General features: G+C 37.8%; 180 protein-coding genes, 1 tRNA gene, 1 other RNA gene and 1 pseudogene (2 of these 183 only partly in view). 113 read left to right on the forward strand and 70 right to left on the reverse strand.

Annotated features, from left to right (window positions below):
* Together folP and FLEMA_RS0102185 are read left to right on the forward strand one after the other, a co-directional pair.
* Positions 1-239 carry the 3' portion of a dihydropteroate synthase gene (gene folP / locus FLEMA_RS0102180; protein ID WP_026994036.1) on the forward strand. Its footprint begins 598 nt before the window's first position, so 239 of the gene's 837 nt are visible here — the last part of the coding sequence; its start codon lies off the left edge, out of view; it ends in the stop codon at positions 237-239.
* A gap of 108 nt (positions 240-347) precedes the next feature.
* The gene (locus FLEMA_RS0102185; protein ID WP_026994037.1) at positions 348-1,604 is read left to right on the forward strand and encodes a tetratricopeptide repeat protein; all 1,257 of its coding nucleotides are present in this window, start codon (positions 348-350) and stop codon (positions 1,602-1,604) included.
* Between the two features lie 41 nt (positions 1,605-1,645).
* On the opposite strand, the gene FLEMA_RS0102190 is transcribed toward FLEMA_RS0102185, so the two are convergent.
* Complete coding sequence (locus FLEMA_RS0102190; protein ID WP_026994038.1) at positions 1,646-2,488, reverse strand: lysophospholipid acyltransferase family protein; 843 nt, start codon at positions 2,486-2,488, stop codon at positions 1,646-1,648.
* Between the two features lie 229 nt (positions 2,489-2,717).
* Between FLEMA_RS0102190 and FLEMA_RS67245 the strand changes: the two genes are divergently transcribed.
* Positions 2,718-3,326 (forward strand): WbqC family protein, encoded by a 609-nt coding sequence (locus FLEMA_RS67245; protein ID WP_044170638.1) that lies wholly within the window; start codon positions 2,718-2,720, stop codon positions 3,324-3,326.
* A 91-nt stretch (positions 3,327-3,417) separates the two neighbouring features.
* Positions 3,418-5,961, forward strand: a complete 2,544-nt coding sequence (locus FLEMA_RS0102200) for an ATP-dependent Clp protease ATP-binding subunit (RefSeq protein ID WP_026994039.1) — start codon at positions 3,418-3,420, stop codon at positions 5,959-5,961.
* Between the two features lie 444 nt (positions 5,962-6,405).
* Here the strand turns inward: FLEMA_RS0102200 and FLEMA_RS0102205 are convergent, their stop codons facing one another.
* A complete protein-coding gene (locus FLEMA_RS0102205; RefSeq protein WP_144080031.1) occupies positions 6,406-7,086 on the reverse strand; it encodes a hypothetical protein in 681 nt (226 codons plus the stop codon).
* A 220-nt stretch (positions 7,087-7,306) separates the two neighbouring features.
* Entirely contained in the window at positions 7,307-9,208 is a 1,902-nt protein-coding gene (locus FLEMA_RS0102210; RefSeq protein ID WP_026994041.1) for a WG repeat-containing protein, read from the reverse strand.
* Between the two features lie 406 nt (positions 9,209-9,614).
* Here FLEMA_RS0102210 and fabG point away from each other — a divergent pair, with 406 nt between their 5' ends.
* From fabG to trmD, 13 genes are all read left to right on the forward strand, one after another.
* Positions 9,615-10,361: a 3-oxoacyl-[acyl-carrier-protein] reductase gene (fabG, locus tag FLEMA_RS0102215; protein WP_026994042.1), complete on the forward strand. Its 747-nt coding sequence runs from the start codon at positions 9,615-9,617 to the stop codon at positions 10,359-10,361.
* 251 nt (positions 10,362-10,612) lie between these two features.
* Positions 10,613-12,697: a vWA domain-containing protein gene (locus tag FLEMA_RS0102220; protein ID WP_026994043.1), complete on the forward strand. Its 2,085-nt coding sequence runs from the start codon at positions 10,613-10,615 to the stop codon at positions 12,695-12,697.
* Positions 12,698-13,120: 423 nt separating this feature from the next.
* Positions 13,121-14,524, forward strand: coding sequence for a 3-isopropylmalate dehydratase large subunit (gene leuC / locus FLEMA_RS0102225; RefSeq protein WP_026994044.1), 1,404 nt, complete (start codon positions 13,121-13,123; stop codon positions 14,522-14,524).
* Positions 14,525-14,708: 184 nt separating this feature from the next.
* Positions 14,709-15,305 (forward strand): 3-isopropylmalate dehydratase small subunit, encoded by a 597-nt coding sequence (leuD, locus tag FLEMA_RS0102230; RefSeq protein ID WP_026994045.1) that lies wholly within the window; start codon positions 14,709-14,711, stop codon positions 15,303-15,305.
* 85 nt (positions 15,306-15,390) lie between these two features.
* Entirely contained in the window at positions 15,391-16,908 is a 1,518-nt protein-coding gene (locus FLEMA_RS0102235; RefSeq protein ID WP_044170640.1) for a hydroxymethylglutaryl-CoA lyase-like TIM-barrel protein, read from the forward strand.
* Between the two features lie 408 nt (positions 16,909-17,316).
* The gene (gene leuB, locus FLEMA_RS0102240; protein WP_026994047.1) at positions 17,317-18,390 is read left to right on the forward strand and encodes a 3-isopropylmalate dehydrogenase; all 1,074 of its coding nucleotides are present in this window, start codon (positions 17,317-17,319) and stop codon (positions 18,388-18,390) included.
* A 124-nt stretch (positions 18,391-18,514) separates the two neighbouring features.
* Positions 18,515-19,414 carry a DUF2279 domain-containing protein gene (locus FLEMA_RS0102245; protein ID WP_052353917.1) on the forward strand — a complete coding sequence of 300 codons (900 nt, stop codon included), beginning with the start codon at positions 18,515-18,517 and terminating at the stop codon, positions 19,412-19,414.
* 105 nt (positions 19,415-19,519) lie between these two features.
* Positions 19,520-20,512: a Smr/MutS family protein gene (locus FLEMA_RS0102250; RefSeq protein ID WP_026994049.1), complete on the forward strand. Its 993-nt coding sequence runs from the start codon at positions 19,520-19,522 to the stop codon at positions 20,510-20,512.
* A gap of 36 nt (positions 20,513-20,548) precedes the next feature.
* Positions 20,549-21,961, forward strand: a complete 1,413-nt coding sequence (locus FLEMA_RS0102255; RefSeq protein WP_052353918.1) for a DUF4403 family protein — start codon at positions 20,549-20,551, stop codon at positions 21,959-21,961.
* 33 nt (positions 21,962-21,994) lie between these two features.
* An RNA gene (gene rnpB / locus FLEMA_RS76450) (RNase P RNA component class A) lies at positions 21,995-22,424 on the forward strand.
* A gap of 212 nt (positions 22,425-22,636) precedes the next feature.
* Entirely contained in the window at positions 22,637-23,161 is a 525-nt protein-coding gene (locus FLEMA_RS0102260) for a 30S ribosomal protein S16 (protein ID WP_026994051.1), read from the forward strand.
* A gap of 138 nt (positions 23,162-23,299) precedes the next feature.
* Positions 23,300-23,827, forward strand: a complete 528-nt coding sequence (gene rimM / locus FLEMA_RS0102265) for a ribosome maturation factor RimM (protein WP_026994052.1) — start codon at positions 23,300-23,302, stop codon at positions 23,825-23,827.
* 85 nt (positions 23,828-23,912) lie between these two features.
* On the forward strand, positions 23,913-24,599 hold the full coding sequence (gene trmD, locus FLEMA_RS0102270; RefSeq protein ID WP_026994053.1) for a tRNA (guanosine(37)-N1)-methyltransferase TrmD: 687 nt from the start codon (positions 23,913-23,915) through the stop codon (positions 24,597-24,599).
* 856 nt (positions 24,600-25,455) lie between these two features.
* Here the strand turns inward: trmD and FLEMA_RS0102280 are convergent.
* The 3 genes from FLEMA_RS0102280 to FLEMA_RS0102290 form a co-directional block, all read right to left on the reverse strand.
* Positions 25,456-26,409, reverse strand: a complete 954-nt coding sequence (locus FLEMA_RS0102280) for a hypothetical protein (protein ID WP_026994055.1) — start codon at positions 26,407-26,409, stop codon at positions 25,456-25,458.
* Positions 26,410-26,606: 197 nt separating this feature from the next.
* A complete protein-coding gene (gene treF / locus FLEMA_RS0102285) occupies positions 26,607-28,109 on the reverse strand; it encodes an alpha,alpha-trehalase TreF (RefSeq protein ID WP_044174207.1) in 1,503 nt (500 codons plus the stop codon).
* Positions 28,110-28,137: 28 nt separating this feature from the next.
* Positions 28,138-29,403, reverse strand: a complete 1,266-nt coding sequence (locus tag FLEMA_RS0102290; RefSeq protein ID WP_026994057.1) for an MFS transporter — start codon at positions 29,401-29,403, stop codon at positions 28,138-28,140.
* 226 nt (positions 29,404-29,629) lie between these two features.
* Between FLEMA_RS0102290 and FLEMA_RS0102295 the strand changes: the two genes are divergently transcribed.
* Complete coding sequence (locus FLEMA_RS0102295) at positions 29,630-30,478, forward strand: AraC family transcriptional regulator (RefSeq protein ID WP_026994058.1); 849 nt, start codon at positions 29,630-29,632, stop codon at positions 30,476-30,478.
* Here FLEMA_RS0102295 and FLEMA_RS67250 read toward each other — a convergent pair.
* Together FLEMA_RS67250 and FLEMA_RS0102305 are read right to left on the reverse strand one after the other, a co-directional pair.
* On the reverse strand, positions 30,475-31,572 hold the full coding sequence (locus FLEMA_RS67250; protein WP_044170643.1) for a serine hydrolase domain-containing protein: 1,098 nt from the start codon (positions 31,570-31,572) through the stop codon (positions 30,475-30,477). The genes FLEMA_RS0102295 and FLEMA_RS67250 overlap by 4 nt on opposite strands.
* Before the next feature lie 4 nt (positions 31,573-31,576).
* Positions 31,577-31,801 carry a hypothetical protein gene (locus FLEMA_RS0102305; RefSeq protein ID WP_026994059.1) on the reverse strand — a complete coding sequence of 75 codons (225 nt, stop codon included), beginning with the start codon at positions 31,799-31,801 and terminating at the stop codon, positions 31,577-31,579.
* 223 nt (positions 31,802-32,024) lie between these two features.
* Between FLEMA_RS0102305 and FLEMA_RS0102310 the strand changes: the two genes are divergently transcribed.
* Positions 32,025-33,305, forward strand: coding sequence for an acetyl-CoA hydrolase/transferase family protein (locus tag FLEMA_RS0102310; protein WP_026994060.1), 1,281 nt, complete (start codon positions 32,025-32,027; stop codon positions 33,303-33,305).
* A gap of 294 nt (positions 33,306-33,599) precedes the next feature.
* On the opposite strand, the gene FLEMA_RS0102315 is transcribed toward FLEMA_RS0102310, so the two are convergent.
* From FLEMA_RS0102315 to FLEMA_RS0102340, 5 genes are all read right to left on the reverse strand, one after another.
* Positions 33,600-34,646, reverse strand: a complete 1,047-nt coding sequence (locus tag FLEMA_RS0102315; protein WP_026994061.1) for a DUF6807 domain-containing protein — start codon at positions 34,644-34,646, stop codon at positions 33,600-33,602.
* Positions 34,647-34,845: 199 nt separating this feature from the next.
* Positions 34,846-36,513 (reverse strand): RagB/SusD family nutrient uptake outer membrane protein, encoded by a 1,668-nt coding sequence (locus FLEMA_RS0102320; protein ID WP_026994062.1) that lies wholly within the window; start codon positions 36,511-36,513, stop codon positions 34,846-34,848.
* 70 nt (positions 36,514-36,583) lie between these two features.
* The gene (locus FLEMA_RS0102325; RefSeq protein ID WP_044170646.1) at positions 36,584-39,634 is read right to left on the reverse strand and encodes a SusC/RagA family TonB-linked outer membrane protein; all 3,051 of its coding nucleotides are present in this window, start codon (positions 39,632-39,634) and stop codon (positions 36,584-36,586) included.
* Positions 39,635-39,707: 73 nt separating this feature from the next.
* Entirely contained in the window at positions 39,708-39,974 is a 267-nt protein-coding gene (locus FLEMA_RS0102330) for a hypothetical protein (protein WP_026994064.1), read from the reverse strand.
* 627 nt (positions 39,975-40,601) lie between these two features.
* On the reverse strand, positions 40,602-41,183 hold the full coding sequence (locus FLEMA_RS0102340; protein ID WP_026994065.1) for an RNA polymerase sigma factor: 582 nt from the start codon (positions 41,181-41,183) through the stop codon (positions 40,602-40,604).
* Between the two features lie 324 nt (positions 41,184-41,507).
* Between FLEMA_RS0102340 and FLEMA_RS67255 the strand changes: the two genes are divergently transcribed.
* The 3 genes from FLEMA_RS67255 to FLEMA_RS75860 all read left to right on the forward strand — a co-directional run bounded on the left by FLEMA_RS67255 (position 41,508) and on the right by FLEMA_RS75860 (position 47,637).
* Positions 41,508-44,582 carry an amidohydrolase family protein gene (locus tag FLEMA_RS67255; RefSeq protein WP_044170650.1) on the forward strand — a complete coding sequence of 1,025 codons (3,075 nt, stop codon included), beginning with the start codon at positions 41,508-41,510 and terminating at the stop codon, positions 44,580-44,582.
* 51 nt (positions 44,583-44,633) lie between these two features.
* A complete protein-coding gene (locus FLEMA_RS0102350) occupies positions 44,634-45,938 on the forward strand; it encodes an amidohydrolase family protein (protein WP_026994066.1) in 1,305 nt (434 codons plus the stop codon).
* Between the two features lie 175 nt (positions 45,939-46,113).
* Positions 46,114-47,637 carry a L,D-transpeptidase family protein gene (locus tag FLEMA_RS75860; protein WP_052353920.1) on the forward strand — a complete coding sequence of 508 codons (1,524 nt, stop codon included), beginning with the start codon at positions 46,114-46,116 and terminating at the stop codon, positions 47,635-47,637.
* Here the strand turns inward: FLEMA_RS75860 and FLEMA_RS67265 are convergent.
* Complete coding sequence (locus tag FLEMA_RS67265) at positions 47,634-48,242, reverse strand: murein L,D-transpeptidase catalytic domain family protein (protein ID WP_052353921.1); 609 nt, start codon at positions 48,240-48,242, stop codon at positions 47,634-47,636. The two genes, FLEMA_RS75860 and FLEMA_RS67265, sit on opposite strands and share 4 nt — an antisense overlap.
* Before the next feature lie 185 nt (positions 48,243-48,427).
* Between FLEMA_RS67265 and FLEMA_RS67270 the strand changes: the two genes are divergently transcribed.
* From FLEMA_RS67270 to FLEMA_RS0102380, 4 genes are all read left to right on the forward strand, one after another.
* Positions 48,428-49,168, forward strand: coding sequence for an LOG family protein (locus FLEMA_RS67270; protein ID WP_052353922.1), 741 nt, complete (start codon positions 48,428-48,430; stop codon positions 49,166-49,168).
* A 178-nt stretch (positions 49,169-49,346) separates the two neighbouring features.
* On the forward strand, positions 49,347-50,171 hold the full coding sequence (locus FLEMA_RS0102370; RefSeq protein WP_026994067.1) for a universal stress protein: 825 nt from the start codon (positions 49,347-49,349) through the stop codon (positions 50,169-50,171).
* A 171-nt stretch (positions 50,172-50,342) separates the two neighbouring features.
* The gene (locus FLEMA_RS0102375; protein ID WP_044170652.1) at positions 50,343-51,803 is read left to right on the forward strand and encodes an APC family permease; all 1,461 of its coding nucleotides are present in this window, start codon (positions 50,343-50,345) and stop codon (positions 51,801-51,803) included.
* 117 nt (positions 51,804-51,920) lie between these two features.
* Complete coding sequence (locus FLEMA_RS0102380; RefSeq protein ID WP_026994069.1) at positions 51,921-52,190, forward strand: hypothetical protein; 270 nt, start codon at positions 51,921-51,923, stop codon at positions 52,188-52,190.
* Positions 52,191-52,250: 60 nt separating this feature from the next.
* Here FLEMA_RS0102380 and FLEMA_RS0102385 read toward each other — a convergent pair whose 3' ends face one another.
* The 5 genes from FLEMA_RS0102385 to FLEMA_RS0102405 all read right to left on the reverse strand — a co-directional run bounded on the left by FLEMA_RS0102385 (position 52,251) and on the right by FLEMA_RS0102405 (position 59,055).
* Complete coding sequence (locus FLEMA_RS0102385; RefSeq protein WP_026994070.1) at positions 52,251-53,603, reverse strand: DUF3526 domain-containing protein; 1,353 nt, start codon at positions 53,601-53,603, stop codon at positions 52,251-52,253.
* A gap of 1 nt (position 53,604) precedes the next feature.
* Positions 53,605-55,053 carry an ABC transporter permease gene (locus tag FLEMA_RS0102390; protein WP_026994071.1) on the reverse strand — a complete coding sequence of 483 codons (1,449 nt, stop codon included), beginning with the start codon at positions 55,051-55,053 and terminating at the stop codon, positions 53,605-53,607.
* A 4-nt stretch (positions 55,054-55,057) separates the two neighbouring features.
* The gene (locus tag FLEMA_RS0102395) at positions 55,058-57,508 is read right to left on the reverse strand and encodes a TonB-dependent receptor (RefSeq protein ID WP_026994072.1); all 2,451 of its coding nucleotides are present in this window, start codon (positions 57,506-57,508) and stop codon (positions 55,058-55,060) included.
* A 21-nt stretch (positions 57,509-57,529) separates the two neighbouring features.
* Positions 57,530-58,225, reverse strand: coding sequence for an ABC transporter ATP-binding protein (locus FLEMA_RS0102400; RefSeq protein ID WP_026994073.1), 696 nt, complete (start codon positions 58,223-58,225; stop codon positions 57,530-57,532).
* 143 nt (positions 58,226-58,368) lie between these two features.
* Positions 58,369-59,055, reverse strand: a complete 687-nt coding sequence (locus FLEMA_RS0102405; RefSeq protein WP_026994074.1) for a M15 family metallopeptidase — start codon at positions 59,053-59,055, stop codon at positions 58,369-58,371.
* A 299-nt stretch (positions 59,056-59,354) separates the two neighbouring features.
* Between FLEMA_RS0102405 and FLEMA_RS0102410 the strand changes: the two genes are divergently transcribed.
* Positions 59,355-60,443, forward strand: a complete 1,089-nt coding sequence (locus FLEMA_RS0102410; protein ID WP_026994075.1) for a ligand-binding sensor domain-containing protein — start codon at positions 59,355-59,357, stop codon at positions 60,441-60,443.
* A 136-nt stretch (positions 60,444-60,579) separates the two neighbouring features.
* Here FLEMA_RS0102410 and FLEMA_RS0102420 read toward each other — a convergent pair whose 3' ends face one another.
* A complete protein-coding gene (locus FLEMA_RS0102420) occupies positions 60,580-60,975 on the reverse strand; it encodes a rhodanese-like domain-containing protein (protein ID WP_026994076.1) in 396 nt (131 codons plus the stop codon).
* 147 nt (positions 60,976-61,122) lie between these two features.
* Here FLEMA_RS0102420 and FLEMA_RS0102425 point away from each other — a divergent pair, with 147 nt between their 5' ends.
* The 9 genes from FLEMA_RS0102425 to FLEMA_RS0102470 all read left to right on the forward strand — a co-directional run bounded on the left by FLEMA_RS0102425 (position 61,123) and on the right by FLEMA_RS0102470 (position 66,922).
* Positions 61,123-62,022, forward strand: a complete 900-nt coding sequence (locus tag FLEMA_RS0102425) for a LysR family transcriptional regulator (protein WP_026994077.1) — start codon at positions 61,123-61,125, stop codon at positions 62,020-62,022.
* Entirely contained in the window at positions 62,010-62,483 is a 474-nt protein-coding gene (locus FLEMA_RS0102430) for a GNAT family N-acetyltransferase (RefSeq protein ID WP_026994078.1), read from the forward strand. Before FLEMA_RS0102425 ends, FLEMA_RS0102430 begins: the two co-directional genes overlap by 13 nt.
* Before the next feature lie 567 nt (positions 62,484-63,050).
* A complete protein-coding gene (locus tag FLEMA_RS67275) occupies positions 63,051-63,593 on the forward strand; it encodes a nuclear transport factor 2 family protein (RefSeq protein ID WP_081681242.1) in 543 nt (180 codons plus the stop codon).
* A 13-nt stretch (positions 63,594-63,606) separates the two neighbouring features.
* Positions 63,607-64,167: a pyridoxamine 5'-phosphate oxidase family protein gene (locus tag FLEMA_RS67280; RefSeq protein WP_044170656.1), complete on the forward strand. Its 561-nt coding sequence runs from the start codon at positions 63,607-63,609 to the stop codon at positions 64,165-64,167.
* A 154-nt stretch (positions 64,168-64,321) separates the two neighbouring features.
* On the forward strand, positions 64,322-64,801 hold the full coding sequence (locus FLEMA_RS0102450; protein ID WP_026994079.1) for a DUF2975 domain-containing protein: 480 nt from the start codon (positions 64,322-64,324) through the stop codon (positions 64,799-64,801).
* Between the two features lie 4 nt (positions 64,802-64,805).
* The gene (locus FLEMA_RS0102455) at positions 64,806-65,027 is read left to right on the forward strand and encodes a helix-turn-helix domain-containing protein (protein ID WP_026994080.1); all 222 of its coding nucleotides are present in this window, start codon (positions 64,806-64,808) and stop codon (positions 65,025-65,027) included.
* Between the two features lie 288 nt (positions 65,028-65,315).
* A complete protein-coding gene (locus FLEMA_RS0102460) occupies positions 65,316-65,540 on the forward strand; it encodes a DUF2798 domain-containing protein (protein WP_026994081.1) in 225 nt (74 codons plus the stop codon).
* 14 nt (positions 65,541-65,554) lie between these two features.
* Entirely contained in the window at positions 65,555-66,124 is a 570-nt protein-coding gene (locus FLEMA_RS0102465) for a Crp/Fnr family transcriptional regulator (RefSeq protein ID WP_026994082.1), read from the forward strand.
* 75 nt (positions 66,125-66,199) lie between these two features.
* Positions 66,200-66,922: an SIP domain-containing protein gene (locus FLEMA_RS0102470; RefSeq protein ID WP_026994083.1), complete on the forward strand. Its 723-nt coding sequence runs from the start codon at positions 66,200-66,202 to the stop codon at positions 66,920-66,922.
* A gap of 48 nt (positions 66,923-66,970) precedes the next feature.
* Here the strand turns inward: FLEMA_RS0102470 and FLEMA_RS0102475 are convergent, their stop codons facing one another.
* A complete protein-coding gene (locus tag FLEMA_RS0102475; RefSeq protein WP_026994084.1) occupies positions 66,971-67,348 on the reverse strand; it encodes a winged helix-turn-helix transcriptional regulator in 378 nt (125 codons plus the stop codon).
* A 195-nt stretch (positions 67,349-67,543) separates the two neighbouring features.
* Between FLEMA_RS0102475 and FLEMA_RS0102480 the strand changes: the two genes are divergently transcribed.
* From FLEMA_RS0102480 to FLEMA_RS0102525, 9 genes are all read left to right on the forward strand, one after another.
* Positions 67,544-68,089 (forward strand): NAD(P)H-dependent oxidoreductase, encoded by a 546-nt coding sequence (locus FLEMA_RS0102480; RefSeq protein WP_026994085.1) that lies wholly within the window; start codon positions 67,544-67,546, stop codon positions 68,087-68,089.
* A 190-nt stretch (positions 68,090-68,279) separates the two neighbouring features.
* Entirely contained in the window at positions 68,280-68,531 is a 252-nt protein-coding gene (locus FLEMA_RS0102485; protein ID WP_026994086.1) for a hypothetical protein, read from the forward strand.
* Positions 68,532-69,144: 613 nt separating this feature from the next.
* Complete coding sequence (locus tag FLEMA_RS0102490) at positions 69,145-69,873, forward strand: carbon-nitrogen hydrolase family protein (RefSeq protein ID WP_026994087.1); 729 nt, start codon at positions 69,145-69,147, stop codon at positions 69,871-69,873.
* Between the two features lie 3 nt (positions 69,874-69,876).
* On the forward strand, positions 69,877-70,653 hold the full coding sequence (locus tag FLEMA_RS0102495; RefSeq protein WP_081681243.1) for an APH(3') family aminoglycoside O-phosphotransferase: 777 nt from the start codon (positions 69,877-69,879) through the stop codon (positions 70,651-70,653).
* 28 nt (positions 70,654-70,681) lie between these two features.
* Entirely contained in the window at positions 70,682-71,446 is a 765-nt protein-coding gene (locus FLEMA_RS0102500) for a helix-turn-helix transcriptional regulator (protein ID WP_026994089.1), read from the forward strand.
* A gap of 156 nt (positions 71,447-71,602) precedes the next feature.
* Positions 71,603-71,992, forward strand: coding sequence for a DUF1398 domain-containing protein (locus tag FLEMA_RS0102505; protein WP_026994090.1), 390 nt, complete (start codon positions 71,603-71,605; stop codon positions 71,990-71,992).
* Positions 71,993-72,442: 450 nt separating this feature from the next.
* A complete protein-coding gene (locus FLEMA_RS0102515) occupies positions 72,443-72,925 on the forward strand; it encodes a YchJ family protein (protein ID WP_026994092.1) in 483 nt (160 codons plus the stop codon).
* A gap of 224 nt (positions 72,926-73,149) precedes the next feature.
* Positions 73,150-73,437, forward strand: coding sequence for a putative quinol monooxygenase (locus tag FLEMA_RS0102520; protein ID WP_026994093.1), 288 nt, complete (start codon positions 73,150-73,152; stop codon positions 73,435-73,437).
* 173 nt (positions 73,438-73,610) lie between these two features.
* On the forward strand, positions 73,611-74,321 hold the full coding sequence (locus FLEMA_RS0102525) for an SDR family oxidoreductase (RefSeq protein ID WP_026994094.1): 711 nt from the start codon (positions 73,611-73,613) through the stop codon (positions 74,319-74,321).
* Positions 74,322-74,468: 147 nt separating this feature from the next.
* Here the strand turns inward: FLEMA_RS0102525 and FLEMA_RS0102530 are convergent, their stop codons facing one another.
* The 5 genes from FLEMA_RS0102530 to FLEMA_RS0102550 form a co-directional block, all read right to left on the reverse strand.
* Positions 74,469-76,142 carry a hypothetical protein gene (locus FLEMA_RS0102530; protein WP_026994095.1) on the reverse strand — a complete coding sequence of 558 codons (1,674 nt, stop codon included), beginning with the start codon at positions 76,140-76,142 and terminating at the stop codon, positions 74,469-74,471.
* Positions 76,143-76,172: 30 nt separating this feature from the next.
* Complete coding sequence (locus FLEMA_RS0102535; protein WP_026994096.1) at positions 76,173-77,765, reverse strand: glycosyltransferase family 39 protein; 1,593 nt, start codon at positions 77,763-77,765, stop codon at positions 76,173-76,175.
* 229 nt (positions 77,766-77,994) lie between these two features.
* The gene (locus tag FLEMA_RS0102540; RefSeq protein ID WP_026994097.1) at positions 77,995-79,179 is read right to left on the reverse strand and encodes a class I SAM-dependent methyltransferase; all 1,185 of its coding nucleotides are present in this window, start codon (positions 79,177-79,179) and stop codon (positions 77,995-77,997) included.
* 81 nt (positions 79,180-79,260) lie between these two features.
* On the reverse strand, positions 79,261-80,181 hold the full coding sequence (locus tag FLEMA_RS0102545; RefSeq protein ID WP_026994098.1) for an alpha/beta hydrolase: 921 nt from the start codon (positions 80,179-80,181) through the stop codon (positions 79,261-79,263).
* 133 nt (positions 80,182-80,314) lie between these two features.
* Complete coding sequence (locus FLEMA_RS0102550; protein WP_026994099.1) at positions 80,315-81,220, reverse strand: EamA family transporter; 906 nt, start codon at positions 81,218-81,220, stop codon at positions 80,315-80,317.
* Positions 81,221-81,375: 155 nt separating this feature from the next.
* Between FLEMA_RS0102550 and FLEMA_RS0102555 the strand changes: the two genes are divergently transcribed.
* The 5 genes from FLEMA_RS0102555 to FLEMA_RS0102580 all read left to right on the forward strand — a co-directional run bounded on the left by FLEMA_RS0102555 (position 81,376) and on the right by FLEMA_RS0102580 (position 89,107).
* A complete protein-coding gene (locus FLEMA_RS0102555) occupies positions 81,376-83,805 on the forward strand; it encodes a zinc-dependent metalloprotease (protein WP_026994100.1) in 2,430 nt (809 codons plus the stop codon).
* A 385-nt stretch (positions 83,806-84,190) separates the two neighbouring features.
* On the forward strand, positions 84,191-84,898 hold the full coding sequence (locus FLEMA_RS75865; protein WP_052353925.1) for a DUF6515 family protein: 708 nt from the start codon (positions 84,191-84,193) through the stop codon (positions 84,896-84,898).
* A gap of 363 nt (positions 84,899-85,261) precedes the next feature.
* Positions 85,262-86,545 carry a sterol desaturase family protein gene (locus tag FLEMA_RS67290; protein WP_044170663.1) on the forward strand — a complete coding sequence of 428 codons (1,284 nt, stop codon included), beginning with the start codon at positions 85,262-85,264 and terminating at the stop codon, positions 86,543-86,545.
* Positions 86,546-86,649: 104 nt separating this feature from the next.
* A complete protein-coding gene (locus FLEMA_RS0102575; RefSeq protein WP_026994102.1) occupies positions 86,650-87,318 on the forward strand; it encodes a CAP domain-containing protein in 669 nt (222 codons plus the stop codon).
* A 355-nt stretch (positions 87,319-87,673) separates the two neighbouring features.
* Entirely contained in the window at positions 87,674-89,107 is a 1,434-nt protein-coding gene (locus tag FLEMA_RS0102580) for an MBL fold metallo-hydrolase RNA specificity domain-containing protein (protein WP_026994103.1), read from the forward strand.
* Between the two features lie 58 nt (positions 89,108-89,165).
* On the opposite strand, the gene FLEMA_RS0102585 is transcribed toward FLEMA_RS0102580, so the two are convergent.
* From FLEMA_RS0102585 to FLEMA_RS0102625, 8 genes are all read right to left on the reverse strand, one after another.
* Complete coding sequence (locus FLEMA_RS0102585; protein WP_026994104.1) at positions 89,166-90,005, reverse strand: maleylpyruvate isomerase N-terminal domain-containing protein; 840 nt, start codon at positions 90,003-90,005, stop codon at positions 89,166-89,168.
* A 148-nt stretch (positions 90,006-90,153) separates the two neighbouring features.
* A complete protein-coding gene (locus FLEMA_RS0102590) occupies positions 90,154-90,684 on the reverse strand; it encodes a cupin domain-containing protein (RefSeq protein ID WP_026994105.1) in 531 nt (176 codons plus the stop codon).
* A gap of 142 nt (positions 90,685-90,826) precedes the next feature.
* A complete protein-coding gene (locus tag FLEMA_RS0102595) occupies positions 90,827-91,660 on the reverse strand; it encodes a helix-turn-helix domain-containing protein (RefSeq protein WP_026994106.1) in 834 nt (277 codons plus the stop codon).
* A gap of 81 nt (positions 91,661-91,741) precedes the next feature.
* On the reverse strand, positions 91,742-92,386 hold the full coding sequence (locus FLEMA_RS0102600; RefSeq protein ID WP_026994107.1) for a response regulator transcription factor: 645 nt from the start codon (positions 92,384-92,386) through the stop codon (positions 91,742-91,744).
* 2 nt (positions 92,387-92,388) lie between these two features.
* The gene (locus tag FLEMA_RS0102605; RefSeq protein ID WP_229359335.1) at positions 92,389-93,111 is read right to left on the reverse strand and encodes a sensor histidine kinase; all 723 of its coding nucleotides are present in this window, start codon (positions 93,109-93,111) and stop codon (positions 92,389-92,391) included.
* 766 nt (positions 93,112-93,877) lie between these two features.
* Positions 93,878-94,447 carry a hypothetical protein gene (locus FLEMA_RS0102615; RefSeq protein ID WP_026994110.1) on the reverse strand — a complete coding sequence of 190 codons (570 nt, stop codon included), beginning with the start codon at positions 94,445-94,447 and terminating at the stop codon, positions 93,878-93,880.
* Positions 94,448-94,601: 154 nt separating this feature from the next.
* On the reverse strand, positions 94,602-94,937 hold the full coding sequence (locus tag FLEMA_RS0102620) for an avidin-fold protein (RefSeq protein ID WP_174395946.1): 336 nt from the start codon (positions 94,935-94,937) through the stop codon (positions 94,602-94,604).
* Positions 94,938-95,222: 285 nt separating this feature from the next.
* On the reverse strand, positions 95,223-96,542 hold the full coding sequence (locus FLEMA_RS0102625) for a gluconate:H+ symporter (protein WP_026994112.1): 1,320 nt from the start codon (positions 96,540-96,542) through the stop codon (positions 95,223-95,225).
* Between the two features lie 429 nt (positions 96,543-96,971).
* On the opposite strand from FLEMA_RS0102625, the gene FLEMA_RS0102630 reads away from it, so the two are divergent.
* The 4 genes from FLEMA_RS0102630 to FLEMA_RS0102645 all read left to right on the forward strand — a co-directional run bounded on the left by FLEMA_RS0102630 (position 96,972) and on the right by FLEMA_RS0102645 (position 100,463).
* Positions 96,972-97,925, forward strand: a complete 954-nt coding sequence (locus tag FLEMA_RS0102630; RefSeq protein WP_026994113.1) for an acetyl-CoA carboxylase carboxyltransferase subunit alpha — start codon at positions 96,972-96,974, stop codon at positions 97,923-97,925.
* A 61-nt stretch (positions 97,926-97,986) separates the two neighbouring features.
* Entirely contained in the window at positions 97,987-98,607 is a 621-nt protein-coding gene (locus tag FLEMA_RS0102635; RefSeq protein WP_044174228.1) for an HAD family hydrolase, read from the forward strand.
* Positions 98,597-99,787: a site-2 protease family protein gene (locus tag FLEMA_RS0102640; protein ID WP_026994115.1), complete on the forward strand. Its 1,191-nt coding sequence runs from the start codon at positions 98,597-98,599 to the stop codon at positions 99,785-99,787. Before FLEMA_RS0102635 ends, FLEMA_RS0102640 begins: the two co-directional genes overlap by 11 nt.
* Positions 99,788-99,896: 109 nt before the next feature.
* Positions 99,897-100,463, forward strand: coding sequence for a 1-acyl-sn-glycerol-3-phosphate acyltransferase (locus tag FLEMA_RS0102645; RefSeq protein ID WP_026994116.1), 567 nt, complete (start codon positions 99,897-99,899; stop codon positions 100,461-100,463).
* A 73-nt stretch (positions 100,464-100,536) separates the two neighbouring features.
* Here the strand turns inward: FLEMA_RS0102645 and lpxB are convergent, their stop codons facing one another.
* Together lpxB and FLEMA_RS0102655 are read right to left on the reverse strand one after the other, a co-directional pair.
* Positions 100,537-101,655, reverse strand: a complete 1,119-nt coding sequence (gene lpxB, locus FLEMA_RS0102650; RefSeq protein WP_026994117.1) for a lipid-A-disaccharide synthase — start codon at positions 101,653-101,655, stop codon at positions 100,537-100,539.
* 75 nt (positions 101,656-101,730) lie between these two features.
* Positions 101,731-102,150, reverse strand: coding sequence for a 6-pyruvoyl trahydropterin synthase family protein (locus FLEMA_RS0102655; RefSeq protein WP_026994118.1), 420 nt, complete (start codon positions 102,148-102,150; stop codon positions 101,731-101,733).
* Positions 102,151-102,783: 633 nt separating this feature from the next.
* On the opposite strand from FLEMA_RS0102655, the gene rfaD reads away from it, so the two are divergent.
* The 10 genes and pseudogenes from rfaD (at position 102,784) to FLEMA_RS0102700 (ending at position 111,418) form a co-directional block, all read left to right on the forward strand.
* Positions 102,784-103,749 (forward strand): ADP-glyceromanno-heptose 6-epimerase, encoded by a 966-nt coding sequence (gene rfaD, locus FLEMA_RS0102660; RefSeq protein ID WP_026994119.1) that lies wholly within the window; start codon positions 102,784-102,786, stop codon positions 103,747-103,749.
* Between the two features lie 92 nt (positions 103,750-103,841).
* Positions 103,842-103,916: pseudogene (locus tag FLEMA_RS77335) on the forward strand (pentapeptide repeat-containing protein); the annotation flags it as partial.
* Between the two features lie 232 nt (positions 103,917-104,148).
* Entirely contained in the window at positions 104,149-104,709 is a 561-nt protein-coding gene (locus FLEMA_RS0102665) for a cysteine hydrolase family protein (protein WP_044170668.1), read from the forward strand.
* A gap of 199 nt (positions 104,710-104,908) precedes the next feature.
* The gene (locus FLEMA_RS0102670) at positions 104,909-105,562 is read left to right on the forward strand and encodes a LysM peptidoglycan-binding domain-containing protein (protein WP_026994121.1); all 654 of its coding nucleotides are present in this window, start codon (positions 104,909-104,911) and stop codon (positions 105,560-105,562) included.
* Between the two features lie 113 nt (positions 105,563-105,675).
* Entirely contained in the window at positions 105,676-106,491 is an 816-nt protein-coding gene (locus FLEMA_RS0102675) for a hypothetical protein (RefSeq protein ID WP_026994122.1), read from the forward strand.
* 136 nt (positions 106,492-106,627) lie between these two features.
* A complete protein-coding gene (locus FLEMA_RS0102680) occupies positions 106,628-107,227 on the forward strand; it encodes a DUF6624 domain-containing protein (protein ID WP_026994123.1) in 600 nt (199 codons plus the stop codon).
* A 184-nt stretch (positions 107,228-107,411) separates the two neighbouring features.
* Positions 107,412-108,140, forward strand: coding sequence for a hypothetical protein (locus FLEMA_RS0102685; protein ID WP_218918518.1), 729 nt, complete (start codon positions 107,412-107,414; stop codon positions 108,138-108,140).
* Between the two features lie 30 nt (positions 108,141-108,170).
* Positions 108,171-108,920 (forward strand): helix-turn-helix domain-containing protein, encoded by a 750-nt coding sequence (locus tag FLEMA_RS0102690; protein ID WP_026994125.1) that lies wholly within the window; start codon positions 108,171-108,173, stop codon positions 108,918-108,920.
* A 24-nt stretch (positions 108,921-108,944) separates the two neighbouring features.
* Positions 108,945-110,114 carry an FAD-dependent oxidoreductase gene (locus tag FLEMA_RS0102695; protein ID WP_026994126.1) on the forward strand — a complete coding sequence of 390 codons (1,170 nt, stop codon included), beginning with the start codon at positions 108,945-108,947 and terminating at the stop codon, positions 110,112-110,114.
* Between the two features lie 419 nt (positions 110,115-110,533).
* Positions 110,534-111,418 carry a cation diffusion facilitator family transporter gene (locus tag FLEMA_RS0102700; RefSeq protein ID WP_026994127.1) on the forward strand — a complete coding sequence of 295 codons (885 nt, stop codon included), beginning with the start codon at positions 110,534-110,536 and terminating at the stop codon, positions 111,416-111,418.
* A gap of 117 nt (positions 111,419-111,535) precedes the next feature.
* Here the strand turns inward: FLEMA_RS0102700 and FLEMA_RS0102705 are convergent, their stop codons facing one another.
* Positions 111,536-113,965: an ABC transporter permease gene (locus FLEMA_RS0102705; RefSeq protein ID WP_026994128.1), complete on the reverse strand. Its 2,430-nt coding sequence runs from the start codon at positions 113,963-113,965 to the stop codon at positions 111,536-111,538.
* Between the two features lie 324 nt (positions 113,966-114,289).
* Here FLEMA_RS0102705 and FLEMA_RS67295 point away from each other — a divergent pair, with 324 nt between their 5' ends.
* Positions 114,290-115,072, forward strand: a complete 783-nt coding sequence (locus FLEMA_RS67295; RefSeq protein ID WP_081681244.1) for a glycoside hydrolase family 25 protein — start codon at positions 114,290-114,292, stop codon at positions 115,070-115,072.
* On the opposite strand, the gene FLEMA_RS67300 is transcribed toward FLEMA_RS67295, so the two are convergent.
* Positions 115,073-115,969: a glycosyltransferase family 2 protein gene (locus FLEMA_RS67300; RefSeq protein WP_044170673.1), complete on the reverse strand. Its 897-nt coding sequence runs from the start codon at positions 115,967-115,969 to the stop codon at positions 115,073-115,075.
* 441 nt (positions 115,970-116,410) lie between these two features.
* Here FLEMA_RS67300 and pgi point away from each other — a divergent pair, with 441 nt between their 5' ends.
* Together pgi and FLEMA_RS75870 are read left to right on the forward strand one after the other, a co-directional pair.
* Positions 116,411-118,060 carry a glucose-6-phosphate isomerase gene (gene pgi / locus FLEMA_RS0102725; RefSeq protein ID WP_026994131.1) on the forward strand — a complete coding sequence of 550 codons (1,650 nt, stop codon included), beginning with the start codon at positions 116,411-116,413 and terminating at the stop codon, positions 118,058-118,060.
* Positions 118,061-118,377: 317 nt separating this feature from the next.
* The gene (locus tag FLEMA_RS75870) at positions 118,378-119,208 is read left to right on the forward strand and encodes a phosphatase PAP2 family protein (RefSeq protein WP_052353926.1); all 831 of its coding nucleotides are present in this window, start codon (positions 118,378-118,380) and stop codon (positions 119,206-119,208) included.
* A gap of 325 nt (positions 119,209-119,533) precedes the next feature.
* Here FLEMA_RS75870 and hisS read toward each other — a convergent pair whose 3' ends face one another.
* Complete coding sequence (hisS, locus tag FLEMA_RS0102735; protein WP_026994132.1) at positions 119,534-120,895, reverse strand: histidine--tRNA ligase; 1,362 nt, start codon at positions 120,893-120,895, stop codon at positions 119,534-119,536.
* A 315-nt stretch (positions 120,896-121,210) separates the two neighbouring features.
* Between hisS and FLEMA_RS77040 the strand changes: the two genes are divergently transcribed.
* Positions 121,211-121,366, forward strand: a complete 156-nt coding sequence (locus FLEMA_RS77040) for a hypothetical protein (RefSeq protein ID WP_169719926.1) — start codon at positions 121,211-121,213, stop codon at positions 121,364-121,366.
* A 24-nt stretch (positions 121,367-121,390) separates the two neighbouring features.
* Here the strand turns inward: FLEMA_RS77040 and FLEMA_RS67310 are convergent, their stop codons facing one another.
* Together FLEMA_RS67310 and FLEMA_RS0102750 are read right to left on the reverse strand one after the other, a co-directional pair.
* Complete coding sequence (locus tag FLEMA_RS67310) at positions 121,391-121,831, reverse strand: hypothetical protein (RefSeq protein ID WP_052353927.1); 441 nt, start codon at positions 121,829-121,831, stop codon at positions 121,391-121,393.
* 325 nt (positions 121,832-122,156) lie between these two features.
* Positions 122,157-122,684: a hypothetical protein gene (locus tag FLEMA_RS0102750; RefSeq protein ID WP_026994133.1), complete on the reverse strand. Its 528-nt coding sequence runs from the start codon at positions 122,682-122,684 to the stop codon at positions 122,157-122,159.
* A 168-nt stretch (positions 122,685-122,852) separates the two neighbouring features.
* Here FLEMA_RS0102750 and FLEMA_RS0102755 point away from each other — a divergent pair, with 168 nt between their 5' ends.
* From FLEMA_RS0102755 to yidC, 7 genes are all read left to right on the forward strand, one after another.
* A complete protein-coding gene (locus FLEMA_RS0102755) occupies positions 122,853-123,614 on the forward strand; it encodes a 3-keto-disaccharide hydrolase (RefSeq protein ID WP_081681245.1) in 762 nt (253 codons plus the stop codon).
* Positions 123,615-123,800: 186 nt separating this feature from the next.
* Entirely contained in the window at positions 123,801-124,568 is a 768-nt protein-coding gene (locus tag FLEMA_RS0102760) for a class I SAM-dependent methyltransferase (protein WP_026994135.1), read from the forward strand.
* 18 nt (positions 124,569-124,586) lie between these two features.
* Complete coding sequence (locus FLEMA_RS0102765) at positions 124,587-125,876, forward strand: aminopeptidase P family protein (RefSeq protein ID WP_026994136.1); 1,290 nt, start codon at positions 124,587-124,589, stop codon at positions 125,874-125,876.
* Positions 125,877-126,036: 160 nt separating this feature from the next.
* A complete protein-coding gene (locus tag FLEMA_RS0102770; RefSeq protein ID WP_026994137.1) occupies positions 126,037-127,137 on the forward strand; it encodes a glycosyltransferase family 4 protein in 1,101 nt (366 codons plus the stop codon).
* Positions 127,138-127,161: 24 nt separating this feature from the next.
* The gene (locus FLEMA_RS0102775) at positions 127,162-128,376 is read left to right on the forward strand and encodes a glycosyltransferase (RefSeq protein ID WP_026994138.1); all 1,215 of its coding nucleotides are present in this window, start codon (positions 127,162-127,164) and stop codon (positions 128,374-128,376) included.
* Positions 128,377-128,554: 178 nt separating this feature from the next.
* Complete coding sequence (gene pyrG, locus FLEMA_RS67315; RefSeq protein ID WP_044170678.1) at positions 128,555-130,207, forward strand: CTP synthase; 1,653 nt, start codon at positions 128,555-128,557, stop codon at positions 130,205-130,207.
* A gap of 205 nt (positions 130,208-130,412) precedes the next feature.
* Entirely contained in the window at positions 130,413-132,269 is a 1,857-nt protein-coding gene (gene yidC / locus FLEMA_RS0102785) for a membrane protein insertase YidC (protein WP_026994139.1), read from the forward strand.
* A 133-nt stretch (positions 132,270-132,402) separates the two neighbouring features.
* On the opposite strand, the gene FLEMA_RS0102790 is transcribed toward yidC, so the two are convergent.
* Positions 132,403-132,855, reverse strand: a complete 453-nt coding sequence (locus FLEMA_RS0102790) for a GNAT family N-acetyltransferase (protein ID WP_026994140.1) — start codon at positions 132,853-132,855, stop codon at positions 132,403-132,405.
* Positions 132,856-132,983: 128 nt separating this feature from the next.
* Between FLEMA_RS0102790 and FLEMA_RS0102795 the strand changes: the two genes are divergently transcribed.
* The 4 genes from FLEMA_RS0102795 to FLEMA_RS0102810 all read left to right on the forward strand — a co-directional run bounded on the left by FLEMA_RS0102795 (position 132,984) and on the right by FLEMA_RS0102810 (position 137,583).
* Positions 132,984-134,594, forward strand: coding sequence for an ABC transporter substrate-binding protein (locus tag FLEMA_RS0102795; RefSeq protein WP_026994141.1), 1,611 nt, complete (start codon positions 132,984-132,986; stop codon positions 134,592-134,594).
* 47 nt (positions 134,595-134,641) lie between these two features.
* Positions 134,642-135,934, forward strand: coding sequence for a glutamate-1-semialdehyde 2,1-aminomutase (gene hemL / locus FLEMA_RS0102800; RefSeq protein ID WP_026994142.1), 1,293 nt, complete (start codon positions 134,642-134,644; stop codon positions 135,932-135,934).
* Between the two features lie 101 nt (positions 135,935-136,035).
* A complete protein-coding gene (locus FLEMA_RS0102805) occupies positions 136,036-136,425 on the forward strand; it encodes a hypothetical protein (protein ID WP_026994143.1) in 390 nt (129 codons plus the stop codon).
* Between the two features lie 147 nt (positions 136,426-136,572).
* The gene (locus FLEMA_RS0102810) at positions 136,573-137,583 is read left to right on the forward strand and encodes a glycosyltransferase family 2 protein (protein ID WP_026994144.1); all 1,011 of its coding nucleotides are present in this window, start codon (positions 136,573-136,575) and stop codon (positions 137,581-137,583) included.
* Between the two features lie 101 nt (positions 137,584-137,684).
* Here FLEMA_RS0102810 and FLEMA_RS0102815 read toward each other — a convergent pair whose 3' ends face one another.
* Positions 137,685-138,320, reverse strand: coding sequence for a peroxiredoxin (locus FLEMA_RS0102815; RefSeq protein WP_026994145.1), 636 nt, complete (start codon positions 138,318-138,320; stop codon positions 137,685-137,687).
* A gap of 211 nt (positions 138,321-138,531) precedes the next feature.
* Between FLEMA_RS0102815 and FLEMA_RS0102820 the strand changes: the two genes are divergently transcribed.
* On the forward strand, positions 138,532-138,990 hold the full coding sequence (locus FLEMA_RS0102820) for a DinB family protein (RefSeq protein WP_026994146.1): 459 nt from the start codon (positions 138,532-138,534) through the stop codon (positions 138,988-138,990).
* 112 nt (positions 138,991-139,102) lie between these two features.
* Here FLEMA_RS0102820 and hslV read toward each other — a convergent pair whose 3' ends face one another.
* Entirely contained in the window at positions 139,103-139,642 is a 540-nt protein-coding gene (gene hslV / locus FLEMA_RS0102825; protein WP_026994147.1) for an ATP-dependent protease subunit HslV, read from the reverse strand.
* Between the two features lie 93 nt (positions 139,643-139,735).
* Positions 139,736-141,406, reverse strand: a complete 1,671-nt coding sequence (locus FLEMA_RS0102830) for a dihydrolipoyl dehydrogenase family protein (protein WP_026994148.1) — start codon at positions 141,404-141,406, stop codon at positions 139,736-139,738.
* Between the two features lie 355 nt (positions 141,407-141,761).
* Between FLEMA_RS0102830 and FLEMA_RS0102835 the strand changes: the two genes are divergently transcribed.
* Together FLEMA_RS0102835 and FLEMA_RS0102840 are read left to right on the forward strand one after the other, a co-directional pair.
* On the forward strand, positions 141,762-142,925 hold the full coding sequence (locus FLEMA_RS0102835) for an acyltransferase family protein (RefSeq protein ID WP_026994149.1): 1,164 nt from the start codon (positions 141,762-141,764) through the stop codon (positions 142,923-142,925).
* Between the two features lie 117 nt (positions 142,926-143,042).
* Entirely contained in the window at positions 143,043-144,287 is a 1,245-nt protein-coding gene (locus tag FLEMA_RS0102840; RefSeq protein WP_026994150.1) for a hypothetical protein, read from the forward strand.
* Between the two features lie 297 nt (positions 144,288-144,584).
* On the opposite strand, the gene FLEMA_RS0102850 is transcribed toward FLEMA_RS0102840, so the two are convergent.
* Positions 144,585-147,887, reverse strand: coding sequence for a UvrD-helicase domain-containing protein (locus FLEMA_RS0102850; RefSeq protein ID WP_026994152.1), 3,303 nt, complete (start codon positions 147,885-147,887; stop codon positions 144,585-144,587).
* A gap of 161 nt (positions 147,888-148,048) precedes the next feature.
* On the opposite strand from FLEMA_RS0102850, the gene FLEMA_RS0102860 reads away from it, so the two are divergent.
* Positions 148,049-149,278, forward strand: a complete 1,230-nt coding sequence (locus FLEMA_RS0102860) for a DUF819 family protein (RefSeq protein ID WP_026994153.1) — start codon at positions 148,049-148,051, stop codon at positions 149,276-149,278.
* A gap of 137 nt (positions 149,279-149,415) precedes the next feature.
* Here the strand turns inward: FLEMA_RS0102860 and FLEMA_RS0102865 are convergent, their stop codons facing one another.
* Positions 149,416-150,144, reverse strand: coding sequence for a LytR/AlgR family response regulator transcription factor (locus FLEMA_RS0102865; RefSeq protein WP_026994154.1), 729 nt, complete (start codon positions 150,142-150,144; stop codon positions 149,416-149,418).
* Positions 150,145-150,191: 47 nt separating this feature from the next.
* Positions 150,192-151,277, reverse strand: a complete 1,086-nt coding sequence (locus tag FLEMA_RS0102870; RefSeq protein ID WP_026994155.1) for a sensor histidine kinase — start codon at positions 151,275-151,277, stop codon at positions 150,192-150,194.
* A 209-nt stretch (positions 151,278-151,486) separates the two neighbouring features.
* Here FLEMA_RS0102870 and FLEMA_RS67320 point away from each other — a divergent pair, with 209 nt between their 5' ends.
* The 6 genes from FLEMA_RS67320 (at position 151,487) to FLEMA_RS0102900 (ending at position 157,554) form a co-directional block, all read left to right on the forward strand.
* A complete protein-coding gene (locus FLEMA_RS67320; RefSeq protein WP_159102648.1) occupies positions 151,487-152,941 on the forward strand; it encodes a CotH kinase family protein in 1,455 nt (484 codons plus the stop codon).
* 251 nt (positions 152,942-153,192) lie between these two features.
* Positions 153,193-154,839, forward strand: coding sequence for a CotH kinase family protein (locus FLEMA_RS0102880; protein ID WP_026994156.1), 1,647 nt, complete (start codon positions 153,193-153,195; stop codon positions 154,837-154,839).
* Positions 154,840-154,879: 40 nt separating this feature from the next.
* Positions 154,880-155,365 (forward strand): hypothetical protein, encoded by a 486-nt coding sequence (locus FLEMA_RS0102885; protein ID WP_026994157.1) that lies wholly within the window; start codon positions 154,880-154,882, stop codon positions 155,363-155,365.
* Positions 155,355-156,167: a polyphosphate polymerase domain-containing protein gene (locus FLEMA_RS0102890; protein ID WP_026994158.1), complete on the forward strand. Its 813-nt coding sequence runs from the start codon at positions 155,355-155,357 to the stop codon at positions 156,165-156,167. Before FLEMA_RS0102885 ends, FLEMA_RS0102890 begins: the two co-directional genes overlap by 11 nt.
* On the forward strand, positions 156,127-156,747 hold the full coding sequence (locus FLEMA_RS0102895) for a DUF4956 domain-containing protein (RefSeq protein WP_052353929.1): 621 nt from the start codon (positions 156,127-156,129) through the stop codon (positions 156,745-156,747). Before FLEMA_RS0102890 ends, FLEMA_RS0102895 begins: the two co-directional genes overlap by 41 nt.
* Positions 156,748-156,900: 153 nt before the next feature.
* Positions 156,901-157,554 (forward strand): DUF2490 domain-containing protein, encoded by a 654-nt coding sequence (locus FLEMA_RS0102900; protein ID WP_026994160.1) that lies wholly within the window; start codon positions 156,901-156,903, stop codon positions 157,552-157,554.
* Positions 157,555-157,651: 97 nt separating this feature from the next.
* Here FLEMA_RS0102900 and dacB read toward each other — a convergent pair whose 3' ends face one another.
* From dacB to FLEMA_RS0102920, 4 genes are all read right to left on the reverse strand, one after another.
* Positions 157,652-159,136 (reverse strand): D-alanyl-D-alanine carboxypeptidase/D-alanyl-D-alanine endopeptidase, encoded by a 1,485-nt coding sequence (gene dacB, locus FLEMA_RS67325; RefSeq protein ID WP_044170683.1) that lies wholly within the window; start codon positions 159,134-159,136, stop codon positions 157,652-157,654.
* Positions 159,137-159,257: 121 nt separating this feature from the next.
* Positions 159,258-161,144 (reverse strand): CocE/NonD family hydrolase, encoded by a 1,887-nt coding sequence (locus FLEMA_RS0102910; RefSeq protein ID WP_026994161.1) that lies wholly within the window; start codon positions 161,142-161,144, stop codon positions 159,258-159,260.
* A 24-nt stretch (positions 161,145-161,168) separates the two neighbouring features.
* The gene (locus tag FLEMA_RS0102915) at positions 161,169-163,055 is read right to left on the reverse strand and encodes a CocE/NonD family hydrolase (RefSeq protein WP_026994162.1); all 1,887 of its coding nucleotides are present in this window, start codon (positions 163,053-163,055) and stop codon (positions 161,169-161,171) included.
* Between the two features lie 305 nt (positions 163,056-163,360).
* A complete protein-coding gene (locus FLEMA_RS0102920; protein WP_026994163.1) occupies positions 163,361-164,287 on the reverse strand; it encodes a DNA adenine methylase in 927 nt (308 codons plus the stop codon).
* Positions 164,288-164,623: 336 nt separating this feature from the next.
* Here FLEMA_RS0102920 and hisG point away from each other — a divergent pair, with 336 nt between their 5' ends.
* The 7 genes from hisG to FLEMA_RS0102955 all read left to right on the forward strand — a co-directional run bounded on the left by hisG (position 164,624) and on the right by FLEMA_RS0102955 (position 171,572).
* Positions 164,624-165,484, forward strand: a complete 861-nt coding sequence (gene hisG / locus FLEMA_RS0102925; protein WP_026994164.1) for an ATP phosphoribosyltransferase — start codon at positions 164,624-164,626, stop codon at positions 165,482-165,484.
* 162 nt (positions 165,485-165,646) lie between these two features.
* The gene (gene hisD, locus FLEMA_RS0102930) at positions 165,647-166,927 is read left to right on the forward strand and encodes a histidinol dehydrogenase (RefSeq protein WP_026994165.1); all 1,281 of its coding nucleotides are present in this window, start codon (positions 165,647-165,649) and stop codon (positions 166,925-166,927) included.
* A gap of 218 nt (positions 166,928-167,145) precedes the next feature.
* A complete protein-coding gene (gene hisC / locus FLEMA_RS0102935) occupies positions 167,146-168,201 on the forward strand; it encodes a histidinol-phosphate transaminase (RefSeq protein ID WP_026994166.1) in 1,056 nt (351 codons plus the stop codon).
* Between the two features lie 27 nt (positions 168,202-168,228).
* Complete coding sequence (locus tag FLEMA_RS0102940; protein ID WP_026994167.1) at positions 168,229-168,759, forward strand: hypothetical protein; 531 nt, start codon at positions 168,229-168,231, stop codon at positions 168,757-168,759.
* A gap of 60 nt (positions 168,760-168,819) precedes the next feature.
* A tRNA-Ala gene (locus FLEMA_RS0102945) sits at positions 168,820-168,893 on the forward strand.
* A 473-nt stretch (positions 168,894-169,366) separates the two neighbouring features.
* Complete coding sequence (locus tag FLEMA_RS0102950) at positions 169,367-170,425, forward strand: carbohydrate-binding family 9-like protein (protein ID WP_229359337.1); 1,059 nt, start codon at positions 169,367-169,369, stop codon at positions 170,423-170,425.
* Positions 170,426-170,489: 64 nt separating this feature from the next.
* On the forward strand, positions 170,490-171,572 hold the full coding sequence (locus FLEMA_RS0102955; RefSeq protein WP_026994169.1) for a family 10 glycosylhydrolase: 1,083 nt from the start codon (positions 170,490-170,492) through the stop codon (positions 171,570-171,572).
* Positions 171,573-171,797: 225 nt separating this feature from the next.
* On the opposite strand, the gene FLEMA_RS67330 is transcribed toward FLEMA_RS0102955, so the two are convergent.
* Both FLEMA_RS67330 and FLEMA_RS0102965 read right to left on the reverse strand, forming a co-directional pair.
* Positions 171,798-172,751 (reverse strand): sulfite exporter TauE/SafE family protein, encoded by a 954-nt coding sequence (locus FLEMA_RS67330; RefSeq protein ID WP_044170685.1) that lies wholly within the window; start codon positions 172,749-172,751, stop codon positions 171,798-171,800.
* 324 nt (positions 172,752-173,075) lie between these two features.
* Positions 173,076-175,943, reverse strand: coding sequence for a TonB-dependent receptor plug domain-containing protein (locus FLEMA_RS0102965; RefSeq protein WP_044170688.1), 2,868 nt, complete (start codon positions 175,941-175,943; stop codon positions 173,076-173,078).
* 879 nt (positions 175,944-176,822) lie between these two features.
* Here FLEMA_RS0102965 and leuS point away from each other — a divergent pair.
* Positions 176,823-179,639 carry a leucine--tRNA ligase gene (gene leuS, locus FLEMA_RS0102970; RefSeq protein ID WP_044170690.1) on the forward strand — a complete coding sequence of 939 codons (2,817 nt, stop codon included), beginning with the start codon at positions 176,823-176,825 and terminating at the stop codon, positions 179,637-179,639.
* Between the two features lie 100 nt (positions 179,640-179,739).
* A complete protein-coding gene (locus tag FLEMA_RS0102975; protein WP_026994172.1) occupies positions 179,740-180,264 on the forward strand; it encodes a YfiT family bacillithiol transferase in 525 nt (174 codons plus the stop codon).
* A 124-nt stretch (positions 180,265-180,388) separates the two neighbouring features.
* Here FLEMA_RS0102975 and FLEMA_RS0102980 read toward each other — a convergent pair whose 3' ends face one another.
* Positions 180,389-181,741, reverse strand: coding sequence for an MATE family efflux transporter (locus tag FLEMA_RS0102980; RefSeq protein ID WP_026994173.1), 1,353 nt, complete (start codon positions 181,739-181,741; stop codon positions 180,389-180,391).
* 386 nt (positions 181,742-182,127) lie between these two features.
* Here FLEMA_RS0102980 and FLEMA_RS0102985 point away from each other — a divergent pair, with 386 nt between their 5' ends.
* The gene (locus tag FLEMA_RS0102985; RefSeq protein WP_052353932.1) at positions 182,128-182,523 is read left to right on the forward strand and encodes a rhodanese-like domain-containing protein; all 396 of its coding nucleotides are present in this window, start codon (positions 182,128-182,130) and stop codon (positions 182,521-182,523) included.
* 171 nt (positions 182,524-182,694) lie between these two features.
* Here the strand turns inward: FLEMA_RS0102985 and FLEMA_RS0102990 are convergent, their stop codons facing one another.
* The 3 genes from FLEMA_RS0102990 to FLEMA_RS0103000 form a co-directional block, all read right to left on the reverse strand.
* The gene (locus tag FLEMA_RS0102990) at positions 182,695-183,648 is read right to left on the reverse strand and encodes a carbohydrate kinase family protein (RefSeq protein ID WP_044170693.1); all 954 of its coding nucleotides are present in this window, start codon (positions 183,646-183,648) and stop codon (positions 182,695-182,697) included.
* Positions 183,649-183,707: 59 nt separating this feature from the next.
* Positions 183,708-184,118 carry a VOC family protein gene (locus FLEMA_RS0102995; protein ID WP_026994176.1) on the reverse strand — a complete coding sequence of 137 codons (411 nt, stop codon included), beginning with the start codon at positions 184,116-184,118 and terminating at the stop codon, positions 183,708-183,710.
* A 140-nt stretch (positions 184,119-184,258) separates the two neighbouring features.
* On the reverse strand, positions 184,259-185,569 hold the full coding sequence (locus FLEMA_RS0103000; RefSeq protein WP_026994177.1) for a sugar porter family MFS transporter: 1,311 nt from the start codon (positions 185,567-185,569) through the stop codon (positions 184,259-184,261).
* A 204-nt stretch (positions 185,570-185,773) separates the two neighbouring features.
* Between FLEMA_RS0103000 and FLEMA_RS0103005 the strand changes: the two genes are divergently transcribed.
* Positions 185,774-186,826, forward strand: coding sequence for a hypothetical protein (locus tag FLEMA_RS0103005; RefSeq protein ID WP_026994178.1), 1,053 nt, complete (start codon positions 185,774-185,776; stop codon positions 186,824-186,826).
* Between the two features lie 98 nt (positions 186,827-186,924).
* Here the strand turns inward: FLEMA_RS0103005 and FLEMA_RS0103010 are convergent, their stop codons facing one another.
* A complete protein-coding gene (locus FLEMA_RS0103010; RefSeq protein WP_026994179.1) occupies positions 186,925-188,904 on the reverse strand; it encodes a M1 family aminopeptidase in 1,980 nt (659 codons plus the stop codon).
* Positions 188,905-189,980: 1,076 nt separating this feature from the next.
* On the opposite strand from FLEMA_RS0103010, the gene FLEMA_RS0103015 reads away from it, so the two are divergent.
* The 3 genes from FLEMA_RS0103015 to FLEMA_RS0103025 are packed head-to-tail and all read left to right on the forward strand — an operon-like array spanning position 189,981 to position 195,520.
* On the forward strand, positions 189,981-193,181 hold the full coding sequence (locus tag FLEMA_RS0103015) for a SusC/RagA family TonB-linked outer membrane protein (protein WP_026994180.1): 3,201 nt from the start codon (positions 189,981-189,983) through the stop codon (positions 193,179-193,181).
* A gap of 26 nt (positions 193,182-193,207) precedes the next feature.
* A complete protein-coding gene (locus FLEMA_RS0103020) occupies positions 193,208-194,653 on the forward strand; it encodes a SusD/RagB family nutrient-binding outer membrane lipoprotein (protein WP_026994181.1) in 1,446 nt (481 codons plus the stop codon).
* A 27-nt stretch (positions 194,654-194,680) separates the two neighbouring features.
* Positions 194,681-195,520 (forward strand): BT_3987 domain-containing protein, encoded by an 840-nt coding sequence (locus FLEMA_RS0103025; protein ID WP_026994182.1) that lies wholly within the window; start codon positions 194,681-194,683, stop codon positions 195,518-195,520.
* Between the two features lie 304 nt (positions 195,521-195,824).
* Here the strand turns inward: FLEMA_RS0103025 and FLEMA_RS0103030 are convergent, their stop codons facing one another.
* The 3 genes from FLEMA_RS0103030 to FLEMA_RS0103040 all read right to left on the reverse strand — a co-directional run bounded on the left by FLEMA_RS0103030 (position 195,825) and on the right by FLEMA_RS0103040 (position 199,934).
* Positions 195,825-196,280 carry a DUF3592 domain-containing protein gene (locus FLEMA_RS0103030; protein ID WP_026994183.1) on the reverse strand — a complete coding sequence of 152 codons (456 nt, stop codon included), beginning with the start codon at positions 196,278-196,280 and terminating at the stop codon, positions 195,825-195,827.
* Positions 196,281-196,296: 16 nt separating this feature from the next.
* Entirely contained in the window at positions 196,297-196,791 is a 495-nt protein-coding gene (locus FLEMA_RS0103035) for a hypothetical protein (protein WP_026994184.1), read from the reverse strand.
* 206 nt (positions 196,792-196,997) lie between these two features.
* Positions 196,998-199,934: a ligand-binding sensor domain-containing protein gene (locus FLEMA_RS0103040; protein WP_026994185.1), complete on the reverse strand. Its 2,937-nt coding sequence runs from the start codon at positions 199,932-199,934 to the stop codon at positions 196,998-197,000.
* A 187-nt stretch (positions 199,935-200,121) separates the two neighbouring features.
* Here FLEMA_RS0103040 and FLEMA_RS0103045 point away from each other — a divergent pair, with 187 nt between their 5' ends.
* Both FLEMA_RS0103045 and FLEMA_RS0103050 read left to right on the forward strand, forming a co-directional pair.
* On the forward strand, positions 200,122-200,571 hold the full coding sequence (locus FLEMA_RS0103045) for a methylglyoxal synthase (RefSeq protein WP_026994186.1): 450 nt from the start codon (positions 200,122-200,124) through the stop codon (positions 200,569-200,571).
* A gap of 88 nt (positions 200,572-200,659) precedes the next feature.
* Positions 200,660-200,974 carry a hypothetical protein gene (locus FLEMA_RS0103050; RefSeq protein ID WP_026994187.1) on the forward strand — a complete coding sequence of 105 codons (315 nt, stop codon included), beginning with the start codon at positions 200,660-200,662 and terminating at the stop codon, positions 200,972-200,974.
* A 115-nt stretch (positions 200,975-201,089) separates the two neighbouring features.
* Here the strand turns inward: FLEMA_RS0103050 and murA are convergent, their stop codons facing one another.
* Both murA and FLEMA_RS0103060 read right to left on the reverse strand, forming a co-directional pair.
* A complete protein-coding gene (gene murA / locus FLEMA_RS0103055; RefSeq protein ID WP_026994188.1) occupies positions 201,090-202,397 on the reverse strand; it encodes a UDP-N-acetylglucosamine 1-carboxyvinyltransferase in 1,308 nt (435 codons plus the stop codon).
* 63 nt (positions 202,398-202,460) lie between these two features.
* On the reverse strand, positions 202,461-203,186 hold the full coding sequence (locus FLEMA_RS0103060; RefSeq protein ID WP_026994189.1) for a DUF4290 domain-containing protein: 726 nt from the start codon (positions 203,184-203,186) through the stop codon (positions 202,461-202,463).
* A 371-nt stretch (positions 203,187-203,557) separates the two neighbouring features.
* Here FLEMA_RS0103060 and FLEMA_RS0103065 point away from each other — a divergent pair, with 371 nt between their 5' ends.
* The gene (locus FLEMA_RS0103065; RefSeq protein ID WP_026994190.1) at positions 203,558-205,588 is read left to right on the forward strand and encodes a M13 family metallopeptidase; all 2,031 of its coding nucleotides are present in this window, start codon (positions 203,558-203,560) and stop codon (positions 205,586-205,588) included.
* Between the two features lie 228 nt (positions 205,589-205,816).
* On the opposite strand, the gene FLEMA_RS0103070 is transcribed toward FLEMA_RS0103065, so the two are convergent.
* Positions 205,817-207,052, reverse strand: a complete 1,236-nt coding sequence (locus FLEMA_RS0103070; protein ID WP_229359339.1) for an ROK family protein — start codon at positions 207,050-207,052, stop codon at positions 205,817-205,819.
* A 675-nt stretch (positions 207,053-207,727) separates the two neighbouring features.
* Here FLEMA_RS0103070 and FLEMA_RS0103075 point away from each other — a divergent pair.
* From FLEMA_RS0103075 to FLEMA_RS0103105, 7 genes are all read left to right on the forward strand, one after another.
* The gene (locus tag FLEMA_RS0103075; protein WP_026994192.1) at positions 207,728-210,811 is read left to right on the forward strand and encodes a SusC/RagA family TonB-linked outer membrane protein; all 3,084 of its coding nucleotides are present in this window, start codon (positions 207,728-207,730) and stop codon (positions 210,809-210,811) included.
* A 26-nt stretch (positions 210,812-210,837) separates the two neighbouring features.
* On the forward strand, positions 210,838-212,418 hold the full coding sequence (locus FLEMA_RS0103080; RefSeq protein ID WP_052353933.1) for a SusD/RagB family nutrient-binding outer membrane lipoprotein: 1,581 nt from the start codon (positions 210,838-210,840) through the stop codon (positions 212,416-212,418).
* A 183-nt stretch (positions 212,419-212,601) separates the two neighbouring features.
* The gene (locus FLEMA_RS0103085) at positions 212,602-215,868 is read left to right on the forward strand and encodes a VCBS repeat-containing protein (protein ID WP_026994194.1); all 3,267 of its coding nucleotides are present in this window, start codon (positions 212,602-212,604) and stop codon (positions 215,866-215,868) included.
* A 740-nt stretch (positions 215,869-216,608) separates the two neighbouring features.
* Positions 216,609-217,940 (forward strand): vanadium-dependent haloperoxidase, encoded by a 1,332-nt coding sequence (locus FLEMA_RS0103090; protein WP_026994195.1) that lies wholly within the window; start codon positions 216,609-216,611, stop codon positions 217,938-217,940.
* A gap of 86 nt (positions 217,941-218,026) precedes the next feature.
* The gene (locus FLEMA_RS0103095; RefSeq protein WP_026994196.1) at positions 218,027-219,475 is read left to right on the forward strand and encodes an alpha-L-fucosidase; all 1,449 of its coding nucleotides are present in this window, start codon (positions 218,027-218,029) and stop codon (positions 219,473-219,475) included.
* A gap of 592 nt (positions 219,476-220,067) precedes the next feature.
* Positions 220,068-223,391 carry a SusC/RagA family TonB-linked outer membrane protein gene (locus tag FLEMA_RS0103100; protein ID WP_026994197.1) on the forward strand — a complete coding sequence of 1,108 codons (3,324 nt, stop codon included), beginning with the start codon at positions 220,068-220,070 and terminating at the stop codon, positions 223,389-223,391.
* A 40-nt stretch (positions 223,392-223,431) separates the two neighbouring features.
* Positions 223,432-225,021 (forward strand): SusD/RagB family nutrient-binding outer membrane lipoprotein, encoded by a 1,590-nt coding sequence (locus tag FLEMA_RS0103105; protein ID WP_026994198.1) that lies wholly within the window; start codon positions 223,432-223,434, stop codon positions 225,019-225,021.
* 131 nt (positions 225,022-225,152) lie between these two features.
* Here the strand turns inward: FLEMA_RS0103105 and lysM are convergent, their stop codons facing one another.
* The 5 genes from lysM to FLEMA_RS0103130 form a co-directional block, all read right to left on the reverse strand.
* Positions 225,153-225,617 carry a peptidoglycan-binding protein LysM gene (gene lysM, locus FLEMA_RS0103110; RefSeq protein ID WP_026994199.1) on the reverse strand — a complete coding sequence of 155 codons (465 nt, stop codon included), beginning with the start codon at positions 225,615-225,617 and terminating at the stop codon, positions 225,153-225,155.
* A 235-nt stretch (positions 225,618-225,852) separates the two neighbouring features.
* The gene (locus tag FLEMA_RS0103115) at positions 225,853-229,059 is read right to left on the reverse strand and encodes a S41 family peptidase (protein ID WP_026994200.1); all 3,207 of its coding nucleotides are present in this window, start codon (positions 229,057-229,059) and stop codon (positions 225,853-225,855) included.
* Positions 229,060-229,190: 131 nt separating this feature from the next.
* Positions 229,191-230,108 (reverse strand): cation diffusion facilitator family transporter, encoded by a 918-nt coding sequence (locus tag FLEMA_RS0103120; RefSeq protein ID WP_044170698.1) that lies wholly within the window; start codon positions 230,106-230,108, stop codon positions 229,191-229,193.
* A 68-nt stretch (positions 230,109-230,176) separates the two neighbouring features.
* Positions 230,177-230,593 carry a Fur family transcriptional regulator gene (locus FLEMA_RS0103125; protein WP_026994202.1) on the reverse strand — a complete coding sequence of 139 codons (417 nt, stop codon included), beginning with the start codon at positions 230,591-230,593 and terminating at the stop codon, positions 230,177-230,179.
* 50 nt (positions 230,594-230,643) lie between these two features.
* Positions 230,644-230,686, reverse strand: partial view of an aminotransferase class IV gene (locus FLEMA_RS0103130; RefSeq protein ID WP_026994203.1) — the final stretch only. The gene runs 776 nt beyond the window's last position; only the last 43 of its 819 coding nucleotides appear in the window; its start codon lies beyond the right edge, outside the window; its stop codon occupies positions 230,644-230,646.

Here is a 230,686-nt window from a genome sequence, read left to right on the forward strand (position 1 = left end):
ACTATAAGTTACTTAATCATATCGAAGATTTTGCTGTGATGAACTTACCAATGTTGGTAGGGGTGTCTCGTAAGTCTATGATTTGGCGAAAATTGAATATCCCAGCCTCCGAAGCACTTAATGGAACTACCGCTCTTAATACGGTTTCTTTGCTAAAAGGAGCGAATATTTTGCGAGTACACGATGTAAAAGAAGCAATAGAAGTAGTACATTTGGTTGAAGCACTTTTGGCTAAATAATTATAAAACTAAATATTTAGTTTTATAATTAAAAAATTAGTTTTAATATTGGGTAAGTAATCTTTCATACAGATACTTACCTTTTTTTATGACTAAAATTAAACGACTATGAAAAAAATAGTACAGCGTTTTGGGGTTATCATACTCATGATAGCAAACTATGCAGCCTTATCACAGACTGTATCTACCACGTGGCAAGAATATCTGTCGCAGGGCTTGTATGCCAAGGCCATAGATATACTGAGTGTCGATCTGGATACCAGCAATACAGAACATCTTACTAAATTGGCCCATTGTCATGCCAAGCTTGGTCATATTCCACAAGCCAAAAAGTTCTACAAGCTGGCTCATAAAATTAATGCCAGTGCCTTAGACGTAAATTTGCAATTAGCCTATTTGTCAGAAAAAGAAGGAAACTGGAGCAATGCTTTGTTGTATTACAAACACCTCAATACCTTAGACTCAACTAACCCTTATTATTACAAAGAAATAGCCAAAGTACTGGTACGTCAACGAAAAGAAGAGGAGGGCATAAAGTATTTGTTAAAAGCCCTGAAAATAGACTCTTTGGATATTGATGGTATTGCCGATGTTGCCAATTTGTACCTCAACGATGCCAAAGAAGAACAAGCCGATCCATTTATCAAGAAAGGAATCGCTCTGGATAGTAACTCTATCCGTATGCGTCAGCTTCGTGCAAGGTTCAATTATAGAATTGGGAATTTTGATAGAGTTCGCCACGATTTAACATTTACGCTTGCCCAAGGGGATTCTACCGTTTTATTTCAACGCCTGCTCGGAACAGCCTATTATTATTTAGATAGTATTCCGCAAGCAGTAAAGACTTTTCAACGTTTGCTCGATAAAGGAGAAGATGTCGAATTTGTGAGAGCGGGGTTGGGGTATGCTCAACTCAAAATGAATAATGAAATGATAGAACACCATGGTTTTGCAAACTTGCGAGAAGCCATCCATTTGGGTACTTCCGAGCGTATTCCTGATTATAGAATAGCTCAGGCCGAAATGTTTGACAAATGGGGACAAACTCAGTCTGCTTTCAAAGAGTTTAAAGCGATTTATGATACTTTTCAGCGACCAAAGGCCCTATTGAAAATGGCCGAAATCCAAGATAGACGCTTGAACGACAAAGAGTTGTCACTGATTTATTACCAAGAATATGTGCGTGTTTGTAGCATTCAGAAAAAGCCCCATGCCGATTGCAAGGCTATAGCAAGTGCTGTAGAGCGTATCAAATTCTTAAATCCACAAAGTAAAAGTAGCATACCACAAAATATGGTAGCCTCAATCGTAAAAGACTCTAGCGTTGTAGTAAAAGATACCCTCAAAGTAGAAGGGAACGAATAATATATCTAGGGCGAGGATTCAGTAAAATACTCGCCCTAAAACTACACTCTTTTATGCTTGAAGCGTCTGTGCGACCATAACCAATCGGAGGGGTTTTCTTTTATGGACCTTTCCAGTGCTTTTACATACGCCTCCGTGATTTCGCCTTGTGCAATATTGCTATAAGGCCGTTCTATTAAAGTAGAGTAATTTAAAATGTATGAACCTCTTTTTTTTCTAATCAATTCGCCATAAACAACGGGGTAATTGAAGCTTCTGGCCATTTTTTCAGTTCCCGTAAAAAAATCCGTTTCTTGATTGAGAAAGGTTGTCCAATGAGCCACCTCTGGGGTTTCGGCGGCTTGGTCTGAGATAATCCCCAAAATTCTGGATTGTCCTTTTTTCTTAATCACTTCCCGTAGTGTTTGTTTCATCGGAATAGGCTGAATCCCAAACCTTGAGCGAATTGTAAACATGAGTTTATCAAAAAACTTGTTAGAAAGAGGTTTGTAAATGACATCGCAAGGAATACCACTTTGGATAGTACGAGGTGGGATAATCTCCCAGCAGTTGAGGTGATTTGACAAAATCAAGATAACCTCATTTTGTTCATGATAAGACAAAAGTTGTTCCATTCCACGTACTTCTACCATATTCTCTAATTCTTTTCCCGAAATAGTAAGTAATTTTAGGGTTTCAACGATAGTATCACAAAGGTTACGATAAAACCCTTTGGTTAATTGGGCAATTTCAGTGTCGTTTTTTTCAGGGAAAGCATTTTTTAGGTTCATAACTACTACTTTCTTTCGATAGCCAATTACATAAAATGTAATCAAATAAAGAAAATCAGCAAGAGCATAAAGAATACCGAAAGGTAAATACGACAAGAAACGAAAAAAAAGCATAGTAATTGGATTATGTGAAAAATGTTAAAGATGAAAAGACCTGTCCTCAAGAAACTCCGTACATCATTTTAACACAAGAGATTTTAGTCACCAAATATTTAGGATATATACATAGCATATTCCAAAACAAATTTGGAATTTTTACAAAAATAGGGTTGAAAAAGTCAAAAAAAGCGTAAAAAATGGCTGAAAATTTGAATTTATACCCCTAATACATTATTTTAGATAAATGATTATTGATTTACATTACCTCCCCAGTCTCGAATACTTTGCTTGTATCCTACAACACGATACAATCACAATAGAGGCACATGAGTATTACGAAAAGCAAAGTTACCGAAATCGTTGTAAAATTCTTGCTTCAAATAAAATAGATATACTATCGATACCAGTACAGAATGGTAATTCGAAGGTATTAATTCGAGATTTAAAGATAGAATATCGCCAAGAATGGTTGCGTCGGCATTGGGGTGCTATTTATTCGGCGTACGGGAAATCACCATTTTTTGAATATTATGCTGATTTTTTTGCAACCGTTTTTGAAAAAAAGACTGACTTTTTGTTCGATTTTAATTTAGAGTTACTGACAATTTGTCTGAAACTTTTAAAAGTAGAAAAAAAGATTATTTTTACAGAAGAATACCAAAAAGTAGCTCAAAACGATTACCGAGGGCAAATACATCCCAAAAGGGACTACGCACTCAATAATATTTATCAGCCAATTGCGTACCGCCAAAATTTTGGCAATGAATTTGAGCCTAACCTTTCTATAATAGACTTGTTGTTTTGTCAAGGAAATCAGGCAGTAAAGGTACTTGAGCATTCTATCACGAAATGAACAAAGTTGGTAGATTAAGTGTTATTATCGTAGTTTGAAGGTTTTAATTAGTGTACGCTTTTAAACTATTAACCAGAAAAAACTCTTTCGCATGGAGGCAAAATTTTCAAACAGAGTTAAGGAAGTCATCTCGCTTGCCCGTGAGGAAGCAATCAGGCTGGGTCATGATTACATAGGCACGGAACACCTCGTTTTAGGTATGATTCGTGAAGGCGAAGGAATTGCACTCGAACTTATCAAAAAATGTGGAGTGGTTCTCGACGACCTACGTGTTACGATTGAACAAGCTACCCAAGGTGTAGCTCGCTCTAATTACACCATCAAGAACAAGCAAGATATTCCATTATCTCGTCAGGCAGAAAAAGTGCTTAGAGTAACATACTTAGAAGCACGCATTTTTAAAACAAATCTCGTTGGAACAGAACATTTGCTCATGGCAATTCTTAGAGATGAGGATAATTTGGCTAGACAAATTTTAGAGAAGTTCCAAATCAATTATGAACTGATAAAGGATATGGTCGAATATCAATCTAACCCTAATATTAAGTCGGGGCCGTCTGATACTGACGACAACGATGATGACGCAAGATCTTTTGCGGGTGGAACTGGCATGGGTAGTGGTGCAACAGCTAATAAAGGTGCCGAGAAATCTAAAACACCAGTATTAGATAATTTTGGTCGTGATCTTACTAAAATTGCTGAGGCAGGAAAACTAGACCCAATTGTTGGTCGTGAAAAAGAAATCGAACGTGTTGCTCAAATCCTTTCTCGTCGCAAGAAAAACAACCCTATCTTGATTGGTGAGCCGGGTGTTGGTAAAACTGCAATTGCCGAAGGTTTGGCGTTACGTATTGTTCAGAAAAAAGTATCTCGTGTACTTTTTGGGAAAAGAGTAGTTACCCTAGATTTGGCTTCATTGGTGGCTGGTACAAAATACCGAGGCCAGTTTGAGGAAAGAATGAAGGCGGTAATGAATGAATTAGAAAAATCACCAGATGTAATCCTATTTATCGACGAATTACACACAATCGTTGGTGCTGGTGGTGCATCAGGTTCATTGGATGCCTCAAATATGTTCAAGCCTGCGTTGGCTCGTGGCGATATCCAAGTTATCGGAGCTACTACGCTTGATGAATATCGTCAATATATCGAAAAAGACGGTGCTTTGGCTCGTCGTTTCCAAACGGTTATGGTAGATGCCACTACAGTGGAGGAAACAATCGAAATCTTGAACAATATTAAAGATAAATACGAAGATCATCACCACGTAACTTATACCGATGAGGCTATCGAGCAAGCCGTGAAATTGTCAGAACGTTATATCTCTGACCGTTTCTTGCCAGATAAAGCTATCGACGTGTTGGACGAAGTGGGGGCTCGTGTACATATTTCTAATATTACTGTTCCCGACGATATCGTCGCTTTGGAAGCAGCTATTGAGAATATCAAGAAAGAAAAAAATGCGGTAGTAAAATCACAAAAATACGAAGAGGCTGCTCAGCTAAGAGACCGTGAAAAACGTTTATTAGAGCAACTCGACCGTGCAAAACGTGATTGGGAAGAAGATACCAAACGTCGTCGTTATACTGTGTCTGAAGAAAGCGTAGCGGAGGTAATTGCTCAGATGACAGGTATTCCTGTAAGCCGTGTAGCAGCTACTGAAGGTCAGAAGCTGTTGAATATGAACGAAGAGCTTAAAGGTAAAGTGATTGGTCAAGACCAAGCCATTATCAAGCTCGTGAAGGCTATTCAACGTACAAGAGTAGGCTTGAAAGACCCTAAAAAACCAATTGGTTCATTTATTTTCCTAGGCCCAACAGGGGTTGGTAAAACAGAATTGGCCAAAGTATTAGCTCATTATTTATTTGATAAAGACGACGCTCTAGTAAGAATAGACATGAGTGAGTACATGGAGAAATTTAGTGTATCTCGCTTGATTGGAGCACCTCCAGGTTATGTTGGTTATGAAGAAGGGGGACAATTAACCGAAAAAATCCGTCGCAAGCCGTATGCAGTGGTATTGTTGGATGAAATTGAAAAAGCTCACCCTGATGTATTCAACTTGTTGTTGCAGGTACTCGACGATGGTATCTTGACTGATGGTTTGGGTCGTAGAGTAGACTTTAGAAATACCATCATTATCATGACTTCAAATATCGGGGTTCGTGACTTAAAAGATTTTGGAACTGGAATTGGTTTCTCAACAAAAGCTAAAGCCGACAATGTCGACGATGCAATGAAAAGTACTATCCAGAATGCTTTGAGAAAAGCATTTTCTCCAGAATTCCTCAACCGTTTGGATGATGTAATCGTGTTCAACTCGCTTGAACGTGAACATATTCACCAAATTATTGATTTGATGTTGAAGAAACTATTCAATAGAATCTCGGCATTGGGGTATCAGGTAGAATTAACTGAGAAAGCGAAAGATTTCTTGGCCGAAAAAGGTTATGACCAACAATATGGTGCAAGACCACTCAATAGAGCTATTCAACGCTATTTGGAAGACCCTGTAGCAGAAGAAATCTTAAAAGGAGATTTGGCAGAAGGTGATGTTATCTTAGCTGATTATTCGGGAGAAGGCGATGCTCTGACTTTGTCAAGAACATCTACAACCGCAATCACTGAGGAATAATCTTTGGTAGAATATATCATAAAAAGGCTGCCCGAAAGGGTAGCCTTTTTGTTGTTATGTATCAACACGATGCCAAACAGTATTTATAACCCCTAACATTGCGAAAATACATAGGGAAGAGCTAGCCTTAGAAAACTTAGTTTTTACTTGCAAACGCCACATGTACCCCCATTTTTGGCACAATGCTTACAGTATTTACAATTTTTACAAACAGAACAGCTTTTTGAACCAGAACAACCACGACGACTAACTTCGCCAATCATTGTGAATGAGGTTGTTAATAATAAGAAAGCAATAATTGTTTTTTTCATAGCTTAACGGTTTGATTTATGTGTTAGTATTGTATTAAGAAACTGTCTAGTTTTGCATATCAACAGTGTTTTCTTGAAAACGACAATAGACAGATTTCCGAGAATCTGTCTATTGCATTTATGGCTATTGGCATTACTCTAGCAAATGATTGAGTAGCTTGATATTGGTGAAATTATTGCCAAAATAGGTATTCTGTATGGTTGGCGTTTTTCCTGTTAATGCTTTAAAAATTTGTCCTGCTATTAAATAAGAACCCATTTTGTTAGGATGTGTAGCATCGGAAAGTAATACCAAAGGACTGTCGAGATTACGGGCTTTGTGATATATATCTTCTAAGGGGATTTTTTCGACCAAAGCTTGTTGTTTTAGGCGAGCAAACTCTCCATCAAGTAAAGTTTGTTCTTGATAACTCGAAAACATACTTTCTGAACAAAACTCTTTTTGAATAAAATTGGTGGAGTCTGTAATAATTGTGGTACAGTATCTATTAGGGTATTTATGATGTAAGTATGGACTAATCAGATAGGTACGAGTACCATTGGGTTGTACAAGATGTTGTAATTGCTGAATGCTTGCAAACAACCTGTTTTTCATTTCGGGAATAAGCAGTTTGTTGACAGTTTCCTGTAAAATAATTATATTCCAGACACTTGATTGTAGTGTCTGAAGACTTATTTGTTTGAAATACTGCGAGTTGGGGTATATAGTATCGGGGGATTTGTTAGTCAAAGCTTGTTTTAGCTTACTGACCAACGTGTAACCGTCGGTATTAAATGCGTATATTTCGGTGGCATAACCATGCTCTTGTAGCATCGTTTGAAGTTCGGTTGGAAGATTGTTGGCACACAGAATACTATTGCCAACAAGTAGAATTCGAGTTTTATTTTGACAAATTGCACAAAATTGTACAAGAATGAAAGTAACTAAAACTAATACAAGTCTCATGGTTGTAAATGAAAATGGATAGGTATAATAGCTCAAGGAGAAGTACTACGTTTGGAGTTATTCAAGAAAAAACGTAGTACTCTGCAATTTAATTATCTTTATTGACTTTACTTCTTACTTCATCAAATTTGGCACAGTTGGTAAGGCAATCTCCTGATTTGTTTAGTTTAAACCTATTTTGGTTGGTATCTAACAAATCATAATTATAGCTAGAGTCCAGCACTACCGACGTAAATATACAAGGGGCTACTTTGGCATTGAACTTATTGATAAGGCCTATTTGATTATTCCCTTTAGAGGCAATCGCTAAGCCATTATTGAAACTATCTAAAAAGGTATATTCGGGGGGTATCTGGATTTTACCTTTGGTATCGACATACCCAAATTTACTATTTTCATGCTGTACCAAATAAAAGCCTTCGGTGCTGGCTGCTACATTTTTGAACTGACATTTGGCCAAATATTTTCCTGAAAAATCTAACGTTCCCCACAAGCCATCAAGTTTGACAAACAAAAACTGAGCTGTTGTTTGTACTTGTTCAAATGGTTCTGGCGTAATTACCTTGAAGTCATCTTCCCGAACCAAAATATATTTGAAAGCTCTAACTTTTTCGTTACTGCGATACGCCTTTACAACAATACAGTTTTGTACCGTTGAGTCTGTAACCGTATAATTGATTTTACCAGCATCAGGGTATTTGGTAATTGGTAATACCACTGTTCCGCCGTTTACATCAATTACTTTGTCGGCCTTACAAGTACCTATTTTGCTTCCTTTGGCATCGAGGTTACAGCTTACAATTTCTTTGACAACCAGCATTCCTTTTTTATTGATTTTGCCTACAGCTTCATAATTAAACGGAATAACATCTTGTCCTGCAAGGTTGATAAATCCAAATTTAACACCTTTGCCTACGATTTCCTTACTGGCAGGTAGCAAATCAAATTCGCCAATACTGCCTAGCGATGTATATTGGGGTTCTATCAAAACTGTAAAATCTTTGTTGATAATACCAAAAAGGTTGTTGTTACTCTGTACAATTGCCAATCCACGGGTATCAAAATCACTGATATTTTTAAAAACTTTACTGATTTTGAGTGTTTTGGTATTGATAAGCTGTTGAGTATTATCGTCAATACCCTTCACAAATCCATTGGCATCGGCATCGGTCAAGATACCATATTGTGGAGGCCAAATAATGTCGCCATTGGTATTGGCTAGTCCAATTTTATCGCCTGTTTTGATTTTGATAAGGCCATTTACTCCCGTAGGAGCAATTAAATCAAAATTAGGCACAACGGGGCTTTTATCTTCAATTTTCCAAAGCCCCCATTTATTGTTCATTTTTACCGCAAATACCGATGAGCTAATTGGCGTAATGTCATCGTAAAGAGGAGAGATATACTGATTAGTTTTGTCAAAACTATTGTTAATTAAGGCACATTTTCCTGAATTGAGTTTTATCCAACTAATACCATTGGCTAAAGCTTTGGCATCTTTTACATCTTGAAAAATATCACTTTCATTGCCCAAAGCATCTACAAAAAACCAATCATGTTTTTTTACCAAAGCTTTTCCATTATTAAAAGCCTCAGCTTGTTCGTATTGGCTAGGAATAACTTCTTCGCCACATAGGTTCAAAAAGCCCCATACTTGGTCTTTCTTGATTCTGGCAAAGCCTTGTTTATAATTTTCAATAAAGCCATAGCGAACATTACTTCTGAGCTTATCGAGTGGAAAAGCCAAAATATTTTTTCCTTCCAAGTCGGTAGATTTTACTAATGGTACACCCGATTTGTTATTAAAACAGGTTTGAGCATCAGCATTTTTGCCAGGGTCTATAGCTGACAAAGTTTTGTGATAAACCAAGGTTGAAATACCCTTGGTATGAGCAGCCAATAAGGTAAATACCCCTCTTTTTTCTAGGCTTTTGGCATAGAAAATATGAGTTATTGACAATAAATACGTTAATAGAAATGTACTTTTCATATAGTAAAGCAAGGTATTATAACAAAAAAATATAGAAAATTTAAGTAAATGCGTCACTTTTATTAAGCTACAGCTTTGAATAGCAAGCGTTACTATACAAACCACTTGTATAGTAAATAAATTTTTATCGAGCGGATTTATTTACGATAGAGAGAAAATTAAGCAATAATAATAATGAAGGGCGGCATGCAAGTTTTTCAAAAATAGTGTATTTGCGATAAAAAAGCAATAAAGTTGAATAGCATTTTTGAAAGACACTATACGACAGATAGAATGCTTATCTTTACAATTAATTTTGTGGTCTTATTTGGTTCTGCTATTTTTGGGCTTTGGAAAGATTGAAGCTTTCAAAGAAATCATTTGATTAGACCAATAAGCTTCGATTTAATTAATTAATTCAAAAACAATGGGTTTACTACAAAACAAAGTAGCATTAGTTACAGGTGCATCAAGAGGAATCGGTAGAGCAATCGCCATCCGTTTTGCTCAGCAAGGTGCCAATGTCGCATTTACATATTTGTCTTCCGTAGAAAAAGGACAAGCTTTAGAAGCCGAATTAGAAGCTTTTGGTATAAAAGCCAAAGGGTATCGTTCGGATGCTTCTGATTTTAAACAAGCAGAAGAGCTTGTTAATCAGGTGCTTGCTGATTTTGGGGCAATCGATACGCTTATCAACAATGCTGGTATTACCAAAGACGGACTGTTGATGCGTATGTCTGAAGAACAGTGGGATTCTGTGATTCAGGTAAACTTGAAATCGGTATTTAATTTAACGAAAGCCGCAATCAAGTCGATGATGAAAGCCAAGTCGGGCTCTATTATCAACCTTACCTCAGTAGTAGGTTTGCGTGGAAATGCTGGACAAGCCAACTATGCTGCTTCAAAAGCGGGAATCATTGGTTTTACAAAATCGGTAGCTTTAGAACTGGGCTCAAGAAATATCCGTTCAAATGCTATTGCACCGGGTTTTATCGAAACAGAAATGACTGGTGAACTCAACGAAGCTGCTACAGAAGAATGGAAAAAATCAATTCCGTTAAAGCGTGGTGGTCAGCCAGAAGAAGTAGCCGACGCTTGTATCTTCTTAGCTTCTGATATGTCTCGTTATATTACAGGGCAAGTGATTCAGGTTGATGGTGGTATGTTGACCTAGTTTTACCATAAAATCATATAAAGCAATAGACGGTTTTCGGATTTAGAACTGCTGTCTATTGCTTTTTTATTGGTATATGCTAAGAAGCCTACACCCGTAATTACCAATTTTTACACTAATTATATAATAAAATCAGCATAATTGTCATTTTTAGCACAATGATTGCTATTTTGTATTATACTTTGTTAATACTGTAAATACAGGTTGATTTAAGCCTATTGCTTAAAGCTTTTTGCCTACAGCTACTTATTATGAAATTCGACTTTTTATTTCAATCTTCTCCTTGGTTGGTTCCGCTCTGTATATTGGTTGGCGGTTTATATGCTTTTTCTTTGTACCAACAAGCCTCAAGCTCGTGGAGTAAGCAAGCCAACTGGCTTATGGCTTCATTTCGCTTTGTTGCATCAACTATTCTGTGCTTTCTACTATTGAATTTTCTGATTCGTCAAGTTACGCAAAGTATTCAGAAAAAAACGGTTGTAATTGCCATTGACAACTCGCAGTCGATGAGTGTTGTAGGAAAAAAAATACTCGAAGCTTCGCTAAAACAATTAGATGAGCTAAAAGAAAGCCTAACTCAACAAGATTATGATGTGAGTTTTGCTTCGTTCGACAGCGAAGCCCCTACAACAGCAAGTTCGGTTCAATTCAATAAAAAAGCTACCAATCTTTCGTCGTTGATAGCGGGTATCAAAAATGCCCAAGAAGGCAATAATTTGGTAGATGTAGTATTGCTGTCGGATGGTATTGTTAATGAAGGCATCAATCCCAGTAACGAAAAATTTACTTTTGCTGTTCATACTATTGGCTTGGGCGATACCATTCCTAAAAAAGACCTTAGTGTAAAAGCTGTATATGCCAATAAAATAGCCTATTTAGGCAATAAATTTCCTATTCAGGCAGATATTGCATCGTATGGATTTAATGGCAAATCGGCTAATGTATATTTGAAGCAAGGTGCCAAAGTACTAGAAAAACAAACAATTAGTTTTTCGCAAAACGATGATTTAAAAACCTTATCGTTCAATGCCGTTGCTAATCAGAAAGGAGTACAACATTTAACCATAGAAGTAGATATATTGTCGGGTGAATATAGCAGCAAAAACAACCGCCAAGAGGCTTATATAGAGGTAATAGATGGAAAAGAAAAGGTATTGATTTTGGCATTGGCACCACACCCCGACATCAAGGCTTTGAAGAGTATTTTGGACAATAACGATAACTTTGAGATAGACGTAAAAATTCTGACCGAAAACTCAGCCCCCGATCTAACCTCAAAATCGTATGATGTAGCTATCTTACATCAGTTACCCGACTACTTTAATGCCTATTCGTCAGCCTATAAACCATTGTTAGACAAAGGAATACCTTGTTTGTTTGTTTTAGGGAATCAATCAGGAACATCTTACTTGAATCAACTAAACCAAGCAGTGCGAATTTCGTCGCAGGCTGGTCAAACCGATAAGGTAACAAGTTATTTCAATAGTAATTTCAAAGTATTGAATTTTGAAACAGACAAATTAGAGCTTATCAAGCAGATGCCACAAATTTCGGTACCTTTTGGCGAATTCAAGCTATTGCCTAATTCAGAAGTATTGCTTTACCAAAAAGTAGGGAATTTATTGACACAAAAACCTTTGTTAGTATTAAATACAGGCATAAAAAAATCGGCCATATTTGCAGGAGAAGGGATTTGGTCGTGGCGTTTAGAAGAGTTTGACCTGACCGAAAAACACGAAGTCGTAGATGATATTTTCTTGAAGGTGATACAATACCTTTCTACCAAAGATGATAAACGCAAACTACGAGTATATCCAATCAATAATGCGTTCTTGTTGGGCGACAAAGTGGTATTTGAAACAGAAATGTATAATGCCATTTATGAGAAATTGTATAACATTCCTGTTAAACTTGAACTCAAAGATGAGAAAGGGGGAACTCGTACCTATACGTATTCAACTTCATCCGAAAATAGTAAATTTGAAATCAGTGCTTTGCCTGCGGGTGTATATCAATACAAAGCCAGTGCTACGATTTTGGGTAAAAATGAACTGAGCACAGGCGAGTTTATTATCAAAGACCAACAAATCGAGTTGATTCATACCACTGCTGATTTTGACATACTACGACAGTTGTCTAAAAATACAGGAGGGAAGTTTGTTCAGCCCAATCAATTAGCATCTTTAGAACAGACAATACTCAACCATAAAGTTCCCGAAAAGATAGAAGCCACCGAAGACCTCAAAGAAATGATTAATATGCGTTGGATATTCTTCTTGGTTTTGGCATTATTCACCGCCGAATGGGTTATGCGTAAATACTTTGGCGGGTATTAGTATGATAACAAATAATATATCATTTAGTAATATTTTATCAATGAGTATTTTGCTATAACTGGCGAATCAATTCGCCAGTTATAAAAATAAATGGCCTATTCTCATCAATAACTCCCTTTCCTACAAGCTTATATGCTAAGGTTTGGATAGTTTTTTGTCTACACTTGCTATACTATTTCTTCCATATTGGGTATTTGTAGCTTAAATAAATCCAAAAAAGTCTAATGATGTTAATACAGTTTTAAGCCTAGTATATTGGCTTGGTCTAAAATCGCTATTGTTTGACCTCTTGGCGTTATGCTTAATTGGATTATTTTGTGGTAATTTGTTGCGTGATTCAGTCATTGTACCAAAGCCTATATGGCATCAGTGGCATGAAGGCATAGAAAATTTGTCAATTACAATTTTATTATCAATAAATTTATGAGTAATCCAGTAAGTACCTTATTCGACAAAGTGTGGGATTCACACGTTGTTCGCAAAATTGAAGATGGCCCAGATGTATTTTTGATAGACCGTCACTTTATTCACGAAGTAACTAGCCCAGTGGCTTTTTTGGGTCTTGAAACAAGAGGTATTGGTGTATTGTATCCTGAAAGAACATTTGCTACAGCCGATCACAACACACCAACAATCAACCAACATTTGCCTGTTGAGGATGCTCTTTCTGCCAACCAATTGAAAGCATTAGAAACCAACTCGGCCAAATATGGTATTTCACACTGGGGGTTGGGCGATCCCAAAAATGGTATTGTACACGTAGTTGGCCCTGAAAATGGTATTACCTTGCCAGGTATGACTATCGTTTGTGGTGACTCACATACTTCTACTCACGGAGCATTTGGGGCTATTGCTTTTGGTATCGGTACTTCTGAAGTTGAAATGGTACTTTCTTCGCAATGTATCATGCAGCCAAAGCCTAAAAAAATGCGTATTACCGTAAAAGGTGCATTGGGCAAAGGTGTTACTCCTAAAGACGTAGCTTTATATATTATCTCACAAATTACAGCAAGTGGTGCAACTGGTTATTTTGTAGAATATGCTGGTGAGGTATTTGAAAATATGACTATGGAAGGTCGTATGACTGTTTGTAACCTTTCTATCGAAATGGGTGCACGTGGTGGTATGATTGCTCCAGACGAAACTACATTCAATTATTTGCAAGGCCGTGAAAAAGCACCAAAAGGCGACGATTGGGAAAAAGCTTTGGCTTACTGGAAAACTTTGAAAACAGACGAAGGTGCTACCTTCGACTACGAGTTGACCTTTGATGCTGCCGATATTGAACCCCAAATTACGTATGGTACAAACCCAGGCTTAGGAACAGGTATTACCAAAAATATTCCTGCTGCTACAGACGTAAAAGATGGTGAGGCTTCGTACAAAAAATCTTTGACTTACATGGGATTTGCCGAGAATGAATCTATCATTGGCAAGCAAGTAGATTATGTATTCTTGGGTAGCTGTACCAATGGCCGTATCGAAGACTTCCGTGCATTTGCTTCTATTGTAAAAGGCCGTAAAAAAGCTGATAACATCACCGCTTGGTTGGTACCGGGGTCACATATCGTTGAAGCTCAGATCAAGGAAGAAGGTATCTTAGATATTTTGACCGAAGCAGGATTTTTGTTGCGTCAGCCAGGTTGCTCGGCATGTTTGGCAATGAACGACGACAAAATCCCAGCCGGTAAATATGCTGTAAGTACTTCAAACCGTAACTTTGAAGGTCGTCAGGGGCCAGGTTCTCGTACACTTTTGGCATCGCCATTGGTTGCTGCAGCAGCGGCTGTAACAGGCGTAGTTACCGACCCAAGAACCTTGTTATAAAGGTAATCAACTGAGCAAATCGATGCTTGATTTTGTTGCATTGATACACTTGCTCGGTATAACCAAAGCTCTTTCTTTTGAGCCAATAATTAATTGATAAATCAATTTTGCTAACAGGTATTACGAGCAAAATAGGCTGCACCTAGCTTACAGCCGAAGCTCGCAAGCCCAAAGCCCCAACAATATGGCATACGATAAATTCGAGGTATTACGCTCATCGGCGGTGCCTCTTCCAATAGAAAACGTTGATACAGACCAAATTATCCCTGCTCGCTTTTTGAAAGCCACTAAGCGTGAGGGTTTTGGCGATAATCTTTTCCGTGACTGGCGTTACAACAACGATGATTCGCCAAAGCAGGATTTCGTATTGAATAACCCAACTTATTCAGGAAAAATCTTGGTTGGTGGCAAAAACTTCGGTAGTGGGTCAAGCCGTGAACACGCAGCTTGGGCAATTTATGATTACGGTTTCCGTTGTGTAATATCTAGCTTTTTTGCAGATATTTTCAAGGGTAACTCTTTGAATATCGGTATTTTACCAGTACAGGTAAGCCCAGAATTTTTGGATAAAATTTTCTTAGCTATCGAAGCCGACCCCAAGGCTGAATTAGAAGTAAATCTTCCTGCTCAGACTATCACTATTGTAGCTACAGGCGAAAGCGAAAGTTTTGCTATCAATGGTTATAAAAAACACAATATGCTTAATGGTTTTGACGACATTGATTATTTGCAATCAATGAAAGAGGAAATCAAAGAGTTTGCCGAGAAGAGTTTGTATTAATAGTTGCTTTAGGCAATAGGTAATAAATAATAAGCTCTTGTGCTTGTGTTTACTGCTTATTGCCTAGTGCATATAGCAACAAAATATGAGACATATAGAAATTATGGACACCACACTCCGTGACGGAGAACAAACCAGTGGTGTATCTTTTTCCGCTTCTGAAAAATTAACAATTGCTCAATTGTTGTTGCAAGAAGTGAAAGTAGACCGAATCGAAATTGCTTCTGCTAGGGTTTCTGAAGGTGAATTTCAGGCAGTAAAAAAAGTAACTGAATGGGCCAAAGAAAATGGCTTTTTGGATAAAGTAGAGGTCTTGACCTTTGTCGATGGCCAAACATCTGTCAATTGGATGTTAGAAGCCGGTGCTACAGTCATGAACTTACTCACCAAAGGTTCACTGAATCATTTGACTCATCAACTGAAAAAAACACCAGAACAACACTTTGCCGAAATAGCTCAAGTGATTGAACTGGCTGGCTCGAAAGGAATTAAATGCAATGTCTATTTGGAGGATTGGAGTAATGGTATGCGAAATTCGCAGGAGTATGTGCTTCAATACCTTGATTTTCTGGTTCTGCAACCTATCGAAAGAGTGTTGTTGCCCGATACGCTTGGGGTATTAACCCCTCGTGAAACCTACGATTATATTAGTTTACTAACAAAACGTTATCCCAATACTCATTTCGACTTCCATGCACATAACGACTACGACCTCAGTATCGCCAATGTAATGGAAGCTGTACGTGCTGGAGCTCATGGCCTTCACTTAACCGTTAATGGTATGGGCGAGCGTGCAGGAAATGCTCCGCTTTCGAGTGCTATTGCGGTTATCAACGATTTCATGAACGCCGATGTAAAAACGTCGGTGAATGAACATTCTTTGTATTCTATTAGTAGGCTAGTCGAAACTTTCTCTGGATTTAGGATTCCTGTCAATAAGCCTATTACAGGCGAAAATGTATTTACACAAACGGCTGGTATTCATGCCGATGGAGACAATAAGAAAAATTTGTACTTCAACGATTTGATGCCCGAACGTTTTGGCCGACAACGGAAATATGCCCTTGGGAAAACTTCTGGAAAAGCTAATATTGAGAAAAATTTGCAAGATTTAGGTATCAAGTTGGCCGATGAAGACCTCAAGAAAGTAACCCAACGAATTATTGAGCTAGGCGATAGAAAAGAAATGGTAACGCCCGAAGATTTACCATATATCATTTCTGACGTACTTGATAGTAATTCGATTGAGGAGAAAGTGGTTGTATTGAATTATGTACTTACGCATTCAAAAAACCTAAAACCGTCGGCTACTGTTCAAGTACAAATTGGTGAAAAGTTTTTTGAGGAAAGTGCTCAAGGCGATGGTCAATACGATGCCTTTATGAATGCCTTGAAAAAGATTTATTGCCAGCTAGAAACGTGTTTGCCTACCCTCAATGACTATGCCGTACGGATTCCTCCTGGAGGAAAAACCGATGCCCTTTGTGAAACCATTATTACTTGGGAGCATAATGGCAAAGAGTTCAAAACCAGAGGCTTGGATTCTGACCAAACGGTAGCAGCGATAAAAGCAACTCAGAAAGCGTTGAATATTATAGGCTAGAAATGATAGGCTCAAAAGCTTTTGTTGGTCTTTGATTGTTATTTCATCTTGTTGTGTCAGTGTTCTATTAGTAGTATCTGACCAGTTAAGTTTTAACTAATATCAGGTAAATAGGGTTAAGGCCTTTGTTATATAACTTGGTATCAGGATTTTAATATTAAAAGGCTTTCAGGAGTGTTTAGGTTATCTTCTAGTTTCTTCAATGAATCCTTTTCTATTAGCGAGTGAATTTATTTTGCTAGCTACAAAAGGTTGAATAGCTTCAATTGGTAGGTGTAAACCCTTTTATCAAGCTGAAGCTAAACTTATAGCTAGGTTAGCTAAAACTAGAAATATTGTTAAATCCAAATAAGGGACTTTGCACTTTGTGCCTCAGGGGCTTTGTGTATTGGTCTCTACAACTATAAAATGGCAAAAAAGCATATCTTAGTCGTTCCCGGTGATGGCATCGGACAAGAAGTTACCGCTATTGGTAAAAAAGTATTAGAAAAAATTGCTGAGAAATTTGGTCATGAGTTTACTTATGACGAAGCTCTTATTGGACACGTAGCCATCGAAGCTACTGGCGACCCACTTCCTGCTGAGACATTAGAAAAAATGCGTGCTTCAGATGCTGTACTATTTGGTGCAGTAGGCCACGCCAAGTACGACAACGACCCTCACGCTAAAGTGCGTCCAGAGCAAGGTTTGTTGAAAATGCGTAAAGAATTAGGATTGTATGCCAACCTTCGTCCCATCAAATTATTTGATGAGTTGTTAGAAGCGTCAAGTATCAAGCCCGAAATATTGAAAGGAGCTGATATTCTTTTCTTCCGTGAATTAACAGGCGATATCTACTTTGGAGAAAAAGGCCGTAAAAATGATGGTGCTACTGCTTATGATATTGCAGAATATAGCCGCTATGAAGTAGAAAGAATTGCTCGTAAAGCATTTGATGCAGCTATGACACGTGGCAAAAAACTTATGTCAGTAGACAAAGCTAATGTTTTGGAAACAAGCCGTTTGTGGCGTGAAGTGGTTCAGCAAGTAGCCCTAGAATATCCAGAAGTAGAAGTTACACATCAGTTTGTAGACTCTGCTGCTATGATGTTGATTAAAGACCCAAAACAGTTTGATGTAGTAGTAACAGCCAACTTGTTTGGTGATATCTTAACAGACGAAGCTTCGCAAATTGCAGGTTCAATGGGAATGTTGGCTTCTGCCTCGGTAGGAGATAGCACAGGCGTATATGAGCCAATTCACGGTTCGGCACATGACATTACTGGCAAAGGTATTGCCAACCCTATGGCTTCTGTACTATCGGCAGCATTGTTGTTAGATATTTCTTTTGGCTTAAAAGCTGAATCTGAAGCCATTATCAGTGCTGTAGACCAAGTGTTGAAAGCTGGTTTCCGTACAGGTGATATTGCTACCAAAGACACTCCAAAAGATAAGATTTTAGGTACTGATGCTATCGGAGCCGAAATCTTGAGTAGAATTTAAGCATAATCAAACACTTGTGCATATATTTATGATAGAAAGGGCGGTATTCCGCCCTTTTTTTATGTCTCTGGTTTTTTTTCCAAAAACATCCTGCAACTTTGTATCCAAATACCTTTGTGATGCGATGAGAAAGTTTTGTGTTAAAGTCCTATTCCTGATCCTATATGGTTGTAGTGGAGGGGTACATGCCCAGTCTAGCAATACCATAACTGATACGATTAATACCAATAGATTAAAAAAACTCATAATAGGCGAATCGCTGATTTATGGAGTTACGATTGCAGGCTTGAGCAGTGCTTGGTATAGCGAAAAAGCTGATGGATTTCGTTTTTTTAACGATAATAACGAATGGTTTCAACTAGATAAATTCGGGCATTTTTATACCAATTATCACCTTTGTCGAGCCAATACCCAAGCTTTCCGTTGGGCTGGTTTATCACAAGAAAAAGCCTCACTTTGGGCAGGTGTATCAGGTTTGGCATTTATGACCACTATTGAGCTACTCGATGGCACACAACCAGAATATGGGTTTTCGTGGGGCGATATGACCGCCAATATCTTGGGGCCTAGTTTATTTGTAGGCCAGCAATATTTGTGGCACGAAACCCGTATTCAGCCCAAATGGTCGTTTCATCCTACCAAATTGGCTCGCCTCAATCCTCAATTATTAGGCAAAGATGCTTCTCAGCAATGGGTCAAAGATTATAATGGACAAACCTATTGGTTTTCGGCCAATCTGGCAAAGTTTATTCAGTTACACCCCAAGTTTCCTAAATGGCTCAATGTTGCCGTTGGGTATGGTATCGACAACATGATTAATGCCGATGCCGAAAAAAGTAAACAAAATGGATATGTGCCTTATCGCCAATATTATTTGGCTTTAGACCTTGATTTATCGCATATCAAAACTCGTTCTAAGGTGCTGAATACCCTACTTTTTGTATTAGACCAAATCAAAATACCTGCTCCAACCTTAGAATATAACCCCAAGCAGGGATTTATTTTTCACCCTATTTACTTCTAAGTCAAATCATTGTTCCTTGTGGTTATTGTCTCTAACTTTGAGGAAAATTTATCATATCTTTAAGCTTTCTTTAGGCTTAATAGCAACAGCAAAACATTTTTAAATATGAATATTGGCGACAGAGTACGCCTTGTTCACGGTCGTGAAGAAGGGATTATTACCAAAGTATTACCTAATAATATTGTTGAAGTAGAAATAGAAGACGGTTTTAGAATACCCATTAAACGTTCGGAAGCAGTAGTAATCAATGAGTTGGAATCAAAGGTTTTTAAGCCGCAGCCTATTGTAGCAACAACCTTTGAGCCTCAGCGAACCTCGTACGATAGGTTTCAAACGCCCACAGCCGATGTTTTGGCCAACAAGGGTATTTATATGGCCTTTGTGCCTGTCAACGACCGAGAACTTTCTCAGTATCTTATCAACAATACTGATTGGGATTTGCCGTTTATGCTATCAGTAGGAACAGACCCACATCACAAAGGATTGGCCTCTGGCATGTTGAAAGCTAAAACACATATCAAGGTACAACAAGTATTTGTACAAGATTTTGAAAATTGGGGAACATTCACATTTCAGGCATTCTTTTTTCGTTTGGCATTTATGCAACTCAAGCAGCCATTGCTAAAAGCTATGAAGTTTAGAATTAATACATTTTTTAAAAACAAACAAAAAGCACCTTTAATCAATCAAGATGCACATTTGTTTCAATTGGATAGCGAAGATGTAACTACGCCTGTTAAAATTGAACCAGAAAAAATTGTAGAAAAGATGTTTGAAAAGCAAAGTGCCGTCGAAAAACTCCCTTTGCCAAGCAAACCTAGCAAAGTTGTAGATTTGCATATAGAAGAGCTAACCAACGACCACTTTACAATGTCGAATCGCCAGATGTTGGAGCTACAACTAAGTACCTTCGAGCGTCAATTTGAAGCTGCAATTGCCAATGGAATGGACGAAATCATTTTTATTCATGGCGTAGGTAATGGCGTACTCCGCAACGAATTACATAAACGTTTGTCGGGGTATAAAAATGTCAAATATTTTGAAGATTCACAGAAAGAAAAGTTTGGTTATGGGGCTACCAAAGTGAAAATAAAATAACAATACCCCAATAACAATTTAACGAAAAAACAACCCATGAAGCAGTTTTTTGTAGCATTTATCGCTACGGCCTTGATTCTTCAAGGATGTGCTAGTTCGCAAAACTCGGGAGGAACTACCACTAATCCTACCGCACCCAAAGAGTCATATAACGTAAACTCCAAGCAAGTGGAAAAGTATTTGTCAACCATCAGTATTCCTTTCGAGGTAACCATGGCTGATGTGGCCCGCCAAATCAATACCAATGTCAAAGATTTGGTTTTTGAAGACAACAGCATGGACGATAATAACTACGATAATTTCATGTGCAAAGTATGGAAACGTGAAGATATTGTTGTGACTGCTCAGAACGAAACTTTCAACTTTACTGTACCGCTCAAAGTATGGGTGAAAGTAGGATATAAAGTGTTGGGAATGCAGATTCCTGCACAAGAATTACAATTTGATTTTAATGTAAAATTTGGTTCAAAGTTCTCGATTTCACCCAATTGGGACGCTAATGTCCAAAGTTTTCCGATTGGTTATGATTGGATAAAAAAACCCGTAGTTCGTTTGGCTGGTTACGAAATACCAGTAACCACCTTGGTCGAAAAAGCCCTTAATTCGCGCCAAGGCGTATTATTGAAAGCCCTAGATGATGCCGTCAAGAAAAATGTTGAAATCAAAAAGTATGTAGTTCAAGCATGGAATACCTCTATGCAGCCTTACATGCTTTCTGAAAAATATAGAACTTGGCTAAAAGTAACTCCTGTCGAGTTGCAAATGACACCATTGACAACCATCAACAACAAAGTTAAGGCTACGATTGCCATAAAAGCTTATACCGAAACAATTACAGGCAATAAGCCTTCGATACAGCCAGTCAGTACAGTACCCGACCTCAAGGTAGTTCAGCAAGTACCCGACGATTTTCAGGTAGGTATTATTGCCGAAATTCCACACAGTGAGGCTGCCAAGTTAACTGCCGATACTTTGGTTGGTCAAAAGTTTTCGTTTAAAGAAGGCAAATACAATGTGTCGGTAACGGGTGTTGATATTTATGGCAGTCAGGACAAAATGGTGATCAAAGCAGGCCTACAAGGAAGTGTCAATGGCAATATTTATTATAAGGGTGTTCCTACTTACGACCCTGCTACTAAGTCAATTTACCTTGAAAACTTTGATTATGACCTCGAAACCAAAAGCTTGTTGCTCAAAACGGCCAATTGGATTTTTCAGGGAAAATTCAATAAAAGTATGAAAGAGGCTCTTACATTTCAGATTGGCGGACAGGTAGACGAGATGAAAAAACAAATTCAAGCCAACCTCAACAAGCCTGTTTCGAAAGGTATTAGCCTAAACGGAAATATCACCGAGCTCAATCCAGATAAGGTTTATTTAACTCCCAATTCTATTATTGCTGTAATTATGGCCAAAGGGAAGTTGAATTTAAAAGTAGACGGATTATAGTTTGGCACAACAAATGTGCCTATCTTTGTGACATAAATAGGTCGTCTTATCGCCTTTGTTTTGACAAGGGAGGAAAGTCTGGACAACTTAGAGCATCATGCTTCCTAACGGGAAGGCACGTATTTGGCGACGAATCCGTGACAGCTAGTACCACAGAAAATTACCGCCTGTAAGGGTAAGGGTGAAAAGGTAGAGTAAGAGCCTACCGCTCGTTTGGTGACAAACGGGGCAGAGGTAAACCTCATGAGTTGAAAGACCAAATAGGCTGGCGAGAGAAAACAGCAATGTTTTTGAAAAAGGGTTGCTCGTCCGATGTCAGCGGGTAGGTTGATAGAGCGTATCGGTGACGGTACGTCGAGATAAATGATAAGACAGCAAATTGATGGAAGTTTTGGCGTTTTTCGGAACAAAATTACCCAAATTAATGAGCTGACAGAATCCGGCTTATAGACTTATTTATAAAAAAAGGCTATTTAGTATATGCTAAATAGCCTTTTTTGCTGAGTAGAATATACAAAGAGTAAAGGAAAAATCTTTTTTTGATGAGATAATATTCTTTTTTGATATTTTTATTAAACTAGCATTGTTAACTGCGTAAAATTGATTATCTTTGCACTCCAATTTACAAATACCATAACCGAAGGACGGGTTCCTTCACTAAAACGTAAGTGAAAAATGGCTGTTAAAATTAGATTAGCACGTCGTGGACGTAAAAAATTAGCGATTTTTGATATCGTAGTAGCAGATGCTAGAGCTCCTCGCGATGGTCGTTTCATCGAGAAAATCGGAACTTACAATCCAAACACAAACCCTGCAACAATCAACTTGAATGATGACAAAGCGTTGCAATGGGTAATGAATGGTGCTCAGCCAACTGACACTACTCGTGCGATTTTGTCATACAAAGGAGTATTGTTGAAAAAACACTTGCAAGTAGGTGTTAATAAAGGTGCAATCTCTCAAGAAGTAGCTGATAGCAAGTTCGAAGAGTGGAAGAGCGTTAAAGATTCTAAAATTTCTGGTAAAGCTGACTCTTTATTGTCTAAAAAAGAAGCTGATAAAGCTGCTCGTTTAGCTGAAGAAACTAGAATCAGTGCTGCTCGTGCTGAAGCAATTGCAAAGAAAAATGTAGTTCCTACTGAAGAAGAAGCTCCTGTAGCTGACGAAGCAACTGAAGCTCCTGCTGAATCTGCAGAGTAATTCTGACAAGGCATTATCATATTAAATGGTACAAATCTGTTATATTTTATAGATTTGTATCATTTTTTTGTTTATGCCACCCCCATCTTTTATTTATAGAATTCAACCCGAGAACTTGCTGTGGTTCTCTTTATCATTATGACTAAAGAAGATTGTTTTGAATTAGGTAAAATCACCAAAACACATGGCGTAAAGGGTGAGGTGATTTTGTGGCTTGACGTTGACTTTCCCGAGGATTACGAAGATATGGATAGCCTTTTCTTAGAAGTTCGTGGCGAATTAGTGCCATATTTTATGGAATCATACCAGCTTAGGGGTAATAGAGCAATCGTTAAGTTTGAAGATTGTGATACCTTCGAACAAGCCGAAACAATGGTGAATTTACAAGCATTTTTGCCATTAGAGGTACTCCCTGAATTGGAGGATGACCAGTTTTATTACCATGAAATCATTGATTTTCAGATAATTGACAAAAAATTAGGTATTTTAGGGCTAGTTCGTACTGTCTATTCAATGCAGGCACAAGATTTGCTGGTAATGGAGTATCAGGGTAAAGAAGTGCTGATTCCAATTAATCCCGAAATTGTGCTAGATGCCGACAAAGAAGCAAAAATACTCAATGTCGACCTTCCTGAAGGATTATTAGATGTGTACCTAAGTGAATAATTTTACCATATTATCAATACGAGGTAGCAGAAAAGGTAGATGAAATGGGCTATTATTTTACTATTTTACTAAAGAATATACGATAATGCGAATAGATATTATTTCGGTTGTTCCTAAATTAATGGAAAGCTTCTTTGCTCATTCTATTATCAAAAGAGGTGCTGAGGCTGGGCATGTTGAGGTAGTTTTGCATGATTTACGAGATTATTCATTGAGTAAACAACGTCAGGTTGATGATTATGCTTTTGGGGGGGGGGCTGGTATGGTTATGAGTATCGAGCCAATTGCAAGATGTATCCGCCATTTGCAAAGTGAAAGAACTTACGACGAAGTTATTTATATGACTCCCGATGGCGAAACCTTTAACCAAAAAATAGCAAATACGCTTTCTCTCAAGGGTAATTTGATATTTTTGTGTGGACATTATAAAGGAGTAGATCAGCGAGTAAGAGACCTCTTTATTACCAAAGAAATTTCTATTGGTGATTATGTACTTTCTGGAGGTGAGCTGGCTGCGGCTGTATGTGCCGATGCCATTATAAGGTTGGTACCAGGGGTACTAAACGATGAGACTTCGGCCTTGACCGACTCTTTTCAGGACAACCTGCTTGCTCCACCTGTGTATACTCGTCCTGCCGAGTTTGAGAACGTAAAAGTCCCTGAGATTTTACTCTCTGGGCATGAAGCAAAAATAAATGATTGGCGTTTTGAGCAGTCAATTGCTCGTACCAAAGAACGCAGACCCGATTTGTTAAAAAACTCAGGTTTTTAAAGAAAAACCTATAGATTTGTGATTTTTTAGTTATATTTACTTTTTAAGTATTTGTACTTAAAATTGTTTTGCTGATGACATATCTGTAAGCAATTCTGCAAGCAACTTGTTTTTTCTGTCAATAACAAAAAAACATAGTCATTAAAGAGCAGTGTGTTTGGGCGTAGATTTTTTATTAATAGATATTTTTATTTCATACTATTTTACTATATTGCATCAAAATAGTACTCGTTAGTAAGAAATTTTTAAAAGCTGACTTTTATCAGTGTTTTGTGTAGAAATATCATAGTTTTAAGATATAAAATATTAAAAATAAACAAAGTAAGGATTATAATTCAGAAAGCTCGATGCTAGTAGTGTCGGGCTTTTTCGTTGATAAATGCCTAAGATGAGTTATTACTTTGTACAGAAGTATAAAATCGAAAAAATGATATATATCACTAGATAGCTTCTGTAAAAATTTCGAGCCTTGAGATAAACCTGATTTTCTGGATACAGATTACCCAAAAGGCCATGTAATTCTTTAATGAAATAAGGTTTGATATTGATACTCCAATGATCGTCTTGATAAACAATTTTGCGGAACTTACTACGGTAAATTCCCATGGGAAAACCACAGAGCATCCAAATCCAGAAGAGTACAGTATTGAGAGTCATAAAGAGAAGGTATATATGTTTTAACAAAAAACTATAATTCCGATAGGATTGTTTTTGAAAATAGATAATATAGAATGAATCTTGTTTAAAGTGTTGTAAATCAGGACTTTTTCGTGATAAGACTAGTTTTTCAAATAAAAAGGGAACTACAGTTTTAATGTAGTTCCCTTTTATTTGAGTTTTTCGCTAATAATTATTTTTAGTTGAGTGTAAAAACCAACTGCCATAATTTCTTCTTTTTCTTTTTATCTTCCACCGAGCTAATATTTATCGTAAGGATATCTTGGTCGGTAGATGCACTGAAATATTGGTCAGTAGCAGGTTGTTCTAGCCAGCTACGAGTGAGTACCTGTAGCTGTTTTTTTAGCGTAGAGAAATAGGCTTTGGTATCATCTTCACTTTCTGATTCAAAAACCACAGATTTGTAATTAGCTGTTTGACCGCCATTATCTACGATAATAATAGCAGGTTTGCCTTTTATAATTTCAGCTTTAGCATTGTAGCGTTCTTGCCCAGCGGCTTTATCTACAGCCTTATCTTTTTTATCCTTTTTCTGTTTTTCGCCAAGAATATCTTTGAAATTATTCTTTTTGGAGGCCAAAAGATTCTTGAAATTTTGCGTTAACTCAGGGTCTACCTGCGACTCGATGGCACTGGTCGTATAGATGGTTTTTTTGATGCTGTATTTGCCTAGTTGCCCTGCGTCCATTGAAGTAGCCAATAAAGTATAAGTACCAGTAGTAGGTGCTTTAAAGTGAAATTTATTGTAGCTATTTCCAGTAAATGGGTTTGAGTCGTAGCTAAACTCGGTTTTTTGTTGTTTGTTGGGACTTTTGAGTCCCAGCATAACCCTAAAGTTGGCAGAGCTATGTTCAATAGTCATTTCCTCGCCAGCGTGCAGGGTTATTTTATAAGAATCATAATACCTTTTTAGACCATCTTGGTTTGAGGATAAGTCTTTTGTACTAAGGCTTGCTTCTACGTGGTCCTCTACTTGTTGAATCGTATTTTTTATTTGATTTTTATTGAGGAGTTCTGTTGAATCGGCACTAATGGTTTTGCTAGGAACAGCTTTTTTGGTTGGTTTCTTTTTCTGTGCAAAAGTGGTTAACGATAGTAAAATTAATCCACTAAGGAAGAGTACTTTTTTCATTATATATTTTTTAATGGTTTTGAAGTGTGCAAATAGCTACATTCTGAAGAAAGAAACAACAAAATAAAAGATGATTTTGTGAGTGGTCAACTCGTTTGTATGGCGGGGAGATTTGCTGTAAATAGCTATTTTTTTGATTTTCAGGGTCTTAAAAGCATTTTCAGGCTAATGTATAGCCTGAAAATGAGCTTTTGTGCTTATTCGGTTAGTAATCGAAGGAGTACGCCATTGCTCCAGCCAAATCCATCTTGGTTGGGGTATTCGCCGCCGCCACCTAATAAATCAGGGTCAACAACATTGTATTTTTCTGTCATTTTGCCTGTGTTTTGGTATACTTTTTCATTGGTGGCAATCCAACGTTCTTGAATATTAGTAGCAAGTGCAATATATTGATATTTCCTTAGCCCCTGATAACTTATCCAGTGTAAAGGAGCCCAGCCATTAGGTGAATCCCATTGCTGACCTGTTTGCAGGGTTGTTGTAATAAGGCCCCCTTTTTTCAAAAAATCAGTGGCAATACGCTCAGCTACTAATTTTGCTTGTGTTGGACTAGCAATTTCAAAGAATAACGGAAATACACCTGCCAAAGAAAAAACAGAGGTAGGGGTTTGTTGAATAAAGTTGTAATCAAAAAAGAATCCTTGTGAGTCGTTCCAACAGATAGCCAAAATAGCTTTTTGTCGAATATGGGCTTTTTGTAGATACTTCTCGTGCTGTTCTATGTCGCCTAGTTGCTGATAAATACTGGCTAATGTTTTTTCAATATGAAAAAGTAAGCAGTTTAAATCAACAGGAATAATATCGGTGGTAATAATACTTTGAAGATTCTGAGTATCGGCTAGCCATCTACTACTAAAATCCCAACCCGACTCTGCGGCGGCTCTTAGGTTTCTAAAAACAGACTTAGCGTCGTTATTAGAAAGATGTGCTATTTCCAAATCTTCTTTAAAGGCTTCGGGGCGGGGTGTATCTAGTTTGTCCCAATAACGATTAAGTACCACTCCATTGGGCAAGCGAACTACCCTTCTATAGCTTGGGGTTTCTTCAGAAAGTTGCTCAGCACCATCCATCCAGAAATGATATTCTTTTTCGATATATGGCAAGTACTTTTCTATGGCTTTATGGCCGCCTATTCCCTCTTGAAGGAGCTGTACCATCAGGGTGAAAAAGGGCGGCTGCGAACGGCTTTTATAATAAGTACGATTGCCATTAGGGATATGCCCTATGGTTTTAATCAAATAGGCGAAGTTTTCGACCATTGATTCAATCAAATCATACCTACGACTAACCTGTAGCCCTAGCATCGTAAAATACGAATCCCAATAATATATTTCCTGAAAACGACCACCAGGTACAATGTAAGGATAAGGCAATGGAATCAACGAACCCCTCGACTGGTCTGGCTGGCGTGTGAGTACATTCCAAAGCCCATCAATATGCTCGTCGATGGGCTTAGACGCATCACTGGTGTACTCAGGTAAATCTATCGTAGTTAGGTGAAAAAAGTCATCGACAAAAGATTCTAGCTTAAAATCTTCAAGATTTTTTTGTTGAAGATAAGCATCTATAATAACCTCTTTTTCAAATTTGGGAATACAGTCATTGAAAGTTTTAGAATCGGGAAAAATATTGCTTAATTGGATTGCCTCAAATAATTCTCCAAATTCAGTGAGTTCAAAATTGTTTTCATGTAGATTCATTTTAATAAGGGCTGTTTTCAAAAAATGGTTAATGACCACCACCTCCAGTTTGAAAAGTCACAGAATCATTAGTGTACTTTTTCTGTAACTGCCGGAAGTAGAATAGTAGCCCAACGAGCAGTGTCATTGGTAGAAGCGAGAAATAAAATGCCGTTTGGCCTCCATACGCTTCAAATATATGTCCTGTAATAATTGAGCCAGTAGTACCTCCCAAAGCTGAAAAAATAACAATTAAACCCGACATCATACCGTGTTGTTTTTGGGGCAAAGCACTCAAAATGATAGAGTTGATGGCTGGGTAAATAGGAGCAATCAAAAAACCAATGAGAGGGAACATAAACGCTACAATAGGAGCATCAACCCACCCTTTGATTGGGCCTGTACCTAGATTTTGAGCAAGTGGAAGTGCTAAAATCACTAATACCCCCGCTGTAATAATACAAGCCGATAATACCAACAACCATGGTAGTTTACGTAATAATAAACCCGCAATAAACCTTCCTAAAGCTGTTGATGCTGCCAGAATACTGGCCATTTGTACGCTGAGGGTGGCTGGCAGATGTAATACCTTGCTGTTGAAAGTTGGTAGCCAACTCATAATACTCTGCTCAATCAATACATAAATGAACGCACTAGCTACAAACACAAGTACAATAGGTACTATTGCTAGCCTCAACATCTCGGCAAAAGACCCCGTTTCTGGCTCAGTACTAATAGCTGTTTGTGGTTCGGCAATTGGTGTGCTGTATAACAAAACGAAAGCTGTAAAAGCCATACCCGCCAACAAATAATATACTTTAGTCCAATTGTTTGAACTGAGATTGCTATCGTCAATAAAGGCACTAAAAATAAAATAGCCTGTAAGAATCCCAACCATAAAAAAGGACTCTATGAAATTCATCAAACTGATATGTTCGCCCTCGCTTTTGGTAACTAAGCCAATAGTAGCATATACCGATACTTTGATAAGGGCAAAAGAAATACCTACGGTAGCAAACAAAACTTTGGTCATCCAAAAGGCATTCATAATAGGCATACCCAAGCAGGCAATGGTTACTAGCCCCAATGCTATAAGCATGGCATTTTTATAGCCAATTTTGGTAATATAAGAAGCCATAATAAAGGACATAGCTGCAATACTGAGGTCTTTGAAGGCTTCTAAAACACCTGCCGAGGATTCTGAAATATGGTAGGTAGATTGAACTTGTAATATCACTGTGCCGACGCTATTAAGAAGCATCGCAAACAGGAAATAATTGATAAATAGAGAGAGTTTTATTCGCCAAAAATTCATATTACAAGATAATCATAGCGTGAGAGATAAAAAGCGGAACTAAGTCCGCTTTTCTTTGAATTATTATATAAATGGTTAATGAAGTACAAATTTACACGAATAATTAGGCATTTGACTACTCTTTTATTATTGTATATTAGTACTGTATTAATATTTTTACAAAAAAAAACCTCTATTTTAAAGTAATTATGTGCTATTTTAGAAAAGTAATGCTAGACTGAAAGATATGAAAACAGAATTTGAACGTATACAAGCCGACGAGGGAAGTTCTTTCAGGCTATTGTACCAAAAGGTAAAAGCAGAAGACTTTGCTTGGGATTACCATTATCATCCCGAGTTAGAAATTGTTTGTGTATACAACGGTATTGGACGTAGGCATGTTGGTAATCATTTGAGTTATTATGAAGATGGCGATTTGGTATTGATTGGCTCAAATATACCACATGGGGGCTTTGGCTTTGGAGCTTTGGGCGACCACGAAGAAATAGTGCTGCAGTTTATGTATAATTTTTTGGGTGATTCTTTTTTTTCAAAACCCGAAATGAGTCGTATTAAAAAACTTTTTGAGAGTGCTCAGCAGGGAATTCGGTTTTATGGACAAACGCAAATAATAGTAGCACAGCGGCTCAAACAAATCAAAGAGATGCCACATTTTGAAAGGATGCTAGCGTTGCTTCAAATGTTTCAGTATTTGGCCAATTCTACCGAATACGAGCTACTCAATAAAGTAAATACACGCTATGATTTTAGTATGCGAGACCAAATAAGGTTACGGAAAGTGTATCAGTATGTCGAACAAAATTTTACCAAAAAAATAGACATAGAAGAAGTAGCCGAGCTATCTAATTTGACTGTTCCTGCTTTTAGTAATTATTTCAAAAAAAATATCAACCAAACGTTTACCGATTTTGTGAATGAATATCGGATAAATTATGCCTGTAAATTACTGATAGAAGGGAAAAGTGTTGCCGATACGTGTTTTGAAAGTGGGTTTAATAATGTTTCTTATTTTGGTCGAGTATTCAAAAAACTTAAAAAAGTACAACCATCACAGTTTACCTTCGACCGACTTTAGCGGGTAAAATCCAAGGCCGATTTGAAATCAAAGGAAGGTGTCCATAACTTATTGGTTTTGAGAATATCTATTAATTTAGCCTCTATGCCATGATTATCAGCTAGATTGGTAAAATAGACAAAGGCAAATTGCTTGTCTGGTACAAAATATACACCATTGCTAAAACCCGAAGTACTTCCTGAATGATATAGCTCTAGTCCATTTTGTGGAGTAATGGTATTGAACCAGCCCATACCATAACGCATTTTTGAGTCGTCAGTAATGGTATAATTAATTTGTTCGAGTTCTTTTTTTAGCTGAAACAAAGTACCTTGTTGAATAGCCTTGAGCCAGATTTGGTAATCATTGAGCGAGGTATAAATACAACCATCGCCTTTGGTAGCACTGGTAATACTTTGGTCGGCCAATACTACCTTTCCTGTGCTATCTTGGGCGTAGCCTAATGCTCGCAAAGGCATTTTACTAACAGGGTCGTACAAATAGGTATTTTTCATTTTGAGTGGCTGAAAAATATTTTGTTCAATAAATTCAGTATATGATAGCCCCGATACTATTTCTACGATTTGTGCTAATATACAAAACCCCGAATTGCTGTATCTAAATTGTGAACCTGTTTCAAAATAAACCCTATTTTCGGTAGCTAATAAATTTACAACGGCCTCGTCAAGAACCTGTGCTGTAAAGTTTTTGGGTATCAACTCTTCATAATCCAGAATACCTGAAGTATGGGTGAGGAGGTGGCGTATTTTGATTTTTGACCCTACAGCTTGATTAAAAAGAGGGAAAAAACGCATCAAATTATCATCATAACTAAGTTTACCTTGGTTTTTTAGTATCATGATACAGGCCGCCGTAAATTGTTTTGATACCGAGGCCATTCTAAAATTAGTATATTGATTAATGGCAATATTGTTTTGGATATTGGCCTTACCTTGCCAATATTTATAAACAACTTTACCATCGTTGATAAGCATGAATACGCCGCCAACTTCTTTGTTGACGAAATGTTTTTGGATGGTAATATCTAGGTCTTTTGAGAGATTTTGTGCAATACTACCAAAAGATAGGAGCAGTAAACATAAAATTATACGCATAAACTTATCGTTGTTGTTTGAGGTTTTTTAATAGTGTTTCACAATATTGTGCATCAGGAACAGGGATTTTAACCTCTCCTCGCATAATTTGGTAGAAATATTCATCAGATGTAATCCCAAGATGTAATTTATACATTTCTCTAAATCTATTCCTTTTTCTTCTTGAGCCTTGCCCTGCAATACTTTTCCAAAGCTTGGTAATATGAAAGGGCATAAAATTATGTTCCATTGTATGTTGTTTTGGCAAAATTAAGCCATCTTGGTTAAGAATTGATATATTTAAAGTAAATATCTAAAAATTAGTATTTTACAAAAATAGTTTATTAGAATAATACAATTGTGATAGCCTGACAGAAGAGAGTGAATAATATGATTAATATCATTTAGTGTAGAAATAAAATACCAGAACTTGCATCAGAGATTAAATCTATCCCAATAAAATTATATTTATCATGTCTATAACTTCCGCAGAAGAAGCCCTAAAAGTAATCAAATCGGGCGATAAAATCTATATACATAGTGTGTCGGCAGCACCACTTCATTTATTAGAAAACTTAGTAAAAAGGGCAGATTCGCTTCGCAATGTCGAATTGTATCACCTACATACCGAAGGCGACGCTCCTTATACTCGTGCCGAATATGCGGGTGTTTTTCATACCAATGCGTTTTTTATTGGCAAAAATGTACGAAATGCGATTGCCGAGGGGCGAGGCAGTTATATTCCTATTTTTTTGTCTGAAATTCCTCGCTTATTTCGCCACAAAATCATACCGCTCAATGTTGCCCTTATATCGGTTTCTGTACCTGATAAAAGCGGCTTTTGTTCATTAGGAACATCAGTAGACGCTACCTTGGCGGCTATTGAATGTGCCGATATCGTGATTGCACAAGTGAATAAATTTGTGCCTAGAACGCTTGGCGATAGTCAAATCCATGTTAGTCGTATCAATTATCTTGTGCCTTTTGATGCTCCTTTGCATGAAGTTTCGTGGGGGCAGCCCTCTGTGATTGAGCAGCAAATTGGCGAAAATGTAGCCTCTTTGGTCGACAACGGAGCTACTTTACAAATGGGTATTGGGAGTATTCCAAATGCTGTATTGTCGGCTCTCACCAATCACAAAGATTTGGGTATTCATACCGAAATGTTTTCAGATGGTATTATTCCATTAGTAGAAAAAGGTGTTATTACTGGTAAATACAAGAAAAAACATCAAGGAAAAATTGTGGCTACCTTTTTGTGTGGAACACAACGGCTGTACGACTTTGTCGACGATAACCCGCTGGTAAATATGCTGGGTGTCGATTATGTCAATGATACTGCTATAATTCGCCAAAACCCTAAAGTTACGGCTATCAATAGTGCTATCGAAATAGATGTTACAGGGCAAGTATGTGCCGATAGTATTGGGTATCAGATGTATTCGGGTGTGGGTGGACAAATGGATTTTATGCGAGGTGCTGGACTTTCAGAAGGAGGGAAACCCATTATAGCGTTGGCTTCGACAACCAAAAATGGCCAATCAAAAATTGTAACGCATTTGCAAGAAGGGGCTGGGGTAGTTACTACACGGGCTCATGTACATTATGTGGTTACAGAGTATGGGGTGGCGTATTTGTATGGAAAAACATTGGTAGAAAGAGCCAAAGAGCTTATCAAGGTGGCTCATCCTGCACATCAAGAGCGATTAGAAAAAGAAGCTTTTGAGCGGTTCAAGCATCAATTTAGTAACTAATGAGTAGGCTGAATTTAAAATATGAGTTATCTCAAATTTAGAGAATGATGAATGAGTGATTATTGTTTAATATGGTTTTCACCAGTAGAGGTGCAAGCTTTGCGTCAAAAGCTGAGTCATTCTGAAATGTAAGATGAAACATAAATCATCCCGAATTTTTAGATCAAACAAGGCGGCCGAAAAACTAATCTCGGCCGCCTTGTTTGATTAATAGTCAATAAATGCCTAGTATTTGTGTACTTTTTAAAATTATCCTACAATTCAGGATGATTCATGTTTGTTTTGTACTTATTCCTAGAGGCTTTCGGCAAATTGTTTTGCTAGTGTATTGTACTCACTATCGCTAACTTTTCCAGAGGTAATAACGGTACGATAGCGTAGAGTCATAGACTGATGCGGAGCTAATTTGTAATTAAGCGTTTCTTTGCCTTGCGAAAATACCTTGACCCCCAAAGGATTAGCTGCAAATAAGCCATAACCACGAGCATGCCAATAGGTTGGATAACTTACATTTTGTGGGTGGTCGATAATACAAATAGAAATATCTTCATTATTGATTTTGCCAGAAAGGTCCATCCAGTTGGCTCTTGTAGCCCAAACCGCCTCGCCATTGATTCCGTTGCTACCGTGGTACTGTCCTGTAATTCCTGAGTTATCAAGCTTATCTACTTTGGTTTCGATTCCATTGGCATCGACAAAAATATCAGGTTTGTCAGAGGGATGCTCTAATTCGCGAGCTACCCGAATAGCAAAAGCACCATCTTTTACATCGGCAAATGTTACTTCTTTGTCTTCAGCTGTTAGGGTGGTAATACGATCAATTATACGCTGGTTGCCTTTCGCATAAAAAATATAGGTAGTTTCCTCTTTTAGCAAAGTACTTCCTTTGCCATCGGTATCTATCCAATCGGCTGTTACCTGCAATTCACCTTTACCATGCCCCCCAACTACCTTCTCGATACCTGTATGACGAATAGTTCCATATTTGCTACGGTCTTTGATAGCCGTTGAGTTATTCCAAAAATCAAAACCATTAACGGATTCGTAGTTGAGCCACATACCAACATGATGAGGGTGGTCGACACGCTCGCCAGCTTTTTTGATAAAAGGATAACTGCGAGTAACAATTGTACCTTTGGAAGTGCGAATAGGGTATAAAACTGGTTTTTTCAGAATGGAATCACTCGGAAAAAAATAAGCGGTAAAAGGCTGTCCATCGACTAAGACATCAACTTTTTTTTCATTTTTTTTCACGACCAACTGAATTTTATCTACTTTTTGCTGAGCATACGAACCAGCAGAGGCAATCATAAGGCCCACTATCAAGCTTATTTTCTTCATTTGATAATATAATTTACAAATAATGATGAACCACAATTGCGTTCAATGGTTACAGATTGTTAACCTAATTGGTAATTTTACAAGATAAAGATGAATAAGAAAAGGATTTACTCAAAAAAGCGATAATTTATTCAATACAAAAAGCCGAACCAGTAATGGTTCGGCTTTTCTAAGATATGATTTGGGTAATATTTACCTATTAATAACCAGGGTTTTGGGCAAATACACCTTTTTCAGAACGGTCAATTTGTGTTTGTGGAATAGGACGAACCAAGTGTATTGCTTTTACATTTGGTGCAGCCTGTGGATTGTATTTTTGAACACGCTCAACCAAGATTCCCCAGCGTTTTAAGTCCATCCAACGAGTTTGTTCGCCTGCCAATTCTCTAGCTCTTTCTTCTACAATAAGGTTGAAGTCGACAGTAGACACTTCCATAGCAGACTGTTTTCCTGGCCAAGCTGCACGACGACGAACCATATTGATAGCATCAGTAGCTGCTTTGACATTTCCTGCACCAAGCTGAGCTTCGGCAAGCATCAAATAGGCATCGGCCAAACGGTATACAAAGAAATCTCGGCTACCCGACTCGTAAGTCATATCTGGACGCTTGGTATCGAAGAATTTACGCAAAGTTGGGAATAATGCTTCCGAATATTTGCTTGGTACTAATACCTGATATGGTTTTTTGGCACGTTCCTCTTTCGACATTTCATAACCTGGAATAAATATAGCTGTATCGCCAGCCGCAAAGGTTACTTTAGCTTTTGAATCATCAAAAGCAGTATTGTAACTACCTGGCTTGTTAGAGTACCAAGTATCTTTAAAGGTTTTTTTATAGCGAGAATCGTTTACTCTTTCGCCAAATACAACATCAGTACAGTAAGTAGTTGGGCGTAAACGCTTGAATGGACGACCATTAAGGATATCACGTTGCATACCAGCCTGTACGTCGTATTGCATACCAAACAACAAGTGCAAGTTGTTGCCACCATTAACATTACCAGTGTTGTTGGTTAAGTTGGTCAACAAGTCGGATGTATATTGTACCGCAAATACGATTTCACTGTTTTTCTGGTTGTTTTCGTCAAAAACACTAGCAAAATCGTCTAGCAATTTGAAACCATAATTATTTACCACATTGTTACATAAAGCAGCTGCTTTAGAAAAATCGTCTGTTGCTTTTTGACTAGAATACGCTTTGGCCAAATACACTTTGGCTAAACTCATTTCGGCAGCAGGCTTAATAGCCCTTCCGTATTGTGATGATGAGTTAGGCAGGTCGGCAATAGCCTCAGTAAGGTCTTTGATAATAGCATTGTACATCTCGGCCTCGGTAGCTCTTTTGGTTGCTTTAGTTGGCACTAGGGTTTCTGTCAATCTTAAATCTACACCACCCCACTGCTGAAACAAAAGAAAATAATAGTGAGCTCTTAAAAATTTTGCTTCTGCAATTCTTAGTTTTTTGGTAGCATCGGCCAATGAATTGCTTGGGGCACGAGCAATAATAGCATTACAGGTATTGACCCCTTTGTAAAGCTCGTCCCAGGTGTTGCCCAGATAATCTACCGTAGGGTTAAGCTGGGTATCATAGAAATGAAAGCCTTTGTAACTACCATCGGCACCAGTAGCATAAATATCGGTACCATATTCGGTCATTGTGAGGCCCTGTTGTGTTCCATAATAATATCTAAGACTAGAATAGGCAGCATTTACAGCATCTTCTAGACCTTTCGGGGTATTCATGTAGTCATTACCAATACCCGAAATAACTTTTTCATCCAACAAATCTGAACAAGATTGCCCCGTAAGCATTAAAGCAGCAAAACCTAAGACTCTTGCATGTTTAAATATATATTTGATATTCATCGTATTTTTCATTTAACGTTTAATAAATGTTAGCCTGCAGTTACTTTTTTGTGATAACTAAGCGTTCGACTTAAAATTTAGCATTAATACCAACCGTAAATACTTTGGTTGCTGGTGTAATACCATTGTCAACAGCCGTTCCAGACGTTTCAGGGTCAACACCGTTGTATTTTGAAATAAATTTTGACCAAATTAAAGGTTGTTGAATACTAGAGAAAATTCTCAATGATTCCATACCCAATTTTTTAGCAATATTGTCTTTGAAGGTATACCCAAAGTTGATGTTTCTCAATTTGATAAACGAACCGTCAAAGTAAATCAAAGTAGTGTTGTACTGAGGGAATTCTTGTGTACTAAACGGACGAGGGAATTCGGCATTTGGGTTGTTTGGTGTCCAATAATCTACTTTGATTTGTTGGTAACGACCAGCCAAAGCGTTGTTGTTTTGGTGGAAACCACTTACGATTGTTTGTCCAAAACGCCCAAAGAAGAAGAACGATAAGTCAAAGTTTTTGTAAGTAAAACGGTTTGTCAAACCTGCCGAGAAATCAGGTACATCCGAGCCTATCAATACTCTGTCTGAAGCATTGATTACGCCGTCGCCATTAGTATCTTGTACCTTCACTTGCCCTACACCAGCACCCAAGGCATTACCTTTGTCGCCAGGGTAGTATTTGGCTGCTTGTTCGGCTTCGCTCGCTTGCCAAATTCCTACTTTTTTGTAGTCAAAGAATGAGTTAAGGGGTTGTCCAATAAACCATTTGTTACCAATGTCATCTACAGCACCATTGTAAAGGGAAAGAATTTCTTCTTTGTTTTTAGTGAATTGGAAATCTGTTGTCCATTTAAAGCCTCCTTTTGTATTGACGTTTACTGTTGAAAGCCCCAATTCGATACCTCTGTTGCGAGTTTCACCTACGTTACGAGTTACGGCCGCAAATCCGATAGAGCCAGGCAATTGGTCAGACAATAATAAGTCGGTGGTATTGGTTTGATAAAGCTCTAATGAACCTTGTAGTCGTCCTTTCCAGAAACTGAAATCAAAGCCGACGTTGGTAGTAGCAGAGCTTTCCCATCTTAAATCTGGGTTACCAATAGTGTTTGGACGGTAGCCAAAAGCACCTGTATTGTCCCAAGCATACGAAGTTCTGTTTAACAAACCTTGCGTTTGGTACGGAGCAACCCCTTGGTTACCTACAGCACCATAGCCAGCTCTGATTTTGAGGAGGTCAAGCCACTGAACACCTTTCAAGAAGTCTTCATTGCTAATATTCCAGCCCAATGCTATACCCGGGAAGTTACCATATTTGGTATTTACCCCAAATCGGCTTGAGCCATCACGGCGAAGTGTTAAGGTAAGCAAATATTTATCGTTATAATCGTAGTTGATACGACCCATAAACGAGTTGATAGTCCATTCTGTTAACATACTACCCACACCCACAACACTACTCGCATTACCCAAATTATAGAATTGTTGTGTTTCTGCAGGAACCCCCTGAACATTGGCTGTATAAGACTCAAAACGGTCTTTTTGAATAGACTGAAGCAATGTTACGTTCAAATTGTGCTTACCGTAGGTTTTCTGGTAATTAATAATGTTTTCGAGCGTCCAGTTAAAGCCAAAACGGTTTTCGTCCGAAGCTTGTGGGTCACCACCTTTTCTAGCATTGGTTTGAGCCCCAATAAATCTACCCCAGCGTGAAATAGTGAAATCTGGGCCAAAGTTGACACGGTATTTCAAGCCCTCCAGAATTTTCACTTCAGTATAGATACTATTAAAAATTCTATATCTTCTAGTATTGTCTACCTGTGCACCCGGAACAATCTCGGCCAATGGGTTGGTCAACAAAGCATCGTTAGTAGGAGTAAAATTGATACTACCGTCAGCTTTATACGCAGCACCCAGCGGGTTTTGTTGTATCGTAAAACTATACGGGTTCAAATTTTCGCCATTTCTGTTGCTAAACATCATATAAGAAGATAATCCTACTTTCAACCATTTATTTACCTCATGGTCGATATTAGCACGCAACGATGTTCTGGTATAATCTAGCCCTTCTGTAATACCTTTGTCTAGGAAATAACCAGCCGAAATATAGAACTGAGTTCTGTCGTTTCCGCCCTGAATACCAATGGTATGGTTTTGTTGGAAACCTTTTTTCAAAATCAAGTTTTGGTAGTCGGTACTTCTGCCTTCGGCCAAGCCAGCTACAACGTTGGGGTCGCCACCCAATACGGCTATTTTTGAATCAGCCACAGGGTCCGACTGGCCAGTGGGTACAATAGCCCCAGCTGCGTTTCTGTAGATACCCGTAGAGCGGTAAGCTTCTCGTACATATTCAGCAAACTCTGGCCCGTTAAATAACGTCAACTTATTCAAGGCCTCCGACTGGCCTACATACATATCATAAGTAACGGTTGTTTTTCCTTTTACACCACCTCTTTTGGTTGTTATCAAAACTACACCATTGGCACCTCTAGCACCGTAGATTGCCGTAGCGGTGGCATCTTTGAGTACTTCCATCGACTGCACGTCGTTGGGGTTCATGTCTTCATAACCAGCCGATAAAGGAATACCATCAACTACATAGAGCGGGTCGTTTCCAGCGTTGAATGAACGACGACCACGAATCAAAATTTTGGGTGTTGTTCCTGGTTTTGAACCCGACTGCGAAACGTCAACCCCAGCGGTTCTTCCTTGTAATGCCTGTCCTAAGTTGGTAATGGGCATTTCCGAAATTTGCTTGGCCGATACTTGCGATATAGCACCTGTTAATTGACTTTTCTTTTGTGTACCATAACCTACAACCACAACCTCGGAAAGAGCTTGGTTTTCAACAGCCAAGGTAATATTGATTGAACTTCTTTTGCCTATAGCTACCTCAGTAGAAACATAACCAATAGCTGAAATCCCTAATATGTCTTTTTCTGATGAAGAGACAATCTTGAATGAGCCTGTGCCATCGGTAGTTGTACCTTTGTTTGTACCTTTTATCATAATACTCACCCCAGGAATACCCTGTCCGTCTTCAGAGGAGGTTACTTTTCCTGTTACCGTTTGTTGGGCGAAGCCAGTAAAACTCAGCATTAAGAGCATCGCGAACGATAACATACTCATAAGCCCTCTTTTCAATAGTAAAAGTTTATTTAGCATATACAATTGGATTAAGAATTAAATTGGTCAATGATAATTAAGATGAAATAGATTTATTAATTCGTTGCCAGAGTTCATCTTCTTCAAAATTTGTAAGCGATTCGTCTGGTATTTCTTGCAAAATGATTTCTTTAGCTGTTTCGATTTCTTTATTTTTTTGTGGAAATTTTTTGATAAATTCTTGCCAAAAGCTACTGATTTGTGGGTTGTTAGGTTCTGAAATCCATTGTAAAAAGAAACTGTCCGAAACAAAATCCTCTGCCAGATACTTTTCATATTTTACAAATGTGTCCAGAATCTTCATAATTGAACTATATAAAGTATTTGTTGTGATTTTTTGGTATAAGGCTATGTCTTTATCTTTCTACTCGTTTTCTGTACAAAAAAGGATAGTTTTTTATTTTTATATATTAGTACAGGCCCAAACCAAAGAATATAAGCTGTAGTTGAATCAATAGGGGATTTCTTAAATAGCATATAAGTTGACTGATACTCAACTTATAATGGTAATTGTAGGTGTACTTAATCTTGAATAAAGTACTGGTTTTTAGAGTAAGGCTTCAAAAAACCTTTTCAAGTATGTTTTAGTTGAGCTATTTGCAGGCACATAGATTCGTTTAACTAGAAGTATAAAATATGATTTTAAAAGTTTATTGAGGTAAATCTTGACAGTGTATCTAAGCATATACAGCTTTGGTTTTAGCCAATAACTAAGAACTCTATCTTCAAGCTATCTTTTTGAAATAGTTATATTAATTAATGAATTATGTCAAAAAAACATCTACATAAGAAGCATAATATGAATTTCTACTTGTTTTTTTTGTATAAAAAAAAGAGCTTTGGGAATGTTTCTTTCTCCAAAGCTCTTTTTATAAATGGGCTGTATATGTTATATCATAAGAAATACTATTATGTTGGTTTTTTAGGAAAACTAAGCAAATGACACTTTTTCGATAGAAATGTGCTGTTTTAAGGTTTTCAGTGCTCCAAAAATAAGGTTATAAACCGACTGAGGGTTGATGTCCATGAGGTTTGAAATTTGGTCGGTATCCATATCATGGAAAAACTTCAATGAAATAGCCTCTCTTTGACGCTTGGTCAAAAAACGAAAAGATTCATTCAATACATTGCTAAATTGCTGTTCATCTTCACAAGCTACCAATCGGTTTTCGTGCGAACCCACATAGTCGGGGTATTCTACATAGTAGCTTTCATGATGTTGTATTTGGCGTTGTTGGGTTTCCAGATGACGCACTAATTTTCTTTTGATAGAAGCCATCAAATAATAACGAATAGAAGTAGTTTCGCCTAAATTTTGATGGTTTCTCCAAAGCTCTACAAACAAATCATGCAAACAATCTTTGATTAATTCACGGTCTTGCGTGATGCTAGTACTGTAATTATACAAGAGATTTACATAGCTACGGTATATCAACGTGAAGGCATCGTGGTCGCCTCCACGAAAAGCATTCCATAAGCCCACCTCATCCGTAATTTTTTTTGTAGTCATCATAGGAAATTAGTTTTTTTTCTAAAAATCTTCCTAAAGATATAATAATAAAATAGCACTTTTCAAGGGTTTTATTGAATATTTTTCCGTAAACGTTTACGGAAACGTTTACGACCAGAATCTTGTGTAAACAGGGTAATACAGAACTCCACAAAATAGCCTACATGTCGTTAAGCGGTAGATATACTTAATTTGGCTAAATTTGGTAGAAACTTGTTGGATGTTAGAAAATTTGCTTCAATTTTTACACTTTGTAATATTTTATACGGTAAAATTTCTGATTTACCATATCACTTTTCACAAACTACCTTAAATTCTAATTCTTTCATGAAAAAACTCCTTTACACATTCATCAGCATTATGATGTTTGGAACGGTACTTCAGGCTCAAACCTCAACATTTCCACGCAATGGGGTGCAGGATGAGCGACCGAACCTATATGCTTTTACCAATGCCACCGTTATTACAGATGCCAATACGGTTATTGAAGGGGCAACATTACTTATCAAGGGTACCGTAATTGAGGCCATTGGCAAAAACGTTACTATTCCTGTAGGTACTACGATTGTCGACCTTAAAGGAAAACGTATTTACCCTTCGTTGGTTGAAGCCTACTCAAACTACGGTTTGCCAGAAGTAAAAAGAGAAGCTGGCCGTTTTCGTGGCGACCCCCAGTTTGACTCAAAAAAGAAAGGAGCTTATAACTGGAACCAAGCCGTAACGCCAGAGATAAGTGCTACCGATTTGTACTCGGGCAACGCTGCTGCTGCCGAAGAGTTGCGTAAAGCTGGTTTTGGTGCTACTATTTCGCACTCGCAAGATGGTATCGTTAGAGGTACTTCGGTGTTGGTGGCCCTTACCGACGAAAAAGACCAAGAGGCTGTTTTGAAAGGCAATGTGTCTTCACATTTTTCTTTCTCGAAAGGTAGTTCTACCCAAGACTACCCCAACTCATTGATGGGGTCGGTGGCTTTGCTTCGCCAAACATATTTGGATGCCGATTGGTACAAAAAAAGCAAGACAAAACCCGAATACAATATTTCGTTAGAAGCATTCAATAACAATGCGGCTTTGCCACAGGTATTTGAGGTTACAGATAAATTGGGCGTTTTGCGTGCTAACAAAATCGGAAAAGAATTTGGGGTACAATATATTATTAAAGGTGGTGGCGACGAATACCAACGTCTCGACGAAATCAAAGCGATTGGTGCATCATTGATTTTGCCACTTAATTTTCCGTCTACTCCCGATGTTGAAGACCCATTCGATGCTAGCGTAGTATCGTTGGCCGAAATGAAACACTGGGAAATGGCTCCTGCCAATGCTGCTATTTTGGCAAAAGCAGGTATAAATTTCGCTTTCACAAGTACTAGTTTGAAAAGTAAAGCCGATTTCTTGGCCAATCTTCGTAAAGCAATCGAGTATGGTTTGGACGAAAAAGTAGCTTTAGCTGCTATTACTTCAACACCAGCTCAATTATTAAAAGTAGATAACTTGGTTGGTAGCTTAAAGCCAGGTATGTTGGCCAACTTCTTGATTACTTCCGACAACATTTTCAAGGATGGTAATATCATTTTTGAAAACTGGGTAAAAGGAAAACGCTTTGTTATCAACAACATGAATGTAACAGATTTGCGTGCTACTTACGACTTGGCTGTAGGTACTAAAACAGGCTTGAAATTGAATATTACAGGTAAGTTTGATAAGCCTGAATACCAAATTCAAGTAACTGACTCAATCAAGGTTAGCCCTAAAGTGACAAGAAATGGCGATTTATTCACGATTTCTTTCAAATTGGATGCCAAAAAAGACAAAGGAGATACACGTATTAGTGCTTATTATGATGGCAAAAACTTGAAAGGCGATGGTTTTGATGCAGAAGGAACACCCGTAAAATTTGTGGCTAATTACAAAGATGCTTTCAAAGAAGCCGTTGTAAAAGCTGATACCGCCAAAAAAGTACTTCCTTCTATCGGTAAAATTACGTATCCATTCAATGGCTATGGTACAGAGCAAAAACCCAAAACTGAAACGATTTTGGTGAAAAATGCTACTGTTTGGACAAACGAAAAGGATGGTATCTTAAAAAATACCGATGTGTTGTTGAAAGATGGTAAAATTGCTCAAGTAGGCAAAAACCTAAGTGCCACAGGAGCTAAAGTAATTGACGGAACAGGGAAACACCTAACCAATGGTATTTTTGATGAACACTCTCATATTGGTCTTTTGTCGGTAAACGAAGGTACTCAGTCGGTAACTTCTGAGGTACGTATGGAAGATGTAGTAAACTCGGAGGACGTAAATATTTATCGTCAATTAGCTGGTGGGGTTACTTCTTCTCAGTTGTTGCACGGTTCGGCCAACTGTATTGGTGGACAATCAGCTATTATCAAGTTGAAGTGGGGTGAAGCTCCAGACGCTTTGAAAATACCAAACGCTGATGGCTTTATTAAGTTTGCTTTGGGCGAAAACGTAAAACAAGCTAACTGGGGCGACCGTGCTCGTGTTCGCTTTCCACAAACTCGTATGGGGGTTGAGCAAATCATGATGGATGCGTTTTTGCGTGCTAAAGAATACGAAAAATCATGGAACGAATACAACAAAGCTACTAACAAAGCTACCTTGACAGCCCCTCGTCGTGATTTAGAATTAGATGCCTTGGTAGAAATTTTGAACAAAAAACGTTTTATCACTTGTCACTCGTATGTACAGTCTGAAATCAATATGTTGATTAAAGTAGCTGATTCATTGGGCTTCAAAGTAAATACGTTTACGCATATCTTGGAAGGTTATAAAGTAGCCGACAAAATGAAAGCTCACGGAGCAAACGGTTCTACTTTTGCTGACTGGTGGGCCTACAAAATGGAGGTAAAAGAAGCTATTCCGTTCAATGCGGCCTTGATGACTAAAGTGGGTATCAATACCTCTATCAACTCGGATGATGCAGAGATGGCTCGTCGTTTGAACCAAGAAGCTGCCAAAACCGTAATGTACGGAGGTTTGACAGAAGAAGAAGCTTGGAAATTAGTTACTTTGAACCCAGCAAAAATGTTGCATTTAGATGGCCGTTTGGGTAGTATCAAAGCAGGGAAAGATGCCGATGTGGTACTTTGGAACGAAAACCCACTTTCGGTATATGCCAAGCCAGAAAAAACAATCATTGATGGTGCCGTATATTTTGACATCGACAAAGACAAAGAGCTTCGTGCATCTATTGCCTCAGAACGCAATCGTTTGATTCAGAAAATGTTGAATTCAAAAGCTGGTGGTGCTCCAACGGTAAAACCTGATTTCAGAAAACCTAAATTATTCCACTGTAATACTTTGGGCGGTTTGACCGAAGAAGAAGGAGAAGTAAGAGCATTTGGTATGTTGCAACAAGACGATAGCTGTGGTAAATAAGCCATTGTTTGTCAACAACCCATTCAAGGATTTCTATTAAAATAAAAAACGATGAAAAAAATATCATTTATATATATTCTGGCTTTGTTATTAAGTAGCAAAACCATTTTTGCCCAAAACCAAGCTGCCGCAAGCCCTCAAACCAAGGCTATTGCCCTGACTGGTGCTACGATTCATACGGCTGCTGGGCAGGTTATCGAAAACGGTGTAATTGTATTTGACAAAGGTATTATTACAAAAGTTGGTGCGGCTGGTACAGTATATGATAAAGCTGCTACCGAAACCGTTGATGTGTCTGGAAAACATGTTTATCCTGGGCTTATTTCACCTGTCAACCAATTGGGCTTGATTGAAATTGAGGCAGTACGTGCTACCAACGACCAAGCCGAAATTGGAGCTATTAACCCTCACGTTCGGGCTTTGATTGCCTATAATACCGACTCTGAGCTTATTCCGACGGTACGTGGCAATGGCGTTTTGATTACGCAGGTAACACCCGTTGGCGAAATTATTTCGGGAATGTCGTCGGTAATGCAATTAGATGGCTGGAACTGGGAAGATGCCGTCTTGAAAAAAGACGATGGTATTCACCTCAACTGGATTGGTTATTTTAAACGTGACTTCAACTTTGATACATTCTCGGCTACGTTGAAAAAGAATGATAAAAAAGAAGAACAATTGCGCGAAATCGAGAAAACGTTTACCGATGCAATTGCTTATGCTCAAATCAAAAACCCAAGCGTAATCAACGTGAAAATGGAAGCTATGAAGGGCTTATTTGATGGCTCGAAGAAGTTGTACATTTCGGCTGATTATGGCAAAGAGATTATTGAAGCAGTACAATTTGCTAAATCTAAAGGCGTAAAAAGTATCGTGATTATTGGTGGCGAAGAGGCTCTTTTAGCAGCCGATTTCTTGCGCGATAATAACGTACCTGTAATTGTGGCAAGTACTCACCGTTTGCCCAATAGCGTAGACGACGACACTGACTTGCCGTACAAATTGCCTCATTTGTTGGCTCAAAAAGGTGTTACGGTAGGTTTGGCTTATATTGGTCTGAACTGGCGTACACGCAATTTGCCTTTCTTGGCAGGTACTGTGGCTGGTCATGGAATGAGCAAAGAAGATGCCTTGAAACTTGTAACTATTAATAATGCCAAAATATTGGGTATCGACAAATACGTTGGAACACTCGAAGTAGGCAAGCACGCAACTTTGGTAGTGTCGCAAGGCGATTTACTAGATATGCGTTCGGCAAAAGTAGAACATGCGTTTATTCAGGGTAAAAAAGTTGACCTTGATGACAAACAAAAACGTCTTTACAAAAAATACGCTCAAAAATACGGTACAAACTAATCATTATGAGTTTGTGTCTTGGGGCTTCTCATTCTTTGCAGAATGGGAAGCCCTTTTTTCTAATACCTGTATCGGTTTGCTACAAATGACTTTTATCAGTTTTATATCAACTTGTACTCATCTATCTTTTTGGAATTAAGTCTGACATTTGTTGTACCAACAAACGAGCTTAGTTATGAAAAAATATGGATACGCTTTCTCAATACTATTCTATTCTTTTGGGTTATTTGCCCAAAGTTCCAGTAATATCAATATCGAATCGTTGCTTAATCAGCTTTGTGATGATGCTGTTTTTGCCAAACAACTCAATATTACCGAGCCAAGCCAATTAAAGGCATTTTATGCCAATAATACTTTTCAGCCTATTTGGAACAAAAAAACAGAACCATTTGTCCATACTTTTTTTAAAGTAGCAGCCAATGCCCAATCTTGGGGGCTATCGCCACAGGATTATCACCTTGCTTATCTAACTTCTGCCAATAATACAAGCCTCGAATATGAGCTGGTATGTACGCATGCAATGCTTTCGTTCCTCAACGATGTATCGTATGGAAAACGCCCTAGTGATTTGTTGTTCAATGGATTAGCGTATAATAATGAGTCGGTGAATACAGCTGTTATTTTGGCCAATTACTACAAGCATCTATCATTTGAGCAAATTGTACAGAGGGTCGAGCCACAAAATAAGCATTATCAACTCTTGACAACATCGCTGAGAAATTGGCAACAAGATACAACCCAATATCTTCCTGTAAAATTGACTAAAACCTTGGTCGGAAATACTCCTTTGCTTCAACGACTAGCAGGATATGGCTTTATAGAATCATCGCTGGTGCATTATCAAGACAGCGAAATTATTATAGCAGAGGCTCTGAAACAGTTTCAGAGGCTCTATAATCTTGTGCCAGATGGTATTTTGGGAAACAATACACTAAAAAAACTTAACCTCAAAAAAGCAGATTTGATCAAAATTATTCAGCACGATATAAATTACATACGCTATTTGAATGGCTTGATGTATCCTCAGTATATTCAGGTGAATATTCCATCTGTCGACTTGCGGTTGGTACAAAACTCACAAGATATACTTACCATGAGGGTAATAGTAGGAAAAGCTAGCACAGCTACCCCAAGCTTGTTTAGTAGCATCAAACAAATCATATTTTTTCCTTATTGGTATGTACCCAATAGTATTGCTACCAAAGAAATACTACCTATTGTACAACGAGACCCCCTGTATTTGAGTAACAATGGCTTTCAGGTACTCGACAGTAAGTGGAATGTCCTTGATGAGTTTTCGATCGATTGGGCAAATATCAACCCCAATAAGTTTCCTTATAAATTCAGGCAAGTGTCGGGTTGTGATAATTCATTGGGTATCGTAAAATTTGATTTCGACAGCCCATATAGCATCTATTTGCACGATACCAATAACAAAAACCTATTTGGCCGAGCCAACCGATATTTGAGTCATGGATGTATTCGTTTAGAAAAGCCTTATGAACTTGCTGCCAAAATTTTGAACGATAGTAATTTGGTCAATACCCTATACGAACAGCGTTTTGCACCTGATCTAAAACCTAAGTCATATTCTGTAGAACAAAGCTTGCCTGTGCTTATTACCTATTTGTGTTCGGGTATAGATACAACAGGCAAGCTGGTGATTTACGATGATATTTATCAAAAAATTAAACCCTAGCGAATAGCCAAAATAAAGGCATCTTTGGGTTTGATTAACGATACCACTTGACCAATCATGGCAGGGGTAACGGCAAAACATCCAAATGAATTTCCTTGTCGCTTGTATTGTATAGCATTTTTTTCAGAAACATAATCGGCAGCATGAAAAATAATACCTCTTTGTGTAGCCTTATCGTTGAGCCCTTTGTTGAGCCCCAATAAACGCAGGCTAAGGCCATGTTTTCCATGAAACTGTTCTGTTGGAATAAATATTCCCAAGCTAGAACACAAGCTTCCTTCATCGTTAGAAAACGACTCGGCTAAGGCACTGCGTCCCGACCCTTTGCCATGAGCCACCCACGTATTGAGGAGGCATATTCCCGATACCAAATCGACAATCCAGAGGCGTTTTTCAAAAGAAGGTTTTGAGAAATCGACAATACAGGCAATTCGTCGATTATTTACCTTATCGTACTGCTGTATCGCTTCTTTTGCTTTGGCAAGCAAATAGGCAGGTGTGGCGGGGCTATCGTCTTTGGCCAAAGCCCCGAAGCTGACAATACCACATAAAAATGCAATCAAACCTTTTTTTACCATTGTTCTATTAAGTTTTAACGAGTGCATAGAATAGCTTATTTTTTGTGTACAAAATAAACCTTTCTTATACAACGAAAGTTGGCTTAATTATGATTGGATATTCTTATTTATTCTTCTAATATTGATATAAATCATCTTATTTTCTGAAACTGGTCAACTTTTGGTTTTTAGAGAGATATTACATTTGCTTATTCATCAATCTCACTGCTGTTATGTCCAGAACCGAACATCATTTTCTTGCGGGTCGTCATTCTCGACTTTCTGAACTAAAATACCTCATAAAAGTTTGCCTAGAGTTTATCAAGGGATTTCGTGTATTGCATTTTTTAGGGCCATGTGCTACGGTATTTGGTTCGGCCCGAATCGGCGAAGGAGAATTCTATTACGACCAAGCTCGGCAAGTAGGGAGTTTGCTTGCCAATATGGGTTTTACCGTTATGACAGGCGGGGGCGGAGGTATTATGGAAGCCGCCAACCGAGGTGCTAAAGAAGCCAACGGTGTGTCGGTAGGGTGCAATATTATTTTGCCCCACGAACAACAGCCTAACCCGTATTTGGATAAAGTCGTAGAATTTGATTTCTTTTTTGTAAGAAAGGTTCTATTGAGTAAATATTCTTATTGCTTTATTGTAATGCCAGGGGGCTTTGGTACGCTCGATGAAATGTTTGAAGCCATAACGCTTATTCAAACCCAAAAAATGAACAGATTTCCTATTATTCTTTTTGGAAAATCGTATTATCAAAAACTCTACGAGCAAATTGTACAGATGTCGCAAATAGGAACGATTTCGCCCGCAGATTTACAACTTTTTCTTATTACCGACTCGCTAGAGGAGGCTCGCTTGCATATTCATCAGCATGCCATTGTAACGTTTGGGCTTAACCAATACCGCCAATTTAAGCCATCGGGGTGGTTTATGGAAAAAAAGATAAAGAAAAACAAGATGAAATAAAGATAAGACGTATCGCTAATACAAGATAGGCTGTTGCTGAACGGGTACTGTTCAATAACAGCCTGTTGTATTTGTACCAAAAGTTAGAGCATTGATTTAAAGCATAATACGAGCTAACACATCTCATTATTTTGAGAGATAAAAAGACTGATCTTTGTTCCAATCAATAGAAGTAAATATGAAATCGATACTCGTACCCACCGACTTTAGTCCAACTGCTTTGAAAGCAGCTGAATTTGCAGTAACGCTTGCCAACGAACTTGGCTTGGAGCTCGTTCTTGTGAATGTATTTAATTTAACATCGGCATTTCCCTATGAGTCGCCGAGTATGCTAGAATTAGAAATTCATGAATCGCAAGTAATATCTGAAGGACGATTGACCTTACTGAAAGGACAGCTATCATCAGGATGTAAGCAGCCTATCAAAACCTTGAGTGTGTACGGGGTGATTCCTGAAGTTATAGACCAAGTAGCTCAAAAAACCAAAGCTGCGTTTATTGTGATGGGTACACGAGGCATACACGATATGTGGGAACAAATAATGGGTAGCAATAGCTATTTAGTAGTAAAAAACGCTCCATGTCCTGTCTTTGTGATTCCTGATAGTGCAACGTTTAGCGAAATGAAAAATATTGTATACGCTTCTGATTATGCTCATAACGAAGTAAAAATTGTACAAGAAATAGTAAGCATTGCTGAGCATTTCAAAGCCCAAACCAATATTCTACACGTTCATGATGTAGACGAAGCCGATTTGACCGACGACCAAACGATTTCGAGCTGGTTGACTACAGAATTTGAAAATAAAGAAGTACGTAGTACCATTTTTATTAGCGAAGATCCCGTAGAAGGCATAGAAGCATTTATTAAAAAGAACCAACCCGATTTATTGGTGTTGGCGATGACCGAAAGAGGATATTTTGAAAATTTAATACATAAAAGTGTTACCAAACACTTTGTTCAAAATTTCAATCTTCCTTTACTTATTATTCCTAAAGGGTAGATTTATTTATAACAGGTTTCCTTACTGATTATACATAATTTTATCAAATCCCATTCTTGTTTCAACAGCAAGGCTGGGATTTTTTGTTTTTTCACTGAATATCTTATTATTATTGAACTGTCCTCCCTACAAGGCACTTGTTTAGAAACTGCTTTTTTACTTTCTTTGGACATGGAAAAAAATCAACAACTAAAGAAAGAAATAGGATTATTAGATGCCAGTATGATTGTCATTGGCTCTATGATTGGCTCGGGTATTTTTATTGTATCGGCCGATGTTACTCGAAATCTTGGTTCGCCTGGCTACCTTTTGCTTACATGGGTTATTACAGGTATCATTACTTTAATATCGGCTTTGGCCTATGGCGAGCTGGCAGGTATGATGCCCAACGCTGGGGGGCAATATGTGTATCTTCGTGAAGCCTACAATCCATTGGTAGGTTTTCTTTTTGGCTGGACCACCTTCCTGGTTATCGAAACAGGTACAATTGCTGCAGTAGCTGTGGCTTTTGCCAAATATACAGGTGTTTTGCTACCCAATATTATTGGTACAGACTATGTTTTTTTAGGCATAAATACCCAACAATTATTGGCAATAGCCCTCATTATTTTCCTAACGGTAATAAATCTGAAGGGCGTAAAAAATGCCAAAGTTGTTCAATTGATTTTTACAGTTACCAAAATAGGAGCATTGCTTGGCCTTGCTGTATTGGGAATTATTGTGGGGCTCGACCCTCAAAAAGGTGTTTGGGCTATTAATTCCATTGATTTTTGGAGTCCAGTGAAAATCATTTGGGAAAATGGCAAAATCATGGATTATGAATATCTTTCTGGCCTTGGCCTTTGGTCGGCTATCGGATTGGCCTTGATTGGCCCATTGTTTTCGTCGTCGGCATGGAATAACGTTACCTATATTGCTGGCGAAATGAAAAACCCTAAAAAAGATATTCCTTTGAGCTTGTTGTATGGTACTTTAACCGTGAGTGGCTTGTATATTTTGGCCAATATTGCGTATCTCATGCTTTTGCCAGTACAAGGCCATCCCAACGCACCAGATACCCTTTCACGCGGTATTATGTTTGCTACCAACGATAGGGTAGGTACAGCCGCTGCCGAAATGATTTTTGGTAATCCAGCAGCCATTATTATGGCGGTATTTATCATGATTTCAACCTTTGGCTGTAACAATGGTATTATTTTGTCGGGTGCTAGAGTGTATTATGCTATGGCTAAAAATGGGTTGTTTTTCAAAAAAGCTGGTGAGATAAACAAAAATGGTGTACCTGGGTTTTCATTGATTATTCAATGTGTTTGGGCTTGTTTGCTTTGTCTATCAGGTACTTATGGCGATTTGCTAGACTATACCGTATTCTCTATTTTGGTGTTTTATATTCTTACGATTGGAGGGGTATTTATTCTTAGAAAAAAACAGCCCGATGCACCTCGTCCGTATAAGGCTTTTGGTTATCCTTTAGTACCCGCTATTTATTTGTTTTTTGCTACAGGGTTGTGTGTCAACTTGTTGATTTACAAGCCTATTCCTTCATGGGCAGGCGTAGGTATAGTAGCCTTGGGTATTCCTGTTTTTTATTTCTGGAAAAAGAAAGAAAAAGCTGCCGAATCAGAAAAATAGAATAGCCCTTCAATGAAATCGTCCCTAAAACTATATGTGGTTTTAGCGACGATTTTTTGTTGGAGTGTTTGTGTGAGTTGAGGGGTTCTTAATCTGTCCATTAAAGAAATTCGGGATTTGTATCGATTAGAAGCTAAAGAAGTAAATCAAGCATTTATTGACCAAGCCTTTAACGAACTTGTATTGGGCATTTATTTAGACCATTATCGAGGACGTTTGAGTAAGGTTTTTAATCGCAATGAATTGACTTTAGTGTATGAAATTTTGAAGAAATTAACCGAAAGCCAATCAGTTAATGAATTGGAATTGTATGATTTATCGGTAAAAATCATCTTGAAAGTTCTTTTAAAATCAATATTAAAATGGTTTGAAGAACATTTGAATTAAAAATAAGCATAATTTACAAAGCTAAATCTGTCCCAATCTGGGACAGATTTGGCTTTAATACTACACCTGATAAATACTCTTCTTAAAATTCAGCCAACCCAATGCACCAAAAAGCAGAATAAAAATCACTAAGGATAAGTATGAGTGCAAACCTCCACTTTCGTGTGGATTCTTGAAGGTTTCTATGTTGAATTTATTCCATTTTTCGCTGTTTACGGGTACTTCACGAAATATTTTTGGATAAAAATATAACCTCATTTTTTCGTGAAACTTCCCTGTTTCTTCCAAAAATTGTAAATGATTACTTAGCCCCGATTGTGCTATTTCATTGAGCTGAATTTGCGTATGAATCGTAGGAAAAAACTGGGCAATGCTATTGCTGGCTCTATTGCGTTGATTAAGTTTTTCTTTGAAAGCAGTCGCCTGAGTAGCCGCTTCGTCATCACCAATTTGTTGCATGGCATAGTACCATAGCCAACTAAATTCTTTGTCGGGCAAAGGAAATTGCTTGAACTGTGGATAATGTGCATAAAACCTATTCATGGTTTGGGTTTTATCGGTATCCCATTTTTCATGATAGCCTTTGCGTTGCTTGAGGGTGGTGGACAAGGCTTCGGGAACGGGATATTTGTTTACCAAATAATTGTTGAGACTGGCTGGCAAAATAATAATCAGTACAATCCAGATTGACAACAAAATAACCGCATTGGCATTAGAACTTTTTTGCAAAGACGCTACCCAAAAGCATATCCCAAACCAGCATAAAATATACAAAAGGGAAATCCCGACGAAAGAGAAGAAGATACTTTCTAAAGGTATTTTCAGGAAAAAAACAGATAATAATAGAATGAAAAACAATACTGCCACGACACCGATAAACCTGATAAAAAAGAGTTGCAATACATATAAAAACAGGTTTTTGCTCTGAATTGCCACAATTCGCCAAGTGCCAGATTCTTTTTCTTCTGAAATAATATTATAGGTAAATGCAATGATTATCAATGGAAACAAAAAGATAAGTACAAAGCTAAAGTCGATATTTCCGAGCAAAAGATTGGTCGGATTATTCAAATCAGCATCGTACTTTTGGGCTTCTAAGCCTCTGATGGTTAGGCTCTGAATGGAAGGATTGACATCTCGCTGACCAATCGACAAACCATTCATAGGTAATGTTTCGTTGACGAAGGCAAACTTCAAATAATACAATAATAGCCCTATTTCATCTTGATGATGATGGACATTTCGGGCAGTATACTCTTTTTGGTAAGCAGCTGTTTCTGTAATATTTTGTTCTTGTTTTTCTATAAATTGTTTGCCTACAAAAAGGCTGACGATTCCTGCGATAAGTAAAAAACTGAGTCCTATTTTTACACTATTCGACCGTATAAAATTCTTGAATGCTAAGACTATCATATTAAATTGCTTTTAAGGTTTTAGACAGTATTCTGATAAAAAATAATAATAGCCCTATCCAAAAAATAAAGGCAAAAATGGAAATGATTTCATGGCTAAAAACCGTACTTACTTCTGCTTCTTTATAGACAAATTCGTGCATTTCTTCCCAATGTTTTTTGTCGATAGCATGAGGTTTTTCACCTACTGCTGGCTTTTTATTACTGATAAATTTTATTTGTAATTCATTCATTTTCTGAGCCATTTCGTAGCGATATTGCTCTGCTTGCTCTTGAAAATTGATGTATGAAGCAAAATCAGTACTTGCTAAGGCCATCGATAAGTTTTTAATCGCCATAAACGGATTCAAAAATGCCATACCTTTAGAAAAACTATTCTGTTTATCATAGATTTTTAGAAGCTCGTCTAAATGATGATTATAAATATTAGCACTGATTTTTTCGCCTTCTGCCATCACAAAACCGCTATAATTAAAGGGCAATTTTTGTACTGAATCTACTTGATAAACCGTCAGAAGTGAATCCTTCAAACTTTTATAATGTGGGTCGTTGGGGTTGTGGCTATCGCCTTCTTTGAGTATGTCATTTTCAATATCGGCATTAAATTGTGCTTTTGAGGGCGTCGAATAAAGGTAAGCTCCCAAGGCCTGCGAACCTCTCGGAAGTACAATCGTAAGCATCAACCAAAGCCCAATCAATGAAGTAAGAGCCGTTTTAGAACTTTTACTGATGGCAGAAATCAACACAGCGATTACACAAAAAATAACTAAATAGACAAAATAAACCAGTATAATCAAAAGTAAACGAATACTTTCGTCTATTGAAATATTCATATTTTGAAGTAAAGCCCAAAGGAGAATCGTTGCCACGATAATTGGAATAAAGAGTATCATTACTACGCTAATAATTCCAAGACTTTTACCCACAATTAGTTCTTTCCAGCTTACTCCTTGGCTCAATAGTATTTTAAGCGTTCCGTTTTCTCGTTCGTTGGCAATACTGCTAAAACCCAAGAAGAAAATTAGCAATGGTAAAAGTACTTGTAGCACCATTGCAATACTGATTTCACCAAAACGCAACATTCCAGTTGAAAAACCAGCTTCTGAGAAGTTGACGGTATTTTGTTTATGAGCTTCCAGAAAAATCGTATTGCCCAAAAAGCTTTCCATGCCAAAATCAAATACACTTAATGGAGCTTTTGGACGAAATGCAAAATGACCAAAATGTGCCATTCGGTGTGGATGTTTGTCAGGATTACTCAGCCAATCTTTTCGAGCTTGTTCTTGGTATTTTACTCGTATTTCATTTTGTTTCTGAAAATTTATCCAACCCGAAAAAGCCGCATAAATCAGTAGTAAACCTATAAAAATCGTCAACAGAAATACAGCCTTATTCCTGAAGGCAGTATTTCTAAAATGCTTGGCGATAAGAATTTCTGTATGTGAAAACATATTATTAAAATTTGTACGTCAATGTAAGAGTCATATTTCTTGGTGCAGCAGGGAACAAACGCAAATAGTTCTGAGCTCCCAGCCAATAAGTAGTATCAAAAACATTCCCTGCATTCAAGGCTACTTGCACATTGCTGTTGTTTGGCGTGTAATAAAGTGCTGCATCAAAAGCCGTAAAAGCAGGTACTTCAAAGGCACGACTAAACCAAGGAATTCTACTGCCTTGGTGCTGAACGCCAAAACCTACACCAAGGTCTTTGAGAGCAGAAGTGTTTTGGAAATTATAGCGAGTCCAGATATTGAAGCTATTTCTGGGCGTATTTTGCTTTCTTGCACCAATCAACGATTTGTCGTTGTCTTCAACAATCACGGCATCAATATAACTGTACGAGGCATTGATTTGCCAGTTGGGCAAAATATAGCCTGCAATATCCCACTCAATTCCACGGCTTCTTTCAGCACCACGAGTAACCAAAAGGTCGGGATTTGTTGGGTCGTTGGCATTCATCAAAATATTTTTCTGATTGATTTCGTAGAATGCCACATTCAATCTTACTCGATTATGAAACAAGTCAGCTTTAAGTCCTAATTCTTTCAAATCGCTTCTCAGTGGGTCAAATTGACTCCCCGCAGGCAATGAACCCGTTTGTGGCATCAGCGTTACGGTATTCGATTGTGGTTGAAAACCTTCCAAATAAGTACCATAAACATTGATAGATGTATTGATACTGTACGTTAAACCGACTCTTGGTAACAATGCCGTTTTTTCTACCGTTAATGAATTATTGGCTTTGTAGTTGGTGATGTCTTTGAACCATTCATTTCTTAAACTCAACAACAACGTAAATTTATTCCACTGTAATTGCTCTTGAATATAAATAGCATTGGTAGTGGTAAGTGCTGAAGGCAAAGCCGTGCGAACATTTAAAGTATAATCTTCTACGTTACGAATGGTATAAGTTGGATTTGCCAAGTCGAAGTGATTGACGTTAGGTTTGGGCAATACCTTTCCACCGACCGTAATTGTCTGATAATTGGCGGCATTGGCTAATACAAACGAGCTTGCCACAGAACCATCTTTCAACAAATAACCACGAGCCGCATTTTGTCCGCCACCTTTCAGTTTTTGCCAACTGTTCAAATCGTAACCTATTAATAATTTATGACTGGCTTTTCCTGTTTTAAAATCAAAATTGAAGTAACTATTGAGGTTATCGATATTCCAATATTGCTGACGCTGAACAAATTGCATAGCTGCCAAACTTGTTACAGGCTGATTGCTAATATCTACGGCAAAAGCGTTGGTTGTGCGGTGTTCTTGTAAGTTTTCTGTCCAAGATTGTTTCATGTAAGAAGTATTGAAACCAATATTTTGGCTAAACTTATGAGCAATATTTCCCATAATGATTACTTCTTTAGATTTGAAAAAATCATTGGAAGCACCCAAATTCAAGCTTGTTGGTGTACTGCTTAAGTCTGTTTTTCCAGCCGTTGCACCAAAAATTGGCTGACCTCTATCCAGATTTCCCGTCATATTACTAAAAATCAATTCGGCATTAATGGCAGTTTTGTTATTAGGAATATAGCTGAACGAAGGCGAAACCAATACAGATTTATTCCCAACCAAATCTCGGAAAGAACGGGCTTCCTGATACGCCGCATTCACACGGTACAACAAAGTTTTAGCATCGTTTAAAGGCCCCGTAAAATCCAACGTTCCTCTGAAAGTACTAAAACTCCCGACGCTCATACTTACTTCTTTTCTATCAATCGCCAAAGGTTTTTTCGTCACTAAATTGATACTTCCCCCTGGGTCAACCGATGAAAAAGTGGCACTTGCTGGCCCTTTAATTACTTCTACTCTTTCAATATTGGTCGTCAATGGTTGTAAGAAATAATATTGACGAGTACGCATTCCGTTGATAATTTGTCCTTCTTCATTCTGACTAATTCCTCTAATCGAATATTGATTATAATAACTTGAGGGAATAACACCACTGGCAATTTTTACGGCATCTGCCAAGTAAAAGGCTTGTCGGTCGGCAATAAGTTCTTTGGTAACTGTTGAAATAGCTTGTGGAATGTCTTTATTCAAAGCCGAAATTCTGGTAGCCGAAAAAGAGTACTCGCTGTTATAATCTTTGGCTACTCTTCCTAATACTTCTACGGTTTGTAACTCATTGTTTTCAGGTGTTAAGGCAATGTCCAAAAAAGCTCCGCTGGTTTTTATTTGATAGGTTTTGTAGCCTACCGAAGAAATTTTGAGCATTCCTTTCCCCGAAATCTCAAAATTTCCCTCCGCATCGCTGACAGCACCTTGTTTTGTATTCAAAAATTGAATACTTGCCCCAATGATTTTTTCGCCCGTAGTGGCATCGCTTACTTTGCCTTTGGTATTTTGTGCTTGAAGGTAAATAGAGGTTAATACAGATAAAATGGTAAAAAAGTACTTCATAATATTTTTGTGTGTTAGTTTTTATACCGTTTGTAAATACAATTGTTCTAATTCGTTGGCCGAAATATCTTTGGCATCAATTACCGAAACCAAGTTGCCTTGTTTCATAATACCGATGCGATGAGCCACTTCTTTGGCACGAAAAATATCATGTGTTGCCATCAGAATTGCCGTTCCGTTGGCTGAAAGTTCTTTCAAGATTTCCGAAAATTCATTAGAAGCTTTTGGGTCTAAGCCAGAAGTAGGTTCATCCAATAGCAAGGCTTTGGCATTTTTGGCGATGGCTATGGCAATGCCTACTTTTTGTCGCATTCCTTTTGAATAACCACCAAGTGCCTGATGATGAGCCGTTTCTTGAAGTCCAGCTTTGCTTAAAAAAGCACTTAATTCATGGGTTGAATAAGTAAACCCTGCCAATGCACTAAAAAAAGCAAGGTTTTCGATACCTGTAAGATTGGGATAGAGCATCACCGTTTCAGGAATGTAAGCCAAGTGTTTTTTGGTTTCGAGGGCATTTTCTACTACCGAAATACCATTGATAGTTACTGTACCCTCGCTGGGTTCAATAAAGCCCAAAAACAAATTGATGGTAGTAGTTTTGCCAGCTCCGTTCTGTCCCAACAAGGCAAAGATTTCACCTGATTGTATATGCAAGTCCAAGTGATTGAGGGCAGTATGATTCCCGTATTTTTTGGTAAGGTTGTTAGCTGTTAGCATGTGGATGTGTTTGTATATTTGCAATATTGTTGCAAATATACAAACACCAAAGCCTTTTTGCAATAATATTGCAAAAAGGCTTTGGTGTCACGAATAAAAAAAATGGTATTGTGTGAAAATCAATGCTCGGGGGAGTTGTAGCATTATAATCGTTCAAAAGGAATATCTAATAGCTCGAACGTAGTGTTGCTCACATAATTAAAATGCCACCATTCCATCGGGTCAACTTTGAAGCCGTGTTTTTTCATGGCAGATTTCAATAATTCTCGATTTTTGATAACCTCTTGGGGTAGTTTCATAAACTCAGGATGAGCCGCATATACCAAGGCATCAAAAGGTGTTGGCATTTTTAACTCCTTTTTGGTTTTGAGGTTAATCAAAGTCAAATCAAGAGCAATACCTCGATTGTGTTTACTTCCCTGCCACGGCAAACCCATATAAAGTGTATCTGGTAGTATTTCAAACATCTGACAAGTAACCGAATAAGGGCGATAAGCATCATAAATTTTAAGGCTAAAGCCTTGGGCATTTAACTCTTTCTGAACAGCTCCCAAAGCTTTTGCTACAGGCAATCTTACCAATGCCGCTGGTTTTTTGTAAAGTTGGGTATAAAAAACGTTCTGAGCAGTGGCGTATTTGATGTCCAAAGCAATATTGGGTACATAATCTTTTATTGGAACAAGTGCTTTGTTGGGGTCTTCTCGGATAGTTTCTTTTAGTTTTTGGAGGTCTGAAATGATTGTTAATCCGTATTGATTAGGTATCTGGGCAATTCCAAGATTCAAAGCGGATAAAATAATGACGAAGATTCTGACAACGTTTTTACACATAAAAGAATATTATTATGGTATCTAGGGGTGGAGGATAGATATGTGTGCATTTGCAATAGTGTTGCAAATGTATAAAACATAAAGCCATTTTGCAATAATATAACCCAAAAAGCTTTGTTTGTCGGTAGTAATAAAAACTACTTTCCCAATAAGTAATAGGTATTGATAGTAAGAGCCAATATAAAAAGTATAATGAGAGATGTGTGATGGTAGTTTAATACTTAAATTTAGTACCTTTCATAAAAAAAGTTTACCTCACAAATATATTCATCATATAGAAAATGTAAAAAGATATTGTTATGGCATTGAAACAAATATTATTTTTTAGCTTTTTAACAATTTTCACATCCTGTAATGGACAAGAAAAAACAAAACCTGTTAAAGCTCCTAATATTTTCAGACAGAGCCCAACCATTATAAGAAAACACAAGGCCGTGGGTTTAGGGACTGATTTTGATACAACTTTAGTGAGTCAGTATATCCGAAGTATTTTTCAGGATTCAAAAGGGAACTTATGGTTTGGTACTATAGGCGAAGGCGTAGTACGATATGATGTGAAAACATTGACCTACTTTTCTAATCTCGATGGCTTTATCAATAACTCAGTTTTTGCTATTAATGAAGATAAAAAGGGGAATCTTTGGTTTGGGACAGACCAAGGCGTTTACAAATATGACCCCAGTCGGGCAGCAGGAGAGGCTTTTAGGAATTATAACCAAAAAGATGGTTTGAGCCACATAAATATAAGTCGAAAAAGTATCCTTGTTGATAAATCGGGTACTATTTGGGTAGGCACACATGGTGGTGTTTTTCAATATGACCCCTCTGCCGATACAAAGGGCAGACCAAGCTTTTCGTTATTTCAGCCGCTTTCCTCTATAAATATTGCGGGCATTATGGAAGATAAAAAAGGTAATATTTGGTTTGCTTCTTCCGATAAAGGTGTTTTTCGTTATGATGGAAAAGTAATTACCCATATTGCAGAAAAGGAACAATTGGGCGAAAACTATGCAGGAGGTATTGCAGAAGATAAAGCTGGAAATATTTGGTTTACCATGAAAACTGGTATTTGTAAATATGATGGAAAGACCTTAACCGAATATACTGCCAAAGACGGATTAGGTGGAACTGAATTTTGGGGAATTTATATAGAACAGTCAGGGATTATTTGGATTACCGCCCGAGGCAGTACTACCCGATTTGACCCTTCTATTCCCTTACCAAATCCAAAAGCGTTTACGGTATTTACACCTGCCGATGGCTTAAACTGCTGTGTTCAAAGTATGTATCAAGACCAATCTGGAAATATGTGGTGGGGAGCAGGGCAAGGCCTTTTTAGGTTTGATGGCAAACGGTTTTATCAGGTTACAAAAAATAGTTCGTGGTAGTATATCATAGCCCAACGAGCAAAATAAAATAGGTAAGTGCTTGAAAAATAACATAAAGAGCCAACAAAAGAGCCTATTAATATACCTAAAAAATCGGGTAAATATAGATATTTATACCTACCCGACAACAACGCCTCTAACAAGCACATTGAATCTTTGCTCCAGTTTGGCTGGCTTTTGTCCCTTCGGTGGCATAGCCGTCAAACTTCCACCATTCAATGCCACCAATTAATTCTTTGACCTTAAAGCCCAGCCTTGACATATTCAAAGCTCCTTTGGTAGAGGCATTACACCCGATTCCATCACAATAAGTAACATAGACAAAATCTTTGTCTAAATCTTTGGTAGTTTCTTCATTCATGTCACGATGAGGAATATTAATGGCCGTTGGAATATGCTCGGCTTCAAAACCAAATGCTTTTCTTGTATCAATAGCAATCACCCTTTCACCATTATTGAAGGCATCAAACAAATCTGATGGGTCCATTTCAAATGCCAATTTGTTTTCGTAATATGTAATTTGTGTGTCCATTTTTTTATATTTAATTGATTGATGCAGCAAATTTATAATAGCAGAAAATCGAATAAAAACGAAAATAATTCATCATCATCATTCATTATTTTCATACAAAATCCCCCAACAAATTGTATAGTTTTGTACATAATTTAGCAATCAAAAATGGAGATTAGGCATTTAAAACTTATAAAAGCTATTGTAGAAGAAGGTAGCATAACCAAAGCTATCGATAAGCTTCATTTAACACAATCGGCTTTGAGTCATCAACTCAAGGAAGCAGAATATCAGTTGGGTACACAAATATTTTTACGGCAAAATAAAAAGCTCATATTAACCAAAGCAGGCGAAAAATTGTACGAAACTGCCAACGACGTATTAGCAAAACTATCGAGTACCCAGCAAGAAATCAAACAAATGATTTTGGGAGAATTTGGTACAATCAGAATAAGTACCGAATGTTATTCAAGTTATCATTGGTTGCCCTCTGTTTTAAAACAGTTTCATCTACTATATCCTAATGTCGACTTGCAAATCATAATGGAGGCAACGCATTATCCATTACAAAAGCTACAAGAAAATATCATTGATATTGCTATTACCAGCGACCCAATACAAGAAGACAGCATAAAATACTTGGAGCTTTTTCAAGATGAAATGTTAATGGTAGTATCTACGAATCATGCTTGGGCAAACAAAAAATACGTAGTAGCCGAAGACTTTGCCACCGAGCATTTATTGATACATTCTTTGCCATTAGAAACTGTCACGGTTCATCAATTTTTGTTAGCACCCGCAAAAGTAACGCCTAAAAAAATCACACCGCTTCCACTCACAGAGGCATCAATCGAAATGGTAAAAGCAGATATGGGAATTATGGCAATGGCAAAATGGGCAATACAGCCATATTTAAAAGATAATTCATTGAAAACCATCAAAATTGGCAAGAATGGATTAAAAAGAAAGCATTTTATTGCCATTATGAATAACAAAATATATCCCAATTATTTTAATCATTTTATAGAGTTTTTACAAACCGAAATTCACCAACAATGGACTATATAATCAGAGAATGTACAGAAAAAGATTTGCCCGAATTGGTTGAACTATGTGGCCTGCATTCGGAATATGAGCGAGCAGATTTTACGCCAATAGGAAAAGAAGTTTTATTGAAAAAGGCAATGTTTTCAGACCCCCCCCGACTATTTTGTTTTGTTATTGAAAGCCATAACAAACTACAAGGGTATTTTTCATATACTTTTGACTACTCTACTTGGGACGCACAAACTTTTTTGTATTTAGATTGTCTGTATTTAATGCCAGCGTTTAGAGGACATCGCATTGGCGAAAAAGTATTTGATAAGCTCAAAGAAATAGCAATGCAAAACGATTGTGTAAATATTCAATGGCAAACCCCAATTTTCAATGAAAGAGCCATACAATTTTACCACCGAATAGGAGCTACAGGAAAAAATAAAGTAAGGTTTTTGATTGATATAAAACATACAGATAATGAATCTGTTTAAACTTTCATAAAATTGCTTGCGTAAGCAATGGATTTATACTGTTTGAGCGAAGCGAGGTGGAACGCCAGTCCGATTATAAATTCTTGAATTTTTGTGGCCGCCTAGTTAAAAAGTAAGAAGAAGAATTAATCGATAAAATATGCTTTGAGAAAAGTTTAAACAGCTTCAATATTATGCTAACATAGCTGGTATAATATTATCGATTAGCCAACAGATTACCCATCTGTTTACCAAATTTTCTACCATAAATTTGTAATAAAGCTCGCCTTCTAGTACATTTATTAAGCCTTTGTTGCTGGCTCTCAAATACTAAATCCTACCACTTCAGAAGTATCTTTTCGTTAGGTAAAATCCTAAAAAACAGACATATTCTGTCTTTTCTAAAAACCCTTTGCCTAACAGGCAAAGCTACTCCTTCAAAATAATTTATGAGCTATACATATAGCAATTGTACCTACTATTAGTTTAAAAATTCTCAATGCTTTTATTTATCCTAAAAATTAAAAAAACAAATGGTCACAAGCAAAATGCTTTGTGATATTGAGCTAAACTCTTGACAAGAATGTTATGGATAATCAACGCCCTCCTTTCCCCCCATTTAGCCTTGAAACAGCTATTCTGAAAGTACAAATGGCTGAAGATGCTTGGAATAGTCGAGACCCCGAGCGTGTATCGTTGGCTTATACCATTGATACAGAATGGCGTAATCGAAGCGAATTTATCAATGGTCGTGAAGAAGTAAAAAGCTTTTTGACTCGAAAATGGCAGAAAGAACTAGATTATAAACTCAAAAAAGAACTCTGGTCTTTTAATGACAATCGTATAGCGGTACGTTTTGAATACGAATACCATGACGTTGCTGGACAATGGTTTAGGGCTTATGGTAACGAACTTTGGGAGTTTGACCAAAATGGACTAATGCAAAGGCGGTTTGCGAGTATCAACGATTTGGCCATTGATGAGTCTACAAGAAAGTTTAAAGATCAACTAGAAGAGGAGGTTGTTGTTCCTGATGAATGTGGTGATGCACTTTGGGATAAAGTTTTGGAAGAAGCAGACAAAAGAGATGCCCTAAAAAAAATACTTTTGGGAAATACAGACAAAAAATAAATCGTAAAAATCAATGAATTATTATAACATAGCATTTTCAGATGCCAGTAAAAAACTACAAGAGCGTTTTGGCAGTCGTAATACTTATTCAAAGGCTGAAAAGTTTGGCGTAAAAGAAGGACTCAGCGACAACGAGATACGCTTTATAGAAGAGCGAGATAGTTTTTATATGGCTACTATTGGCACAAACGGATTTCCTTATATTCAGCATCGTGGAGGGCCGACTGGTTTTGTCAAGGTAATAGATGATAAAACTATTGCTTTCTTAGACTTTGCAGGGAATAGGCAGTTTGTTTCGGTTGGGAATATGCTATCTAATGACAAAGTAGCCTTAATCATGGTGTCCTATCCTCACAGAGCAAGGATTAAATTGTATGCCAAAGCTAGAATAGAAGAACTAGACGCTAATCCAGCATTAACGGAACAACTCCAACTAGATAACTACAAATCTCGTCCCGAACGTATTATTATTCTTGATATAGAAGCATTTGATTGGAATTGTCCACAACATATTACACCACGCTACACACTTGCCGAAATAGAGGAATCTATCAATGGAGATCTGGATATATAGCTTAGTATGTATCAATATCGTGAGGGCGGGTTTAGTACTAAAGTAATTTGTCAATCATTTTCATAAAAAGATTTTATCAAAATACGTTAAATATTTATTGATTATCAATAAATATTTAACGTATTTTGATATGGAATAAAAGTATAAAATCATTATGAAAAGAATTTCAATAGTATTTCTTCAAACAGCCGTCGTGCTGATTGGTATTGTGGCACTTGCCATGTTGATTAGATTTCCCTTAACTGAGGGTAGAGCCACCAACTTAGACTTGTTGAGTATCTACTTTGACAAGGTTATTTTGTATGGGTATGCAACATCCATTGCCTTTTTTGTGGCACTATACAAGGCATTCAAATTGCTGGGGTATATCGGACAAAACCAAGCATTCTCTACCAATGCCATTCAGACATTAAAGAGTATCAAATATTGTGCAATTGTACTCAGTATTTTAATTGTAATAGGAGGAGTATACATAAAAATATTCCATGATAAAGATGACGACCCTGCAGGTTTTTTGGCCATTTGTATTGTAACTACTTTTGCCTCTATTGTAGTGGCAACGGCTGCCGCAATTTTTGAAAAAATATTACAAAATGCCTTTGATATGAAATTAGAAAATGATTTAACCATTTAGAGCTATGCCAATTATTGTAAACCTAGACGTGATAATGGCAAAGCGAAAAATATCGCTGAATGAACTTTCAGAAAGAGTTGATTTGACATTATCCAACCTTTCTATCTTAAAGACAGGAAAGGCAAAGGCTATTCGTTTTAGTACCTTAGAAGCCATCTGCAAAGCCTTAGACTGTCAACCAAGTGATATTTTGGAATATGTAAATGACGAAAAAAGTACAACCTAGCTATAATAGCTATGGTAGGTGTGGTGTATGATATAAATTTTTGATAATCAAAAGATTAGCCATTGAGTGGTTGTTGCTGTTGTAATCTATTTTTGTCATAAGTATTTAAAAAAGTAACCCATATTTGGGACGTACCAGGAAGCATTGTGACAATTCCTTTTTATATTAGTTGGGGATATATGAAACTGTAACAAAACAGACAAGCCGTTCTTTTTGATCTATATCAAAGTTTGAAGATAAAAGGTGTTGCATTTTTGCACCATTATTAATCTTTAAACAATGCGAAAAATGAAAAAGAAATATTTTAAATACATCAACACTTTGTTTGTAGTAATTCCAATGACACTGATTATGGCCTTTGTGGGGTTGATGCGTAATTATGGCTTTGGCGAAGACTGGTTTTTCAAATTCCTGAAGGCTTGGAGTGTCATGTTGCCTGTGGCTTATGCCGCAGCTTTTCTTATTATTCCCAATGCCCGAAAGCTGGCCGAAAAATTAGCCGTAAAAGAGTAACCTGATTATTTTGAATGTACCAACAACTTATCCATTATATCAACAGCCAAATCAAAGTCAGTGAAGACGAACTGAGGATGATTCTTTCTTTCTTCAAACCCTTGAAATTAAAGAAAAATGAACTTCTCGTAACACACGGACAAACTAGCCAACGGACTTTCTTCGTTGGCAAAGGTTGTTTACGGATATTTTTTATCAACGAAGATGGACAGGACGCTACACGCTATTTTGCTTTTGAAAACCAGTTTGCTACCGCTTTGGTTAGTTTTATTACTGGCGAGCCTTCCGAAGAGTTTATACAAGCTGCCGAACACACGGAACTACTGTATATTACCCACAAAGATTTCTTTCATCTGTTCGATTCTATTCCCCAATGGGAAAAATTTTATCGCCATTATCTCGAAAAAGCCTATGTGAATAATACCAAACGCCTGATGTCTTTCCTCACACAGGACGCTACTGAAAAATACCGCCAGTTGCTGAATGAAAACCCAATCATTGTGAGGCGATTGCCTAATAAAATGGTTGCTTCTTATCTTAATATTTCTCAGGAAACACTAAGTCGTTTAAAATCGAAAGTCTGATAGTATTTTTTGACCTATATCAAAGTTCAGCGGTTTGAAGAGCCATAATTTTGTCATAATAAAAATAGACAGATTATGAATCAGCCAAAAGAATTAATAATACAAAGCGGAACTGTTTTGGAAAACAGACAGATTGCCGCACATACCTTTCACTTAAAAATTCAAAGCGATGATTTTGCAGATATGCAGTGTGTCGGTGGGTTTACGGTAGATATTTTTTTAGGAAATCCTTACGAAAACGCTAATTGCGAAAACCGAAAATACTCTTTTTGGAACTACGAACCCGTGTATCACATCGTTGATTTGGCTATTTGTACATTCTCAAATGGAAAAGGAGCTAAATGGATACAAAAATTGCAGCAGGGCAACCGTATTTTCTTCAAACCACCCAAAGGAAAATTACTAGCAGACAACAGTGCCGAAAATTACCTACTGATTGGTGACATCACGTCTTTATCTCATTTGTACGAAATACACAGAAACCTTGCCGTAAGTAAAAATATTTTTAGTTTTATTTATGCAGAACAAGAAGCTGATTTTTTTCCAGACATTGATAACAGCTTCCCATTGCATCATTATATCATTAGCCCAACGCCGACAGATAAGGTAGTGAATAAAATCGTTAGCCTTTTGCCAGCACAGCTTGACAACACTATTGCTTATGTTTTTGGGCATCCAGAGGTATGTATCGCCTTGCACCATTACTTAAAGCACAACAAAAATATGCCAACCCAGTATCTGCGAACAAAACCATTTTGGAAAGCAGAAAAGAATGAGTCGGCCAGTGCTATATGCTGACCTTTAGTAAGAAATCACTATGAGTAGGCAATTGCTCATGATTCATTTTTATGATAAACCACTTACAAATTCGCCTTTTTCGCTGACAACCTTATTGCCCCATTGAGTGATTGCTTCCAATACAGGAATAAAGCTTTTGCCAAAATCACTTAAAGCATAAACAACCTTGATAGGCGGTTTTTGGCCATATACTTTTCTTGATACCAAGCCGTCTTTTTCTAATTGCTTCAACTGTAAACTTAGGGTCATTTCGGTAACGGTAGGCATTTCTTTACGGAGTTCGTTGTACCTCTTAGCCTCGTCTTTTAAATGATAAAGGATAACGGCTTTCCATTTTCCACCCACCAGATCCATTGTCAGGCTTACCGTACAAGGGTAAGCTTTTCCTTTCAATTTTACATAATCTCCGATACATTCTGTTTTCATTTTGTAGCTTTTATTAACCTATCTGTTTTGATAGTTATTGCAAATGTATTCTACTAAAAATAGTTTTGCAACTAAAATAATGATAGTACCAATGCAAAAGAAAACCCAAGACACTACAACCTATGAAGGACGTAGCCTGTATGTTTTCGGATTGGTTATTCATACAAAAATATACTCAACCGTAAAATTGTAATTATGGCATTAATCATTTTAGCACATCCCAATTTTGACAAGTCGTTTGCTAACAAAACAATTATTGAAGCATTGGAAAACAGTAAATTAGATTTGGAAATCAGGAATATACACGACTTATATCCCGATTTCAAAATTAATGCAAAAGCAGAGCAAGAGGCTTTGCTAAGACATCAGACAATCGTTTTTCAGTATCCTTTCTATTGGTACAGTATGCCTGCAATCTTAAAACAGTGGTTCGACATTGTATTTGAATATCAGTTTGCCTACGGCTCAAAAGGTGACAAGCTGAAAAACAAAAACTTTGTGCCAAGTTTTACGGTAGGCTCATCAGAAAGCAGCTATACAGCCTTGGGCTTCCAGCATTTTCGGGTATATGAATTTTGTAAGCACCTAGAGCAGACCGCATATCATACACAAATGAATTACATCGACCCGATTTATTTTCATGGAACTTCCTTAGCTGCTGGCTACACCCCAGATAGTATAATGACTAACGCAAAACACCATGCCCAAAAACTGATAGCAACACTCAGCCAATTGCAATAAAGTAATACACTATTTGAACAATAGAATCGAAGAGATAGTACATAGCCTAACCCGCTTTATGGCTACAGTCAATGTTATCTAAGAAATTATTCAATATTATCTTTTTGGGAATTGAAAATTTAGTATTTTCACATTGATACTATTACAAACAATAAAATTCATCTTGAAAATCACCTAAAAGTCAAACATAATGCCGAAAGAATTATCAGAACTAACAGACCAAGAGCTGTTGGATGAAGCAAAAAAGATGAAATCTTTTTCTTTGATAAATGCCTTAATTATTGGATTTCTCTTGGGCATTGTATTTTACAGTGTTACAAAAAATACTTGGGGTATCTTCACTCTAATTCCTTTATTTTTTGTTTACAAAATCGTTAATGACCCTAAAAATAAAAGAAACAATGAATTAGAAAAACTGCTAAAAGAACGAAACCTGAAATAACATCAGCCCAGAATAACTTTTTAATTGATATAAAACATCAACCAATTAACATGAAAAGAATATTTACGAAGAATTGCCCAATGAAAAATTGATACAAAAGAGAGATTTGTTAAAAGGGGTTCTAATAGGGATTAGTATTGTGGTTGTGCTTTCTGTCAGCATTTTAGGGTATGTTTTTTTTTAATGAAGGGTTGAAAAAAGTTTCAATGGTAACATTTCTTCCTATTTTCATGTTACCTATAACTTTTGGCCCTCTGCTAATAAACACCTAGGCTTACTCAATAAAGAAATAAAAGCACGAAATCTCTAAATTTTGCTAAAAATCTACAGAACTTCATGGTCAAAATATTGTCGAAATCTACTTTGCTACATAAGTAAATAGTTGTACCTTGATCGGCAATACAAAATATCTAAGCCTTACAAATCTCCTCAAAACTTCTAAAAATGAAGAAATATCGAGGTAACAACCACTGTAAAATCAAGGCAAAGGTTTTTGTAAAAGTAGTTTGCTCAAAACGCTTTCCGACAAGGATTTTGACAGAAAAGGCTACCTAATATCTTGTAAAGAATGGGCGATAATTATGAGAGGTAATACCAAATACTGAAATAACCCATGAAAATCGCAATAGCTCAAACAAGACCAATCAAGGGCGATATCTTAGCAAATATAGAGAGGCATAAAAAGTTGATTGAGCGGGCTATTGCTCATAAGGCTAACGCAATTTTTTTTCCTGAACTATCTATAACAGGGTATGAACCCAAACTAGCTAAAGCATTAGCGAGCGGTCAAGATGATAGCGTATTTGACCAGTTTCAAGAAATTAGTGACAGTTATCTAATCACTATTGGACTTGGTATGCCAACCTTAACCCTTTGGGGTGTTCAAATAAGTATGATATTATTGCAACCCAACGTTCCAAGACAAAAGTATTCAAAACAACAACTGCACGCAGACGAATTGCCTTATTTTGTCAATGGAAATCAACAGCTCATTCTAACAATTGATAACAAGAAAGTTGCACCAGCGATTTGCTATGAAAGCTTACAAATCGACCACTCAGAAAATGCTCGTCAGCTTGGGGCCGAAATCTATCTGGCAAGTGTGGCAAAATCTCAGAATGGAATCGACAAAGCCATAAAACATTATCCTTTCATAGCAAGGCAGTTTTCTATGCCTGTTTTAATGGCCAATTGTGTAGGCTATTGTGATAATTTTGAAAGTGTTGGCCAAAGCTCTGTTTGGTCAATACAAGGGGTATTGTTAGGGCAACTTGACCATACCAGTGAAGGGATTTTGATTTTTGATACCCAAACCGATGAAGTAATAGCACAAATCCTGTAAAATATGATGACCCATAGCGGCGACCTTATGGTACTTCTTGAACCATATTTTGCGAATTATTCTATTGCTCCCATATTGGGTGGTGCTACTGAGGCAGATTTATACCAAGTAACAACCAACCAAAATGAACGCTACATTTTGAAAAAACAGGTATCAAGCCTCCAAAACGACTTCCTAAATTATAAATGGCTTGAAAGAAAAGTACCAGTTCCTCAAGTGATTTTTTATGCTCAATATAGTAATTACGAATGGCTCTGTACAACAGAACTGAAAGGGCAAACCCTTGATAGTTATATAGATACCCTTGATAAAAAAGAAGTTATTAGCTATTATGCTAAATCGCTAAAATGGCTTCATTCATTAACGATTGATGGTAATTCATTAGTCCAAAATCTTAACGAAAGGCTTTTAGTGGCTGAGTATAACTATAAAAACAACCTAGTTGACCGCTCACAGCTACAGCCTCAATACCAGCAGTATAACCTTGGTGAACTGTATACTAAATTATTGGCGATGAAACCCGTCGATTTTGAATTGGTATTTACACACGGAGATTATTGCCTCGATAATATTATTTATCATAATGGCGAATTAAGTGGTTTTATCGACCTTGGCAATGGTGGTGTTGCCGATAAATACCAAGACATTGCTATTGCCATAAGAACAATTCAAGACGATTTTGGCGATGAGTTTGTGAGCCTATTTTACCAAGATTATGGGCTTCGTGAAATCAACAACGACAAACTAGCATTTTACATGCTTTTGGATGAATTTTTCTGAAAAAAGGCTGTATCAATATATAACGCTGATGAAATTTGATAAATATTATCCCATAGAAAGGCTGAAGCCTTATATTAAATATTTTGTAGTATCAGAAAATGAGGCAGAAAGTCAATACAAGGTCTTTCCTTCTTCGGGACTTGTTATTGGTTTTCAGTACAAAGGACAGCTAGCCACTATCAATAATAATACCGAAAACAAACTGACATCGGCAGGTATTACGGGTATTTCGGATAGTTACAAAATCTTCAAAAATTCGGCTGACATTGGTACAATCTTAGTTTGTTTTACCGAAATAGGTTTTACACATTTTGCCACAAACCCTGCCAACGAACTTTTTAATTTAAGCCTTTCTCTTGAGGATATTTTTCATAAAAATAGTATAAAAGAAGTAGAAGAAAACTTGACAATAGCAACTACCGACAAGCAACGAATCAGGGTAATTGAACAGTTTCTTATATCACAATTAAAAGATATTCAGGCCGATAGATTGATTGTTGAAGCCGTTAAAATTATCTATCAAACCAACGGGGCAATTCGTATAAAAGAACTTCATGAACAATTAGGTATTAGTCAAAGTCCATTTGAAAAGCGATTTAGAAAAGTAGTGGGTACAACACCCAAAAAATTTGCCTCTATTGTTCGCTTCAATAAGATACTTGACAACCTGAGCAACACCAAATCTCTGACCGAAATTTGCTACGAAAATAATTTCTTTGACCAATCTCATTTTATAAAAGATTTTAAACAATTTACTGGCGATACTCCCGAAAATTTTAAACGCTTCTTATAGAAAAACGATTTTTTACAATTACAGGATTTTTAGTTGTAGCACCTTTACATTATAATCTTGTGTAAAGGCAATTGAATAAGTATTTCTTCTGTCAATATGCCACACAGACGATTACATGTAAATCTAAAAATCAACTAACAACAAAAACAAGGAAAAATGTTTACTGTCGAACAAATCAAAGCGGCTCATAGCAAAGTAAAATCAGGTGTAGATTTTCCTGCCTACGTTCAAACAATTAAGGCATTGGGGGTGACTCATTACGAAGCCTATGTAAGCGATGGACATATTGATTACCACGGAGCAAACGACTATACAGCGGTAGTTCCGGCCAAATATGACCCTTTAGTAATTGCTGATACTTCAAAAAGTGATGAATTTAAAGCAGGGCTAATAGCCCACCAACAAGGCAAAACGGATTTTCTTACGTTTATCAAAATGTGTGCAACCACTGGCATAGAAAAGTGGGCAATTTGTATGGATAAAATGACTTGTATTTATTACGATAAAGCTGGCAATGAAATTCTGGTAGAACAAATACCACAATAAAATATTGGTCGTTACCAAGGCTGAGGCACAAGCTTCAGCCTTGGTGATGATGAAGCTTACAAAATGTGTTTTGAGTTAGGTTCACAAAATAGCCTTGAAATATTCCCCAGAGGCTTCTTCTTTCGTGATATTGCTATTGGCATGTTATTTAAAATGCTACAAAATTATCGCCCAAATAGCTTCCAAATTTTCTTGATTAATCTATATTCTTTTTGGCTTATAGCAATAATGTTGTTGGTAGAACACCCTTAGTTTGGTTTATGCTATGTTGCTACAAACGTGTTTTTGATTTGTACAAAAAATATCTTGTTCTAGTGTATAGAAAAAAATATAACCTACCAATCTTGAATTTAACAGATTCTCCTATTTTTAATTGCTACTTCTGTATAAATATTGGCATTGGGAAGTGCTATTTTTACAGAAAAATACCCATTAACAGAAGTTTATCAAATGCAAGCAGAGATATGCCCTTGTGGCTCAACCAAACTATACCATGATTGTTGTGAACCTTTTATTGCGGGTAGCTTGGTGGCAGCCTCGGCCGAACAACTGATGCGTTCTCGCTATTCGGCTTACGCAAAGGTTCAAGTACCCTACCTGATTCAAACAACACATCCAACTAAACGTGCCGACTTTAAAGCGGAGGATATTGAGCAGTGGGCAAAAAATAATCAATGGCAACAGTTGTCGGTTCTTTCTACGCAAAAAGGTTCGGTCAATGACTCGACGGGCGAAGTGGAGTTTAAGGCTTTTTTCATTGATGAAAACCGAATCAAGCGGGTTCATTATGAATATTCTTATTTTGTAAAGGAAGATCACCAATGGTTTTATTTGTATGGCACGTATCAGCCCAAAGCTATCGCTAAAATAGACCGTAATGCTAATTGTCCATGTGGTAGTGGCAAAAAATATAAAAAATGTTGTGGCAAGTAAATAAGTAAAAGTGCAAAGTTTTTTGGGTAATTTATTGGTAGTAAGTGTATTGTGTTTGTTTAAGCATATTTTGGGACACATATTTATCAGTATTTACCTATTAGCGGGTACATTTATTCGCTAGTTACAATAGCATAATGGTCAAAAAACAGCACTTCTATTAGCCTGCTGTTTTACAGTTATTCGATAATTATTCTAAAAACTTACTTAAACAAATCTATTGTATGTTAACAGTAATTGCCAAAATAACGGCTCTCAAAGGAAAAGAAGAAGAAGCAAAAGCAGCTTTACAAGGATTAGTAGCTCCAACCTTGGTGGAGGAGGGGTGCATCGATTACGTCTTACACCAGTCGAACGACGATGCGACGATTTTTTATTTCTATGAAAACTGGGAAAGTCAACAGCATCTCGACAAACATTTGGTCAATGACCACCTGGTAGCATTTGGGGCTATAGCTGGCTCGTTGTTGGCTGGCCCTGCCGAGTTAAGTTTTCTAACGAAGTTATCATAAAATACTCGTTGTTTTTTATAAGAAAATATCAAAAAAACTTGGTGAAGTACTTATCCAACCCACATTATAAACTTGTTGCTTCCTAAAACTATTTAGTGTGTATCTATGTTGGATATAAGGTGTCTGTTCAGAAAAGGCACAAGTATTTAATAATTTATCAAATAAACCTAATTATGTCTGATATTAACAAAATAGCTTTTATTACAGGCGGTTCAAAAGGAATTGGCTATGGTATAGCCGAAGCACTTGTCAAAGATGGTGTGAAAGTAGCCATTACGAGTCGTTCGTTGGAAGGGGCTTTAGAGGCTGCCAATACTTTAAATTCGATTCGTGAGGGGTATGCTTTGGGTTTGGCATCGGACGTAAGAGATTTGGAGTCGCAAACAAAGGCTGTCGAAGCAGTTCTTGCTCAGTGGGGACAAATAGACTACGTTATTGCCAATGCAGGTGTTGGGCATTTTGCTCCGATTCAGGAATTAACGCCTGCCCAATGGAACGAGACAATTGATATTAACTTAACAGGGGTGTTTTATACCGCCAAAGCTACTTTAGACGCTCTTAAAGCAAGCCAAGGATATTTTATTACGATTTCTAGTTTGGCGGGTACCAACTTCTTCCCTAAAGGTACGGCCTACAATGCTAGCAAATTTGGATTGGTCGGCTTTACACAAGCCATGATGATGGATATTCGTAGCGAGGGAATTAAAGTAACAACAATTATGCCTGGGTCGGTGGCTACTGAGTTTAACAACCATAAGCCATCCGAGCAAGATGCTTGGAAAATTCAGCCAGAAGATATTGGTCAGATAGTGGTTGATTTGGTAAAACTACCAGCCAGAACTTTGCCTAGTAAAATAGAGGTTCGTCCAAGTTTTCCTAAATAATATTTTGTGTTTAAAGATGAGTCATCCCAAATATTTAGATCAAACAAGGCGGTCGAAAAACTAATTTCGACCGCCTTGTTTGATGAATAGCCAATATATGCCTAACATTATTTTAAATTATCCCAAAATACGGAATGACTTATATTTCTACCAATTGGTAGCGATTTTTTTATTAGTATTTGCTTTGATTTCTATAGAATCTTTGGTTTGATAAATGCGACTATGCTGATTGTCGACTACAATAATACCTAAATGATATACTCCTGCTTGAAACTCGAAATCAGGTATTTGTCCTTCAAAAATTGGGGAAAATATAGCTTGTTGTATAACGACATTTTTGATACTTGATTTTAGGCATCGTAGCGGAAAAAGATATGCTCGCCTGTCTGATTTGGCCAGCAAGTACACTCCATTGTCGGGGTCGAGCCACGGGAAACGAAAATCGCCAGTACCTCTAATAGCTATATTCCCATTTTCTAAAACGGCTTTTTCGAGTGCAATACTAGGCTCGTTACTGAAGTCGCTATGCAATAGGGTAGGCACAAGCTTATCAAAAACCGTAGCAGGGTTGGCATAGTTAAACTGCGTAGGTGTATTTTTTCTTCCCGACAAATCTTCGTACGTCCAGTTGAACATATTGGTTGTAAGATTTTTATAATGGTAATCTATTTGTGAAATACTTTGCCAAAAACCATTGATAAAAGTCAAGATACTCAGTGGTAGTACTATCAAAAATAACTTGTTTTGATGTTTGGGTTGTAAAACACTAAGCAACCAAGCATACACACTTATGCTAAGTAAAATACTATAAATTTTGTATCGACTTGTTAGAATCGTTTGGAATCCATAGCCGATAAGCCTACTCCAAGCTACCATCAAAGCCGATAGAAAAATCAAGGCTAAAGTAGACAGTAAAAATACAGGCCATTTTTTGCTAATCTTCAATTGCTTACTTGCTAGGTCAAATGGCAAGTTTTGGGTAATAAAAAATAAGGCAATCGTTGTTAAAAGGCCGCCCAAGGCTATTGCTTTTAATACGCGGTTACTTATCTCGGTTTCGATAGTAACATCGGCATAGCTACCCACAAACGCCATAAATGCTTTGATAAGGTCTTTCCAGTCTGCAAGTGTTGCTGTTGGTGTAGCAGGAGGCTTTTGGTAAGATAAAAAATATGCCAAAAAAAGAATAACCGATAAGCCCAGTACCAAGCCCACCTGTTTCCAGTTTTGTTTTAAAATCAAAATTCCCATAATAATACCCAAAGCAACAAAGCCATTGCCACTTGTAAACACAGCGATTGTCATAAGAACAAGTACCCATGCAATGCGTTCATTTTCGAGTTCCCAAAATGCCCACATACACAAAAACACAATCCCAAAGTTTTGTACCGAAGCCATTCCCCAAAAGGTATTCTCCTGATTGCTCAGCGTAAACAAAATCCAAGGAATAGGGAGTAAATACCAATAAGAAATCTTGTTTTTTTTGAAAAATGCCACAAAAAGGCCAAGGATTCCTAGTAAAAAACCGTTGCCTAGCCACATGAGCCATTTGTAATCTATTTCGTTTTTGAGGGTATATATTATCAACAACAGGATTCTGGTTAGGCCAATTCTGTGTTCGTTATGTTGAGCAAATACAGCACTTATTTTTTCGCCCAACGAGCTACTATTATAAAACTTGACAATAAATCCTTTCAAGCCGTGGTCGTCTACATAAGGAATATTGATGCCGTATACTTGGACAAACAGAAAATACAAAATGATAGGACATGCTAGGCATACCCACCAAAAAAACTGATATACAATAGGTTTCTCTTTCACAAATTATAGGATTATATAATATACAAGAATTTAGTATCGATATTTGCTGCCTTCTAAATCAAATAGGAGTACAGACGTTTTATTTTTCTTCTTAAGGATTACCTTATTGGCTTCGTTAAGGTTTATTTTTTGTACAAATGTAGCATTCTTAGGTAAATACAAATTGACCAATTGTGCGTCGTGGTTGTCAAAATCGCCTGCTGGACGCTTAATGGCTTTGGTAAAGCCTGTTTCATAAACAGATGGATATACCACGGTGTCGCCTTGGGCATAGTTTTGCTTGATTTTCTCGGCTATCATAATATACGGATTGGGGCCTCGGTCGTGCGAAGCCGTATATTTTTGAGGGGCATCCTCGTAAAAATGCTTGAGAATTTTAGCAAAAGAATAGCTTTGTATCAATAAAATAAGCGATAATACCACAAATAAACTTTTGTGAAACTGGAATGATTTTATGACAAACCATGCCATCAGTACCGATACAAAAGGTAGCCCAAAACTGGTATAACGGAAATAGAACCCTGTCATAACCCCTGCATTATAGGCCGAAACCAACGAAAATAAAAACGGTACAGAAATCACTAAGCCCGAAAACAAAAGGATTTTTTGTTCAATAAGCGTTGATTTTCGGTAAAGTACCCAAGCTACAATACCTACAAAAATGACGAGTACAATAGGAGCGATTTTGTTGCCAAAAGTGTCGTAAGCACCATTTGTAAAGACAAAATAATCACAAATAATAGAAATACCTCTTTTGAATAGGTTTTCCCATGATGCCAAATCAATAAAGCCTTTGTACGATGCCGCCAAACTAGGATTGTTGAGAATATCTTTATAAAGTGTAGTAGCGTGTTTGATATAGATAAGGGCGTACTGGCCAGGGCCTTTGGTCATCCATAATACAAATGGTATTGCCATAACAACATAACATACCACCAGATTTTTGAAAACAACCCAACGTCGGTCGGCTACAAGCCAGAAAATACCATGACACAAAAGAATGGTAAAGGCAAGGTAATTAGAAAAAATGGTGAATATTATAGAAAGCGTATAGGCTATGTAAGTTTTAAGGTCAGTTTTTATTGAAAGTACAATTTTGAGAAAATAGTACGAAGCCAAAGTGCTGAAAAATATACTTGTCGTATAAAAACGAGCTTGCTGACTAAATACAATAAAGAAAGGCTCTATACTGGCCAAAAATGCACCCAATAAAGCGATTCGGTTAGATTTGAGGAGGTTTTTGCCAATAAAGAAAATCCAGAGGATAGTTAAAATATTAAAAATCGCCGACACACTTCGCAAAGATGCGTCGGAATGGCCAAATAGCTTTCCAAAAATATTCATCGAAATCAAATGCACCGTTGCATTACCGCTGGTATCGCCCCGAGCGTTGGCATCAAATAGCTCGGCGATGGTTTTGGGTCTCCAAAAATCTTGAGGGGTAAATGTTTTATCAGGAGCCATTAGGGCTTTTTTACCACCCATATTTACATTGCCGACAGCTACCATGATACCTTGTTTTTCGTCATTGAAAATACCAAATTTGCCAATGTGAAAAAAACGCAAGGTAGTAGCAACGATTAGAATCAATAAAAGACAGATGTATGTATTCTTGTTTGACATTAATGCAGGTTTTTGAAGAAATTAAAAGACGATGATCTTGTTTTTAACAGAACATTTATCTTGTTTTCAGCACAAAGTTAACTTTTCTCGTAAAAACCACCTAACTCTTATATGCTTTGGTAAGGTAATTTAAAAGCCTTTTAGGGTATAAACAGATAATAACAAGGTAGCTAAGCAACGGTTTTTTGCTAAAAAATAGTATAGAAAAAGGCTCTGATTGAGTGTTTGGCTATAACCCTGTAAGTTTTTCGAGATGATGATAGCTAATACCAAAATACTTTTTGGTATCTTGGATTTCGGTCAAAATTTCTTGTTTTCTAGCTTCAGTGATTTTACTTTTTATGCCTACAACCAATACATTTTTGGGCGTATGAGCATCCGAAATAAATTCAAATACCTTGGTTTTGTAGCCAAAATATTCCAAAATCAAAGCCCTAATGCCATCAGTTACCATTTCGGCCTGACGCTCTAAGAAAATGCCATATTTGGTCAAAAAACCGAGTTCGTTTTGAACTTTAGTCTTTTCTATTTCGCGCCTAATTTGTTTGTGGCAGCAAGGGGCTACAATAATTAATTCGGCATTCGACAATAAACCCTTATAAATAGCGTCGTCGGTGGCGGTATCGCAAGCATGCAGAGCAATCAGCATATCTATATCCTGCTTGTCATAATCCAAAATACTTCCTTGAATAAAATCAAGCTGGGAAAACTGAGCTTTTTGGGCAATATCATTACACAAGGTTACCATGTCGGGGCGGTATTCAACCCCCTGAACTGCCGTAGAAAGCCCTAATGTAGTATGCAGATAATCGTAAAGAGCAAAGGTTAAATAGCCTTTCCCCGAACCCATATCAACAACCTTCTTGAGTTTGTCGGTCGAGATGTCTTTAATAAGCGAGCCAATAATTTCAACATAGTGATTGATTTGGCGATATTTATCTTGGGCATTTTTATATACATTACCCTGCTCGTCGGTAATTTTTAGGTCGTGCAAATAAGACTTTTCGGTGGGCTGAATCAAGCGTTTTTTGGCTTTGTCATGTCCCAGCGAGGGAGTATTGGTAGTAGAAGCTGTTTTTTGGCGAAGGCTCGATTTTTGATTTTTATGATATTCAAAAGCCCAATCTTCGGTAGTAGTCATTAGGGTGGCTATCTTAAAGCCATCGTTTAGCCAGTTTTCAATAGCCCGTATACCTTCTTGAATTTCGTAGTTTTTGACAATATCTTTGGTTTTGTAACGAAAAGTAAAAGCGAGCTTTTCAACCTGTTTAATCAATACCAAGCGGATATAGATATTTTTGAGGTCGGGTTCTGTTCCTTGAAAATTTCCTAAAGATATTTTTACCAATGTATGTTGCTGAATCGCCGTTTGTATGTGCTGCCCAAACTGCTGAATATGTTGCTGAAAACTCATTGTCGTTGATTGAATGAAAACACAAAGATACAAAAATAGCCTCGTTTTGAGGCTATTTTTCTACAGGGAAGACAAGAAGTACTATTTTTTGAGCCATCCATTGGCATCCATCCAATTTTTAAGATGGTCAAACCACTTATCTTTGGTTGTTCTGTTGTTGAGGCCAAAACCGTGTCCACCTTTAGGGTACACGTGTAGCTCGGCAGCTACGCCATTTTTTTGACAAGCTTCATAAAAAGCAAGCGAATTTTGTACAGGCACAGCTTTGTCGTCGCCAGCATGTACCAAAAATATAGGAGGCGTTTGGGCAGTAACTCTCGTTTCGTTTGAATAAGATAACACCTGAGCCTCGCTAGGGTTTTTACCGATCAATTGTACCTTTGAGCCATTATGGCCAAAGTCTTTCATGGTAATTACTGGGTAAATCAAAATAGCAAAATCGGGACGAACGTTGCTAGCATCGGCTAGCTCGCCAACAGGTTGGTCAAAGTGGGTGGCTGTCGTAGCGGCCAAGTGCCCACCAGCCGAAAAGCCCATAATACCAATTCGGTCAGGGTTGATCCCATAAGACTGAGCATTGGCACGAAGTACCCGCAAAGCCTGTTGAGCATCTTGTAAAGGAGCAATAGACTTGTCTACTTGGGCGGCATCGTTGGGGATTCGGTATTTCAACACAAAAGCCGTAACGCCAATTTTGTTAAATTCCCGAGCTACATCCGAGCCTTCATGCGAGGCCGCCAGAATAGAATACCCACCTCCAGGGAAAATAATCACGGCTGTTCCATTTGAAAGCTCCTGAGGGGCAGGATATACACTAATAGTAGGAACAGTAACCGCCGAAATTCGTAAAATACCATTGGCATCTACCTCCGATTTTTCGGTATTAGTTACATCTTTAGCATTGGGTACTTTACCCGTGTACAAGGCAAATTCCTTGGTTTGAGCCTGTATCTGATTCATGAAAAGGGATAAACTCATGAGTACTAATACTTTTTTTAGCATAATGTTTTAGGTTAAATTGTATAGTAAATGTTTGAGGTTTTTGAATAAAATGTGGTATAAAAAAACTATAAGATTATCAGTATTCTTAGCTAAAAGTATCCATAGGGATTTTTATACTAACTCAGTTGTTGGGTTATGCCTTTTTGGCTGTGGTAATCAGAGCTACCGCCAAAATAATCACAAAACCAGCTACAATCATCAGTGGGTGAAGTTGTTCGCCAGCCAAAAGCCAACCCAGTAGCATAGCTACCAGTGGGTTTACATAAGTATAAGTAGATACCTGAGTAGCAGGTGCTACCTTGGTAAGCCAATTAAACACATTAAAAGCCAATATCGAGCCAATGCCAATAAGATAGCACAGTGCCACAATAGCTTTTGGGGTAATATGGGCATCTTGAAATTTGGTAAAATCGCCTAAGAAATAACTGATAATAATAGACACAATTCCCCCGAAAATCATTTGCATACCCGATAATTGAGGGGTAGAGTATGGCATCTTGGCTTTTTTGAGCAATACTACACTGGCATTCCAGCCAAAGGTAGCCAAGAACATCAAAATCACACCATATATATAATAACCTTCGTAACCTTTTAAGGCCAATTTTTTGAGACTAATCAAAATGCCTACACCCAAAATCCCCAGAAATGCTCCGAGTAAAATTCTAGGTTTGGGTTTTTCGATACCCGCCGCCCATAGCAATAGTACCAATACCACAGGCCCCAATGCCGAAAACAATGCTGCGTAGCTCGATGGAATCCATTTGCCAGCAATGGTAAAAAAACCATTGCCCATCGTAATCATCAATAAGCCTGTTATACCAATAGTTACTAAGTGTTTTTTACTAGGCATTTGGTACTTTTGGGTAGCTATGGCCCAAATAAAAAGAATACTACCCGCAATAAGATTTCGGATACCCGAGGCCAATAATGCTGGAAAACTTTCGACCATAAAACGAATAGCCAAATAGGTAGACCCCCAAACAAAATATAGTATGACTAGCCCGCCCCAAATTTTTAGTTGTTGATTTTGTTCTTTCATATTGCGAATTTGGGGATTTTTCTTGAAAGTTTGTGTTTTGGAATGGTAGTGTTTATATTTACAAATAGCAATTTTTCAAGAATCTATCCAATAATGATTCTTTGTTGGCTTATTCGTTCTTAGCTCAAAACAATTTTCAGCAAACTAATTAACACATGAAAAAAATTACACTACTGAGTATTTTCCTCGCATTAGTAAGTTTTACTTATTCCTCTTTTGCCCAAAAACTTCCTAGTATTTCAGAAAAAACCAAAGGACTACAGAAATACGAAGGCTTTTTCCCTTTTTGGTGGGACGAAGATAATGGTAAGATTTGGTTGGAAATAGATAAATTCAATACCGATTTTTTGTATTATTCCTCTTTACCAGCAGGGCTTGGCTCAAATGATATTGGGCTTGACCGTGGTTTGTTGGGTGATGAGAAAGTCGTTTTTTTTCAGAAAGTTGGTCGTAAAGTATTGTTAACCCAGCCCAACCTGAAATACCGAGCCATTACCAAAGATGCTAATGAGAAAAGAGCCGTAGAGCAGTCGTTTGCTTCGTCGACTATCTGGGGGTTTGTGGCCGAAGCCGAAGATAACGGGAAGGTATTGGTCGATGCTACCGATTTTTTGATGAGCGATATTAGTGGTATTGCCGATCGCCTCAAAGATATGAAGCAGGGAGCTTATGGTTTAGATAAATCTCGCTCGGCGGTATATTTGCCTCGTACCAAAAATTTTCCACTCAATACCGAATTTGAAATTACCCTTACCTTTGTTGGGGGCGATGCAGGCGAGTTTGTTCGTTCTGTAACACCAACAGCCGAAGCTATTACTTTGCGTTTGCATCATAGCTTTTTGCAGTTGCCCGACTCAGATTATACGCCACGAGTATTCGACCCTCGTTCTAGCTATAACCCAATAGGCTATTTTGACTACTCAACGCCCGTTTCTGAGCCAATCGAAAAATACTATATTGCTCGTCACAGATTAAAAAAGAAAGACCCTTCAGCCAAAGTTTCTGAAGCCGTAGAGCCTATTGTTTATTACCTAGACAACGGTACGCCCGAGCCTATTCGTTCGGCTTTATTGGAAGGGGCATCTTGGTGGAATCAGGCTTATGAAGCAGCTGGTTATAAAAATGCCTTTCAGGTAAAACTCTTACCTGACGATGCCGACCCAATGGATGCTCGCTACAATGTAATCAACTGGGTACATCGTAGTACAAGAGGGTGGTCGTATGGTGCATCGGTAATAGACCCACGTACAGGCGAAATTATTAAAGGGCATGTTACTTTGGGTTCGTTGCGTGTACGTCAAGACTACCTAATTGCACAAGGGTTGCTTTCTCCGTTTGAGAAAGGCCAAAAGTTGGACCCCGAAAAAGACCCTATGTTGAAAATGGCACTGTTGCGTTTGAAGCAATTGGCCGCCCACGAAATAGGTCATACCTTGGGCTTGATGCACAACTATTCGGCAAGTATCAATAATCGTGCTTCGGTGATGGATTACCCACACCCAACAGCTAAATTGAATGCTAAAGGCGAAATAGACTTGTCGGATGCTTATAGTATTGGGATTGGCGATTGGGATAAAGTTTCTATTACTTATGGGTATCAAGATTTTCCGAAAGGTGTAGATGAAAAAGTGGCATTGAACAAAATTTTGCAAGATGCCCAAAATAAAGGTCTATTGTTTTTGACCGATATTGACGCTCGTCCAGCAGGTAGTTTTAGTCCAACAGCCCACTTATGGGACAATGGAAAAGACCCCGCCGAGGAGTTGAAAAATACCTTAGTAGTTCGTCGGAAAGCACTGAGTAATTTTGGTGAAAAAACCATCCGTGAAGGTGTACCATTGGCATTCTTAGAAGATATACTAGTGCCAGTTTATAACTATCACCGTTATCAGGTAGAAGCCGCTGCCAAAGTACTTGGTTCGGTAGATTATCGCTATGCCCTTCGTGGTGATGGCCAAACACCAAATACATTGGTCAGTAAAGAAACTCAACAAAAAGCTCTTGATGCTGTCTTAACTACGCTTTCGTCTGAAACCCTAACATTGCCAGAATCGATTATTAAGTTGATTCCTGCTCGTCCGGCGGGTTATATGCCTAATCGTGAGTTGTTCAAGAAAAGGACAGCCCGTGCATTTGACCCGTTGGCCGCTGCCGAAGCCGCTACAGACTTCCCTTTACAATTCCTTTTTCAAGCCGAACGAGCAACCCGTATGATTGAATACGAAGCTCGTTATGGTAGCTTGGGCTTGGACGATATGATTAGTCAGGTTATTGACAAAACATGGAAAGCCGAAAAACCAAGCGGTTTGGCTAGAAAAGTACAGTTCCAAACAGAACAAATTGTACTGACTCATTTGTTGGCATTGAGCGTAAACGAAGCAGCAAGCTATAATGTACGTGCCGTATGTGGTAAAGCTATCAAAGATTTGAAAGCTTATATCGAGTCGCAGAAAGGTACTAAAGAAGTAGACTATGCAGCTCATTTGGATTATGCTTTGGAAAGAATGAAAAATCCATCAGCAGCCAAAGTCGCAGCTCATAAAGAATTGCCTCCTGGTGCTCCAATCGGTTGCGATGCTGAATAATTGATTGCTAGACACTCATACAGTGCTGTAAAACCCAAAGTTGTCTGTAATATAAAGATTATCAAAAGGTTGTAGGTTTTGAAAAGAAGCCTACAACCTTTTTTTATAAAACTATTTTGACTGTGGCTAAAGGAGAGCCAATTTGTTAGCCAACAGGGGAGAATATTGGTTGTGATTGATGGCTAGCATATATTCAAAACAACCTTGAAAACCTTGATTAGGAGTAGTGTTATAGGTATTTCGGCCTTATTGTATGAGCTATCCTGAAAGAAATTCAAATGGTTTCATGAACAAATCCAGCTTTTTGTTAATGATTGTTAATGCTATTTACCTGCCTAAACCTTCTATTTAATGGGCTATCTAAGCATCAAAAATACAGAACAACATGACAAAAATCCTTTCATTGGTTGATACTCCTAAAGTAGGAGTTAAACATTTGGCAAATTATACTTTTACCTTTTTGGCTTCAGGCTTTTTGTTGTTGGCTAGCTTACAAGTAAAGGCTCAACGTGGTCGTGAACACGATGACCATGACCGTCAATATAATAATAGAAATGACGACCGAAGAGACAACCAGCGTGACAGAGACCGTGGCAGAGGAAACGACTACGACCGTGGCCGACGCAACGACAGGGTAGTAGTTGTAGACAGAAGTCGCCCTAATTGGCAATACAACAATTTACCAAGACGCAATACCTATATCAATACCGTACCAACGGCAGCTATAGCTATTAATTTTGGAGGTATAAGTTTTCGCTACCACAATGGTATTTATTACAAACCCTACAACAATACGTATGTAGTAACAGCTCCGCCAATGGGGATTCGTGTCAATACCATTCCTGTAGGTTGCAGAAGAATCGTAATTCAGAATCGTGATTATTATTACTATAATGGAACATATTACCAACCTTACGACAACCAGTATACCACGGTAGCTCCTCCAATTGGAGCATTGGTAGAAAGTATTCCGAGTGGATACGAAAAATTACAAATCAATGGCGATACCTATTATGTAGTAGATGGTATTCAGTACAGAGCGGTGTTGAACAATGGCGAGATTTGGTACGAAGTTATTAAAATCAATTATTAAGAATTAGTCATTCTTTTTTATAAAACCATAACATGGGCTACTAAGAGGGTTGAGCTTAACATGTAAAGTAGTGAAATAAAGGTTTTTAGCCCATTGTTTTATGGCCTTTCTATTAACAGCCAACGAAGGTGTTTGTTGATAGAAAGGTTTTTTATTGATAAGCGAATCTGCTCCAAAAATTGGTTGAACCTGTCTACTTTTAATCAAATTTTAGCTTTCTATTTACTATTTTATACTATTAATCAAATACTTAGCAATAGCCTTTCTTGTAAATATTTCGATAAAAAATATGAATATTATGCAGTAATTCGTAATTTGTGAATACAAAACTAACCCATAGTCATCAATAAACAACATTATAGAATGGAAAGGTATGGTCAAATACTCAACTATGCAATGCCTGCATTTTTAGTGCTTGTATTGTCAGAAAAACTCTACGCATGGTTTGCCAAAAAGGAGTCCTTCAAAACCATGGATATGATTGCAAGCCTGAGTTCTGGTTTTACCAATGTAGTAAAAGATGTTTTAGGACTAAGTGTATCTATTATTACTTACGATTGGATGCTAAAGCACTTCGCTCTTTTTACCTTAGAATCGACATGGAGTATTTACCTAACAGCTTTTATTGCATTAGATTTTACGGGATATTGGGGGCATCGGTTTAGTCACCAAATCAATTTTCTTTGGAATCAACACCTGATTCATCATAGCAGCGAAGAGTTTAATTTGGCTTGTGCTTTGCGACAAAGTATCTCTACGTTTGTTAATTTCTTTACAATTTTTTTGTTGCCTGCGGCATTATTGGGCGTACCCAGTATTGTAATTGCAACGGTAGCACCGTTGCATTTGTTTGCTCAATTTTGGTATCATACCACCCACATCAAAAAATTAGGATTTCTTGAATATATTTTGGTTACCCCTTCGCATCATCGAGTACATCATTCTATTAATCCAGAATATATCGACAAAAACCATTCTCAGATTTTTATTTTTTGGGATAAGCTTTTTGGTACATTCCAGCAAGAACTCGACCACGTTCCTTGTGTATATGGGATTACCGTACCTGTACGTACATGGAATCCTATCAAAATCAATTTTCAGCATATTTGGCTTCTAATCAAAGATGCCTATCATACCCAAAATTGGCTAGATAAGTTTCGTATTTGGTTTATGCCAACAGGCTGGCGACCAGCCGATATAAAAGATAAATACCCAATAGCCAAGATAGACGATGTGTATCACTTTGAGAAATATAGTCCATCTACTTCGACATTTTTATTGGTATGGACTTGGATTCAATTTATGGCTACATTTGCCCTAATTGTCTACTTGTTTGGGCATCTGGCTAGCATAGGCTCGCCCAATATTTTTTATTATGGCTTATTTATCTTTTTTTGTATATATGCTTATACCGAATTGATGGACAAGAACCTCAATGCTTTTTGGTACGAAACCAGCAAAAACCTTATTGGCATTGGTATTATTTATTATTTTGGCGATTGGTTTGGGATTAGTCGGCAATACCCTTGGGCTATTTATGTAATAGAAGCCTATTTTGTGATTTCTACGGTGGTTTGTGGTATTGTGGTTTGGAGCGAGCAACGAGAAAAAACTTTAGACAAAGATTTTTTGTCTAAATCTGTTTAGAGATTCATTTGCAATAGAAAATTTTCTAGTTATTTTGGGCGTTATAATCCATGTCAAACTGGGTGATAACGCTTTTGCTTTCTCCTGCTAAATACATTACTTAGATGTTGCTATTCTTTCATACATTTCTGTTGTGGATATTTTTCTTCCAAAATGATACTGACTATTATACCAGTACCAGCCAAGCATTTTTTCAAACCTCCGAAGTAAACGAAGCCATAGATGTATTGGCCCCGAACTATGCGTTATTGGATGCCTGTATTTTTCATCAAACCAATCGAGTGCGGCAGCAATATGGCCTACCATTACTCAAATACAGAGGAGGCTTGCACAAAGCGGCAAGGTTGCATTCAGAAAGTATGATTAGTCATAATTTTTATGCCCATATCAACCCCTACAGTCCAGAATATGCTTCGATGGAAGACCGCATAGAGGGGCTCGACCGTAAGTATTATGAGTTGGCCGAAAACGTAGCCCAAGTAGATTTATTGGCTACGCCTTCGTCGTATTGTCCTGTCAGAAAAAAAAATGGAGAATACCTATTTCTCAACTGTGAAACCCAAAAGCCCTTGTCGATGTTGACTTATAAAGCCTTTGCCGAAGAAGTCCTAAAAGTATGGATGCAATCGAAAGGACATCGACAAAACGTACTGCACCAAGATATGTATTATTTGGGATGTGCAGGTCAGATTTGTAAGAATCCTTATGCGTCTGTCAACGGCCCATTTGCACGATTAACCCAAGAGTTTGCAGGCAAGCATATCCCCGAATAAACCCAGTTATTTCTGCATAAAAATTAGATAGCACAGTGTTTTTTGAAGAAAGACTTGATAAAGGTAGGGCAAAACCTCGGTGAAATAAAGAGAAGAGCGAGTACTTGCCTATTAAAAACTTAAAAGGCAATAAGCTTAGGATTGAATTGGCAAAATTTCGGTTTCTTTTAAAAAAACGCAAACATTTTGGGGCTATTTTCGGTATCTTTGTCTGATAGCACCAATATGCAAAGCCATGCGTGTTGATTAATTATTGGTAAAACAGAATAGGCTTTTTTGACCAATGTGATGTATTATGCTAAGAATCAACACATTTATTTATCTCATCAATTTGATAATATCGAAATATTAACCAATGAAATTAACTTTTTGGGGCGCTACGAGGCAAGTAACAGGCAGTATGTACCTGCTAGAATTGGAGGACGATTTTAAAATATTGATAGACTGCGGCACTAATATGGAGCGAGAAATAGATTATTCTCAGCCCATAACAGGTTACCAGCCATTTTTTCCATTTGAAGCTTCTCAGGTCAATTTAGTATTATTGACCCATGCCCATATAGACCACTCGGGGAATATCCCGATGTTGTACAGAGAAGGATACGAAGGTCAGGTATTATGTACTTCGCCTACAGCCGAATTGGCCGAAATATTGCTTTATGATGCCGCCAATCTTAATTTAAGAAAACTAAAACAAGCAGAAGGAGATAGTAAGAAGAAGAAAAAGAAAATGGACAGATTGCTGATTAGAGGCGATTTGTATCTTCAAAAAGATGTTGAAGACACCATGAGTAATTTTGTAGCTATTCAATTTAACCGTCGTTTTAAAGTAAAAGATGGTGTTTGGGTAACTTTTATTCCTGCTGGACACCTCCTTGGGGCTGCTCATATTGTTTTGGAAGTAGACGAAAACGGCCAACGTAAAAGTATCTGTTTTTCAGGCGATATTGGTCGTAGCAACTACCCATTGCATATCGACCCTTCTGATAGTTTACCAGAGGTAGATTATTTGCTTTGTGAAACTACCTACGGGGCACGCTTGCACGAAGATACTGCGTCGCCCGAAGATGCACTGGCAAGGGTTATTAAAAAAGCTTGTATTGATTTGCCGGGTCGCTTAATTATTCCTGCGTTTTCGGTAGGGCGTACACAAGCCCTTTTATATACCCTCAATAAGCTTTATTCTGAACGAGGATTCAAACCTATCAAGGTATTTAGCGACAGCCCTTTGGCTCATGCTTCTACGAAGGTTTACCAGAAAAATGTCCGTCAATTGAACAAAGATGCTCGTGATTTTTATGAAGAAAACGAAAGTCTTTTTGATTTTGAAAACTTACAATACATTCAGTCTGAAAAAGCCAGTAAAGCTATTTCTAATTATGCCGAGCCTTGTATTATTATCTCGGCATCGGGAATGGTGTCGGGGGGTAGGGTCGAGCAACACATTGCTGCCAATATCAATAATGTTTATTGTACGATTTTGTTAGTAGGTTATGCCTCGGAGGGAACTTTAGGCTGGAAACTCATGAACGGACAAAAAACATTGAGAATCAAAGATATAGAATTGCCTGTATTGGCGACTGTCGAAAAAATAGACGTATTTAGTGGGCACGGCGACCAAAATGATTTATTGAATTTTGTTAAGAAACATTCTCCAACACGCCTGAAAAAAGTATTTTTAATTCATGGCGAAGAGGAAAGTATGGTTACATTCAAAGATTTGCTGGCTACACAAGGATACAACAACGTAGAAATGCCAGAAAGAGGGCAGACGTTTGAGTTGGTGTAGTCAACAATTTTAGATGATCCAAAGGGGTAAAATTCATAGTAAGCTTTACCCCTTTGGCTTATCCCATAATTGCTAGCATCTCAAATATTTTATCACCCAAATGAATATTTCCTGTAATGGTAGCTTTTTGTAGAGCCTCTTCTTTCTTAATACCTTTCGTAAATATTCGCCAAGCTATATCTTCTGGAATAATTACTTTACAACTTTCTTGTAAATAACTGTTTGCTACTAATTTCCAAGCTGTGTCATTATAAGACAATAACCAATTTCCTCCTCCTTTACCAGTCACTGTAAAAACGATAAGTTCACCTTCGTTGGCCTGTATATTGCGATAATGAAAAGGTAACGCTTGCATTGAAGTGGCCAAATATGGGTAATACAGATGTTGGGTATATAGTGCTTGTTCTTGTCCGAGGGCTAACCGAATTTGTTGTTGATGATGCCATTTTTCGGTAAATTCTCGTGCAATATGAAACCAATTGTACGACTCCTGTTCTCCTGCCCACGCTACCGAAAAGGTAGCCTTTTCAAACGCCTCAAGCCTAGAAAGATATTCGTAGTATTGTTGTCCTGTAGATGCTAATAGTTCTATCAATATGGCTGGACTAACTCTTTTCATGGCCTTCACCCAATCGGCATTGAGCTTATCCAGGTATGCCACTAGGTCTTGGTACGAATTGATATTGTCGGGTTTGTCGCCCATATATTGGTCTCTGAGTATCGATAGTGTTCGGATATTGCCATCGAGCAAATGCACTGCAATATCCTTTATTGTCCAAGACGGCACAATGGTTGTTTTTTCCCAGTCCGATAACGACAGCGACCGAAGTAAATCAATCAGGAGGTCATCAAGCTCAGGAAATAGGTTGATTGTAGGAATAGGAATAAAGTTTGTCATGATTTTAGCACTATTTAATCGTTATTTATCGATTTCAATATAGCTGTTTTTTTAAAATAATGCACAAAAATCAAGAAGAAAGGATGTATTTGGATTTTAGTATTGAAGCTGTTTGGGGTGGTTAATCAATACTAAAATCCAAATAACTTTAGTAGCTAAGCGGAGGCCCAACTACCTGCATATCATGTTCTGCAAAGATTTTTGCTCCTTGTTCTGGGCTAGGGTTGGAGCTGAGGCTTCCTAATGTTCTGAAAAAATCTTCCATTTTGCCCGAAGGTTGAAATAAAAAAAACATCTTGCCTAGGGCTGTAAGCTGGGCAAAAGTATGTGGAATATTTCGGGGTAAAAAAATGGTATCGCCCGAGGTCAATCGAAAGGTATCGCTGCCTACCTGAAAGAGGTATTCGCCTTCAATAATAAAAAATATTTCGTCTTGATTAGGATGAATATGTAGCGGAGGCCCCCCTTTTTCATGACCTGTATAGGTAAATATGCTGAGAGAACCTTCGGTATCTTGGAACGAAACTTTTATATCGTTAGGATTTTTACCTCCAATCAAAGTTTTTTCCTGAAATCGACTATTGTTGGCTTTTACGACAAACCCTTTGTTAGGGCGTTGTTGGGCTGTACCCATTACCACAGGAATACCTGCTGCTAATAAAAACTTTCTTCTTTTCATGACTTGCTAGTTTAAATTGTCATGTAAAGTTCAAGTATCGAGGTATTTTCTTAGTGGTAAAAAAACGACATTAAAGAGGTGAAGCTTTAAGAATGATGTATTTGGGAGTGAATTTTTGTTCAAAATACTTCGGTACTCTTACTTAATACGTGTCAGCTTCGCCAAATTTGCGTTCGGGTGCCGACAAATCCAGCAAATGAAAATGGGTAGGGGTAGCCTTGGTAAACTCTTTATAGTCTTTTACCAAATGCTGATAGTCGTAATAGCCACATTGTAGGGCAATCGTAAGCCAGTCGAGGTGAGGATATTTGTTTTTCATACGATAAGCATTTTCAAACCTCACAATTCTATGAAAGTATTTGGGTGGAATACCGACCCGTTCGATAAATTTTCGCTCAAACTGCCTTAAACTTAGGCACGATTCGCTAGCAAGCCAGTCGACATTGATAGCTTGCTGAGGATGAATCAACAGAGAACTCAGGTAGTCGAGCCGATGAGCCGTTTTTTTGCTTTGATTGGCCAGTATTTTCAAAAAAGATTCTACAATATCAATCATTTGATAGGTATGTTGGGTATCGCCGAGTTGTTCATTGATAAACCGAATATCTCGATGGAATACATTTTCGGCATCAATATAGCTATTGTTGAGTTCTGATACAGGAATTCCTGTTAAGCGAAATAATGCACTTGGGCGAAATACCACCTGAAACACAACAAAGTCTTTCCCTACGTATCGGTTACTAACAACATTGTGTTGGCCAATTAGAGCTACCTTAATATTTGAGATTGAACTCTTACTATTATCGTACTGAACAGTTTCGGTGTCTCGTGGGTAAAAACTCAGACAATGCTCGGGTTTGGGAGCATAGGGCTTGAATGGAATCTGTTCGGAAGAATGAAACACAAATTTTACTATTCTATAGACACGCACAAACTCCGCTAGAATAGGGCTTGGAGGAAACTCTTGCAGTACCATAAAATTCTCTGTCTTGTTGTTGGCTTGAGATATACCCTGTAAATATAAGTAAATATTTGACTAGTAGGCTATTATGGTAAATTAAGGATGGAATAAGCCTAGCCTAACTGCTTCTAAAACAATACCGACTCTTGTTTTGACATTCATTTTTTGAAATACCTGTTCACGATACCCATCAATAGTACGAGGACTAACGCACATTTTATCAGCTATTTCATGGTAGGTCATTTCGCTACAGGCATATAAGATAAAGTCCTTTTCACGGCTATTCAAGCCCAATTGTTCAATTGGGTTGGCTGTTTTTTCAGCGTGGAGATTTTTAACCAGTTTATGAGTTACATATTCAGAGTAATAGAACCCCTTTTCTATTACCGAGTCGAGAGCCAACTTGAGTTCAGAAGGGCGACAGCCCTTCAAAAGATAACCTTTTGCTCCATTGCGTAGCATTCCGATAATAGCCTCTTCTTTATCGTACATCGAAAGAGCCAATATTTTTACATTAGGATGGTTGTTTTTGAGCCACAGAGCCGTTTCGTATCCATCAAGCTCAGGCATATTGATGTCTAACAAAACAATATTAGGAATCATATTTAATTCAAAATAATGAATAAGTTGTTTTCCATTTTCAACTTCATACATCACTTCGTATTGCTCCATTTTGTCAATTAGTCCAGCAATAGCTTTGGCAACAAGCTGATGGTCGTCGGCAATGGCAATTTTAAACATAGCTATTGAATATCTTTAAGATTGGAGGTTGTGAGTATGTATTTTGTTCCAGTACCAATAGCTGTAACAATATCACAGGAAAATTGCATGAGTTCGGCTCTTTTTTTTATATTCTTCAGACCCGCCCCCGATTCAAACAAAGAGCTTCGTTGAAGCACTTCTTGAAAATCAAAACCTTTGCCATTGTCCTCAATCGTAAGGACAAACGTATTGATTTGATAGGATAGTTCAACTACGATATACTGAGCACCAGAATGTTTGATAGCATTGTTGAGAATCTCCTGAACAATTCTAAAAAGTACAATTTCACGTTCTTGCCCTAAGTTATATATTTCGCCTTTAATTTGGAGTTCGGTTTTGAATTTTTTTGTTTTTTTAATCCTATCCAATTCGTGAGCAATACTTTCATAAAAACCAAAATCTTTGACAAAATCACCATCAAGACTTTTGCTGAGCGAGCGAATATCTTGCATAGATTGTGCTATTAATAGATTAGTCTGTTTGATAAACTCTTCATATTCAGGGTCTTTTATGGTTTCTTCAAGGATATTTAGGTTAATACGAGCTACCGAAAGTAATTGACCAATGTTATCGTGAAGTTCACGACCAATATACTGTAATGTATGATTTTGTACCTCGACCTGTGATTGTAGAATTTCTTTATCGTAACTATTCCGCAGAGCTATTTTTTCTTGAATAAATTGTGTTTTACGCTTTTGAAACATAGAAGCATATATTAGAATAAACACAATGAAAATCAATAAGATTCCTGTTGCTGCAATGAATGAAAAGAGAATTTCTTGGCTTTGGATCATTGGCATTTTATCTTCAGATTTCAGGATTATCAATGTTTAACTTTTTTTGAGCACACAAAAAAGAAAGAATAAAAAGAATATACAGTAAGTAATTTGAAAAGTAGCGAGTAATTCTAAACACAGAACTCATATTTGGAAAAATAGTAACGAGAGTATTGTGTGTGCCTAGTATAAAAAGGTTTATGATATCAAATATCATAAAACCAAGACTAAACCAGAATATAGGGTAATTTGAAAAATAATTGGTTGTTTTTTCAGAAAGTAAGGTTTTTAAATACCAAAGTCCCAGAAAAATACTTAGAAAGCTTTCAAGTACATAGGCATTTGAATTGAAGGATGTAGTGAAATGTTGAATGAATATACTATTTACTAGAGCAAAAATAGAATGAAACAATATGATTAATAGGATAACTTTATTTTTTAGTTCTTGCCAAAATACTAATCCTATAAGGGTAAACTCTAACGGTTGGAAAAAATGATAAATTATACCGTCATTTTGAGCATTTAAGCGGAGACATAGAGCGGTCATTTCACTCAGAAATGTAAGAACTAGCAAGAGTAGTATGGTTTTACTACTCTTGCTAAGCAATTTATAACGAATAGCTCCTATAGTTATTCCTAATATTAGTATTAAAAAATATATATAGTTAAATAGCATAATAATCTTGATTTTATATTATTTAGGACATCTAGGAACACATGGGTCTACATACTCTAATATGTAGTTATTTGCTAATACACTATTTATTCCTCTATCGGCAGCATCTTTTTTAAGATAAATTCTCTTGTCAACTATCTTGCCATCAGGGCCTGTAAATGACTGCACACCTGTCAAAATAAGAGTAGTTTGATGATTCAAAGAATCATAACCTAATTCAATGAAAATATTGTTACATAGAGGTGATTGGCCATTTTGTTCGATAATAAACTTCTGAAGTTTTTTGCTATCTACAATCCAACCTTTCAGTTCATTTGGCCACGAAACAAACTTATTAGATAAATTATTTGGGTCTGTAGGCGAGTTGTGTAGTTTTTTGACAAAATTTGAAGCAAGCCATATAGCATTTTCATAGGAAATCGTATCAGTTCCTTTCTTCTTGTCAGGATTAGTAAAATTAAATGTTAAAGTGTTTTGTAAATCTTTTTGTGTAAGGGAAAATACCTCACTTTTTTTATAGAAAAGCCAATATCCTAATAATACGCCGAGTAGTGCTCCTATTGTTACACCTATTGCTAATTGTTTCATTATAGTGTGATTTATAAAGGTTTAACGATTATTTACAGAAAACTACTGAACTCATTTGTTATTTGCAAACATATACGTTAGTTATGGAAAAATACCTGTAAAACCACACTCATAATTCCGTAAAATAACCCCTACAAATCCCGTAATAGTACCCTTAAATCTCTTCTATCACTGATTGTCCTTTTGAGCAATCGCCAGAAGTCCACTGCCAAGTTTCGTGAAGGCGGATTTTTCCGTTGGGCAAAATTTCAGGAATAGACTGGCAAATACCCGTCATGAGTTCTCCTTGGGTATTTACCTGATGATACCGCATATCTATATGCCCGTTGTCGTCTACCAAACCAATCAAATGCCCTTTGGTAATTTTTCCACCACTGTATTCTGCCGTGAGAACACGGCCAATTTGTTGGTAAAGAAAGGTTGTCTCAGCAGATGTTTCTCCGTTGTCGGAGTTGGCAATAGGTTTGAAAGTTTTGTCGTGGTAATTCATGATTAAAGCATTGAGTTAAAAATAAGGACTACGTAAAAATAGTTTATATATTTTTTTACTGAAAAACTATTGCTATTTATTACAGGCAAGATTTATGAAAATACTGCTAGTAATCAACGTTCTAGCATTGTTTTGTACGTGCATAGAGTATTTAGGGCTGTACGAAAGATGCTGAAGTCAGCTATTTAAAAACTAAGCCATTGTATCAAAGTACCAACATCTGCAATAGCATTTAACCTTCCGTACAGCACTAATGGGTATTGGTTTTCCCTTGTGGTTTTATACCTAACTAATCAAAAAATTAACGGCCAAAACACCCACTAGCCCCATTACACCAACAATGGTTTCCATGATAGTCCATGTTTTGAAAGTATCCTTAATACTTAGGCCAAAATATTCCTTGAACATCCAAAAGCCCGTATCATTCACGTGTGAGCACATCAAACTTCCAGCACCAATAGACAACACCATCAGCTCTGGATTGGCTCCTGAGCTAGCAATAATAGGCTGTACAATACCAGCGGCGGTAAGTCCTGCAATAGTGGCCGAGCCAAGGGCAATCCGAATAATTGTGGCTATAAGCCAACCCAGTATAAGGGGCGAAAGGGTAGAGCCTTCAAAAAGAATGGCAATATCTTTGCCGATACCACTATCGGTCAGGATTTGTTTGAATGCACCACCTGCGGCAATAATCATAATAATCATGGCAGCCGAGCTTACCGCACTGCCCGATTTGTCCATAAGCTCTTTCATGGTTTTGCCTCGACGAACACCTAGCATTACAATGGCAAAAATTACAGCAATGAGCATCGAGATACTTGGGTCGCCCAAAAACTTCAAATAATGCCTTAGGTAATTGCTTTCGGGTAGAGCCAGCTCGCTAGCGGTAGCCAAGGCCATCAATACTACAGGAATCAAGGCCGACAAAAAGCTTAACCCAAAGCTAGGCATTTCATCTTCGGTAAATTGTTTATTTTCAAAAAGCCCTTGAGGAGGATTTGCTTTGATATGCCTGATAAATTCTGGAAAAATTAAGCCCGCTGAAACCAAAGCAGGAATGGCTACAACTAGGCCATAAACCAATGTTTTGCCAATATCGGCTTTGAAAATAATGGCAATAGCCGTAGGCCCAGGGTGTGGAGGTAAAAAACCATGCGTTACCGACAAAGCCGATGCCATGGCTATACCCACATAAATAACGGGTTGACCAGTATTGACAGCCACCGAAAATACCATCGGAATCAAAATCACAAAACCTGCATTATAAAACATGGCAATACCTACCGCAAAGCCCGTGATTAATAAAGCTAATTTTACTCTTTTTACCCCAAAGTACTTAATAAGTACCGAGCTAATTCTTTGGGCAGCCCCACTTTCAGAAAGTAAACTTCCAAGCATAACACCAAAACCCAAAATCAAAATCAGCGAACCAAGGGTGCTACCGATACCTTTCTGAACAGTAGCAATGATGTCGAGCAGGGGCATTTCTTTGGCAATACCTACCAATAAAGCCGAAATAATCAATGAAATGAAGGCGTTGAGTTGGCAAATAGTAATCAGTAAAAGCAGTAATAAAATACTGATAATTAGAATAATAATGGACATAGTTATATGGTTTGAGTATGAATGGAGGATAGTAATATTTATCAAAAATAGAATAAACCCCCAATAACTATATCATTTTGTACAGCTTTTATAAAGAAATAAACAGATACAAAAAGCATAAATTGTATAAAAGCTATATAGAAATGGTGAGACTTTCACGAAATTATCCTAAATTGGTGAAATGAAAGGGAATAACAACAAGAAAATGTAGATGAAAGTATAAGAGAAAAAAAGCGTATAACTAGTTCATTATGAGGGATAAACAGCAAATAGGTCATTTTGACAAACTGAAAATTCTCATAAATTCGTTCTAGGAAATTTCTTTTTGACTAACTTTGAGGGCTAAATTTTCTCCTAATTAAAGGATTGTTATTACCTAATCTATGTCAATTCTTCAGGAATTGGCATTCGATAAATTAAAACGATAAAATGCGAACTCTGTTGGATTTTGAAAAACCCATAGCCGAATTAGAAGCCAAATTGGCAGAAATGAAAAAATTGGCGATTGATAATAACGTAGATGTTTCTACCGCTGTAGCTCAGCTAGAAGGCAGTATTGAAGAGTTAAAAAAAGAAACGTTCTCTAATTTGACCCGCTGGCAAAGAGTACAGCTTTCTCGTCATCCAGAACGCCCTTATACACTCGATTATATCGAAAATATGTGTGAGGAGTTTATTGAACTTTTTGGCGACCGTACCGTAGCCGACGACAAAGCAATGGTGGGTGGTTTTGGTAAAATCGACGGGCAGACGGTCATGATTATTGGCCAGCAAAAAGGCCGTAATACCAAACAACGTCAATTACGCAACTTTGGAATGCCCAATCCTGAAGGCTACCGCAAAGCTTTGCGTTTGATGAAAATGGCCGAAAAATTTAATAAACCTATTGTTACGCTGATCGATACTCCAGGGGCATTTCCAGGGCTTGAGGCCGAAGAACGTGGACAAGGCGAGGCTATTGCTCGTAATATCCGTGACATGTTTATGCTTAAAGTACCCGTAATCTGTATTATTATTGGTGAAGGGGCTTCGGGTGGTGCTTTGGGTATTGCTATTGGCGATAGGGTTTTGATGCTTGAAAATGCGTGGTATTCGGTAATTTCGCCAGAAAACTGTTCGACGATTCTTTGGAGAACATGGAATTTTAAAGAACAAGCAGCCGAAGCACTTAAATTGACCGCCGAGGATATGCTCAACAACAAGCTTGTCGACGGTATTATTCCCGAACCACTTGGTGGAGCTCATTTAGACTTTGCGTTGTCGTCGCAAACTGTCAAAAATGTTATTCTCAATACAATTGCTGAATTAAACCAACTTACGCCAGAAGAGCGTATCGACCAACGCATTGAAAAATTCAGTGCAATGGGTGTGGTAACAGAATAAGACTTTCTAATCTTGAAGGTAATACCCCATATGTATGGGTGTATTACCTTTTCTTTTTTCTATGAAAAATATCATCTTCGACTTAGGAAATGTCATTATCGACATTGATTTCTCTCGTACCTTCAAAGCACTGGCTGCTCTTTCTAATAATTTGTCTTGGGAAGATGGCGAGCGTATTGTCAAAGAAAAACAACTATGGGTTAATTACGAAAAAGGCCTTCTTTCCGACCAGCAGTTTCGTGATGCCCTGCGTCAGGAATTGAATATTATAGCTACCGACGAGCAAATTGACGTAGCTTTCAATGCCCTGTTGTTGGATGTCGACCCTCGCCGAATCGAGCTATTAAAACGCCTCAGAAAAAAGTACAAAATATTTGTACTATCCAATACCAGTCATATTCATATAATTGATGTCGAGAAAATTTTGTTTCGTTGTACTGGCGAAAAACATTTGGCCGATTTGTTCGACCACCTGTTTCTTTCTTACGAAATGGGTAAAGTAAAGCCCCACGTCGATATTTATGAAGCCGTGTTGGCACAAGCAGGTATAGAGGCTCATGAAACCTTATTCCTCGACGATATGTTAGTAAATCTTGAAGGTGCTGCAACATTGGGTATCCAAGTAAAGCAAATTATTCCAAACGAATTCACGATTTTAGATTTGTTCGCCGATGAAGCATAAGACATTAGTCATTCAATTAATTTTATTTGTAGTCACACTTATTACTACAACATTGGCTGGTGCTGAGGCTATGACAGGAAGGTTTTTCTTTTTTTTGCCCGAATCTTACATCCTTCATTTTCCTGACGATTTTTGGCAAGGGTTACAATTTTCTATTCCTTTTTTGGCCATCTTAACTTGCCATGAATTTGGGCATTATTTTACCGCAAGATTCTACAAAATTCGTACGACATTACCTTATTATATACCGATGTGGCTGAGTGCTCTTGCCATGAGTATTGGTACATTGGGGGCAGTGATTCGTATTTTAGACAAAACCCGTACACGCAAACAGTATTTTGATATTGGTATTGCGGGGCCATTGGCAGGCTTTGTAGTAGGTTTTGGGGTATTGTGGTATGGATTTAGTCATTTGCCTGCTATCGACTATATTTTCAAAATACATCCCGAATATGTTAAGTATGGATTGAATTATGCTCATGAAATGTCCAAAAATGCCAATTTGCTTAATGGACAGATGGTTTTGGGTGATAATTTATTATTCATGTTTTTCAAGGAGTTTGTGGCTGACCCAGTACTTTTACCGCCCAATTTTGAAATAATGCACTATCCATTGCTTTGGGCAGGTTATCTATCTTTGTTTTTTACAGCATTAAATCTTTTTCCAATTGGACAGCTCGACGGCGGACATATTTTGTATGGTCTTATTGGTAAAAAGAAATTCAATATTGTAGCTCCCGTTATTTTTATATTGTTTGTTTTTTATGCTGGTATTGGTATGTTTACGGTAGCCGACATCAAAGCAATAGGGCAGGCCAATGCAGCTTATACTTCCGATACCGATTTCTTTTTGTGGCTTATGGTATATGTATATTTTTTGAGGGTTTGTTTTTCAAAGCTTTCCGAAAACCCGCTCAACGCTTGGGTATTGGCTTTGGCTGTAGTTGTTATTCAGCTTGGGATGAGCGCTATTCCTTATTTTGAGCATGTTCAAGGCTTTTCGGGCTTTTTCCCTTTTGCTTTTTTATTAGGTCGTTTTTTGGGAGTGTACCATCCCGACGTAGAAGTAGATGAGCCTTTAGATTTGAAAAGAAAGCTATTAGGCTGGTTTGCCTTGGTGGTATTTGTGCTGTGTTTTACACCACATCCATTTATGTTGATAGACGTTTCAGCCAAATAAATAGGGGATATAAAAGGTATAGCAATAGCCTCACAAAATTTATGTAGGTGATTTTGTTGCTGAAAATAATATCAGTATTTTCACTCAAAATTCACTTTATGTAAAAAATATGCTAAATAAAATATTAATTTTTATATTTAAGGCTCTTGGTTGGAAATTGTCTGGCCACGTACCCATTACGGTTTCACAAAGTATTATTATTGTTGCACCTCATGCTAGCTGGGTAGATTTTCCGCTTGGCTTGTGTGCCAGAGCTGCCATTCGGCTCAAAATCAGTTATTTGGGTAAAGCAGAACTCTTTAAGCCACCGTTTGGATGGCTATTCTCTTGCTTGGGAGGGTATCCTGTCGACCGCTCTAAGCATAACAATATGGTGGATGCGGTCGTAAATTTGTTTCGAGCCAACCAACAACTTCATATTGCGATTGCCCCCGAAGGCACACGTAAAGATGTAACAAAGCTCAAAACAGGCTTTTATTATGTAGCCAAAGGAGCTAATATTCCGATAATAATGGTTGGTTTTGATTATCCTCGTAAAACAGTGTTTATCAGCAAACCTTTTTATCCGACCAATAATATAGAAGCTGATTTTGACGAAATAGCGAAGTTTTATAACAATATCGAAGGAATACAGAAAAGTTGGATTAAAGAAACAATACACAAAAGCATAAAGTAAAGATTCGGCTAACAACTTCATGAAGTGGTTAGCCTTTTTTATTATTAGGAATCAATAACTACAAGTCATTAATTTATAATTTGTGAGTATTCAAATAATCCACCATCAAGCTTCCCGCTTTTTCAGAAGCCCCTTTTTCGCCTAGAATACGGATAATCTCGGCATAGCCTTCTAGTTGTTCTTGGCGAGTTGTAAGATTAATCGTAATTTTCTCTAGCTCAATTTTGAGATTTTCGGCGGTTAAATCATTTTGAATCAGCTCAGTAACAACTTTTTTCTGAGCAATCAGATTGACCAGCGAAATAAAAGGTACTCGAATCAACCGTTTGGCAATTGCATACGAAATACCGCTAGTTTTGTAGCAAACCACCTGAGGAATATTCAACAAGGCTGTTTCGAGGGTGGCTGTACCCGAGGTAACCAAGGCCGCTTCAGCTACCGACAATAAATTATAAGAATCGTCGTAAACAATTTTGATAGGAAAAAGCGACTGCCAACGAGCGTACAACTCTTTGGGAAGATTAGAAACACCCGCTACAACAAACTGATAATCAGGGAAATTGTAAGCTTGAGTTACCATCAAAGGCAACATCTTGGCTACTTCCTGATAGCGACTTCCTGGCAAGAGGGCAATAATAGGTTTTTGTCCTACACGGGCTTCTTTTCTAAAATTAGGATTAGGCTGAAAATTGGCAATAGCATCGAAAAGTGGATTGCCCACATAATCGACATCGTAATCAAATTTTTTGAAAAAATCTTTTTCAAAAGGGAAAATTACAAACATTTTATCGACGTACTTTTTGATATTCAAAGCACGAGATTGGTTCCAAGCCCAAACTTTAGGAGAAATATAATAAAAGGTTTTGAAATGATTCTTTTTAGCAAATTTGGCTACACGCATATTAAAACCCGCATAATCAATCAAAATAACCACGTCGGGCTGAAAAGCGGCAATATCTTTTTTACAAAATGAAAGTAAACCAATAATAGTAGGAAGGTTTTTGATTACCTCGGCAAATCCCATAAAAGCAATATCCTGATAATGCTTTACCAAAGTAGCTCCAGCACTTTGCATCATATCGCCACCCCAAGCTCGAATATCGGCCTGAGGGTCTTTCTGTAAAATGGCTTTAATGAGATTAGAACCATGCAAATCGCCCGAACGCTCACCTGCAATAATGTAGTATTTCATTGTGTTTAGCAAATAAGCCAAAGGCTACAAACATTGGGGGTATTGCCCTTGCTTATAGCCTATAGCATTGAGATTTTACTCACCGTAGTATTTTACAGAATTCTTTGGCGTTTCAATCAATTCGATACAATGTAATTTTCCATCAGGAATCACTGCGTCGAGTTTTGGAGCTAAGATTTTCCAGATTTCCATTGCAAAGATTTCGCAACTCGCCATTTTGCCTTGCATAAAATCTACGTCGAGATTAAGGTTTTTGTGGTCAACACGCTCAATAATTTCATCTTTGATAATCTGACTCATTACTTTCATATCAATGACAAAACCTGTGTCGGGGTTAGGGATACCTTTCACCGTAACGATGAGCTCAAAATTATGTCCATGCCAGTTGACATTGGCACAAGGACCAAATACCTCACGATTCTTTTCCTCGGTCCAATTAGGATTATACAGCCTGTGAGCGGCGTTGAAATGTTCTTTACGAACTACGTAAACCATTTGTTTTCAGTTAATTTATTCGTTTTGCGGGAAGCATAAAAAGCTAGCGGCTATTTCTGTATTATTCCTAGAAAAGTATAGCGGATAACTTTTAACAATCACGGCAAAACTACGGGATTATATCAGCAAAATCGCTGTTGTTGGAGTTGGGAAAACGTAGCAAAACCAACGTATTTTTTAAAAACACAAAGGTAAGGTCTTTTAGTTTCACAAAAAAGTTTAATGAAAACAATCATTTTTTCAGACTCTTTAATTAGTTCAATTTATTTGACTATTTTTAGGTATGTCTTTGCTGAAAATCAGAGTATTGCTATATTGCTATAAAAATAGCCCTAAAGGGATTCTTGGAAAGTTTATATTTTTTCAAAGTTAAGTGTATTGGTTTTTCGCAAACCATTAGGTACTTTTGCTTACTTTTTCCATGAATAATACTAATATTCGTATTTATGGCTCAAGCTTATGTATCGGTTTTGTTATACTAATAAGTATAATTTAAGTTCAGTTGCTGTACATTAGTATATATATCCTCCTTACTTCTATTATAGGATTTTGACAATATAGATTTATTGATAGACTATTCAACTTTTTTTAGCATATTTACATATTCCAAAACCACTCAATTAGTTTCTATTTATGATTATTGTTACAGGTGCCGCAGGGTTTATTGGAAGTTGTCTGATTCAACGCTTGAATCAGGATAATTTTAATTACATCATTGCTGTTGATGATTTTTCCGACGAGCAAAAAAATAAAAATCTTGAAGGGAAAAAAATTCAAGAGCGTGTTGACCGTGAACACTTTTTTGAGTGGCTAGAGGATAATTACCAAGAGGTTGAGTTTTGTTTTCATATTGGGGCCAGAACCGACACCACCGAGTTCAATGTTGATATTTTCAATAAACTGAACTTGAATTACTCAAAAAAGATTTGGAAAAAATGTCATGATTACCAAATTCCATTGGTGTATGCCTCGTCGGCGGCTACTTATGGAATGGGCGAGCATGGATACGACGACAACGAAACGTTGATTCCGCAATTGAAGCCTTTGAATCCTTATGGCGATTCAAAAAACGACTTTGATATTTGGGCTTTACAACAGCAAGAAACACCTTTCTTTTGGGCTGGCCTCAAATTTTTTAATGTCTATGGCCCCAATGAGTTTCACAAAGGACGTATGGCATCGGTGATTTGGCATACTTTTAACCAAATCAAGAAAACAGGAGGTATGAAGTTGTTCCGTTCGCACAATCCCGAATACCGTGATGGCGAGCAGATGCGCGATTTTGTGTATGTAAAAGATGTGGTAGAAGTTTGTATGTTTTTGATGCACCACCGTCGTAATTCGGGTATTTATAACCTTGGGTCGGGTACAGCCAGAACATTCTTGGATTTGGCCAAAAATACTTTTACTTCTTTAGGCTTAGAACCTAATATTTCTTTTGTTGATACTCCTGAGGATATTCGTGATAAATACCAATATTTTACCGAAGCTAATATGGCTAAGTTGAAGTCAATTGGTTATGAAACACCTTTTCATACTTTGGAGGAAGGTATTGCTGACTATGTGAAAAATTATTTGGCAGAGGAAAAATATTATTAATTTGGATAAAACTTTACCAATAGGCCGTTAGCATTCGTTTGCTAGCGGCTTTTTTATTTAGTGATTTAGTGATTTAGTGATTTAGTGATTGTGATTTAGTGAATTGTGATTTAGTGAATTGTGATTTAGTGAATTGTGATTTAGTGAATTGTGATTTAGTGATTTAGTGAATTGTGATTTAGTGAGTTGTGATTTAGTGATTTTGTTGGATTTGCTTATTTTTGAACCGTTTAATCAATAATTATCTTTTTTTTTAAAAAAAGACAATTACCTTGTGTTTAGTTTTATAAATGATGTTAATCAGCATTAGTGTGTTATTTATCAGGCTGTTATAAGTGCTTGATTGTGAAAATTGGAATACGTAAACTTAAAATGAAGTACTAAATTACAGTTTGGAAAATGAAAAATATTAATACAGTATTAATTATAATAGATATTCAAAATGACTATTTTGAGGGCGGAGCAGCACAACTTGTTAGTCCTGACCAAGCAGGTAGCAATGCTCAGTTGTTACTTGAACATTTTAGGAAGAAAAACTTACCCATTATTCATATTCAACATATTGCAAACCGCCCCAATGCTACATTTTTTATTCCCGATACCATAGGGGCAGCCATTCATGAGAGTGTAAAGCCAACAGAGAAAGAAATTGTTATTGTAAAACATTATCCAAATAGTTTTCGAGAAACTAATCTATTAGCCTATTTAACTTCCCAAAAAATAACGGATTTGGTGATTTGTGGTATGCAAACACACATGTGCGTAGATGCAACAACAAGAGCGGCCAAGGACTTTGGGTTTAATTGTATCGTTGTAGGTGATGCCTGTGCTACCAAAGACCTAGCAGTAAATAATACTAAAGTCAAAGCCGCCGATGTGCAAACTGCATTTTTAGCAGCTTTGAGTTATTTCTATTCAACTGTACAAACAACAGAAGAATATCTGAGTATAAATAGCTAACGGAAGTAAATACAGTATTGTGCAGCTTGGTTTGTTGGGTATTTGAGAATTTATGAATGATTAGTATAACATAAGTATAGGAATATCCAGAATATTGCCTCAATACAGGTAATGGTGTAATACCTATTCATTTATCGTCTTTTGGGGATAAAATATTAAAAAATAAATTAACTCAATAACCTTCAAAACCAGCTACAGTATGTTTTACAAAATCAAAAAAAGCGATACCCTCGCTAAAATAGCCAATGCCTTCAGTTTGCCTGTAGAACTGATTATTGCGTATAACCCTTCTATTAAAAACCCCAATTTGATATACGAAGGACAGCTAATTCATATTCCAAATATAGAAGATATTCCAGAGAATAACTTTGATTTTGTAACCTTAACGCCACTTGAAAGGGTTAATAGAGCAAAATCTGTAATAGGAAAAGGCATTAGATATGAGTTAGGAAAAGGTGGTAGAGATGAAAAATATCATTTGCCTACTAAAGATAATCTCTGCGATTGTAGTGGCTTTGTGTGTTGGGTTTTAGGGCTTTCTCGTAAAACGGATATTCCATTTTACAAAAAACATGGAGGTTGGATTTATACTGATTCTATGGTAGATGATATTAATAGCCAAACAGGAATTTTTGAACGTTTAAGTGTTCCCGAAGTTGGTTGTATCGTTGTGTATGATGCGGGAAAAAACATAGGGCATGTTGGAATTATTTCGGAAGTAGAAAATGGTGCAATGAAAAAAGTAGTTCACTGTAGCTTGGGTAACGATAAGAAATATTCTGATGCAATTCAAGAAACTCTTCCTAATGTATTTGATAGATCTGATACTGTTTGGGGGAGATATGTTGGCTAAAAAGTCTGTATTACTGAGGTACGATTTATGAAATTTTAGTCAAATATTGAACGAAATTATGCCTCTCCACGTCGGCAGTACCAATAACCGAGAATACATAAAATAACTGTAATATGAAGACATGGATAACAATATTCTTTCGAGCTATAGCGGTAATTATTATTCTTGTATTACCATTTTTACCCATTACTGAAAGCTTTTTTCTTCCCGAAAATCAGGTCAACTATGATACCTTTAGCCAATATATAGTACTTTGTGTAGGTATTATTGCTATTGGATTTGGGCTTGTGTACTTCCTAAAAAAAACAAATAGCTTTTCAGGATGGCTGTTTTTTATGATTGGCATGATTGCGATTTTTCCATTACATCTGGGAGCTCCGCGAGAAGATGCTCAACTGCTTACTTTTTCTGCAATTGAAAAATTTAGGTATGGAATGCTACTAATAGCAGTATTGTTGTTGGTGCTTGGCGGGCTCAAGATTTTGGCAGATTTTAAAACAACTTTAGGTAAAATCACTATAGCAATTTTGGCTATTACAGTATTGCTCAATATTTGGGATAATTTCAGTTCCTTTATTTTTAGTTCAAAAATGCAAGATTGGACAGCATCAGGCAAAAATGCAGACGATTTTACCAAGCAGTTTGATTATAATATTCATTGGCGTACAATAGCGAGAGTGTTGTTATATATATCAGCAGTACTTATTGCATTTGTTCTTACAACATATACCCAAATAAGAAAGTGGCAGTTGGCTCTACTGAGTATATTTAGTTTAGTTGGAGCTACTTTTTGTGGGCTATTCTTCATCAAAAGTGATTTTCAATACTACTTTCCGTTTATGGTTCCTGCCATAGCATTAGCCCCAAGCTATTGGATTGGTATAATGTTGTTGTCAAACAAAAATACCTTGAATAAAGCGTCAAGCTAAAATAATACAAAATCAATACCATTAGCTTCTTAGAAATAACCTAATGGTATTGATTGTTAAGTGGTTATATTATTGGGCTTTGATTTATTCTATATTTGTTTTTGAAATACTCTCAAAAACAAATTACTTGCTGAAAATGAACTACGAAAGCATAGCAGAAACAATAATTGCCCTAAAAAATGCTGACTTAGCATGTAGAGAAAGACTTATTCAAAATGGACAAATTGGCCAAGTGTATCATGAAGAAATGAAATACTTGCATAATAAAAATGCCAGTATTTTAAACGATATAATAGATACAATTGGCTACCCTACCATAAACAAAGTAGGTACAGAAGCTAGTGAAGCAACTTGGCTAGTAATACAACACGCAATAGAACTTCCCGAATTTATGAAAAAGTGTGTTTTACTGTTGGAAAAAGCCGTTGATGAAAACAAAGCAGACCCTAAAATGCTTGCTTATCTTACCGACCGAATAGCTGTTTTTGAAGAAAAACCTCAACTTTATGGAACACAATTTGATTGGAACGAAAAAGGAGAGTTAAGTCCCAGTCTTTTTGACGATTTGACCAAAGTAAATCAAAGGCGAAAAGCTATAGGACTCAATACGCTTGAAGAACAAACACTAATCATAAGAAGACAAGCTCAAGCCGAAAATCAAATACCACCTATAGATTACGAAAAAAGAAAACAGGAGGTAATAGAATGGAAACGTAATGTCGGGTGGATACAATAAAAGCTACCTATTTTTATTGAAACTTTTGCAACATTTTCCTTTTAGCGGGCGAATTTATTCGTCAGTTACAAAAATTTGAGTAGCTTCGATACAAAATTTGGACACGATTAAAAACACCAATCACAATCAAACTTGTATCACCTAACTGTTAAACCATAAATTGTAGCTATATTTAAAAAATACCATGCCAATATTAAAATTAATAAGTATTTGCTTGATTTTGGCGATAATGTGTTCGTGTGATAGCATAACCTCAAGCAAACAAGCAGAAAATCTGATCAAAAACGACAGTATTGACAGAGGTTCGGCCAATATAATAGTAGGAAATACACATACATCGGATAGTACAATCGAGGAAGATACCATTACAAACATAAAATTTGAAGAGCTTTCAATGGCAATAAGCCGCCTGATTGTATTTGATACAAACAATCAACTGGATAAGATTCAAAAAGATACGGTTTATCTTTATGCCGAACTTGGAGAAACAATTGAAGGCCAAGTGATTTCTATTACGACCAATCAATTAACCAACTCAACTGTCGAACAGCGTTATGAAACAAGTGTAACAATCATGGATGAAGGGCCACATTGCGACCTTGTTGATTGGAAGCATTATACTTCTGAATGGGAAAAACTACAATCAAATAAAAAGGGGCAATATATTGGTCGGTCATATTCTGAGAAAGACTGGGAAAAATTCCCTACGATTGATATTTCAGAATTGAAAGAAAGAGTAAAAGAACAATGTGGAAAAGATTGGCTAAAACTTATTTCAAAAATTCAATCTCCAACAGAATATCCAAGTGGGGTGGGAGTAAGTCGCTATTTTCTGCGGCTTACAGGACAACGCAAGGACAATGGGCAAACCATCACAAAATTGATTATTATAGAAGTAGCAATGGGATGTTAATAAAACAGCCTCTTAAAAGTATTTTTGGGCATGGAAAATAACTTACATTTTCAGCTTGTTCAGCCAGACACATCGCTTACTGATTTTGTCTATTGTTTTTCCTCCTTACAAAATTTTTCCAATCAGCATCAAGCAGTGATAATTCCGAATGGCAAAATTGATTTAGTTTTTTCAAAAACTAAGGAAAATCAGCTTTATATAGCTCTACTAGGGCTAGAAACTAAGCCAAAGTACACCCAACAGGAAGTCTCCAATTTCTTTTCGGTAAGTTTTAATCCGCTTGCAATTGAATATGTTTTTAATTGTTCAATCGCCGATATTGTCAATACAGGAAAACTTTTACCTAGTGATTTCTGGGATTTTTGTATTGATGATTTGAATGACTTTAAAGAATTTTGTAAAAAAGTAATACAAAAAATCAATGCCCTTTTACCAAATACAATAGATGAACGTAAACGTAATTTATTCCAATTAATTGCAGCCTCTAATGGCGAAATCCCTATCAAAGAGCTTTCTGAAAAAGTATTTTGGAGTCAACGACAAATTAATCGGTATTTTAATCAGCAATTTGGCCTTTCATTAAAAGCGTATTGTAAAATACTGCGTTTTCAAGCATCTCTCCCTCATATCAAAGAGGGTAAACTGTATCCTCAGCTCAATTTTACTGACCAATCGCATTTTATTAAAGAAATAAAACAACTATCGGGTGTTTCGCCTAAAGAACTCCACAAAAATAAAAACGACCGATTTTTACAATTTTTAGTTTATGACCAGCTATAATTTTGGAGTCTAAATTTCAAAATTATGACATTAATCAATAAACAAATCGCAATCGTAGGAGGTGGTCCGGGCGGACTAACTTTGGCAAGACTTTTACAACTAAAAGGGGTACATGTAAAGGTGTATGAAAGAGACATCGATGAAAATGCAAGAACACAAGGCTCGCCTCTTGACCTGCACGATAGTTCGGGGTTAGCTGCTTTGCGGAAAGCCCATCTATTGGATGAATTCAGAAACAATTATCTGCTAGGTGCCGACAAAACTACAATTACAAATGAAAAGGCAGTGGTGTATTTCAGTGACCATGATACCAAACAACTTGAAAATTTTGGTAATCAGCATTTTCGTCCTGAAATAGACCGAGGAGTATTACGGAAAATTTTATTAAACTCGCTGCAACCTGACAGTATTGTTTGGAATAGCCATTTTTTATCGATGGAAAAACAAGGTGAGGGTTGGACATTACATTTTGAAAATGGAAAAAGCGTTTATGCCGATGTAGTGATTGGAGCCGATGGGGCCAATTCAAAAATCAGACCTTATATTACCGATATTACATCTTTTTACACAGGTATTATGATGCTTGAAGGCAATGTTCATAATGCCGAAATGGCTATTCCTCAAGTAGCTTCTGTACTTCGTGGAGGTAAGATAATGGCTTTTGGCAACAAAAAAGATATACTCTTAGGACAAAAAGCCAACAGAGTGGTAGGTTTTTATATAAGCTTTAAGGCTGATGAAAACTGGCTTTCTAAGTGTGGTTTAGATTTTTCTAACAAAACACAGCTATTAGAGTGGTTTAAAAACGAATATTCTGATTGGAGCGAAATTTGGGATGAACTTATCAAGAAAAGTGAAATGCCATTGATACCAAGACCTATTCAGTGTATGCCTTTAGCTCAGACTTGGAAAGCCTCACCCAATTTGACCATCATTGGCGATGCCGCTCATGTAATGCCTCCTTTTGCAGGAGAGGGCGTAAATATGGCAATGCTCGATGCCTTAGAGTTAAGTGAAAGTTTGACTTCCGGACAAAATAAAACATGGCAAGAAGCTATTGCTTTTTATGAAATAAATATGCGTAAAAGGGCTTCACTTATGGCAAAAGAATCTCTTGAGAATGGAGAAAGAATGCACAGTGAAAATGCTTTGACAACGATGCTTAACTTTTTTAGTGGACATACCCCTGACTAAAACTACCTCTAATTGATTAGTTACTAGCTTAGAAGGTTGGTCGAAATATTGCTTTACTGTACCTTCTAGGCTTTTATATAGGATGAATTTTATCTGAAAAAATAGCCTTCACCCTCCCAGAATTTAGGAAATACAGTTTCCCAATCCGAGCTTTAAGCCTAAAATAATTAAACAATAGCAAGAAATGATTTGAAAGAGGATAAGTGCCTTTATTGAGACGGTAAAAAAAATCGATACGTTATTATTGAAAGAAAGAAATTAAACATACCAAAACCTCCTAAGATCTTGGTGCTGAGCAGTAAACGGAAAAATACCCAAATTATCTTTTTCAGTCTAGTCAAATCTTCTATCTTAGCCGAATGTTTGGACACTTCTTATGTACCCCCTAAACAAGAATAGTCATTAAATAGAACTGAAAAATGACAACAACCAACGAGCAAACCGCAATCAAAACAACCTATTTTAGTATTATCGGAAATGCCTCATTGGCAATAATTAAAGGACTTGCGGGCTTTTTTGGTAATTCATACGCTTTAATTGCTGATGCCATAGAATCAACCACCGATATATTTGCTTCTTTTTTGGTATTATTTGGTATAAAATATGCCAACAGACCAGCCGATAAAAATCACCCTTATGGACACGGACGGGCTGAGCCTTTGATAACATTTTTGGTGGTTGGTTTTTTAATTACCTCGGCTACGATTATTGCTTACGAAAGCATCAAGAATATTTCTACGCCACACGAATTACCCAAAGTTTGGACGTTATTTATTCTTACGCCGTTGATTATCTGGAAAGAAGTATCATTTAGGTTGGTCATGAAAAAGGCCAAAGAAACCAACAGTTCGTCGCTAAAAGCCGATGCTTGGCATCATCGAAGCGATGCAATTACCTCTGTTGCTGCTTTTATGGGTATTTCTATTGCTTTGTATTTTGGCAAAGGTTATGAAACCGCCGACGACTGGGCAGCATTGTTTGCCTCGGGGTTTATCCTTTATAATAGCTATCATATTTTCAGACCAGCCCTTGGCGAAATTATGGACGAACACCTGTACGACGACCTCGTTGAAGAAATCAGAAAGGTATCGTTGACAGTGGATGGGGTGGTAGGTACTGAAAAATGTTTTATCAGAAAAGCAGGAATGAAATATCATGTAGATTTACATGCAATGGTTAATGCCGATATTACCGTAAAACACGGACACGATATTGCCCACAACCTCAAAGACACTTTGCGTAATAAAATCCCCGAACTAGGACACGTTTTGATTCATATCGAACCCGACGTATATCCTGAATAAAAAGCACTCTATACTTTCATAAATCAGTTATTCTGTATGCTAATGTGAATAACTGATTTAGCGAATAATAAAAAACTTTCATTATTCACTAAACCATAACTCCCTCATTGAACTAACTTACTCACTTCTGAGTGACTGTATTGGATTGGCAGTAGCGGCTCGGATAGCCTGAAAGCTGATTGTGATAAGAGCAATAGCAATAGCCACCAAACCCGCCAACACAAATATCCACCAACTGAGTTCTATGCGATATGCAAAATCGGTAAGCCAAATATTTCCTGCCCACCAAGCCAAAGGCGATGCGATACATAAGGCAATAAAAACCAATTGTAGGAAGTCTTTCGACAAAAGCATTACAATTTGACTAATAGATGCTCCTAATACCTTTCTGATTCCAATTTCCTTGGTTTTTTGTTCAACATTGAATAACGCCAGCCCAAAAAGCCCTAAGCAAGAAATAAAAATGGCCAAGCTTGAACACGTGATAAATAACCTACCATATTGCTGTTCTGTGTGGTATTGTTGGTTAAAATTATCGTCGGCAAAAAAGTATTCAAATGGATTACCTACAAAACTCTTTTTGAAAGTTTGTTCTAATTGAGTCATTTTCTGACCTATATCTTTGGTTGTAAGACGTACCGTATAATAGCTTTGGTTAAACTGAGGCACAATAACCGTAGGTTCGATAGCCTGTTTTAGCGAAAAGTGATGATAATTGCTGATCACACCAATAATTTCAAAAGTCTTTCCCCAATTTACCTTTTGTCCGATAGCGGCTTGTGGCGATACAAAACCTAGCGACTCGGCAGCTTGCTGATTGATAATCAGTTTGTCGCCCTCATAACCCTGTTCACACATGGCATCGGTAAAGTTATTGCCTGCTAGCAAAGGAATCTGATAAATAGCGAAATATTGGTTGTCGGCCGACATCACTTGATACACCTTTTTCTCATCACCAGTTTGAGGGTTTGGTTTAGTAAAACCTTCTATCGAGAAATTAAAACTATTGCCAGGAACGCTGCCCGACATACTGTAACTTTTTACAAATGGTAATCCAGCCAAGGCTTGTTTGAAAGCAATTGAGCTTTGTTTGCGGTTTGGGCTATCAGTAATTTGTGGCCCTTTAATTACCAAAAGCTGGTCGATATTCATACCAAGGTTTTGGTTTTGCATATACATTAGTTGACGATACAGCACCAAGGTTGATATAATCAGCGAAACTGATACCGTAAATTGAAAAACAACAAGGGTTTTTCGTAAGAAAATACCCTTCACCGACTTACTAAATGTGCCTTTGAGGGTTTCGGTAGTAGAAAACGACGACAGCACCATAGCGACATATCCACCCGACACCACGAGGCCCATCAAAATAACACTCATGGAAATACCCCAAAGCTTGTTCTCGAAAATAGTGCTGAACGAAAGATTTTTCTGAACTAAATCATTAAAATAGTCTTGTGTTAGAGCTATAATCAAAATAGAAAATATAACTCCGCCAATATTGAGTAGCAAAGATTCTCCCAAAAACTGAGCAACAAGCTGTGGTCTACTTGCACCAACGACCTTTCTAATACCAACCTCTTTACCTCTTTTGATAGCACTAGCAGTAGAAAGATTAATATAATTGAGCCACGAAATCAGTAAGATAAGTATGCCGATACAGCCTAACAAATAAATAAACTTGAGGTTGCCACTGGTAGGAGCGGTGTCGCCAAGGCTTTTGCCTAAATGCAAATACTCAAAATCTTGTAACTGAATCTGGGCATTGGCTTGCGGAAAATTCTTGTGAAGCAAAGTATTGGCTTTGTCGGTCAATGCCAAGCGATTGGCCGTAGGAGCAAGCAATAAAAAGCTATGGAAAGAATAAAACCCTAAGTTACTGAGGTTTGCCCAATCATTTCCGTTGAGGTTGGCAGGATTTTCTAAGGTTTTTAGAGAAAAGAAATAGCCATAGTTTAAATCAGAGCCTTCGGGGGCATTTTGACAAACGGCTGTAACCTCATAGTTCGTTTTGCCAAATTGGTTATAAAGCGTAATCGTTTTGCCAATGGAATTGGTGTTTGCAAACAACTTTTGGGCTTCTGACTCACTAATAACTACTTGGTTTGGAGCGTCCAGTTGGGCGTTGCCACTTATGATAGCTTGGGTAAATATCCTGAAATAACTGGCATCGGTATAAGTAATATTTTTTTGACGAAAAGATTGAAGCGTATTGTCGGGCTTAGTAGTGGCAACAATTCCTGTGGCCGTACCAGCATCCATAATACGACAATAGGCCTGTATTTCACTAAAATTTTGCTTGAATTGCGGAGCAAAAGGAGGTGGCGTAAAATCGTTAACGCTATTATTGTCTTGAGATACCGTATTGACCCTTACTATATGGTTAGCGTTGAGATGATTCTGATTAACCCCTTGCTCAAAACTGATATATTCGAGCATCAAAACAAATGCCGAAATAGAAAGAGCTATTCCAAGGATATTGACAATTGAAAATACACTGTTTTTGCGTAAGTTCCTGAAGGCAATTTTAAAGTAGTTTTTCCACATCGGTTTGTTTAGTTAAAGGGTTCAAATTACCATATATAACTAAAAATCTATGCCAATGTTGTAATATATTGAAAAACAGCGATTTAGTTGGTGGTAGAGAAATCTGGCTGTTCGATTTTGATACATTTTTTGTTCGGAAATTTGTACAATTGCTAATCCTATTGATAATAAGGGATTTACATTGGCAATTTAATGGTAAGAAGCCGCCGCCCCTGCCCCTAAAAATATGGCTGTATTCATAATTGTTTTTTGGATTTTGCCCATTGAAGCTTATCACTTGCACGATATTATTGATGATAAATGAGTTTTTCCTATTTTTGTAAAATGATTCAACTATTACTTCGCCGATATTACGCATTACCTCGCAATATTAAAATCCTAATATTGATTTCGGGATTTTTATCTATTATTTGGCTTATTTATTTTGCGTTCTTTCGGCCAAACCCCAATGGATGGGCGAGGGTGTCGAAGGTAGGTATTACCTTACCTTTGCGTTATCCTATTCATGGTATCGACGTGTCGCATCATAATGGCGAAATAGACTGGAAAAAGGTAGTGAAAATGCGTTTTGAGGACGATTATAAAATAGAATTTGCCTTTCTGAAAGCTACCGAAGGAATTACTCATGCCGATAGGCAGTTTGAACGTAACTGGGAACACGTCAAAAAAGCAGGACTCAAACGTGGGGCTTATCATTTTTATATTGCATGGCGTGAGCCTGTCGGGCAAGCCAAGAATTTTATCAACTCGGTGAAGCTCAAAAAAGGAGATTTAGCTCCTGTGTTGGACATTGAGCAAAACTCCTTAAAATCAGACGATAAAATTATCCGTGAAATAGGAATATGGTTGGATTTAGTAGAAAAACATTACGGCAAAAAACCTATTATTTATACCAATCCTAATTTTTATAAAAAGTTTATTAAAGGCAATTACGACGACTATCCGTTATGGATAGCCGATTATTCTCGTGAAAGCCTTAAAGGCTATAAGTCTACACTTTGGTTTTGGCAGCACAACAAAAACGGATGGGTAGAGGGAATCAGAGGAACGGTTGATTTTAATGTTTTTCTAGGAAACAAAGCCGACCTCGACGACCTCTGTTTGTAACTACCGCAGTGTTGCTGATACTCGTTTGAAAAGGTTCTTGAATTTGGCCCCAAATGTATCAACGGGTTCGAGCAGCAGGCCATTGAATTTTTCGCCTTTTCTCAAAAAATTACTCATAACATATCCTGAGGTCATTCCCCATTTTTGGATAAAGGTAAAATACCCTTTGTTTCTTTTGACCCTGCCCGTAGAAACGCCCGAAAAATGATAAACCTTACTTGCTCCTACGCCCTTAAACAAACGAATACCCATATTCCAGAGTTTCATCGAAAAATCGGGGTCGGAGTACATTCCTGGGTGAAACTCTATACTATATCCGCCAACAGCATTCCAAACATCTCGATGTACAACATTAGGGGGCCACGTTGCCCCAGTCCAGTCTTCTTTTTCTAATGACTCATATTCGGCCAAAAGCTGTTGTTCGTTGAAAGCCGTAATGTCCAAGCCATAGCTTTTATGAATCACACAAGTATTGTTGGTATTGTAAGGCTCAATCATGGTGGCCGACAAAAAGAAGTTTTTGTGGCCAATCGCATTAATTTCTTCGACTAACGCTTTGTCCCAATTCGGACAAACATACATATCGTCGTTCATGTACAAAATATAGTCGGTTTTGGCTTGTGTGGCAGCATAATTCAAGGCATAACAAATACCGATATTTGCTTGGCTATAAGTATAGTCAATATCGGGCTGTTGCTTTACCCATGCCAGAGTGCCATCTTTCCCTTCATTGATATGTACAATAATCTGATGGTTAAAAACAGAGTTTTTACGGATACTATTGATACATAATTGCAGATACACTAAATTATTCCAAGAAGGTATCAAAATAGAAAAGGTCTTTGCTTGGCTCGAAATATGACTGTTTTTTTCTATGGTTGAATGAATAATGCTCATAAGCGTATAAAGCTATAGATGAATTGTGGAAATTAATCCTCTGTAAGAGGAGACTCTGCTAGTATAGACAGGTGCAAAGGCTCAACCGTTTACTCCTGTGTGGGACTTTATACCCTAAAAACCTTATTTAGTAGATGATTGCAGCTTTTTTTGCGACCACCCAAGCCGTAAAAAGGTCTATATATGAATAATTATGAGGCTATTTTTGGCAAAATCATTGAAGAAACTCCCCGAACTTTGTAATTTGCACACCAAAGTACTTTACTCGCCAAACCCATCAACAACAACTTGATTTTTGTATAAAAATCAAATCTATAAAAGCCATTTACAGATACGCTTGGAGGGTAAATCTCCTGCCAAATCTGCTTTTTTTTCACTATCTTAATAGTGCTTTTCGTATTTTTGTATATCAATTCCCTTTTATAAATAGAAAAACTAATCATGTTAAAATCAGTTCCTTTCAACCAAACTCGTGCTTTTCAGCATCTTTCAAACCTCAAGCCAGAAATTGAAAGCACCAATCTCAAAGAACTTTTTGCTTCTGAACCTCAGCGTTTTGAAAATTATTCTATTCGCTTTGAAGATATTTTGATAGACTATTCAAAAAACTTGATTAATGACAAAACCAAGGCTGCTCTTATTGCTTTGGCCAACGAATGTGAACTAGACGATGCTATCGAAAGAATGTTTACAGGCGATTTAATCAACAAAACTGAAAATAGAGCCGTATTGCACGTAGCTTTACGCAATCGTTCTAATTCACCTATTGCAGTAAATGGCGAAGATGTTATGCCTGCTGTTAATGCTGTATTAGAAAAAATGAAGGCTTTTTCTGAAAAAGTAATTTCTGGAACATGGAAAGGCTATTCAGACAAGGCTATTACCGATGTAGTAAATATCGGTATTGGTGGTTCTGACTTGGGCCCTGTAATGGTTACAGAGGCTCTGAAACCTTACAAAAACCATTTGAATTTACACTTCGTTTCTAATGTTGACGGTACGCATATTGCCGAAATTTTGAAAAAAGTAAATCCTGAAACTACCTTGTTTTTGATTGCTTCAAAAACATTTACTACTCAGGAAACCATGGCCAATGCCCATTCGGCACGTAATTGGTTTGTAGCCAATGGTGGCTCGTTAGAAGCTGTTGCTAAGCATTTTGTGGCTATTTCGACCAACGAAAAAGAAGTAGTGAAGTTTGGTATCGATGCCGACAATATGTTTGGTTTCTGGGATTGGGTTGGTGGTCGCTATTCGCTATGGTCGGCTATTGGTCTTTCAATTGTATTATCTATTGGTTTTGAGAACTTTATCGAATTGTTAGAGGGGGCTCATGCAATGGATAAACATTTCAGAAATACCGATTTTAATGAGAATATCCCTGTAATTTTGGCTTTGTTGGGTATTTGGTATAACAATTTCTTCGATGCCGATTCGCAGGCTTTGTTGCCTTATGACCAATATATGCACCGTTTTGCAGCGTATTTCCAACAAGGCGATATGGAGTCGAATGGCAAATATGTAGGACGTGACGGGCAAGCTGTAAATTACCAAACTGGCCCAATTATCTGGGGCGAGCCAGGTACAAATGGACAACACGCATTTTACCAATTGATTCACCAAGGAACAAAGCTTATTCCTTGCGATTTTCTAGCTCCAGCTATTAGCCACAATCCTCTTGGCGAGCATCACCAAATGTTGCTTTCCAACTTCTTTGCCCAAACAGAAGCTTTGATGAATGGTAAAACGCTTGAAGAAGTAGTTGCCGAATTTGAAAAAGCTGGTAAATCGGCCGAAGAAATTGCAGAATTGGCTTCATTTAAGGTATTCCAAGGAAACCGCCCAACCAACTCCATTCTTTTCAAACAGTTAACACCTCGTACTTTGGGTAGCTTGATTGCGATGTACGAACACAAAATCTTTGTACAGGGGGTTATTTGGAATATTTTTAGTTTTGACCAATGGGGCGTAGAGTTAGGTAAACAATTGGCCAACAAAATTTTACCAGAATTAGCTTCTGATACAGCAGTCGATTCGCACGATTCTTCTACCAATGGCTTAATTAATGCTTATAAAGTTTGGAGAGCCTAATTCTTTTGTCATACTAATACCTTTGAGGGTGTTTTTGGGGTATGGTTATCAATAAACATTACGTAAAAGGAAGTTTTTTAGTAATTTATTGCTGAAAAACTTCCTTTTTTGATTCTATTAGATGTTTTTAATAGAATAATTTAATATTTAGGAAACTCTTTTTACGAACTATTAGCTTATAGAATAAAGCTATATTAAACTGGAGTTTTTACTTGAAAAATGTCTTCTCAACCTTCAGAAGCCTATATTTGTCAAGGAAAAGAGGCATGAGGATAGCTTTTAAATGAATCGGTTGCTAAATCTAAATCACCAAAATTATGAGGAAATATCTTCTACTTCTTCTTATTGTTTTTTGTACTTTTCAAAGTGGTTTTTCTCAGGATACACTTTCTCATCAAAAAATCTATTATGTAGTACCCAAATATGAACTTACAGGAGCTGGAGTACTGACGGTTGCTTCATATTTTGGATTTCGGCAGCTCGACAAGGTAGCCAATTTTACTGCCGCAGATATTGCCAAGCTGAATCCCAACGATATTAATTCGTTTGACCGCCCTGTTGCGTTTAAAGACCCTGCTGGCTTTGATTTGGCACAAAAAAACTCTGATTTCTTTCTGAATTTGGCTTTGGTAAGTCCTGCTTTACTCATGATTGATAAAAATATGCGTAAAGATTGGGTGGATTTACTGAGTATGTATATGGTAACGCATGCGGTAGATAATGCGGTGTATTTTGCATCTGCTTTTCCTGTTAGACGAGCCCGACCACTTACTTATAACCCCAAACTGAGTGTTGAGGAAAAAACGGGTGATGCCAAAAGTAATTCGTTTTTTAGCGGACACGTTTCTTTTAGTAGTACTGCCACTTTTTTTCTTGCTAAGGTACTTACAGACTATAAACAGATAAAGGGCTGGAAACGTATTGCTATCTTTTCGGTAGCGGCTGTGCCACCTGCTTTGGTGGGTTATTATAGAATGGAAGCAGGAAAACATTTTAAAACTGATGTTATTTTAGGGTTTTTGGTAGGTGCTGCCTCGGGGATTCTTGTTCCTGAGTTTCATAAAAAGCTCAAAGAGAATAAGAAAATTTCGTTACAGCCTTTCTATTCGCCATCGCAAAGTGGTGTGGCGTTGAATATTAAGATTTAGTGTGCTGATGTCTTTTTGTAATGTTATGGTATTAAACATGAGTCATCCCAAATATTAGGCAATATTAAAAGAGGCCCTCTATTGGTGTTTGTTGTGATTCATAAGGTCGTCAAGTGAACATTGATGAGGCTTATAAACTACTCAAATGAAAGAATAAAAAAGGCGATCGAAAATTGTTTTTCGATCGCCTTTTTTCATGTTAAATATCAGAAAGTCCCATTCTTTAGTCATAAAGCATTGCGTCTCTACTGGTAAAAGTCATATTCAAAAATAATTACTCATTCACTAAATTCGGGATGACTTATGTTTGGTGAAAAGCTTGAGTTTAAGATTTGATTTTTTCAATGATGGTCTCAATAGTTAGCTTTTCTTGTTCGCCCGAAATCATATTTTTGAAGGTCAATAAGCCTGTTTCTATTTCTTCCGAACCAATAATACATACAAATGGTACTTTTTTCCTATCGGCATAATCCAACTGTTTTTTTATCTTAGCATTATCTGGGTATACCTCAGCATTGATACCTGCCAAGCGAGCTTTTTGCAATAATGGTAAGCTATAGTTTTGTTCGTCTACACCAAAGTGTGTAAATAATAGTTGGGTTGTAATATCTTGATTTTCAGGAAAAAGGTTTAGTTCTTCCAATACATCAAAGATTCTGTCGACACCAAACGAAATACCAACCCCCGATAGCCCCGGTACGCCAAAAGTACCCGTAAGGTTATCGTAACGGCCACCTCCAGTAATCGAGCCAATTTGTACATCTAAAGCTTTTACCTCAAAAATCGCTCCTGTATAATACGAAAGTCCACGAGCCAAGGTAATATCTAGTTCAATATTATTGTCGCTTAGGCCAAAAGCACCAATATAGCCCCATACTTGTTTTAATTCTTGGATACCTTTTTGGCCAATTTCTGAATTGACAAGCAGTTCTTCTAGCTTCAAGAATTTTTCTTGATTAGAGCCACCAATTTCAAAAACAGGTTCTAAATTGGCCAAAGCAGCTTCAGAAAAGCCTTTTTCGGCCAATTCTTCCAATACTTTTTCTTTTCCTATTTTATCTAATTTATCAATTGCAACCGCCAATGTACCTTCTTGCCCTGAAGCTCCGATAGCTTCAGAAAGCCCCGTCAAGATTTTACGGTTATTAACTTTTAGGTTGAAATTAATACCTAATTTTTTCATAACTTCATGAATCATCAGGATAATTTCGGCCTCGCAGATGAGCGAATCCGTACCAACAACATCGGCATCGCACTGATAAAACTCACGGTAGCGACCCTTCTGAGGGCGGTCGGCACGCCATACAGGTTGTATTTGGTAACGTTTGAATGGTAGAGGCAATGTGCCACGATTCATTACTACATAACGAGCAAAAGGTACTGTAAGGTCGTATCGTAAACCTTTTTCCGAGATTTTGTGGGTTAGTTTTTTATACCCTTCATCCAAATCAGCTTGGGCTATTTTTTCGGAGAAGTTGCCCGAGTTTAAGATTTTGAAAAGCAACTGGTCGCCTTCATCGCCATATTTGCCCATGAGTACCGACAGGTTTTCCATAGAAGGCGTTTCGAGTGGTTGAAAACCAAATCGCTGGAAAACAGATTTGATAGAATCAAAAATATAATTTCGTTTGACCATTTTTTCTGGCCCAAAATCACGTGTACCTCTTACTAAAGACGGTTTACTCATCTGAATTATTGGATTATTTGTTCTATTTATTGGCCTTTGTTTGATAAGCATAAACAGAACTTCTGTGTTGACTTTATCTATATTTTGGAGTATTTGTATGATTCTGCAAAGTTTTGATACCCCCCAAAAGAGTCGCAAAAATAACAAACCCTCAAGGTTTTTGGAAGCCTTGAGGGTTTTATCTAAGAATTAATTCAAGAATATTTTGTGAAATCAGCTACTTATTGAAGGTTTGGGCAACTAATCCGACACAATAGTTGGATAGAAACAATTAATTACCTAATTTTGCACCTCAAACAAAAAATCTGTTTTACAATGGCCGTTACAAGACTAAAAAGAAAGGACAGAAGAAATAAGGCTATAGCCACCAACAAAGTCGAAGCAATCAAGTTTTTGCGTCAGAAACCTGAAATCAAATTAATTGATATTGAGGCGATTAAAGCTGAATTTGCTGCGAAGGCTGCGAAGTAATTTTCAGAATTTCTTCTAAGAGATTTAAACCTCGTCGGTAGTGGCGAGGTTTTCTTTTTGTCCATCCTTTGGTTTTTCCTTGGTTTTCTTTTCAGGCAATTTGGCCTTTTTATCTTCTTTATTTCTCAAAACTTCACCCAAATGATTCAGTTTTCGGATTTGTTTAGCTAATTCTTTTTCTTGTTTATTGAATTTTTTATTAATATCCATCAATACTTTAAATCGAATTGCCTGCCCAAAACTTACCAAACCCAAGCTCGACATAATTAGTCCGTATAATCCCATCAAAAACCAGATATAAAAAGCTTCTCCACTTCCTTTTTTATAGCCTGCCACACTGACTATCGATATGCCAAAGCCAAAAAGCAATAGACCCGCTGCTGCACACAGTATCCATTTTGTTCGCAGAGGCATTCTTTTTACCAGTCTTTCGCCGGGGGCTTTTTTAGAAATTTTTGGTCTCATTTTTTACTATTAGGGGTTAAAAATGTAGGTTAAACAAATAATAACATATAACTAAGAATACTGAATTACAAATATGTATATAAGGTAATGTGTTGATTATTAGGTGGTTGTTTGGTTTTAAGGCTGAGGCTATTTTTGTGATATTACTTATTGGATACAAGTCAGCAACTAACTAATCGATTTGAGCTTTAAGAAATGGTCTATCAGTTTATTTAATACAAAATCAAGTAAGGCTTTAAATTGGCCAAGTTATAAGTACAGATTTGATTAATAAAGCACTAGACCTTAGTTAAACGTCATTACCTAGCCATTCATTACAGCACGCTCAAAGCATCCAAGTTTCTTGCAAAAGTTTCTCGATACTTCTAAATTCCTCATACAAATTGGCAGGTAATACGTGTTTTGAATAAGTATATCCATGTTTTTGCCAAAGGAAAAAAGTATAGTAATCGGTCAAATAAATACTTTTGATAGATTTCAGATTGCTTTTGGTAGCATCGGAGGGTAGACGTTTTTCTACTGTCATCAAGAAATAAGCCTTAGTTTTGAATAAAAGCATTTTGTGGCCATTCACAACCTTGTCTACAGGCTGAGTTTGAGTTTCTATGCTTTTTAGGGCTTCTTGGGGCAAAAATACAGGGTTTATGCGTTCAATAAAAAAATTAGAACCATTGGTTCGTAATTGCCAACCGCTGGGTAATTGGTTTTTGAGCAACAAAACCTTCTTGTCTTTACATAACGTATTTACATCAAGATAACGAAAAGTAGAACTTTGTGCAAAAATAGTTTGACAAATAAGTATAAACCCTGACAGCAGATACACTTTAATCCAATTTATTTGAGCATTTTTCATATTTTACCAAGTTTGCTACTAAATTTACAATTAATTTTTATAACCATAAACTATTCAAAAATCATCTACTTAAAGAATAATAATTGGAAAGCCTTGTAATTGAGGCAAGTACATTTTTGTATCTCTTTGAAAGGACGATTCCAATTTTAAACTTAAACAATTTTTCCAATGAAAATCAAGAAGAGGGTAATTTTTAGTGCGGCGATTTGTCTTTTAGGGTTAAAAGTTCAAGCACAAGATAGCCGTTTTGTTCAAAAAAATCCTGAAAAGCCAGAAGCAACAGAATACTGGGACCCAGAAGTACGAGTAGTAACACCAGGGGCAATTCCTTCGGATGCTATTGTATTGTTTGATGGCAAAAATCTTGACGAATGGGAGTCGGTAAAAGATGGTAGTGCTGCCAAATGGGAGGTAAAAGACGGTGCTTTTACGGTGGTAAAAGGTACGGGTAATATTTCTACAAAGAAACATTTTGGCGATTGTCAGTTGCATATCGAGTGGCTTTCGCCAAATGAACCAGACAACGTGAAAAGCCAAGGAAGAGGTAATAGCGGTGTGTTTTTGCATGGTATCTATGAGGTTCAGGTATTGAACTCGTACCAAAACAGAACTTACAGAAATGGCCAGGCGGGTTCTATTTATAAACAAACGCCTCCATTGGTAAACGCTACGTCTAAACAAGGCAACTGGAATGTTTATGATATTATTTATACTGCCCCACGTTTTACAGTCAATGGCGGTATCGAAACACCAGGTTATGTTACGGTAATTCATAATGGTATTGTAGTTCAAAACCATACTAAAATCCAGGGAGTAACCAACTATATTGGTCAGCCAACCAATCCTGTACATGGTGCCAAAGGCCCTATTTCGTTGCAAGACCACGGTAATGCCGTTAGTTTCCGTAATGTTTGGGTAAGAGAATTGTAATATATCTTTCTCAGAGGCATTGGCTAGGCCAATGCCTCTATTTTTATGGCTATAAGTCATTATTGATGCCCTCTGTGTGCGGTTTCATACCGAAACGTTTGCCCTACGTCCTCTTTTCATAATTAATAAGACTTAATTGAGAATGATTTTTTACCTTTGCGTAAAATTTATTCCTTAATTATTTCCATGAAACAAATCATTAGCTGGACACTCCGAAACATTCCTCGTAAATATTTACAATTGGTTAGCCATTTTGCCATGAAAACATACGCTGTTTTTTTGCGTGGTAACAAAGTTGAATGTACGGTTTGTGGCTCTACCTTTTCTAAATTTGTCCCCTATGGTCGCCTCGAACCTAGAGACAACGCCCTTTGTCCCAATTGTCTTGCCCTAGAGCGTCACCGCTTAATGTATTTGTATCTTCAGCAAAAAACCAATTTCTTCAAAGCGAATTTAAAAGTACTTCATGTTGCCCCTGAATACTGTTTTATCGACCGTTTCGAGAAAATGAAAAATCTCGATTATATCACGGCCGATATTGAATCGCCTTTGGCAAAAGTAAAAATGGACTTGCACAATATTCCATTCGACGATAATACGTTCGATGTGGTATTCTGTAATCATGTATTGGAGCATGTCGACGACGATATTCGTTGTATGCAAGAAATGCGTAGAGTGCTAAAACCCAATGGTTGGGGGATTATGCAATCGCCACAAGATTGGAAATTAGCTACCACTTTTGAAGATAAAACCATTACAGACCCCAAAGAAAGAGAACGTTTGTTTAAACAAGATGACCATTTCCGTATTTTTGGCCGTGATTATGACAAACGCCTTGAACAAGGAGGCTGGCATGTAACCCAAGACCGCTTTGTGATGGAAATGCCTCAGCAATTGGTAGAAAAATATGCTTTGCCTAAAGAAGAGATTATTTATTTATGTGAAAAGAAATAATAGCAATATCACTCATCAATGAAATACTTACCGATTGACAGCCAACTATTTGTATCAAATAGAGCTAGGTTAAACCAACTATTGAAACCGAAATCCATTGCGATTTTCAATTCAAACGATATAATGCCTACCAATGCCGACGGCACAATGGGCTTTAAACAAAATTCGGATTTGTTTTACCTGAGTGGTATTGACCAAGAAGAAACTATCGTTTTGTTGTTTCCTGATAGTCCCGACCCAAAACATCGTGAAATTCTGTTTATTCGTGAAACTTCTGAATTAATTGCTATTTGGGAGGGCTATAAATATACAAAAGAACACGCTCGGGAAGTTTCGGGGATTCAAACAGTTTATTGGTCGAGTCAATTTGAGCAAATACTCACTACCTTGGTGTTTGAGGCCGATAATATTTATCTCAATTCCAACGAGCATATTCGCAATAGCTCGGTAGTCCAAACTCGTGATGCCAAATTTATACAGTGGGTAAAAGAGCATTATCCTTTGCATCACCTTGAGCGTGTAGCTCCGCTTATGTATCAATTGCGAGTTATCAAGAATTCTATTGAAATAGCACAGTTAAGCGAGGCTATTCGTATTACCGAACTTGGTTTTAGAAGATTACTGAAATTTACAAAACCGGGTGTTGCTGAGTACGAAATAGAAGCCGAATTGTTACATGAATTTGTAAGAAACCGCTCGAAAGGTTTTGCTTATCAGCCTATTATAGCATCAGGGGCCAACGCTTGTGTTTTGCACTATATCGAAAACAGCCGCCCATGTAACGACGGAGACTTACTGTTATTAGACGTAGCTGCAGAATATGCCAACTACAATGCCGACCTAACACGTACTATTCCTGTTAATGGTAAATATACGGCTCGGCAGCGTCAGGTATATGATGCCGTACATCGTGCCTTCAAGTTTGCTAAGTCTATTTTGCAGGTAGGTGCTCTTTGGAGTGAATACCAGTACGAGGTAGAAAAATTTATCGAAGCAGAACTAATAGGCTTAGGGTTATTTGATAAAACAGATGTTAAAAATCAAAACCCTGAAGCACCATTATTCAAGAAATACTTTATGCACGGCACTTCGCATCATTTGGGGTTAGATGTACACGATGTATGGAACCGATATCGCCGTTTTGAAGCTGGTATGGTATTTACGATTGAGCCAGGTATTTATATTCAAGAAGAAGGATTAGGCGTAAGGCTGGAAAATAATGTTTTGATTACAGCTGATGGCAATATCGACCTTATGGGCAATATTCCGATGGATGCCGATGAAATCGAAGATTTGATGAATTCATAAAAAACAAAATAATGAGGAACAACACCTCATTATATAACTAAGACAAATGCACAAAGGGTAAAACCACTTTGTGCATTTGTCTTAGCTCGATTTGTTTCTAATATTGTACCCACTTCAATTGGTTCAATAACACTTTAATGCCCGTTTTGATTTATTGCGTATGAAAATTTTGTATGACCATCAAGCCTTTTCTGGCTCAAGATATGGCGGAATAGCTCGGTATTTTCACGATTTAATGGAAACACTTTCCAAAATGGGTGAAGAGGTTAGTCTTTCTATTAACTTTTCTAATAATGAATATCTAAAAGAAAGTACAGTAAAAAAGCCATGGGCTTACAAGTATATATTTGGGTTTATGCCCACAAGTATGCTTGTTTCTAGAACCAATCGACTCACAAGTATTAGGGCTATTCAAAAAGGTAATTTTGATGTTTTTCATCCTACCTTTTTTCATACGTATCATCTCAAACACATTGGTAATAAGCCGTTTGTCTTAACGTATCATGACCTCATCAAAGAGCGTTTTAATCTTGGACATCTCGATAATGTATCTCGTGAAAATAAACAACTGTTGCTAGATAAAGCCAGTAAAGTCATTGCTATTTCCGAAAATACCAAGCAAGATTTAATGGAATTTTATCGGATATCGGCAGATAAAATAGATGTTGTACCACACGCTTCTACCTTCAAAAGTATGTCGCCGTATGTCAACAGCCACCTCAAGCTACCCGAAAAATACCTTTTGTATCTTGGCACTCGTAATGACTACAAAAACTTCGACAATCTATTGCAGGCTATTGTGCCTATCTTTGCCAAGCACAAAGATTTCCATTTGGTATGTGCAGGCGGAGGGAAGTTCAACGAAGTAGAAGTACAACGCCTTCAGGCTTTAGGGCTAGAAAAGCGTGTGCAACAAATTACCTTTCATGCCGATAATACCCTTTTCAACCTCTACCAAAAAGCTACGGCCTTTGTTTATCCATCACGCTACGAAGGATTTGGCATTCCTATTCTTGAAGCCTTTGCTTGTGGCTGTCCTATTATATTGAGCAATACCTCGTGCTTCCCAGAAGTGGCACAAGACGCAGGGTGGTATTTTAATCCCGACAGTGTTGCCGAAATGACAGCCCGTATAGAAGAGGTTTTATTGGATAAAGCCCTACAAGAATCGCTTGTGAAAAAGGGTTTTTTACGTCAAAATGACTTCTCGACCCAACAAACAGCCCAGAAAACCCTAGATGTGTACCGTAGCGTACTATAACTACATCCAACCAAAGATATATCAATGACTGATTTTCGTAATATTATTTTGTTTGATTTAGATGCCAGCGGTCATCATCCAAGCTATTTGATGCACTTAGCTTCGTATCACTTAACACAAGACCAACCCTTTAGATTGGTCGCAATTGTTAGCCCTGCTTTTTTTGAAAAATACCCTAATATTATAGAGCAATTTGGCCTGCCAAACAACAAAGTGATTTGGCAGAGTATCAGTCATGAAGAATGGCAAAATTGGCAAAACCAACCAAGTGCACTCAAAAAAACTTTTTATGAGTGGGCTCTATTTTGTAAATATGCCTCAGCGTTTGAAGCGATTCATGGTATATTGATGTATATCGACCACCTTCAGCCAGCTATACTGACCCAGCAAAAAGCCCCTTGTACATTTTCGGGTATTTTGTTTAGACCTACATTACAATACTATCAACCCGATTCGTTAAAAGAACGAATTAATTATATCAGAAAAAATATCACACTAAGGCTTCTTTTAGGCAAAAAACAGCTTGTTCAGCTTTTTAGCCTAGATCCTTTTGCGGCTGAATATATTCAACAAAACTGGAATATACCCAAGGTAACAGCTTTACCAGACCCCGTAGAGGTATTTCCGCCTTCAGATATTGCTTTACCAACGTTTAAGCAATCATTGGGCATAGCAGCCAACAAAAAGATATTTCTGATATTTGGCTTTTTGGATAGCCGAAAAGGTATTGGGCAAATGATGGATGCTATTGAGGCATTGCCCGATTCGTTGGCCGACAAAGGAAGTTTGTTGATCGTTGGTAATTGGGAGGCTACCGAAAGAAAGCTATTCGATGAAAAACGAAAAGCTTTAGGAATAAAGCCTAAAATGCAAATTGTCTTAGTGGATAGATTTATTTATGACGAAGAAATTAACATTTTCTTCGCTGTGTCCGACTATATTATAGCCCTTTACCAAAAACATATAGGTATGAGTGGCGTGATGGTACGGGCGGCTTTGGCTCAAAAGCCTATTATTACCTATCAGTTTGGCCTTATGGGACAAATGGTGCAAGCCCATGAGTTGGGTATCAGCCTCGACATCCATAATAAAAAGGACCTCCAAGAAAAAATACAATTTTTACTAGAAACAAAACAAAGTATTGGCGATACCGCCAAGATGCAAGCCTTTGCTCAAATAAATACCGATAAGAATTATGCAAAAACGCTTCTTAAAAAAGTTTATAATCTAGTAGGCTGATAATCAAACTGTTCAAAAAAACTTCACCTAAAAAGCCTCCGACTTCCAAGTAATTTTCTTACCTTTGTATCCCGTAACCATAGTTTCAGATTTTGTTAAATAAATACTTCTTTAAAAAATCTGAAACGTCCATGGACTTTCGTTCATTGGAAAATTCACAAATCAATCATTTCTTACAATGTCAGGTAAAGGGCAACCTAAAACCGCTAAATATATTTTTGTTACGGGCGGTGTGACTTCTTCATTAGGCAAAGGTATTATTGCCTCATCATTAGCTAAACTTCTGCAAGCCAGAGGCTTATCGGTAACCATTCAAAAATTCGACCCTTATATCAATATTGATCCAGGGACGTTAAATCCTTATGAGCATGGCGAATGTTATGTAACCAACGATGGTGCAGAAACAGACCTTGACTTGGGGCATTACGAGCGTTTCTTGGGTGTTCCGACTTCGCAAGCCAACAATATTACAACAGGACGAATTTACTACAATGTTATTACCAAAGAGCGTCGTGGCGATTATTTGGGAAAAACCGTTCAGGTGGTTCCTCATATCACCGACGAAATCAAAAGAAGTATTCTTTTGTTGGGTGAAACAGGTCAGTACGATATTGTTATTACCGAAATTGGAGGTTGTGTAGGCGACATAGAATCGCTTCCATTTATTGAGGCAACTCGTCAATTGAAATGGGATTTAGGCGAGAAAAACACCTTGTTTATTCACCTTACCCTTGTGCCTTATTTGGCTTCGGCAGGTGAACTAAAAACCAAACCTACTCAGCACTCTGTTCGCCAGCTATCTGAATCGGGTATTCAACCAGACATCTTGGTATGTAGAACCGAGCACCCTCTCCCTCAAGAAATGCGTCGCAAAATTGCCCTATTCTGCAACGTATCAGCCAACGATGTGATTGAGGCCATGGACGCTGAAACCATTTACGACGTTCCATTATTGATGCGTAAAGAAAAACTCGACCAAAGAGCTCTTTACAAATTAGATATTTATAACGATCGTGATACCGACCTAGAGCAATGGAAGGGTTTTCTTGGTAAACTCAAAAATCCAACAGAACAGATTACGATTGGTTTGGTAGGTAAATATGTAGAGTTAAAAGATTCTTATAAATCTATTGCCGAAGCCATTATTCATGCGGGGGCTGTTTGCGAAACAAAAGTAAATATTCAGTGGATTTCTTCTGAAACATTGGTTGAGCCTGGCTTTGAAAGTAAACTGGCTCAGTTAGATGGTATCTTGGTAGCTCCAGGTTTTGGCGAAAGAGGTATTGAAGGAAAAATCAACGCAGTAAAATTTGCTCGTGAAAACAAAGTACCATTCTTTGGTATTTGTTTGGGTATGCAATGTGCTGTAATTGAATTTACACGTAACGTATTAGGTTTGGCCGAAGCTCATTCTTCTGAAATGAATCCAGAAACGATTCATCCAGTAATCGACCTTATGGAAGAACAAAAAAGCGTAACCAACAAAGGCGGTACGATGCGTTTGGGTGCTTATGGCTGTAAAATCGAAAAAGGTTCGTTGGCTCATCATATTTATGGTAAACTCAATATCCAAGAGCGTCACCGTCACCGTTATGAATTTAACAACAATTATTACGACCAAATCAAAGCCGCAGGGCTAATCCCAACGGGTATCAATACCGAATCGGGCTTGGTTGAAATTGTCGAGCTAAAAGACCACCCATATTTTATTGGGGTTCAGTTTCACCCAGAATACAAATCAACGGTGCTAAATCCAGCTCCATTGTTTGTACATTTTGTAAAAGCGGCTCTCAAAAATGCAATTCCATTAATAAAAGGAACTTCTAAATAACCTTTTATAAAAAAATATAACTTACTAAGTAAGTTCTTTGTAATTTTGCACCGCCAAAAGTTTATGGTGGTGCATTTTTATTTATGCAACTCTTCTTTAATCGGGGCAAGCAGTCTCTATTTCGGGAGTTTCTCGAAAACATTATAATTAAATATCACACAAGCATTGCTCGAAAGAAGATAAGCAATTCAAAACAAAAAACTAAATGGATAGAAATCAAGTCACGGGGCTATTATTGATTATGGCTATGTTGCTGGGATACCAGTTTTTCGTTGCCCCGAAAGTTGAACCAAACCAACCCATCGAAAAAACACAAACAGCAAAAGCTTCTGTTGCCAAACCTGCTGCTACACCTACTACTGTCGATACCTCGGCCCTAAAGGCTGCCGCTGGCGATTTTGCTAGTGCAGCTACAGGTATTGCTCAGGAGGTTGTTTTAGAAAACAAAGACATCAAAGTTACTTTTTCGACACAAGGAGGTAAAGTAAAACAGGTGTTGTTGAAAAACTACAAAACATACAAGGATTTTGCTGCCAATAAGAATAACCCTTTGACCATCTTTGATGATTCTTTTGATAAAATCTCATTTGAATTACCTACCAACAAAGGAAATATCGATATCAACAAGTTGTACTTTTCTACGCAGTCGAAAGGTGGCATAGTAGCCGAAGGCCAAACTCAAAAGGTAACTTTTACCCTTGATTTGGGCAATGGTCAGTCTATCGAGCAGTCGTACGCCTTGGCGGGTTCGGGTTTCTTGCTTGACCAAAATACAAAATTGACAGGATTGGATGGTATTTTGAAAAACCAGCCTGCCAAACTCAACTGGGTTGAAGAAGTACACGCTACCGAAAAAGACCTTAACGAAAACCGTAAGGCTACTGTAAACTACCTGATTGCAGAGGACGAGGAGTTTGACCAACTTGCCGAAAATCCAACAAGTGCCAATGATGCTACTCTCGAAAAACCTTTGAAATGGGTTTCATTCAAGAAAAAATACTTTTTGTCGGGTTTTATTACTAAAAATACGCCTGTTGAAAAAGCTCAGATTTGGGGTACACCCAACGTTGAAGATAGCTTGAATATCAAAACTCTTCGTGCCAACATGGAGTTGTCATTGGCTGATTTGAAATCAAACAAAGGACAATACCAATGGTATTTTGGACCAAACGATTACAATTATATCAAGGATATTGCCCCAGGTTTTGGCAAAAACGTAAAGTTGAGCTACGATATTTTCTTGCCAATTACACGTTATGTATTTGTACCATTGTTCAACGTACTCGAAAATGTATTTAGTAATTACGGGTTATTGATTATTGCATTGGTATTGATTATCAAATTTGCCTTATTACCACTTACCTATAAGTCGTATGTGAGTATGGCCAAAATGAGAATTTTGCAGCCAGAACTTAATGCTATCAAAGAAAAAATTGGCGACGATGCAGCAAAATTGCAACAAGCTCAAATGAAACTTTATGGCGAAGTAGGCGTAAGCCCACTCAGTGGTTGTGTACCTGTATTGGCTACTATGCCTATTCTGATGGCTGTATTTATGCTTTTTCCAAACCTTATCAATCTTCGTCAAGAGGGTTTCTTGTGGGCAAATGACCTTTCAACCTTCGACTCGGTGTTGGATTTGCCATTCAGTATTCCATTCTATGGCAACCACGTCAGTTTGTTTACTTTATTGATGACTATTTCGAGTGTGGCTTACGGTTATTATAACAACCAAAATACGCCTGACCAAGTAGGACAACCTATCGACATGAAGAAAATGGCTTATATTACGCCTGTTATCTTTATGTTTGTGATGAACTCTTTACCAGCAGGTATGAGTTTCTACTATTTTGTGTCAAACTTGGTAACGATTTTACAACAAATCGGTATTCGTAAGTTTGTAGATGAAGACAAAATCAAACAGATTTTGGAAGAAAATAGAAAGAAAATTGCAGCAGGTGGTGGCAAAAAATCACGCTTCTCGGAATATCTTTCTAAACAAATGAAAGCTGTTGAAGAAGCTCAGAAGCAACAACAAGCCAATCCGAAAAAGAAGAAATAGGTACGAAGTACCTTTTCATCATAATTAGGAGTGAATGATTGAAAAAACTGATAATATAGCATCAATACTTTCACATCTAAGTAACAAAGAGGCCGTCAATTTTCAACGATTGACGGCCTCTTTATTTTATGTATTAATTTCTGAGCATTTCGATATGTTCTATGCCATCTTCCAAATAAACATCGCTACTTTGTAAAAAGCCAAACGATTCATAAAATTTTTGTAGGTACAATTGAGCCCCAATTTTGATAGAAGCACCACCATACAACTCTTCTACCAAGTCAATGGAATTATTCATTAGCTCTTTGCCTATACCAAATTTTCTGACACTGGGCGAAGTTACTACTCGACCAATCGATGCTTCATCATACGATACCCCCGGAGGCACAATCCGAGTATAGGCTACAATTTTTTGGGTTTCGGTATCAAAGCCCATTAAATGATGACATTTAAAATCCTTGCCGTCCAAATCTTGAAAAGGACAATTTTGCTCAACAATAAATACCTCACAACGGAGTTGTAATATTTGGTATAATTCGGTTGTGGTAAGATTTCTAAAATGTTTGCTGTACCAGTTTATATTCATATAGTCGAAGAAGTTAGCTATTCTGTGTGTATATATTCTGTAAATTTAACAATATTGTAGTCATTTAACATTCCTGATTCTTCCTTCGTCAAAGTTTATTATATTTGTAAATCACAAATTGAATTAATATGAAAAAAATATTGCTAGGGATGTTGCTCTCAACATTCACCTATTTTTTTACTAATGCTCAAAGCAATATAACCGAATACGAGACTCAATATAAGAAAGCCTTGCTTTTTTACCAAAATAATGAATTCGAGAAAGCCAAAACAGCTTTCGGACAATTGAGTAATCTACGGTTCAATAATCCTCTTGTTCCATATTCTTATTATTTCAATGCCCTTTCTGCCATTAAACTTGCTAAAATAGCCGAGGCCAAGCTTACTCTTCAAAACCTTCTATTAAGATTCCCTAATTGGGAGAAAAGAGCCGATGCTAATTATTTGTTGGCTCAAGTGGCTTTTGAAAACAAAGAATATGGCAATGCCTTTAAAATAGCCGAACAAATCAGTGAGGAGTCGCTTCAGGACGATATTGCCGAAATGAAGCGTTATTATATAGCTCAGCTACAGGATACAAAGGTTATTAGTACTTTGCTAGCACAGTACCCCAACGAGAGCGTGCTTAAAGAGCGACTACAAAATCAAAATGCGAGTATATCATCGACCGCTGCTATTCAACAATTTCGCCAAACAAAAGGCTACTTGAATTTTGCTTTTTTACTTCCCGTAGGTTTGGCCGATATTAACCCCGACCGCCCAAGACGAGCCAACCAATACGTACTCGATATGTATCAGGGTGCTAAACTGGCCAAAGCTCAACTACAAAAAGAGAATATTTCGGTAAATCTGACAGTATATGAAATGTCGAACGACCCCGATGAGATGCTAGAATTGATGAATAATTCTTACTTTCAACTAAGCGACCTACTGGTGGGGCCGTTGTATGCCGAAACCAACAAATATGCTAATCTCTTTTGTGAAAATAATCAAATTCCGATTATAAACCCTATTTCTAATAATACCAAATTGTTAGAAATTTTTGATAAGTCCTTTTTGGTACAGCCATCTACAGCCATGCAAGCCCAAAAAGCCGTAGACTTTGTTAATAAACAAGCATTCTTAGGTAGAAATGCAGCCATCTATTATACCTCATCAAACAATGATTCGAGTATGGCGGTTTCTTATAGAAAACTCTTATTAGACAAAGGGTATGATATTGTAGCTTTTGAAAAAATTAGCTCAAATTCTGAAGTGATTGCTACCAAAATTCCTGATAAAAAAGTAAGTCATGTGTTTTTGGCAACCTCCGACAAAAAAGCGGGTTTGGCCATGCTAACAGCCTTGGCCAAAAAAGAAAATAACGCTCCATTAATAACCACTGCCGAAGCTTTTAATGCTACAAGCTTGAGTGCAACTACAGTAGCAGGCCGAGAAATCTACTGTATCGACCCTGAATATATTGACGGTGAAAAACCAGAAGTAGATAAATTTCGTAAAGATTATTTGGCCAAATATGGGGTAATTCCTTCTTACTATGCTTTTGAAGGGTACGATATTACACTCTTTTGGGGACGTTTATTGAATAAATATGGAGCTGATTTCAAAAAAGGACTAGATAACCTAGATACTTACAAAACTAATTATTCGCTAGCTGGTTTTGATTATACACAATCACAAGATAACCAGATTGTACCCATTACGACTTTTGAAAATTATAAATTTGTATTAGTAAAATAACATAGAAAATTAGAGTACTTCCTCTTTGTAATTTCTATCACAACAACATGACTACTAAAAACAGCCAAGAACTTTTTGACAAAGCCAAAAACTTTATCCCTGGAGGTGTAAACTCACCTGTAAGGGCTTTTCGTGCAGTAGGTGGCAATCCGCTTTTTATCAAATCGGCCAAAGGGGCTTATTTGTATGACGAAGACGATAATCAGTATATTGAATTAATCAATTCGTGGGGGCCTATGATTTTGGGGCATGCCAATGAGTTGGTAGAAAAAGCCGTTGCCGATGCTATTCAAAGAGGCTTTTCGTATGGCGCTCCAACTCGCCGCGAGGTAGAAATGGCCGAATTGATTACTTCTATAGTGCCTTCTGTCGAAAAAGTCCGTATGGTAAACTCTGGCACAGAGGCTACAATGTCGGCTATTAGAGTAGCGCGTGGCTATACAGGTCGTGACAAAATTATCAAGTTTGAGGGGTGTTATCATGGTCATGGCGATTCATTTTTGATTGCTGCGGGTTCGGGTGCAATTACATTTGGGCATCCAGATAGCCCTGGAGTTACCAAAGGCGTAGCCAACGATACTCTTACTGCTCCATACAACAACCTAGAGGCCGTAAAAACATTAGTAGAAGCCAACAAGAACCAAATCGCTTGTATTATTCTTGAGCCTGTTGTAGGCAATATGGGCTTGGTAAAACCTGCCGAGGGTTTCTTGGAAGGTTTACGCCAAATCTGTGATCAAGAAGGTATTGTTTTGATTTTTGACGAAGTAATGACAGGATTCCGCTTGGCTAAAGGAGGGTTTCAAGAACGTTGTGGCGTTACACCCGATATGACTACCATGGGTAAAATTATTGGTGGAGGTATGCCTGTAGGGGCTTATGGTGGCAAGCGTGAAATTATGGATTGTGTTTCGCCTGCGGGGCCTGTGTATCAAGCAGGAACACTTTCGGGTAACCCTATTGCTATGGCCGCTGGCCAAGCTATGCTCACTTATTTGAACGAACATCCAGAGGTTTATACCCGAATAGAAGAAGTAGGAAATACGCTTACTACAGGTATGAAGGCAAATATGCAAAAACTTGGACTCAATTATACCCTTAACCATGTTGGGTCGATGTTTACGCTTTTCTTTACCAAACAACCTGTCAATAACTTTGAAGATGCCAAAACCTCAGACACCGCTCTTTTTGGTAAATACTTCCAAGCCATGCTCAAACGTGGTATTTATTTAGCTCCATCGCAATACGAAGCTATGTTTATTTCTACGGCTTTGACCGACAACCACGTTGCTCAGATATTGGAAGCTAACTACGAAAGCTTGAAAGAAATTATTGGATAAAAATTTGTATTCAGTACTATTATCCCCGTAGGTTTTGGTAGCCTGCGGGGTTATTTCTTGACAAAATATATTTCTTTCTCAATCAAACAGCCCCTTCTTTTATGAAAAAGCTAGCTTTCTTTCTTGTAATTAGCATTTTTGCACTTAGCTCTTGTGGTGGAAACAAAGAAGAACTCGACCAATTAAGACAGGAAAATGCCGCTTTGAAAAAGCAATTACAAACGCTTCAGGCCGAAGGATTTGCCAAGTCGCCTAAATATATTCTTAAAATTAGGCTCAAACAATCGCATTTTTCATTGAGTATCAAAAAACATATCAAAGATGCCGTTAATGCAGTCGACTTCGAGATTCCTGTAGATAAGGATTTTTATAATAGCGTTTCTGAAGGCACAGAGATTGTCGATAACTTCAGGTTTGGCTCGATGGTACTATATGGTAGCTTTGGCGATTGGGAAATGACCGTAAAAAAGAAATATATTAAAGAGCAATAAACCAGACACAAAATCGGTGATTGAGCAATTGTATGCGTTCTTGATAAAAAAGCAATAACCAGTTTGATAATACCGAACAATTGGTTACATAATCAGAAAATACTGTGTTGATTATCAATCACTAAATCCCTCCGAGCAGCATTTGTTATGCGTAATTATTCTATTATCATTCCTGTCTATAACCGTCCCGATGAAGTTGAGGAACTTTTGGCGTGCTTGGTTAAGCAAACTTATAAAAATTTTGAGGTAGTTATTGTTGAAGATGGTTCGGTTACTAAATGCGACCAAGTTGTAGAAAATTTTCGGGGAAGACTTGATATTCAGTATTATTATCAGATAAATACTGGACAAGGTTTTGCTCGCAATACGGGTTTTCAATATGCCAAAGGCGATTATTTTATCATTCTCGACTCCGATGCTTTAATTGAACCTAACTATTTAGAAATTGTAGAAAAACAACTGAATAAGCAATTTCTCGACCTTTATGGCGGCCCCGACCGTGACCATCCTAATTTTACGCCTATTCAAAAAGCTATTAGCTATTCAATGACCTCGTTATTTACAACAGGAGGAATTCGTGGAAGCGAGAAAAATCTAGGAGGTACATTTCATCCACGAAGCTTTAATATGGGCTTATCGCGTGATGTCTGGAAAAAAACACAAGGCTTTATTATAACCCGTATGGGCGAAGATATAGAGTTTTCGATTCGGGCTATTTCATTGGGTTTTAAGTCTGGTTTGATTCCTGAGGCTTTTATTTATCATAAACGCCGTACAAGTTTTGTTCAATTTTACCGTCAATTACGTTTTTTTGGAAAAGCTCGTATCAATATTAGTCGTTTCTTCCCTAAAGAATTAAAGCTAATACATACTTTTCCTATGGTATTTACTTTGGCTTGTTTTAGTATTCCATTGTGGTACTTTATTAGTATGCCAATGTTTTACTTAGCCATTTCTTTGTTGGGTATTTATGTACTTCTCAATTTTACCGATTCTAGTATCAAAAACAAAAGCGTTTGGGTAGGACTCCTGAGTATTGTTGCGGTATTTGTTCAACTGATTGGCTATGGAATAGGGTTTATGACCGAAGGTTGGAAAAAATTGTTTGAAGAAAAAGGATATAAACAAACAGGTGAAAAAATAGATTATCCTTCCTAATGATCTTTATCCAGAATATATTGTGGTAAGAATGTAAAAAATTAGGTTGTATTTCTTTTTACAGAAAATACAACCTAATCATATCAAAATCCATCAGCGAATTATTTGTTAGGCTGTGGCGTAGTACGCAAATAAGGCTTAATTACCGTAAATCCTTTCGGGAATTTGGCTGCGGCATCTTCAGTTTTTACGGCAGGCGTAATAATTACATCTTCACCATCTTTCCAGTCGGCTGGTGTAGCAACTTGGTAGTTGGCAGTCAATTGCAAAGAATCAATTACACGCAAAAGCTCTTGGAAATTACGACCTGTCGAAGCTGGGTAAGTAAGAGTCAATTTGATTTTTTTATCTGGCCCAATAATAAATACCGAACGAACGGTTGCCTTTTCAGATGCATTTGGGTGAATCATATCGTACAAAGTAGCAACATTACGGTTTTCGTCGGCAATAATAGGGAAGTTCACTTTTACACCGTTTACCTCCTCAATGTCTGGAACCCACTTGTTGTGAGAGTCAAGGTCATCGACCGATACCGCAATTACCTTTACACCCTTTTTTTCAAACTCACCTTTTAGCAAAGCTGTCTTACCTAATTCAGTAGTACATACTGGTGTAAAATCGGCTGGGTGACTAAATAACAATGCCCAAGAATCACCAATCCATTCATGGAAATTGATTGTTCCTTGAGTTGTTGATGCTGTAAAATCTGGGGCAATATCTCCTAATCTTAATGACATGGTATTATGTGTTTTAGGTTTATACTCTAACTAGTCTATAAACTTACAAGATTGTTTTTAAAATGGTTCATATTCATGCTAGAAATCTTCAAAAGATTGATAAAAATCAGAACTTTTGAAAAGATATTGACTAATTTACAAAGAATAGGACAATTTTTTACTATTTTGTTCATATAATTCAGAATCACACTAAAACGAAGAAATCGCTACGATGAAATACCATTTTACAAAACTTTTTCAGTACGAGTCTTGGGCCAACGAGCAAGTTATTATTGCTTTACAATCGATGGAGCGAACCGATAACAGGTCGTTGGAGTTATTTTCTCATATTTTGGCTGCACATCTCAATTGGTATAATAGGGTAAAAGACGACAACACCTATATTCCTTTATGGGAAAAGCGTGATTTGTCTGATTCTGTGATTCTATTGCGACAGATTTCAAAGCGATGGTTGGAGTTGATAGAGGAGGTAGATGAATTGTCGTGGGGCAAAACACTTACTTATGCTAATTCAAAAGGAGAGGTTTTTCAATCGAGTTTATATGAAATTATGACCCATTTGTTATTTCATTCGGGGTATCATCGTGGGCAGTTGGTCAGTAATTTGAAAGGGAAAGTCGAAACCTTGCCTGTTACTGATTTTATTATTTATACCCGAGAAGGATTTTGAGGTGATTATTAGATGATTCCTAAATTTACTGATTACTGGTTCTATCATAAGCAATTGTCCAGTAATCAGTAAAACCATGTATCTAAACTACCCAATAATACAAAAAACTTGCTTATATAGGTTTTTCAATGGTAAAATTATGATTGGTATAGATACAAATATCTGCGGCAATAGTTAAGCCTTCTTTTACCATAGCTTCTGCCGATAAATGAGGGGCGTGTTTTTTCAAAGCCAAAGCTGCCGACAACGCATAATTGCTTCCTGAACCAATAGCCGCAATACCATTTTCAGGCTCAAGAACATCGCCTGTTCCCGAAATAATCAATGCTTCATCTTTGTTTACCACTACCATCATAGCCTCAAGTTTACGCAAATAGCGGTCTGTTCGCCAGTCTTTGGCCAATTCTATACTAGCCCTTTTCATATTGCCCCCATAGGCATTGAGTTTTTCTTCAAAGCGTTCTAAGAGTGTAAAGGCATCGGCTGTTGAGCCAGCAAATCCTGTTACAATTTTGCCATCAAGCAGTTTACGGATTTTTTTTACGTGGTTCTTGGCTACGGTGTTGCCCATGGTAGCTTGTCCGTCAGCTCCAATTGCTACTTCGCCGTTGTGTACCACCGCCAAGACGGTTGTTGATCTAATTTTTTCCATATTGAAAAGACATAAAAAAAGAAAGATGAAAGACTAAGACTTCACCTGAATGTAATCTTTTGTCTTTCATCTTTCTTATAAAAACCAGTTATACTAAACTAACAATTTGATTGGGTCTTCAAGCAATTGTTTGAATGTTTGTAAAAACGCAGCACCCGTAGCACCATCAACAGTACGGTGGTCGCAAGTAAGCGTAACTTTCATTACGTTAGTAGCATAGAATTGTCCGTTTTTCACACCAACAGTTTCTTTGATACCACCTACAGCCAAGATACAAGATTCTGGTTGGTTGATGATAGACGTAAACTCGTCGATACCAAACATCCCCAAGTTACTTACTGTGAAAGTATTACCTTCCCAATCTTTTGGTTGTAATTGTTTATTTTTTGCTTTTCCTCCCAAATCTTTAGCCTCAGCCGAGATTTGTGAAAGTGATTTTGTATTAGCAAAGCGAATTACAGGAACCAACAGTCCATCTTCAACGGCCACAGCCATACCAATATGTACGTGGTGGTTGATACGGATTTTGTCGCCCAACCAGTAAGAATTTACTTTAGGGTGCTTGGTCAATGCGGCAGCAACAGCTTTAATAACCATATCGTTGAATGAGATTTTCACAGGAGAAAATTCATTCATTGAAGTACGAGCTGCAATCGCTTTGTCCATGTTGATTTCCATGGTTAAATAGAACTCAGGAGCAGAGAACTTAGACTCAGACAAACGACGTGCGATGGTTTTACGCATTTGATTTACAGAGAACTCCTCGTAGCTTTCTTGTCCTAAAATAGTAGCTGGAGCGGCGGCCGGAGCAGCAGTTTTGGCTGGAGCAGCTTTAGCGGCTGGTACAAATCCGTCGATATCGGCTTTTACGATACGGCCATTTTCGCCAGAGCCTTTTACTTCACCAAGGTTGATACCTTTGTCTTTGGCCAAAGCTTTAGCTAATGGAGACGCCTTCACTCGTCCGTCGGCTGAAGTTACAGCAACTGGTTGGGCAACAGGAGCAGCAGCAGCTACAGGAGCTGGTGTTGCAGCGGTAGCAGGAGCAGCAGCGGCAACAGGGGCAGCCGCAGGAGCACCACCTTGAAGCAATGCTTGGTAGTTGGCACCAGGCTCGCCGATTACAGCTATTACGTCGTCTACAGCAACAGTTTTGCCTTCTTCAATACCGATGTATAAAAGTGTACAAGGAGCATATTTAGTAACATCAATGAAGTTATCCAAGTCAAACTCCATGGTAGCCTTATCTGTTTCGATTTCGGCCAAAAGAGCTTCACCAGGTTTAATAACATCACCTACTTTACGAAGCCAAGCTACCAAAGTACCTTCTGTCATGGTATCGCTCATTTTAGGCATACCAATAACTTCGGCTTTGATGTTTGAAGTATCAACGGCAGGGGCAGCAGCAACAGGAGCAGCGGCTGGGGTTTCGGCAGTAGCTTCAGCAACAGGAGCAGCTGGAGCAGAGGCACCACTCAAAAGATGCTCGTATGCTTCGCCATTTTCGCCGATAATAGCGATAATGCTATCAACAGGCACAGCTTTACCTTTTTCTAAGCCAATGTATAAAAGTCTACCATCTTTAAAATTGCTCAAATCCATTCTTTCGTCCAAGTCAAGCTCCATTGTAGCTTTATCTGTTTCGATTTCTGCTATTAGGCCGTCACCTGGCTTGAGCTGGTCGCCAACTTTTTTGAGCCACTCTGCCACAACACCTTCTGTCATGGTGTCGCTCATTTTGGGCATCGTAATAATTTCTGCCATGATTCTTAGTTATAGGAAATTTATGGTCGAAGCAACGAATCGTTGCATCAATCTTTAATTAAAGGGATTTAAAAGACCGTTTTACGTAAATACAAAGATAAAACAAGGCACTAAGCTAGGCAATATATTTGAATACTTAGATTACCCATTAAAAAACATTTTTCAATGCTTGATACTTGCTATCTTTCAAAGTTCAAAAATAAGGCTAAAGCATTGGTTTCAAAAGTTATCTTTGAAAAATATAATTTTGTCTTTTTTTTTTCATGATAGTTTTTACTTATGAATTCTATAAATAAAAATAGATGGTGTAATTTTGTATCATCTAAAATTCAAAGACAACCTATCACAATTTCTAATGAAGCAAAAATCTGCTGAGACATTATTTTTTCCCAATCTTAATGGAGTTCGTTTTATCGCTGCTTTTTTTGTTATCATTCATCATATAGAACAATTCAAAGAAAAATTTGGTTTCGCAAGGCACTTTTTTCACCTTCGATTTGTCAGAATGATTGGGCCATTGGGCGTATTTCTTTTTTTTGTACTAAGTGGTTTTTTGATAACCTATTTGTTGCTTGAAGAAAAACACCAAACCAAGCGAATCGCTATTAAATCGTTTTATGTACGGCGAATCCTCCGAATCTGGCCTTTGTATTATTTTGTGGTATTGCTCGGTTTTTTTGTCTTTCCGCATATTTCGTGGATGAGTGTACCTAATGAAACAGAATGGTTATCAGAAGATTTTGGTCAAAAATTACTGTTATTTTTATTAATTTTGCCCAACTTGGTAGTAGGAGTATATCCTGATATTCCCTTTATCTCTCAGAGTTGGTCGATTGGCGTAGAAGAGCAATTTTATTATTTTTGGCCTTGGGTAGTTGCCAAAATCGACTATATCGCATTGCGAATGAAGATTTGGTGGATTTTCTTAGGGATTTTTATCTTCTTTTTTTTGCTCAGGGCTTTGGGAGTTACATTGATCCCCAAAACAGGAGGTTGGCTCTATTTACATGCGTTTCTACACTCGTTACGGCTTACGTGTATGATTTTGGGAGCAGCCGCAGCGTACCTTTGCTATTATTTTTTAGATAGTAAGCTCGTGCGTACCATTTTCTCAAAACCTGTGCAATTATTCCTTTGGGTGTTGTTGCTAGTATGCCTTAGTTGGGAGGTATATTTGCCAGCCATCAATCAAGAGTTTTATAGTGTGATATTTGCGTTATTACTGATGAATTTGGCCGTAAACAACCAAAGTATAGTGTCGTTGCAATGGCCTGTCTTAGAGTATTTAGGCAAAATATCTTATGGCTTGTATATGTTTCATTCGATTGGTATTGTAATTGCTATTAAAATCTGTATTTACTTTGTACGAAGAGAAGATATTTGGCTAACCGACCTTGTTATGTACGGAGTGTCGATTCCATTTACGTTACTGGTATCGGCGTTATCGTATTGGCTATTAGAAAAGCCATTTTTGAAGCTCAAGCATCGATTTGCTCTTATAAAAAGTGGAAAGCTTTAACAAACCTGAGTGTACTCTTTATTACTTTTGTACAATTGTATAGCCAGCAACCTAAGAATATACAGTTGTTTATGAGCCTTTTATCGAAAAGGTTTTCTCACGATTATTAAAAAATTTATGTACGAAATTATTTATAACAAAGCCTATATAGCCTTAACGCTAAGTATTATTGCTGTATTAGCTTTTCGTTATCGTCCTTGGTTAGAACAAACCTTTGCTCAGCAAGGAGAAAAAAAGTCGTTTTTGGTATTGGCTTTTTTGTTTAGATTTTTACCTTTTTGGGTAGTATATATTTTCTATGGCTACGATGCCCAATCCGATGTTCAGATTTTCTGGCGTTCGGCTCAGGAGGCCAAACAACTCCAATTTGTTTATCGTGATTTCGACTCGCTTTATTCACCTTTATTTGCTTATATTACAGCTATTCCATTGATTTTTTGGGATACCGCTCGGGCGGTTACTTTGCTCATGATTGTGGTTGAGTTGGCGGTATTATGGCTCACCATCAAAACGTATGGAACTACCAATAAGCCAAGCAATATTTTTAAAGCATTGATTTATTTGTGTTTTCCGGGGCCGTATATTTTTTGCGTTTTGGGTGGACAAGAAGACATCTGGATGTGGGGTTTTGCGTGTTTGGTGGTGTATTTGTGGCAAAAAGGTAAATCGGCCTTTGTACTAGGGCTTACTGTTGCGTTGGGGCTATTGGTCACAAAAGCCTTTTTTGTACTGTTTGTGCCACCGCTTTTCTTGAAACTAAGCGATAAAAAGAACTTCGTTTTGGGAATGATGAGCTTGGGTTTGCCTTCATTGGCTATTTTGTACTATTTTGGGGGAACTACTTTTTTAATGCCTATTCAGTTGGCACAAGAGCCGATGTGTCCCAATGTATGGTCGGTTATGTATCCGTTTTTGGGTAAATGGATAGCCCAATTCAATATCAGAATGCTCAACTGGATTGGATTATTTGTCATTATTATTGTGTCGTCGTGGCAGGCATTTCGTTTAAAAAATCTTGAATTAAAACAATTTATTCCGATGGTTTGGGTCGTGATATTTGGGGTAATGATGTTGTTTCAGATAGGTTCTTATTCAAACTATATCTTTATTTATGCCATGCCTTTGTTGTTTTCATTGATGGATTTGAAAGATAAGAAGTTATTGATTATTTCGTTTTTGATACAAGCGGCGGCAGTTGTACAGGTGTCACTTTGGTTTAGAATTGGGAAGCCTTTTTTATCGTACGAGTATTTCCTTCAAATAAAATTTGTGATAGAATATGCCCTCGAATTGATTGTTTTCTTTGGGGTGATTTATTGGCTCAATATGGTACTCAAAAAATACAAAGGGGTAAATGCCTAGCTAGCCTCTGCAATTATTTTTAGCAAAACATGAGTTATTATTTTTGAATATACTTTTTACCCTTAGAGGCGTAACGCTTTGCAACTAAAGATGTGTCATTCTGATATTTAACATAAAAAAGGCGGTCGGAAAACAATTTTCGACCGCCTTTTTTATGAATAACCCCTAAATTTCTATTATTTGGGTAATTGATAAGCCTCTTCCATGTTCCTTTGACTACCTGATGAATTACAACAAACACCAATAGGTGGTCTGGTTTAATATTACCTAATATTCGGGATGGCTCGTGTATGTGTTTTATACTTTTACAATTTCCTGTGTTTCAAGATACACCAAAATACCTTCTACTTCTTTGTGTTTCATGTCGAGGTATATTTTGCGGTATTCCTCTACTTGTTTGATATGCGACGAGCTTTTTGACCCTGTTTTATAATCTAAAATTACAATTTTAGGGCCTATTTTCACTACCCTGTCTGGGCGAAGTGGGGCTTGATTAGGTCGTAGGATTTCTCGCTCATTTCTGACAAAACGTTCTTCTACTTCAAAATAGGGCTTGATTTCGGGCAAATTGATAATTTGCTGAATGGTAGCCTTGAGTTGTTGTTGTTCCGACTCTATAATCAACCCTTCTCGTTGAATATCGGCCAAGGCCGTATCTATATCCCGAACCGTTTTTATTTTGGCAAAGGCAGCATGGACTTTATTACCGTAGTCTTTACTTTTTTCAAAACTTTCTAAGTCGAAAAGCTTTTCGGCCGAATGCTTGAGCTGAATTGTTTGGCTTCGCTCGCTCGACTGAATACCTTGAATTGTGATGGCATTGCTGATATGTTCTTTTTCCTGAGAAATAATCTTATTGTGTCCTTCCGTAACAACATATACCAAGCCTTCGGTAGGGTCGATGTCAGGGCATTGGGCGTATTGATATAGCATATTGCCAACGGTTTTGTCAAATTTAGAAATATCGCTTTTTACGATCAAATACAGGCGGTCTTTTGGGCGAGTGAGTGCCACATACAACATATTCAAGCTTTCGAGAAAAGTATCTTCCTTTTCGTCTTTGTATTGTTGTAGAAGCTGTGTTTTCTCCAAATCTCGTACCATTTGTAAAGGAGCTGTAGCTAAGTATTTCTCCGACTCGTCAGCTTGTTCTAGGAGCAATTCAGGTAAAATCTCCTCGGTTAGGTCAAACCAGCGGGTCGAATACATACCCGTGTCGGTAGTCCAATGGCAATAAGGGATAATAACCACCGGAAACTCCAATCCTTTTGATTTATGGACACTTGTTACGGTAATAGCATTTTGGCCTGCTGGCGACGAAATAGACAGCGAATTCTTTTTGTTTTCCCAAAAAACAATAAAATCGGTGAGGTGCGTACTCCTCATATTCTGAAACTCAAGTACTACATCGAGGAATCGGAAAATAAAATCTAATTCTTTGTCGTGTTGAAACAAGTGAAAAGTTTGTAGAAGTTTTTCAGCAATTTCATACAGTGTCATTTGTTGTAATGCCGTCGGGATTAGATTGTAGCTTACAAGCTCAAAAAATGCTGAGATATTTTTACTATCAATAATTTCTTTGATACCCTTATTTTCTTGAGTATTGGGGATTTTGTTGAGTACTACCCGATAATACAAATAAATTCCCTCGTATTTGGCCAGAGCATTGTCGGGGTTTTGTACCACTTTCATAAAAGCCATTACCAAATTGATGGCATCCGACGACCCCAAGCTTAACGAATCGGACGAAATGACGTTGTAGTTTTGTTCTTTGAGTTCGTTGGCTACAGTTCGAGAATCCTTATTTCGGCGACACAAAATCGCTATATCGCTAAGGCGATAACCAATACTAAGAACTTCTTCGAGCGTTTTGTAAATACTTTCGAGCATAATACGGTCTTGTTCTTTGCCCACTACAAAGTCAATCTGAACGTGTCCGCCAGTTTTGATTTGTTGGATATTGCTGGGTAGTTCTTGAGCAAAATATTCATCATAAACTTTGCCTAAAGATGGAGCAATGGACTGATAATCAGGATGATTTTTGATGAAATCAAAAAAGCTATTATTAAACTCAATAACCTCTTTCGAGCTTCGGTAATTGGTATTGAGGTTGGCAGGCACTAAATAAGGCGTAATACTATCGTAGCGTTCTATCAAGAAATTATCAGTAGGAAAAGGCTTTTTGAGTTCCTGTATTTCTTTTTTATGCAGATTGACAATTAATCCCATTTTGCCACCCCTAAAACGGTAAATAGACTGTTTGGCATCGCCTACGGCCAAGTTGAAGTGACCACTCGCTAAGGCATTTTCAATTAGGGGCAAAAAGTTGTGCCACTGAAGCGTAGATGTATCCTGAAATTCATCAATCAGGATATGATTGTACCGTTCTCCAAGACGTTCGTAAATAAAAGGAATAGGTTCGTTTAAGACTATTTCCAAAATTTTGCGGTTAAATTCCGAAATATGAATTTGCCCTGTTTCTTGCTGAATATCAGCAATTTCTTTTTTTAGCTGAGCCAACAGAGCCAGCTTTTTGAGCTGTTTCAAAATTTCTTTGTACAGAAAATACCTAGGCCCAAGCTTTGCTTGAAACGATAACAACAAATTACCGCAGTCGGTTAATGTTTCGGCAATTGCCATAATACTGGCAGCAATAGGCTTGGCCGCACTTTTGGCATGCCAGGTATTTTGTTCTATGGAATCGAGGGTGCGTTTTCCTGCTTCTTTGAATACATTGCCTGCATATACTTGGGTGAAAAAACTAAAGTTACCACTTTTTTTGAAGGGAAAATCATCAATACTTAGGCCGTTATCGTTGACAACCTCAAGGGCAATTTTAGCCACTTCTTTGAGTTGTTCTTCAACCGATTTATTGAAATCTTTTAATTGTTGTTCTATTTTCAGAAAGTCGTCGGGTGTAAGTGTTGCAATTTTGTCAATATCATTTTGGAATTGGTCAAATAGCAGGTTTCTCCCAAAATCAGCGATTTCAGTACCCAGACCATTCCATGAACGTCCCTCGTCGGCCTTTTCCAACGCAAAACTTTTGATAGCCTCCGTAATTTGCTCGTAAGTTTCGGTATTAGTTTTTTGGAGAAGTTGCTCAACGGCTGCATCCAACAACACATCCGACTCTAGGTTTACCTCAAAATTGAAGGGAAACCCCAATTCTTCGGTAAAAGCACTAACTATACGTTGTACAAAAGAGTCGATAGTCGATACCGAGAAATTGGCATATTCATGAATAATATGCTTGAATGTAGCCGAAGCCCTTTGCCTCAGAATAGTTTCGTCGATTTCGACACCATCGGCTTGTAATTCAGTCAGAATTTGGTTGAAAATATCGGCAGAATCCTTTATTTCTTTGGGGTCGTTGCTTGAAAACTGGCGGAGGTATTTGAGAATACGCTCTTTCATTTCGCCTGCGGCTTTATTGGTAAATGTTACGGCCAAAATGTGGTTGAAGTACCAAGGAGTTTTGGACCGCAAAGCCAATTTGATATATTCTTTGGCAAGGGTGTAGGTTTTGCCCGAACCAGCCGAAGAGGAATATATTTTGAACTGAGTACTTCGGTCGGAAATGTTAAAAATATCGGACATGACAAGCTATTGGTTGGAAACAAGGTTTATTTTTAGCAAAAATACAAGGCTATTGGCATACAGAAACGACAAAAGTTTGAATTATTTATCTACAAAGGTTTTGTGATAAGCATAAATTTTGTCTTTTTGCATAACCAATGTCTTATCAATACAACTAAATTATGCAACCACTTATTACCAACGATGCCATTGTTTTTGGCCTATTGATTGCCATTATTGCCTTTACGTTTTATACGGCTTCGTTACCTTCCATATTTTGGCAAAAGTTTTATAGCCTATTTCCTAGTATTTTGATTTGTTATTTTTTGCCAGGATTGCTCAACTCATTTGGGATTGTTTCGGGCGAAGCTTCTAAGTTATATGATGTGGCTTCAAAATACCTATTACCAGCCTGTTTGGTGTACTTTACGATAAATATCGACTTTAGGGCTTTGCAAAAATTAGGCCCCAAAGCCATTATTGTATTTTTGGCGGGTTCGTTGGGGGTTATGGTAGGAGGGCCAGTGGCTATTGGAATAGTAAAAATAATTTCGCCCGAAACAGTTTCTGGCGAAACATGGCGAGGACTCGCTACGATTGCAGGCAGCTGGATAGGAGGAAGTGCCAACCAAACAGCACTAAAAGAGGTATTTGAGCCTAGTGCCGAAGTGTTTTCGCAGGCAATTGCTGTCGATGTAGTTACGGCCGAGCTGTGGCTTGCAGTATTGCTATATGGTGTAGCTTATGCCAGCAAACTCGATAAATGGCTAGGAGCTGATACTCAGGCTGTCGAAGAAATACGGGTAAAAATGGAAGCAGATTTTGCTAAAAATCAACAAAATCCTTCTTTACAAGACTTGATGATGATATTGCTAGTCGGATTTGGTACAACGGCTATAGCCCATACTTGTGCCGATGGTATTGTGCCATTTATTAGCCAAAATTTTCCAGCCTTAAAAAAGTTTAGTTTAACATCGTCTTCTTTCTGGGTGATTTCGTTGGTAACGTTGTTTGGATTAATACTGTCGCAAACGCCAGCTCGCAATATCGAAAAGGTAGGAGCGTCCAAATTTGGTTCACTGTTTTTGTATATCTTAATTGCTACAATAGGTATGAAAATGGATATTTTGGCAGCACTCGACAAACCTCAGTTGTTTTTGGTAGGTATTATTTGGATGTTTTTTCATGCTTCTTTTACACTATTGGCGGCCTATATTACCAAAGCACCTTTCTTTTTTACGGCTGTGGGCTCGCAGGCCAACGTTGGCGGAGCTGCTTCTGCCTCGGTAATTGCGGCAGCCTTTCATCCTTCTTTGGCTTCGGTAGGCGTATTGTTGGCTATTTTGGGTTATGCTTTGGGTACGTATTGTGGGTATTTAACAGGCTTAATGATGCAATGGGTAGCTCAGTAGTTGGTTGAGTGATGTAACGCTTTTTTTGAATACATCACTCAATTATTAAAACCAAAGATAAAACCTAAATCCATTGTAATCATATTCAAAAATGCAAGCTGATATAATATCTCTACTTTTGGCCACTTTCCAATAGGCTATTTTCGATACACTTGCTCAAATTCATCAACAAAGCGATTGCCTACAGGAATTTCTATTTTGCCAATCAGGAGCTTGGTTTTTTGGAATGCGGTAATTTTTTCGAGCGAAACGATGTATGAATTGTGTACTCGGCAAAAAAGTTTATTAGGCAATTTGCCCTCCATCGACTTTAGGTTTGACCGAGTCAGAATAGGTTTTGTTTCGTTTTGAATATATATTTTGACATAGTCTTTGAGCCCTTCTACAAAAACAATATCCGAGAAGTGAAGCTTAATTTTTTTGTAATCGGCATTTATTACAATATAATCTACCTCGGTAGGCACTACTTCGGGGGCTTCTTTGGCTCGTAACGAATACAATTCAAAGGCTTTATTGGTAGCTTTTACAAATCTGTCGAACGGAATAGGCTTGACCAAATAATCTACAATATTGAGGTCGTAGCCTTCAAGAGCATATTGTTGGTAAGCCGTAGTAAAAATTACCATAGGAGGTTGAATAAGGCTTTTGACAAACTGTATACCTGTTAGAGTAGGCATCTGAATATCTAAAAACAACAAATCTACTTGTCCCGTATTCAATATCTCCCATGCTTCAAAGGGGCTAGCAAAGGTATCTATCAAATCCAAATAAGGTACTTTCCGAATATCATCGGCAATGATTTGTAAGGCAAATGGCTCGTCGTCGATAGCTATACATCGTAGTTTGTGGTTTTGCTCGGCAATCATATCGTTATTTAATTGTGGGTTAGTGATTGTGGCTTGGTAGTTTTTGATTATTTAAGTTCAATGGACAAATCAACGCAAAAGATATTACCCTCTTCGGTGATTTTTAGGCTGTATCTGTCTGGATAATGCAAACTTAGCCTTTTACGAACATTCTTTAAGCCAATACCAGATTCGTCGGTTTGATTGTTTTCAAAAATAGGATTACGAGTAGAAAAATACAGCATGTTATCGAGTACTTCGATACATATTGCTATTGCTGTTTCTTCAAAACCATGTAAGCCATATTTGAAAGCATTTTCGACCATTGGAATAAACAAAAGTGGTTCTATAACATGACGCTCGATAGGCCCTTTGTACTGAAATGTCACCTTGTTTTTAGCCGAAATACGCATTTTCTGAAGGTCAATATAATTATGCAAATAGTCGATTTCTTGTTGTAAAGGCACGGTATCGCTATCAGATTGATAAATCATATACCGTAATAATTGCGACAATTTGACAATGGCATCTTCGGTAAGTTCTGATTTTTGGCGAGCCAACCAGCGAATATTATTGAGTGTATTAAACAAAAAATGTGGACTCACCTGAAGCTTCAATACGGCTAGTTCGGCAGCTACTTTTTCCAAAGTGATTTTTTGTTGTGTATCATGGCTTTTGATACGGTCTTGCCACAGCACAATAAGCGAACTCACAATAATAGCAAATAAATAAGACATCATGCCGCCCGTTATTTGCTGAAAAGGAAAGCCCATACGGGGTGGAGGAGGTGGTGGAAAGTTGGGGTTGGGTCTGGGCATTGAAGGCATTTTGGACATATTAGGCTCAAATGGAGGCATTTTTATGAAAAATTTCCCCCAAATAAGGTTAAAACCTAATACGATAATAAGGCCAAGTGCTAGATAAAAAACAAAAATACCACCTCTTTTTTTGAGCAATAACTTAGGTGAAAGAATCAGTAAATTAAGATAAAAAACGGCCACAATCATCAGGTTGTTGATGAGTTGTGAAGTAACAAAATTTGAAAACTCAGCACGGCCATAAAAACCACTAGGTAATACCAGCAGAGGTGTACTAAAATACACACACCAGCCTATTAGGTGAAAAAAAATAGCATATTTATCAAAAGCCTTCATAAATATCAGCGTTGGGATTAAGCAAAATAGTGTTCAAATAACGGCAAAAACACCGAAGTCGATGTGTAGTGTCTATGAATAGTACAATTATGTAGATATTTTTACCCTTCTTCCAGTTTATCTACAAATATATTCTATTATTATATGCCTCTCATTATTAGTGCTTTATGCTTGCTTTATTTGTGGTGTCCAACTAAATGCTTCAAACCATGAAACAATCAATTAAAGGATTAATAATCATTGCCTTATTCTGCTCGCTGCCGCAGCTATGGGCTCAAAAAAAGCCATTGCCCAACTACGACTTGGTATTTCCTGAAAATCGGGTGAATAAACTTGAGATAAAAATCAAAAAAGCAGACTGGGATAGTATTGGTAATGACATGAAGAAAAAATTTAAAACCGAGTTTGGTAAAAGCCCAATGCCTAAATTGGGCCCGCCACCAGCAGGGGGCAATTTCCCGCCTAATTTTTTACCCAAAGGTACTGAGAAAGGAATGCTTCCTATGCCCATAGGTAGCGACGACGAGCCACGCTATGTAGAAGCCGATATTCTTTTCAATGGCAGGGCTTGGCATCGGGTAGGCTTTCGCCTAAAAGGTAATTCCAGTTTGATGAGTTCGTGGGGACAGGGAATTTATAAAATACCATTCCGACTCAATTTTGATAAATTCACAAAAGAAGATTTTTTCGGCTTTACTGAATTGTCGATGTCGCCAGCCTTTCATGATAATTCATTGATAAGAGAAAAACTCGCCACCGATTTGTTCCGTAAATCGGGTATTCCAAGTGCTAGAACAGCATTTTACCAGATTTATATCGACTATGGCAAAGGCTTGCAATATGTGGGCATTTATACTATGGTAGAGGTGATTGACGATACAATGGTAAAAACACAATTTGGCGATGACAAAGGCAATATTTATAAGCCCGAATCAACCTTTCAACGTTTCGATGAAAAGCAGTTTGATAAAAAAAACCATAAAAAACAGAAGGATTGGAGTGATGTACAGGCATTTGTGGCCGCACTCAACGATAGCACTCGCAAAACCAATGTAACCACGTGGCGACAAAATTTAGAAAAAACTTTTGATGTGAACCACTTTCTGAAGTGGTTAGCTATCAATACCGCAATAACCAACTGGGATACCTACGGTGCTATGGCACATAACCATTATTTGTATAATGCTCCCAACCGTGGGTTGGTGTGGATTCCTTGGGACAACAACGAGGCCATAAGCGATAATACAGCCATGAAAATGCCTTTCCCGAAAGATATGCCACCAATGCCCGATGGCAATAAAATGCCTTTGGGAAGAGGCCTTTCTTTGTCGCTAGACAATGTACCTAACCACTTTATTTTAATTAAATATTTGGCCGAAGACAAAGCCTATTATGCCAAATACCTCAATTATATAAAAGAGTTTAGAGAAAAAAATTGGAATACCAACCAAATCAATAGCCAAATAGACGAATACGCCCAACTGCTGAGGCCTTATGTGATAGGCACAAAAGGCGAAAAAGCACCCTATTCTCATTTACAAAAGCAACAAGACTTTCAAGAAGGCATAGAAGCCTTAAAAAAGCAGGTTTTGAAAAGAACCAACGAAATAGACCAGTTTTTGAAGCAACCCAATAGCCTTGTAGTACGTACTTCGGCCCATTAGCAACAAAGACAATCTTTACTAGACCGCCCAAATAGGTACATTATTTTTATGTGTCTATCATGATACAAAAAGTGTATATAAGTCGCTTAAAAAGGCGATTTTTAGGGTCAAAATCGCCTAAAAATCGTTTTTTTTATGTTAAAATCTACACAATAAATGGCTTTTTATACACACCCAATGTTAGGCAAATGTTAAATCAATATTACTCGTTTGATTTGTAAAAGTTTAACAATGCCCTTGATTATACCAATATGAAAAATCCATTTATCTATTTAATGCTTGGTACGTGCCTTGTGGGTGTCGGAATGATGTCATGCCAAAGAATTGATACAGCCGACCCTGTTACAGGAACAACCGAAAACACTGGAGCAAATTTTGCCGTTCCCGACTGGACAGCCGCCACTCATGGCAACCAAGTACAACCTAACTATGATGAGGTTTTTCCTCAAGAAAAAGTAAATGCCCTCGAAATCCGTTTGGCATCTGGCGATTGGCAAAAAATTCGAGAAGATATGACCGAAAAATTTGGGGGTGATTTTGGTGCCTCTGGTACAACTACAACCAATCCAGGTGCAGGCGGTGGTGTTGGTGTGCCTGGTGCAGGAGCAGGTGGCGGAGGTGTGCCAGGGGCTGGAGGAGGAAATATCCCCCCTCGAGATAGCACCATGATAGGCGGTGGAGGCACTCCTCCAGACTCAGGAGGAGTGGCCATACCCACTACAGGTGGCAACAACGGTGCAGTAGCTGGTGCTACCACCTTTGGTACTGGCGAGCCAAGCTATTTTCCTGCATCTGTCAAATACAATGGCAAAGAATGGTACAAAGTAGGCTTTAGGCTCAAAGGAAATTCTAGCCTTTCACGAGCGTGGAGCTCGGGTATTTACAAATTACCTTTTCGCCTCAACTTCGATAAATTTGAAGACTTATATCCTCAAATCAACAACCAACGTTTTTATGGGTTCAAAGATTTGTCGTTTTCTCCTGCCTTCGGCGATAATTCGCTGATGCGAGATAAAGTGGCCAACGACGTTTTTAGAGCCGCAGGTGTGCCAGCCGCCAAAACCTCTTTCTGTAAAATATATGTCGATTTGGGCGATGGGCAAGGCCTCAAATACTTTGGCTTATATACCGTAATAGAGGTAATTGATGATACAATGGTATGGAGTCAATTTGGAGGTCACAAAAGCGGAACTATCTATAAACCAGATGGTACACCTGCTACTTTTGCCCTAAATGCCTTTTCAGAAGCAGGGTTTCCTCAAAAAAATAAGCTTGTTTCAACAGATTGGAGCGACGTAAAAGCAGTTTTTTCGGTCTTGCATAGTACAGACCGTACCTCTAATGCCTCACAGTGGAGAGCCAACCTCGAAAAGGTGTTTAATGTAGATGCCTTTTTAAAATGGTTGGCCGTAAATACCACAATGGTAGCATGGGATAGCTACGGAGCAATGGCTCATAATTATTACCTCTATAACCAGTCAGGTAAAGGACTTACATGGATACCTTGGGACTTGAACGATGCCTTGGGCAATGGAGCATCTGTAGGAGGTGGTGCCGCCGTGGGCGGGGGTATGTCGTCGCAGCAGGGTTTAGCTTTGAATATGTCGGGTGTAAGTACTTCTTGGCCTCTGATTCGCTATTTGTACGACGATACCGTGTATCAGGAAAAATATAAAAGCTACGTAAAATCATTTACCGAAAATGTATTTACTCCCGATAAAATGAATGCTATTTTTGATAAAAACTATGCTCTTATTGCCCCATTTGTAATAGGAACTAATGGCGAGCAACCCAAATACACCTACTTGAGTTCTGAGCAAGACTTTACCAATGCTATCATAACACTCAAAAATCATGTAGTATCTCGAAATCAGGCTGTTCAAACCTATCTGAAATAAAATCATAACCATATATTTCAACTCAAAACCAATTGATAATATGCGTATAATAAACATCGTGTTACTGTCTATTACGGTAACGTTCGCAAGTGTAGCTCAGAGCAAAAAAGAAGTAAAAAAACATAAAATCAAAACCGTTACCGAGCAAGTTACCGATTATGTTGCGGGTAAAGAACAGGTGCGTAATGATTCCTATAAAAAATTTAATAAGCAAGGGCAGGTTGTCGAAGAAATAGAGTACGACAAAACGGGGAAGTTTAAGAAAAGGACGGTTTCAAAATACAATGAGTTTGACGATAAAGTAGAAGAAACAATTGTAGATGCTGCTGGGAAACAGATAGAAAGGGAGGTCTACAAATATGATTCGTATAAAGAGAAAGCGGAAGTATTGCATTACAATGAGAAAAACGAATTAGAAACACGAGCCTTGTACACTGTAAATGCCAATGGCCTAAAAACAGAACGTAAATTGTATGATAACAAGGGCAAATTAATCCAAGTGAAAAAATACACCTATGGATTCTAAGGAATTTCTCAACGATATATTGGTTCAAACAAGTAGGTTTGAACCAATATCACTAGCCGAAATGGATGGCGTAAAGCTGATGGATAGAATGGATGTGAAATACCTGATTCCTTTGGCTTTATTGCCCGATATTCTGAGTGATGCTATACCCAATTATCGAATTTTGGAGATTGAAAATAGCCGTTTGTGTCTTTACAAAACTTTGTATTATGACACAGCCGAGTTGTCGCTTTACAAAGCTCATCAAAATGGCTATATGAATCGCTACAAAATTCGAGCTCGTAATTATGTAGATTCAAATTTGTCATTTTTTGAAATAAAATTTAAAAATAACAAAGGGCGAACTCTCAAAACCCGTATCAAGCAACAGCAGATTGTGGGTAGGCTTACCAATGAAGATAGTATTCAGTTTTTACAAAAAACAACTAGTTCTATCGACCCCAATAGCCTTCAAGGGGTTATTTGGGTAAATTATCAACGTATTACACTGGTAAGCAAGGTAGGAGCAGAACGCCTGACAATCGACCTAAATTTGACTTTTCAGAACGATAACATTGAAAAGGAATATAGCCAAATGGTTATTGCCGAAGTAAAACAAGAGCGTATCGGGGCGTCGCCTTTTATAGATATTATGCGAAAATACCGCCTAAAAGAAGGGGCAATTAGTAAATATTGCTTTGGTATTATTAGCCTTTATCAAGAAATCAAACAGAACAAGTTTAAAAAGCATTTAAGAAGAGTTTCAAAAATATTAGCACAACATGACCATATTGCAGCAAATTACCTCACCGCAAGTTACTGAGAGTTTTCAGTGGATTGATAAATTGCCAGCCAAGTTCTTTATTCGGTTGGGTATCGACTTCTTTTCGGTCTTTATTCTTATTCGATTAATTTACTTCAAAAACTACCGTCGAGCCGATTTATTTCTCACCTTTTTTGTATTTAACCTCATTATCTTTTTGTTGACTTATATGCTCAACAAGGTGGTAATGTCGATGGGTGCTGCCTTTGGCTTATTCGCAGTTTTCTCGATGCTTCGGTATCGAACTGAAGGTATTTCAGCCAAAGATATGACCTACCTGTTTATGGTGATTGCAATTGGACTAATCTCGGCTGTGAGCAAAGGCGGCTGGGATGAACTAAGCGTTCTCAATGGTATTATCTTGTTGCTGACATGGATACTCGAAAGTGGTATTTTGATTAGAAAAGAATATTCTAAGCAGATTTTTTATGAAAAAATAGAACTTATCCTTCCCGAACGAAGGGAGGAGTTACTGGCTGATCTAAAAAAACGTACTGGGTTGAACATTCACCGTGTGGATATTCAAGAGATAGATTTCTTGAAAGATGCTACCAAAATGACAATCTTTTATCATTTGTGATTTAGTGAATTAGTGAATTGTGATAAAGAGGTGTATATACACGGGATTTTCTATTTTGCCTGAAGAATGCTACAAAAAGTACTCATTCACTAACTAACAATTTACTAAATAAACACCTCTCCCTCAACCTTTCAAAACTTTGTATATACCAATATGAAAAAAACTATTTGGCTTTTACTGATGCTTCCGCTTGGGGTTTTCGGTCAAGAAACAGACACTCGTTTATGGACGGGAATTGGCGTTCAGAAAAAAATAACGCCTAATGTTGTATTGCATTTTAATGCTCAGTTAAGAACAACCAATAATTTCTCGGATGTTGGTTCGGTGTTGGGCGAAATAGGCATTGGATACAAACTCAATAAACATTGGGCTGTTTCGGGGTATTATCGTTTTTCGGAAAGACAAAAATGGGATAAAGAAACCTATTCTACGATTTATAAGCCTTTTCACCGATTCTATGGTAATATAGAATACGACCGAAAAGTCTCTGTATTGAAGCTGTCGTATCGTTTAAGATACCAAAATCAATTTAAAGATACAGAAGTGGGCTTGGAGTCGACCAAAAGTTATGTCAGAAATAAATTGGAATTGGCATACCCCAATCCAAGTAGATTTACGCCCGCTATTTCGGCCGATGTATTCTACAAAGTGGGTGAGGAGGTTGACCAGATACGTTATAAAGTAGGCGTAAATTATGCCATTGATAAACGCAATAGCATAGAGCTTTCAGGTTTTAAAGATTACTCGCTTTTGCCGACTAATCTGAATGTTTATACAATCGGGCTGATGTATAAATTAAAGTTATAGTAAACGGACTATACGTAGTACAGTAAAAAGTTTGTGAATTGTATTGTTACAATATCGCAAGCTTTTTCTTTTTATAGCCATTTTCTAAACTGTATTGCTATTTGCTCAAATCAGTCATAAGAATCATCAGTTTTTCGAGTTCCTTGGTGGCATTTCCATAGGTACTATCATATTTGTTGAGCATCATCGAAAAACAAAATAACTCGCCAGACGAGCTAGTAAAATAGCCTGAATAGGCTCTTACATTTTCGATAGAACCGCTTTTGGCTCGAATATTACCAACGGCTTTTGATTTTTTGCCCAAATTGGCCACAGTTCCCGAAACCCCCACAATAGGAATAGACTCATAAAAAGCCTGAAAAACCTTCTCCGAACTCATCGTACTGAGTATATCGGTCATGATTTCGGCCGAAATCCCGTTGCTAGGAGATAGGCCGCTTCCATCCTTGATTTTTAGTCCATTGAGATTGAGCCCTTTTGAACGCCAAATTTGTTCTAATGCCTTTACTGCATCGGCTGTAGAAGTACCCATGTTCAAAACAGTGCTAGGTGTTTTGAGGAAAGCTTCAGCATATAAATTAATGCTATTGAAATTACACTCTTTGGCTAATTCTCTGAGCGTAGGCGATGTTTGAGTATGCAAAATAAGGGTTTCGTTGGGCTTGGTATGTGTTAAATACCGCTTTTCGAGTTCTAACGACGAGCTCGGCCCTTCTTGTATTTTGATACCCAATTCTTCTATTTTTTTGCCAAGAGCATACGCTGCAAAAAAAGCAGGGTCGGGAATAGCCCCCTTTACCGAAAAACTTTTGCCCATAGGTACAAATCCCTCCATCAAAAGTACATCTTGGTAAGGTGTAGCATAAATATTGACTTGGTCGCCAGTACCTGCTCTGTCGGTAAGCACTTTATTGATTTTGCTATAATAAGGCAAGTCGGGTGCAGTTTTGACAAAGCCCGCAGGCTCCATGTATCCTTTGGGAATAAAAGTAGCCCAGTACAGATTTTCGTTTAGATTGAGGCCATAGCAGCCAGCACCATAATAATTGCCAGTATCGCCCCAAATCCATGTATTGGGTATTACATTATGATTGAAAAAGCTAGCATCGCCAAAAATGCGTCCCTGAATAGTTTTGATTCCGAGAGCTTTTATTTTTTGGGCCCAAATATCTAGGAGCTGTTTGTAATCGGGCTGATTTTTGAATCGCCAACTACCCAACGAAGGGTCGCCATTGCCCTTGATATAGATATTGCCCTTGAGCACACTATCTGTAATTTGGCCGCTGTATTCTAGGGTGGTTTTATACGTATAATTTTCGCCCAAGGTTAGCAAAGCCGTGGCCGAAGCTACTAGCTTGAGTGTAGATGCTGGTGCTAAACTCTTTTTGGATTGATACGCTACAAGGTTTTTACCCGTTTGGGTCGATTTGATACTCAGCCCAAGGAAGCCATTTTCGAGAAAAGGAGAGGAAGTAAGGCTATCAATTTTTTGAATAATCCGAGCTTTCCATTTTTCTTGTAAGCTATCAGGTTTTTGGGTAATCGTGGAGATTTGAAGTAATACGATGAAGAGTAATTTCATATATCGAGCTTTAGGCTGTAAGCTTACAGCTTATGAATGGCCTCTTTTTCTTTGGTATACCTCCGCAAAATGTTCAGAACACATGCAGAGGTATACTTGGTTTGCCAAGCCAAGGAGAATTCTATTTCAAAATTTCAACTTCTATGGCACTATTGCTATATACTTTATGAGTAGCTTTTTGGAAATCTTTGGCATCGGCTTTGTAGATATTTTCTACATATTTTTGAGGATTTATATCAAATAGCGGAAATACCGTAGACTGCACCTGAATCATAATTTTATGTCCTTTTTTGAAAGTATGCAATACATCTTGCAAACGGAAGTTAATATCTGTTACCTGATTTGGCTTGAGTGGTTCAGGTTTTGAAAAGCTGTTTCTAAAGCGACTTCTCATGACTTCGCTACGAACCATCTGTTGGTATCCTGCCAATGTAATGTGTTTTGGTGTATAAGGCGTATTTTTTTCATCGCCAGGATACACGTCGATAAGCTTCACAAACCAGTCGGCATCGGTACCAGTTGTTGCAATTTTTAGTTTAGCCATAATTTCGCCACCTAGGGTAATATCTTCAGTAAGTACATCGGTTTCAAAAGTCAAAACGTCGGTTCTTCTTCCTGCAAAGCGTTGGTCTTCGCTCATATAAGCTCTTGGTGTAAAGCCAAAAAGTTGCTTGTTGTCTTCGGTATAAGGTACTGGTTTGTTAGGGTCAGAAACAAACTCCGAAAAGCCCGCTTTGGGTTGTGTTTGGCTCAACTTACCGTCGTTGCTAAGGTAGAAGTTAACTTTTTGCGAAGTTTTTACAGGCCATTCTTTAAACTCCTCCCATTGTTTTTTACCAGTATCAAACAAATACGCTTCTGGCAAACCTGTTTTTCCATCGCCATTGTCTTTTAGAAAATGCTTGAAAAATTTGAGTTCTATGTTTTTTTGGAAAAAAGTAGAAATACTATCGCCAAAATAAACATTTGAATGCAGATGATTGCCCCGTTCACGAGCCCAATCGCCATGTCCAAAAGGCCCCATTACAATGGTATTATAATTGCCAGTATTGTATTTTTCTACGTTTTTGTAGATCGTCAAAGGCCCGTACAAATCTTCGGCATCGAACCAGCCACCTACTACCATAATGGCAGGAGCATTTTTGATATTTTTTAGATGAGGAATAATACTTCTTTTTTGCCAGAAATCATCATAATTAGGATGCTCGACGTGTTCTTGCCAAAAGAAATTATCCTTATAATTAGCTCCTAAATTTTTGAGAGGGGTTTGAGTTTTGTACCAGTCAAAACCATCTTGGGTGTTGCGTTTGGGAAATTTATCGTCGTACCAAGACTCGGTTGTGGGTTTGGGTGGTTTGATACCAAATACAGGGAAAGTAAGGCCATAACCAATAGTAAATGCACCATTATGGTGAAAATCGTCGAAGAAAAAGTCGGAAACTGGAGCTTGTGGCGACGAAGCTTTAAGGGCAGGATGACCACACAATGCACCCGCAATCGTATAAAAACCTGGGTACGAAATACCATATTGCCCTACACGTCCATTGTTGTTAGGAATATTTTTTACCAACCAGTCAATCGTATCGTAGGTGTCGGAGGCTTCATCGACATCGGTATTACTTTTTTTGTTAGCAATATGCGGTGTCATATTGGTCCAAGTGCCTTCCGACATCCATCGGCCACGTACATCTTGCTCAACAAAAATGAATTTTTCATACATCATATAACGAGAATAGTACAACACATTGGGGTATTCATCTTTGCCATAAGGCGACACATCATAGCATGTACGCTGCATCACGATTGGGTATTTATTGTTTTCGGCGGCATCTTTGGGTACATATACATTCGTAAATAGCTTTATGCCATCTCGCATCGGAATTTGATACTGAAATTTTACATAATTCTGGCGTACAAAAGCCGAATCCAGTTGGGCTATGCTTGGTTTTTGGGCAATAGCTGTTTGGACTGTAAGTGCCAATAATAGAAAAAGAAATAAATTTTTCATGTTTTGTGAATGTTGAATGGATGTCTATTTATCTTCTAAAATACCAATTCTCAAAAACGAACTTGCCAACTTATTGTGGTATACTTTGTGTGTAGCTTTTTGATAATCAGATTCTTTTGCTTCAAAAATATTGACAAATTTCTGAGGGTTGCGGTCTGCCCAAGGAAAGCACGAGCTTTGGATTTGTACCATCAATTTATGACCTTTTTTGAAAGTATGCAACACGTCTTGAAGCTCAAAGTTTACATCAGTAACTTTATTAGGCACAAACGGCTCAGGTTTGCTAATATTGTTGCGGTATTTACCTCTGATAATCTCGCTACGCACCAATTGCTGATACCCCCCATAAACTACCTGAGGTTTATTAGGATTTTCGGGGGTGTCGTTGGGGTACACATCGATTACCTTTACTACCCAGTCGGCATCAGTACCTGTAGTAGATACTTTTAGTTGAGCCAAAATATTGCCTACCAAAGTAAGGTCTTTTTCAAGAACTTCGGTTTCAAAGCTAATTACATCAGGTCGTTGGTAGGCAAATCGTTGGTCTTCAATCATATAATCGGCCGAAAAGCCATCATTGATTTTGCTAGAAAAAGGAACAGGACGATTAGGGTCTGACAAAAATTCGGTAGCTCCCTTTTCGTTGGTAGGTTTACTAAAGCTAAGTTTGCCCTGCGATTGCAAATAGAGCGATTGGTTTTGTGTATTTTTGGGAGGGTACGTATCAAAACTTCTCCAGCGGTTTGTTCCTGTTTCAAAAAGGGTAGCTTCGGGCAAATTCAGTGGCTGAGAGTCGTCTATCAAATAGTGATGAAAGAATTTTGCTTCGATATTTTCTTGATAATAAGGCGATGTTTTTGACCCAAAATCTACATCGGCCAACGTTTGTCCCGACGAGCCAGCCCAGCCACCGTGTACCCAAGGCCCAACTACAAAAATATTGTTGTTATTAGGGTTTTGTTTTTCAATAGCCTTATAAGTATTGAACGTTCCAAACAAATCTTGTTCGTCGTACCAGCCACCTACTACCATTACAGCATGTTTGATATTTTTGAGGTGGGGTAAAATATTTCTTTGTTGCCAGTGAGCATCAAAGTCGGGGTGTTCAAAGTTTTCGTGAAAATAAACATTACGTTTTTTGTAATACAAATCTTCTGCATTTTTGGTAGGCCCCATTTTCAAGTAAAAATCATATCCATCGGGGCTTTCAAACTGAAAATAAGGAGCAGGACGATTTTTGATAGGTTGTGTTTGTTCTTGAAAAAAGTTATAAAACCCAAAATTAGCCGCAATCATAAACGCACCCAAATGGAAGGCATCGTCACGCCAGAGATCGGCCATAGGGGCTTGTGGCGAAGATGCCTTGAGGGCTGGATGCTCAGACACGCTCCCTGCCGAAGTAAAAAAGCCAGGGTACGAAATTCCCCATTGCCCAACCTTGCCATTGTTGTTGGCTATGTTTTTTACCAGCCAATCAATCGTATCGAAGGTATCGCTAGCTTCGTCAATATCGGTTGAGCTTAATTTTTTGTCAATATGCGGTGTCATTTCCTTGAATTTACCTTCAGAAGCCCATCGGCCACGCACGTCCTGATACACCACAATATAATTTTGGCGTAACATAAAAGGATTGGGGCCTACTCGCTTTTTGAACTTGTCGTCGCCATAAGGCAAACAGCTATAGGGCGTTCGTTGAATCAAGATAGGATGCTTGGTAACGTTGTTTTTGGGAGCATATACTTGTGTAAACAATTTGACACCATCTCGCATTTGTACCATGTATTCAGATTTGGTATAATTATTTCTTACATAAGCCGAGTCTTGCGAAAGGGTATACGTATATGGCGAGGTAGGGCTTTGACTTCTACAGAGAAAAGGTAAAAGTGCTAAAATCAATAACAGTTTTTTCATGTTGATGTTTAGTTGAAGGCCAATGGCGAAAAGCCTCTTGTTTGAGAAAAGTATTGACAAGTTAATGGATTTTGGGCAAAAGGACAAACCCCAAAGTAGGGAGTATAAATTACAAAACAAATATGAGTTATAAATGGATTTTGGTATCCAATGATGTTTTCAATAGCCTATTTGATTTAGGGTACAGAGTATGTATTTTGCAGGAATAAATCCTTTGCGTGATAAAAAATAAGAAGAATTGGCAAAAACCATATCGAATGAGTTTATCTTTTTAACGGGTCTATGCAAACTATGATAAGAAAATGTTAAAATGCTCTGGTATATTTTTTACTGTTCGTCTGATTGGTAATGAGAAGTTCCTTCAATAGGCCTCTTTTTTCAGAATTCGCATTGATATTTCTTCTTGCGTCCACTCTTTGAATACTAAAATTGGCATATAGGTTGTCAAAAAAATTATCGCTGTTGTCTTCACTTTTAACATCTGAATTACTCAAAATCCAAGTGTGGTTTAGCGTGTCAAGTTTGGCACAAAAATCTCTTAACCTTATTTGTTCTTGGTCGTTGAATATGTCTTTTGCGTATGAATTAAAACTTGATGTTTCGCTCAGGGGTTTGTATGGCGGGTCAAAATAAAAAAGTGAATTGGGCGTAGCCAAATGTAAAGTTTCTTCAAAGTCGCCACATAAAATTTCAACTTTTTGTAAAGCATCACTTACTATCCAAATATTCTCTTTGTCGCAAATGGTTGGTCGTTTATAGCCTCCCATTGGTACATTATATTCATTTTTGCGATTCACTCTGTACAAACCATTAAAGCAAGTACGATTAAGGAAAATAAATAGAGCTGCTTGTTCACTAGATTCTTGTTTTCGGGTGTTATATAAGTCTCTTTTTTGGTAGTAATATACTTTTTTATTGTCTTCATTACCTTCCAAAGCATGAAACTCATGTTGAAATATTTCAAGAATTGAAATGAGTTCTTGGGGGCGAGATGCAATGATTTTGTAGGTATTTATTAAGTCTTGGTTGATGTCATTAATGACTACTTTTTCAAGTTTTGGAAAATTATTCAACATCCAAAAAAGTACAGCACCACTACCAACAAAGGGTTCAATGTATGTAAATGTATTGTTATAAATTTTCTTAGGTAATATCCTTTCAATATCGTTAATGAGTTGTGTTTTTCCACCGGCCCACTTCAAAAACGGTTTGGCTGTTTTAGATCCTGTCATCCCAATTTCAAGCTTTTATATACTCCAAATTTACGAATTTTAATTGGGTTAGGAGCTAATCACAAACCGAAATTTGTAGCGTCGGGCTGGGTATGTTGCTCAGTAGTGAGAGGATTATGCCCTTTTGCTGGCACAGTATATTCAGTAGACTACCTATACCTTTGAGGTACAGTCAGCTATTGGATTTAGGTAATACGGATTGGGCTTATCTAGTAACATTTTTCCGCAAAACACGCCAAAAGCTAAACTTGATTCTGTAATTTTGCACCCAACGTTATTCAAAGCATGATATTTATGCCAAAAAACAATCCAATAGAGTAACGTTAGACGCTGAAAATGAACGAAGTATTAAGAATTGCGGTCCAAAAATCGGGCCGCCTTAGTGAAGATTCACTAAATTTATTCAAAGAGTGCGGTATTAAATTTGACAATGGAGCAGGCAAATTAAAAGCAACTTCGTCAAACTTTCCCGCAGAATTTTTGTTTCTCAGAGACGATGATATCCCCGGATACGTAGAAGACGGCGTGGCGGATATTGGTATTGTCGGACAAAACGTTCATGTTGAGACAAGCAAACTGGTTTCAGAAGTAAAATTACTTGGTTTTTCAAAGTGTCGCTTATCGATTGCCATTCCACGTAGCGAAAACTACGGAGGCGTTAGCGAATTAGAGGGAAAAAGTATTGCTACTTCCTATCCTGTTATCTTGGGCAACTTTTTGAAGGAACATGGTGTACATGCTCATATTCATGAAATTAGCGGCTCGGTAGAAATTGCTCCGAGTATTGGTTTGGCTCATGCTGTTTGTGATATTGTTAGCTCGGGAGGTACTTTGTTGAGCAACGGCCTAAAAGAAGTAGAAGTAATTTTCCGTTCTGAAGCTATCATGATTGGTTATCCTCAATTGTCGGCAGCCAAACAGGATATTCTTAACCAAATTTTGTTTAGAATTGATGCCGTTCAGCGTGCCAAAAATAGCAAATATGTGGTATTGAATACCAAAAACGAAAATATTGCAACGATTCGTGCTTTATTGCCAGGTATGAAAGCTCCGTCTATTTTGCCTTTAGCCGATGAGGGTTGGTCGTCGATGCACTCTGTAATTACCGAACAGGATTTTTGGCAAAATATTGAAAAATTAAGAGAGGCTGGTGCTGAAGGTATTTTAGTAATGCCAATCGAAAAAATTATATATTAGACAGGAGTTGTGAATTAGTGATTGAGCTTTGAAAGTAAGTTTGGTATTTGGTAATTGCTTGACAATAAAGTGTTTGCTTTAAGATAGTATAGCACTTATGATTTCTTAATTCACAAATCACTAATTCACTCGCTAACTCCCCAACACGTTTATATTCTCGATATGAAAATTATAAAATATCCACAGGTATCTGACTACAAGGCTATTTTAACACGTCCTGTACAAGATATGTCTGTGATTGAACAGAGGGTTATTCCAATCCTTGAAAAGGTGAAAAAAGAGGGAGACCAAGCCCTTTTTGACTTAGCATTGCAGTTTGACAAAGTACAATTAGATACCTTGCTCATGGATACTGCTATGGTAGATGCCGCCGAGCAACAGTTGACTGAAGCTCTGAAAGAGGCTATTCATCACGCTTATCATAATATTTTAACTTTTCATCAAGCCCAAAAGCAGTCTCCCGAGAAAATAGAAACTACCGCAGGTGTTACCTGCTGGCGGAAATCGGTAGGTATCGAGAAAGTAGGAGTGTATATTCCAGGGGGTACAGCTCCATTGTTTTCAACGGTATTAATGCTTGGTATTCCTGCCCAAATAGCTGGTTGTAAGGAGGTTGTGTTGTGTACGCCATCCAATCACCCCGCAATTTTGTATGCAGCCAAGTTGTGTGGTATTACCAAAATATTTAGAATAGGCGGAGCACAAGCTATTGCCGCAATGGCTTATGGTACTGAATCTATACCACAGGTATATAAAATATTTGGGCCTGGTAATCAATATGTTACTGCTGCCAAAATGCTTGTAAATAAAGAAGGATTAGCCATAGATATGCCTGCTGGGCCATCGGAAGTAGCTGTATGGGCAGACGATTCGGCTGATGCTAATTTTGTGGCTGCCGACTTGCTCTCTCAGGCCGAACACGGTATCGACTCGCAGGTGCTATTGGTGTCAACATCCGAGCAACTTATTGCTAAGGTAAATATTGCTTTAGAACAGCAGTTAGCACTATTGCCTCGTGCCGAATTTGCTGCAAAGGCTCTTGAAAATAGTCAGGCTGTATTGGTTGAAAATCAACAAGTTGCTATAGATATGCTCAATCAGTATGCTGCCGAACACTTGATTATGTCGGTAGAAAATGCCGAAGAGCTTTCAGAACAAATCTACAATGCAGGGTCGATTTTCTTGGGCAACTATACCCCCGAATCGGCGGGAGATTACGCCTCAGGTACTAATCATACCTTGCCAACCAATGGTTTTGCCAAAGCATATTCAGGTGTAAGTTTGGATAGCTTTGTTAAAAAAATTACGGTTCAGAAAATCACTCAAGAAGGTATCCACAATTTAGGTAATACGATTATTGAAATGGCCGAAGCCGAATCGCTTAGGGCTCATGCCAATGCCGTTCGTGTAAGATTAGGACAGTCTATCGATTTGTTATGGTAGATTGAGGGATAAATTTTTGCAGATTGTTACAAAATTTTATCCAAATCACGTAGTAGGAGTGCTGAGTTTTGACATAGAGCAATAAGTTATCAGGCAATTATTAAATTCAAAATAAGTTGAAGTTAGTTTTTAAGATAAGCTATTGATAAACAAGGGATAAACTCAAGATATATCATACTACACTCATACTTATTACCTTTAAAACGCAAGAAATAGTTATGCAATTTGATATAAAAAATGTGGTTCGTCCACACATTCTAAATTTAGCTCCTTATTCTTCAGCACGTGATGAATATACGGGTAAAGAAGGTATTTTTTTAGATGCTAACGAAAACCCTATTGGCTCGGCTACGCCCGAAAACTGGAATCGTTACCCCGACCCTTATCAGTGGGCTATTAAAGAAAAGCTTGCACCACTAAAAGGCTGTCGTCCAAGTCAGATTTTTTTGGGAAATGGCTCTGACGAACCTATCGATTTGGTGATTCGTCTTACCTGCGAGCCTAAGGTCGACAATATTATTATATTGCCTCCAACCTACGGAATGTACGAGGTAAGTGCATCTGTCAACAATGTTCAGATTCAGAAAATACCGCTAACAGTCGACTACCAGTTGAATGTTGAGGCAATCTTGGAGGCCATTAACTCTAAAACGAAGTTAATTTTTATTTGTTCTCCCAACAACCCAACGGGCAATTTAATCGACCGAGAGGCTATTTTACAGATTATCGAAAACTTCCAACAAGGAATTGTGATAATCGATGAGGCCTACAACGACTTTTCGGATGAACCTTCTTTTATCCCTAGTCTCGACGAGTATCCTAACGTAATGGTATTACAAACCTTCTCAAAAGCTTGGGGTTTGGCATCGCTCCGTTTGGGTATGGCATTTGCCCAAGAAGGATTAATTCAGTTATTGAACAAAATCAAATATCCATACAATATCAATGGACTAACTCAAAAACTATTGGTTGAAAATATTGATAATGTTACATTTGTAGAAGAGTCAGTAAAAACATTGAATGAAAACAGAACACAATTAGAAAAAGAATTGTCAGAATTGGCTATTGTTGAGAAAATCTACCCATCAGATGCCAACTTCCTACTGGTGAAATTCAATGATGCCAAGGCTGTATTTGACTACCTAATAGAACACAAAACCATTGTTCGTGACCGTTCAAAAGTAATTTTATGTGACAATTCCTTACGTATCTCCGTCGGAACGAAAGAAGAAAATAAAGTGTTAATGAATTATCTTCATCAATACCAATCATAAATTATTACATTAAAAACTCCTATCGTCATGAAAAAACAAGTATTAGTCCTGCTTTTGTTTGCTGTATCGTTTGTTGCCAAATCTCAAAACAAAGATTGGGCATTAGGTGCCAAAATTGGAGAGCCTTCTGGTATCAGTATTCGTAATTATTTAAGAAATGACAGAAATGCTTTAGAGCTAAATTTAGGTATTTACGGGGGTATTTGGGGCGTAAAAGGGAGCTACAAAGGCGGTAATTTTGACGGTTCTGGTATTGCAGTAAGCGGTCTTTATTTGTGGCATAATCAAATGGGCTCTAGCAGATTTAAAAACTATTATGGCTTTGGTGGACAAATTACATCTCGTAAATACTATGTCGACGATACCTTCAACGGACAGGCATACAAAAAAGAAATTCCCGCTACAGGCTTGGGGGGGGTAGGTTCGGCAGGGTTAGAATATTTCTCTCCAGATTCGCCACTTTCTGTTTTTTTAGAAGTAGGAGCGTATGTTGAATTAGTACCATCAGTGTTTTACTTTCATCCACAAGGTGGCATTGGAGCAAGATTAAATTTCTAAAATATATGCTTGATGTTTTGTTAAAATTAACAATTGTCTTAATTTTGCAGACATCAAAACGGGGATGTAGCTCAGTTGGCTAGAGTGCTTGACTGGCAGTCAAGAGGTCGTGGGTTCGAGCCCCATCTTCTCCACTTTAATAATCAAGCACTTAGCTATTTTAGTTAAGTGCTTTTTTATTTTCACTCGCCCCCCCAAACCTCCCATTACCATATAATAAGTTTTTTTGCATTCCCTAAATTGGTTATGTAACTTTCATGTAGAATTACAGATTCACTATTCAGTGAACATAAAATAAGGTGTAGAGCTATTACTGTAAACCTCGTCGATTTTTTGGCGAGGTTTTTTTGTATAATAAAAAATACGCTTAACCTTTGAAGTATACAAACAAGGTATTCCTTTTGCTCTACGAACATAGCTATTCTATGAATAGATTTAGGCTAAATTTAACGTCAAACAGACAAAACCGTACAGAAATACCAGTTTCATACCTGATTATTGTATAGTTTCGCTCTCAAAATAATATAGTATTGGGGCTAATGTCTTCCTAATTTGTGAACAAAAGCTTAGCCTTGAGGTACTTCCAATTTTCTATTAATATAAAACCATGAAAAATCTATTCTTATCAGGAATAGCTAGTCTGAGTATGTTTACTGGATTGGCTCAAACTCCTATTGTGCCTCAACAATATATTTGTTACCAAACTGCACAACCCTTACAAATCGACGGAAAACTTACTGAAGCAGCTTGGCAAAAAGCCCAGTGGACAAGCTTGTTTGTCGATATTGAGGGCGATAAAAAACCTTTGCCTTTACAGGCTACCAAAGCCAAGATTCTTTGGGATAAACAGTATTTGTATATTGTTGCCGAGCTAGACGAAAAACATATTTGGGCGTATCAGAGCAAAAAAGACCAAGTCGTATTTTTGGAAAATGACTTTGAGGTATTTATCGACCCCGATGGTGATTCTCAAAACTATTTTGAGCTTGAGATAAACGCCCGCAATAATACTTTTGACTTATTCTTACCAAAACCTTATCGAAATGGAGGCAATGCCTTGGTAAGTTGGGACATAAAAGACCTAAAAACGGCTGTTTCGATAGAGGGTACACTCAACAATGCCAATGATTCGGATAAACGTTGGACTATTGAGATGGCGATTCCGTTTAGCTCTATTAGCATGGGTATGGAGGCCGATATTCCTAAAGATTTGTCATTGTGGCGAATTAATTTTTCAAGGGTTGAATGGCAACATGAGGTAGTTAATGGAAAATATGTGCGGAAGAAAAAAGCTGATCAAAGTGGTGTATTACCTGAATATAACTGGGTGTGGTCGCCACAAGATGTTATTGATATGCATATTCCCGACCGTTGGGGCTATTTGATATTCTCAGAAAAAGTGGCTGGTGCTGAGCCAATCCATTATACTTTGCCTGAACGAGAAATAGCCAAAAGAGCTATTTGGACGATATATCATCTACAAAAGGGCTATTTTGCTAAACACAACCAATATGCCTTCAATACCGAAGAATTAGGGGTTGACAAAGGTATTCTTGATGCTTATCAGATAGCCATAGAGGCAACCAAACACACTTTTGCAGTACAATTGCAAAATAAGCAGGGCGATATAAAGCTTCATATTAATCAGGAGGCTGTATTGAGGTAATGGTAGCCTGAAAGCCCTGTTGAAATACTACCCAAAAATTGATTTTCTATAAAAACTAAATAACATGAAAAAGCGTACCTTTTTAAAACAAGTAGGGCTTGGGGCATTAACCTTGGGGCATTTACCTGTATCGTCTGCCCAAGCGAAGGGTTTAGTAACGAATCCTCCTAAAAAAGCCTTAAAAAATTGGGTTTGGATAAATCCCGACCATAAAGCCAAAGACGAAGACCTTACCAACCAATTCAAGCAGTTTAGGGCTCATGGTATTACTGGTATTTTCTTTGAAGCCGACGACGAAAGACATTTTACCTTGGCCAAAAAACAAGGATTAGAAACTCATCGCTGGATTTGGACCATGAATCGTGGTGAAGAAAGCTTACTCAAAGCGCATCCCGAATGGTATGCCGTAAACCGCAAAGGTGAGTCATGTGCTACCAATCCGCCGTATGTAGGTTATTATCGCTGGCTGTGTCCTTCTCGCCCAGAGGTAAAGGAATACTTAGAAAATGTAGTAAAAACAGAACTGAGCAAGCCTTATGTGGATGGTATCCATTTGGACTATGTGCGTTATTGTGATGTAATTTTACCTCAAAATCTATGGAAAAATTATGGTATAAAACAAAATCAAGAATTGCCCGAATATGACTTTTGCTATTGTGATACATGTCGTAGTAAATTCAAGGAAATCAAAGGAATAGATATTAAACTGGAGGAAAACCCTGACCAAAATTTATCTTGGCGAAAATTCAGATATGATAACATTACTCGCATTGTGAATCATTTGTCCAAAACTGCGTCTGGTTTCAAAAAACCTATTACGGCGGCAGTTTTTCCAACACCAGAAGTGGCCAAAAGGATTGTTCGTCAGGATTGGACTAATTGGAGTTTGACGGGTGTTTGCCCGATGATTTACCATAAGTTTTACAAAGAAGATGTTAATTGGATTGGCGATGCTGTAGAGGAAGGTGTAAGAGCCTTACATGGCAAATTCCCATTGTATGCTGGGTTGTTTTTACCAGACTTTGATAGTCAAGATGAAATAGTGAAGGGAATTCAGTTGGCATTGAAAAATGGAGCTTCTGGGGTTTCGCTATTCGGCAATGTCGACGATAAGGTTTTGAAAGCATTGGCAAAAGCCATTGTGTGAAGTGCTTAATGAGTGAATTATGAATTAGTTTGTGAGTTTTGAATAACTTATTATTCACTTTGTTTTTCTATTAGTTGGTGAATCCATTCGCCAACTAATAGAAAAAAGATAGATTGAGGAAACGTGTTGTGTATATTTAAAAACAAATCCTGCCAATTTCTTAATATAAATCTAGGTAGGAAAATCAAACAGCTTTTAGATTTAGTATAAAATATTGTTTGAGGCTTATCCTAGAATCTTTTTCAATGACGCTAATATTACGACAATACCAACCATTATCATTAAAGCTTTTGTAGGAAGCTTGGTAGCTAATTTAGCCGCAATAGGAGCCGCAACCATTCCTCCAAGTATTAAACCCAAAATTACCTGCCATTGCGAAAAACCAATAACAAAGATAAAAGTAAGGGATGATGAAAGTGAGATAAAAAACTCGGCCAAGTTAACCGAACCGATCGTATAACGAGGGTGTCGCCCTGAAGCAATCAATGTTGAGGAAACAATTGGCCCCCAGCCGCCACCGCCAATACTGTCCATAAATCCACCAAACCACGCCAAAGGACCAATTAATTTGATAGGTTTCTTTTTTTGGCGTTTAATCAAGGCTTTTCTGATAATCAAAATACCCAAACAAAGTGTATAAAAAGAAACTGCGGGCTTGACATAGCCAATGTAGTCTTCTAGCAAAGTCGATAACAAATAAGCTCCCAAAATAGCCCCAATAACACCAGGAATCAATACGGCTTTGAATAGCTTTGAGTTGACATTGCCAAATTTGAGGTGCATATAGCCCGACGCTCCACTTGTAAAGATTTCAGAAGCATGAACACTCATACTAATAACGGCTGGCGAAACCCCCACATTGGCCAAAAACGTAGATGCCGTAACCCCATAAGCCATTCCCAAAGCTCCATCTACCATTTGGGCAATAAAGCCTGCCATAATATAGAATAGGATGTCGGAGGTTACTTCGTTAAAAGCTGTAGTGATATTTTGTACAGTAAGATATTTGAATAAAAAATGCCCTACCACCATCAATGCCAAGGCATTAAAAATGTGAATGATTATCTCGGCGGCTGTTCTTTCTCGCTGCCAAATTTTTACAATAGCCTCTTCAAAGGGGTTTTTGGACGATTTTTTAGGTAAGTTTATTTGCTGTTCTTGAGATTGCTGGTCTGTCATTTATCTATAAAGTCAATAATGTCTACAAATTTAATAGGCTTTTGCTAATCTGCAAAGATACAAAGTGTTTTTTTGATGAGCTATCAATAAGGCCAAAACGTTAAGGTTTAAAAATAAAGCTATTTGAACTTCTGAAACAGACGAATAAATGTGCTAGTTAGTAAGCAATGGCAACCTTCCAAAACAACTGTACTAACTTTTTATTCTGAAAGTATTGATAATAAGCGTATTGTATGGATACAAAAATACAGCCGACCATAACAAATGATAGTCGGCTGTGGATGTAATCAAGTTTAAAATAGTATTAGTTGAATTGGTTCATTATTAGAATTTATAGTTTAAGCGGGCATAATAACTGGCACCTTGAAAACCCATTTGGTAGTTTTCATAACCAAAGCGGTTGTTGTCTGTCAAGTCTGGTAATATTCTGGTTGGGTACACGTCAAATAAGTTGTCGCCACCAACCGATAGTTTAAGTCCTTTAATAAGCTCGTATCCCAGGCTCAGGTCTACTGTTGTACGAGCGGCTAGTTTATAGTCATAGTAGTTGCCGTTGCCATCGTCGTACGAACTACGAGAATACACCGAGCCATAATAAATACCACGTACCATAGCCGACCATTTTTTGTCGAGCAATGTAAACGAGGCAATATATTTTTGGCGAGGGTTACCTTCTTCATAGCTGGCTCGTACCGAACGGCTCAAATACAAATCTTGAATTTGGGCTTCGGTCAATGTACCATCTGTTCCTACATTTAATTTGGCTGGATGAACCGCTACAAATTCAACTTTGTTCCAGTTGCCTGCAAAAGTGGCAATCATCTTTTTAGTACCCAACATTTTGGTATAGTTGACTACCAAATCCAACCCTTTTGATTTTACGTCGGCACCATTTGTGAAAAACTGAGCGGCCCCTTCGCCAATAACGCTTTTTAAACGACCGCCCACTGCTGGTCCTTCAAAGTTGCCTGTCAAGATAATTTTGTCTTTTACCGTAAAAATATAGGCATCAGTAGTAATTTCTAAGCCTTGTAGAGGTTGTAGAGCAAAACCCAAACTTGCATTTTGCGAATTTTCTTGCTTTAATTTAGGAATACCCAAAGCCTTTGCTGCCGAGCTTTCGTTGGTAAAGAAACCTACGTCGAATGGTACACCTTGTGGCGTAAATACCGTAGAGGTTTGGGCATAGTATAATTCATGTAAACTAGGAGCACGGAAACCATTACTTACAGAACCTCTGATATTGAAATTGTCAAAAATAGAATATCTTGCTGCAAACTTTCCAGTGATTACACTACCAAAATCGCTATAACGCTCAAAACGAGTAGCTGCGGCCAGCAAGAGTTTTTTGTTAACATCTACTTCTACATCGACATACCCCGCTACCACATCTCGTTTGGCATCTATAGCTTGATTGGGAGCAAAGCCCCTAAAACATTGGCAGTTTGCCGAATAGTTTTTAAAGTCTAATTTGTCGCCTTTTCTTGATAAAATAATGTCGTTGCCTTTGTCGTCTTTTACATCGGGATTGATATTTTGGGTATAGTTAAAGTTGTCGCTAGGAGCTACAAAAATACCTGCTGTTCCTTTTGTATAAGACTCTTCTTGGCCTTGTTTGATCGCAAAGTTTTCGACACGCATTTCAGTACCAAAAGCCACGTTGATACCCTTTACCGCCCCATTGAGGGGGTCGTTAAAATAATGAGAAAAGGCCAAGCTGGTTGTATTTTGGGTAAAAGTATTTGCTCCTAAGCTCATGGTTGTTGGCGACTCCGAGCCATACGACGCATTGAGTGTGTTGGTCATACCATAGTCAAAGTTGCTTGAGCCAAAAGTATTACTAAAATCAATATCAAATACGCCAATTTTTCCTTGTAAACCCATCGACAACGACTTGTCGGCAATACTTGAGGTTAACTGGGGCAAATATCCGTTAGGATATACAGCATAATTTGAGCGGTCGAGCTGGCGAGGAAAACGATAATAACAGCCACTAAGAGTATTGCGATAATTGAGCCCACCAAAGGCATAAAAACGACTTGTAGATGAAATAGGGAGGCTTAAATTAGCAAAAACTGTACCGTTGGTCATTTGGCTCAAGCCATTAATCATTTGAAAATCGTCGCGTGTTAAGCCTCTGGCCTTTAACAAACCTTCATCGGTTTTTAAAGCAGCATTGTCGGGACTGGCCAGAGCTTCGGGGTTGGTCACAATAATCTTTCCGTATTCGTCTTTGATAGTATTGTTCAAATACGCATTGCCATAAATAGACCCATTATAGCCACCGTCGGGTGTACGTGAGGTTTTGTTGCGGTGTGTAAATTCGCCCGAAATATTGATAAAACCACCTTTTGTACCCAATGGTAAGCCATAATTGACCATAAACTGATTGGTAAGCCCATCGCCAGCCTTAAAAATCGAAGTGTAATAACTAGCAGTTAGCTCGTTGACACTACTTTTTAAATCAAGGTTCATAACCCCTGCAATGGCATCTGAGCCATACTGAGCAGCAGCTCCGTCACGCAGAATAGACACCTTATTGACGGCAATAGAAGGAATCGTCATTAAGTCGGCCGATGTAGATGGGCCTGTTTTGTTATAAAGCTGCAACAATGACGAAACGTGGCGGCGTTTACCATTGACCAACAAAAGGGTTTGATTGGGTGGTTGGTTTCTGAGCTGAACAGGCACCACGTGCGAATCTAGGTCGCCTCCAATAGCCTGAAGAGCATTAAATGAGGGCGCAATTTGTTTTAGCATCTGAGCCAAATCTGGCTGAGGCATTGTTGATGAAATTTCGGCTACCGAAATAATATCGACAGGTGCGGGTGTGTCGAGCTGGGTACGTCTGGCATTTCGTGAGCCTACTACTGCTACCTCGGCCAATTGCGTAATGTCTGATTGAAGTAAAATATCGAAAGTTGTATTATTGCCTATTTCTACATCTTTGCTCGTAAACCCTACAAACGAAAACGTTAGCGTACCGCCAGATTTAGGAACATTCAGTTTAAACTCACCTGCCTCGTTGGTAACAGTGCCAATTTTTGTGCCTTTTAGCACCACTGTTACCCCAGGCATGGGGTCTTTGGTATCGCTGACTTTTCCAGTCAATAGTTTGTTTTGGGCATTTACCATATTACAGCCCAGCAAAAATGTACAGAATCCGATAATAGTTAGTATTAATTTCCTCATAATGATAGTGTTTGAATGATAATTTATGGCAAAAGTGGGACACCCCTCGTATAACGTACAAGAGTAAACGTTGACTAAAAATAAATGGGCTCAATACCAATCTTAGTGATATGTAATACCATATCGAGCCAATTTGATATTTAAGGACTTGTTAAAAAATGGATGATTCGTTAAGGTAAAAAAAGTAACATCACTCCCAGTAAAAAGGGGGTATTCAATATCATTAAACAGACGTTTGTCTGCCTCAAATATCAACAGTGTTATATGATCTATAAAGAGTTGTTTTTGGAAGTAAACTATAAAAATGGTTATTTTTTTACTACATCAGAATGATTGTTTATACTTAGTTTTCATTCTTTTTATAATATTTTATTCAGTATAATCTTTGGAAGTATGTGGAATGATATAGTAATAGTATTTTAAAATAAGATAAAAACAAAATAAAATTTGTGTTATTTTTAAATAAGTTGTTTTTCTGAATTTTTTAGGTAATATATTACGTTGTAATTGTCTTTTTTTTAGATTTCCTAAAACGTATAATAATCAGCTAGAAAAAGCCTAATAAATACTGAATACGCCATTTTTGCGAAAGATATACGCTTCAAATAAGCACAAATACTTATAGCATTTTTTGTACTATTTGTAGGGGCTAATAGTTGTGCCTTTGCAAAGGCAAGAAAGTAACATTCCTTGTTTTATCCTATACTCGTAAAGAAATAATGTGTTAGATTTTGATAAAAAAGCGATTTATCCATATCTATTTTGATTATCTGTTTCTGCAAGCAAGTCTTTTCCCATAAAAAATCTGTAATTTTGCAGAAATTTTCGAGTGTAAAGTGCAATCCACTTTATCCTTAACTCATTCAACATTTAGAAGAAATGTCTGCAGAATACAATTTTAGAGAAGTAGAACAGAAATGGCGTAATTTTTGGGATGAAAACCAAACTTACAAGACTGAGATAGACCATTCAAAACCTAAGTATTATGTTTTGGATATGTTTCCGTACCCATCGGGTGCAGGCTTGCATGTTGGCCACCCACTAGGATATATTGCCAGCGACATCATTAGTCGTTACCGTCGTTTGAAGGGATTTAACGTATTGCACCCAATGGGCTTCGACTCGTTTGGGCTTCCTGCCGAGCAATATGCCATTCAAACAGGACAACACCCTGCTATTACCACCGAAGAAAATATTGCTACTTATATTCGTCAACTAAAACAAATTGGCTTTAGCTATGACTGGTCACGCGAGGTAAGAACATCCGATGCTAAATTTTATAAATGGACGCAGTGGATTTTTATGCAATTATTTAAGCATTATTACGACAAAGACGCTGACAAAGCTTTACCTATTTCGGGTTTGGTAACTCAATTCAGTAAGTTGGGTAATGCAGATATCAATGCTGCTTGCGACGAAGATACCCCTATTTTTACAGCCGAAGATTGGAATAATATGTCGGGTCACGAGCAGCAAGAGTTGCTATTGAAGTACCGCTTAACGTTCCCAGACGAATCGGTGGTAAACTGGTGTCCAGCTTTGGGAACAGTATTGGCCAACGACGAAGTAAAAGACGGTGTTTCGGAACGTGGAGGATACCCTGTTGAACAGAAAAAAATGAAGCAATGGGCTATGCGAATTACAGCCTATGCCAACCGCCTGATTGATGGCCTTGAGGAAGTAGACTGGTCGGATGCTATCAAAGAACAACAACGCAACTGGATTGGCCGCTCGCAAGGGGCTTCGGTTCGCTTTAAGGTAGCTCCAGAAACAGTTACAGAGGGTGCTCCAGCATATATCGAGGTATTTACGACACGTGTCGATACTATTTTTGGGGTAAGCTTTATGGTGATAGCCCCCGAACACGAATATGTACCCTTTTTGACAACCGAAGCTCAAAAAGCTGAAGTAGAAGAATATGTTAATTGGGCAAAATCTCGTTCTGAATTAGACCGAGTTTCGGAAGTGAAAAAAGTGTCGGGGGCGTTTACAGGTAGTTATGTAATCAATCCCTTCAACGACGAAAAAGTGCCTATTTTCTTGGCCGACTATGTATTGGCGGGCTACGGAACGGGTGCTGTAATGGGTGTACCTTCGGGCGACCAACGTGACTGGAATTTTGCAACGCATTTTGGCTTGCCTATTATTCCGATTTTGGATGCTCAGAAAGATATTGAAAAACAAGCCGATAATACCAAAGAAGGAAAATATATCAACTCGGGGATTATCAATGGTATGGAATACAAAGAAGCCACGGCTACTTTGACAAAATGGCTTGAAGAAAGAGGCTTAGGAAAAGGAAAAACACAGTTCCGTTTGCGTAATGCAGTATTTAGCCGTCAACGCTACTGGGGCGAACCTGTGCCAGTATATTTTAAAGAGGGTTTGCCTTATTTGATTGACGAGGCCGACTTGCCTTTAGAATTGCCTGCTATCAATAAATATTTACCAACCGAAACAGGTGAGCCTCCTTTGGGGCGTGCTACTGGCTGGAAATACAAAGATAAATACGAATACGAACTAAGTACTATGCCAGGTTGGGCAGGTTCGTCATGGTATTGGTATCGTTATATGGACTCACAGAACGAAAAGGAATTTGCTAGCCAAGAGGCTATCAATTACTGGCAAGCTGTAGACTTGTACATTGGCGGTTCTGAACACGCTACGGGACACTTATTATATAGCCGTTTTTGGAACAAATTCTTGAAAGATTTAGGTTTGGTAAAAGAAGAAGAATTTGCCAAAAAATTGATTAATCAAGGTATGATTCAAGGGCGTTCCAACTTTGTGTATCGTGTAAAATCATCGGTAGGTGAAGGCAAAAAACCTGTATTTGTTTCGGCAGGATTGAAAGACCAACACGAAGTAACACCCTTGCACGTAGATGTAAATATTGTAAATAATGATGTTTTAGACATTGAAGCTTTCAAAGCTTGGCGTTCTGATTTTGCAGAGGCCGAGTTTATCCTTGAGGCTGGCGATAAATATGTTTGTGGTGTCGAGGTTGAAAAAATGTCAAAGTCAAAATACAATGTCGTAAATCCAGATGTATTGGTAGACAGAGTAGGAGCCGACACGCTGCGTTTGTACGAAATGTTTTTAGGGCCATTAGAACAAGCCAAACCCTGGAATACCAACGGTATTGATGGTTCTTTCAGATTTATCAAAAAAGTTTGGCGTTTGTTTTATGACGAACAGGGCAACTGGAAAGTAAAAGACGAAAAAGCTACCAAAGACGAATTGAAGGTATTGCACACGGCTATCAAAAAGATTGAAGACGATTTAGAGCGTTATTCATTCAATACCGTTGTGTCTACCTTGATGATTTGTGTGAACGACTTGAGTTCGTTGAAATGCTCTAAGAAAGAAATTTTAGAGCAATTAGTTGTTTTGATGTCGTCGTACACACCGCACTTATCAGAAGAATTATGGGCTTTGTTGGGGCATGAAGCTGGAACTGTTTCAAAAGCATCTTTCCCAAAATTTGAACCTTCGTATTTGGTAGAAGCTAATTTTGAATACCCAATTTCTATCAATGGTAAAGTAAGAACAAATATTTCTTTTGCTGTTGATACGCCAAGCTCGGATATTGAGGCAGGTGTATTGGCCAACGAAATAGTACAGAAATGGCTAGATGGCAAACAACCTAAAAAGGTGATTGTTGTACCAAAGCGTATCGTAAATATTGTATTGTAATCATAAAAAGCTTTCCAGTGATGGAAAGCTTTTTTACTTTTGTGCGTTATCTTATCAAAAGGCATAACCGTATAGCCTCTCCAAAATAATCAATCAGCTTATGGAATTACAAGCATTACAGTTTCCTATTGGAAAATGGACTCCCCAAGAGCAATATTCTTGGGACGAAATTCAAGCAAAAATTGCTATCCTCAAAACAATCCCAGCTCAATATAAGGCTATTACGGCCAATTTAAGCAATGAAGATTTGTTGAAACAGTACCGAGAAGGTAGCTGGACAGTTCGCCAATTGATTCATCATGTAGCCGATATGCACATTTTGCACTATATTCGTTTTAAGCACGCTCTTACCGAAGCCAATTCTGAAGCTGTAGTGGCCAAAATAGATGCTTGGGCTAATTTGGATGAAGCCAAAAATGCACCCATTGAGTTTTCTTTAACTTTATTGGAAGGAACGCACCAGCGTTGGGGATATTTGCTAGACCAAATGTCAGAAGAAGATTTTCAGAAAGGCTATTACCATCCTATTCGCAAAATTTATTTATCCCTCAACGATGCTTTGGATATGGGTGTTTGGCATGGTCAGCACCATTTGGCTCATCTCAAAATTGCCTTAGGTAAATAGACTGTATAGGTTTTTGAAAAAACTTAGTACATAAGGTATTTATCGGTATACAAAAACACGAAGTTTCATAAAGCTATTTTTTGAAGAAACTTCGTGTTTTTTATACAAGCTATTTATGCTATAATTACAATTTCATAGCATTGGCTTTTTTATAAAAACGCCAGCTCAATAGCCCTGCCGACACCATTAGGCTTAGCGTAAGGCCAATCCAAATCCCAATATGTTCGAGCTTTAGGCTAAAACCCAGCAAATAGCATAAAGGTAAGCCCACAATCCAGTAAGCAATTACAGTAATAGCCGTAGGAATATTTACATCGGCGATTCCTCTAAGAATACCCAAACTTACAGCTTGGATACCATCAAATAGCTGAAAAATGCCCCCCCAAATAATTAGTTCGGCTGCTAATGTAATCACCCTTTCATCTTTGACATAACTTGCCAAGAAGTCGTTGAAAGTAAGGAAAATAAGGCCACAAATTCCCATAAAAATAATACCCATTAGCAAGGCGGCAGTACCTGATTTGAGAACGGCCGTTTTGTTTCTTTCGCCCATACCCATTCCCACACGAATACCCCCAGCCGCAGCAATACCCGTTGCTGCCATATAAGTTAGCGATACAAAGCCAATAGCAATTTGATGAGCAGCTTTATGATGTAGGCTAATCCAACCCATCATAACCACAGCACCATAAAATGCGGCTACTTCACTAAAACCCTGAAAACCACTAGGAATACCAAGTTTAAGAATTTTTATTACCAGTGTTTTGGTGTGGTCTACTGCAATTTTAGCGTCTAAATAAGGCTTGAAAAGACTACTCCTGAAAGTATAAATAATAAGGACTATTGCCATATAAGTTCTAGCTGTGAGGGTAGCATAGCCCGCCCCGTTGAGTCCCAAGGCAGGAATAATACCCCAACCATTAATCAAGATATGATTAAGAATGATATTCAAAATCAAAGCACTCAGGGTAATATACATTGCTACTTTTGTATAAGATAACCCATCGGTGAAGCTTTTGATAGCCGAAAAAATAAAAGAAGGTATAATCGATACCACAATAATCCAAAGGTATTCTTGGGTTATGGCTTTAATTTCGATAGGTTGGCGAAGTAACTCTATATTTAATCCTAAAACTATAATCAAAGTGCCACATAAAACACTGATTATCAGTGAAACAATAATGCTTGCTTTGAGTAACTGCTTACATTCGGCAGGTTGATTGGCTGATTGTGCTGAAGAAACTAAAGGAGCTACTACTTGTAAACAGATATACCCAATAATGGCAATAATAAAGAAAATACCATTGGCATCGGCCGATGCTGCCAAGGCTTGTACAGCTCCTTGGCTCATACGTCCTACTTGGACGGTATCGGCAAAACCCATTAACATTACGCCGACTTGGCCTGTAATAATAGGAAGTGCTAAATTGAGGGTGGCAATAAACTCTTTCTTATATTGCTGAATAAAATTGTTCAAAGGAATGGTTGGGGTTTTGTTGATAAATACTTTAAGGATGCAAAGATACAAAAGTGCTTTGTCAATTAGCTGATGTTGGGGAATAACTAGGTTGAGGATTTTAGTATAGGGTTTTGATAATCAAGTAGCAATGGAGCTGTATAATAAGCAAGCTTTTATTAGAAGCATAGTCAAAAAGCTGCATTCATCTTAAAAATCCTGATTTATAATAGTGTTGCAGGAATTTTATCAACCAAACCTTCCATTAAAACGGTTTTTATCTTTCAGCTCACTACCTTGATAAAAATAGTTGTTATGTGAGAGTAGTTATTAAATTATGTAACATTTGTCACAGCTTTTTGAAAAAATAAAGAGCATGTTTGTAGATAAAAAATAATAAAACTGAAATGAATATAAAATTAATAGGGGTTGCTATTTTCTTTTTATGGAGTATGTTGGCCTGTCAGCATCCTGAAAATGCCCATGATTTAGCTCCAGATGAATTTAGTGATTTGATGGCTAAAACACCTCAGAAAATAATTTTGGATGTACGTACCAACGAAGAGGTAGCTCGTGGCATCATAAAGGGAGCTATTCAACTAGACTTCATGGCTCCTGATTTTGAGCAATCACTACAAAAATTAGATAAAACAAAGCCTATTTTTGTGTATTGTGCCGTTGGCGGCCGAAGTGGTCAAACCGTAGAACTGATGCAACAATTAGGCTTTCAGGAGGTCTACAATTTACAGGGAGGTCTGGATGCTTGGCAACATGCTGGTTTGCCTATAGTTCAGTGGCGCTAAAAAAACACAACCATGCACCTTTTGGGTACATGGTTGATAGATTAAAAAATGGTTAACGTGTGCTTTGGGAACAGGGCTATGTGTCCATAGCCCATTTTTTAAGTTGTACCAATGAATTGAACTTAGTTTTAAGGGAGATAATAAGGTAATAAGATTTTTGGGGCGATAGGCTTATTCTGCTATCGCTTTGAGTTTGGTAGCCTGCATGGCTGCAATATGGTGTTCGGTGATAGGAGGGTTTGCACCACTGTACGAAGCCACAACTGCTCCTAATGCACAAGCAAAATCAAGGGCCTCTTCCGAGCTACGTCCCGACATAATATTTTTGAGAAAGCCTGCCAAAAAAGAATCGCCACTACCAATGGTATCTGCTACTTGTACCGAATAGCCCTTCTGGGTATAAAATGCTACACGGCCATCGTCTTCTTGGCGTAACAAAATAGCACCATCGCCACCCTTGGTTACGATAATCGTTTGTAAGCCGAAAGTGGCTCGTAAAGCACTCAATTGGCTTTCTTCGCTACCCTCTATATTGTACCATCCTGCAATAATTTTTAGCTCATCTTCATTCATTTTTACCAAATCGGCGTACGATAAAAGTTTTTCGATAAGCTTTTTAGCATAATGTGGTGGACGCAAATTGACATCAAAAACTTTAAGCGTTTTGGAGTTTGTCGGAATATTATCTAACAAAGCAATCAATGCTCCTTCAGAAGCTTCGTCTCGGCAAGCCAGTGTACCAAATACAATCGCAGATGCAGTATTTACCAAGTGCTGTGTGGCAGCAGTAGCTTCGATAAAATCCCATGCCACAGGGTGTACAATGGTATAACTGGCCTCATTTTTTTCAGAAAGCTGTACTTTTACCCAACCTGTAGCCGCATTTTCATCGGTTTGAATCCAATCAGTTGTACAGTTTTTAGATTGAAGAAATGCTTTTATTTCTTCTCCCAAAGTATCATTCCCAACTCGGCTAATCATTTTGGCTGGAATTCCCAAATTTTGTAGATGGGTAGCAACGTTCATTGGAGCTCCTCCTGGGAGTTTACCCGACGGGAGCATATCCCAAAGTACTTCTCCAAAGCAACAAATATGTGGAGCCGTTTGTAAAGTTGAGTTTGACATATTTTTAGGAAGACAAATTTTGATAGATAAATAAAATCGCAAATAATAAAATAAACTTTCTATAGTATTTGGTTAAACTCTAATCGCTCGCCGTCTGGGCCAAGTATATTGAAGTATTTACAACCGTTTTGCCAAAAAGGTAAAAAAACAGGAGCTTCTTCTAATATTTGATAACCATTTTGTTGTAAAAGCTGAAATACAGTATCTATATCGGCTACATCAAAAGCCAGATGGTCGACATGACCATCTTTTCGGGTAGCGATTTCGGTCAATACTGTAGCAGGCATTTGATAAATCTCTATGATAATATCACCGCTTTGCATCATAGCTACTTGCCCTTGCCCGTCGGCATGCTCGAAAGTCGACGACATAACATTCCTGAATCCTAAGCCTTCATAAAAATGAATTGAACGCCCCAAATCTGTAACAGGAATACCAATATGCTGTATTTTTTTTAACTGTAAATTCATAGAATATATATTGAGAGTAGTGGGTTGTTCATTTAGTGATTTAGTGATTTAGTGAGTTGTGAATTAGTGAATTTTTGAAAAAAAAGTTAGTATTTGTGGAACTCAAAATATTGAGATGCAATTCTCCTTCATTCCTTCATTTACTTAATAAGTTGTTTTTGTAAATCTTCTAAAGAAACGCCTTTGGTTTCGGGCATCATTTTCCAAACATAGATTAACTGGAAAACCATCATTCCACTAAAGAAGGCGAAAATAGGCCCACCACCCAACATATCGGCAAAAAATGGGAAGAAGTTGGCAATTAAGGCGGCAAATACCCAGTGGGTCAACGAACCAAAAGCCATACCCGATGCTCGTACCGAATTAGGAAATATTTCAGAAATAAATACCCAAATTACCGAGCCTTGTCCGATAGCATGAGCCCCAATAAAGGCAAATACATAATAAGGAACATACGTATAAGATTCGTTGAAAAAGGCTAGAGCAATCAACGCCAATGAAATAATATAGCCAATAGAGCCAATGTACATCAATAATTTACGGCCGTAGCGGTCAATCAAATACCAGCCAATAATGGTAAAAATTAAGTTGAATACCCCAATCCCAGCCGTCGATAACAAAGCACTTTCTTTGCCTAATCCTGTCATTTCAAAAATACGTGGAGCATAATAAATAACAGCATTGATACCCGAGAGCTGGTTGAAAAATGAAAATAAAAATGCAAGTAATAAAGGCAAAGTATATTTTTTTGAGAAAATAGACTCTTGATGATTCTTGTTTTCTTCTTTTGCCGAAGTCATGATTTCTTTAACGGCTTCATCCACAGAATCTTCTGTAATAGCTAATACCTCTCGTGCTTTTTGCTCGTCGCCTTTATAAAGCAACAACCATCTTGGTGTTTCGGGAGTCAAGAGCATCAAAACAGAAAATAATAAGGATGGAATCGCTACAATTCCGAGCATCCAACGCCAAGAGTCGGCACCACCTTCTAGCAAGTAATTAGAGATATAGGCAATCAAAATACCAAATACAATATTGGCTTGGAATGAAATTACCATACGGCCACGGTACTTGGGCGGAGCAATCTCAGAAATATATACAGGTGCTACCACCGACGAAGCTCCGATACTCAAGCCGCCAACTAAACGAAACAACATAAAAATGTTTACACTATTGGCCAGAGCCGCTCCAACCGAGGAAACAAAAAATAAAATACCAATCCAAAGCAAAGTTTTTTGTCGGCCAAACTTATCGGCAGGAATACCCCCAAAGGCTGCCCCTAGCACTGTTCCGTACAAAGCAATAGCCACCGCCAAGCCGTGTGTCCAGCTATCAAGGTGCCAAAGTTTCTGAATTTCTTGCTCTGCCCCCGAAATAACGGCGGTATCTAACCCAAACAAAAATCCACCCAACCCAACTGTTACTGCCCAAAGTATTAGTTTACTATTCATCTTAATGATTTTAGGCTCAATACGTTATCCAAACAAAATTTTTTAACGCTCAAGCAGTTTATGTTTTTCCGATTAAGTGCTACAAAAGTATAAATGGTTGAGTGTAATTTTTTATTTGTTTTGTTCTATTTTCATAAAGAAAGTTTTCGATTAATTGTACTATTTTTGTAACAAAATGGAACATATTGGAATACATTGATACAGATGAATATAGAAAAAAACGTATGTGAGAAATTGTATTTTGAGGTAAAAGGCAAGCTACAAAATGAATTGGCATCGAGGGGCATGACCTACCGTGGCTCGGAAACGGCTATCTGGAAAATGCTAGAGCCTGTGTCGGAAAAAACCTACTTTCAGTTGATTCTCGAAGAAATAACTCAATTGTCGTTTTCGGCCACATTTAATAACATGTATTTGTGGCGGAAAATGAACGAGGTACAACAAAAGAAGATAGTCAATTTTCAGGACGATTATTTGTCTCTTTTTATTAAATTTTTGGGTTATAGCAATCCTCAAGAGTATATTAGCCAGTTTTCGCTGAATTTGCGAAGTTTTTTTGGTATCAAAAAGGAGAGCAAGATTTGGGTAGTACAGCCCATATTCGATGCCAAAGACCAGAAGAGTCCACAGGCTCTTTTTCAAGGGAAATCACCCAGAAGCGATGAACAAACCGTAGATTCGAGAGATACCGAATGTCTGCTCGAAATCATTGATTTGTTTCATGAATCTAATCATATTTTACCAAAACGTGTTTACGATCAAGACCTCGTACAGCTCGAAAATAGCGAATACCAGCTTTGTGACCGAACGGCCGACTCGGTGGGTGTCGACTGTGTGTTTTCGATTGGTTTCTACTCTAATTACTTTTTCCGTTGGGCTTTAAGCAAAGAATTAGGGCATTATATTGAGTTTGAAGAAGAACGTATTCGGTTCAGAATAAAATACTTTAATGAGTACTTACGACAAGACATGTGGAGTGATTATTATGCCAGTAATGATGACTTTGACTGTGGTTTTTTGGCAAAAGTGCCTGTTAAGTTATATAACAAAACCGTTAATTGTTATTTTATCTGTGGGATAGAAAATAAGTCTACTCGTGCTATGACATCGTATTTGTGCGAAAATTGGAAGTCTATTCTGAATAAACAGGATATAGGCAAGCAAATTCCCATAGGCGATTTGCCCTTTATTATGGCTTTCAAAGTGAGTAAAAGTAATCTTAAAGAAATGTATTGTCAACAAGTAGTAGTGCTATAGGTGTTGACGTAAAGTAGTATTAGGAGAATTGTTCCAGAACAAAAAACGTCGGTGAATCAAATCACCGACGAAGCGTACTGATCTATACAAAGTCCATTTTACTTACTAATCATCACTTTCTGTGTGTAGATAGTGTTATCTACATAGAGTTGCAAAATATACTCGCCCGAAGGATATTCCTGCGAGTTGATGCTAATTTGTTGATTACCAGCTGGTAAGTTGCCATTTTGTAAAGTTTGTACCAGTTGGCCTTGTGTATTATAAAGCTGTAACGTTACAAGCGATGGCCGAGCTAATTGAAAAGAAATAGTACTTTGGTGGGCCACAGGATTGGGCGATATACTAAAACTCAAAGGGTTTTCATTTTCTTGCTGAACGCTCAAAACAGCTTCTGTTTTTTGGACTGAAGCCTCTTTTAGTATCCAGTTGTCGGCATCAAAAACAAAAGATTCAGGTTTGTCATTGAGGGTAAAGTCAAAAGTTTGTTGTGCTTGTGCATTGAAGGCTTTCAAAATAGTATCGCCTTTGGCGGTGCTTACCTTAAAAGTAAGCGGCATAGTAAAAAATGTAGGAGTCGTATTTGTACTTTGCGAAATATTTACAGCCAAAGTATATTTTCCTTGACTTTGGGGTTTGGTTGCCCAATTAACAGTGTACTTAGGATAGTTTTCGCCATATATCCATTGTTTGAAAAAATAGTCTAGTTTTTGACCATAAACCTGTTCGGCCACAGCCTGAAAATCTTCGGTTGTTGCATTTTTATAAGCATGCTTCGACTCAACATAGGTTTGAAGAATTTTGAAAAACAAAATATCACCTACTACACCCCTAAGCATGTGTAATACAGAAGCCCCTTTTGCATAGCTTTTGTTGCTATCAAAAATAGAATTAACCGAACTAATATCCTGAACATAGACTGTTCCTTTGGCTCTTTTAGCAGCATTTATTTCGCCGAGTATCGAGGCCTTATAACCCTCAAAACCTTTAAGATATTCTTCATAAATAGATTCGGCATAAGTAGCAAAGCCTTCGTTGAGCCAGATATTTTCCCAATTTTTACAAGTTATTTTGTTCCCAAACCATTGATGAGCCAATTCGTGAGCTACCAAACTACCTTCAAAGTTGTACATAGAAGAACAAGTTTGGTGCTCCATACCGCCACCCCAACCAAACTGAGCATGGCCGTATTTTTCTGTTACAAAAGGATATAACCCAAATTTATTAGAAAATAAATCTAACAAAATGACAGTTTGGTCAAGCTTTTTTTTGTTGCTTTCAGTAAAAGACTCTGGATATACATAATGCGTTACGGGCATAATATTATTGCCAATAAACCTAAAATCATTGCGGTAGAGTACATAATTGCTCATAGCAATCGAAATAAGGTATTGGGCAATAGGGTAGGTATTTTTCCAACGATAGGTCTTTGTACCATCGGGGTTGTCGATAGTGGCTATTAGCTTACCATTCGACACACTCACAAAATATTTGTCGGCTGTAATCCAAACGTCGGTAGAATCGGCCTTGTCGTCTAGGGCGTTCTTACACGGAAACCAGTCCGACGCACCGTAAGGTTCTGAAAGTGACCAAATCGCACGGTCATTGTTGTTGTTATGTTGGCCAAAAACAAAGCTATCGAAACCACTCGACCCAGGAACACCATGATAATAAACCACCAATTGAACAACCTGATTACTCTGGTACGTTTTATCCAAACTAATAGTAATCTGGTTATTTTGATGACTGAAAGCGAGTTTGCGTCCATTGGCTATAACAGAGTCGGTAGCGAGTACGTTTTGTAAATCGAGGACAACCCTATTGAGGTTATTGATTTTACTTTTGGCAAAAATGCTCACTCCTCCGCTAATTTGTTGGGGCGAATAGTCCACCCTAATGTCTAGCTTATAATAAGTAATATCAATATTATCATCGGCTTGTTTGTTGGCCATTAGCCTAGCACTTGACGAGTTTTTTTGCCATAAAGCTATTTTCCCTTTGGCACATTCATGTTCGGTTATTTGCCCAATTGAATAAAATGTAGTAAAGATAAGTGTCAATAACGAACTGTATTTTTTCATGATAGATTTGAGTTTTAATAGTTGAAAGTGTGATGATTAATAGATGTATTTCGTTAGGCTAAAAGCCTAAGTTTTTGATATAATATGGCTGTAAAGATATGAATACCATTTCTTTATGAATTACCATAAAATAAAAATATCAGTCATTTTCTACAAAAATATGCTTTGTAAAATACAGAGATTCATTTGTACTATACCTGTTTTGGTGGAGTTGTACAAACAAAAAAATAGTAGAATTGCGTAGGGGAATTGATTTAGCAAAAAAAACTTATTGAGGAGGTTTGATAAATAATAATAGCAAATACTAAGTATTTATACTTTAAAAAGCGAACCTATTATTACCTAATTTTAACATATTTTTAAATTTTTTTATTATGTATTAAAATATGTTATTATATTTAAGCACCTGTTTCTGAAGCGATGTTCTTGAACAGTACAATTTTCTAAAAAAACATAATAGCAGAATTTTTTCCTTCTAAACGTTACTGAATGCAAAATATTTACTAATTATATATGCTTGTGACAAACAATTCGTGATTTTTCGATATAGAGAAGAACAGGCGAATATTCCACAGCGGAGTAACATCATTATACTTCATCGTCAACTCTGTAATTAGTAAATCCATTCAGCAGCTTTTAGGCTTTATAGAGCAAACCAAAACTAAATTTATATCTACTAGATACAATTTCATACTTGTGTTGTATTTAGCATAACTTAACTAATTAGATTGAAAAACTTTACTATTAACTCCGCAAAATTGGAAGAAAATCATCGAGGTTTCTTTCAAGCTTATGGGTCGTTTATGGCTCTGAGGCGTTCCTGTAACCATTCTATTCAATACTTATTCAAACCAACAGGTTATAATCTAGTGTGATTATAGCCTAAAGGCATTTCTATTGTGCCGAAGGGGTTTGGGTAAGTCATCTTTTCCACAAGAAAAGGTGCATTTCCGACTGTGTGTACTCTAAGCTGAGTATACCCTTTCTGGTATACGTATGTATTTACCGTTAGTATTTAACATAATCTATTCCATCAACAAGAGTCTTTTACCAAAACAATTTAAACAACAATTATTATGAGAAAACTCTTACTGCTTATTACTGTATTTTTGCTTGTACAGCTAGGCAAATCATTTGCACAAGACAGGCAAGTTACAGGGAAGATAACTTCGTCTGAAGATGGTTCTCCACTTCCTGGTGTTAGTATCTCTATAAAAGGCACATCGATAGGTACAATATCAAGTGCCGACGGTTCTTTCAAAATTTCTGCAGGAAAAGGAACTGTATTAACGTTTTCGTTTGTAGGTTTTGCTACCGAAACCGTAACGGTTGGTAGCCAATCTCAAATTAGTGTAGTTTTAAAAGTAAATACCTCACAAATAGAAGAGGTTGTAGTAACAGCATTGGGGGCAAAACGTTCAGAAAAGTCTTTGGCATATTCGGCACAAAGTGTAAAAGATGAACAGCTCAATACCATTCGTCAAACAAATTTAAATAACGCATTGGCTGGTAAAGTGGCTGGTATTCAGGTGCGAAGCCAATCAACAGTAGCATTGGGTCGCGATGCCAGTATCCGTATTCGTGGTGCAGGCTCATTGAGCGACAAAGCCCCACTTTATATCCTTGATGGCAACCCTGTTGGGTCATCGGATGTAAACCTAGATGACGTTGAATCGGTAACAGTATTGAAAGGGCCAAGTGCAACAGCCTTATATGGCCAACGTGGCGATGCAGGTGTAATCATTATGACTTCTAAAAAAGGAACTCATAAAAAAGGTGCTGGTGTGGAATTGAACCAAAGTACTTTTTATGAAACAGCCTATATTTTGCCTAGATATCAAAACTCTTATGCGGGTGGAGCTACCTCCGACTTGATGAAATTTACTTGGGAAGCTGGTATGCCTGAAGAATGGAAATCTTTGAATGGCAAATACTATCATGATTATTCGGATGATGCTTCATGGGGGCCTCGTATGGTAGGGCAAGAGTATATTCCTTGGTATGCGTGGTACCCTGGAACACAATATACTGGCAAGACAGCAGCATTAACTGCTCAGCCAGACAATATTCGGAATTTCTACCAAGGTCAACTTTCCACTAATACCAATATCAACTTCTCGAAAGCAGGCGATAACTACTCTACTCGTATATCATTTACAGCCCAAAACCAAAATGGTTTGATGTACAATTCGAGTGGTGCTAAGTACACCATTTCATCACAAACAACAGTAGACTTAGGTAAAAACCTAACTGCTACTGCCAATATCAACTTGGTAGATTATACCATCAAAGGGCAGTTTAATGATGGTTATGCAAACCAATCGTCGGGTTCGTTTAATGCTTGGTTTCACAGAGATTTGGATTTGGGTAAGTTAAAAGAATTAAAAGATTTGACTTCTCCAGAAGGTATTTTGGCTAGCTGGAACCACAACAACCCAGGAGCGTATGCCACTTCACCATTAAATTTCTACGGAGCCAACTACTGGTACAACTTTTATTCATACTTTGAAAAATTAAGTATTTCAGAGAGCCGAAGACGTATGTTTGGCGATGTAAACTTGACTTATAAAATCAATAGTGATTTGAAAGTAGCAGGTTTTGTTCGTTTCAATCAAGGTAATACCTTCGGGGAGTCCAAAGTGCCATCTATTCTTCAAAACTCTGCTACACAAACAGGTGTAAAAGCTAGTTATGGTACTTATCAAACCTACGGGAATATTGTAAACAATTTTAATACTCCAAACGAGATGAACTACGAGTTGATGGCTACTTATAGCAAGCACATCCAAGATTTTAGTGTGGATATTCTTGCAGGTGGCAACATTCGTCACGATAGCTACAGAACGATGTCGGCTAGTACTCAAAACGGTTTGGTAATTCCTGATTACTTTACATTGAGCAACTCACAATCAGCACAGGCATTAAGTTCGTATCGTTCAGACAAAGAAATCCGTAGCGTATATGCACGTGGTTCGTTTGGTTATAAAGACCTCATTTTCTTGGAAGGTTCATTGCGTAATGACCGCAGTTCGGCTCTTCCAAAAGATGCTAACTCTTACACATACCCATCTATTGGTACTTCTTTTGTGTTTGGTGACCTGATTCGCAATACTGTTCCTGCGTTATCATTTGGTAAACTACGTGCAAGCTGGGCACAGGTAGGCTCTGACTTAGGCCCATATTCATTGGCGTTGAATTACTCATTGGCAGGTTCAAAATTTGGCACTTACTCAATGATGGGTACACCTAATACAATTGTAGACCCTAATATCAAGCCAGCCTTGTCGTCTTCTTACGAATTTGGTCTTGATTTGAAATTCTTTAAAGACCAGCTAGGCTTGAATGTGACGTATTACAACGAAGACAAAATCAATGAAATCATTACTGTGCCAATCTCAGGAGCAAGTGGTTTTACTTCAAAATTGATTAATGCTGGTAAAATCAACCGTCATGGGCTAGAAATTTCGTTGAATGCTACGCCAGTTAGAACCAAAGACTTAACATGGACAACTACTGTAAACTGGGCTAAAAATAGCTCGAAAATATTAGCTCTTGCCGATGGCGTAGACGCAATCGTTGTAACATCCGATGCCTTTGGTGTTGGTACTGTAGTACATCAAGTAGGTGAGGCTTGGGGCCAAATTCGTGGTGGTGCATATACTTACAAAGATGGTAAGAAAGTAGTGACAGCCGATGGCATTTACGTAGTAACACCAAACTCGTACTTGGGTAGTGTATTGCCATCTTTTACGGGTGGTTGGTTTAACCAAATCCAATACAAAGACTTTATCTTCTCTGCCAATATCGAATTCTCTAAAGGAGGTAAATACTTCTCATTATCAGATTATTGGGGTGGTTTCTCTGGTTTGTTTGAAAGAACGGCTGCTTTGAACGACAAAGGAAACTCGGTACGTGACCCTGTTGCTGATGGCGGTGGTGTACACGTAACAGGGGTAACAGCCGACGGTAAAGATGTTGATACTTATGTAGATGCCTATACCTATTATCACCAGTTTGCTACCAATAAGCTATCTCAAGAACACGTTTTTGACCTTGACTTTATCAAATTAAGAGAAGTTAGTATCGGTTACAAAATTCCTGTAAAAGGCGGTAAGTTACTTCAAAATGCAACTGTTTCAGTAGTTGCTCGTAACCCTTGGTTGATTTATACCAAAAACAGAGACTTTGACCCATCAGAAATGTCTCAGATTTTTGGTGAAAACGGTCAGTTCCCTGGAACACGTTCTTTAGGGGTAAACATCAAATTAGGTTTCTAACAAACGATTTTAATTGAAGAGTAAAGATGATACGTAAAAATATACTTAAATCGCTGGGATTAGCATCTGTGATGCTTTTTGCAGCTAGTTGTTCGGATTTTGGAACAATGAACGACAATCCCAATGCTATTGTAACGCCAGTAACTTCTGCTTTATTGACAAACGCTTTGTTGGACTTTGATAGCCCCGCTACAACTGGTTCGATGAGAAATGGTTTGTATTGTCAATATTTTGCAGAAACCCAATACACGGAAACTTCGCTGTATGCAATTCCGCAAATTGGCTGGGATGGTTTGTACGCAGGGTCATTATATGATTTACAAAACATAATCAATAACAATACCGATGCTGCTACCAAAGTGTATGCAGCCTTGAACGGCTCAAACAATAACCAAATTGCTTTGGCAAGAATTGTAAAAGCATACCGCTTGTTGATGATGACCGACCAATGGGGCGATATGCCATATTCGGAAGCCTTGAAGCTAAACAATATTCCAAAATATGACTCGCAACAGGATATTTATACAGGCTTATTTAAAGAATTAAAAGAAGCCGTTGCTCAATTTGACGGTGGGGCTGTTCCTGCAGGCGATATTGTGCATAGCGGTAATATTACTCGCTGGAAAAAATTTGCCAACTCTTTGCGTTTAGTTATGGCTCTTCGCTTGTCAAAAGTAGATGCTACTACTGGTAAAGCACAGTTTTTGGATGCTTTGGCTTCTAATGGCGGTGTAATCGAATCTAATGATGACAACACCCAAGTAGTATACCCTGGCGGTACATACAAAAGCCCTTGGTTCAATCTTTATAATGGCCGCAAAGATTATGGTGTTAGCGATGTATTGGTAAATATGCTTAATAGTACTTCCGATGCCCGTGTTTTGGCTTTTGGTGAAGCCAACGCTAGCGGTACAGTTGTACCAATGCCTTATGGGTTAACTCGTGACGATGCCGTTAATTATACCAATGCACACGCCGACTGGTCAAGAATCCTGAACCCTAATTTCCGTTTAGAAACGTCGACGACTTATGTACTAACGGCTTCTCATGTATTCTTGGCAAGAGCCGAAGCCGCAGCTTTGGGCTGGACAACCGAAAGTGCTGCTACTATGTATAGCAAAGGAATAGAAGCCTCTTGGAAACAATGGGGGGTATTTGACCAAACTAAATTCAATACCTTCCTTACCTCAGAGGCGGTTCAGTTGGGTAGTACCGATGCCCTTACTAAAATCCGTACACAACGTTATATTGCTTTCTTCCCAGATGGTGCCAACGGCTGGTCAGAATGGCGTAGAACTGGCGTTCCTAATTTAACTCCTTCTTCAAAAGCAACCAATGCCAGTAAACAAATTCCTCGTCGTTTTGTGTATGGTTCAAACGAACCCAACTTGAACAAAGCTAATTATCAAGCTGCTGTTTCAAGATTGACAGGTGGCGATACACAGGATGCCAAAATCTGGTGGGATAAATAGTCGTATTTCAATTTAATTTTTGAAGCAATGAAAAAGTATATCAATACATTAAATATAATCCTTTTAGGCTCGCTACTCTCAATGACGGGATGTATCACTGAGGGCGAAGACCTAATTGCAGGCAAGGGGTCTAATTTTGTAAGAATTCCTGCTGCTACAACAGCATTGACCACGGTTGGTTTAGAGCTTTCGGCTGGTGACAAAACAGCCGATTTAGTCGAAATTATCCGTGATGTCAACTCTAATGCTGAGTTGCAAAAAGAGGCTACCGTCAAACTCAAAATAGACGATGCTCTTATTACAAGCTATAACGCTGCTCATAGCACATCTATCAAGCCATTGCCTACTTCGTATTATAAGTTATCGGCATCGGAGGTGAAGTTTGCTGCTGGTGAATTTAGCAAAATCATACAACTTACTATCGACCCTACCAAAATTGTAGGAGCCGACTACGCAGTGGGTGTTACTGTGGAAAGTGCTGGCGAATACAAAGTGCGTTCTGGATTAGGTTCTGCTTTGTTTAAAATTATTGCCAAAAACCAATGGGATGGCCGTTATAAAGCAGCAGGGGTGTTTTCGCACCCAACTGCTGGTGACCGGGCTATCGACCGTGTAAAAGACCTAGTAAGTATCAATGCCAATACCGTTGTTGCAGAGTTAGGTGACTTAGGTGGCTCGGGTTATTATATGTGGTTGACCATAAATACCGACAACTCGGTAACAGTAAAGCCTTCTGGAGTAACGCCAAATGTAGACCAAAGTTATTCTAAAAACTACTACGACCCTGCTACCAAGAAGTTCTATTTACATTACTCTTACAACTTAACAGCTCCTCGTATAGTAAAAGAAACATTGACGAGACAGTAAAGGTGCTTTACTTTTCTATTGGTAGATAAACGAGTTGAAGGCCAACTTGAATATGCTTTTTATCAGTAGCGATGTAATGCTTTGCGGCTAAAGATTTGTCACTCTGGCATTTAATATGCAAAAGGCGTTCGGAATTAGTTTTTCGAACGCCTTTGCATGAATAGCCCCTAATTTTTTGTCATTTGAGCAATTGATAAGCCTCTCAACAAACACAAATAGGGGGGAATATTACCTAAAATTCGGAATGATTCATATTTCTATTGTTATAGCTGAACAATAAAACTACCAGCTAATAGTAACTAATCTATTTATTTACTCGAAGAGGAGGTTTGCCAAAGGTAAATACCCACCCAATTAATCCCAAAAGGAAAAATAGCGGATATTCTCGCCAATTAATAATAGTGGCAGTGCTAGGTGCCAACGGCCAGTAGGCTACCATAACGGTATCGTGAAGCTGGTAGTTGAGAATACCCCAAAGCGGACTCCCTTCGTTGAGCAAAGTTAGGCTATCTGTTGGTGTTGCTGTGCAAAAGCGAAAATAGACACTTCGGGCTTTCCAACTTTTTTTGGTATTGGTGTAGGTAGGTTTTCGTGAAAAATAAGTGCTTTTAAAACCAATAATACGGCCATTGGTTGTTGTGCCAAGAATAGGCAAAAGTACCTGTTTGCCTACAAACAAATATCCAAATAGCACAAGTGAGCTTATTCCTATTAATCGAATAACCGCTATTTTAAGCTTAAAACCTACAAGAAATGGCATCGGTGGAGTTCTGTTATTACAAAAGTGATAAATCGCTGAAAGTACCCGAAATCTCACCTTCGGCTTCAGTACTAAATTTTCCTTTGCCGTTGGGCGGATAGTATTTTCCTTTGAAACTTCCCTCAATTTTACTCCCATTGGGTTTTATGGTTATCGAGCCATTGTTAATAATAAAAGGGGTTTGGTTGAAAACCAGAATAGCCTGTTGTTTGTTGCCACTCATAGTATAATTCCCAGCCTCGATTTTCGGAACAATAAGTGTAAGGGTGTTATCTTCGCCAATCAAACCACCAGCAATAACATATTCATTGTATTTGGTTTTGACCAAACTCGTTTTGATGGTATAATTTTTCCCTTTGATAGTAAAGGTGAGTTTACCGCTTTGGTTAAGCATTTGATTACGCATTTGCATGGCTTTTTCATAGCTTGATTGAGCTACACAAATCTGGCAACAAAAACAAAATACGCTTATCAATAACGAATTTGTTAGAATTAGCAGGTGTTTATTCATGATAAAAATGTTTAGAATGTATGCCAAGGAGTTGATAGTGTAAAGTTGAGTAAAAAAAGAGTACTTGTAAATACCCTTTACAGGTGACAGACGGTACTTGCAAAAAAACATATAACTCGCTGAAATATAGGTCAACAGCGATAAATAGCCTTAGGAATCAATATGTTTGCAGTAACGACCTTACCCTTTTGGGTAAGGTTATTGTTTTAGATAGGAATATCAATGGTAATTTTTGTACCTATGCCTTTGGTACTTTCAATCAATAGCGAGCCTCTGAGCTTTTCGGTGCGTTCTTTTAGGTTGATAAGTCCATTTCTATTTGTTTTTTGTGAAATATCAAAACCTACGCCATTGTCTTCTATAATCATATTTAGGCTTTTTTTGCCAATATTTACGACAATCTTAGCCTCTGTACACTGGCTATGTTTGGCAATATTGTTGAGCGACTCCTTAAAAATCAAATACACATCATGGCGTTTTTCCATAGGAATTGTTTTATCCGAAATATCAGTAGGCATTATTACCTGATAATTAATATTTTTGGCCTCCATCAGTTCGCTAGCGTAGCGGGTCATTCTCGACAAAATATTGTCGATACTGTCGTTTTGAGGTTTAATACTCCATACAATATCATCGATGGCTTCTGAAATTTTACGAGCATCTTCGGCAATACGTTCCACAAAAGATTTATTTTCGGGACTATCGTCTAGTCTTTGTTTTAGAATATTGCTAATAATACTAATACCACTAATGGTAGCTCCTACTTCGTCATGTAAATCGGCTGAAATACGATTTCTTACCAAATAAATGGCCTTGATTTGCTGAATACGATACAAATAAACCCCATACATGATTATCCCGACGATGCCTGCCAAAATGAGCTGAAACCACCATGTTTGATAGAAATAAGGAATAATCTCGAAAGGTACAATCAACGGCTGCTCAGACCAATTGCCCATACCATCGCCTAGCTGAATTGCCAATTGATATTTTTTGGGAGTAAGGTTAGAAAAGGTAATATTTTCTACGGTGCCATTATCAATCCAGCCCGACTGAATCCCCAACAGTTTGAAGCGGATATGGTTTTGAGAAATAGGTCGAAAATTGAGTGGACTTACTTGAAAGCTCAAGTTGTTTTGGACAGGACCAAACACCAGCGGACGGCTCAAATCGACACTACTGGTGTCGCCTACAATTTGAATATTAGATATGCGTAATTCTGAAAATACTTTTTTGGTTTGTAGTTTATTGATATTCAATATATTAAATCTATTGATAAATCCAGTCCAAATTTCATTATTAGGAGTTAAAAGAAAACCATTCACCACATTATTATCGCTCAGTCCGTCGGTTTCGGTAAAATAAGACACATGATTGTTTGGATTTACACAACATAAGCCATCGGTAGTAGCTAGCCAAATATTGTTCTGGAAGTCGATACCCAACGAATGGCAGTTGCCCCCTCGAAGATTAAGCTTGATAGACGAACCAATGCGAGAAATATTACCCGTTCGAGTATTGAGGCAATTAAAGCCTCCATATCCCGAAAAAACTACGGTATTACTATCTATTTGGGCAACACTCAAATAATAATCGCTAACAAAATCGAGGTGGCGGTTATTATTTTCGGCTAAAACAAATTCGTTTTTGAAAGTATCAAAATAGCAAATCCCAAATCCCTTAGGAAACCACGCTGCCAACCAAATTTTACCATCGCTGGTCTGAAGAAAATCATGAAAAATATTTTCGAAAAAGAAATTGGCATGGGGTAGTTTTTTCCATGGTGTAATAGGGTATCGATGCGGATAACTAAATACCTGAATAGGCCCATTTTCGTAAAGACACCAAAGCCTATTATTGGTATCAATACCTATTTTTTGTAGGGTATAAGGCGACTCTAAGAATAAATGCCACTGCTGATTTTTAGGGATAAATTGGTAAATGCGAGCAGGTGTACACGCCAAAAAAGTACCATCTGGAAGGCGTAGTATTTGTATAACTCGTTCTTCTTTAGGTAGTTTGAACGACTCGAAGGTGTTTTTGTTTCGATTCCAACGCAGTAGCCCCGAATGCGATAAACCGAGCCAAAAAAGTTCAGCATTTTCTTGAGCAAAGCATGATACTTTTACAGGAAATGACACCAGATTTTTGGGAAGTTGTATGTCTTGAAAAAGCTCGGCATCATGGTGGTTGTATTTGAGCAAGCCCGATGAAGAGGCAATCCAAAAGATTTTGTTTTGCTCATCCTGAAACAGCGTGCTATAAGAATATCCCTCTTCCGAAAGGTTTTTGAACGATTGAAAAGAACCATTCTGGCTCGAAAAAAGGAATATGGCTCGCTCGCTTCCTATCCAAAATAGATTTTTTTTATGCGATTTTCTTATCATTTTGGGGCTATCATTGCCCGCAGGAAACAGCCCTATTTTACGAAAAGTATTTGTGTTTATGTAATATTCCCAAATACCTCCATCTTCGGTAGTCAATAATAGCGATTGAGGAGTATTGAAGCACAAATCAGTAATACGAAGCGTTGTTGATATTTTTTTGAGCTTTTGTTGTTGATTATCAAATACTTGTAAGCCCCACGCATTGCCAATCCAGATATTACCCTGAGTGTCTTCGGCATATTTGGTCACAAAAATAGAAAGGTTAGTCTTTGAAACAATATGAAGGGAACTCAGTTTGCGAGTATTTGGCGTATAGTATTTGATATTATTGAAATCGTTCATCCAGACCCTGCCCCTAGTATCTACAAATATATTTTCATGGTGGTCATTTTCGGGAATAGCATCGCTGAGATTGGAGGTAATGTACTGTGTAGTTTTTAGGGTTTTTCCATCAATAGCATATAGCCCGTTGATATTGGCAAACCAAATACGCCCTTGGTTATCGGCATGGAGGCCAAATAATACTTCTTTTTGTGGAAAAAGAATAAAATGGTAGCCATCGTACCGAGCCAAGTTTTGTTTGAACCCAAACCACAAATAGCCCTGAGTATCTTGGGTAATAAAATTGACCTGATTGGACGGTAAACCTTCTTTACTAGAAATTTTATCGAAAATAATACCTGAATCTTGTGCTAAAACCGAAGGTAGCCAAAAGCATAAACAATATAATAGCAAGCCATATTTTCCAAGTTTCATGTCAAGATGGAAATAGATTAATAATATAACTACAAAAACAAAGGCAATATAAATAAAAGTATATAGCCAAAAGGTAACAGAGCTAATATTCCTAAAAAGAAATAGATATTATTGAAGATGCTCCTATATTTATGTGTGTCAGAAATTTTTATTTCGTAAATTTCGCAACCATAACAATCCCTTTTTTATGTCAAAAAGAATTTTTTCGCCTCGAAAACGAATTGCCCTAATAGCCCACGACAACAAAAAATCCGAACTAATCGATTGGGTTTATTATAATCGTGGAGTATTGTCTCGTCATGAATTATTTGCTACTGGTACAACTGGTAGGCTTATCGAAGAATCAATAGACCGCCCTGTTACTAAGTTTTTGAGTGGCCCACTTGGTGGTGACCAACAAATAGGGGCGTTGGTAGCAGAAGGAAAAATAGATATTCTCATTTTCTTTTGGGACCCTATGGCTTCACAGCCTCACGACCCCGATATTAAGGCTCTTTTGCGACTGGGGGTGGTCTGGAATATTCCTATGGCCTGTAACCGTGCTACTGCCGATTTTATATTAACATCGGCTCTTTTGCAAGATGCATACGAAACCTCACAAACCGACTATTCAACGTATCTTACACGAAAGGTGTAATAGCTTGAAGTGCTGGCAAATAGGTGTTGGTCAGGCTATTGTCTTTTTATAACCCCAGCCTCATTACTAAAAAGTAAATACTGAGCGAATGAAAAATATTTTTTGGACAGGATATACCAACGACGAAAGGCATACTGCGATTGGCAAAGTTCAGCAGGTAGTTTCAAAGTATGGAGATTTAGTTGATTTTAAGCTTTTTTCAGATATTTCATTAAGCATGAAAATCGAAATAGAGGAGTTGAATGTCGACAAACTATACGATGAATTAAGCCATACTATTGGCGTTGATAATTTTACCTACTTAAATTCAAAAGCAACGAAGGAAAGAACTGTCTATTTGAGTATTACATTTAGTAAAGGAACAGGAAATTTGAAAACCGAAATACCCGCTGTACCGGGCTGATAGAAAGAATAAATCTGTAAAGTAGGTCATCAATTATCGTGATAAATACACAAAAAAAACACCCCAACAGTAAGAACTGCGTTGGGGTGTTTTAACAATGGGCCTTTGTACTATTTTATAAACGAACAATCTCGGCTCCAATTGCATTGAGGCGTGTATCAATATTTTGATAGCCTCTGTCAATCTGTTCAATATTTTCAATAATTGAAGTGCCTTTGGCTGAAAGGGCAGCAATAAGCAATGAAACCCCCGCACGAATATCTGGTGAAGTCATTCTGATACCACGCAATTGTTGTGCACGGTTCAAGCCAACTACCGTAGCACGGTGTGGGTCGCAAAGAATAATCTGAGCCCCCATTTCAATCAATTTATCGACAAAGAATAAGCGACTTTCAAACATTTTTTGGTGAATCAGCACCGTTCCTTTAGCCTGAATAGCGGTTACAAGTACGATACTCAACAAGTCGGGTGTAAAGCCAGGCCATGGGTGGTCAGATACCGTAAGCATAGAGCCGTCGATAAATGTTTCCAATTCGTAATGTTCTTGAGCAGGCACAAAGATATCGTCGCCACGAATTTCTAATTGTATACCTAGCTTTTGGAATACCGTTGGTATAATTCCTAAATCAGGAATAGAACAATTTTTAATCGTGATTTCAGACTGAGTCATAGCCGCCAAACCAATGAAAGAACCAATTTCGATCATATCTGGCAACATCGTATGTTCTGTTCCAAAAAGCTCAGAAACTCCTTCAATCGTTAGTAAGTTTGACCCGATGCCCGAAATTTTGGCACCCATTCTTACCAACATCTTACAAAGCTGTTGTAAATAAGGCTCGCAAGCAGCATTATAAATCGTTGTAGTACCCTCTGCCAGCACTGCCGCCATAACAATATTGGCTGTGCCTGTTACAGAAGCTTCGTCGAGTAGCATATATGCCCCTTTCAAAGCCGAGGCATCTACTTCATAAATACCACCATCTTCTTGGCTGTAGTTGAATTTTGCACCCAACTTCATAAAGCCATAAAAGTGAGTATCGAGGCGACGACGACCAATTTTGTCACCACCTGGCGAAGGAATTCTCCCTTTTTTGAAACGAGCCAATGTAGGCCCCAAAAGCATTACCGAACCACGCAACGCAGCTGCTTTTCTTTTGTATGTTTCTGAGTTTAAATAATCTAAATTTACTTCTGAGGCATCAAATTTGATAGAAGAATCACTCAATCTTGTACAACGAACACCCATATCACCCAACAAATCAATCAATTGATTGACATCCCTGATATTAGGAATGTTATGAATTGTTACGGGTTCTTTGGTTAGAACAACTGCACACAAAATTTGCAAAGCTTCGTTTTTGGCTCCCTGTGGGATAATCTCGCCTTTGAGGTGGCGACCGCCTGTAACTTTAAATGATGCCATAAAATAGTAATTTGAGGGATAGTGTTGATTGTTTTGTTAGGATAAAGCCATTGCTTAGGCTCACTATCTTTTTCCGTTGTTGCGATTGTTATGATTATTATTTCGATTATCGTTGCGGCCATTATTATTGTTATTGCCGTTTCTGTTCCGATTATCGTTTGGATTGTTGCGTCCGCCACTAAAGTTGTTGGTACGTCCTCCGTTATTGGTACGGCTATCGTTACGTCCGCCACTGTTACTATTGTTTGGTGTATTAGGGCGATTGTTACGCAAATTACCCAATGCCGAATTACCCGAAATCGCCTGTACAATTGGTGCAAGCTGATTACCAGAAATTTCTAGTAAATGCCCCCAAATTACCTCGTCGTCTACTACCTCTTTGTTCCAGTTTTGGTAAAAAGTTTTCATCAAACGAGCAATATGAGCTACCAAGATACGCTTTTCTTCTTCGTCCTGCTCGGCAATAGCACGTAAAATCAGCAATTCTACATTGCGGCCATAATAACGAAAACGTAATTCATTAACATTATAAGGTACCGTTTTGGGGAGTTTACCTACCGCATCGGGCGATGGCGGAGGAAACGGGCTATCTACATCCAATTTAAAATTGGACATAATATAAAGGTCATCCCAAAGTTTATTGGAATAGTCTTGGTTGTCTCGCATATTAGGGTGTACCTGCCGCATGAGTTCCACCAACAAATATGCGTATTTTGTACGTTTGTCTTTGTCCTGAATAGTGAGAATATAATCAACCAGCTTTTGGACGTTTGTTCCGTATTCTTTCATTGCTTCAATGAGTGAATGAATGATGAAGTGATACCAGCAAAATTAACCAGTTTCGATAATAATATTTTGCTTGACACTTACCTCTTTTCTGACTCAAGGCAAAAATAGGAATAAATCGTTGGTATATAAAATTTATTGTTTGCTCTTATTACGATGTTTTTAAGCATTTATTACCAAATACCTTTCTCAATTTTGTGATAAGTGGTGCAACGAGAAATTTGAAATTGAATTATATTGCGAAAAATCAATGTTTTAACTGCTTGTAATGGAGTTATGGATGGTATTATTACCCAAAGATGTTCAGTAACAATATCTTGATAGATAAGCCCAAAATACCTTCGTTGTACAGGCAAAAATCATTTAACAAACTTATGAAATTAACCAAAATAGCCATTTGGACATGGGCATGTATTGCTTTGGTGGCTTGCCAAACCCACAATAATGCAGATACAAGAACTAGCTTTTTTGATTTGACAGGAATGGATTCTACAGCTAATCCTGCCGATGATTTTGCAACCTACGCCAACGGCAAGTGGTTGAAAAATACCAAAATTCCCGACGACCAATCGGGTTGGGGTTCTATTTATGTTTTGTCGGAAGATAACTTAACCAAAACCAAACATATTTTGGAGGAGGTTGCCAAAACTGGTGGCTCGAAAGGTTCGGTAGAACAAATGGTAGGCGACCTCTATGCGTCGGGTATGGACACACTCACTATCGAAAAATTGGGTATAGAACCTATTAAGGGTACGTTGGCTCAGATAGAATCTATCAAAACGGTTGCCCAATATTTAGATTTTGTCAGCAAAAACCCGAGCAATAGGGGTGGGGCTTTGTTTGGATTTGGGATTTATCCTGACGATAAAAACTCTACCAAAAATATGGTTAATTTTGGACAAGCTGGATTGGGTTTGCCCGAAAAAGACTATTATGTAAAAACCGATCCTGAAACCCAAAAAGTAAGAAATGCTTATTTGACATACCTTACCAAATTGTTGAGCTTGTCGGGTGTAGATTCAACAACAGCACAAAAACAAGCCAAAGAGGTATTAGCATTTGAAACCATTTTGGCCAAATCACATAAGTCACCAGTTGAATTGCGTGATCCCGTAAAAAATTACCATAAGTTTGCCGTTTCGGCTCTGAGCAAAGTAGCTCCAATGGATTGGAAAACTTTTCTTAGCAATCTTCAATTAAAAGTAGATACCGTTTTGGTGTCACAGCCAGCCTATTATACGGCTTTGTACCAGACCCTCAATACTACGCCCATCGAGGTAGTAAAGCTACGTGAAAAAGTAGCCTTACTCGACCAAGCATCACCTTATTTGAACAAGGCATTTCGTGATGCTCGTTTTGATTTTTATGGCAAAGTATTGAACGGCCAGCAAGTGCAATCTGAACGATGGAAAAAAGTAGCCGACCAAGTCGATAGCGGATTGGGTGATTTGCTAGGGCAGCTTTGGGTAAAAAAATACTTCAAACCTGAAGCCAAAGAACGCATGCTAACCTTGGTTAATAATCTTCAAAAAGTATATCGCCAGCGAATCGAAAAGCTCGACTGGATGTCGGCCGAAACCAAGCAAAAAGCTTTGGTGAAAATGGATAAAATTATCAATAAAATTGGCTATCCCGAAAAATGGAAGTCGTACAAAGGAGTTAGTATCGACCCAGCCAAATACTATGATAATATGATGCAAATAGCGGCTTTTGGCTATCAAGAAAACCTCGACAAACTAGCCAAGCCTGTCGATAAAACAGAATGGGGAATGACACCACCTACAGTAAATGCTTATGCTAATCCATCGTTCAATGAAATCGTTTTTCCAGCAGGAATTTTGCAGTTTCCATTTTTTGATAATGCAGCCGACGATGCCATCAATTATGGAGGAATAGGTGCTGTAATTGGTCATGAAATGACACACCTGTTTGATGACCAAGGCCGCCAATACGATGCCGATGGTAATTTGAAAGATTGGTGGAAAGAAGAAGATGCCAAAAAGTTTATGGCTAAAGCACAAATAGTTGTAGATCAGTATAACAGTTTTACCGTATTAGACAATCTGCATGTAAATGGCGAACTAACATTGGGCGAAAACCTAGCCGATATAGGAGGTATAACGTTGGCTTATGAGGCATTTTTATTGACAGACCAAGCTAAATCAACAGAAAAAATCGATGGATTTACACCTGCTCAGCGTTTCTTTTTGAGCTGGGCACAGGTTTGGCGTATGAAAAACCGTGACGAAACCATGCGTGTACGTATCAGTACAGACCCTCACTCGCCCGAACAATACAGAATAAATGGGCCATTAATGAACTTCGAGCCATTTTATGAGGCTTTCAATGTAAAAAGTACTAACAAAATGTATCTTGCTCCCGAAAAAAGAGCGATAATTTGGTAAATCATCATTTATCAAGATGAGTCATCCTGAATTTTGGGATAATTTACAATAGAGACCTCCTGTTTGTATTTATTGGAAAAAAGCACACAAATGTTAGGTATTTATTGACTATTAATCAAAAAAGGCGGGAAGACTCATCTTTAGATACAAAGCATTGCATCTCTATGGGTGAAAAACATATTCAACAATAATCACTCATTCACTCAATATCTTTATACGTTAGTTGCATTAATCTTCTGCCAAAATCTTTTCCATGGCGTAAGCCTGCAGGCCTAATATTTTGGCGGATTCGCCCAGTTCTGATATTTCGATACTGAGGTTTTCTTTGTAGTCGGCCAAACAGAATTTATAGATCGCTTGTTCTATAGGATTACTAATAAATTTGCCAGCTTTGGCCAATACTCCGTTGATAATAATGGACTTAGGGTTGAGCAAGTGTACGGCCATCGAAAGCCCTTTGCCCATTTCTCTACCAATATCGTGTAACAAATCAATAGCAAGGGCATCGCCACGGTTGGCTACGTCTATTACCATTTCAATATCAATTTGTTCTATATTTTTATTGGCAAGTTGCGACACTTTTCCTTCTTTTAGCAACTCCTTAATTCTTTTGATCAAATAAGAAGCCTTTGTAACGGTATCCAAGCAACCTACTTTGCCACAGTGGCAAAGTTCGCCATCGGGTCGTACCTGAATATGGCCTAATTCGCCAGCAAAGCCCGATTCGCCTTGCAAAATATGGCCGTTGGTAAGTACCCCAAGGCCCACTCCTCCCCAATCCATATTTACCGAAAAAACGTGTTGCATCCCTTTGGCAAGTCCAAAATGGTGTTCGCCCAGAATGGTAGCTTGGGTATCATTGATAATATAAACAGGAATTTGCAAGCGACTTTTAATCATAGCCACTAAGCTTTTTCCGTATGGTGCAATTTTGGGATAGGTATAATTCAGTCCATTTTTGGGATTGATAAGGCCCGGCATAGAAAGAGCTATAGCAATAAGCTGACTAGAATCGAGCTTAGAATTGGCAAGAAAACTACGAATACCACCCACCAGAGCATCGAAAATACTAGGGCTATCTTCTAAAAATAAGTCGATGTCTTCCATATAAACAACCTTATTTTGAAGGTTAAGAATCGCTGCCTTAGAATAGTACGTGGTTATATCAAGAGCAAGGATATATCTTTCATGAGGATTCAAACTATACAGAATAGGTTTTCGCCCCAATTGTACGTCGGCCATGCCCACTTCAATCACCCATTTTTCATCGATGAGTTCTTCTATTAAAGAGGTAACCGAGGGCACACTTGTATGTAGGTGTTTGGTTAATTGAGCAATGGTATAGTTGCCGCCAGTGTACAAGCGTTGTAAAAGCTTTTTCTTAAGTCGATTCTTTTTTAAATCAACAATAGATTCTTTCTCTAAAACTTCAGGGTCGGACACAAATTTGTACATTTCAGACATAAGATGGGCAAAATTATTAAGTGTTGTATTTAGGTATCATCCCATTGAATAGGTTTTTTCTAAATAATTGAAATAAAGTGTTTTAAGGATAATAAACTAGGTACAATGCTACAAAAGAACAAAAAAATAACATTTACAACAACAAGATTAATGGCTAAGTTTTTAAAGTACATACTGCTTTGTGGGTAACTGCTTATAAATACTTAGATTATTAATATATTTTAAAAATATAATTAAGTACAAATACTCTTTGTAATATCAAAACCCTTGCTATTTGCCATTTATTTTGTAATATTATCAAAAAAAAAGCGAATAATATTCTGTTTTAAAGATATTTTAATGTATTTTTATTTTGTTTGGATATTATTTATTTAATTTGTGATGTAGAAAGTATATATATTTTTTTTGTTAAGTTATTAAAATATTTTATTAATATCGCATAATAATTTGATTTTATCTGAGATAAATATGTGTTTTTTGTAGAATACAAGAGTTTAAAATAATATTATTTAATAATTAGTATCCCAATTTTCACTTTAAAATCAACCTAATCCCATGATGAAATCTTTTACTGTTAGTTGTAATCCCCCATAGCTGTTCTGGCTACATTCATTCTATTTTACCATTTAGAATTATTCATCCATTTTCTATTTTTTCACAGAAATCATTTATAAAATGAAAGCATGCAGAAGTAAATTTACCTTCCTATTTACTGCGTTATTATTCCTTTCATGGCAAAGTATTTTTGCACAAACGCCAGTCAAAGGAAAAGTAGTGGACAGTAATCAATCTGCTTTGGCAGGTGTTAACATCCTTCTTAAAGGAACTACCAAAGGAACTGTTACCGACGCTTCGGGTAACTATACTATTAATGTTCCTAAAGGTGGTGTTTTGGTTTTTCGTTCGTTGGGCTTTTCATCAAAAGATGTAGAAGTTGGCGACCGTACGGTTATTGATGTTGTTTTGGAAGCTACTACTCAAAACCTAGACGAAGTGGTAGTAACAGCTTTGGGTGTTCAGAAAGACAAAAAAGCTCTTGGTTATGCCGTAACCGAACTAAAAGGGGGCGAATTTACTCAGGCTCGTGAATTGAACCTTGGTAATGCCCTTTCTGGTAAAATTGCAGGGGTAAACGCTACCAGTACTGCAACTGGCCCAGGTGGTTCGAGCCGTGTAATTATTCGTGGTAATGGTTCTTTGGGTGGTAACAACCAGCCTTTATATGTAATCAATGGTGTACCTATCGACAACACCAACGTAAACTCTGCTGGTATGTGGGGTGGTTTTGATACAGGCGATGGCTTGAACTCAATCAACCCAGACGATATTGAGTCGGTAACAGTATTGAAAGGTGGTGCATCTGCTGCTCTTTACGGTTTCCGTGCTGGTAGCGGGGTAATTTTGATTACAACAAAAAGTGGTAAATCTCAAAAAGGAATAGGCGTTGATTTTAACTCTACTTATACGGCTGAAATGCCATTGAAATTATCTGATTACCAATACCAGTATGGTGCTGGTACTCGTGGTGCCAAACCAACAACTGCCGACGAAGCTATTGCCGCTGGTAGATTGTCGTGGGGTGCTAAACTAGACGGTTCTTCGGTAATTCAAGCCGACGGTGTGTCTCGTCCTTATGTAGCTCAAAAAGATAATATCAAGAATTTCTACAATGTAGGTAGTACTTTCTCAAATACTTTGGCTGTATCGGGTGGCAACAAAGATGTAAACTTCCGTTTCTCGATGTCGAATGCTGATTCAAAAAGTGTTGTACCTAATTCAACTTTCAGTCGTAAATCATTCAACTTGAATACAAACGCTAATCTTTCTAGCAAAGTGGTGTTTGAGAGTGTAATGCAGTACAACGTTGAAAAAGGTGAAAACCGCTCGTTCTTGTCGGATACTCCTAAAAACCCGAACGTAGCAGCTCAATTGTTGGCAACAAGTATCGACATTCGTACTTTGGCTCCAGGTGTTGATAGCCGTGGCTATGAAGCTCTTTGGAACGACAACGTGTATGCTCAAAACCCATACTTTGCTACTACTAAAGTAAAAAATACTGATGATCGTAACCGTTTTATGGGTTCATTCAGTTTGAGATACAACTTCGACGATAATTTGTATGTAAGAGGTCGTTTAGGAACAGACTACAACCAATTGAAATACTGGCAAATTGAACCAACGGGTATTGCTTATAGCACTCGTGGTAGCTTAAGCCAGAGCGAAAGAAAAATTATTGAAACTAACGCTGAGGTATTGGTAGGTTACAAAAAAGAATTTGGTGACCTTTCTTTGAATGCTTTTGTTGGAGGTAACAAAATGTTGAGAACAAACGAAGCTACAGGTATTAGTGGTAGCCAGTTCAACGTTCCGTTCAACTATTTCCCTAGCAACTTGATTTCAAGTAACTGGAACTACGAGTACAGAAAACGTGCTGTAAACTCTGTTTATGGTTCGGCCGACCTTTCTTACAAAAATATCTTGTTCTTAACTTTGACAGGTCGTGAAGACTGGTTCTCTACTCTTGCTCCTAGCAACAACAATATCTTCTATCCAGGTGTGAGTACAGGTTTTATCTTCTCTGATGCCTTGAGCGAACGTCCAAGCTGGTTATCTTACGGTAAAGTACGTGCATCGTGGGCTACTGTAGGTGGTGGTTATCCTGACGAATATGCTTTGAACTTACCATATACGTTGCAGTCAAACCCATATTTCTCTTACCCATTGATGAATATCGGAACAAACACAATTCCAAACTCGACTTTGAAACCTAACTCAACTACAACATCTGAATTGGGTATTGAATTAAAAACTTTGGATAACCGTTTGGGTATCGACTTAACATTCTATAACCGTACTACAACCAACGATGCCGTAAAAGCTTCAGTATCATCTGCGAGTGGTTACCAAGACGTATTGTTGAACGTAGGTCGTGTTGAAAACAAAGGGGTTGAGGTGTTATTGACAGGTACTCCAGTAAAAACAAGCTCGTTTAAATGGGATGTTAGCTACAACTTTGCTTACAACGACAACACAGTTGTGAAAATAGCAGATGGTTTGAAAACACTTTCAATGGACGAGTCAAGAACTCGTAATGCTTATATCTATCACTTTGAAGGACAGCCATTTGGTATGATTGCTGGTTACAGAGCTAAAAGAGACGCTAACGGTAATGTCGTTTATAACAAAGATACAGGCTTGCCAATCCAAGGCGAATTTACTCAATTAGGTAAAGGTGTTCCTCCAGTAACAATGGGTTTAACTAACTCGTTTAGCTATAAAAACTTCAATATGAGTTTCTTGATTGATGCTAAATTTGGAGCTTCGTTGTATTCTGCTACAAATGCTTTTGCTACAAGATACGGCTTGACTCAAAGAACAGTTGAAAACAATATCAGAGAAACAGGTGTAACAGTAAAAGGTGTTGACCAAAATGGTGAGGCGTTTACTAAAACTATCTCTGCTCAAGATTACTTTACAGGTATTTCAACTACCATTACTGACGAGTTTGTGTACAATGCCAACTTTGCTAAGTTAAGACAATTGACATTTGGTTATACTTTCCCTAAATCTGTATTGGGTAAAACACCAATTCAATCATTGAGTATCTCTTTTGTAGCTCGTAACTTGTTGATGTTGTTCAACAACGTACCAAATATTGACCCAGAATCGACTTATAACAACGGTAATGCTCAAGGTTTGGAAATGTTTGGTGTGCCAACAACACGTAGTTTTGGCTTGAACTTAATGGCTAAATTCTAGTTTTTTTACTCAAAACTTTTGAAATAATGATTAGATATATAAAACAAAAAAGAGGATTAATGCTAACAGGTATGCTAACGGCTGCCTCGTTGTTAGTGTCATCATGCGATAGTGGGTTTGAAGAAATGAACAAAAACCCTAACGCTCTTACCGACCCAGTTTTAGAAAACTTGTTTACTTATAATATCGTTAAAACTGCAGGTACTGGATACGAAAACCACCGTGCCAATTTGATTTACTGTGGTGCAATGATTCAGCATTTTGCTTCATTAACTACCTACTGGTCGGGCGATAAGTACTTGTCGAATGTTGAATATTACAGTGCTTACTTTGATACTGGTTACCAAAACCAAGTAAAAGAAATCGAGCAAATTGTAGCTTTGACAAAAGATAACACTGCTTTGAGCAACAAGTACAATATTGCTAGAATCTGGAGAGCTTATATCTATAGCCGTATGACTGACCTTTACGGAGATATTCCTTACTCTGAGGCTGGTAAAGGTTATTTGTCAAATGCGTATTCTCCAAAATATGACAAACAAGCTGATATTTATGCTGATTTGTTGAAAGAATTGGAAGCCGCTGGTGGTGCTTTAGACGCTTCAAAAGCAACTTATGGTACTGCTGACCCTGTATACGGTGGTGATGTAACAAAATGGAAGCGTTTTGCCAACTCATTGATGCTTCGTTTGGGTATGCGTATGACAAAAGTAGATGCTGCTTCTGCTCAAACTTGGGTGAAAAAAGCTATTAGTGCTGGTGTAATGCAAAGCAATGATGATATTGCTAAAATCAATCACCAAGATACTAATGATAACAACCGTAACTTAGATGGTAATACCTTGAAAACTCAGGAGTATGATGCCGCTAACTTAAAAGGTAAAGCTAACAGTAAATTGAGTAGTACTTTTGTTTCTTTCTTGAAAGACAACAACGACCCTCGTTTGCCTTATATTGCTACTTTGTGGCAAGGTAATGCCGATGCTACACAATTACCAACAAGCTCGGCTCCTGCTGTACAAAAGGGTTTACCAAACGGTTATGACAATACGACAATCAAAACTTTGATTCCAACTTGGACAGATAACTCTTTGGCTGAATATTCTGAAGCAAACCTAAACTACATCGCTAGTCCTGCTGCTCCAACAGTATTCCAAACTTATGCAGAAGTTGAGTACTTATTGGCAGAAGCTGCAGTGCGTGGTTGGGGTGATGGCCAAGCGGCTACTCACTATAACAAAGGTGTTACGGCTGCTATGAAAATGTTTAGTTTGTACGGTGCAACTATCTCGGATGCTGCTGTAACTGCTTATTTGACGGCTCATCCATATACTGCAACTACTACCGAAGCTCAGATGCAACAAATACATACACAATATTGGGCTGTTAACTTCTTGAACTCGTACGAAGCGTATGCCAACTGGAGACGTACTGGATACCCTGTATTGAAGGCTACTAACTACCCTGGTAACGAAACTGGTGGTGTTATTCCTCGCCGTTTGAAATACCCGCAGTCGGAAGCAAGTAAAAATGCTGCTAAATACAATGCAGCAATAGCACAACAAGGTGCCGACTTGTTTACAACACGTATGTGGTGGGATAAGTAATAATGTCCTATTGGGTTTTAGTCCAAACCTAAAGCCCAATGTACAACTTAATATATTTGAAGCTATTGTCAAAATGCCTCTGTTTACGGAGGCATTTTGAATAATAGAGAAGTCCAATTTTTTGTATCTTACTTATTTAAAGTTGTATCTTGTTAACTGATATTTATCCCGCTTGAGAATCGTATGAAATTGACTTTTTCATTGCTATTACCAATGTTCCTTGGGTTGATTACAGTCTCTGTAAATGCCCAGTTTAGGCTTGTCCCTTCTTCCGAGTCTGGTGTAACTTTCGTAAATCAGTTGACCGAAACCGAAAAACACAATGTATTAGCGTATGAATATTTTTACAATGGAGGTGGGGTGGCTGTAGGCGATTTGAATAACGATGGCCTACTCGATCTGTACTTTACTGGTAATATGGTACAAGACCAAATTTACCAAAATCTTGGAAATCTAAAGTTTAAAAATGTTACTCAACAAGCAGGAGTCAGTAAAGGGGGGTGGAAAACAGGCGTAACCTTCGTCGATATTAATCAAGATGGCTGGCTCGATATTTATGTATGCTATTCGGGCGATGGTGACGCCAATGCTCGTCGAAATAAACTTTATATCAATCAAAAAAACTTCAAATTCTTAGAAAAAGCAGCCGACTACGGCCTTGATTTACCCACAAATTCTACACAAGCAGCATTTTTTGACTACGACAAAGACGGTGATTTAGATTGCTTTTTACTCAACCATAGCATCAAAGATTATAAACGCTTTGATGCCTCGGTGCTAAAAGCCCAGCGTGATGAAACTGCTGGCGACCGTTTGCTCAAAAATGAAAATGGAAAGTTTGTAGATGTAAGTGTACAAGCCAATATCAAAGGTAATCCTTTGGGTTTTGGTTTGGGTATTGCCATTGCCGATATTAATCTCGACGGTTGGCCTGATATTTATGTTTCTAACGATTATATAGAACAAGATTACTTATATATCAACAATGGCGATGGCACTTTTACCGATAAATTAGAAGAATCGGTTGGGCATTTGAGCCAGTTTTCGATGGGAAATGAGGTGGTAGATATGAATAACGACGGCTTCCCCGATATATTTACCCTTGATATGCTACCAGAAGACAACCGCCGTCAAAAGCTGTTGTATGGCCCCGAAAATTATGAGAATTATAAAAGTATGATTCGCAATGGTTTTTATCACCAAATTATGCGAAATATGCTGCAACTCAACAATGGTGATGGTACTTTTAGTGAAATCGCTCAGTTAGCGGGTATTTCTAATACCGATTGGAGTTGGTCGCCTTTGGTGGCTGATTTTGATAATGATGGATATAAGGATTTGTTTGTTACGAATGGATACCTCCGTGACTATACCAACATGGACTTTATGAAGTTTTATGCAGACAAAGAACTCAAGGCAGCTCAGGGAAATCCGACGGCGATGATGGATATTTTAAAAGAAATGCCCTCTACTGCTACACAAAACTATATTTTTAGAAATAACGGAAAACTCCAGTTTGAGAATAAAACCAAAGATTGGCATTGCGACCAACTTTTGTTGTCGAGTGGGGCTGTCTATGCTGATTTAGACAATGATGGTGACCTCGAAATAATTACTAACAATGTCAATAAAGAAGTTACAATTTATCAAAATGAGCAAAAATCTCAACATTATTTGACAGTTCAGCTTGGCGATATGGCCAAAAGTAATACTTATGGGGCTAAAGTGTGGATATATTATCAAGGAAAAATGCAATATCGTGAGCATTATCCAACCCGTGGTTTTCAGTCATGTATGTTGATGCCCCTGCATTTTGGAGTAGGTGAAAATACTTCGATTGATAGCGTTAAGGTAGTTTTTACCAATCAGACAACTCAGGTGTTTAAGTCAGTAAAGGCAAATCAGGTTTTAAATGTAAGTATCGAGAAAAGTACAAAAAGCAATATAGCTCAAGTTGTCAAAAATGTTTTTGTTCCTATCAAAAATGACACTATTCCTTATGGAAATGTTGAAGACGATTATAATGATTTTAAACGACAATTATTATTACCCAATATGTTATCGTATGTTGGGCCAAAAGTAGCCAAAGGTGATGTCAATGGCGATGGCTTGGAAGATATGTATATTGGTGGCTCAAAAGGGCAGTCGGGAGCTATCGTACTTCAACAATCAGATGGTTCATGGCTAGGTACAGAGCAAGCAAGTATCGAATCGGATATTATGTGTACCGATACCGATGCACTGTTTTTTGATGCCGATAACGATGGCGACCTCGATTTGTATGTAGTAAGTGGCGGATATGCCTATTTACCAGACGATTTATTGTTACAAGATAGGTTATATCTCAACGACGGAAAAGGACATTTCACCAAAACTGAAGACAACTTACTAACAGGCGATTTGAATAGTGATGCCTGTGTTACTGCTCTAGATTTTGACCATGATGGCGATTTAGATTTATTTATTGGTGGAAGGGGAGTGCCTGGGGCATATCCACTCACAGTAACGAGTCGATTATTACAAAATGATGGCAGAGGCTTTTTTACGGATGTCACAAAAACCTTAGCACCAGCTTTTGAAAAGCTAGGTATGATTACTACAGCCAAAAGCTTAGACATCAATAAAGATGGCTGGGACGACCTGATTTTGGCTGGCGATTGGCAACCCATAAGTGTTTGGATAAATAACAAAGGAACTTTTGTACAAAACAAACAGGCTATTATAGGTGATGAATTGAAAGGGTGGTGGAATACGATGGAGGTAGCTGATTTGGATAATGACGGCGATTTGGATGTAGTTTTGGGAAATTATGGCATCAATAATCAGTTGAAACCTTCTGATAAAGAACCTGTGTCTTTAGTATATGGCGATTTTGACCAAAATGAAGCCGTTGACCCATTTTTGTGTTATTATGTTCAAGGGAAATCGTATCCACTGGTAAGTCGTGATGAAGCCCTCAATCAAATGTTTGCTTTGCGACGAAAATTTACTAATTATGCTTCTTATGCCGATGCCGAATTGAAGGATATGCTAACTCCCGAACAGCTTAAATTAGCTGATACACTAATAGCCAATACTTTCCAATCAATCGTATTAGAAAACAAAGGCAATGGTACGTTTCAGCCTATTGCATTACCTGTTGAAGCTCAATTTGCTCCAGTTTATGCAATTGCTTTGATAGATATTAATAAAGATGGATTAAAAGACTTGATTTTAGGGGGTAATCAGTTTCATACTCGTATTAAAATAGGAAAAATGGATGCTAACTACGGTATGCTTTTCATCAATAAAGGTCGTTGTCATTTTGATTATTTGCCACAGTATCAATCAGGTTTTCAGGTAAAAGGCGAAGTTCGGGATATTATTACTACTAAGAATAAAAATGGTCAACAAGTACACTTTTTTAGAAATAATGATACTGTTTCGAGTTATCAATTATTAGAAAAGTGAGTTAGTGATTGAGTAAATTGTGAGTTAGTGATTGAGTAAATTGTGAGTTAGTGATTGAGTGAATTGTGAGTTAGTGATTGAGTGAATTGTGAGTTAGTGATTGAGTGAATTGTGAGTTAGTGATTGAGTAAATTGTGAGTTAGTGATTGAGTAAATTGTGAGTTAGTGATTGAGTAAATTGTGAGTTAGTGATTGAGTGAAAAGTGAGTTAGTGATTGAGTAAATTGTGAGTTAGTGATTGAGTGAAAAGTGAGTTAGTGATTAAGTAAATTGTGAGTTAGTGGTTGAGTGAATTGTGAGTTAGTGATTGAGTGAAAAGTGAGTTAGTGATTAAGTAAATTGTGAGTTAGTGGTTGAGTGAATTGTGAGTTAGTGATTGAGTGAAAAGTGAGTTAGTGATTAAGTAAATTGTGAGTTAGTGATTAAGTAAATTGTGAGTTGGTGATTAAGTGAATTGTGAGTTGGTGATTGAGTGAATTGTGAGTTGGTGATTAAGTGAATTGTGAGTTGGTGATTGAGTGAATTGTGAGTTGGTGATTGAGTGAATTGTGAGTTAGTGATTGAGTGAATTGTGAGCTAGTGGTTGAGTGAATTGTGAGCTAGTGGTTGAGTGGTTAGGTCAAACGGCAGCCCAATATTTTGAGTTCTCCAACCAATATCTTTTTCAAAAAATTACTCATCACTAACTCACTCAATCACAATTCACTCAATCACTCAATAAAATATAAATACTGGTAAAAATGAAAACACAAAGATGGATATATGCTCTAATATGCTTTGGAGTGATATTCCAAAATACTACTTTAGCGAAAGAAACCCCTTCATTGACCGACACAAAGGCTTATGTAAAAGCCTTAAAGCAATTAACCGACGTGATGGTAAGCGATGTTACTGGCCCATGTGCTGCTGCACGTTATTATGCTTATGCCAATTTAGCTCCTTATGAAATTTTATCACAGAATACTACTAATACCAAATTGGTAAAACTCAAAGGAAAGCTGAATGCCTATCCTAATTTTGATGATTTAAAATCTAAAGCACCAATCGCTGAGGATTTTGCCGCTATTTATGCTTTATTGAGAATGGGCGAAGATTTATTGCCATCGGGCTATACCCTCGAAAACCCTCGTAAAGAATTGGTAAAACAACTAGAACAGTCAGGTAAAATATCTTCACAAGTACTACAAACCTCTGTTGCCTATGCCGATTCTGTGGTGAAACGCTTGGTAAAATATGCAGCCAAAGACGGCTATGTAAAAACAAGTGGCTATTTACGCTACACACCTATCAATAAAGAAGGTTTCTGGCAGCCAACACCTCCAGCATATACCGAAGCCTACGAACCACACTGGCGAACCCTCCGTCCTTTTGTATTGGATAGTGCCGCTCAGTTTAAGCCAGAACCTGCTATTCCTTATAGCAAAGACCCCAACAGTACATTCTTTAAGCTTGCTAAAGAAGTTTATGATGCTACTCAGCATCTTACAAAAGAACAAATTCATATTGCTAATTTTTGGGATTGTAATCCATTTTTCTTGAATCAAAAAGGGCACATTAGTTTCGGAACAAAAAAAATATCTCCTGGCGGACATTGGATGGGTATTACAGGCATAGCCTGTTTACAGAAAAAAGTAAATTTAGCCGAAGCCGTACGCTGGCACGCTATGGTAGGCATTACGATGGCAGATGCTTTTATATCGTGTTGGGATGAAAAGTACAGAAGTAATAGAATCAGACCCGAAACTGTCATCAATCAACAAATTGACCCCAATTGGCGAGGATTACTACAAACCCCACCTTTTCCAGAATATACCAGTGGACACAGTGTGATTTCTTCGGCAGTAGCTACGCTGCTTACCCATTTAGTAGGCGATAACTTTGCTTATACCGATGTTGTCGAGGTTGAATTTGGTATACCAAAACGTTCGTTCAAATCATTTAAACAAGCAGCTTCGGAAGCCGCTATTTCTCGCTTTTATGGCGGTATCCATTTCAAAGACTCTATCGACTACGGAGCCAAACAAGGTGCTAACATTGGTGACTATGTAATACAGAAGGTAATTTCTCAATAAATTTTAATAATAGGCTATTGCCGTTTTACTATCGACGGCATATTGCCCAAAAGCAATTTTCTATAAAAACTCAAAATTAATTTACAATGAAGAAAAAAGCACTATTGCTTGGCTTATTAGCAAGTATGCTTTGGAGTAAGTCCAACGCCCAACAGCACTCAGAACAAAACCATGACAAATATGTATGGCCAAAAGATGAGCTAGTAAAACAAAAACTTAATAAATGGCAAGATATAAAATTTGGTTTGTTGATGCACTGGGGAACGTATAGCAAGTGGGGAATTGTAGAATCGTGGTCGTTGTGTCCAGAAGATGAAGGCTGGTGCGAGCGTCGTGGCGAATCGTCGAGCAACTGGTACGAATACAAAAAGGCTTACGAAAACTTACAAACCACTTTCAACCCAACACAGTTTACACCAGAAAAATGGGCTGATGCTGCCCAAAAAGCAGGGATGAAGTATGTGGTTTTTACAACCAAACATCACGATGGCTTTTGTATGTTTGATTCAAAATATACGAACTACAAAGTTACTGATGCCAAGTCGCCTTTTGCAAGTAATCCTAAAAGCAATATCGCCAAAGAAGTATTTGATGCTTTTCGCAAAAAAGATTTTATGGTAGGGGCTTACTTTTCTAAACCCGACTGGAATACGCCTTCTTATTGGTGGCCTTATTTTCCACCCAAAGACCGAAACGTAAACTATGACCCTAAAAAATATCCAGAAAAATGGCAACAGTTCAAAGACTTTACCTATAATCAAATTGAAGAATTGATGACTCAATATGGTAAAATGGATATTCTGTGGCTCGATGGGGGGTGGGTTCGTCCTTTTGAATCAATCGACCCTACTATTAGCTGGCAAAAAACAATTCCTTATAACCAAGATATTGATATGCCTCGTATAGCTGCAATGGGTCGCAAAAATCAACCAGGTTTATTGGTGGTAGACCGTACGGTATCGGGCGAATACGAAAACTATGTTACTCCCGAACAACAAATCCCTGACCATTATATGCCTATTCCTTGGGAAACTTGTATGACAATGGGCGGAAGTTGGTCGTATGCACATAATGACCAATACAAATCTACTCGTCAATTAATTCATACATTGGTAGATATTGTAGCTAAAAACGGTAATTTATTGCTGAACGTAGGGCCAAGCCCTGAAGGAACTTGGGATAACGATGTGTATAATCGTATGGAAGAGATAGGTAAATGGATGACTGTAAACGGTGAGTCGATTTATGAAACTAAGCCAGCGGCACCGTATCGTCAGGCTCAATGGGCATTTACCCAGAAAGGTAAGGCTACATATATTACCTATTTAGCCAAAGAAGACGAAAAAACATTGCCAGCTACGCTTGTATTGCCTTTTAAGAGTGTAGGTAAAAAAGGTATTATTCGTATTTTAGGTGAATCAAAAGCCTTAAAAGGAAAAGAAGTTGCTGATGGTATCAGTATTATCATTCCTGAAAAAGTACGCCAAAATTTGACTAATCAACCAGCTTGGGTATTCAAATTACAGGCCGAATAGACTCTTTTGTTATATAATTTTGATTTATTTCGTTTCACGGTAGTGCTTCAAAAGCATTACCGTGTTTTTTTATCTCCCTATTTGAGTACTTCTCCTTTTTTTCTTTTGCCTTTTCAATCCTTTTTTTGATAAACTACCTAATAGTTATGATTTATTTGGCTGTTTAAGCCAAATGCAGAATAAATGAGTACATAATAATTTTTTTTATTAATATGTATTTGGTATGATTCTTATTTTTAGAACTTTAATAAATAGAAAATAAGGGTTTTAATAGTTATTTTCAATTTTTAAATAAAATAATTTCAAGTTTATTGAGTATTTTTTCCCAATATCACATTATTAATATTATTTAATAATAAAGATTATTTAATAATTTTTTTTATTAACTTGGTGCCAGTAAATCAAAAATGAGCATTTCGGTACTATGTTACTGATTGGTCTGATGATATACTTTTTTACTTCAAAGTCTTACTAACTATCAACAATGCAAACCTTTAAACTTAGGTGTATTCCACCTTAATTTCACACTTTCATCAGCTAGTTAGCTACTCAAATTTTCTATTTTAAATTTTTCACAGTAATCTTCTTTAAAATGAACGCATGTAAAAGAATTTTTACAATCTTATTTACAGCTTTACTCTTTTTTTCATGGCAGGTGGTTTCGGCCCAGCAGCCTGTAAAAGGAAAAGTTGTTGACAGTAACCAATCAGCCCTAGCAGGGGTAAGTATTCTGGTAAAAGGTACTACCAAGGGTACTGTTACCGATGCTTCAGGTAACTACACTATTTCGGTTGGTAAAAGTGCCGTATTGATTTTTCAGTCATTAGGCTTTGCAGCCAAGGAAATTGAAGTCGGTGGCCGCTCGACAATCGATGTGGTATTAGAATCTACTTCACAAAACTTGGACGAAGTTGTAGTAACAGCCTTGGGTATCAAAAGAGAACAAAAGGCTTTAGGGTATTCGGTAGGTACTATTTCGAGTAAAGAAATCACAGCTTCGGGTAATACCAACTTTGGCTCGGCTTTGTACGGTAAAGTAGCTGGGGTTAAAATCACAACAGCTCCGGGTGGAGCTACCAGTGCGGTAAACGTACAGGTACGTGGTATCAACTCGCTGAATTACAACACACAGCCACTTTATGTAGTCGACGGTATCGTAATTCGTGACTTTAACCAAGCTGGAGCTGGCGGGTTGAATAACGGTGGGTATTGGGACGACCAAAAAATTCGTGGTAACGGTATTTTAGATATTAACCCTGCCGATATTGCTGGCCTAACAGTATTGAAAGGTGCTTCGGCAACGGCTCTTTACGGCTCGGAGGCATCAAACGGTGTAATCGTTATTACTACAAAATCGGGTATAAAAGGCAAGGGATTAGGTGTGGAGTTGAACTATACCTTCAATCAGGAAAGAGTAGCCTTTACACCACAATACCAAAATGTGTATGGCCCAGGTTATGACCGTGCTACCAACCTATCTGTAGGTGCAAACGAAGATGGTTTTATTATTGGAGCAGATGGCTCTAAACGTGTAAACTACCGTGCTTATGCTCAGTTTGGCCCAAAAATGGATGGACAGATGCTTTCGTGGTGGGATGGTACTATGCAGGCTTATACTGCAAAACCAAACAACTTTAATGATTTTTATCAAAAAGGGTATAACTCAACTGTAAATGCCGCATTCTCAAATGCTACTGATAAGATGTCGTACCGTTTTTCTTATACTGGTACCGACTATGCAGGTATTATGCGTGGAAGCAACTTGAAACGTAATACTTTCAATTTGAACTCTTCTGTAAAATTGAGCAATCGTTTAACTGCCGATGTTGTGGTAAGTTATATCAACTCGAAAGTACATAACCGCCCAGAGCAAATCAACCGTGTAACAGCTAACTACGGTGGTTTCTTTAGCCGTGCCGAGGATATGAATAACTTTTTGAATAAATACCAAACTTCGCAAGGTTATAAGTATGTAACTTACAACAACCCACAAAGAAATCCTGAAGAAGCTATCAAATACAATATTCGTGGTGGCGACATCATGGACTTGCTTTGGAATGCCTTGAGAAATAGCGAGGACGAAAACCAAGACCGTTTGTTGAGCAGTGTTACCCTAACCTACAAAATCTCGGATGCGTTTTCATTGAGAGGTCGTGGTGGTAATGACTTTACAAGCTTGGGTACTGAAATCAAAAAATACAACGAATACCCAACCTTGTTTAACAGTGGCAATAGCACTGGCGAATACCGTGTAGCAAATGGCCGTTATTCAATTGTATATGGCGATGCAATGTTGACTTACAACAAAAAGGTAAACAACGACTTAGACGTTACAGCTAGTGGTGGTATTCAAGGTCGTCAAGAAAAATACTACGACCAATCGGTAGGTACAAATGGTGGTTTGGTTATCGAAAACTGGTTTAGTATGAACAACTCTACTAACGTTTTGAGTGCTAGTGCTTCACGTAGAGAATTGATGAAATACGCCTATTTGGGTACAGTAAATGCTGCATATAAAAATATGTTGTTTGTAGAAGGTACTGCTCGTCAGGAATATTCTTCAACTTTGCCAGCAGGCAATAATAGCTATTTCTATACTTCGGTAAACTCGGGTTTTGTATTCTCTGATGCTTTCCAAATGCCATCGTTTTTCAACTACGGTAAAGTTCGTGCATCGTATGGTGTAGTAGGTAACGCACCTCCATTGTATGTAGCTAACACTACGTATTCTCAAACAATCTTACAAACTGCCAATGGTCCAGTACCAGCTCTAAGAGCAAGCAGTAGCTACGGTAACGATTATATCAAGCCAGAACAGAAATATGAATCAGAGTTTGGTTTAGAAACCAAATTATTCAAAAATAAATTAGGTGTCGACCTTACTTATTACAATAGCCGTATCAAAGACCAAATTTTACAAACCTCTGTTCCTACCAGTACAGGAGCTAGCTCGGTATTGGCCAACGTAGGTGAGCTTCGTTCGTTTGGTTGGGAGGCGTCGATTTATGCAACGCCAGTAAAAACAAAAGATTTTAGCTGGAATACACGTGTAAACATGGCTATCAACAGAACAAAAGTACACAAACTAGCAGCGGGTATTCCTCAGTTAGTAGCGTATGATTCTGACCAGTCTGCTCTGAAAATTGTAGCTGACGAAGGCGATTATTTAGGTAATATCTATACACACGTAAGAGCTACAGATGCCAAAGGTAACTTTATTATCTCTGACGATGGATTGTACACATTGACTTCTGATTACAAAAAAGTGGGTAACGTAATGCCAAAAGTAGTGGGTGGTTTCTTGAACTCATTTAGCTACAAAGGTTTTACAATGGACATCAACATGGATTACCGTATTGGTGGTCAATTGGTATCGAACCCATTGTTGTATGCAACAGGTGCAGGTATGTTTGAAAGCACTATGAAATATCGTGACGAAGCCAACGGAGGTTTGCCATATTATGTAGATAGCAAAGGTAACAACGTATTGTTGTCGAGCCACACGGCTTCAGCTCCAAACGGTGCTAAAGTATACCACGATGGTGTATTGCTGGATGGTGTAACTACTACAGGCGAAAAGAATACCAAGGTAATTGATGCTGCTTCATACTATATCAATACTTATACTTGGGGCTCTACAGGCTGGTACGAAAACGGTTCGGTATATAACAACAGTTACTTAAAAGTAAGAGAGGCTGTATTGTCTTATACATTGCCAAATGCCATTGCTCAAAAACTTCGTTTACAAAATATCAGAGTGTCGTTGATTGGTAGAAACTTATTCTATATCTACCGCACTTTGAAAAATTTAGATCCTGAAGCTCCAATTGGAACAAGTTGGAATAGACAAGGTATCGACGAAGGCTCGACTGCTGCAACTCGTAGTTTTGGGGTGTCTCTACACGCGAGCTTCTAGGTTATCTCATCAGCAACAAGGAATTTTAAATTTAATTCAAATGAAAAAGACATTAATAAAGATAAGTAGCATTATTGCTATTGTTGGTGGTTTGACTAGCTGTAAGGATCAATTATCTGATTTGTACCTTAACCCAGAACAAACTACTGCTCCTTCTATCGAGAAGTTTTTTACTCAAATTCTGAACAACGATAGAATCTATCCAAAATACTGGGATATGCGTACATTTTCATTGACGCATGCAGGGGTGTTTTCGCAAGCTATTTCGTTTACCAACGATAAATACATTTATCGTGAGCAAGCACAATATACTGAACAACGCTGGGGCGATTATTACACAACTAACGGCAACGGAAGTGGTCCGTTGGCTCATTATCGTGAAATCGAAAAGCAATATGCTACACTATCGGCTGCTGAAAAGCAAAATGCTGATGTATTCTTGAATGCCTCGAAAGTTGCTTTTTACGAACAAACAGCTCAGATGGTTGATTTATGGGGTGATATTCCATTTAGCCAAGCTGGCCAATTGAATCTGAACGGTTCTATTGTTTCGCCAAAATTTGACGATGCCAAAGAGGTTTATTACAGTGTTATAGCTGGTTTGAAAGATGCCGCTACTTATTTTGGTACAGCAAATCTTAGCTCAACAACGGCAAGCTCTTTCAAAAAACAAGACCTTATTTTTCAGGGGGATGTTTCAAAATGGAGACGTTTGGCCAACTCATTACGTTTGCGAGCTTTGATGAGAATTTCGTTTGTTGACGAAGCTAAAGCAAAAGCTGAAGTAATGGAAATGTTGAACAACCCAACTCAGTATCCATTATTGGAGGAAAGTGCACAAAATGCTTTGTTGAATCCTGTAACAACTTATATCGACAATTTACGTAATGCTTTCTATGAGTCGAACAACCACCTCGGAGCGTCGTATTTGTTGGAAAAAGTATTGAAACCTGCCAACGACCCACGTATTGCCGTGATTTATGATAAGTCGGGGGTACAGGGTGCTAATGGAAAATGGATTCCGAATGCTGACTATTATTCGTTGCCATTGGATTTGAATTCAAATGACCAAGCCACTAATATCGGAAATGGTAAATATGCTGTATTGGACTCAGCTACTTTTGTATACAATAGCAAAATTCCAGGTGTGATTTTTACTTCTGCTGAAACCCATTTCTTGAAAGCGGAGGCTTTGGAAAGATGGGGCAATACGGCCGATGCAATGGCTGCCTATAACAAGGGACTTACGCATTCGGTAAACTATTTTTATTATTTGAATAGTATCAGTAATAGCACTGCTCCAAAAGTAGCTGCTCCTTCGGCTACCGAAATCAGCAATTTTGTTAATAATTCAACAGCTAAATATGCTGGGTCGTCGGCACAAAAATTGGCTTTGATTTGGACACAAAAGTGGGTACAATTTGGCTTTATGCAATCGGTTCAGGCTTGGTCTGAATTGCGTAGAACCAAATACCCTCAGCTAACTTTTGTTCCAGACAATTCAGCAGGCTTTAACTTGCCTCCCAATCGTTTGACATATCCGGGTAGAGAAAGAACTTTCAACCCTAATTATAGTGCTGTGGCTGCTAAAGACACAAGAGATGCTAAGATTTTCTGGGATGTGAAATAGGATGAAGTGTAGTGAATACTTCTATATGTAGGTATAGAAGTTTAGAGGCAGCCCCTGATTGGAGGCTGCCTCTTTTTATGCGTGTACCAGTGGGTTACTACAGGAATCTACAACTTCAGCTTGTAAGTTAATTACAAAGCAGGAATACGTAGTTGTTGACCAGGATAAATCAAATTAGGGTCTTTCAACATAGGTTTATTGGCTTCAAAAATAACAGGGTATTTCATCATGTCGCCATAATAATGTTGAGCAATTTTGGAAAGCGTATCGCCTTTTACTACTTCATGGTATTGGGCTTCTGGAGCTGGCTCGGCAACTGTAAGTTGGTTATCAACAACCTTTACACCTTCAACATTACCAACAGCTAAGGCTATTTTTTCAGCATCTTCTTGTTTTGTTACTTCACCAATAATGGTTACGGTATCGGCTGAGGTTTTTACTGTTAATGAATTGTAAGGTAAACCTAATTGTTTGATGTGTGCCAAAAGAGCACTCGCTCTTAATGGTTCTACTGCAGCGGCTTTAGCAGGTTCTACTTCGGCATGGCTACCAAAAACTTTTTCGCCAACACCCTTAAAAAATGACATTAAACCCATGATTTCTTAATTAAGTAATTTGATTAAGTATGAAATATTACCTTAAATACGGAAAAATTTAGATTAAGTCACTTATAAATAGCAAATTTATTTATTAAGCCCTCAAAAAATAAGCAGCAATGCAGTTTCCCAAAACGTCAAAAGTATTTGGTTTACCACAATGCTGCCTATTTTTGTATGATTATACGTAATCATGCAAAAAGAGTTTCAGACTCTAGCACCTTTACTAAGGTATTTATTTTTTAGCGTCGATTTCTTTTAGAAGCGTTTCTACAGCTACTTTCAACTGCTGGTCTGTTCCTTTTGAAATCCAATCTGGAGTATTTTCTACCAAAATGTCTGGAATAGCTGCTCCTAATTCTTGGTTTTTATCGGTAGCTTTTGTGTACCATCCTCGACCTGGCAAACGTACAAACGAGCCGTCCATTAAGGTTTTACCACCTGTCGAAATTACAGAACCGTTGGTTGGTAAGCCCACCAATTTACCAATACCAAGTGATTTGTAAGCATGCGAGAAAATTTCGGCATTCGAGTAGCTACCTTCGTTGCAAAGGGCAATAGAGGGTTTTGTCCATGCCGAATAAACCAAGCGTTCGCCAATAGGATAATAATCTCTAAATTTCTTTTTGTCTTTTTCCAAATCATTGCTTGCCCCTCGTGGAATTGTATAGGCGTGTTGCTTATAATTGAGGATTGTCATCAGATAGTCGGTTGTAGACCCACCACCATTATAACGAACATCTATCAAAAGACCTTCTTTGCCATATCCTGCGGCTATAAACTCACGCTCTACCACTTCAAAGCTAGGGAAGTCCATACTCTTGATATGAATATAACCTAAGCGTCCTTTCGAAAATTGGTCTACCAGTTTTTTTCTACCTGCCACCCATTCGTCGTACAAGTTGCTACTAATACTTGGTGTTAGGCGAATCACTACTTCACGGCTTTTTCCTGAAGCATCATTTATGGTTAGTACCACTTTTTCGTTGGCCAAGCCATTCAACATTCCATAAAAGTTTTCAGATGCTTCTACATTTTGTCCATTTACGGCTACTATTACATCTCCTTCGTTAATCAGGCTTTTAGATTTAGTGGCTGGGGTTTCGGGTACAACGTGCGAAACCTTCATGCCGTTGGCTGCTGGGACAAGCTCTGTACCGAGTAAACCTGTTGTTTCTTTTTGTGTTTCTGAACGGTCAGGAGCCGTTAATCCCATGTGACTAGCGTTCAGCTCGCCCAACAATAGATTAAACATATCTCTGAAATCATTAGATGTACTGGCATTAATACAACGCTCTTTGTATTTATCATGTAGTTTTACCCAGTTGTTTCCATGAAATTGAGGGTCATAAAAGCCGTCACGGATGGTTCTCCATGCTTCTTCAAAAACCTGAGTACGTTCAGCGAGATAGTCAATTTTCATCTTGGCTGCATAAGGCAAACTTTCAGAAACCCCCGATTTTGTATCTACACGTACCAAACCCCCTTGGCGGGTATAGTAAATATATTTACCCTCTTTGTCTAAGGTTAAGTTGCTTGGGTTGCTTCCTCCTTTGGTAATTTCTTTTAATTCTTTGCCATCCCATTTAATACTATACAAATCTCTACCTTTGGCAGTGCTACTGCTGGTTGTATAATAAAAAGTGTCACCGTCTTTGCTGATAACAAATTCTGTTTCGTTGCCGGGGAAGTTTGTTACTTGAACTACTCGTTCATGAATACGGTCAAAGTCGATTTGAATAGCCTTTGGCCCTTTTTCTTTTTTGTCGGCCTTTGTACTACTTTCGGCAGGAGCATCTTTTTCTTGCCAATCTTGGGTTTCTTTTTCCCAATCTTCTTTCTTTAGCCACACAAACCAAATATCGGCACTACGAGCCGAGCTTCTTTGCGATACAAAACCCAATTTTGAGCCATCGGCACTCCAGAATGGATTACCGTCGCCACGTGGGTGCATCGAAACGTTGACTGGTTTGCTTGAGTTATCGGCAGGACTGATATATACCTCTTGATTGAAATACAAATCAGAAAGACTATACGCTACATATTTATTGTCGGGACTCCAAGCTATATCCGAAGGCTTGTTCCAGCTATCATTCAATATCTTTTCGTTGCTTAGTTTGCCATCGGCACTAATATCGGCAATTACAAATGTGCCTTTTCCTCGTACATAAGCAATTTTTTTGCCGTCGAACGATACCATAGGCGAAGTTTCATCTTCGGCTGTTTGGGTAAGTTGTACAGTTTTATGCTTCAACGACTTAAAGATATTACGTTCGTTTTGGTCGGCAGAATTGACCAAATATAAGTCGAAGTTGCCATTGGCACGGTCGCTTGTAAACAATAAAGTAGAGTCATTAAGCCAAGCGGGTTCTATATCACGAAAAGCATGTTGTGAAAGATTAATACTTTTTGCTTTTTCTTTGTCAGCTTCTTTGATAAAAATCTCGCCACGAAGGGTATAGGCTACCAATTTGCCATTTGGCGACACCTTGTATTCTTCTAAGCCCGTGGTAAATGTTTTTTGTTCGGAAGCATCAAAACGCTCGTCGGCATTGATATTTACAGGGATTTGTTTGATAGAGCCATTGTTGGTATTGTAAGTAAACAAGCCCATTTCTTTTTCAAAAACGATGCTATTGCCATCGGCCGAAATACTAAAATGTCGAATAGATTCATCCTTGAATTGTGTGAGCTTTTTAGGAGAACCCTCCGCTTTTCCTTCGTTTGAGATCTTGATTTGATATAAATTATAAGCACCATCAATACTACTCAAAAAATAGAGAAGGCCATTTTTGCCCCACTGAGGTACAATATCGTTGGTTTCAAACAAGGCCAACTTGTTGTAAGTCTTATTTTTGGTATCATAAATCCAAATCTCACGATTCGAGCTACCAGTGTAAGCTTGTCGAGCTACAGGGTTGATGTCGCCACGCACAAGAGCCATAAAACGGCCATCGGGCGAAAGGGTTGGCTCAAAACCTACAGCATCCAAAATACGAGACTCAGTACCACCTTTGGGCGAAATAGCATAAACTTCTAACGGTCGTTCTATTTGTTTGAACTCACGGCTTGTCGAAAACAATATTTTGTCGGGTTGAGTCCAGCTAGCAATATTATCTTGGTTAGAATGAAAGGTAAGACGCTTGGGCAATCCGCCAGTTGTTGGCATAACAAAAATGTCGTTGTTGCCAAATCGACTGCCAGAGAAAGCGATTTGTTTGCCATCGGGGCTAAAAATAGGATTACTTTCGTAGGCTTCGTGAATTGTGAGTCGGGTTGCATTACCTCCTGTACTTGGTACTGTCCAGATGTCGCCTTGATAAGAGAATGCCACAACCGAGCCATCGTTGTTGATACTTGGTTGGCGAAGTACTAACGGATTTTGCCCAAAAGTACTTCCTGCATATAGTAATGAAAAAATAAATAAAAACTGTTTTTTCATAAAAAATGAAGGGTTTGATGAAGATTTAGCCCACAAATAAGCAATAAATTAGCTAAATCGTAAATTTTGGGAAAACTATTCGCCCAACTGCACGGCAACTACTATGTTCGGGAGAATTCCCCAAAAAAGGTTTAACAGTGAAGCCAAGGGCATATTTCTCCTTCATTTTCAAATTGTATAGTTGGATGCTGAACATTATAGCTAGATAATACCGATATAACTTGTTGTCGTAAAAAGCTATGGTTATGAGCTTGGGTATTGTCTATAACAAGATGAACAGTCAAGATATTAAAGCTTTCATTCAACCCCCAAATATGTAAATCATGTAGGCTTTTGATACCATCAATATCCAAAATCTGGTTTTTCAATTGTTCTTGAGGAACAGAATTGGGTACTGCTTCCAAAAAAATCATCATTGTTACCCTCAAATTACCAATAGCATTGTAACCGATAAATATTGCAATAGCAATAGAAAGGAGAGGGTCTATCCAATAAAAATGAGTGTAATAAATCACAATTGAGCCAATCAAAATAGCAACCCATCCCAAAACATCCTCTAAAAGATGAAGCATAATGGCTTGGCTATTGTGGCTATGAGTATGGCTATGTGAGTGGCCGGTATGGTGATGCGAATGATGATGGCCTTCATTTTTTTGTACTCTCCAAAATGCCAAACCATTGATAATAATGCCAATAATGGCCAAAACAAACATTCCCTTACTATCTACGACGCTAGGATTGAATAGTTTTTCGATAGCATTGATAAGCATCAATATAGCTCCGACCAACAAAAAAGTAGATAATACTAATGCCGATAAAAGCGAAAAGCGTTTGTATCCAAATGAAAAAGTGCTATTGCGGCTTTTCAGAGATATTTTTTCCAAATAAATGCCTGTACCAATGGCCAAGCTATCGCCAAGGTCATGAAAAGCATCGGTTAAAATAGCTGTTGAATTGGTATAAATGCCACCTAATAACTCGATAAAAGCAAAGCTGGTATTGAGCCAAAAGGCTATCGAAAGTCCTTTGTTGGTATGATGATGTGCCATGTCTATGTTGATTTTTGAGTGATACAACAAAAGTATCAACCTAGACTATGCAATGCTATTGCAATGTTTTATGAGCGACAATTTTCGCAAATACCACGAGCCATTACGCTTAGTTCTTCAAGCTGGAAGTTGTGAGGAATATCGACCACTGGAATAGAAATTTTGGGTAAACAAAAGGTATTCTGGCAGGCTGTGCAATAAAAATGAAGGTGGGTATCAGTGTGGGCATTTTCATGACAGCTATCCGAGCAAATGGCGTATTTGGTAGAATGTCCGTCGTTGACACTATGGATAAGTCCTTTTTTCTCAAAAGTTTTGAGGGTACGATAAAGCGTAATTCGGTCAGAATGTTCAAACTCCTTTTCTAAAATAGTTAGCGAAACGGCTGCATTTTGCTGTAGCAAAAAATCCAATACCAACAATCGCATTGCTGTGGGATTGATTTGTTTGGCATTTAGGGTTATTTCTAAAGATTTACTGTCCATTCTAGTATATTGATAGAGAAAGCAATGCTACTTTCTCTATCAAATTTATATCAGCTTTGTTGTTCGTATTGTAAGAACAAATTTTGGAGCTGT

This window comes from Flectobacillus major DSM 103 (genome assembly GCF_000427405.1).
Classification (GTDB): domain Bacteria; phylum Bacteroidota; class Bacteroidia; order Cytophagales; family Spirosomataceae; genus Flectobacillus; species Flectobacillus major.

Excerpts from the sequence above, each read along its gene's own strand:
- FLEMA_RS0103035 (WP_026994184.1), bottom strand. The coding sequence starts at position 196,791 with ATGAATAAACACCTGCTAATTCTAACAAATTCGTTATTGATAAGCGTA.
- FLEMA_RS0103120 (WP_044170698.1), bottom strand. The coding sequence starts at position 230,108 with ATGGCACATCATCATACCAACAAAGGACTTTCGATAGCCTTTTGGCTC.
- FLEMA_RS0102515 (WP_026994092.1), top strand. The coding sequence starts at position 72,443 with ATGCAAGCAGAGATATGCCCTTGTGGCTCAACCAAACTATACCATGAT.
- FLEMA_RS0102295 (WP_026994058.1), top strand. The coding sequence starts at position 29,630 with ATGAAAACAGAATTTGAACGTATACAAGCCGACGAGGGAAGTTCTTTC.
- FLEMA_RS75865 (WP_052353925.1), top strand. The coding sequence starts at position 84,191 with ATGACAAAAATCCTTTCATTGGTTGATACTCCTAAAGTAGGAGTTAAA.
- trmD (WP_026994053.1), top strand. The coding sequence starts at position 23,913 with ATGCGAATAGATATTATTTCGGTTGTTCCTAAATTAATGGAAAGCTTC.
- FLEMA_RS0102900 (WP_026994160.1), top strand. The coding sequence starts at position 156,901 with ATGAAAAAAACTATTTGGCTTTTACTGATGCTTCCGCTTGGGGTTTTC.
- treF (WP_044174207.1), bottom strand. The coding sequence starts at position 28,109 with ATGAATCTACATGAAAACAATTTTGAACTCACTGAATTTGGAGAATTA.
- leuS (WP_044170690.1), top strand. The coding sequence starts at position 176,823 with ATGTCTGCAGAATACAATTTTAGAGAAGTAGAACAGAAATGGCGTAAT.
- FLEMA_RS0102790 (WP_026994140.1), bottom strand. The coding sequence starts at position 132,855 with ATGAATATAAACTGGTACAGCAAACATTTTAGAAATCTTACCACAACC.
- FLEMA_RS0102235 (WP_044170640.1), top strand. The coding sequence starts at position 15,391 with ATGAGACATATAGAAATTATGGACACCACACTCCGTGACGGAGAACAA.
- FLEMA_RS0103065 (WP_026994190.1), top strand. The coding sequence starts at position 203,558 with ATGAAATTAACCAAAATAGCCATTTGGACATGGGCATGTATTGCTTTG.
- FLEMA_RS0102255 (WP_052353918.1), top strand. The coding sequence starts at position 20,549 with ATGAAGCAGTTTTTTGTAGCATTTATCGCTACGGCCTTGATTCTTCAA.
- FLEMA_RS0102705 (WP_026994128.1), bottom strand. The coding sequence starts at position 113,965 with ATGTGGAAAAACTACTTTAAAATTGCCTTCAGGAACTTACGCAAAAAC.
- FLEMA_RS0102910 (WP_026994161.1), bottom strand. The coding sequence starts at position 161,144 with ATGAAAAATTTATTTCTTTTTCTATTATTGGCACTTACAGTCCAAACA.
- FLEMA_RS0102840 (WP_026994150.1), top strand. The coding sequence starts at position 143,043 with ATGTACGAAATTATTTATAACAAAGCCTATATAGCCTTAACGCTAAGT.
- FLEMA_RS0103080 (WP_052353933.1), top strand. The coding sequence starts at position 210,838 with ATGATTAGATATATAAAACAAAAAAGAGGATTAATGCTAACAGGTATG.
- FLEMA_RS0102625 (WP_026994112.1), bottom strand. The coding sequence starts at position 96,542 with ATGTCCATTATTATTCTAATTATCAGTATTTTATTACTGCTTTTACTG.
- FLEMA_RS0102895 (WP_052353929.1), top strand. The coding sequence starts at position 156,127 with ATGACCATATTGCAGCAAATTACCTCACCGCAAGTTACTGAGAGTTTT.
- FLEMA_RS0102655 (WP_026994118.1), bottom strand. The coding sequence starts at position 102,150 with ATGGTTTACGTAGTTCGTAAAGAACATTTCAACGCCGCTCACAGGCTG.
- FLEMA_RS0102310 (WP_026994060.1), top strand. The coding sequence starts at position 32,025 with ATGTCTATAACTTCCGCAGAAGAAGCCCTAAAAGTAATCAAATCGGGC.
- FLEMA_RS0102860 (WP_026994153.1), top strand. The coding sequence starts at position 148,049 with ATGCAACCACTTATTACCAACGATGCCATTGTTTTTGGCCTATTGATT.
- FLEMA_RS0102535 (WP_026994096.1), bottom strand. The coding sequence starts at position 77,765 with ATGTCAAACAAGAATACATACATCTGTCTTTTATTGATTCTAATCGTT.
- pyrG (WP_044170678.1), top strand. The coding sequence starts at position 128,555 with ATGTCAGGTAAAGGGCAACCTAAAACCGCTAAATATATTTTTGTTACG.
- FLEMA_RS0102615 (WP_026994110.1), bottom strand. The coding sequence starts at position 94,447 with ATGAAACAATTAGCAATAGGTGTAACAATAGGAGCACTACTCGGCGTA.
- FLEMA_RS0102805 (WP_026994143.1), top strand. The coding sequence starts at position 136,036 with ATGAAAAAGCTAGCTTTCTTTCTTGTAATTAGCATTTTTGCACTTAGC.
- FLEMA_RS0103105 (WP_026994198.1), top strand. The coding sequence starts at position 223,432 with ATGAAAAAGACATTAATAAAGATAAGTAGCATTATTGCTATTGTTGGT.
- FLEMA_RS0102990 (WP_044170693.1), bottom strand. The coding sequence starts at position 183,648 with ATGTCAAACTCAACTTTACAAACGGCTCCACATATTTGTTGCTTTGGA.
- FLEMA_RS0102985 (WP_052353932.1), top strand. The coding sequence starts at position 182,128 with ATGAATATAAAATTAATAGGGGTTGCTATTTTCTTTTTATGGAGTATG.
- FLEMA_RS0103020 (WP_026994181.1), top strand. The coding sequence starts at position 193,208 with ATGATACGTAAAAATATACTTAAATCGCTGGGATTAGCATCTGTGATG.
- FLEMA_RS0103095 (WP_026994196.1), top strand. The coding sequence starts at position 218,027 with ATGAAGAAAAAAGCACTATTGCTTGGCTTATTAGCAAGTATGCTTTGG.
- FLEMA_RS0102680 (WP_026994123.1), top strand. The coding sequence starts at position 106,628 with ATGAACTACGAAAGCATAGCAGAAACAATAATTGCCCTAAAAAATGCT.
- FLEMA_RS0102470 (WP_026994083.1), top strand. The coding sequence starts at position 66,200 with ATGAATCAGCCAAAAGAATTAATAATACAAAGCGGAACTGTTTTGGAA.
- FLEMA_RS0102245 (WP_052353917.1), top strand. The coding sequence starts at position 18,515 with ATGAGAAAGTTTTGTGTTAAAGTCCTATTCCTGATCCTATATGGTTGT.
- FLEMA_RS0103045 (WP_026994186.1), top strand. The coding sequence starts at position 200,122 with ATGTCAAAAAGAATTTTTTCGCCTCGAAAACGAATTGCCCTAATAGCC.
- FLEMA_RS0103010 (WP_026994179.1), bottom strand. The coding sequence starts at position 188,904 with ATGAAAAAATACAGTTCGTTATTGACACTTATCTTTACTACATTTTAT.
- FLEMA_RS0102630 (WP_026994113.1), top strand. The coding sequence starts at position 96,972 with ATGCGAACTCTGTTGGATTTTGAAAAACCCATAGCCGAATTAGAAGCC.
- FLEMA_RS0102210 (WP_026994041.1), bottom strand. The coding sequence starts at position 9,208 with ATGAAAAGTACATTTCTATTAACGTATTTATTGTCAATAACTCATATT.
- FLEMA_RS0103025 (WP_026994182.1), top strand. The coding sequence starts at position 194,681 with ATGAAAAAGTATATCAATACATTAAATATAATCCTTTTAGGCTCGCTA.
- dacB (WP_044170683.1), bottom strand. The coding sequence starts at position 159,136 with ATGAAATTACTCTTCATCGTATTACTTCAAATCTCCACGATTACCCAA.
- yidC (WP_026994139.1), top strand. The coding sequence starts at position 130,413 with ATGGATAGAAATCAAGTCACGGGGCTATTATTGATTATGGCTATGTTG.
- FLEMA_RS75870 (WP_052353926.1), top strand. The coding sequence starts at position 118,378 with ATGAGGAAATATCTTCTACTTCTTCTTATTGTTTTTTGTACTTTTCAA.
- rimM (WP_026994052.1), top strand. The coding sequence starts at position 23,300 with ATGACTAAAGAAGATTGTTTTGAATTAGGTAAAATCACCAAAACACAT.
- FLEMA_RS0102340 (WP_026994065.1), bottom strand. The coding sequence starts at position 41,183 with ATGATGACTACAAAAAAAATTACGGATGAGGTGGGCTTATGGAATGCT.
- hisC (WP_026994166.1), top strand. The coding sequence starts at position 167,146 with ATGCAATTTGATATAAAAAATGTGGTTCGTCCACACATTCTAAATTTA.
- FLEMA_RS0102620 (WP_174395946.1), bottom strand. The coding sequence starts at position 94,937 with ATGAATTACCACGACAAAACTTTCAAACCTATTGCCAACTCCGACAAC.
- FLEMA_RS0102485 (WP_026994086.1), top strand. The coding sequence starts at position 68,280 with ATGCCGAAAGAATTATCAGAACTAACAGACCAAGAGCTGTTGGATGAA.
- hemL (WP_026994142.1), top strand. The coding sequence starts at position 134,642 with ATGACTACTAAAAACAGCCAAGAACTTTTTGACAAAGCCAAAAACTTT.
- FLEMA_RS77040 (WP_169719926.1), top strand. The coding sequence starts at position 121,211 with ATGGCCGTTACAAGACTAAAAAGAAAGGACAGAAGAAATAAGGCTATA.
- FLEMA_RS0102605 (WP_229359335.1), bottom strand. The coding sequence starts at position 93,111 with ATGTTTCAAAAGCGTAAAACACAATTTATTCAAGAAAAAATAGCTCTG.
- FLEMA_RS0102820 (WP_026994146.1), top strand. The coding sequence starts at position 138,532 with ATGAAATACCATTTTACAAAACTTTTTCAGTACGAGTCTTGGGCCAAC.
- FLEMA_RS0102590 (WP_026994105.1), bottom strand. The coding sequence starts at position 90,684 with ATGAAAAGAAGAAAGTTTTTATTAGCAGCAGGTATTCCTGTGGTAATG.
- FLEMA_RS0102525 (WP_026994094.1), top strand. The coding sequence starts at position 73,611 with ATGTCTGATATTAACAAAATAGCTTTTATTACAGGCGGTTCAAAAGGA.
- FLEMA_RS0103075 (WP_026994192.1), top strand. The coding sequence starts at position 207,728 with ATGAAAGCATGCAGAAGTAAATTTACCTTCCTATTTACTGCGTTATTA.
- FLEMA_RS0103030 (WP_026994183.1), bottom strand. The coding sequence starts at position 196,280 with ATGCCATTTCTTGTAGGTTTTAAGCTTAAAATAGCGGTTATTCGATTA.
- FLEMA_RS0102775 (WP_026994138.1), top strand. The coding sequence starts at position 127,162 with ATGACTGATTTTCGTAATATTATTTTGTTTGATTTAGATGCCAGCGGT.
- FLEMA_RS0102545 (WP_026994098.1), bottom strand. The coding sequence starts at position 80,181 with ATGCTAAAAAAAGTATTAGTACTCATGAGTTTATCCCTTTTCATGAAT.
- FLEMA_RS67265 (WP_052353921.1), bottom strand. The coding sequence starts at position 48,242 with ATGCACTCGTTAAAACTTAATAGAACAATGGTAAAAAAAGGTTTGATT.
- FLEMA_RS0102770 (WP_026994137.1), top strand. The coding sequence starts at position 126,037 with ATGAAAATTTTGTATGACCATCAAGCCTTTTCTGGCTCAAGATATGGC.
- FLEMA_RS0102420 (WP_026994076.1), bottom strand. The coding sequence starts at position 60,975 with ATGGACACACAAATTACATATTACGAAAACAAATTGGCATTTGAAATG.
- lpxB (WP_026994117.1), bottom strand. The coding sequence starts at position 101,655 with ATGAAATACTACATTATTGCAGGTGAGCGTTCGGGCGATTTGCATGGT.
- FLEMA_RS0102810 (WP_026994144.1), top strand. The coding sequence starts at position 136,573 with ATGCGTAATTATTCTATTATCATTCCTGTCTATAACCGTCCCGATGAA.
- FLEMA_RS67245 (WP_044170638.1), top strand. The coding sequence starts at position 2,718 with ATGATTATTGATTTACATTACCTCCCCAGTCTCGAATACTTTGCTTGT.
- FLEMA_RS0102765 (WP_026994136.1), top strand. The coding sequence starts at position 124,587 with ATGAAATACTTACCGATTGACAGCCAACTATTTGTATCAAATAGAGCT.
- FLEMA_RS0102385 (WP_026994070.1), bottom strand. The coding sequence starts at position 53,603 with ATGATAGTCTTAGCATTCAAGAATTTTATACGGTCGAATAGTGTAAAA.
- FLEMA_RS67275 (WP_081681242.1), top strand. The coding sequence starts at position 63,051 with ATGGATAATCAACGCCCTCCTTTCCCCCCATTTAGCCTTGAAACAGCT.
- FLEMA_RS0102695 (WP_026994126.1), top strand. The coding sequence starts at position 108,945 with ATGACATTAATCAATAAACAAATCGCAATCGTAGGAGGTGGTCCGGGC.
- FLEMA_RS0102505 (WP_026994090.1), top strand. The coding sequence starts at position 71,603 with ATGTTTACTGTCGAACAAATCAAAGCGGCTCATAGCAAAGTAAAATCA.
- FLEMA_RS0103050 (WP_026994187.1), top strand. The coding sequence starts at position 200,660 with ATGAAAAATATTTTTTGGACAGGATATACCAACGACGAAAGGCATACT.
- FLEMA_RS0102835 (WP_026994149.1), top strand. The coding sequence starts at position 141,762 with ATGAAGCAAAAATCTGCTGAGACATTATTTTTTCCCAATCTTAATGGA.
- FLEMA_RS0102665 (WP_044170668.1), top strand. The coding sequence starts at position 104,149 with ATGAAAAATATTAATACAGTATTAATTATAATAGATATTCAAAATGAC.
- FLEMA_RS0102315 (WP_026994061.1), bottom strand. The coding sequence starts at position 34,646 with ATGAAGAAAATAAGCTTGATAGTGGGCCTTATGATTGCCTCTGCTGGT.
- FLEMA_RS0102425 (WP_026994077.1), top strand. The coding sequence starts at position 61,123 with ATGGAGATTAGGCATTTAAAACTTATAAAAGCTATTGTAGAAGAAGGT.
- FLEMA_RS0102190 (WP_026994038.1), bottom strand. The coding sequence starts at position 2,488 with ATGCTTTTTTTTCGTTTCTTGTCGTATTTACCTTTCGGTATTCTTTAT.
- leuB (WP_026994047.1), top strand. The coding sequence starts at position 17,317 with ATGGCAAAAAAGCATATCTTAGTCGTTCCCGGTGATGGCATCGGACAA.
- leuC (WP_026994044.1), top strand. The coding sequence starts at position 13,121 with ATGAGTAATCCAGTAAGTACCTTATTCGACAAAGTGTGGGATTCACAC.
- FLEMA_RS0102455 (WP_026994080.1), top strand. The coding sequence starts at position 64,806 with ATGCCAATTATTGTAAACCTAGACGTGATAATGGCAAAGCGAAAAATA.
- FLEMA_RS0102330 (WP_026994064.1), bottom strand. The coding sequence starts at position 39,974 with ATGAAGATTCTGGACACATTTGTAAAATATGAAAAGTATCTGGCAGAG.
- FLEMA_RS67295 (WP_081681244.1), top strand. The coding sequence starts at position 114,290 with ATGATTCAACTATTACTTCGCCGATATTACGCATTACCTCGCAATATT.
- FLEMA_RS67330 (WP_044170685.1), bottom strand. The coding sequence starts at position 172,751 with ATGACAGACCAGCAATCTCAAGAACAGCAAATAAACTTACCTAAAAAA.
- FLEMA_RS0102635 (WP_044174228.1), top strand. The coding sequence starts at position 97,987 with ATGAAAAATATCATCTTCGACTTAGGAAATGTCATTATCGACATTGAT.
- FLEMA_RS0102700 (WP_026994127.1), top strand. The coding sequence starts at position 110,534 with ATGACAACAACCAACGAGCAAACCGCAATCAAAACAACCTATTTTAGT.
- FLEMA_RS0103100 (WP_026994197.1), top strand. The coding sequence starts at position 220,068 with ATGAACGCATGTAAAAGAATTTTTACAATCTTATTTACAGCTTTACTC.
- FLEMA_RS0102830 (WP_026994148.1), bottom strand. The coding sequence starts at position 141,406 with ATGGCAGAAATTATTACGATGCCCAAAATGAGCGACACCATGACAGAA.
- FLEMA_RS0102370 (WP_026994067.1), top strand. The coding sequence starts at position 49,347 with ATGAAATCGATACTCGTACCCACCGACTTTAGTCCAACTGCTTTGAAA.
- FLEMA_RS0103125 (WP_026994202.1), bottom strand. The coding sequence starts at position 230,593 with ATGGACAGTAAATCTTTAGAAATAACCCTAAATGCCAAACAAATCAAT.
- FLEMA_RS0102185 (WP_026994037.1), top strand. The coding sequence starts at position 348 with ATGAAAAAAATAGTACAGCGTTTTGGGGTTATCATACTCATGATAGCA.
- FLEMA_RS0102555 (WP_026994100.1), top strand. The coding sequence starts at position 81,376 with ATGAAAAAAATTACACTACTGAGTATTTTCCTCGCATTAGTAAGTTTT.
- FLEMA_RS0102495 (WP_081681243.1), top strand. The coding sequence starts at position 69,877 with ATGATGACCCATAGCGGCGACCTTATGGTACTTCTTGAACCATATTTT.
- FLEMA_RS0102465 (WP_026994082.1), top strand. The coding sequence starts at position 65,555 with ATGTACCAACAACTTATCCATTATATCAACAGCCAAATCAAAGTCAGT.
- FLEMA_RS0102670 (WP_026994121.1), top strand. The coding sequence starts at position 104,909 with ATGTTTTACAAAATCAAAAAAAGCGATACCCTCGCTAAAATAGCCAAT.
- FLEMA_RS0102640 (WP_026994115.1), top strand. The coding sequence starts at position 98,597 with ATGAAGCATAAGACATTAGTCATTCAATTAATTTTATTTGTAGTCACA.
- FLEMA_RS0102940 (WP_026994167.1), top strand. The coding sequence starts at position 168,229 with ATGAAAAAACAAGTATTAGTCCTGCTTTTGTTTGCTGTATCGTTTGTT.
- FLEMA_RS0103000 (WP_026994177.1), bottom strand. The coding sequence starts at position 185,569 with ATGAATAGTAAACTAATACTTTGGGCAGTAACAGTTGGGTTGGGTGGA.
- FLEMA_RS0102200 (WP_026994039.1), top strand. The coding sequence starts at position 3,418 with ATGGAGGCAAAATTTTCAAACAGAGTTAAGGAAGTCATCTCGCTTGCC.
- leuD (WP_026994045.1), top strand. The coding sequence starts at position 14,709 with ATGGCATACGATAAATTCGAGGTATTACGCTCATCGGCGGTGCCTCTT.
- FLEMA_RS0102585 (WP_026994104.1), bottom strand. The coding sequence starts at position 90,005 with ATGACAAACTTTATTCCTATTCCTACAATCAACCTATTTCCTGAGCTT.
- FLEMA_RS0102325 (WP_044170646.1), bottom strand. The coding sequence starts at position 39,634 with ATGAGTATGTTATCGTTCGCGATGCTCTTAATGCTGAGTTTTACTGGC.
- FLEMA_RS0102520 (WP_026994093.1), top strand. The coding sequence starts at position 73,150 with ATGTTAACAGTAATTGCCAAAATAACGGCTCTCAAAGGAAAAGAAGAA.
- FLEMA_RS67310 (WP_052353927.1), bottom strand. The coding sequence starts at position 121,831 with ATGAGACCAAAAATTTCTAAAAAAGCCCCCGGCGAAAGACTGGTAAAA.
- FLEMA_RS0102475 (WP_026994084.1), bottom strand. The coding sequence starts at position 67,348 with ATGAAAACAGAATGTATCGGAGATTATGTAAAATTGAAAGGAAAAGCT.
- FLEMA_RS0102995 (WP_026994176.1), bottom strand. The coding sequence starts at position 184,118 with ATGAATTTACAGTTAAAAAAAATACAGCATATTGGTATTCCTGTTACA.
- hslV (WP_026994147.1), bottom strand. The coding sequence starts at position 139,642 with ATGGAAAAAATTAGATCAACAACCGTCTTGGCGGTGGTACACAACGGC.
- FLEMA_RS0102205 (WP_144080031.1), bottom strand. The coding sequence starts at position 7,086 with ATGCTACAAGAGCATGGTTATGCCACCGAAATATACGCATTTAATACC.
- pgi (WP_026994131.1), top strand. The coding sequence starts at position 116,411 with ATGTTAAAATCAGTTCCTTTCAACCAAACTCGTGCTTTTCAGCATCTT.
- FLEMA_RS0103090 (WP_026994195.1), top strand. The coding sequence starts at position 216,609 with ATGAAAACACAAAGATGGATATATGCTCTAATATGCTTTGGAGTGATA.
- FLEMA_RS0102375 (WP_044170652.1), top strand. The coding sequence starts at position 50,343 with ATGGAAAAAAATCAACAACTAAAGAAAGAAATAGGATTATTAGATGCC.
- FLEMA_RS0102480 (WP_026994085.1), top strand. The coding sequence starts at position 67,544 with ATGGCATTAATCATTTTAGCACATCCCAATTTTGACAAGTCGTTTGCT.
- FLEMA_RS67255 (WP_044170650.1), top strand. The coding sequence starts at position 41,508 with ATGAAAAAACTCCTTTACACATTCATCAGCATTATGATGTTTGGAACG.
- FLEMA_RS0102540 (WP_026994097.1), bottom strand. The coding sequence starts at position 79,179 with ATGAGTTTTCAGCAACATATTCAGCAGTTTGGGCAGCACATACAAACG.
- FLEMA_RS0102685 (WP_218918518.1), top strand. The coding sequence starts at position 107,412 with ATGCCAATATTAAAATTAATAAGTATTTGCTTGATTTTGGCGATAATG.
- FLEMA_RS0102390 (WP_026994071.1), bottom strand. The coding sequence starts at position 55,053 with ATGTTTTCACATACAGAAATTCTTATCGCCAAGCATTTTAGAAATACT.
- FLEMA_RS0102600 (WP_026994107.1), bottom strand. The coding sequence starts at position 92,386 with ATGTTTAAAATTGCCATTGCCGACGACCATCAGCTTGTTGCCAAAGCT.
- hisS (WP_026994132.1), bottom strand. The coding sequence starts at position 120,895 with ATGAGTAAACCGTCTTTAGTAAGAGGTACACGTGATTTTGGGCCAGAA.
- FLEMA_RS0102755 (WP_081681245.1), top strand. The coding sequence starts at position 122,853 with ATGAAAATCAAGAAGAGGGTAATTTTTAGTGCGGCGATTTGTCTTTTA.
- FLEMA_RS0102690 (WP_026994125.1), top strand. The coding sequence starts at position 108,171 with ATGGAAAATAACTTACATTTTCAGCTTGTTCAGCCAGACACATCGCTT.
- FLEMA_RS0102880 (WP_026994156.1), top strand. The coding sequence starts at position 153,193 with ATGAAAAATCCATTTATCTATTTAATGCTTGGTACGTGCCTTGTGGGT.
- FLEMA_RS0102595 (WP_026994106.1), bottom strand. The coding sequence starts at position 91,660 with ATGGTACTGCAAGAGTTTCCTCCAAGCCCTATTCTAGCGGAGTTTGTG.
- FLEMA_RS0102450 (WP_026994079.1), top strand. The coding sequence starts at position 64,322 with ATGAAAAGAATTTCAATAGTATTTCTTCAAACAGCCGTCGTGCTGATT.
- FLEMA_RS0103060 (WP_026994189.1), bottom strand. The coding sequence starts at position 203,186 with ATGAAAGAATACGGAACAAACGTCCAAAAGCTGGTTGATTATATTCTC.
- FLEMA_RS0103085 (WP_026994194.1), top strand. The coding sequence starts at position 212,602 with ATGAAATTGACTTTTTCATTGCTATTACCAATGTTCCTTGGGTTGATT.
- FLEMA_RS67320 (WP_159102648.1), top strand. The coding sequence starts at position 151,487 with ATGAAACAATCAATTAAAGGATTAATAATCATTGCCTTATTCTGCTCG.
- FLEMA_RS0102760 (WP_026994135.1), top strand. The coding sequence starts at position 123,801 with ATGAAACAAATCATTAGCTGGACACTCCGAAACATTCCTCGTAAATAT.
- FLEMA_RS0102955 (WP_026994169.1), top strand. The coding sequence starts at position 170,490 with ATGAAAAAGCGTACCTTTTTAAAACAAGTAGGGCTTGGGGCATTAACC.
- FLEMA_RS0102395 (WP_026994072.1), bottom strand. The coding sequence starts at position 57,508 with ATGAAGTACTTTTTTACCATTTTATCTGTATTAACCTCTATTTACCTT.
- lysM (WP_026994199.1), bottom strand. The coding sequence starts at position 225,617 with ATGGGTTTAATGTCATTTTTTAAGGGTGTTGGCGAAAAAGTTTTTGGT.
- FLEMA_RS0102550 (WP_026994099.1), bottom strand. The coding sequence starts at position 81,220 with ATGAAAGAACAAAATCAACAACTAAAAATTTGGGGCGGGCTAGTCATA.
- FLEMA_RS75860 (WP_052353920.1), top strand. The coding sequence starts at position 46,114 with ATGAAAAAATATGGATACGCTTTCTCAATACTATTCTATTCTTTTGGG.
- FLEMA_RS0102675 (WP_026994122.1), top strand. The coding sequence starts at position 105,676 with ATGAAGACATGGATAACAATATTCTTTCGAGCTATAGCGGTAATTATT.
- FLEMA_RS0102750 (WP_026994133.1), bottom strand. The coding sequence starts at position 122,684 with ATGAAAAATGCTCAAATAAATTGGATTAAAGTGTATCTGCTGTCAGGG.
- FLEMA_RS0102405 (WP_026994074.1), bottom strand. The coding sequence starts at position 59,055 with ATGTGTAAAAACGTTGTCAGAATCTTCGTCATTATTTTATCCGCTTTG.
- FLEMA_RS67280 (WP_044170656.1), top strand. The coding sequence starts at position 63,607 with ATGAATTATTATAACATAGCATTTTCAGATGCCAGTAAAAAACTACAA.
- FLEMA_RS0102410 (WP_026994075.1), top strand. The coding sequence starts at position 59,355 with ATGGCATTGAAACAAATATTATTTTTTAGCTTTTTAACAATTTTCACA.
- FLEMA_RS0102250 (WP_026994049.1), top strand. The coding sequence starts at position 19,520 with ATGAATATTGGCGACAGAGTACGCCTTGTTCACGGTCGTGAAGAAGGG.
- FLEMA_RS0102865 (WP_026994154.1), bottom strand. The coding sequence starts at position 150,144 with ATGATTGCCGAGCAAAACCACAAACTACGATGTATAGCTATCGACGAC.
- FLEMA_RS0102915 (WP_026994162.1), bottom strand. The coding sequence starts at position 163,055 with ATGAAAAAACTGTTATTGATTTTAGCACTTTTACCTTTTCTCTGTAGA.
- FLEMA_RS0102580 (WP_026994103.1), top strand. The coding sequence starts at position 87,674 with ATGAAATTAACTTTTTGGGGCGCTACGAGGCAAGTAACAGGCAGTATG.
- fabG (WP_026994042.1), top strand. The coding sequence starts at position 9,615 with ATGGGTTTACTACAAAACAAAGTAGCATTAGTTACAGGTGCATCAAGA.
- hisG (WP_026994164.1), top strand. The coding sequence starts at position 164,624 with ATGAACGAAGTATTAAGAATTGCGGTCCAAAAATCGGGCCGCCTTAGT.
- FLEMA_RS0102870 (WP_026994155.1), bottom strand. The coding sequence starts at position 151,277 with ATGAAGGCTTTTGATAAATATGCTATTTTTTTTCACCTAATAGGCTGG.
- FLEMA_RS0102460 (WP_026994081.1), top strand. The coding sequence starts at position 65,316 with ATGAAAAAGAAATATTTTAAATACATCAACACTTTGTTTGTAGTAATT.
- FLEMA_RS0102290 (WP_026994057.1), bottom strand. The coding sequence starts at position 29,403 with ATGAATTTTTGGCGAATAAAACTCTCTCTATTTATCAATTATTTCCTG.
- FLEMA_RS67250 (WP_044170643.1), bottom strand. The coding sequence starts at position 31,572 with ATGCGTATAATTTTATGTTTACTGCTCCTATCTTTTGGTAGTATTGCA.
- hisD (WP_026994165.1), top strand. The coding sequence starts at position 165,647 with ATGAAAATTATAAAATATCCACAGGTATCTGACTACAAGGCTATTTTA.
- FLEMA_RS0103015 (WP_026994180.1), top strand. The coding sequence starts at position 189,981 with ATGAGAAAACTCTTACTGCTTATTACTGTATTTTTGCTTGTACAGCTA.
- FLEMA_RS0102575 (WP_026994102.1), top strand. The coding sequence starts at position 86,650 with ATGTTGCTATTCTTTCATACATTTCTGTTGTGGATATTTTTCTTCCAA.
- FLEMA_RS67270 (WP_052353922.1), top strand. The coding sequence starts at position 48,428 with ATGTCCAGAACCGAACATCATTTTCTTGCGGGTCGTCATTCTCGACTT.
- FLEMA_RS0102885 (WP_026994157.1), top strand. The coding sequence starts at position 154,880 with ATGCGTATAATAAACATCGTGTTACTGTCTATTACGGTAACGTTCGCA.
- FLEMA_RS0102305 (WP_026994059.1), bottom strand. The coding sequence starts at position 31,801 with ATGGAACATAATTTTATGCCCTTTCATATTACCAAGCTTTGGAAAAGT.
- FLEMA_RS0102850 (WP_026994152.1), bottom strand. The coding sequence starts at position 147,887 with ATGTCCGATATTTTTAACATTTCCGACCGAAGTACTCAGTTCAAAATA.
- FLEMA_RS0102815 (WP_026994145.1), bottom strand. The coding sequence starts at position 138,320 with ATGTCATTAAGATTAGGAGATATTGCCCCAGATTTTACAGCATCAACA.
- FLEMA_RS0103040 (WP_026994185.1), bottom strand. The coding sequence starts at position 199,934 with ATGAAACTTGGAAAATATGGCTTGCTATTATATTGTTTATGCTTTTGG.
- FLEMA_RS0102965 (WP_044170688.1), bottom strand. The coding sequence starts at position 175,943 with ATGAGGAAATTAATACTAACTATTATCGGATTCTGTACATTTTTGCTG.
- murA (WP_026994188.1), bottom strand. The coding sequence starts at position 202,397 with ATGGCATCATTTAAAGTTACAGGCGGTCGCCACCTCAAAGGCGAGATT.
- FLEMA_RS0102975 (WP_026994172.1), top strand. The coding sequence starts at position 179,740 with ATGGAATTACAAGCATTACAGTTTCCTATTGGAAAATGGACTCCCCAA.
- FLEMA_RS0103070 (WP_229359339.1), bottom strand. The coding sequence starts at position 207,052 with ATGTCTGAAATGTACAAATTTGTGTCCGACCCTGAAGTTTTAGAGAAA.
- FLEMA_RS0102220 (WP_026994043.1), top strand. The coding sequence starts at position 10,613 with ATGAAATTCGACTTTTTATTTCAATCTTCTCCTTGGTTGGTTCCGCTC.
- FLEMA_RS0103115 (WP_026994200.1), bottom strand. The coding sequence starts at position 229,059 with ATGAAAAAACAGTTTTTATTTATTTTTTCATTACTATATGCAGGAAGT.
- FLEMA_RS0102950 (WP_229359337.1), top strand. The coding sequence starts at position 169,367 with ATGAAAAATCTATTCTTATCAGGAATAGCTAGTCTGAGTATGTTTACT.
- FLEMA_RS0102500 (WP_026994089.1), top strand. The coding sequence starts at position 70,682 with ATGAAATTTGATAAATATTATCCCATAGAAAGGCTGAAGCCTTATATT.
- FLEMA_RS0102280 (WP_026994055.1), bottom strand. The coding sequence starts at position 26,409 with ATGAAAAAAGTACTCTTCCTTAGTGGATTAATTTTACTATCGTTAACC.
- FLEMA_RS0102490 (WP_026994087.1), top strand. The coding sequence starts at position 69,145 with ATGAAAATCGCAATAGCTCAAACAAGACCAATCAAGGGCGATATCTTA.
- FLEMA_RS0102920 (WP_026994163.1), bottom strand. The coding sequence starts at position 164,287 with ATGACAGGATCTAAAACAGCCAAACCGTTTTTGAAGTGGGCCGGTGGA.
- FLEMA_RS0102890 (WP_026994158.1), top strand. The coding sequence starts at position 155,355 with ATGGATTCTAAGGAATTTCTCAACGATATATTGGTTCAAACAAGTAGG.
- FLEMA_RS0102260 (WP_026994051.1), top strand. The coding sequence starts at position 22,637 with ATGGCTGTTAAAATTAGATTAGCACGTCGTGGACGTAAAAAATTAGCG.
- FLEMA_RS0102320 (WP_026994062.1), bottom strand. The coding sequence starts at position 36,513 with ATGAATATCAAATATATATTTAAACATGCAAGAGTCTTAGGTTTTGCT.
- FLEMA_RS0103005 (WP_026994178.1), top strand. The coding sequence starts at position 185,774 with ATGAATATAGAAAAAAACGTATGTGAGAAATTGTATTTTGAGGTAAAA.
- FLEMA_RS0102400 (WP_026994073.1), bottom strand. The coding sequence starts at position 58,225 with ATGCTAACAGCTAACAACCTTACCAAAAAATACGGGAATCATACTGCC.
- FLEMA_RS67300 (WP_044170673.1), bottom strand. The coding sequence starts at position 115,969 with ATGAGCATTATTCATTCAACCATAGAAAAAAACAGTCATATTTCGAGC.
- FLEMA_RS0102430 (WP_026994078.1), top strand. The coding sequence starts at position 62,010 with ATGGACTATATAATCAGAGAATGTACAGAAAAAGATTTGCCCGAATTG.
- FLEMA_RS67290 (WP_044170663.1), top strand. The coding sequence starts at position 85,262 with ATGGAAAGGTATGGTCAAATACTCAACTATGCAATGCCTGCATTTTTA.
- FLEMA_RS0102350 (WP_026994066.1), top strand. The coding sequence starts at position 44,634 with ATGAAAAAAATATCATTTATATATATTCTGGCTTTGTTATTAAGTAGC.
- FLEMA_RS0102645 (WP_026994116.1), top strand. The coding sequence starts at position 99,897 with ATGCTAAATAAAATATTAATTTTTATATTTAAGGCTCTTGGTTGGAAA.
- rfaD (WP_026994119.1), top strand. The coding sequence starts at position 102,784 with ATGATTATTGTTACAGGTGCCGCAGGGTTTATTGGAAGTTGTCTGATT.
- FLEMA_RS0102795 (WP_026994141.1), top strand. The coding sequence starts at position 132,984 with ATGAAAAAAATATTGCTAGGGATGTTGCTCTCAACATTCACCTATTTT.